The following is a 230,686-nucleotide window of genomic DNA, read 5'->3' as shown; positions in this document are numbered from 1 at the left end:
CGACCGATGGCCAGCATCGCTCTGGTGAGGCGTCGCTGGTCGGCGCGTTCGCCGCCAGGCCCGCGTTCGCGTAGCAGCGCGTCGTTGAGAGCCTGGTGGAACAACCGGAAGGTGGATTCCTGGTCGGCGTGGATGGCCTCGACGAGGAAGCTGGCGGCGGTGGATCGGGCGAACAGGTCGAGCTGCGCGGCTGTCACCGTGCTGCCGAGCGCGACGGCAGCGGTACGCCAAAGGTCGCTGGTCCAGCCGGGCGCCTCCGCGTGGGCCAGCGCAGTCAAGACTGCCCGCGCCGGGGTGCCCTCAATCGGTGGTACCCGGTCCAGGTAGGCGTCCAATGCCGCGTCAACGGTCGCGGTTAGCGTCAGCGTCAGCGGATCCGCGGCGACCTCGTCGTACATGCCGTGGCGGCGGGCGTCGAGCCCGGCGACGAGGAAGTTCGGTTCGGCCAGGGCTGCGATCCGGGCCGCGACCCGCTCCGCGACGGTTAGATCCGTGTAGGGGTTTCCGGGCCGCTCCGCGCCGACCAGCCGCAGCGTGCCAAGCGTGTATGCCCGCAGGTCCTCCAACGAGAAGAACGCCGAGTCGTCCAGGTCGATCTTCTGCATCGCGCCATCCAGGACGCGGAGCAACTCGCCTGCGCTGTCGTGGCGGCGGCTGCCACACACTACCTGCGCGCCAAGCTGTCCGCAGCCTTGGACCAGCGGGAGGACTATGCCGGTCAGCACCGCGCGGGCGTCGTGTTCGGTAGCCGCTTCGTCTACCGCGTCGATGATGATGTTGAACCTTCGCGGATCCTCGACCAGGAGTTCGTGGATAGCCGGGGCGAGCTGCTCGACCTCGGCCGGTAGGGCCACGCCGGCGGCACGGGCTATCTCTGTCGCCACTTCCAGGGCGGTCTTGCCTTTTACGTGTACGGCACAGCCGACGGATCCGACGGTGGCCACCACCCCGGTGTCGTTGTCTGGCAGCTCAAGGCGTAGCCGGGCGTCGGCGGTGGTCACGATGCGTCCCAGGACCGCTGACTTGCCTACGCCTGGGGACCCGGTCACAACCAGGGCTCGCTGGTCCGGCACCGATCGGTCCAACCAGGACACGATCCGGTCGAGCGCCGCCGTACGGCCCTGGAACCGGTATCCGCGTTCCAGGTCGCTCATTACGCCACGCCCACGGGGCCGCCAGTGCCGGCCGGCCTCGGCGTCTTCGTCGAGCCGCCAACCCCAGGCGGCCATCGCCGCTGCCCCGGCGTCTGCGGCCGCCCAGCCGGCCAGCACGCGCAACTTCGCGCCGGGCACGAACACATCCGCCTGCGCCAACGTCAAGGCCTGCCCGTCACCGGGCCGAGCACCGGCCGAGTCGGCTTGGCCGACGATCGCGGCGACAGCGTCATAGTCGGGCAGCCACAACCCGCCGCCACTGAACCCCTTCTCGACCGGATACGGCGAGTCGGTGTCCAACCGCACCCACCCGTGCGCCAGCCGCGGGCCGACCGTGCCAGTCGCCTCACTGCCGTTACGGCGGCTGCTCGCCGGAAACCCGAATGCCCACCACCGCCGACCAGCCAACACCGCCGGATCCAGAAACTTCACACGCGCCGGCTCCACCCCGGCTGGCATGTCGTCGGCTAGGTGCAGCACGGCCACGTCCGCGATCTGTGCGTCGTCAGCGTCGAACTCCACTCGCCGTACTCGACGGCGGAGCTTCCACGCGCTGGTTACCTTCGGAAACGACACCCACAACGGCTCGATCAGCTGCCGGCGCTCCGGATCGTCGAACCAGTCCAGCACCACGTGCGCACACGTCAACGCCTGCCGCTGCGAGATGGCCACCGCAGCACCGATCGGTGTGAAACCCACCTCTTCGCGGTGGACCGCGAGCGTCCACGGATCGGCGGCCGGTGCCAGCAATCGGGTCACGACGCCGCGCTCTCCACCTCGCCCGCCGCACGGGGCTGCCACTTCAACGTGACCTCGAAGCTTCCCTCGCTCGCGGCCTTGGCGACCAGCCAATCCATCCTTCCGCTTACCTTGATCCCGAACTTCACCTCCACCTCGCGCGGGCCGTGCGCCCGCACCTGGTCGAGAACCTCCCGCGCCGCTCGGACAGCCGGCCCGACTGCCTCCCGTACTCTCCCGATCACCCGCTCCGACGATGCCTGCTCAAAACCAGGCAACGGCTCTACCTCGAACCCCACAATCAAGCCGTCATCCAGCTCGTACCGCACGACCTCAGCCATCCATGGCACCTCCACACCGGAGCGAATGCGCCACATGCTAACGGCCCAGCAGGAATACCCGGGTCACACGCGATAGACGGATCCCCGACACCACCGCGACGGGCAAAACGCCTCGTCGCCAGTACGACGGTGCCGCCGGTGGGCCGGCCGGGAAGGCGGTGCTCTTCGTGCTCGGCCGATGCCCGCCACCCTGCTTGTGCCTGTCGTCGCGGATCGCGGTCAATACTTCGGGCCGTAGCCAGGTGTGTAGCGACCGGTCTCGAGGTTCACCGACTCGCCGTGGCCGAGGTCGACGTGTCCTGGGTGGCGATCGGGCCTTCGCGGCGAGCCCGACGACGCCGCCGTTGCGCTGCTCGTCCTCGCCCAGATGGGTGGGCGCCTCAACGCCGGTGGCCGGGTAAGGGCGGACAGCGCCGATCAGCGCAGATGACATCAGCGGGTGTGGTCCTTGCTCGGAGTCGTGAGGGTCTTAGCAACTCCATGATCACCGAAGCGGCCACACCCGCCTCACACCCCTGGCCGTCCACATAGGCCCACGTCAGCCACCTTGCCCACGACTACGCAGCGGCCCTGGCCACACCCCCACCGCGACAGGTTGCTCCAGCAAACTGGGTCAACCGGCGCACGTCGCCTTGTGGCGGGCGTGGGTCACGGTGCACCGCAGCAATCGTGCGCCGGGCATCGACAAGACCACGTTGGACCAGGTCGAGGAGTACGGGGTTGCCCGGGCCGCACGACGAACTGGCCACCGAGTTGAAGAACGGTAGCTATCGGCCGTGGCCGGCGCGCGCCGGTGCATGTGGTTCGCAATGGTCCATGAAGGCGCACAAGGCCATCAAGTCGACATTTACCAAAACGTCCAAGGGCATCGTCCAAGACCCGACCGCCAGCGCGTTGGCGATTAGCGATCGGACCCGGGGCGGTTGGCGTTCGGCTAGTCGGGTTAGGGCTGGGGCGTGCAGGAACGGTTCGCTTATGGACTGAGCTGCCTTTTCGGCAGCAGAGGCTATTGCAACGACCCGGTCGGTCTCGTTCGCGGCGACTAACACGTCGATCAGGTCGTTCAGAGCGTGTGCCCGCTGGTACGGTTCGGTGATGGACCGGGCGGCATCCTCGGCGCGGTCGGTCTCGCCCGCAGCGGCCAACGCCTTCACTAGGTCGGCTAGGGCCTGATCCCGTATGAACGGGTGAGGGCTGGACCGAGCCGTCTGCTCGGCGCGGTCGAGCTGTCCGGCGGCGACCAGCGCCTCGGTCAGATCGGCGAGGAGCTTTGTCTGTATGTGTATCCCGGAGGACAGGGCGGCGTTTTCGGCCTCGGTGGCCAGTGCGACGGCCCGGTCGGTCTTGCCTGCGGCAGCCAGGGCCTTGATTACGTCGGTCAGGACCCGCGCCCGTGCGCTCGGTCTGGCGGCGGCGGCTAGCGTGACAGCGCGGTCGCTCTGACCGGCGGCAGCCGCCAGGCAGGATAAGGACCCTGCTCGCTCGCGCGTTTCGGTGATGGACTGGGCGATCTGCTCGGCGCGATCGGTCGCGCTGGCCGCAGCGTACGCGCTGGCCAGGCTGGACAGAGCCCGCGCCCGCAAGGACGGGTTGGGGATGGATCGGGCAGCGTGTTCGGCGGCGGTGGCCAGCGTGAGGGCGCGATCGGTCTGGCCAGCATCGGCCAACACCTGGATCAGGGCGGTCAGGGACCATAGCTGCTTGTGCAGTTCGGTGATGGATCGGGCAGCGTGTTCGGCGGCGGCGACGACGGCGACGGCGCGGTCGGTCTCGCCATGGCGACCAACACCTTGATCACGTCGGCTAGGGCCTGTGCCTGTGCCTCCGGTTCGGTGATGGATCGGGCAGCGTGTTCGGCGGCGGCGGCCAGCGTGACGGCGCGGCCGGTCTCGCCAGCAGTAAACAACGCCCGGGCCAGGCAGATCAGAGACGATGCCTGTGCGTCCGGTTGGGTGATGGATCGGGCAGTCTGCTCGGCGCGGTCGGTCTGTCCGGCAGCGGCGAACGTCCAGGCCAGGCCGGTCAGCGCCTCTGCCTGTACGTGAGGTGTGGTGATGGATCGGGCGGTGTGTTCGGCGGCGGTGGCCGCCGTGACGGCGCGGCCGGTCTCGCCAGCAATAAACAACGCCCGGGCCAGGCAGATCAGAGACAATGCCTGTGTGTCCGGTTCGGTGATGGATCGGGCGGTGTGTTCGGCGGCGGTGGCCAATGTGACGGCGCGGTCGGTCTGGCCAGCGGCGGCGAACGCCCGGGCCAGACTGGCCAAGGCTTGTGCCCGCTGCCGGGGTTCGGCGATGGACCGGGCGATCTGCTCCGCGCGATTGATCTCGCCGGCGGCAGCGTTTGCCGTGGCCATGCCGGTCAAGGCGTACGCCTGCCAGGCCGGGTCGGTGATGGACTGGGCGAGCTGTTCGGCATGGTCGGTCAGGCCCGCGGCAGCATAGGCGCTGGCCACGTGGGCCAAGGCAAATGCCTGCTTACCCGGCTCCACTATGGACCAGGCGGTGTGTTCGGCGGCGGTAGCCAGTGCGACGGCGTGGTCGGTCTGGCCAACGGTGACCAACACCTTGACTAGGTCGGATTGTGCCCGTGCCTGAAAATGCGGTTCGGCGATGGACCGGACGATTTGTTCGGCGGTGGTGGCCACAGTGACGGCGTGGTCGGTCAGGCCGCCGCCAGCAAACGCCTCGGCCAGGTTGGACAAGGCCCATGCCTGCCAGCTCAAGTCCATGATGGAGCGGGTAAGCCGTTGTGCCTCATTGGCCACCGCCACAGCCCAGTCGATCTTGCCGGCGGCTGCGTACGTACTGACCAATGCGGTCAGGACCGGTGCCTGGTCTTGCGCGTACTTAAGGGACCGGGCGATCTGTCTGGCGCGATCAGCATCACCCGCTGCGGCGAACATCCTGGCCACGCTGCTAAGAGACCGTTCCCACCCGCGCGAATCTGGAACGGACCGGACGGCGTGTTCGACGGACGTGGCCAACATGACGGCGCGGTCAGGTTCGCCGGCGGCAGCCAACGCCTTGATCAGGCCGATTAGGGCCTCTGCCTGCGAGTCCGGGTCGGTGATGGACCGGGCGAGAGCTTCTGCGCGGATGGGTTGGCCGCTGATGGCCCAGACAGCGGGCAGTTGGGTAGGAATGTGGCCGTTGCGGTGCAGAAGTTGGTCGCGATACCAGGCCAAGCGCAGGGCGTCGAACAGGTTCGGGGACCGTTGCATGCAGATGATGGTGTGAGCTGTGCTGATCTCGGCCAGGGCAGCAGCGTCGCCGCCAGTCGTATTCAGCATCCAGTCGTGCCGGGCTGGATCTGCGGCCAGGGCCACCAGCCGGTCGATGTCGTTGGCATCGCTTAGCATGCGAGGGTAGCCGCGCACAAGATATCCCGGCGTTTCGACGGGCCAGCCGCGCTGCTGGTAACCAGCAGCCCAGGTTTGTAAACGGTCGGCGAAACTAGCGAGACTGCCCTCGCCGAGGCGGTCGACGGCCTGCACACGCAGTGTCTCGTGGGTGAACATGAAAACCCGCCCGGTGGTATGCGGGTCCGCGCGGCCGGCGACCGTGCGTCCAAACACGCCCCCCAGGAGCCGGTCGATTTCGAAGGCGGGGCGGCCGGTCAGCTGTTGCAGGTCGCGACGGTCCAAGCCGCCGCCGCTCGCGGTTACCAGACCGAGCACCTGGTAGCTCAGGCCGTCGTGACGTACTCGGTCGGTGGCCAGGACCTCGTCGAGCTCACGCTGGGCCAGCTCGGTGACCCGGGTGGCGTGTGACGAGACGGTCAGCCAGCGAATCCGGCAGCTTTGAAGGGGGTGGTCGGCATCGACGTCGGCGGGGATCGGCGGGTCGGGGCGGCCGGCCACAATCACCCGCAACCCCGGAGGAGGACGTTTGGGCAAGCAGGCCGCAATGCTGGACAGCCCCAAGCCGGGTTGGGAACCGCAGTCCTCGTCCAGCCCGTCCACGAGCAGCACCAGCCGCCGGCCCGCCTTCACCGCCCGTGCTGCGGCCTCACCGAGCAATTGGCGACGGAGCCGATCCCGCGCCGGCGGCGAGGGGAGCGGCGGAAGCTGAGTGTTAGTGATCGCGGACAGCTGGTCGAGCAGCCCGTCGGTGAACGCGACGCTGTCCGCTTGACTCGACAGGCGGGCGGTGACGAAGAAGGAGACCACCCACACATCGGGCGGCGGGTGCAAGGCGAACCACGCCATCAGCGCTGACTTACCCGCCCGGGGCCCGCCCCGCCACCACACGTATGCCTCGTCCCCGCCAGTACACCAGGTTGCCAGCTCGGCCAACTCGTCGTCACGGTCTAGGAGCCTCAGCGGGGCGATGTCACCAACCTGCTCGACATACCCGGACCGCAGCCACCAGCCCGGCCGATCCGCACCCAGGATCTGCTGCCCGCGTTCGGCGTGGGCGGCGTCATAAAGCCGGACACCCCGGCCGACCTCGTCGCCGACTGCCCCCATCGCCTCTAGCAGAGCCCTGGCCTGCTCCGTATCGGCCGGCAACGCCAGACCCCGCAGCATCTCACCAATTCGGGTACGCGAGGTCATGTTCATCGACGCGGCGAGCGCGCTGAGGCTCGGCATGCCATTCGCACGGTGGACCTCGTCGCAGTAGACGAGCCAATCCCGCCTCGTCCCGCTGGCAGGCCACGCCTGCCGGTCGATTTGCCGGCCTCGCCCATTGCGCCGCGAACCCATTCGGCCTCGCACCCTCCACGATCACAAAGACTGGTGCTGTGCGGTAACTGTGCGCCAAGTGTGCCCTCCATTATCGACGATCCGATTGCGCCACCGCCCGTGATCCCCACCTGGCCAGGAGGGGTTACAGCAGCGCACAGATACCGGTGCGTCGGTGACCACACGCTCGAGGCGTCAACACGGAGCGGCCCGCCCCGAACCACCGGCCAGTGATGGGATCCGCACAGATGGAACTCTTGAACATCGTCGCCACAACCATCGGCGCCCTGCTCAGCCTCGCCACCGCCGCAGTCAACCTCGCCACCGTCATTCGATCCCAACCGACCCGACGAGCGAGGAAACGAAGGCCACCGATGAGCACACCGACAACCTAACCGTCAACCCAACAGAGCCAACCGAGCACCCAAATGGGTCAACCGGCAGCCCAACGGGCCCAACCAGCGGCAGAGGGCCACGGGTGTTAGCGGGTTGTCCTGTACGCGCCGAGGCTGCATCTCCGGACATGGACTGCACATGATCTTATGCTGGTCAGACTTGCCTCGCGCGTCGGTGGCGGTGTGGTGTTCGGGGACATGCCGGGGCTCACCCCTCCCACGAGCGCAGGGCCAAACTAGAGACCTTTCGGGGTGGAGGTTTGTCGTCTGTCCACAATGCTTCTTCCGGGTGATCGCTTTCTGTGGGTTTGTCCGCTTGGGTTGATGGTCATGAGGTACGGCGACGGCGGCGGGCTCAACCAGGCGGCACGGGTGCGGCGTGAACAGGTCCGCAGGCGGGCCGCGGACCTGTTCGCCCAGGGTGTGGGGCCGGTCGAGGTCGCCAAACGGTTAGAGGTGTCGGAAAAGTCGGCGTACGTGTGGCGGCGTGCCTGGCAGGCCGGTGGTGTGCAGGCGTTGGCGTCCAAGGGCGCATCGGGGCCGGATCCGAAACTGTCCGACGCACAACTGGCCAAGCTGAAGGCCCGGCTGGAACAAGGCCCGGCCGCGGCCGGCTACGACGAGGACCAACGCTGGACGTTGGCGCGGGTCGCGGCGTTGATCGGCCTGATGTTCAAGGTCCGGGTCAGTGTGACCACGACCTGGGAGGCGATGCGGCGGATCGGGTTCAGCCCGCAACTGCCGACCCAGCGGGCGATCGAGCGGGACGAGCAAGCCATCGCCCGCTGGCGCCGATATCAGTGGCCGGCGGTAAAAGACTCGCGGGCAGGCTGAACGCCTGGATCTGTTTCGCCGACGAAGCCGGCCAAACTCTTCACCCCGCCAAGGCGACCACCTGGGCCCCACGCGGCCACACCCCGGTCGTCAAGGTCACCGCCAAAGGCAACGTCCGGGTATCGATAGCCGGGCTGGTCTGCTACCGACCCGGCCACCCCAGCCGGCTGATCTACCGCACCCGCACCTACCGCGGCCGCAAGACCGACCCGAAAGGGTTCCGGGAACCCGACTTCGCCGACCTGCTGGACGCCGCCCACCGACAACTCGGCGCACCGATCGTGTTGGTTTGGGACCGGTTAGCAGGGCACAAGTCCGCGCGGATGCGTGAGTTGATCGCCGGCCGGCCCTGGCTCAGGGTCTACCTGCTGCCCGGCTACGCCCCCGAGCTCAACCCGGTCGAGAAGGTCTGGTCGGTGATGAAACGCAGCCTGGCCAACCTCCCCGCCACCACCGCCACCGCACTGACCACCGCGGTGAAGAACCGCCTCAAACGCATGCAATACCGTGCAGGCATCATCGACGGCTACCTCACCGCCACCGGACTATCCCCACCCTGACCCCGAAAGGTCTCTAGTCGAGCCCATCGACGAGTCGTTTGAAACGGTCATCCACGTCGGCTCGGTCCGTCGCAAGGATCAACGCGATGGCGTCCGCGATCAGCACGCACAGCCGGCAACCCGGCTCGACCCAGCCGGCGTGTTCTTCTGACATCGCGATCATCAGCGCGTGCGAGGACCCAGCAACATAGCCCATCTGCGAAAACAGCGATTGGGTGCAGATCCGGTCCACCACTTCGCGTACCTGGTCCTCACCCACGCTGTACTGCTTCGCCAGCCGACCGGCCCGCCGCTGCAGAAGGGCACGGACGTCCATCCACTGGCGCGGATCATCGTCGCGCTCGCTGCTCATGGTCGCTCCTCGCCTGCGTGGGCCACGTGGATTAATCGCGTCGGTGCGGCGCACCGGCTCGCAGGCCCACCGCGTGCGCCTATCTGACCATTTGCCGGACCTGCGCAGGGGCGCCGGGCGCACCCTCATGGCGGCGCCCGGCGCCTGCGAGCCGAGGGTTCACCGGTGCCGGCCGCGCCGGTCCGCCGAGCGCAGGTCCGGCACGATCGGCGGGGCAGCAGGACCCGCCGTCCCCGGCCTCGGTGTCCCGGCGGGCGGTCGGTACCGCGTCCAGGTCGCCGTGCGCGGCGAGCCCGACGGCGGCCATCACCTCCGCGCCGATGTGGGCCCACTGCGCGTCCGTCAGGGTGCGGTCGGTGGGGTGGTTGCGGATCGAGCAGTGCCACACCGTCTTACGCGGCGGGTTACGCCCGGCGCGGACCGGCTCCAACAAACTGCGTCAACCGGCGGACGTCGTGCCACCCGCCCGGCAGCACCGGCGGTTGCAGCTCGGCGAGCGGGCCCGCCCCGTCCCACGCGGCCACCAGCCGAGGGCGGACGTGCTCCTCCCGCTTGCCCGGCCCGAACAGGTACCTGAGAAGTCCGCCCACGTTGGTGCCGCGCGGGTGTACGGCCGGGATCACGCCAACCGGCGGTGGATGCGGCCAACCAGCGCGTCAAGCTCCCGGACGGCGTTGCCCACCCGGTCCACCGCGTGCTCCAGCCAAACCGGCGGCTGCCCGGTGGAGTTGACCTGGGCGACGGCCTGGTTGAGGTTGGTGCCGGTGCGGTTGACCGCGGTGCGGGCGGCGAACAGCTCCCGCTGCATCTCGGCCAACTCCTCCACACCCACGCCCGCCGCGTCGCCGGACGTCCCGGTGGGCGAGCCTGGCTGGCCCGGCTGCCGGCTGGCCCGGCTGCCGGCGGGCCACCGCGAGCGCGGCCAGCGCGTAGAAGCCGGTCAACGTCAACCCGGACGTCTCGGCGGCGGACCGGATCGCGGCCAGCTCCTCCTCGGTGAACCTCGGCGTGAGTCGATGATCGCGGGCGGTCTCGCCGCGCGTCCAGTACCGGCGCGCGGACGAGGCAGGGTTCGGCGTGCTTGGTGTGCTTGTCGTGTCTGTCATGCCCCGAACGGTGAAGGGCACCCGTTGACGGCAGGGTTACCCGTAACGCTTCTGCGGACCGTTGCCGCCCCGCCGCACCCCTAACCCGCCCGAATGCGCCCTAGATGCCGATAGTGTCATAACTTGTCGTCCGCTTCCGATACACACCATATTCTGGCTTCGGAGTGTGACGGAGGTGTGTCTTTATGTGGCGTCGAGACTACGAGTGGGAGTAGCCGGAGACAAAGGGCGGATCGATTGATTCGTTGTCGGTCCGTGCCGACCGGTGGAATACCTTGGCTGGATCCGCAGGTATCGGCGTCGAACGCGGGCTCAGGTTGGACCGTATGCTGCGGTAGCCTAACTGACAGTTCCAGATCGATGGAAGCGCTCCAACGACTGGCTGGAGGCGGGGGCATGGTGGAGACCCGGCAGCGCAACCTGCTGCTGCTCACGGGTCTCCTCGGCACTGCCGCGGCGGGCAGCCTGGGCTGGGCAGCAATCCATGCTGGGCCCGTGCACCGGGCACAGATCCCCCTGTTGCTCGCCGCCACGACGACCATCGCTCTGGGAAATGCCTGCTCGGCGCAGCTTCGAGTGCGCACGCAGGCCAGGCTTTCGTTCACCTCAGCGGCGATCCTCGTCACTGCGACCGCCGTTCCCATCGGCTGGCTCATTCTCTGCACCGCCTGCGGCGTCGCCATCGCCAAGGCGGTCACCCGCTACCCCGTCGCGCGTCAGCTGCACAAGGCTGTGCACAACACGGCCAAGGACATCGTCGGCGCTGCGGCGGTCGGCCTGGCGATGGTGCAAGCGGGCGTTGCGCCATCGGTGGACGGTCCACACATAGCAGTCGCGACCTGGCCGCAGTACGCCGCCGCTTTGATCTGCGGCGCCGCCGCGTTCGCCGTCGTCGAGGAGGCGGTGACGCCCGCGGCAGTGGCCGCGGCCACCGGCCGGTCGTGGTGGCAGGTCTTGCGGACAGACCTGGACGTTCGGATCATGTGCCGCGCTGTCGCGTTGGGCATCGCGATGGGCATGGTCGCACTGCTGATGATCAACCGCCAGTGGCCCTTCGCCTTACCGCTGGTAACCCTTGCGATGTACGTCGTCTACAAGCACCGCCTGCATGTGCTGACCGAGCGGCGCGCGTGGGAACAGGTAGCAGCCACGACCGATGAGCTCAACTCGGCACCCGACCTCACCTCGATCATCCACACGGCGGCCCGCGGGGCGTCCGCGTTGTTCGTTGCATCGTGTGTCGAGGTGGAACTCTGGGGCATGGGGCCGGCGCGACTGGTTCGGATCACCGGCACACAGGTCGTCCACGATGGACCACCGCCAGCGCCAGCCGACCTTCCACAGGGGTACGTCGCCAACTGTGCCATTGACAGTCGCACGGTGGGGCCGATCGGGGTGATACGCCTCTACCTGGACGGACAGGACAGGCTTAGCAACCGCGAGCGGAGCATGCTGCGTGCCCTTGGCGTCGCGCTGGCAACCGCGCTCACGAACGCGGGCGCCTTCGTCGGACTTCTCGAACAGGCTCACCACGCCGAGACGCAAGCGCGGCGAGACGCGCTAACCGGACTGTCCAACCGGCGGGAACTGCTCGACCAGCTAAACCATCTGCTCGCCAGGGGCCACCTGGGCAGCCCCGCCTTGGCAATGGTCGACCTCGACAAGTTCAAGGAGATCAACGACAGCTTCGGACACGCGATCGGCGACCAACTCATCGTCGACGTTGCGCAGCGGCTGGCCAGCGCGGCCCAGGCCCGCGGCGCCCTCGTGGCGCGCCTGGGCGGCGATGAGTTCGCGATTCTGTTTAAGACAGTGCCAGCCGAAGCAACGGCGATCGCCCTCGCGGAACGAGTCATTCGGTGCCTCGACACGCCGCTCGACGTGAGCGGCCTGTCGATCATCATTAAGGCAAGCGTGGGCGTAGCCCTGGCTGAGCCTGGCACCTCCGGCGCCGAGCTGCTGCATCGCGCCGACCACGCGATGTATCGAGCCAAGCGCGGCAAGGTGACGGTCGCGCTGTATCGGCACGAGCGTGACAACGGCGTGTTTCACCTGCGGACGCTTGCCGCTGATCTCGGCAACGCGGCAGAAGCCGGCCAGATCAGCGTTCACGTGCAGCCAATCGTCCATCTCGGAACCGGACAGGTGGTGGCGTGCGAGGCCATCCCCCGGTGGGATCACCCGCAACACGGCACGATCGAACCGGCCGCCTGGCTCGACCTAATCGAGCGCTCGGACCACCTCGCAATGATCACCGGAAAGATTGTTGATCTGGCATTGGCCGCCGCCCGCCAGTGGCAAGCGGCGGGGGTGCGACTCCCCGTCGCGGTGAACATCAGCCAGCGTTGCCTGCTCGACGTCCATCTGCCTCACATGGTCCTTGGGCGGCTACAGATCCATGGCCTTGAGCCCAGCAGCCTCGTCTTGGAGCTGACCGAGACAGCAGGCATCAGCAAGCTCGAGGCGGTGGATCGCGCCGTTGCGGCACTTCGCAACGCTGGCGTTCGCCTGACCGTCGACAATTTCGGCACCGGACCCTCCTCGCTGTCTGTCGCGACCCGGGTTCCACTGGACGGGCTGAAGGTCGATGCGGCGATCATCGACGGGTTGCTCTCCTCCCAGAACGCCGCCCTAGTCGTACGCGCAGCTACCCAACTCAGCCAGGATCTGGGCATCGGCGTCGGCGCCGAGGGGGTAAGCACCGACGAACAGCGAAGGCTGCTATGGGACATGGGCTGCATCACCGGCCAAGGTGACCTGTTCGGCCCGCCGGAAGACGTCGCCACGATGGTCGACGCCCTCCGCGACGGACGTGACGGAACCTTCGTCCGCCTTGCGCAGCCAATCACCAGCGGGCCGACCGCGGTGCCGCTCGGACACGCGAACTGAGCTACCCACGGCGATGGATCACCCCCTGTTCATGTGAATCGTCCGCCCCGAACCTTCACTGCGATCAGGCCCGACCTCCCACCCCGGCCAGCATTCCTGAGCGCTGGGGGTCGCGGTCGAATCCGGCGCCAGTCTCGCGGCCGTGCCAATCTGGAATCCAGACGATTCCGGGTTGGACGAGGTCGAAGCCGTCGAAGAAGCGTGTGATGCCCTCGCGGGTACGTAACCCGCCCGGTGTTCGCGTCTTCTCGTATACCTGCTGCACGCCGGCCGCCTGCACGGCGCCGAACCCCTCGACCGCGCCGTGGGAGATCGCCAGCCAACTGCCCGGGGCCAGCCGGTCCCGCAGCACTTCGACCGCGCCGTACGCCTCGTCGTCGTCCGGCACGAAATGCAGCACGGCGGCGAGAATCAACGCCACCGGCCGATCCAGATCGATGATCGCCTTCAGACCCGGATCGGACTCGATACGGTCGATCAGCTCCTGCGGGCGGCGCACGTCGCCCTCGACCGCGGCGGCCAGCGGGTTGTCGGTCAGCATCTGCCGGCTGTGCATCACCGCGACCGGGTCGATGTCCACGTACAGCACCCGAGCGCCCGGCGCCACCTGCTGGGCGATCTCATGGACGTTACCCATCGTGGGGATACCCGAGCCGATATCCAGAAACTGCGTCGCCCCCTGCCTGGCCAGGAACCGCACCACCCGACCAAGCCACGCCCGATTCGCCTTGGCGATATCGGGAATCAGCCTCATGCGCGTGATCGCCTCGTCGGCGGCCCGCCGATCAGCTGGAAAATTGTGGATCCCACCCAGGTAGAAGTCATACATCCTGGCCGCCGATGGCGTACCCGTATCGACATCCCGCGCCCACCCCTCGCCGGGCGCTCCGGCCGCGTGCCGTGCGACCCTGCGTCGCCGTGCGCGGCCGGACACCTGATCCAGAGCACCGTCGCTGACCAGGGGCCACCGGGCGGCCGCGGCGGCGACCCACGCGAGAGCCTCGGCGTTGGACACCAGGTCGTCACCCAGACGGCCTAAAACCGGCACCAGGGGGTCCTCGAATGCTGTCCTCGTGCCCCGACCGCGTGCTCGGACGAAGGCCGCAAGACCCGCACCCAACCCCACGGCCTCAGCCCGATCGGGACCCATTCCTGCCGCAGCGGCCAGCTGTTGCGCATGGCCCACCACTGCCGGGTCGACGAAGGGTCTGCTCATGCGGATTCCGTCGTGGATCTCGATCACGCGTCGGTAGAGTGCGCGGTAGGGCTCGGACGGCGGCAAGGCACGGTCGGCAACGGACGAGGCCGGACCCTCGAACGCAATGCCCGGCTGGAGCTCGACGAGGCTACGCCACAGTGGATACAACTGGCGGTAGACCGTCCGGTAGGCGAGTGCACCGACGGCGGCGTCGACACCTCGACGCAGCCACGCGATCGCGCTGAAACCTGGGACCGCGGACGCGGCGAGCTCGGCGATTGTCGTGGCAAGTGACTCGGCGTCCTGTTCCTCCTCGACGCTCAAGGCGGGCCGCGTGTCGGGCGCCGCAGTCCACTGGCCCAACGGGCGAGAAGGCAGGTCGCCAGCTTCCGGGCTGGGCTCTCCGTGGTGGCCAAGGAGCAGGTGTGAGATCTCATGAAGGGCGATGTGCCTGCGGTGCAGGGGCACGGCCGAGTCGGTCACGACGATGTAGTCGTGGTCCGCGGTGGATACCGCGAGACCTCCCAGCGAGGTCGTCGTCGTCATCGGCTCCAGGCTGATCGTCCGCTGCCGCGCAGTCGCGACGTGGTCGAGGAATGCCTCGATGGTGAACGGGGCCGGCATCGTGACGCCTGCGGCGCGCAGCAGCGCTTTATGGTGTCTGCGTCTGGCCGACATCGCTATCGGTTCGCTCCACTTCGCGCCGTTTCGCCTACCGGCACACTGTCGGGGATCATGTTTCTGGGCGGTTGTCGGGACGCCTGGGTCGGCGCCGCCGCTGCGCCTGTTCCCGCTCGATGATCGCTTCGACATGGCGGAGGGCTTCGATGACGCCGGCGGCGGTCAGGTTCCGCGCCCGGTAACCGAGCAGCGCGGCTCCGGGATCATCAAGCAGGTCCCGGACATCCTTCATGGCACGCAGCTCGGCCAGATCACGTCGGGCGGCCTCGTACGCGGCATCGTCGAAAAAGTAGGCCGGTGGGACCTGGAAGAAGTTGGCGATCGCTTGCACGATCGTCATGGTCGGGTTCGAGCGTTCGCCGTTACGCAGCAGTGAGATGTAGCCCTTCGAGATGTCGGTGCCAGCATCCCTGATCGCGTCGGCCACCTCCTGGGCGGTGTACGGAGTCGTGCGGCCCGGCGCACGCACCGTGTCGAACAGGTAGTTCAGGCGCACCCGGAAGGTTGCCCGGGTCCGCTGCTCGGCACCGTCCGCCATGACCCCTCCGCTCACTGACCCGCAGCATCTCGCCGCTTTGATAAACAATAGTTGACAGCGTCCTGCACGGCGACGCCGCGTCGTGTGTCTTCTCGACCAGCGCCAGCGGTGACTGAGATGCTTGGATGTGCCGTGACGGACTACTATAGTTGTTCGACGGGGCGTGCAGTGCGGTTCGCGGGCCACATCGTGTGAAACACCGGCGGGGTGCCAGGCGCCGATGGCAACCGCGGCGCAGCCAGCCGCGGCGCCTTCAACCGCCGGGTCCTTGTGGGTTGGCCGACGGCGAGAACGTGCGCTGCAAGTAGACATGTGCCAGCGCCGAGCGCGCTGGCAGTGGACGGGGATTGAGGTGTGATCGATGGCTGACGTACATCGCCGCCAAGCCGAGCGACGACTCCGCCAGCTTGACCTGCCGCCGCCATCTCCACGCGGCGTAGAGGCATGGTGCCAGGCGATCGGCGAGCGCCGCGGCAGGCCGATTCACCTTCTTCCACTGGACAGCACCAGTGACACGACGGCCTGTGGCCTCTGGCTGGCGACCGACAACGCGGACTATTTCGCCGTGGACCGCGGCGCGCCACCGATCCTGCGCAGACACATCCTGCTGCACGAGCTGGCGCACATGTTCTGCGGCCACAGCGGACGCCCGGTGATCAACTCGGACACTATCACCTTTGACCGGTTGGACCCGGCCATCGTTCGACGGGTTCTTGCCCGAAGCCTGTCCAACGACGAAGAGGAGCGCGAGGCCGAGGTCTTCGCCGACGTCATGGCGCAATGGTTGGCACAACACTCGCGGTCACGGCCAAGGCGGTTCCATAGACGCCTACTTGCTCGTGCCGCAGTCCTTCCTGTGCGGGCTGCGACACCGGCCGGCGAGGCCGACAGACCGCGCTGATGACCACTGTATTGGCGCACCTGCGCCCCCGGATCGTCGACCTTGGCCGCTGGCCGGGTCGATACCTGCTGTATCGACGCCTCCATCCATTGTGGCTGGTTCTCTGCGGGGCGATTCCTGGCATCTGCCTGAACCCGCCTACCAACCCACGCCGGGATTGCCATTTGCCTGTCCGAGCCTCGTACGCGGCGCTCTACCGACGTGTCATCGAGATCCACGACGGCCTGATCGGTATGCAGGCTTACGCCGACCCAGCGGTGGGCGCGGCCGCCTCACGCGGCGCGCGAGCATGCGGATTGGAGGTCTGGCGGGCCGATGCCGTCGGCGCGGCAGTTCGCCTTCATGTCGCGCTCGACGCTCGCGCAGCGGGGGACGAACCCGTGCGGGATTTCGTGCAGACGACCACTCCCCAGATCACGTGGGGACACGTCGAGTCAGACGTCGACGGGGAAGCTCGGTGGCTCGCGCACCTGGCGGCGGCGCTGGAATCGGTACATCGCGGTTGATCTGGCGTGTCGGTCTGGCGCTTCCTCCAGGGCGACCGTGCCAGAATCCGCCAGGCGACCCAACCGCTGGCGGTGGCGGTGCGGCGCAGCCGTCGCGAGTCACGAACATGACCAGTGCGGCGGCGCCGGATCCCCCGCCGCTAACCTGCCGCCTCGTCTTCGTGCGTCGATACACGAGGCTCCGGTCGTTCGGGCCACGACGGGAGGCGACGCAACACAATCCAAACAGCCAGCGCGGCGGGAAGCGCCAGGACCGAGCGGCTGTGGGAGATGCTGGTCGACCTGCTCACCGCCGGCGACGGCGGACTGAACCGCACCGTCTACTTCCTCACCGGCTGGGAGAAGCTCGCCGCGCGTGACCTGGCGGCGATCGGCGAGTCGCGCGCCCAGATCGTCATTACCCAGGCTGGCCGGGACCGCTACACCCCGCTAACTGGGAGCATGGTGGCCCCTCCTGCCCGCCGGCCGTGCCGATAGGTTCAGCAGATGCCCCGCGGAACCGCAAGCGCCGCCGACCAGCAGTTGCTGGCCCATGCCGACGCGGCCAGCGTCCGCGTCACCGCCTCTCAGATGGCGCGCTGGCGGGCCCACGGTCTGCTGCCGGCGAACGCGCGCAGGGCCCTGGGCAGAGGCAAAGGCAGCACATCCATACCGGCCGGGGGCGCCGACGAACTGGTCGTGTTTCTGGGCAGGCAGGCCCGGGCCGGCCGCCGCCCGCACGATCTCGCGCTTCTGGCGTTCGACGCCGGCCTCGCCGTGCCCGAGCCCGCCGCGCTGGCCGCCACCATCCGCCGGGTCACCCTCAAAATGATCTTCTACGGCCTTAGCCAGGCCGGCCGCGCGATCGCTGCGGCAGCCGCTTCGGTACCTGCGGGCAGCCAGGATTGGCAGCTTCGTGGCCACGGAGTTTCCCAGATCGGCTGGGGAGCGAACCTGCCCGACATTACGGTCCACGCGACGAAGACGGGCAGTTTCGTGTCGCTATCGAAGCTGCTCGACTCTCCAACGTGGAGAGAACCGGACGCGGTACCGCTCACCGCTCTGTGGAACTGCATTCCCGACACCCGTCATCTCCCGCTTCGCGATGACCTGCACCGGCGGACACCACTGCTGGTGGTGCCGGAGAACGACGTCCGGCAGCACCCGATGATCATCTCCACGGTGGCCTACCTACCGCAGACAGTCGTATCGTCGGCTCACCCGGCAGAGGACCTGGCCACGTACATGACAGCCTTCCCCGACGCGGATGGCTATCTGCCTGCGCTCACTGGTGACACGCCACCTCGGCCGAACTTCAATCCACACCGTGATGGCTGGGGCGAGCTCGTCATGATGTGGAGTGCGCCGGGCGTGCCCGACGGCGACGCGGCAGAACGTGACCGGTTGCTGCTGACCAGGACCCGCCAGTACGACGGGCAGCCGTACCTGATGCCGGCCGTGGGCGCGAACATGCGCGGCGTGCACCCACTGATGTCGTGGTGGGCGGTCCTGCACACCCTGTCGATGTTCGCGCGCTACGAGCCGTCGGAGTGGGCAGGGTGCATCGCGGTCAACTCAAGCCCGTTCGCCGTGCCCATCGAGGAACTGCTGACGACGGCGATCAACGTCGTTCCGCGGCTCATCTCCGAGGCGATCGACGAGGTGAGCTGATCGGGCCGCCGCCCGGCGCGGGGCCACTCGGGCGACACGGCCGCCGACTAGGGCTGCTCGTGCTTCTCGACGAACTGGTCGAAAAAGTACACCGCCGCGACGAACGCCGCACCAGCGGCCAACCCCGCCTCCGCCCAGCCGCGGCCCGCGAGGCTGGTCAACGCGCCGGCGGCGCCCGCGGTGAGCAACCCGAGCACGAGGATGACGCTCGCGCGTACGCTCAGCAGGTATTCGGGGCGCTCGCGGCGTCGGGGCCTGGCCACCGGGGTCCTCCTCCGGGAAGGGCGGTCCGGGTCCTAGCGCCCCGGGCTCGCCCGGGATATATGGGCCGATCTTGACGAAACCCGACGGCAGGCAGCCTGTGGCGCAGGTCACAGAAGGAGCTCCGTCGGGTTTTGGGTGCCCGACCCCATAGGAGACGAGCAGACACAGCACATCGAAGCCCGAAAGGGGGGTCCGCCATCGGCCAGCCGCCCGCGCAAGGCCGAGCCCCCCAGACGGCGGCGTCGGCTCGCATACAACCCCTAACAGAAGAACTTCAAAACGCCAGGAACGCCGGCGCCGACGCCCCGTTCGCCGTCGACACCGATCTGGAGCAGGCACTGGTCGCGGTCGAGGTCGACCTCGACGACCGGGCGCGGCAGGCGGCCGCCCGGCTCGCCGACGGGCAGCTGCGCGACGAGCTGGCCGCGGCCGGGTTCACCGGGCCCAAGCAGGAGCTGTTCGAGCTGGAGGCCGCCGAGTACGGGATCGGGGTATTCATGAAGTGGCTGCGCACCGGGGAGGTCTACAAGCACGCGGCCGCCAAGCGTCGGGTGGTCGAGCCGCCGCGCCGGGAACTGACCGTGGACGAGCGCCGAGGGCTGACGAACCTGATCATCGGGTACGGGCTGGCGTACTTCCGCAAGCAAGCGCTGGTCGGCGGGCGGTGGCGCCCAGACGGCGGCGCCAGCCTGAAGACGTTCTTCGTCGGGGCGTGCCTGCTGCAGTTCAAGGCGGCGTTCGAGTACTGGCGCGGCGACACGACCGGCGCGGAGTCGGCCGCCGATGCCGTCGAGGAGGTGGCCACGTTCTGCGGCCAGACCCACGGCGACGCCGCCGACCAGGCGCTGCTGCACCAGCGCACCTGGGGTGTGGTCGAGAAGATCCGCGACGAGACCACCAAGAAGATCCTCGTCTGCGTGGCGGCGGGCATGCCCTACAAGGACATCGCTGAGGCGGTCGGCGGCGGGTTGACCGCCGAGGCCGTCGGCGCCCGGATCCAGCGCATCCGCGCCCAGCATCAACCAGACCCGACCGGACGGAGGCCATGATGGTCAACACCACGCCGGACCCCGGGACGCGCGAGAAGTACTACGCGACCATCACGCGGCACCTGCTCGCCCGATGCATAGCCACCCGCGACGAGATCGTCCACCTCGGAGTCCCGGACGCCGAGGTCGACGCGCTGGTCGACGAGCTCGTCGGTGCCCGACTGGTCGATCTCGTCGGTGCCCGACTGGTGAAGCGCCCCGACGTCAGCGACGCGGGTACGCCGTGGACGATCGTGCTCACCGCGGCCGCCATCGAGCGGGAGAGCCTCACCAACGACCGGGTCCGGGATCTGCTGGACGAGTCGTCGTTCGGCGGTGCCGGCGCCCGCCGCGTCCGCCGTGGTGTGCGCGCCACCGACGCGGCCCGGGCGGTCGCGCTGGCCAACGGCACGGCCGGCGACCCCCAGGTCGAGGAACTCGGCGCGGGCATGCTCGACCTGCGATCGGCCCGGGTCGCGCGGCGGCTGCGCGGCGCCCGCACGTTGGCCGCCCTAGCCGACCACGGTGAGGCCCCGACGGGCGTGCGCCGCAGCGCCCTGACCGCCCTGGCCGCGCACGTGCGCCCTCACCTCGACCCGCACACGGACGAACCTGCCGATGTCGCCGCCGCCCACCAGGCGCTGGTCCGCGCCGCCGGCCGCAGCCCGGCCGAGGCCCGCTACCTGCTCACCTACCTGTACCGGGACCGGCTACGCCCATTCGCCGTCGATCTGGTGCCGCACATCGAGCACGGCGACGAGCTCGCCGACCTGGTCCTGCAGCGGGGCGCGGACACCATCTACACCGAGGCCAAGACGACCCGCCAGGGCGCGGCGCCGCGCCCGGAAACGGTCTCCGCGGCCGCGTGCACGCTCTGGCTGATCGCACTGACCCTGCAGACCGCGACCGAGCAAGGCCAACTGCCTGACGCGGGCACCCGGATGGTGCCCTGGTCCGACGGCACGATCGCCGCGTCCGCCAGCCACCACGCGGACGCCAACCCCATCGGCGACATGGTCCGTGAGGGCCGCTTCGTACTGGTCGACGTGCACCGCCTCCCGCGCGGGGCTGTCAGCCGGTTCGCCCAACGCTGCGTCGAGCTGGCCGGCGACGGGGCATGGACCATCCCCGTCCGCGAAACCGCCTTCCTGGTCGGGCCCGACTCCGCCTTCCCGGACGGCCCGGCCACCAGGCGCTGCCCGGACGCAGCACCGCTGCGCCATACCTGCACCGAGGCCGTCGACCGCGCCGCAACGGTCTGAGTCCGGCACACTTGACCTCGGGCTGGGGCCCGTGTTCACACAAATCTGACCTGGCAGGCGGGGTCGATGACGTCGGCGAGGTCAGGGCGCACCGCGCGCAGTCCGATCAGGTAGAAGGCGGACTCGTCGGGGTGCCGGACCCGGTTCACCGACAGGTGCTGGATCTGCCGGTCGTCCGGGAACACGATGCCCTTGAGGATGTCGAGCACCGCCTTCGCCATGTTGTCCACGTCGATGATCCGCGCGGTATCGCGCTGGATGCCGACCACCGAGGCGCAGATGCCCACACCCCGCCACTGTTCGCGCCGCGCACCAAGATGCTCACGCTCGGCCAGCAAGCTTCGTCCGGTAGCGGTCCACATCACGCTGGTCGCCTGAACCTGCTTGCTGAACGGTGGCACCCGCACATGGAAGTACATGTGGGGCGGCCCGCCGTCGCTGTCGGGCAACGGGTGACACGTCGGGCAGGGAGCCTGCCGCAGCCAGTTCGCCTTCGCCGCGACGCTGCCGTGCACCCACGGCTGCAGGAACGGCTTCTTGTACCAGGTGAGCGCCGCCTGCTGGGACATCTCGGCACCAGACAGCCACAGTCGAACGGCGGCCGTGTCGTCGGGGCCGGCGGTGTCTGGGCCGAGGGTGGCGCCGGTGTCGGTGTTGTACGCGCGGTACACGGCGGCGACCCGCTCCTGCGGTCCGGCCTCCCGCGACAGAGCCGCGAACTCGATCTGCAGCGGATGCGGTCCCTCTGTCATATTGCCGACATTACGCCGAAATGGATCAATGCCGGGCCTGGTCACACCGCCGCCAGCGGACCTGCGTCCACTCAGTCAGGGAGTGTCGTGCCTGGAACCCGGCGCGCGGCCGGAGCAGGATGGGCGGTTATGACCGGCAGCGACCAAGCCGAGCACCGCGGCACCGTGATCCGTGTGCAGCTCGGCCAGATCGATCCGCAGGACGAGTACGACGAGCTCCACCACGAGCGACAGCACGACAACGAGGCTCTGGAAACGCTCGTCGGCGATGACGACGTCGCCGTGACCGCGGCACACACCGTCCCGGCCGCCCGGTACCTCGCCGACGGCGCCGCAGCGCTGGCAGAGGCGATGACCAGCCCGTACAGCCTACGAACCACCACCGACGCGAGGGCGATCATCAACGCCCTGCGCAAGCAGCTCGACGGCGTCGCCGGCATCTCCGCCGGCCTGGCCACTTGGCTGGACGCGGCACACCAACGCGGCGAGGCCGGCGACCCGGCGCGGCTGGTCGGCGACCTGCGCGCCGCGGCCACCGCGATCCGCGACCTGGCCGGACGATTCGACGCCGACACGGTACCTGCCGACGCCAGCCCTCCGCTGGACCGCGACAACCTCACCGCCGGCGTCACCAACCACCTGCGCGCCCGGGGCATACGGGTCGACGAGCCGCACATCTTCGACAACCAAACCTCCTGGGAGATCCCCGACGGTCTCGTCCTGCTAGTCACCAGCAGCGGCTGGGAACTGTTCGCCTCCGACGACGGCTTCGGGCGGGAACTCCCGGCGGCGCCGCCGCTGCCCTACTACACGCTCGCTCACCCGGCCCAGATCGCGGACATCGTGGCGGCCACGCTGTCCAACAACGACCCCGGCGACGCCCGCGACAGTGATGAGGGCACAGGATGACCGCCCCCGCACCCGAAGCGGGCGAGCCGATCCGCGTACCCGTCCTGTTCCAGCTCGGCTGGTTCCGCTGGCTTCCCCACGCCGGGTTCGACTTCGAGGAACTGCTGCACCGCTTCCCGGGCACACCACGCGAAGAAGTCCTCGCCGCGCAACGCGTGTGGAACGCCCGCCGCAACGGCGCGGACCTGGACCAGAACATGGAGCCAGCGGCCCTCGCGGCGAGCCTGCCCGCCGCGCCCGCCTGGGCGCCGCCGGACCCGCCGGCGGACGGCGATCCGGACGAAGACTTCGCCGCCGAGGTCACCCACCACGCCAACAGAGTCGCCGCCTACAACGAACTGCTCGACCGAATGGGACTCCGCCCGGTGGAAACGGCCGAGCAGGTGCTCGACCTGATGGTGACGATCGGCCTGGTGCACATCGACGAGCACGACGACCAGCAGCCGATGCGTTTGACCGTGGACCCGCCACTGCCCACCGAGGCGCTCGACATGACGCCCGAGGAACGCTCAGCCGAGGACCGGATGCGTTGGCGCTCGCGCCACGCCCGCCTGGCCCAAAAGGTGCTGCGCCTGTTCATAGACCCCGCATCCAGTGACCTGGCACGTACCACGGTGCCCGCCACCCTCAGCCGACTGGCAAACACGACCGGCGCCGAACCCGAGGACGTAAGGCACGCGGTGCAGGTCCTACTCGACGACGGCGACTTCGCGGCCCACCGCTTCGGTGTACCCGTCGACCTTGAGCGCGTGCACCACCGCGAACGGTTCGACCTAGTCGTCGACCCCGAGCGTTTCGACCGTATGCACGTGCACCTCAACCGCCCGGTCGTCCGCCCGGACGCGTAGAGCCGCGGGTAGCTAGCGGGATTGCCCTCGACAGTGGGACCTTCAGATTCGTCTGCGCGAATCTTCCAGCGGTTCCGGCCCGACCAGCGCCATGGCCGGATCTCACGGCGGGCCACACCGACCGGGATGAACCCGCGCCGACGCGCGGACGCGTCGGAACATCTCCACCCGCCGGTGGAGCCGATGCTCGCAAGCGACAGAGCTACTGCACCAGGACCGCTCCATGGCTGGTCATCAGCACGGGTCCACCAGCCGACCGCCTCGCGCAACTCGTCGAGCCCCGTCGGCGGAAAACGGGAAGAAGGCCCAGATACGAACACATAGGAAGTATTGCAAATGTTGCTGGTGCGCCGGCTCGCCGCGTGTGCCGTAGCGGCGGCTTCCGCCCGGCTGACGCCGAACGCGTGCCCCTACCACGAACGGCTCGACCTGGTCGGCGCCCTGGAACGCTTCGAGGCCGACCGTATGCCGACGGATTCGCGGGGTCGTTCAGCAGCGCGCGGCTGAAGCACGGCTGCGCTTCCCGACGACCAGCGCGACGATCCCTAGCCGGTGGGCGTCCAGAACCCGGTCGTTTGGGGCTAGCTGACCCGCGGCGCCGGTGCGGCGGCGATACGACGAAGGTCGCCAGCGTTCCTTTCCCACCATCGACTGCCCGAATCTTGGAACACCAGATCGACGAACGGATCGACCTCGTCCGTGGTCCAGCCCTTCGACCGCTCGCCTTCCTCGTCGGTGACCACCTGGTCGTTCAACACGCTGAACTCGATCGTCTGCTGGGGCGCAAGAACGGAGATTGGCTGCCGCACCCTGCCCATCAGCGCGCCAAAGAGGCCGCCATCTGAGGACTCTGCGAGGTGGACTTCCAGCGGCCGGATCCGATCGGCGTCATCTCGCCGGTACACCCGGATCTGCACGTTGAAGACCGGGAGCGTCGAGTCGTTGCGGACCCACGCCCGCCACACGCGGTATGCCCGGGATCCGCCGGCAGTGTCTTGGCCGCCCGGACCCGGCGCGCGGCGTTCGGAGCCGTACCAGGCCGCGACCCGCTCGGCCTGCTGCTGCTCGCGCTCTCCGTCGCGGTCGCGGTCCCGCTTGGCCTCCCGTGCCAGCAGCCATATCGAGGCGGCGAGAGCACCTGTCGTCCCGACGCCGCCGACCCATGTCCCGATGACGTTGACGGCATTCCACCCATCGGTCACCGCCGCGACAGTCGTGAGCATCGACAGGGCGACGACGAAGGCGGCGGTCGTGGCGATGACCAGAGTCTTGACCGTGGCGCGGCTCATGTAGGAAACCGTAGCCATGCCGGGGAGGACTGCGAGGAAGGCGCTACGGACGGGGCGCACTCGCGGGATGAGACAACTGCTCGACGGTGAATTACCTGGTCACGGCTGCGGCCGTGTCGTGTGGCAGGGTTGCGAGTCCACGCTCGACGTGTCGTGGCAGCTTCTACCTCAAGCTGTGCGCGATTCGCACTGACGACTGGCACCGCCTCGCGTCTTGAGCACACGCATCGGCCGGAGCATCGGCAGACCACCGGCGATCACCGCGCCGACCCCGATGGTCATCACGACCGCGCCCATCTGCCGCGAGGATGTGAACAGCACGACGAGACCTGCGATCAAGGCCAGCAGGCCGAGCATCATCGCTGCACCGGCGAGTCCTTCTTGCACTGTCTGGTCGGACGCGCCCACCGGCTTAGGAGCTTGACGTGGGTGTGGGTCAGTGCCCAGGCCAGATGAAGGGTCAAATGCGGGCGGCATGGTTGGCCTCCCTCAGCGTGACGGTCATGGGAAACCGGGACCAGCCACGGACGGCCGCGTTTGGCTCCCACACGGCCTGCTGCTCCACCGGGCTGAACCCGCAGACTCCATGGGCGGCGAACGCGTCCAGCACGGCAGTTGTTTCGAGCCGGGCGAGGTGTTGGCCGATGCAGCGATGCGTCCCGTCGCCCAGGCCCAGGTGCTGACCGACGCCGTGCCGACCTACCACGAACTGATCCGCCGCCGGCCACCGCGCAGGATCCCGGTTCGCCGCCCCATACAAGATCAGCACCCGGGATCGGGCCGGGATGACATAGCCGTCAACTTTGGCGACCGTGGTGGTGGTGCGGTAGCCGAGCGGGAAGATCGACTCGTAGCGCAGGAGTTCGTCGGTCCAGGCCAGCCGGGCCGGGTCGCCGCTGCGATGCCAGTTGCGGTAGCGATCCCACTGGTAGGGGTAGGTGGCCGCGGCGAGCAAGGCCCAGGTCAGGGCGGCGACGGTCGTGTGCAGTCCCGCCACGATGAGCGCGCCCCAGACGATGCTGATGGCGTCTTGTCTGGTCAGGGGCCCGTCGTTGTCCGCGGCGGAGAACACGGCGGCGCCCACGCCGGCCAGGGCCAGTCCGCCGTTGGTGCCCAACTGTGTGACGTGCTCGCGCATCGCCCCCAGGCGGTCGGCCACGTGTGGCGCGATCACGCTGTCGGGTCCCTGCAGCGACATGGCCGCGGCAGCCCAGTCGGCGTATTGGTATCGGTCCGCCTCGGGCAGGCCCACCAGGTCGCCCACCACCCTGGTCGGCACGACTCGCGCCAACGCGGCCACCGTGTCGAAGCTGCCCGCGGATACGAGGTCCCCGACGAGGCTGTGTGCCCAGGCCCGGACCGGACCGGATAGCCGGGCGATCGCGCGCGGGCTGAAGTGCCCCGCGACCGCGCGGATCAGGTCGCCATGGTCGGGCACCCCAGGCGGGTCGCCCGGACGCCGCGGGTCACTGGCGATAATGACACCGGCCTCGTGCCGCGGTCGTGGGTGCAGGCTCAACCCGCCACGGCTGGAGAACGTTTCCCAGTCGGCGAGCGCAGCTCGGACGTCCCTGTCGCGGGAAAGCACGTACACCTCCCGGCCGTCGAGTACGCAGCGGACGACGGGGCGGTATCCCGCAGGTCGGCGTAGTGCGGGTACGGGTCGCGTTGCACGTGCGCCGAGTACGGGTCGAACGGGTGATCGGGCGGCTTCACGGACGTGCCTCCATTTCGGGTGGCGAGAACGACACGGACGTCCACAGGCGGCGCGAAGGTGGTCATGGGGCCGATGTGGTCGTACGCACCGTGGATAGCGGCGGCTGGTTCATCGGCTGCCGGGCGGTACTTCGCGGCCGAGATACCGCACGGCACGCTGACGGCGGCGAAGGCCACCACTGGATCTCCGGAGCCGGTGGATCTGGCGATCACGAGGCCGCGGCGGACCGGCTACGGAACTCGCCGATATCGGCGCCGCCGACTGGACGGCGACGGCGTGGTGGCGCCCTGCTTAAGGCGACGGCGCCGGTTACACCTGGGCCATAGTCCTGAACCGCGTTTTGGCGTACCGGTCGAGGATGGCGGCGACCTCGTCAGGCGACTCTCTGATGTTGCCCAGGTCGACCAGCACGTGCCCCTTGCGGACGCCACCGTGCGGGTAGCTGGGCCGGTGCCGCATGCGCACCTCCTCGCGTACCCAGAGCACCAGCAGCCGTCGTGTTTCCGGCGGCTCGCCGACGCTGGTCTGCTCGATGTTGATGGCTTCGACCAGATCCCACGGTCCGTCGAACCGGTGACCTTCCGACCGCACTGTCAGGCCGGCGTCGTCCAATGCGATCCGAAACGGTCGGAAGCTCATCACGAGGACGACCGCGCCGGCGAGGAAGGCGAAGAAGCCTGTCACCCAACCGAACAGGGCGAAGGCCCACCCGAGCCCACCCAGGACGAGACCGAGCAGCGCGCCGACCGGGACGCTGAGGATGCCGTAGATGAGCCCGACGAGCGCCAACTTGCGGTCGTCGCGGCCGCTGTAGTGCAGTTCCATTTCGCCTCCTGGAGCGTGTGTTGCCAAGTCCTTGGCATCGCGATCTTGTGGATTCCGGCGGGGTGCTGGAGGTGGCCGCGCGCCACGGCCGGATGTACTAGCTGGCGCGTTTGGGTGGGCGCACCGCTGCTGGCGAAGCGGCGGCTGCCTCCTGCCCGAGTCGGGGAGGGGGCGCGTGTGTCCGCGGCCGATGCCGCCAGGACAGGACGGCCGCCGCGAAAGGGAGGAGAGCGATGATCCCCAGTGCGCTATCCAGACCCCATCGGCGGGCGAGCGCTGCGACGATGGCGACACCGCCGGACCCTCCGACGAAGAAGGTCATGAGGAGCAGTCCGACGCCTCCTCCTCGGCGATCTGTGGACAGCTCGGCTGCCACGGCCGCGCTGAGGACCACCTGGGCGACTGAGACGGCAGCAAAGGACAGTGACGCGGCCACGATCATGAGCGGCGGGCTGCCTCCCATGAGTCCCGCTGTGGCCAGACATAACGCGAGGGCTGCTGCGACGCCGCTCAGGAGGCGACCTGCTGAGGCGTGGCCCGCCATGTGAGCGCCGGCCCGGGACAGGATGGCAGCGGCTACCGCTCCCGGAAGCAGGCTCGCGCCGACGGCGAAGGCGTCCCAGTGGTAGGTGTCGGTGAGCACGATCGGAGCGGCATACATGAGAGCGAAGAGGGCGGCGTAGACGCTGCAGCCCACGGGGATGGCAGACATGAATACCTTGTTGGCGAAGACTTCCCGCGGTATGAACGCGTTCGGGTGGTCGCGCCGCAGGATCACTGCCACCGTGGTGGCCGCGAGCAGCAGTACGAACGCCGCGACGAGCCACGCGGGAAGCTGCAGGGTCGCGGATTGTCCGAGGAGCAGCAGGGTTGCCACGCCGACGGCCACGGCGCCCGCGCCGCGGATGTCGACCCGGGTACCCGTCCGGGGATGCGACGCGGCAGCCGGCAGGCAGGCGGGAATGGCGGTCAGCGACAGCGCGGGTAGAACCGTTGCGATGCGCCACGACGCGGCTGTCGCGACGGCGCCGGCCAACGTAGCTGCGGAGGTGAACATCGACATGACCGTGCCGTAGCCGGCAAGGACTCTGGCCCGCGTGTCGGGTGCCGACGCGGCGGCGAGCGCGACAGCGGTGGAGGTCATGGCACCCGATCCGGCGGCCAGGATCATCCGCCCGATGATGAGGCCGGCAAGGCTGGGCGTCGTGAGACATAGCACCGCACCGGCCGCAAGCAGTAGTGCGCCGAGGTGGAGGACCTGCCTTGCGCCCCAGGCGTCCAACAGCCGTCCGAACAATGCGGTGCCGATGCCGAGCGCCAATGCGTAGGCGGACAGCACCCAGCTTGCGGCGGCCTCGTCGACCTCGAGCGCGGTGATGAGCGTGGGCAGTGCGATGGCCGCCGCGGTGACGCCAAAGACCGCCGGCCCGTACAGCAGTCCCAGTCGCACGCCGACCCGGGACGCGTTCTGCCGGTCGGCGGTCGGCTCACGCGTGGGCGTTTGCCGGGCGGTCACGTCGTTTCTCCGTTGGCGGCCAAGCGGCCCCCGGGCGGTGGGATCGGGCGGGTCGCCGTGTCCGGCCGTCGCGGAGCGCCCGCGCCGGCGCCGGCAGGTGGTGGAATACCGGAATACCGCTGACCGCGCGCAGGTACTCAGGTCCGGCGGTGTCGCCCGTGCCGCGCTGATCGCCCAGGTAGCGCACGGCCAGTCGATGATGGGCACGACGCCACTGCAGCGACGCCGCCGCGAATCCGGCCATAGCTCGGGTGATGCGCCGGTTCGCGTCATCGGCCAAGGCGGAACCGTAGTGGTGGTATGCCTCGTCGAGGGTTGCGTGTCCGGCCAGGACCCGCTTGCGGACGTCGGGGACAGATCGGTAGGCGACCGAGTCGAGGCGGGCTTCGTCCGGCCGCCGGCACAGCGATTCCACGAGTTTGTACCGCGGGGACTGGATGGCGCTGGCGCCTTCCGTGTACGTGCGGAAGCTGTGGAACGCTGATGGCTGCATCGTCTTGATCAGCGAGTTCAGAGCCAGCGACTCGCGCAGGACCGTGCTTGCCGCGTCCAGGCGCTGCGCTGCCTGCTCGGCGTTGCCAATGCGCAGTGCCGTGACCGCAGCGGACAGGTCCAATGCGAGCAGCGCGAATGTTGCCTCCCACGCCTGCAGCACACGGATGAAGAGGTATTCGTCGTGGAGGAGGTCGACCGGCAGCATGGTCAGCGCGAGGTCGAGGCGTTCGCCAGCTTGCAGGTCGGCGTCGATCGCGGACCAGATCAGCCGGACGGCGCTGGCCGGACTGTGCCCTCTGAGCGGGCCGGTCCGGCCGAGCCGGCTGAGGATCGGTGCAAGGGCGCGGATGCCGGCCTGCGTTCGGGTGGTGACCAACTGCGGGTCGGGTCGCATGCGGGGCAACATGTCGGTGGTCTTGTCGGCCGCCGCGAGCTCGAACCGCAGAGCGTCGCCGAGCAGCCGGCTCACCACGCGGTCGCGGTCGCGTAGGGCGATGGCGGCGTCGGGGCCGGGTTGGTCGAGGGCGGGTAGCGGCAGCAGGTCGACGGCGATGTAGGTGCGGTAGTCGTACCGGTGGTCGAACTTGTCCAAGGCGATGTCGAGGAACCGGCGAAGTCTTCGCAGTTCCGCGGACGTTTCGACGTCGCTGGGTAGTGACGTCCGGATGTTGTGCAGCACGGTCAGGACGTCGGTGGCTACGAATTGCTTGCCGGCGAGGTGGAAGTCGCGCAGCACGTCGGTATACGGGAAGGTGACCGGGTCTCGGCCGGTGGCGCTCCAGCAGTACAGCTCATGCATGGCGTGCCCCTGCCTGCGCCGAGAGCCGGCGCGGCCGTGCTGAGCCGTCGAACTGTTCGATCAGCGCGCACGCCGCCAGAACGTCCAGTCGGGTGCTGAAGGCGTGAACCGATAGCCGCGCGACCTCGCCGCGAGGGCTGATCAGGACGTTCCGTTCGGTGAGAAACGCGCTCAACGCACCCGGATCGGGGTGTGGCAGTGCGACATGGGCGCCGCGGGTGGCAGGATCTGGTTGTGGGACAGATCGGTGTCCCTGCGCGGTCAGAGTCGCCACTATGCCCTCGGTGAGACTGAGGACGTGTTGTCTGACCACCGCCAGGTCCAGCTCACCGATCAACGACAGGCCAGCGTTCGCGGCATAGATCGCCGGGATCGCCGGTGTGCCCAGCTGAAGCCGGCCCGCGTCGAGCGGAAAGTCCAGCTCGTGGGGATCGAACGCGAACGGGTTGCGTCTGCCGAGCCATCCGGTCAGTTGGGGCCAGAGCGAACCGTCGGCCCGTTGGCGGACGTAGAGGGCGGCGATGCCAGGCAGGCCGAGCAGGTATTTGCCGTAGCCGGTGATCAGATAGTCGACGTCCAGGGCGGCCACGTCGACCGGTTCGACGCCTGTGGCCTGGTACGCGTCGGTCACGACGCAGGCGCCCGCGTCGTGGGCCGCTGCGGCGATCTGCGCCACGGGCAGCCGGATCCCATGGCGGTAGGTCGTCATCGGCACGGACACCAACCCGGTGCGGGCGTCGATCGCGGCCAGGTAGTCCTCGGCGCAAACGGTTCCGTCCCGGTCTCCGACGAACACCACCTGGGCGCCGCGAGGGCGCTGGGCGAGCCATACGTGTGCCAGGCCGGGGAACTCCGCGGACGAGGTCACCAGCCGTGGCTGTCGTGCCCATCTCAACGTCGAAGCCACCTGGAACGCGGATGTCGTCGCGTCGGGTAGCAACGCCACCTGGTCCGCTCGGGCACCGATGAGCGCCGCGGTCTGCACACGCAACCGTTCGACCTCGGCCTCAAACCGCTCCCACGCTAGGCGTGGTGCGCTCATCGCGGCGAGCATGGCAGCCATCGCCTCGCCCAGCCGCGCCGAGGCCGGGGGCAGGCTGCAGCAGGCTAGGTAGGCCAGGTTGTCGAGACCCGGAAAGTGTTTGCGAAACAACACCGGATCGAACACCTCGCCGTTCACGGCTGCCACACCTCACGCTCAGCCATCGGCCCGGTCCGTGTCAGTTCCGTGCGGACCCGCCACAGGTCCGGGAAGAAGCGGTGGTCGATGAGCCTGGCCAACGCCCTGACCGGTGTGCCCTGGGTGCCGACCACCCCGTCGCCGATGGTGCGCAGCACGGTGCGGTAGTGGCGGATGCGCCACGACGTCACCCGGTCGTCCCAGGTGGTCAACGCTTCCGCCAGCAGGTACAGCGGCTGGGTGGGACTCCCGCGGTACACCTCGGCCAGCGTCTGGTTCCGATCGCGTAGTGCGTCCCGGAAGGCGGATTCCAGGGTCCCGCTCACCTGGCGGACCTGCCGCCAGCCGGGTGACTCGAATCCTGATCCGTTGCCCAAGACCGTGCGGATCATTTGGAAGTCCCACGGCGACAGGTGCCGCAGCATGTCCAGCTCGTCGGTGATCAGGCGGACGGCGAGTTCCGCGCGGGTAAGCAGCGGTAGCGCCGCCTCAATGTCGCCGGCGCGGACCCGCCGTGCCGCCTCGCCGACCTCCGTGCATGCCAGCATCAGCCACAGCTCGGTGGCCTGATGCACGATTTGGAACAGCAACTCGTCGCGATGCACCCTCTCCTCGGGTTGTCGCTGCAATGACAGCAGCACATCGGTGTTCATGTAGGTGGCGTATTCGCTGCCTGCCCCCGCCCGATTGACTTTGACCCGTACGCGGCGCGTGCAGGTTCCTGGCGATGCCGTGGCTGATTGATGTCGCATTTGGACCCGCCTCCAGACGTCACGACCGGCGCCGCCCACGAGGGCGTAGGTCGGCGCGGCCGGGGGTAGTCACTTGAGATGTCCGTGCTTGCCGGCGGCCCGGCCCCGACAACGCTCGACAGCAGTTGCCAGGCGACCGGGCAGTCGGCCTTCGCCTCCGGGCACCGCTCGGCAGCCAAGGCCGTCAGGCCCCCAACGCTCACGGCCATCCATCAGGCAGCGAACGCCCAGGGACCACGACACGTTCACCAGTAACGCCGCCACATCCGTGGTTGTTCACTACAGTTAACAGGAACAGTGGGAGCATGCCAGGACAGCTCAGCCTTGTCAACTGATAGATGCGCAGGCGCAACGCGCGTGCACAGTGGTGGACAGACGGGCTGGGTTAGGGATGCTGGGATGCCTTCGGGTTGGGCCGCCCGGGGGTCGGCACTACCTGCGGAGTGTGCCGGGCGGGAAGGCGCGTCTGCGGGCTCGTTGTCGGCGGTCGTACTCGGCGGCGGGGTAACGGGGGACCAAGTGGCGCCGACGTCTACGCCGTACCGGTGCCGTCCAAGGAGAAGCCGGACCGATCCGGGTTGTAGGCCGTCAGACTTCTCGGCAGCCAGGCGCCGACGACGATGGCGAGGAGGATCCCGGCCCTACCAATCCGAACTGGCGGCCGCGTGTCTAGCGACACCGAACGCTGCTGAGCTTGCGACGATGCAGGCATGCTCGCCGTGGAACCGATCGGATCCCCGCGCACAAGGTTGATCGTGATCCGGGGAAATTCCGGGTCTGGCAAGACCTCCATCGCCCGACAGTTGCAGCTGCGCCACGGGCGTGGCTGCGCGCTGGTGGAGCTTACCCACCGTCCTCTTGGTGTACGTGACGTCCAGGTGTCTGCCGGCTGTTGATCCTGGAGCCCGAATAGCCTTTCATGATCTTCACGTTCGCGACGTGGGGATGTGATGGTGGTTGGACCGCAGGCGGGTTGTGGGTCAGATTCGGGTCCAGCAGGTCGTGCCTGGCGGAGGTTGACGGTCATGGACGATCCTGTGGCCAGAGGGCGCGGTATACCAGGAGGCTGATCGTTACCTGCGCCGGTACGACGGCGAGCCCGGTACGCAGCGGACCTACGCGTACCTGTTGGTGGACCACCTGCGGTGGCTCGAGCGAGAGGCCTTACAGCTCGACGCTGTGAGGCTGCGGGACGTGCAGCGGTACATGGGCATCGTCGGCGCCGATATCCGGATGCCGCTGGGCGAACCGTGGCGGGTCGGTAAGCGGCCGTACGGCAAGACGACGTTGGGGACCACGGCGTCAGTGTTGAAGGCGTTCTACCTCGGGCTGAGCGACGAGCACCGCAGCGCCGAGCTCCAGCAGGACCTGGATCAGGTCCGGTTGCCGTCGAAGGCAGACCGCAACCGAGCACTACTCGGGCACGCGAAGTCGACGATGCCGGCCAACCCGCTCGCGCCGCGCCCGAGCGGCCGCCGGCATCCGATGATGCTGCCGGACGACGGCCGCGGCCGGCTGCTGAAGAAGGTGAGCACCGCCCGCGACCGCATGATCGTCACCTGGCTGTACGACGGCGGGTTCCGCATCGGTGAGATGTGCGGCCTGCACCTGGAAGACCTGCACCTGCGGGAGAACGCTGAGTGCGCCCAGGCGCGCGGCGCGCATGTCCACATCTGCCTCCGCGAGACCAACGCCAACCAGGCGCGGGCGAAGACGAAGCACCCGTGGGAGCTGGTGAACGGGGTCGTGCACGGCGGCCTGATCCGACGGGTCAGCCCCGAGATGATTCACACCTACTTCGCCTACATGACCACGGAGTACCCGCGCGCCGCGGCGGGCGATCACGGAATGCTGCTCGTGCAGCTGACCGGCGACGATCGCGGCAAGCCGTTGTCCACCGCAGGTGCACGCAGCATGTTCCGCCGCGCCGGTCTACGGGCCGGGCTAGGGCGCGTGCATCCGCACCAGGCCCGGCACAACTTCGCCACCGCGGTCTTGGACGCGTCGGGCGGCAACCTCATGATCGCCCGCGATGCCGGCGGCTGGGCATCCAGTGCCACCGTCGACGAGATCTACGGCCATACCGACATCCACGATCCCCAGTTCGACGCGGCGCTGCGGAAGGTCTGGAGCGACACGTGACCGTAGCCGTTGCGCCGCTTGCGTTGGGTCGACCTGACCGAGAGGCGCGGGATCGACTTGAAGTCCTGACCGCTCTGATCACGGGTCCGGGATTCGACCCGCTGTTCCGCGGCGATGTCATCCACGTCCCGAAGAACCACCCGGTACTGCACTGGAACTGCCTGATCGACGGCTGCGACGGCTACATCCGCGCGCAGGAGCTGTGCGCCAACCACCTGGTCCGCTGGCGCCAGTCAGCGGCGGCCGGCGTGGAGCGGGCGGAGTTCCTGCGCACCGCTTCGCATGTGACCGCGCGCAAGCGACTCAACGCCCCGACCGGCTGCCGAGTCACACGGTGCGGACGGCCGGCGCAGCGCACAATGGCCGCCGAGTTGTGCACCTTCCACTTACACCGCTGGCAGGAGGCCAGCGGTTCGGTCCGAGTGCCGGTCGAGGGGTTCGACGATTGGGTGGCCGACCAGAACCCATGCGATCCCTACGGGGCGTGTGTCGCGGTGTGCTGCACGGACTTGGCGCGCTCGCCGCTGGGCCTGTGTGAGGATCACGAGAAGCTCTACCGGCGGGCCGGGCGGCCCGGCGGGGCTCGGCTGCCGTCGAACTGGGGCCGCTGGTTCGAGCGCCGCGGCGCGCCCGTCCCGGTCCGCTACGACGACGAGCCGGCGTTTCGGCGGTGGTGCCGCCGGGTCCAGCCGGCTCCTCGCCCCGGGCAGATCAGCCTGCACGGCATGCGGCCCCTGATGAAGGCGGAACTCAAATGGGGTCTGCACGCCTACACCCAGCGCACCGACCACACCCGCTGGTGGATGCACTCGATCCTCCGCGTCGTGGACGCCTGCCGCAGCCTCGGGTCGCTGCACGACTACGACCTGGGCGGCGCCGGCGAGCACGAGCGGATGATCGTGACCGAGATCCTGCGGGACCTGGACATCGTCTATGTGACGCCAAGCGAGAGCAAGACGGCCGGATACATCGAGTTCCAGCACTTCGGACGCCGAATCAGCAAACTCAACAGCAGGTTCGACCTGACCGGGGTCCCGCAACGGTGGCTGCGCAACCTGCTCTGGGAGCACCTGGCGGATCTGCTGCGCTCGGTGAACTGCCCCCGCGGGCGTGGCACCTACTTCGCGATCCGGGTCGCCGTCCAGGAACTGGGCGCGTTCCTGCAGGACCGTGCCCCGGGGGCGGGCCACGACCCGTCCGTGCTGTCCGCCGAGCACGTTGAGCAGTTCGTCGCCGACCACCGCCGCCGGGCGCGGGACGGGCTGCCGGCAAGGCGGCCGAGCACCAAGCCGGCAACCGTCACCAGCGTTACCTGCAAGAGCACCTTCGATGTCCTGCGCAGGATAATGCGTACCGCGCTGGAAGCTAGCCGCACCGACCAGATCGGCCTGGACCGGGCGTTCGCCTTCGCGTTCCCGCCGGGTGACAAGCCCGTCTTCCGGCCGCGTAGCCCCTTCACCGACGACACCGCCCGAGCGCTCGCCGACCAGTCGAACCTGGGAATTCTGGCCGGCGCCGACATCACCGACCGGGGAGCCCGCGACATCTGGGAGACGATCGTGGCGACCGGGCGCCGCGCCGGTGAGGTCCTCGATCTACGGCTGGACTGCATCGGGCTTTACAACGGCGTGCCGCTGCTCTGGCACGACCAGACCAAGGTCGGCAACTACAACGAGGCCATCCGCATCCCCGACTACACCTTCCAGCGGCTGCGGGACCGGCAACGCAGGACCATCACCCGCTTCCAGGATCGCTACGCCCGCACACCTACCGCCGCCGAACGCGCAAAGATGGCGCTGTTCCCCCGCGGCTACAAGAACCCGCACGGCACCTACGCCGTCAGCCACAGCTGGTTCCACACGCACTTCCGCCGCTGGGTCCTCCACCTCGACCTCGGCTCAGCGGTCCCGCACCAGGCGCGTCACACCCTGGCCACCAAGCTGCTGGCGGCCGGCGCCAGCCTGCAGCACATCAAGCGCTACCTCGGCCATGTCTCGGAACGGATGACCGAGCACTACACCAAAGTCGCGCTCAGCGACATCGACGACGTCCTCCAGCAGGTCTGGGTCACCGGCCCCGGCGCGTCACAGCCCGGCCAGTTGGTCTCTGAAGGGGTGACGCCGCTGTCGCGCGAGCGGGCCGAAGCCTTGGCGATCGACCTCGGACGGCGCAGCACCCCGACCGAAGGTGGGCTCTGCACCTATCAGGTCGTTGTTGACGGCGGCGCTTGCCCGTGGAATCTGGACTGCGAGCACTGCGACAAGTTCGTGATGACCGGCGCTGACCTGCTGTATTGGCGACGCAAGCGCGAGCAATGGTACTCGCTGGCCGAACGCGCACCCACCGACGAGATGGCCGACTGGCTGCACCAGCAGTTCGAGCCCATCGACCGCGCCATCGCCGGCTTGGAACGGGCACTGGCCGGCCTCGGCCTGCTCGACGACGCCCTCGGACTGGACCTGCGGCGCCCCAGGACTTCTTCCACCGTCTCTGGACCACCGCGTTCCGCACCACTGACCTGGCCACTGTCGGTGACGTGGAGACCAATTCATGACCATTCCCGATCCGGGAACGCAGCGCACGGAGGCCGCCAACCACGCCCGCCAGCAGAGCACCCGCAACAAACTCGACCGCATCGAGGCGACCCTGCGGACCATGCACCGCGAGCGAACCCCGGTGACCTACCCGGCCGTCGCTCGGCGGGCGGGAGTCTCGCGCACCTTCCTCTACCAGAACGCCGACGCCAAGAAGCTGGTGACCACGGCGATCGCCGCCAGCGGCGACCAGCAACGCCGAACCCAGGCAGCACACGACGCGCAACACGAAGCGTCCTGGCACCAGCGCGCCCTCAACGCCGAGGACGCCCTCAAGGCCGCCTACGCCGAGATCGACACACAACGGGAACGGATCGGCATCCTCCTCGGGCAACTCCGCAACCTGCAAGCCGAGTACGCCGAGGGCACCGCCCCACGCCTCGCGGAGGAGAACGCCGGACTCAAGCAACGCGTTCGCCAGCTCACGGAGGAAAACAGGCGCCTGGACCAGAAGCTTCATGCCGCCCGGTCCAACAACCGCTTCCTCGACAAGCGGCTCGCCGACCTCGAAGTCGAGCTACTCAACGGCCAGATGCACCACCCGCCAGACATCCGCCCCCGCTCCGATCAGTGACAGGCGACAAGCAGCGAGCGAGTGTCGACGTCCCTCACTTCTTCGTACACGACAAGATCCGTGATGTCGTACAGAGAACTCCCTGCGTGTGGAGGCAGCCTCGGCCGCGTCCGGCAACCATCCTGGCCAAGAAGTGGCCAGCCCGGCCGGCTACAGTTCGCAACATGCCGTCCCCCAGCGATGACGCGACGGGCTGCGGCAGGGAGGTACCTTCCCCCTGGGAGCACAGCGTCCCATTCGGTTGGCCCCGGTTGGCCGCGCAGCCGCCGCCGTCCAGCCCCATCCACAAAGAGCATCGGAACGCTGAGGGCGAAATATGGCAGTTTAGGTCGCGGTCACCTGCAGGTGCCAGGATCGATGTCGGCGATGCGGTAATATTCGCGTTCGCTATCCGTCAATGTCGGCCTGGCAATCGCGCATAGTCGCTCGATCCACGCTTCTGGAGAGTACAGCGTTACGTGTACTGCCGACAAGTCGGTGGTGACCACGTGGCTGCCGTTCGCGTTGACGGCTTCGATGGAGTAGTCGGCGCCAATCTCGACATAGTGATCGTCTTGCCGAGGCGCAGTGTAATACCATGTGCCAAGGTGGACGACGGAGCTAAAGACTGCTCCGTACAGCAGCGTTGGAGTGCTGTCATTGCTGACGAATCCCTGTATCCACGCAAAGTCGGATAGCACTCGGTCGGCGATAGTCTTGTGTTCATCAATATCCCGTATATGCAGACTATGGCTCTGACCCTCGTTGGTGACGTAGGCAAGGTGGCGGCCAGATGGGTCAAAGACCATCGCCCTGTTGACGAACATTAGAGCAATGCTGCTGCTGATTGGCAGCGTGAACTGCTCGACCACGCGTCGTTCGGTGACGCTCCACCTTTCCGTGGTGCCGTCAGGCCACCACGCCACAATCTCTGGATGGTTTGGCCGCGGCAGGACAGCGCCCGGCGCCTTGCCCTGACGTGATCCTAGAAGAAGCGGCTCGCCGACTGGCTTGCCGTCACCTGTACGCCAAAAGGCCACAGTGCTTCCCCGAGTTGCGGCGAAGGTGGCCTGATCGAGGAACCCGATGTGGAGCTCACCGGTTCCCGCCAGCGTGGGCGACACGGCGATGGTAGCCGTGTTAGTCAGATCCGCGAGCCGCCAGAGCTGGATTCGGTCGCCAAGGGAATCTGCTGTCGCCGCCCATTGCCCATCTGGCGATATGACGAGTTCGTCGTGTGATGACTGTGTGGCACTGTGCCCGGCATTTGTCTGAGCCTGGCCGCTGCGCTGCAGGCGTCTCGTCACCGTCTCCCACATCGACAGTGTGCGGTCGCCCGCGTCCCAGGCGAGGACCTGCTTCCCATCGGGGGTGAAGGCGACCGCCTCGGCCCGCGCGACTGCGCCGACGAGGGTGTCTCGACTTGGGATGTGCATAAGCGCCATTGCATTGCCGCCGGGTCGCCCGAGGAGGCCAACTTGCCCGTCGGCTCTCTTGAAGGACGCCTCAAGTATGCTTCCCGGTATCGGGAAGCTGGCAATGACCTCGTTGGTGCGCGGTCGCCAAATATACAACGTGTCAGCAGTTCGGCTTGAACCGCTTCCATCGAGCTCCTCGGTCGTGGCCACGGTACCGTCAATGTCGATTACCCGAGTGGACCCGTAGTTACACGGTCCGGTCAAGATTTCCGAACGACGGATGAGGCGCCCGGTGCGTGCATCCCAGACTCCGAGGCTCATCGAGTCTTCGTGTTCCGAACAGGCAACGATCTGGCCTCCCGGTCCGACGTCGAGGACGGTGGCGCCTCGGGTGATCACTTGTCGTCGCTTGGTGGTGGGGTCGAATACCGCGACAAGGCTGTTGTCCTGAACAACCAGCCGGTCGTCGTTGTCGAACCACGCCGACATCGACTCGTTGCGTAGGCGCAAGGGAGGTTTCGGCGTGCGTGGTATGGCCGTTGTCTGAGGCCGCGCTCCGGTCAGTGGACGTACGAATACAGCCGATCCAGCGGTGTAGCTGTACGCCATAGTGGTGCCTGAGGCGTTGAGAGCTAGCTCGACGACTCTGGGAGGATTGATGGTTCCATTCAGAGATTGGTCCGGCTCGGCGTGCGGGTCAGAGTGCGGGGTGAATGTGGCTAGGAGCCGTGGGGGTATGTTGACTACATTCCAGACCTCAATTTGTGCGTCTCGTGTCACTAGCGCCAGCGTGTGTCCGTCGCGGGATATTGTCGAGGCCCAAACTGAGCGGGCGGGGAAGTCCAATTTGTGTGGCGCCCCTTTGCTCATGTCCCACAACGACAGCTCGCCCTCCCCGTCATGCGTGACCACCCGTTGGCCATCCGCGCTAGCCGAGACCCAGTAGTCATCGCCCAGAAAACGATCGATCAACTGACTCTCGACGTACTGCCGAAGAAGGAGACCCTCCGTTGACGGCGACGGACGCATCCGGTAGGCGCCGACTGCCAATAGGGCGGCTGCATCAGGCGGCACGAGGGAGGAGGTCGCCGCCTGCGCCAAGCGGCTGGACGCATCGACTATGTCGCGCTCGGCCGCGTCACCTTGCAGGTTCTTGATGATAAAGATGGTGGAGGCCACAGCTACAATCAGTACAAGGAAGGCTGCGCTCGCCCCTGTTACCAGACCTCGCCGACGTTTTTCGACCTTAAGGCTGAGGCCAATATACCGCCGCTCTCGCTCGGTGAGATCATCGCCCCGTTGCTTTATCTGGTCGCGCGCTGTCCGCAAGCTGCCGCCGCGTAGGAGGTCGCCAGTGTCGTTTGTGGACTCCCATCTGGCGCATCGGGTGTCCATCTCCGCTTGCCATCGACGAAAGTGCCGTTCCTCATCTAGCCAACTGGCCAGCCTGTCCCACTTGCGGGCTAGTGCCTCATGGGCGAGCTGGACGGTGTCGGCTCCATCCGGCGTCCGGTTGAGGGTGACAAGGCGGTGGGTCGCGAGGCGTTGCGCCAGTGGTCGAAGGTCTGGCGCAAGGTCATGCATTCTCACCGGCGGGGCCGTCCATAGGTCGTAACCTGGCACTGGTGTGACGAGCCGCGTCAGCAACCGGCGGACCGCGTCCCGCTCTACGGCCGTGATGCCTTGGTCCCACACCCGTTCGGCGTGGTTTGCCAATGCGCCGGCTACACCCTTAATCTCGTTGTACGCGGCGTGGGTGAGTAGTCCACCGCTTTGGCGTTCCCACAGCAAGCTCAGTGCGAATTCGATCAGCGGAAGTCGCTGGGAGAGGTCCTTGGCGTCGCGGGTGATGAGCTCCGCCGCGTCGCGAAGGATGAGATCATCCAGACCCGGTTCGTATGCCGGCATATTTGGATGAGCGAGCGGTGCACGAACAACTTGTTCAAGATCTGTTGCCGTGATCGGCGCCATCCAGAAGACGCTTTCCTCCAGCAACGGGGCGAGTTTTGCGAGCATCTGGACGGGTTCCAGGGAGTCGCTGCGAAGGCCGACAACGAGTCGCACGGGGAGATTAGATTCGATCATCAATTGGCCCAACAAGGTGTCCAGGTCAGATATCTGCTCCGGCTCGCCCACTAGGATGTCCTCGAACTGGTCGATAATGAGGACGACTTCTTCCATCGATCCATTCGCCAACGCTGCGCGCACCAACTCGACCGGTTCGTCCGAGGTGGCATGCCCTTCTGGAAGGAGTTGACGCAGGACGGCAACGAGGCCGGAACGTACCCCACTCCCGACAGAGGGTCGCCATTGTGCCACCTCCATTCGCTGCCCACGCAGGCGTGGCAGTAGACCAGCGTTCAGGAGCGAAGTCTTGCCTGACCCGGAAGCGCCGGTCAGCACGGTGATCCAGCTTTGGCGTACCCGCGCGGCTAGGCGGTCGGCGAGGTCCTCCCGACCATGGAAGTACTTGGCATCCTTTTCGTCAAAAGCGGCGAGGCCACGGAACGGACTGGGCGGTTCGCTAAAGCGGCGCAGCTCCGGCCAGGCGTCCACTAAGCTGGCCGATGGGATGAGGAAGGCGCTGCGCGCGTTCCGATCTAGATCGACGTCAGCGACGATTCCCACGACGGCTCGGAGTTCCTTGCACCAGACCGGACTGCCGCTGAAGCCGCGCCGAATCTGGTAGTCAGCTTCGACATTGCCTTGCATCTGGATCGTTCCGGCGGCAGTTGCGCCCTGAAAGGTCCCCCAAGTCCAATGACCGTTCGCGTAATCGGCCGGCACACCCCAGACCCGGTACGAGAAACCCCATTCCGGTGCCCGTGATGCCAGCCTCGTCGGCCGCACAGAGGCAGGTGGTGAACTGATGAGTCGCAGGCCAGCCACGTCCCCTGAACCGTCCGACTGCCGCGGAATCCAGGACACCACCGCCGCGTTTGCAGCGGGCCTATTCGGCGCGAATGGAAAATCGACCCGGACCAGCGTCGTCGGCGTATCTTCATCCGAAGCGTCGCCAGCGATCGCCTTTGCAACCACGTGTGCACACGTGATGATCTCGGATGGGCCAGCCAGACAGCCGGCACCGACTGCCCGTCCTTCCCGGTCCAGCAGTCGCACCACGGACGTCGTCCAGGTGTCTGTCGGCGCCTCGCTCATCGAGGTTCAGCCGGCTGACGGCGTCGACTCGGCCGGCGGGCCCGGCGATCGGTGACCACCGTCCCAGGTGAAGGTCACCTTGACTGCGCCTTCCGCGGCCGTCTTCGCAAGCACCACACCTGCCTGAGCGTTGAATTTCACGGCCAGTTCGAGCTCGATGGCGTCAGGACGACGAGATAGCGCGGAAGCCTTACTAATCAACGCATCGGCGATGAGTCTCAGGGTTTCGAAGCCGTCCAACATGCTCCAGCCGACAGCAATTACCGTCTCCCCGTCCACCGCCGCCGGACCGACGCCGCGCAGATCGTCCTCCACCTCGACAACGACGCGTTGGTCGCCTCCGTCAACAGACACCGCCACAAGATAAGTGGGCTTCGACACCAGTCCTCCATATGCTAAGCCGGCCAAGCAGACCCGATGAAAGATCATTTAGGCCAGCCTCAGGGGACCGGCCCTGGCGACATTAGCCGAAGCGTCCAAAGGTCGGTGTCCCACCATCAGGTGTCCATCGGCCAACTTCATCAAAGCGCCTGCGGCCCGATCGGTGAGAGCTCGCGATATGCATCTTGCCGACGCGGGAGGGGCCGAACAGGACGACGTTGATGCTGACCCGCGCGAGTACGTTGTGGGTCTGGCTCACTTCGAAGCGTAGTCATTTCGGCTAGAAGCGGATAAGAGCGGCCCGTCGGGCGCGTCGCCCCACCTGTAACGCAGTGTAATCAAACAGGCACCGGGTTGTCCCCTCGCGACGACTGCGGCGGCGCGGCCAGGCGAGCAATCCCGTTCGGCGCAGTCGATCAAACTGGACCCGTCTCCCTGGCGCTGACCGATGACGTCGACAACCGAGCGCTCGGACACGACAGACACCTTCGGCGGCGCCGCAGCCGCGGGACGTCACGAACATGTTCACCACGTGTTCGCCGAGTTCAGGACGGTCGACGACACCGGGAGCGGTGGGTAAGCTGGAGCAGGACTTCCTGCGCCGGATAGTGCTCCGCGAACGGGACAAGCCTGGGGGCGTCGCCCCCGGCCTCATCGGCCACACGGTTCGTTTCATCCTTGACCAGGGCTACCACGTCGTGCTGGAAGGGATTCTGTACAGCCGCAAGTACGGCGACATGATCCGGTCACTGGGTCGATCGCATCGAGGACAGACGACGTATTACTACCTGGACGTCTCATTGGAAGAGACGCTACGCAGACACCAGATGCGACCGCAGGCCACCGAGTTCACTATGGACGATATGCGCGGCTGGTACGCGCCACACGACGTTCTCAACGTCGACGGCGAGCACATCATCGACGAGTCATCCTCCATGGAGCGGACCATCGAGTACATTGCGGCCGCCGCAGGCGTACCGCTGAACAGACGTGAGGACGATTTCCAACCCACCACCCGGTGACCGACCGAGTAGTACGACGGAAACCTTTGGCTCAGCTCGCTGACAACGACGGAGCCCGCGATGCTGGACAGTCCGGCGCCGGTGGGACATCGATGGCTAACAGTGCTAGGGCTGGCTCGAGGGCTGCCTACTCACCGGACGGAATCGGCTCGTCCTGGTTCATCACGGCGATGCCGGTGTGGTCCCCTCGCGGCTGGCTGCTCGTTGCGCCCGTCTACGTCAAGACTTCAGTCGTACGTTGGCGGCTCGCTTTGGTGAATTCTGGCTCTGAGCTCTCCGTATGCCTCGGCGCCGGCCGCATCGAGGTCCGCGCGTCGGCGCTGGTAGCTGAGGTAGAAGGCGAAGGTGGTGATCAACCCGATCGCCGCCACGGCGCGCGAGGATGTCGATCATCCACGCCAGGCGGAGAAGGCCGCGGTGACCGGCGCCGTGGAGCCTGCCGGGTAAGAACCAGCACTCCGGCACCGATGCTGGCGAGTGCGCCGCCGGTGACGAACGTCGTCACCATTGACTTGAGCCGCTGTCTGTGTTGGGCGGTGTGGTCAGCCCGGTAGACCGCAGGCATGAGGTAAGTGTGTCAACTAGACCTGCCGCACCGCCAGGAGGCCGGCCACCTGCCGGCCAACACGCTGACCTGTCCGGGTGCCATTGCCCCTGTTTCGGCAAAGATCGGACGCATGTCGGGCAGGCGCAGTACGCGTCGATGGCACCAAGATGGGTTCATGGGACGACGAGGTAAGTTCGCGCGGCTGGTCGACGACTTCGTGGCCACCGTGGACCGGCTCGGTGGCCAGGTCGACCCGGCCACCGTCGCCGAGGAGTTACAGGACCGCATCGACGCAATCGCCTAGCAGACCGGCGTCACCCGGCAGACAGTGCTGCGGACCTACATTCCCGACGAGTGGGGCAGCAAATGGCTACCGACATGATGGCCGGAATGCCAGGTCACGACGCCTCCGGTGTGGAGGGCCCGGACGAGCACTTCGCGGTACGCGTCGTGGCGCGGCTGCTGGCCGCGCTCGGCCAGGCGATGCTGTTCGCGACCGTCAACCAGGACCACACTCGGCCGCAGCCGCGGATGGACCCTCGCGCGGCCGCCGAGGCGGTCACCGGGCTGAGCATGGCCGTTTACCACACCCCGCCCGGCGACGATCTCGTCACGGTCGCCGGCGAGATCGTCGGGTGGACCCGCAGCACGCTCGAGGTGTTCCGTGACCAACTCAGCGTCCATGCCTGGTCGTCTTGTCCATGCGAGGAATCGCACGGACAAGACGAAACCGACGCAGCGGTGTTGCGCGCGATCCGTGCGGACCTGCTGCTCCTACCCGACCCTGCCACCCGCACGCTGCAGGCCGGATTGGGGTGACATACCGCCGGTCGGGATCCCCAACAGCGCGTCACCCACCTTTGAGCCAGGCACACGCGCTGCCGTAGAGGCCAGGCCCGCTAGATCCGCAAGAAGTTGGTCCGCTGGCTGCACCGTAGCCAGACGCTGTCCCGATACAGGCGGCCTCCATAATGCGGTCAACATCAGCCTACCGCGAAGCCATGCGGCGGACGGACGGTGATCGATGTTGGGTTGATCTTAGGGCTACTTAGCTGTGAGAGCTGGTGCCGGCGCCAAGGTACCGCCGGACGTGACCGCCCAAACGATCCACGATCCTCGGCTTCGCTCCACCTCCAGATTGACCTGATCTCCGGGGTCGAGAACCAGGCGACCGTAGGTAACGTCACCGTCCTCGACCTTGGCTTGGAAACAACCGCCGCATGGCAGGTCGAAATCGACCGTGACGACCAGAAAGTCACCACGCCAGCCGAGCATTTGGGAAGCGAGGACGACGGTCGCGGACACGCCGAAGACGTCCTGGAGCTCACACTGCCGGCAGTCATGACCCCAGTAGTGCCGCCCGGGCTTCAACCAGGTCTCCATCTGCGCCTTCGCCAGTGTGAACGGAACATGCAAAAAGTACTCACGGCCGCCAGGCGTACGCCGCCCCATCGACTTGAGCAGCCCCAACAGCTCACGCTCGCGCATCCTCATGTTCGTGAGCCTCGGGGAGGTCCAGGTGTGCGTGACCCGAAGCCCAAGGCGAGCGGCGGTTGCTGCAAGCGTGCCGAGGCGCCCGGCAGGGTTTTCAGAGCGGCCGCCCTTCACCACGCCGTTGTCGAACCGCACCAGGTACACGTATCCGTCATCAGGCCCACTTCTCACGATCAGCAGAGTATCGAGAACCTCTGACAGCAACGACCCACTGGCGATCCCATCGGCACCGCGAAACGCCGAGCACCACCTACTCCTGCCGTGCCGGCGGTTGGATCAGGAGCACGTCCGCCACGCCGCCTTGGTTAACGCAGTCTTGGGCGAGATCGTGAACGTGCCAGTGGTAGTCAAGGCCAGGCCCACCAGCATTCACGGTTGCTTCGACAGGCGTGTACTGGTGAAGGGGCGTCGAGCCAGAGTCGTAATCGTAGCCCTGGTTGTCCGTTGAAAGGATCGTCAATGGCTGGACTCCCGTCCAGCGGAGACTGACACGCACGTCGTACTCGTCGTTGCCGGTCGTGCCCGCGGTGGCACGGACCAGCGCCATGAAGTCAGCCACGGCGCACTCGACACCGACGGATCGAACCTGCCAGCCGTCAAGGTGTTCGTCGCTGCCCCGGCGATGTCCACCGACTACCGCCGCCATGGTGACGGAGCCGTCGTGATGGACGCTGGCCCACGCTTCCTTCCACGCCGAGCGGTCACCCGTGGCCGTGTTCGCGGCGATCCACCGGCGTAGCCCTACCCGCGGATTCAGCCGGTCCATGTTCATCAGCGGATGGAAGCCGCGGCTCCCCGTGTACTCCACCGCCAAATTCATCGCGGCTGACAGCACCGCGGCGACGTCATCGCGGCTGAGAGGATCACGCAAACGAGGAATACGGGGCCTGGCTACCGCGATCAGCCACGCCCGCCCACCCGTGTCCCGACCACCGGATGCCTGGTCGAAGAGCCTGTCGAGCGCCTCCGCAGCATGGCGACCTTCATCGAACCGAGCCCGGAACATGGCCGCGACCTGACGCTCCTTCATCCACACTGTGTCCGAGTCGACACGCAGCGGAGCAGCGAAGTAGTCACCCTTATAGATCAGATGGGGCCCATCGACGCTCGCCGGAACCTGCACGACAACAGCCCGCTTGCCCTCGACACCGAGACGGTGCACACCAAGCCCAAACACCGGCGGCGAAATCGCAGTAACCGCAGCACTGCGTAGAGACCGTTCGTAAGATTCACCGAAATCGGCGATATCCAGACGCCCGATAGCAGCCCTCTCAGACTCCTCGACCCCGTACACCAGGACACCGCCGCCGCTGTTGGCCATCGCAGCCACGTCCTTGGGAAACTCACTCTGCGGCAGCCCCTTCGATGGCGGCAGTTCACGCTTCCAATCAAGATCATCCGTCTCCATAACACCGGCCTCAACCGCCGCGTCAAGCAAACTCGTCGGTCAACGGACCAGGTGCCATCCCCAGAGCACGGTGGAGCGCTGTGAAGTTCATGCCGGGAGGCTACGGACAACACCGCAACCGATGCCGCACGGCACGCCGGCCCGTCCCCGGACGGCCCTATCCAGAATCATCCGCGGCAGACCTCGCCGTCCCACTCAAGCACCGAGGGTGGGTCCGCCCGGAGAGGTCGACGACCCGCTCGTTAGCGACGTCCCGATCACCCCGCGGGCCTCACACCGTTGGAAGGACGTTGTCACCCGCGACACGTGCGCCGGTCCTGCACGACAGCGGCCTGCTCAGGGTGAGGGCCCCGCCCCTCCAACACAGAGTCCGGGAGCCCGCACTGTGGCCGCCCGTCGGCCACGCTCAGCCGGCACTGTTGGGAATCGAACCGCTGCCAAATCCGAACAATAGAACAGCGGGAGGCGAGCCAACTGCCCGTGGGGAACCATCCGTCCTCACGGCAGCAACACAGCCTCCTCAACTACAAGAACCGCATGTTCGCCCAGCTCAGAACGAGTTTCCCTTGCAGCGCTACTCCCGCCGATCGCGCATTACACCATCGACAAAGGACACGGCCGGATCACCCGCCGCACCATCCGGGTCCTGCCCGCCCCGCTGACCTGCCGTTCCCGCACGTCAACCAGGTTTACCTGATCGAACGGTACGTCACCGACACCGCCGGCACCTCGATCTCCGCCGTCACTCAACTCGGCGCCGCCAGCCACCGCGCCACCCGGGCCACACCGGCCGACCTAGCCTGCTACGTCCAAGGCCAATGGGCCATCGAGGCCCTGCACTGGATCCGCGACACCTGCTACCGGGAAGACCACTCCAGGGTCCGCACCAGATCCGGCCCCCGGGTCCTGGCATCCCTACGCAACCTAGCGATCGGGGCCCTGCGCCTGGCCGGACGCGCCGACATCACCGAGGCCACCCGATGGGCCAGCCGCAACATGACAGCCATTCACCATCCTGGGCCTCACATCATGATCTTGAAACGACCGTGATCAGTACTTTGAGGATCCAATGCTGACGGTGCCTGCGGTTCATGCCAAGTGCGGAGAGACGGCTACCGATCCCCCATCGGGTGGTGGTGCCGCGAAGGATGCATACGAGTGTTCAGGAGGTGGTAAGGAAGAGGCAGGGGCAACCGGTGCCCACGAACAGGAAGCCGCTCGCATGATCAAGAAAAGTCCGAGATTTCTCTTCCTCGGCAGCGACGTCGAGGCCGTTGCTATCGGCCCTGACTCATACAAGGACGTCTTCTCAGGCCCGGCGGACGGTGGTGCCATCACTGCTTCCGGGGTCGGCGGCCAGGTCTGGATCTACCTGCCGGGACGCGACGAGCCGTACGAGACGAGTATGGCGTGGCCTGGGCCGGGCGAGCACCTACTGGAGATTGCGCCTGCCGTGCTGGAGGCAGTAGTGCAGGCCGACCCGAACCAGAGTGACAACGTGCTGCGACAGCTTCGCCACGAGGTAGAGGCGTACATGTCCGCCGTCAACGACCAGCACGACAATCCGCCCGAGTAGCCCGTCCGTGATGCCGGAGCCCACGCCCATGCCTGCGTGGGCTCCGGTGTGCTGGACGCAAGAAGACCATGCAGCCTCCCGTATCGCGGTGGCTTGTCTTGAGGTGCAGTGACAGGTCGAGAAGCGGAAGCCAAAGAGGCCCCAGTCTTCGTCCTGATCGGAGTCGTTGATCCACCACATGGGCATCGGCTACGAGGGTGTGGCGGCGGGCTTGTCGAGGCCGTCAGAGTTCAGCGAGATGGTGTGCTGGGGCCCTTCACCGGGCTGCGATTCCGCAGCCAGGGCAAGGGCGGCAGCGAGCTGACGGCCGTCAACACCCTCGAAGAGGTGAGTGTCGTGGATCAGGAAGTCCGGCGCTCGACCAGCCCGATGGGCCAGCACTGCGAGGATTAGGTCGAAGCAGAAGACGACCATGCTGATGCCGACGCTGTTATCGCTGTCGATGTGAGGGTTGAACCCCCAACCGGCGCGTCCTCGTCCTCATAGAACGGCGGCCCAACCTAAACGAGCCGGCCCGGTTGACACGGCACAACGTCCAATGTATTCGATTCGGTTCAAGCGTTTCACGACAGGCTACGGCGCGGGCCGCCGCGCCCGCGTACTTGCACCTGCTGGCTCGACCGGGGTGGCGGCACGACCCGCCGCTGACGCAAGCCACCCTCCACGGTCCACTGCACAATGGTTGCCGCTGCGTGCATGGCCATCCGTGCCGCCTCGGGCGTAACGTCGACCGCTGTCGGGGTACCCGCGTGCCGATCTCGATGGCCTTGCCAGAGCAGTCTGGTCAGACTGACCAGCGGGTCTATCGATGCCGGGTTGGCGTCACCATCCGCAATGGCCAACTCCCATTGGTTCGCAGTCGTTTTCCACTTGCCGAGTACGCCACCAAGTGTTGCCTTGTTTTCACCCGGCAACACCAGCGGAACAAGCACCTCCTCGACTGCCTTCACGGCCTCCGCATACGCCACGCTGGCGTTGGGGTGCAGCGCATACGCCGCGTCCCAAGACGCCTTCAGGTGCTGGCCAGGACCGGAGTCCGCCGCGTGCCGTACCGCAGATGCGACGGTCTCGTCTACCCGACGCTCCAGTCCGGCACAGTCAGGACGTCGGACCCGGTACACCGAGTTGCCGTCCCGAAGGATCTCGTCCAGTTGCTCGGGATGGCCAGGTTGATCCGGCGTCATTGGATGCGTCGGTTGGTGGACCCGGTCGAACAGGGCGGCGTCGATGATGTCGAGGAGGACCGTGGGCTGCGCCTTGCCGGCGGCGTCAATGAGAGCATTGGTGTACTTTGCCCACTTCTCCGAGTAATGGAACTTGTCGCCGTTGAGGTCCACGCGGGCCCGCGTGGCGATCCGCAACGCCTTCTCTTCCGATCCACTACGTCCGATGGCTATGGCGAGGAACTGGCACTCGAGCCAGTGCGCAAGCGGACCACGCAAGTGGTCGGGTACGCCCTCGGAAAGCGCCTCGTGCCGGGCGTCGGGACCCCGCTGGCTCAGGCGACTCCAGTCATCCATGCCGACGCTGCGTGCCCGGCGATCCATATCGGTGCCTCGCGCCTGGCGACGGGCGCCGACCGCGGACGAGATCTTCCGGATATTCCGGCCGATCCACCGGCGTACCCCGTACGGCACAAGGTGATAGGCAGAGACGGCGAGAAAGATCACGTAGATGGCCCCACCGATGCCTACAATCACCCAGATCCAGAGCGGCAGCTTGCCGAACGCAGCCGCCACGCAAACCGCGATAACGGCAAGGCCAGCGATGGCGCCAAAACAGCCAGTATCCTCGTCCCTCACCTTGACCCCCGTGTACACCGCGTGCGATACGGACAATGTCAACGGAAGAGCGTATGGCAACTGGCGGCTGGGCGAAAGCCGCTTTAGACCGGGCCGAACAAATCATGGCGCACTGACTTGATCCAGATCCTCGCAGCGCCGCATCCTTTGTGGCGTCCGCTCGACGCCGCTACGACCGGGTCGCGCGCCCACAACTCCGTCGCACCGATGCCACGCACGCGGGCCCAGAGATCCTTTGGATGGCCCACACTGGACGTAGCCGAGAGGTGGCGGGGCATCGTCTTTCGATGCCGCACTTCATTCGGCAGAGTCCGCGCCGCGGCCTGACTCGCCCCGGAGGACGCGGGTGCCCGCGCGGCATTCCAGTCGTGTGGCCGTGAGCCGGGCTATTCAAATCTTGATGAGGACGATCCCGGCGATACTCTCGGGAAGCCCGGCGGGTGGTGTTCCGCCGTGTAAGGACTCGCTGACGTACGGCGGGAGTCCGGGCCTCAGCCCTCGGAGCAGGTGTGGGAGGTACGGCGCGAAGAAGTGCCCACGGTCGTTCGGCAGGTCGAATGGCAGCTCGGCCGAATCCGTAAAAGGCAAGTCGGCCGTTGCCATCAGGAATTGCGCGGCGCGAACGCGTGAGACCTGGCTGACGACTTTCTTGGCGACCTCCCGTGCTCCGCTCTGTGGCCGCATGAGGAATTCCCCTAGGCCGCGTCGAAACTCTGCGCGGCGTAGGTGGACGTCTTGCGGTAGAGCGGGCTGCCGGAGGCTCGGATCGACAAGATCCTCGATGGGCGTGGAGTGGTGGAAGGCGTAGCAGGCTGGATTCGACTCCTGACCGAGTCCGTACTTCACAACCAGCGCGCTGGCAACGGTGACTGCGGCTCCCTCTCGAACATGGCACGGGCGGTCGCCGTGCAAGAGGCCGCAGACGAGGTCGGCGCGGTAGGCCAGATCGCCGCAATACAGGACGTAGGCCGCCGGTACGCTCAACACGTCGGCGGCAGAGAGCAACGCGGCCATCTGCTGCCCGCCGTTGTGCTTGAAGCTGCAACGCCAAGGGTCACGATGCAGGCTCTTGGCCTGTATCAACATTCCAAAGCACTGGCCAGACTGGTCGGTCCACCACCACAGCCAGTCCGATCCCAACTCTGCTTCCTCGCGCTTGCTGAATTGAACGTATCGAAGCTCCGGGCCAGCTTCGACAAGCAGCAGGTCCGTGACGGTCTCTTCATTCCAGCCGTACCCGTCGCGATGCCGGGCGCTCATGTGCCGTTCAGCCGCAATCCTGCCTCGTCGCACGGCGGGGAGGATCGCCGGGCCTAGATAGTCGATCATGACGCTGTCGTGGTGTGACGCGGCCCAGGGCCGTTCCCTATGGCAAACAACGGCGGCTCGCCGACTCGGCGCAGGCGCCGGTCACGGCGTTGATCACCGATCCGGCCAGCGCTCAGAATGAACTCCAGTCATGGGGTACTTCGTGCCGTCTTGCGCGATGATACGACGGAACGACCTGCGGCTGGTTGAGTGCGAAGCTCATCGGGCCGGCAACACGCGCTCGCCTCGGCACAGGTCGTCACTGCTGGCCAGGATGATCGAGACGTACCCGGGTCGCGGCACGGCCGGCTGGGACAGACGCCGCGGCGTTCCAAAGCCATCGCGCGCCGAGACAGTGGCGATATGGCGCCACAGTGGACGGCAAGTGCATGCGAATGCTCGCCGAGCGCGGTACTCGGCGAGCATTCGTGAGGTGTGAGGTTCAGCCTAATAGTCAGCCGGTGATGACGGGCAGGAACTCAGTCACTTCGATCGAGGCTTCGTCGGCGGTCGTGGCGGCGGGCTCGGTACCGCTGTAGCCGCCACCGGCCCAAGTGACTTCCCATGTGACGACGGCACGGAGCTTGAACTTGCCGTTCAGCGATTCCCGTGACGTAGTCGTGTAGGTGTGACCGCAGTCCGATTCCGCCATCGGGAGGCGCTCCCGGTCCAGGGCGTACCGGGGCCACGGCACACCGTGGAACTGCCGTCCCCGGCGTACCAGGTGATCCTCGCCGGCTCGGCCTTCGCGGTGATGCTGATTTCGGGCAGCGATGCGGTGGCACTGACGGTTTGCCAGAGACCAGGCTGAACCCACCACCACACCGGCACGTACACGACCTGCGGCTTGTCTAAACCTGGATTGGAAGCGATGACAGGGCTGGGAATGGTGAGCTGCGACAGGGCTCGTTGAACCATGATGACGGCGGGCGCAGCGTCGTCTCGGTGACCACCAACGGCTGGCACCTCGCCCGCCGCGCACGGGAACTCGCCGGACATGTCGATGCGGTCCGGATCAGTCTCGACGGCCCCGACCCGGCACGGCATGACGCCATCCGAGGTGCGGGCAGCTTCGCCCGAGCCACGGACGGTATCCGCGCCGCGGTCGCCGAAGGCATCCAAACCGTACTCATGCACCGCACCGCCTCGGACCTCCAAGACCTGATCGACCTGGCACACGGTATCGGCGCGGGTGGTTTCACCGCCTTGCAGATGCTGCCCATCGGAGCTGGTGCCGCCCTCCCCGCAGAAATGCTCACCGACGACGAAGCCGGCCTCGTGTTCGCCGCGCTGCGGGTACCGGCAGGACTGCGGGTCAGACTGCGCACCCGCGACGCCGCCGGCAACTTCACCGTCATCCGCGCCGACGGCCGGGTCTGGCGCAACACCCTCAACGCGCTGAACATCGGCGGCGTCCATCCACTGCGCGGCGCCGCCGATCTCATCCTGACCAGCAGGGACGGCACAGTATGACCGACGTACCCGGCATCACATCGAGGCGGTTCCGCCACGAGCGGCTCCTGTCCATGACCCTGCCCACGTACGAGCACGCCGTGCGTCTGCTCGCCGCTGCCGCCGAGGCACGGTTCGCGTCGATCAGCGCGGTCATCGCCATCGCCAACGGCGGTCTTGCCCCGGCCATCGGTATCAGCAGCGTTCTCGACGTCCCGAACTACCGGCTCGCCGCCAAACACAACCCGCCCGACGCGATCTATACCGAGGCCACCGGCCACGTCATCTGCGACATGAGCGCCCTGGCCGCAGCGCTCAACGGCCAGCAGCTCGGCGGCACCGTGCTCCTCGTTGACGACATCTGCGGCAGTGGCGCCACCTTCACCGCCGTGCAGCCGGCGCTGCGTCCCTACCTGCAACCGGAGGCGATCATGCGCACCGTGGCGCTGTGCCGCAACGCCGGGACCAGCCTCGATCCAGACCTGTGGGTGTGGACCGTGGACGACTGGGTGTGCTTCCCGTGGGAGCAACCGTCGCGTTCCGCAGCCACGATCGAGGAGCTGCCCATCCTCGAGCGGGTGGAACCAACATGACCACCGTCGCGTTCGTCCTGGTGTCCTGGCGCCCGGACGTCCCCGCAGGCATGGAACGTGCCGTCGCCGCGCACGCCGTAGGTCTGACGAAGGCGGGGCACTCGGCCGTCATCGTGACCGCCGATCCGACGGCACCACATTCCTATCGGGGCGCGACCGTGGCCACCATAACCGCGCTGGGCGGCACGTTCCCCTGCGACGACATCACCCTGCGTGCCGCAGTCCAGCAGGGCAGGGACACAGTGCGGCGGGAGCTGGTCACCGTTTTCGCCCGCGAAGGAGTCGATGTCGCGGTCTACGTCGACGCGCTCTGGGGGTTGGGCAGCATCATGCCCACCCGCCCGCAGACCCGAAACGTCCTCGCGGCCCACGTCGTGGGCCACGACACCGATCTCCGCGCCGCGCTGACCCTTGAACCAGCGGCGGTCATCGTCCCGTCCGCGACGGTCCTGACGGAGGCCACCGGACGCGGCTACGACAGCACCACCTGGAAGATCGTCCCCAACACGCTGCTTACCGAGCCCGAACCGCAGCCACAACGCGTCCGCGACCACTTGTACCAATACGGCCCCATCCGCGTGCTTGCCAGGCTCGGCCCGGAGAAGGGTGTCGCCGCCCTGCTCGCACCCCGAAACCAGCTCGACCGGCCCATCGAGGTGGCCCTGGCCAAGGCCCCGTTCGAGGTCACCATCGGTAGCCAAGACGACCTGCTCCACAACTGCCAGAGGCTCGCGGTCGACACGCCCGGCGTTACCATTCAACCGGGCCTGAACTGGGACGACGTCCTGGCTTGGCTCGGTGGTGCGAGCGTGGTCATCGTGCCCTCCCACGCCGAGACCTTCGGCCTCGTCGCGCTGGAAGCCATGGCTGCCGGCACGCCTGTCGTCGCGCACGGTGTCGGGAACCTGCCAGCCCTCATCAGCGACGGCGGGGTACTCGTGCCACACCAGCAGGGCGCTGCGGGGCTGTGGCGCGCCTCCCGAGAACTGCTCAGCGACGCGGTAACCTACCGGCGAACATCACGGGCCGCGTACTACCGCTCGCCGGACTATTGGCCCGCCCTTGTCGCTAACCAACTGTTGAAGGTGGTGAGCTGATGGGCGGTACAGTCCTGCCCTCCGCGCCCCAAACGCCCCCGCTGCTGCTCGTGGACGGCCACAACCTGCTCTGGGGTGCGACGTTCGGCTTCCCGGCAGAAATCCGGTCCCGTGACAGGACCCGTCTCCTGACCGGCCTGTTCGGGTTCTTCGCTCTGCTGCGTGTCGCCATCCGCGAGGACCTGTCCGAGCCGTCCGAGGTGATCGTGGTTTTCGACGGCCAGTACGGCGGCAGCGACCGCCAAGAGATCGACCCGTCCTACAAGGCCCACTGACGCCGCCGCGCTCGCCCCGATCCAGTTCCTGCCCGACGTCAAACGCGGCCTCGACCACTGCGGCATCGCCTGGACCGAACTCGAACACGCCGAGGCCGACGACGTCATCGCCGCACTCGTCCACACCACCCCGCCACCGCGGCGAATCCTGCTCATGTCCCGAGACCGCGACTACTGCCAACTCGTCACCGACCGCGTCAGCGTCCTCAACACCAAGATGCGCTCCGGCCACCGCCACATCGGCCCCGCCGAGGTCTACGCCCGCTACCAGGTCACCCCCACCCAATGGGCCGACTACCGCGCCCTGACCGGAGACCCCGCCGACAACATCCCCGGCGTCCACGGCATCGGCGCCAAAACCGCCGCCACCCTCCTCGCCGACGGCCTCACCCTCGACGAACTCGCCGCATCGGGCCGGCTCAACGCCGGCCGAGGCCGCGTCGTTCGCGAACAGTTCGATCTTGCCCTCAAATGGCGCGACATGATCCGCCTCGATCACAGCATCGCCGTACCCGTGGCCCCGACCGGACAGGTAAGCCCGCTGCTGCCGCGCCCGGCCGACGTCATCGAAGCCCTCGAATTATGGTGACCTCACCCGTCCTGATGACCGTGATGGCCCATCCCGACGACGCGGAACTCTGGGCCGGCGGCACCATCGCACGCCACGTCCAGAACGGCGGGACCGCGACGATCACCGTCACCAAAACCGACCCGATCCGTGCCGCCGAGGCGACAGCCGGCGCCCAGATCCTCGGCGCTGACCTGTACCTCCTCGACGCACTCACGCCCGCCACCATCAGCACGCTGCTGACCGAAGTCCGCCCGGACATCGTCATCACCCACTCGACCGACGACATCCACCCCGAGCACCGCCGATGCGCCGAACACGTGCTCGCCGCGCTACCCGAGGTCGTGATCACCACCGGACACCCAAACCGGGTCTACCACTGCGACGGCTACAACAATCTCGACCAACACGGCAAGCCGCTGCATCTGCCCACCATCATCGACACCACTGACCAATGGTCAACCAAGATCGCCGCTCTGCAAGCCCATACGTCACAACCGATCCTCGACCACTTCGGGCCAATGGCCGAAACCCTGTCGCGGCTCCACGGCATGCGGATAGGTGTGTCTCACGCTGAAGCCTTTCGCGCTCTGCCCGTCCTCGGTCGCGTCCCAGCCGCCGAAGGTCTCTGACAACCCGGCTGAATCTGAGACTGCGTTGCCAACCAGTACAAGTAATCAGTCTCGGTGCCGGCCACAGCTACGAGCAGGTGGGCGAAGCGCGCAGCAGCGCCATCGACATGTGGCGGCGACCTCACCCACGACGCGCTCGGGCCATCGGTCTCACCCGACAGCGGGTTGCGCCACCACGATCAACTCGATCCAGGCCCAGTGATCGCTGTCGGCACGCGGCGCCAACCCGTACATCTGGGCCATCTCAGTTGTCACCCGCGCCGCCAACCGCATCCTCTGGCCCGTGACCAGGAGATGGCGTGGCCCATGCACCGACTGTAATCTGATGAGTCGGTCAGCATCTTCGCCTAGATCCGCTGGCCAACTTTTCGGTCGGCTGGCTCAGCGTCTCGTCCAGCCGGTTGATCGAGTCACTGGGGCACGCAAGGAGCAATCCATTGTCAGACGCGAGGTGGCATCATACACCGGATCTTGTCGAACGGCTGGTGGACACCATCCCGGTACTCATCAGGGGAAAGGAGCAGACGCTCAACTTCTTCCGCAGTGCAGGCGCCCCGGAAGAACTCCTGAGAGATCTTCAAAGCAGCTTGGAAAGCGATCCCCAGTCGGTCAATAAGTATCATATCGCACGTACCGTTCTTCGTCGCCTGAACGAAGGAGGCGACCGCTACCTTGCGCCACGGCGAGAGGTGGTTCGTCGTGTCGTGGAATGGGAAGACTTCTCATTGTCATGGCCCAACGAACAGGACAAGGCGCGCGGGCTGGTGGCGACCATTCGCCAGATGGTGAATGTAAAGGACTCCTTCACTCGAATTCAGCAGGAGCGCGACAGGGAGCGCGCGGAGCGACTTCGCCAGCAGGGCGAGGTTCATGCGCAGAAGCAAGCTCGACGCGAGGCGCGCGCATCGCTTCGAGCCAAAATGATCGAGGCCAAGAACGAGCCCAATGCCCAGCGGAGGGGCAGGCTACTGGAGGGGCTACTAGCAGAACTGTGCGCCGTTGAAGGGGTCCAGATTCGGGAGCCGTTCGAGATCCGCAACGCAGGAAGCCCGGAGGAGCAAATAGATGGACTGATCACTGCGGGAGCACATCTGTATTTCGTGGAAGTAAAATGGTGGCGTGATCCTGTCGAAATCACGGCCATGTCCAGTCACCTGATCAGACTCTTCCGACGCCCCGATGCGAGGGGACTTTTCGTATCAGTTTCTGGATTCACCGAGCCTGCAATATCGGCCTGCCGTGATGTGCTCTCACAGAAACTCATGGTGCTGGCCGAGTTGAACGAGCTAATATTCTTGTTGGAAAGCGACCGCGGCATGGGTGACTGGCTTGAGCGTAAGGCGCAGATGGTTGTAGCCGAGCGCAACCCCTTCTACATTGTCACGGATTTCTAGTCGAAGGATCTGATGCTCCACCTCGCCCTTCCACGACACCTCGCCCGCTTCCCCTGTCATTGATCACGCTGCCCGTTGCCAAGCCTAGTCGGATTGCGGGTGTCGCCTAAACCCAACCCATCGTCGTAACCGCCAATCTGGAGATCGTGCGCGCCGTTCCCGACGTACGCTCTCTCGGCCATATTGACCTATCTTTCCGGGGGCGAGCTTGGCAAGAACTCCTCACGACAGCTCAGACACCTCAGCATCAAACGTGGGACAGCAAAGACAGCTCCTGACACACCGCGATTCCCCTCAATATCGTAGGAACCACAGTACGGACAAGGGTAAGCCACGAATTTGCGGTCGCAACGCAGGCACTCCCACGGCCCACTCCCATGCAGATCGGCGGGCTCGGCACCATCGACGCTCCCGGTGTCCCCCGGTACGCTACGTCAGCGGTCCCACAGTCCGGACACTTGACTTCTCTCATATAACCTCCATCGTCCACCACACGACCATTCGCTCGTCCGTGGTGCCGCTAGTGGTAACGACACCTACAGGGCGCTTAGCCTGGACAGTAAGCGCCCTATTTTGATCTATCCGATTGGGTGCTCAACTCGTGCATGACTCATTCGACATGCTCGGTCATGACGCAGATAGAGTCTCACTCGAACCGGCGATTTTGGCGGCGAGTCGCAGTTCAACATCCAATGCGTTCGCCAACTCCTTGAGCACCACAGGCAGGCAACTCGCATAGGCGATCTGCAACTCCGCAACGGTGGCCTCAAAGTGCGCCGAACCGACCGTACTCTCCACCACCTGCTCCACGATCGCGACACTCCATCCGCGGCCCTGATTGTGCCGGTGCACCTCGACAACAGCAGCGACCGTCGATCTACCGGAATCGTCGCTAACTCTCAGAGCAATCCCCAGATCAACTCGAACGCCTGTGTCTCCGGGGCGAAAACCATGGCGCCCCAGGCTTCGCTGCCACAGAGGTAGCTGGAAGGTCGGGAGACCAGCGCTCGGGCATTGCCACCTGGACGGGATGTCGTGTGTTGAAGTTGGGCAGGTGGCGGGCCAACTCGTCGAGGGCCGGTTGGGCGACCTCCTCGACGAGGCGGCGCCACGCCTGGGCTATGCGGTTGTTGAAGGCGTCCCGGTCTTCGTCTCGCCTGCGGTGCCATTCGGTCATCGCGGCGATGCGCCGTTCCAGATCTTCCAAGTCCTCTGCTGTCGCCACCTGCGCCGTAGGTTTGAGCATCGCGTCAAGTTCGTCTGCCACCTCCCGCATCCGCGGGCGCTCGCCCGGGACGTCGACGGTGCAGCGCTCAATGAGTAGGTCGAGGTGGGGCGCCCATCGGTAGTCATGCCGCGCGGTCAGGCGGCAGATGTCGTCGTCAGGGCGATGCCGCCCGGGGAACGGCAGGTTGGCCCCAGCGAGCAGGACCCACAGCGTCTTCGCGATCGAATAGACATCAGCCAGCTCGGGATCGGCGGTATCCGGGGACTCCCGCATCTCAGGCGCCATAAAGTCGGTTGGTCCCAGCTTGCGGCCATGTTCCGTGAGCGCCTGACCCGCCGGGTATTTGACCAACCCGAAGTCACCGACCGACCAAGCGTCGCCGAGGTACAACAGGTTGTCAGGCTTAAGGTCCCGGTGAGAGATCCCCTCTGCGGCAAGGCCCGCGAGCGTCTCGGCGATCACTGCCACCGCATGCACTACCCGTTCCGGGACGGCGTCGGCGCCGAGTGCTGTGCGGATCGGGACCGCGAGAGGCATCACGTACCAGACTTTGCCTCTGCCACTCAAGTCATGATCAAGGATGGGGACGACGCCTGGCCGTTGTCCGGGGCCGAGGAGGAAGCTGATCTCGTTGCGGAAGCGACCCAGCCGTTCCGGGCTGCGTTGGTTCAGCAGCACCTTGATGGCGGCCTCGGCGCCATCGCGGCCGGTGCAACGCCACACCTCGCCGTTGCCGCCTCGGCCGAGTGTCTCGATCAGGTGCCATTGACCGAGTTTGTCGCCGGGGTTCATCGCACCTCCCGGGTTACGACCCTACCGACAATTCGGCAACGCGCCGGGTTACGACGCCGTATCTGCCTGGCTGATGTCGCCCCACGCGCGCTGGTAGGCCGCATCGAGCAGCGGGTTGCGCGTTCCGGCGATCCCAAGCGCGTGTTCATGGGATCGGATGGCCTCGTTCACGTCGATGCCGTTGGCGCCGTAGGCGGTCAGGGCGGTGAACAGGTCGGCGGGTCGGCCGGCATGTGCGGCGGCGATCGCGTGCTCCAGTTCGCTGAGCGACAAGATGACGGTCGGGAAGCCCGGGTCGGCGATCTGGTCTCGGTAGGCCGGACTGTTGAGCATGTAGTGCGGTTCGGCGGTTACGACGATTCCACGGATCTCCTGTGTGGGATCGACTTGTGTGAAGGCGGCGTGGCTGGCGCGGATCATGTTGCCCGTCCGTTGGATCTGTCTGAGGGCCTTGCCGACGTCCTTGTTCAGGTCGTCGAGGTAGCCCGCTTGGTCAAGGCGTCCCAGCCGTGCGACTCGGGCCGATTTGACCTCGACTACCAGCGTCACGCCGGGCAGGACGACAACGTAGTCGGCGGCGCGTTGGCCCTTGGCGTACTCAACGTCGTGCAGCACCAACTCGGTGTCGACCAGGGCGAGTTGCTCGCCTACGTACGTTTCGGTGATCTTGCCGAGGTCGGAGCTGACCTCCTGCACACCCAGGCTGAGCCCGACGTAGTACAGCGATGCCGGGCTCAGACGCTGCGCTACGAAGTGGGTGCTTGGAGCCAGGTAGCGCCCGTCGGGCATCTGGACGAACGGTGTCTCCATCAGCGGGTTGAACTCGTAGCGTCGCAGCAGCTCGTTCTGGAGCCGCTCGGCGGCGACGCGGCGCTTCACGGTGGCCAAATCGGTGGCGAAGACGCGGCGGAACACGTTCATTACGTCGTCACCGGTCAGCTTGAACGCCTCCAGCGCTGGCTGCACGTTCGGCTGGCTCAGCCAGCCCGGGTCGAACCAGCCTGCGTTGTTGTGGGCACTCACCAAGATCAGGAAGGACGCTCGCATGAACGCATCCACGGGCAGACAGAGAAGCCGCTCCCACGCCGTGGTGGAAGTAACCGCGCACCCTAGTCCGGTGTAGTCCCGATCGAACAGTAGGAGGATGCGCGACATGTCCTCGTACCGTGAGTGCTGGTACGGGAACTGCTCAAACGCTACGCGGACCAGAAACGAGTCCAGCGCCCCAGGCTCCCCGACCGCGTTGAGGAACGGGTCATGCAGATTCGTAAATGTGTTTCGCAGTCGGCCAAGATCTGTGGTCGTTATCGGTTTGTCCGACCGGTACTCGTTGCCGAAGGCGATGTTCTCCCGCGCTGCCGCCGCGATGACCCAGGGATAGATCACTTCATCGGCCTGATGGCGATACGCCCCGCCGTCGAACTGCCGCGCCGATACCGCAGCGAGGGCTGGCAGCAGCGTGCTCGGCGCATGACGGCGCGCAACCGCGATGAAGTCCCGATACCGGGTGCTGGGTACAACCGCTCTCACACAGCCATAATCCGGACGCGGTGACCTGAACACAAGCTAGTTACGCCTGGTCGCGGCAGCGAAGGGGCCCTGAGTAGGGAGCCTCAATGATGGTCGGCATGCCTACGTCCGATGAGTGCAAGCTCGGTAATCTTGGTCGCCAGGGGAAAACCTGTGTACACCGAACGGCGACCGCCGCCCTCGATGAGCTGGGTCAGCTCCGCGATGAGGTCGGTTTTTAGGTCAGTGGGGGTGGCCTCCCAAATGCCCTTGATCAGGTTGAAGTACCTCGCGTAGGTGGGGAACCCCCGACTGCGAGGTTGTCGAATACTGGGAAGATCCGGGGCAGCAGGAAGTGGCAGAATTTCGACGGGAACACCGGCGACCGCGAGGCCGTCGGCTTTAGCCGCGCGACCACCTCGGGGAACGGCTGCACCTGCTCCCAGGTGACCTCGGCAATATCCTTGTCCTTCACCGGCACGCACGCCTGATGCCAAGCCTCGGCGAGGTCATCCCGGTTGGCGACCAACAACGTGGTCACCGCGGCCCGGGAAAACGGCCGCAACGCCAGCCACGAGGTTAGCCTCGGCAGGAAAACAGTCCACCAGTCATCCACGAACGCCCCGTCCGGATTCTGGGCGGCCAGCACTTCGTAGTCAGTGTTGTGGAAATCGTTCGGCCAGCTCGTCCGCGTACGCCACCACTGGACACCGAGGAGGAACTCGCTCCTGTCGATCGGCTTCACGCGCCGGATCCTATCGACCCAACGCCGAGGTCACACTCGGAAAGGACGCGGCGACCACCGGCGTGCGAGTCAGGTTTGCGACCTGGTCGTCCACATACACAGAGTCAACGGTAGGTTCACCGGCGCGCTGCGGTGCAGAGCTGTTACCCCGGAGCGCATGATCGGTCATGTTGCCTGAGATACGGGCTAGAACCCGAAGCGGTGCCAAAGATCGAGAATCGCTTCCTGTCCAGCGTCTGCGATAGCGGTGTCGTTGGCGTCGATGTTGCGCCAGCCGACATGGCGGTCGTAGGTGGTGCGGATTATCTGCCACGGCGGTTGCAGCAGTTGCGCTAGCGAGTGTTCCCCGATCTCAGGGAGAACGAACGGGCCCGGCATCTCAAAGGATCGCGCTTCGGCCTCAGCATGGGCCAGCAGGGTCAACAGCCGACCAGTGTGCCGCGCCACCAGGCTCTGATCCTCGGGGTTCAGGACTGGCTCAGCGTTGGGAAGCGAAGCCCACTGCGCGTAAACGTCGTCGAAAGCATCGGGGACCGTATTCAGATAGCTGGTGGCATCGCTCGCACCGAGCATCCCGAACGGGAATGGCCGAGGTCCCTGATCGGTTTGGATAGTGAACATACGCTTCAAGACAGAGTCGGCGGCCAAGTCGCAACGCAGCTCGTCGACTGCGTTACGGACCGACCACCGCGCGCCGGCCGCAGGCGTATAGGCGTCACCCGCGTGATGCTCGGTGCTGCCGGCTTCAACACGCAAGCGATTAAGGCGGGAATGGAAAAGCTCGTGTGCGAGCATGCTGACCCTGCGGGTGTCGCTGACCGACTCGCCGTCCCACCAGCCGGCGTCGATGACCACCCGTGCTCCGGCGTGATCCTCGTCAAGCGACACCGCTTTGCCGCGCACGGTACCGCCGAGTCGAGCTGACTCGAACGGGCCGAAGTCGTGCCCGCCGATCCTCAACGCCTCGTTGACCGCGGCATCGAATTGGGCGGCCAGCACGACCGTAACGCTCAGGCGCTCGGGGCGCGGCGCGTGCTCATCGAGCAGCGCATCGACAAGGCGAGCAAGATCAGTAGCCGACGCGGACGCCGGGACACCGTCGTCACCGCAGATGGTGAGGGTCGCTGAAGACACCCTGCGAGGGTCCCCGACGCCGAGCGGCGTTGCGCCCGGACACGCCGAAGGGCCTCGGGCCATTAGACACCGGACGCCGTCTAACCTTGAAACATCGTAGGACTCGTCCGCCCACACCGCGCGGTTAGCACACGGCGGGCCTGGTAGCCGGTGTCTGCGACACTGGACCTTGATGAATCCGCTAGCGACTTTTGCCCGTAACGACCGGTGCTGGTGTGGCGCCGGTATCAAGTACAAGCAATGTCACGGTGCGATTCGGCCGCTTTCGATTCCCGGAGAGTCGATCACCCGGGACGACGGCGACGGCGACGTCTGGATCGCTCCACACACCAAGGTCACGATAAACGGACTCCACATCTCGCCGAACGGCGTCGGCCTGACCCTTCCAACCGGACGGCCGGAGGCCCGGCCTGTGGATGTACCACCGGCGGTCAAAACCCTGCTGGACGTTTCCGCGCCAACCGAGGTCCTCACGCTGCCGGTGCTAGGCCGGCACCGCTTCGACCTGTACGAGCATGCCGGATTCCGATCCGGACATACCGGCGACCGTGACCTGCTCGCCGACGCGATCTCAGGGCTCAGCGTAGCGGTGATGCACGCGCTCGCGGCGATGGGCCGGAGCCGGCAATCCCAGCCCACAGTGCTGTGGAACGACGACACCGAGGCCACCCGACTGCTGGGCCAGACCCTGCTATGGGCCGACCACGTCTGCGTAGCCGATCGAGTCTTCGACGCGATCGTCAACGACCGCTCCGACGACGCGCTCGCAGATGCCCTCGCTCACCAGGAACGGCTGCGCCCGCTAGTCGAGGCCGGCGTGGTCGTGCCAGTACCCCAAGAACTTGGGGTGGCCGCGCAGGCCACTGCGGTCGAACAGATGACCGCCCGGGACCTGCGCCGCGCCGCCTTGGTCGACTGGGTCCGCCTACAACTGGTGGTCGAAGGACCGACAGCACGGGAGGCCATGCTTGTCACTGCCCGCGACGATACCGAGCGATGGCCGAGGTTCTGGCTGTACTCCCGTCGCGGTGGAGAAGCCACTGCCAGGGCATCGATGTTCGGCCGACCGCTGCTGGGCACGTACGACCCGAACCATAACTATGAGCCGTGGCGGCAGCAGGTGCTCGACCAGGCAACCGCTTGGTATGTGCAGCGACTCAACGAGCGGCTCGTCACCGGCGAGACGTTCACCGCCGATTACCTGACCGCTTCACCGTTCGAGGCGCGGCTACTCGCCCGCAAGGGGCACTGCCCCACAGTCCGGCGCACGCTGCGATCTGGGCGGACATCCCCGTCCTCCCCGACGCCGACGCGTCTACCCTGGCGCGGGCGGCGGCCGAGGACGAGGCCGTGGAGGACCTGCGCAGTAAGGTCCGATTCGCCATGCGTACCGCACGGACGCTCAGCGAAAGCACTGACGCGCTCACCGGCCTAGGTGAGGAACTCGCCTTTGCCGGCCGCCAACTCGAGCGAAAGGTCCGCACCGAGCGTCGCTGGCAGGCCATTGTTCCCGGGCTGGTCGGTGCCGGTGGGATTGCGCTCGGCGCTGCGGGTGGACTCCCTGGCATCGCCGCCGGCGCCCTCGGCGCCATCAGCTCACTAGTTCCCTACCGCGCCGCCCTCGCCGAGCGGCGGCGTAACGCCGCGTACCTGTTCTTCATCGCCAACCGTGCGAAGCGGTAATCAGGAGCGGGTCCACTGGGCTGGCTGACTCTCGTCCACGCAGCCGGCGTCGGCCATCACCAGTGGATGTTCAGGTCGAACAGCGGACCCGGATACGGCCCGTATACGGTCAGCTTGCGGCATTTCAGCGAAGATGTCCCGGTAGAGGTCGGTGTCCGGGGAGCGGGCGAGGGCCGGCATTCCACCGGGTCGACGGACCTGATGCATTGCTGTCCTGTCCGGCGGATGGTTGCATCCAGAGGAGCGTTGACCTGCGGATGGCAAGGTGGGTCCGCACGGACCTCCATAAAGGTTGTTCAGACCTACTTTGCACATTCGGTGATCACCAGGGGACGCATCCGCCCTGGACCTAGACAGTAGGCGATCATGGATTGGCTTTCCGGCGTAGGACGCCGCTGGACAGCCAATGCGCGACGGTCGCCGCTAGGTGGACGACCGTCTGGGCCTCGGTTTGGTCCTGGCGTCGAGACTTCGGCGCACCGCCATGTCGGGACACTTGCGCGTGCCAGATCAGCTCTAGCATTCCGACGAGGTGGGTGATGTCGCGTGGCTGGCCTTCGTGACCAGGCAGGAGAAGTTCCCACTTGGTGAAGCTGTTGTTGCGTAGTTCGCCGATGACGGTGCCCAGCGTTGACCGACCGCCCTGGGCTTTGCTGGGCTCAACCAATGGACATGCGATATCCTCGATGGCTCGAATCACTTCGTGGAAGACCTTGTCTGGATCTGGACTGCGACCATAGGCCGCCGCCCACGCGACGAGAAGGTGGTCCTGGGCAGCCGGTGGTGCTGCGGCGACCGCTTCGCGCGCCGCGGCGGTGATGGCCGGTTCGAGTCGCCGTTCGAGGCCGTCGCCGCGACCGTTGACGCACCACACTGACCGGCCGAGCGCCAAGATCTGGTCCAGTTCGGCGAGGTGAGCAGGCCAAGGTTGTTTCAAGTACGGATCGTCAACGGCCCGCTTGCGCCGGGCTTCGGGGGCATCTTGGGATACCAGAACAGGACGAAGTCGGTGACGGTGAGGAGGTTGTCTCCGGAGCGTCCGGCTAGGAAGACGCCAATTCGCAGCTGGAGTTCGTCCCAGTAGGCATCCAACCCAGCCATACGGTGTTTCATGACCCACCTCTCCAGGGGGCCGAATAGATGGGGTGGAACACCGTCGACAAGTTCTGTCTCGGGTGGCAGACCGGCTCGACGTCTGCCCAGGTCGGTCCAGGTACTCACGGCCGGTGATCCCTTCTGGTCGGTTTCGTCTGCGCCATGATGTCGCAAAGCCCTTGAGGTAAGGAAACGGGTTCCTCTCCCTCAACCCGAGCGGACGGTGATCTGCCCCAGGGACGTCTAGAGACCTTTCGGGGTCAGGGTGGGGATAGTCCGGTGGCGGTGAGGTAGCCGTCGATGATGCCTGCACGGTATTGCATGCGTTTGAGGCGGTTCTTCACCGCGGTGGTCAGTGCGGTGGCGGTGGTGGCGGGGAGGTTGGCCAGGCTGCGTTTCATCACCGACCAGACCTTCTCGACCGGGTTGAGCTCGGGGGCGTAGCCGGGCAGCAGGTAGACCCTGAGCCAGGGCCGGCCGGCGATCAACTCACGCATCCGCGCGGACTTGTGCCCTGCTAACCGGTCCCAAACCAACACGATCGGTGCGCCGAGTTGTCGGTGGGCGGCGTCCAGCAGGTCGGCGAAGTCGGGTTCCCGGAACCCTTTCGGGTCGGTCTTGCGGCCGCGGTAGGTGCGGGTGCGGTAGATCAGCCGGCTGGGGTGGCCGGGCCGGTAGCAGACCAGCCCGGCTATCGATACCCGGACGTTGCCTTTGGCGGTGACCTTGACGACCGGGGTGTGGCCGCGTGGGGCCCAGGTGGTCGCCTTGGCGGGGTGAAGAGTTTGGCCGGCTTCGTCGGCGAAACAGATCCAGGCGTTCAGCCTGCCCGCGAGTCTTTTACCGCCGGCCACTGATATCGGCGCCAGCGGGCGATGGCTTGCTCGTCCCGCTCGATCGCCCGCTGGGTCGGCAGTTGCGGGCTGAACCCGATCCGCCGCATCGCCTCCCAGGTCGTGGTCACACTGACCCGGACCTTGAACATCAGGCCGATCAACGCCGCGACCCGCGCCAACGTCCAGCGTTGGTCCTCGTCGTAGCCGGCCGCGGCCGGGCCTTGTTCCAGCCGGGCCTTCAGCTTGGCCAGTTGTGCGTCGGACAGTTTCGGATCCGGCCCCGATGCGCCCTTGGACGCCAACGCCTGCACACCACCGGCCTGCCAGGCACGCCGCCACACGTACGCTGAGCTTCCCCGGTTCTCCGGACACCTGAGGTGAGGTGGACGGCGGCTTCCAGGAAGGATGTCGTCTCATGCCTGCCCCACACCCTGCAGAGTTCCGCCAGCGAGCCGTGCAGTTGGCCCGGACCGGCGACAAACCGGTCGCGATGTTGGCGAAGGATTTGGGTATCAGCGAGTCGTGTCTGCGTAACTGGATGGCCCAGGCCGACGTCGACGACGCCGGCGGCGGCGGTGCGGGTCGGTTGAGCAGTGCGGAGAAGAAGGAGTTGGCCGAGCTGCGCCGCCGTAACCGGCAGCTTGAGGTGGAGAATGAGATTCTCAAGCGGGCGGCTGCTTACTTCGCCCGGGAGAATGTGCTCCCAAAGTAGCGTTCGGGTTGGTCCGAGAACTCGCCGATGACGGCATCGACGTCGCGGTGGCCTGCCGAGTGCTGGGTGTGTCCCGCTCCGGATTTTACGAATGGAAGGATCGGCCGGTATCGGCGCGGGAGCAGGAGAACGAGATGCTGCTGCGGTACATCGAGAAAATCCACGCTGATCCGCGGAAGAAAACGTACGGGTCGCCCCGGGTACACGCTGAGTTGACCCTCGGCGTGGGCCTGCACGTGAATGAGAAACGGGTGGCCCGGCTGATGCGGTCGGCGGGCATCCAGGGCCTGTACTACCGGCGCCGGTCCTGGTGCACCGTCCGTGACCCGCAGGCCACGCCGTCGGCGGACCTGGTCAACCGACAGTTCGATGTGGACGCGCCGAACCGGTTGTGGCTGACCGACATCACCGAACACCCTACCGAGGAGGGCAAGCTGTACTGCGCCGCGGTCATGGACGCCTACAGTCGGCGGATCATCGGCTACTCCATGGCCGATCATCTTCGTACCGAGCTGGTCCTGGACGCGTTGTCGATGGCGATCGTCCGCCGCCCACCAGCCCGGCAGGAAACGATTCTGCATTCCGATCACGGCACCCAATACACATCATGGGACTTCGGTCAGCGTCTGCGGAAAACCGGTCTGCTCGGCTCGATGGGTACCGTCGGCGACTGCTACGACAACGCCATGATGGAATCCTTCTGGGGAACTCTACAACTAGAGGTACTCGACCGCAAGAAATGGAAGACCCGCGACGAGCTTGCCAACGCTATCTTCGAATGGATAGAATGCTGGTACAACCCGGTAAGACGCCATTCCAGCCTCGGAATGCGCAGTCCCATCGAGTTCGAGAAACTCCACACCCCGTCTGATCACGACCGTTGACCCCACACCTCGGGTGTCCGGCCTACGGGGGAAGCTCACGCCGACTTTTCCGACACCTCTAACCGTTTGGCGACCTCGACCGGCCCCACACCCTGGGCGAACAGGTCCGCGGCCCGCCTGCGGACCTGTTCACGCCGCACCCGTGCCGCCTGGTTGAGCCCGCCGCCGTCGCCGTACCTCATGACCATCAACCCAAGCGGACAAACCCACAGAAAGCGATCACCCGGAAGAAGCATTGTGGACAGACGACAAACCTCCACCCGAAAGGTCTCTAGTGACATGGTGGACGTGTCACTGGTTATTGCGATGGCCAGCATTGTCGCAGTTTGGGCAGGGTGAGGTCGGCGGCGAGGCTGGTGCCGCTGTACCAGATCGTGTCTCCGGCCGCGTTGCGGTCATCAGGTAACGCGACGGCGTATCCGATGAGCTGGTTCGGGCCGGTGGCGCTGGTGCGGGTTCGCACGAGCAGGCCGGATGCGCGGAGGCGTTGCAGGAAATCGCGTTCGTGGCTGGCGGTGTCGGCGGCGGCGCGGACCAGCCGCCGGAGTTGGTGGCCGGGGGAGTTGCCCGAAGTGCTGGACACCTGGCCGGACTGCCTGCTACGCGACCGCCTCACCGAGGAGTTCCTCACGACGGCGTTCCCCCGGGTGCCGGTCCGGGTCTGGCCCCACAACTGACCAAGGCTGAGTGGCTCCCACGCCTGACGCCGGGGAGCTACTCAGCCGCCTAGGCAAGAGTGCAGACAGCGACGATCATGACCCGATCGACCGCCGCACGACGTTGCGGTACCGCGAAAATTACTACCAACCCACCGCCGTACACCCGACCTCACCCACCTGATCAACCCCGTGGCGGCAGCGCCCACGTACCATCCAGCCCGACAAACGTGGTGTTGTCGCTGGTCACGGCGCGTTCCCATGTTGTACGGGACCGCCGGGGATTCGAACCCACACTCCTTCACGTCACCGCTGGCCACGAATCGTGCTGTGTTGAGATGTCGGCGAGCGCCCCCACCAGCCGTCCATAGGGTCATCAGCCTGCAAGTACGCGCACAAGATGGGCTGCTCGATAGGATGTATCCGTCTTGGGCGGAGGATGCCGACCTTCCGCAAACGCCTCAGGACGGCGGCCCTTCCGCAGGTGCTGATCGCACCAGCGGTAGGGCCACAGTTGACATTCCTGTCAGACCTACTTCTGACGCCTGGACCCCCTGGTTACACCGCTGGTTGGTTGCCTAAGGCGAGTGGGTGTGGCTCGCCGGTGAGGGCGGACAGCGCGGCGGCGACCTCGTGGATGGTGGCCCGGATGTAGGTGGTGGTCGTTCCGGCGTCGGCGCTGCTGTCGCTGTGTCCGGCGTAGGCGCGGGCAACGCCGTAGCCAAAGGTTCGCTCCACCCACGTCAAGGTGGTGTGCCGGAGCCAGTGGGTGCTGATGCCCTGGGTGGTCACCCAGGGCAGGTGTCGGCCGATGCGGGTCCAGAGGTGGTCGTAGCGGCGGTAGGTGATCGGACGGCCGCTGCGGTAACGCAGCAACTGGCCGGTCGCTGGTGCGTGTCGTTCTTCAGCATGTGCCACAAGATGGGTCATCAGGGTGGGTGAGACCGGTTGCCACCGCACGGTGCCGCCCTTCTCCTGCAGCATGATCAGGCACTGGTCTGGGTCCAGGTCAGCCGGTCGCAGTGCAAGCGCTCCTCCACGCCGGCAGGCGGTCTCTGTATGCAGCCGCAGCAGCGTGCTGTCCAGCGCGGGGTCGTCACCTGTCGCGGCCGCGACCGTGTTGATCTCGGCCAGGCGCATGTCCATGACCGCCCGGCGAGTACTGGGCAGGCGCCGCGGCTTGGCCACCTTCCGGGCCGGATTGTCAGCCTCCGGAATGTGCCCATCCTTGACTGCATGGTTGTACAGGCACCGCATCGCCGCGATCAGGTGCTCCGCGGCACTGCGGCCACCGCGACCGTTGCGGCGCACGACCACGTTCTTCTTGACGTGCTCGGTGAGCCGTTCGATCTGCGACGGGGTTGGCTCATCCAGCCGCCGCGTACCCCATTCCTGCTCGATCCTCGCCCAGTAGCTGCCGTACACACGGCGGGTGCCGTCGCTGACCGCGGCAGCCACCACCGGGATGTACTCGGTGAACGTCGGCGCAGACTGGGTCGGCGTGGTCTGGAGCAGGTCCAGCGGCGAGACACCCAACCTCGCCAGCAGCAGCCGAGCAGCCTGCACCTCGGCCTGCCGTGACTCAGGGTTCGATGGCCCGCTCATGCCGCCTCACCACCCAGGACCGCGGCGTACAGCTGGTCGACCATCGCATCCAGCATCACCGGGGGTGCACCACCAGCCGGCCCTGGGCACGGTCGGCGGCCAGCAGGACGCGATCCCCACCGGCCAGATCGCACCGGTGGCGGACCACCGCCGGCAAGCGCACATGGCCCAGCCCAGTCACCGCGAACACACCACAAAGGTCAGCCCGGACCAGCACAAGCCCACGCACCTCGCAAATGTCCAGACGGGTACCGCCGACCCACCCAAGCGACCTGATCAAGGCACGGTCAGCGACCCGACCACGATCGTCGAGCGTGGCCAGCCCGTACACGGTGGCTCGGTCCCGGGCACGGGACAGCTCAGGCAGCGGTGGGCGCGGTGGGGCGGCCCAGCGGGCCTCAGCCCGCCCAGGAGCCAGGTATGGAACCACCGGGGACACCACACCGGCGCTCATCGGACCCACCCCCGTGCGGCGATGCCGATGCAGATGGGATGTCGCAGCCATGCGACCAAGGCGTGCTGGAACGCCCTTGACCACAGGCACTCAAAGCGTGGCACAAATGCTACAAATCGGTGTCCGAGGGGGACTTGAACCCCCACGCCCTATACGGGCACTAGCACCTCAAGCTAGCGCGTCTGCCATTCCGCCACCCGGACTTGTGCGTCCACTCTACCGGGCGCCATGGAACGGGCGCACCGTCCAGTAGCTGCCCGGCGGGCCGCACGGGGCATCACTGTACACGGCTCGGGCGGGCGACGCACAGCAGCCCACGCCGTCCACGACGCGGGCAAAATCCAGCGGCGACGGGGCGCCGGTCCCCCAGACTTCCCCATGACAATCACCCGCATCAACCCGGACAATCTGCACGATACTCCCGGATATCACCACGTCACGGTCGTCGCGGCCGGGCGTACGGCGTACCTGGCGGGGCAGTGTCCGCTGGACGCGAGCGGTGCGGTGGTGGACGGCGGCTTCGATGCGCAGGTCGACCAGGTGGCGGCCAATGCGGTGGCGGCGCTCGCGGCGGTCGGGGCCGGGCCGGAGCGGGTGGTCCGGACGGTGATCTACGTGGTGAGCGACGACGGGGCGGTGTTGTCGCAAGTATGGGACCGCTTCCTGGCCTCGCCGCTGGCGCCGGCGTTCACGTCGGCCAGCACGCTGCTGGGCGTGGCCCGGTTGGGGTTCACCGGGCAGCTCGTCGAGTTGGACGTTACGGCAGCTCTGGGGTAGCGACGGGACCCCGGGTAGCGCGACACGCAGGCCGGCAGGCAGCATGACGGGCGTGTCGCAGCCGTCTCACCTTGCCCTCGCGCAGCAGAACGCTCGTGCCATGCGCGACGCCGGTGATCTATCCAACGCCCGGGTGATGCTCGACCAGACGCTGGAGGGGGCTCGGGCCGCGCTCGGCGAGGATAGCCCGGAGGTGCTGGCCACCGCGCATGTGCTGGCCGGCCTGCACCGGGAGGCGGGCGATCCGGCGGCGGCGCGGCGGGTGCTGGAGGAGGCGTACGGGGCGGGGCAGTTGCGGCTCGGCGACGCGCACCCGCTGATGCTGGCGATCTCGTTCGACCTGGGCGGTGTGGCCGAGGAGCTCGGCAACCGGCACGAGGCCCGCCGGGCGTTCGGCCGGGTGGCCGCGCACGGGCCCGCGGTGCTCGGCGACGAGCATTGGACGGTACGGGCGGCGCGGGAGTACCTCGGCGACGCCCAGCCGTCGGTGGAGCTGACCATCCCGCCGGAGCTCCCGCCGCCACCACCGCCGATGCAGTTTCCCTCGTCAGCGGCGTTCAGCATCCCGAGCGCACCGCAGCCAAGTGCGCCACCCGCCCCGATCCACCCGGCACCGGTCCACACGCCCAACTACAGCCAGGAACCGACGTACCAGGTAAGGCCGCCTCGCCGGGTGCGCGGCGCGACAGTGGCCGCGATGATCGCGGCGGCGGCCGCCGTGGTGGCGGCCGGGTTCGTCGGTATCCAGGTGTTCATGAACAGCGGGGGCGACGACCCGGGTACGCGGCAGACGCAGGGACCGCGGCTGGCCGGCGACCCGCCCACCGAGCTGAGCCTGCGGGTGGACGGTACGGCGATCACGGTCACCTGGAAGGACCCGAGCGACGGCACCGTGCCGTTCATCGTGTCGGGTGCGCAGACCGGCCGGCAGCACCGGGCGATGGCCACCGTCAGCCCCGGCGAGACGACCTATACCATCAACGGGCTCAATCCCCGGCTGGGCTACTGCTTCACGGTTCTGGCCGTCTACAGCACCGACCAGTACGCCACATCGGGCCAGGTGTGTACGGAGCGCAACTCCCCGACTCCGCAGTAATCCACAGTTACCAAGATCACGCGCAACTGGAACGACCTGCGCGGAAGCCAAGGTCATCGGGGTTATCCACAGCCTTGGTGGGGTGTATCCACAGCGGGTATCCCGCTACCCAAAAGTGGCCCTATGATGGCACCCGGCATTTTGGGGGAGGAACGCAGCACGATAGCGCGTGGGCTACCGGGTCCGCGTACGGGGTGGGGAGGACGGCCGACTGTGGTCACCACAGGCACCGGCATGGCAAGCGCAACACCGACAAGCACACCGGAGGCACCAGGCAAGCGCCGATCGCTCAAGCGCGGCGGCCTGGTCACGATCGCCACGGTTCTGGCGCTCGTGGTCGCCATGGGCCTGACGATTCTCGGGCTGGGCGCCGCCGACCACGCGGTCGCCAACTACGACGCCAGCGCCTGGCTGTGGAGCACGGTGCGCAGCGAGATGGCGCGGGTCAACGGCGTCACCGGCCGGGTCGACACCCGCCTACAGATCCCGCGCGGCCAAGGGCACTCGATGCAGGTGACCCAGACCGACCGGTTCCTGCTCCTGCGCGACCTCAACACCGGGCAGGTCAGCTCGCTGGATCTGGCCACGCTGCAGGTCACCGCCACCACCCAGACCACCGCCGGCCTCGGCGTGAGCGTCGCGCTGCAGGACGACGCGGCGTTCGTCGTCGACGCGGTGCAGGGCGTGGTGCGCCAGCTCGACCCGCGTTCGCTGGTGCCGATCGGCGAGCCGGTGCGCTACCCGCCTGGCCTGACCGGCGGCCATTTCGACGGCGGCGGCAACCTGTGGGTGGCCGTGCCCAGTGAGGGCACCGTGTCCGCGGTGACCGCGGCGCCGCTGCCCTCCGAGCCGGCGGCCGCGGGCGGCGCCGGTGGCAGCGGGGTGAGCCCCAAGCAGATCCGCACCGTCGACGTGGCCGACCCCAGCCACGACCTGACCATCTCTACGCTGGACAACGGCGTCGCCGTGCTCGACCGCACCACCAAGACGCTGACCACGGTCCGCGGCGAGCAGAAGAGCACCACCCCGCTGACCATGAACGGGTTGGGTGCGCTGCCGACGCGTACGGACGGCGGGAAGATCCCGGTGACGGTGCCCGACGAGCGCCACGTGTGGATCGTCGACGACCACGCGGTCAAGGACTTCCCGGTGCCCGGCGACGGCGCCAAGCTGCAGCCGGCGGTCGCCTGGGCCGGCCGGTTCTACGCCGCCGACGAGTCCAGCGGCACGGTGTACGTCTTCGACGAGAACGGCCAGCTGGTCAACAAGTTCGAGGTCAAGGGCGCCAGTGGCCCGCTCGAGCTGGAGGTGCGGGAAAACTACCTGTTCATCAACGCACCCAACTCGCAGGTCGCCACGGTGGTCGACGACAAGCACCAGGTGCGCGAGGTCGACAAGTACGCCAACGACGTGCTCGGCGGCGACCCGCCGCCCCCTCCCCCGCCGCCGGTGGAGAAGGACCCGCCGGTCGGCAAGCCGGGCGCACCGCGGTCGGTGACCGCCACGGCGGGCAACGCCGAGGTACAGGTGAGCTGGCGGGCCGCCAACCCCAACGGCGCCGACATCACCAAATATGTGGTGGAGGGTGCTGGCAAGACCATCGAGGTGGGCGCCAACCAGCGTTCCGTGCAGATCACCGGCCTGGTCAACGGCCAGGAGTACCGGTTCTCCGTGCACGCCGTGAACGAGGAGGGCGCCGGTCCGGAGCGGCAGAGCAACCCGGTCGTGCCCACCTCGGAGGTGCCGGACCCGCCGGCCAGCGTGACCGCCGAGGCGCGCCCGGACGGCACCGTCGCGGTCACGTGGCCGGCGGCCAACGGCCAGGGCCTACAGATCAAGAAGTACGTGGTCACCGCGGTCGCGGCGGGCGCCACCGCGCCGGCCGGCGAGTCGACCTCGACCGAGCTGGTCGTCCCGGCCGGCGAGCTGGAGTACGGCAACCAGTACGCGTTCCAGGTCGTCTCGGTCAACGAGCGGGGCGGGGCGTCCGAGCCGTCGCCGATCAGCGGCAGCGTGGTGCCGTTCAAGGTGCCGGACGCGCCGCCGGCCGTGCAGGCGACCACGGTCGCCGACAAGGCCGGCACGATCAAGGTCTCCTGGGCGACGCCCGCGGAGAACGGCCGGCCCATCACGAAGTACGTCGTGGAGGCCAACGGCAACAAGCAGGACGTCACCGGCAACGCGGTCGAGCTGACCGGCTTCGGCGAGGGCGAAACCGTCACGGTCAAGGTGCGGGCCGTCAACGAGGCCGGCGAGGGCCCGGAGGTCACCGGCACAGCGCGTACCGTGGCAAAGCCAACCGTCACCGTGACCGGCGGCGGCGTGACCGAGACCACGGCGACGGTCACCGTGAGCGTCAACGACGGCGGCGGCCAGGCCTCGTGCAAGCTCACGGCGGGCGGCAAGACCGTCAGCGGCGGCTGCGACTCGCTCAGCGTCACCGGCCTGCAGCCGGGCACGGCGTACGACTACACGTTCACCGCCACCAACGCGGCCGGCGACGGCACCGCGTCCGGCACCCGGACCACCGAGAAGGTGTACGGCAAGTCGGTCTGCGTCAACAACACCGGCAGCAGCGACCCGGCGCAGCGGGTGTGGTGCAACGACAGCGGAAACGGCATGGGCGTGTTCAGCGGCACCTCGCTGAGCACCACGCAGATCGGCCGCGGCAGCAACGGCGGGCAGATCGAGGCGATCTGCCACACCACCGGGGAGGGCATCAACGACTACGTCTACAACCCCGGCAAGATGGGCACCAGCCCGGACGACAGCACGAGCGTCTGGATCCGGATCCGGTGGAGCGGGGCCGAGCGGTACATGTCGTTCGCCTGGTTCAACGTCAACGGCGTGTCCGACCCGGACGACCTCGGACCCCTGCCGAGCTGCTGATGACCGCGACCGTCAACCACCACGTCGAGGCGCTGACCCCGCAGCACGTGCAGGGCTTCGCCCAGCTGGCCGCGCGGCTGGCCGACAACATCGGCGCGGTCGTGCTGGGCAAGCCGCAGGTCGTGCGGCTTGCCCTGACGGCACTGTTCGCGCAGGGGCACGTCCTGCTCGAAGACGTGCCCGGCGTCGGCAAGACCACGCTGGCCCGCGCGATGGCCGCCACCATCCGCGGGCAGTGGCGGCGTATCCAGTTCACGCCCGACCTGCTGCCGGCCGACGTGTCCGGTGTGACGATCTTCAACCAGGCCACCCGGGGGTTCGAGTTCCACCCCGGGCCGGTCTTCGCCAACGTCGTCATCGCCGACGAGATCAACCGGGCCTCGCCGAAGACGCAGTCCGCGCTGCTGGAGGTGATGGAGGAGCGCACCGTCACCGTCGACGGCGTACGGCACCCGGTGCCGCGGCCGTTCCTCGTGGTCGCGACGCAGAACCCGGTCGAGATGGACGGCACCTACCGGCTGCCCGAGGCGCAGCTCGACCGGTTCCTTGTCAAGCTGTCGGTGGGCTACCCGAGCGAGGCGGTCGAGATCGAGGTGCTGCGGGGAGCCACCATGCGCTCGCCGGAGGCACTGGAGGCGGTCGCCGACACCAACATGCTCGGGCAGATGGTGGCGATGGCGCAGCGCGTGCACATCGCCGACCCGCTCTACGCGTACTCGGTCCGGCTGGCCGCCGCCACCCGCAACCACCCGCACGTCCGGGTCGGGGTCAGCCCGCGCGGGGTGATCGCCCTGACCCGCGCGGCCTGCGCGTACGCCCTCATCGAAGGGCGCGGGTTCGTGCTGCCCGAAGACCTCAAGACCCTGCTGGAGCCGGTCTTCGCGCACCGGATCCTGCTGTCCTCCGACGCCCAGCTGCGCGGGGTCACCTCCGCCGACGTGCTGCGCGACGCGGTGCAGCAGGTGCCGGTGCCGCTGCCGGCCGGCCACCAACCCCCGCCCGGATAGATGCGGCTCACCCCGCGCGGCATCGGTTTGGCGGCCAGCGCCGGCGTACTGCTGGTGGCCGGCTTCTGGGCCGGCTACCCGGAGCTGACCGTGCTCGGCAGCGCCGCCGCGATCGCGAGCGGATGCGCGTTCGTCCACGCGGCGTGGCGGCCCGGCCTGGCCGTCACCCGGGTCGCCGACCCCGACCGGGTGGCCCGCGGCGACCCGGCCACGATGACGCTGACCGTGCGCAACACCGGCCGGCTCGCCTCGGCCAGCCTGATCGCCGAGGACCGGTGCGGCGCCCGGCCGGTGCCCGTGCCGCTGCTGCGCCTGCGCCCCGGCCGCGACACCACCGTCAGCTACCCGGTGCCGACCCACCACCGGGGCGTGATCCCGGTCGGCCCGCTGCGGGTCACCCGGCGCGACGCGCTGGGCCTGGTCGCGCTGGCCCGGTCGCACGGCCAGACCACCACGGTGTGGGTGCACCCGCGGATCCACCACCTGACCGCCATCCCGGCCGGGGTCGCCCGCAGCCTCGACGGCCGCCTCGACCGGGTGCCGCACGGCACGATCACCTTCGACTCCCTGCGCGAGTACGTCGTGGGCGACGAGCTGCGCCGGGTGCACTGGCGTACCAGCGCGAAGGTCGGCGAGCTGATGGTGCGCGAGGACCTCGACACCAGCCTGCCGCGCCTGGTCGTGCTGCTGGACGACCGGGCGGCCGCCCATCCCACCGAGAGCGTCGACGAGACGTTCGAGTCCGCCTGCGAGGCCGCCGCCTCCATCGTCGCGGCCGCCACCCGCGAAGACGTGCCGGTCACCTTGCACCTGGTGTCCGGGAGCGCGACCAGCGGCGGCGACTTCCTGGACCGGCTGGCCGAGGCCGCGCTGCACCGCGACGGCGACCTGGGCGCGGCCACCACCCGGCTGCGCCAGCAAAAGCCCGGCGACACGCTCATCTTCCTCACCGGCCCGGGCGGGGCCGCCGACCTGGGACTCGTGGGCGCGCTGCGCGGGCCGTACCCGGCGATCGTGGTCGGGATGTTCGGCTCGCACGGCCCGACGCCGGCCGCGGTCGACGGCATGATCATGCTGGACGCCAAGGACGGCACGGACTTCGCCGCCGAGTGGGAAGGCGTCCAGCGGTGGTGAGCGAGGGCGGCGGCGCGGCAGCGTCTTCCCGGCGGCGCGGCGAGCCGGGACCACTCGCGAACGCTGCCGCCGCCGGGAAGGCGCTGCCTCCAGGCGCCGCCGCGCTCGCTCACCTGGAGGCACGGTGGTGAGGCTGTTGCGGGGCGCCGTCGTACCCGTGGTGCTGGTCCTGCTCGTGGCGCTGACCGGTGCGGCGCTGGCGCGGATCTACGCCGGCCCGCTGCTGCCCCAGCTCGTGGTCGGCGCGGCGATCGGGTCGGTCGGCGTCAGCGCCGCCACCCGGCGGATGCCGTCGTGGCTGGTCGCGCCGGTCTCGGTGACCACGATGGCGATCTACACGGTGCTGGCGTTGCAGCTGGCCGCGTCCCGGGCGCAGCTGCCCGGCGGCCTGGCCGAGGTGCTGTCCGACGCCGCCCGCAACGGCATCCCGCGCCTGCTCACCGCCATGATCCCGGTGGAGCCGACGCCCGACACGGTGCTGGTGCCGGTGGTCGGCGCCTGGCTGGCCGGGCTGGCTGGCACGGAGATCGCGGTGCGCGCCGGCCGGGTGCTGCTGGGCTACGCCGCGCCGGCCGGGCTGTACGCCGGCGCGCTCTACGTCGTGGGCCCCAACGCCGACCCCGCGGTATGGCCGACGCTCGCGTTCGCGGCGATCGCCGCCGCCGGCCTCGCGGTGACCGGACGGCCGCCCACGGCCGCCGCGCCCGGCGAGATCACCGCGCCGGTCCGGACCGCCATGCGGGTACGCGTCGCCGCCAGCGCCGCCGCCGGGCTGGCCGCGGTCGTGGTGCTCGCCGCGACGGTGGGGCCGTTCGTGGCCGACCAGGTGGGTACCCGCCCCGTCGACCCGCGCAAGTACGTCCAGCCGCCGCAGATCGACAGCCTCGACGAAAACCCGCTGATCCGGATCTCCGGCTGGGCGCTCAACCCCGACCAGCACCTGCTCGACGTGGCCAGCCAGCCCGGCGGCCCGCTGCGGATCCGGCTGGCTGTACTCAACGACTACGACGGGATCACCTGGCGGGTCGGCGCCACGTACCGCAACGCCGGCCGGGTGCTGCCCCCACCCAGCGTCCTCCCGAACTCCACAGTGGACACCGTCCGGCAGGACATCACGATCGCCGACCTCACCGGGCGGCTGCTGCCCGCGGTCGCCTCCCCACCGGGGTGGACGGGGCCCGGGTGGCGTACGACCCGGGCAGCGGCACACTCATCCGGCCCGAAGGACTCACCGCCGGACTGCGCTACACGGTCACCTCCACCCGCGAAGCCCCGGACCTGGGCCTGCTGTCCGCCGCGGACGTGCCATCCGGCGACGCGGTGGCCCGGGTCCTGCGCCTCGGCGAGGGCGTGCCCGAGCAGATCCAGCGCCTGGCCGACCAGATCGCCGCCGAAAACGGCGCGCCGTACCAACGGGCGGTCGCGATCGAGGAGTTCCTCGGCACGCACTACCGGATCTCGGCCGACGCGCCCAGCGGCCACGCGTACCCGAACCTGGGCTTCTTCCTGTTCGGTCCGCGCAACGGCGGCGGGCAGGAGGGCACATCCGAGCAGTTCGCCGCGGCCTATGCGGTGCTCGCCCGGCTCATGGGCCTGCCGACCCGGGTGGTCGTCGGCTTCCAGTCGGCGACCGGCAACGGCCCGGTCCGCGGCGCCGACGCGTTCGCCTGGCCGGAGGTGCTCTTCGAGGGCGTGGGCTGGGTGCCGTTCGACCCGATGCCGAAGCCGGACACCGAGCCCCGCCCGGTCGAGGAGGACTTCAAGCCACCCACCGACCCGCCGACCGAAGAGCCGACCAACGCGCCCACCGAGACCGCCGAATCGAGCGCCCCGGCCACCCCGATCGCCGACGCCGGCACGTCCGGCGGCGCCCTGACCGGCGCGGTGATCGCGGGCGGGCTGAGCACGCTGCTGGTGCTGGTCCTGGGGGTGCCGCCGTCGCCGTCCTGACCATGCGACGCGGGCTGCGCCGGCGCCGCCTGGGGCACGGGCCGCCGGCGCAGCGGGTCGCCGGAGCCTGGCTGGAGGTCAGCGACGCGCTGCGGCTCGCCGGCCGGCCGGCCGGCTCGCACCTGGACGCCACCGAGGTCGCCACGCACGCGCACGTCGCCGCCGAGGGCCGGCGGGCCACCCAGGTACGCAAGGCCGCGCCGCCGCTGGACGACCTGGCCGGCCTGGTCAACCAGGCGACGTTCGCCCCGTTCGCGACGGACGAGGCACAGGCCCAGCGCGCCGGCGCCCAGGCCGTGGCGTACGCGGACGAGCTGCGCTCGCGCCGCTCCTGGTGGCGCCGCCTGTGGTGGTCCCTGCACCCCGGCCCGCTGCGCTGGTCCCGCTCCGCTAGCCGCCGCCGAGGCGAGCCACCATCGTCCGCATAGCGCCCAGCCAACCGTCCGGGTCGGCGGCCTTGCGTTGGGTGTACGCCGCGACCTCCGGGTGCGGCAGGATCAGGAAGCGCTCCTCGGCCAACGCGTCCACCACCGACCCGGCGACCTGCTCGGGGGTGAGCACCGCGCCGGACGCGGCCGTCACCAGGGCACCCACGTGCCCGGCGGCCAAGCCGTCGGTCAGCATTGGCGTACGCACGCCCTGCGGGCACAGCGCGCTGACCCGGATGCCCCGATCGCCGTACGTGACGGACAGCCACTCGGCCAGGCCCAGCGCGGCGTGCTTGGTGACCGTGTACGGCGCGTCGCCCACCGCGGTCAGCAGCCCGGCCGCCGAGCAGGTGTGCAGCAGGTAGCCCTCGCCGCGCGCCAGCATCCCGGGCAGCACCGCGCGAGCCGCGTACACATGGGACTGCACGTTGACCGCCCAGGCCCGCTGCCAGTCGGCGTCCGGCGCCTCGATGCCGAGCCCGACCGTGATCCCGGCGTTGGCGCAGAACAGGTCGATCCGGCCGTACCGCTGCTCGGCGGCCGCCACCAGCCCGCGTACCTGGTCTTCGTCGGTGACGTCGACCTGCTCCCCGACGCCGCCGATCTCCGCGGCGACCGCGCGGGCCGCGGCACCGTCGAGGTCGGCGACCACCACGCCGGCCGCGCCCTCGGCGGCGAACCGGCGGGCCAACGCCGCCCCGATGCCGCCCGCCCCGCCGGTGATGACCGCGACCCGACCGTCCAGCTTCATCCTCAGACCTCCACGATGGACGGGGCCTGCTGGTTGGCTCGCTCCGCTCGCTTCGGCCCCGGTTGCCGGCTCAATCCGGGCTGATCGCTCCGCGCCCAGCTCCTGATTGATCCGGCCCCGGGGCCGAGGCCGGCCAGGGCCGGTGGTTCGGGCGTGGGCAGCAGCGCGAGGACGGGCGTGTCGACGCCCGCCTTGACGTACTCCTGGATCAGCCGCCGGCACCGCTCCGGCGATCCGTGCACGATCAGCTCGTCGACCAGCTCGTCCGGCACGGCCGCGGCGGCACCGCGCCGGTCACCGGCCGCCCACGCCCGCCACACCGGGTCCAGCACCGGGGCCCGGCCCAGCCAGCGGTGAAACTCCGCGTACGCCGGCACGGTCAGGTAGGCGGCGATCAGGCGGCGGCCGGCGGCGCGGGCGTAGCCGGCGTCCTCGGTCGGGCAGACGAAGATCCGGGTGACGATCTCGAACCCCGGGCGGCGCCCGCCCAGCGCGTCCACCACCCGGGGCAGGTCGGTGGCCGCCAGCCAGTTCAGGATCGTGCCGTCCGCCTCGGCCGCCGCCAGCCGCAGCATCCCGGGGCGCAGCGCGGCCAGCAGGATCGGCGGCGGCACCGCGGGCGGCCGCTCCAGCGTGAACCGGCGCACCGTGAACGTGCCGAACTCCCCGTCCACCGTGTCGCCGCGCAACGCCGCGCGCAGAAACCGCAGCACGTCCCGGCTGCGGCCGTACGGGTCGGCGAAGGGCACCGCGTTCCACCCCTGCACCACGACCGGCGAGGACGCGCCGATGCCCAGCACGAACCGGCCCGGCGCCGCCTCGGCCAGCGCGGCGGCGCTCATCGCCAGCAGCCCCGGCCCGCGGGTGAACACCGGCGCCACCGCCGTACCCAGCCGCAGGTCCGGCCGCCACGCCGCGGCCAGGGCCAGCGGCGTGAACGCGTCGGCGCCGGCCACCTCGGACGACCACAGGTCGGTAAAGCCCGCCTCGGCCAACGCCGCGTACACGCCGGCGTGCTCGGCCAGCGGGACACCCGACAGCGGCACCGTCATCCCCCAGCGATCCGTCATCGCCCGATCCTGCCATCTCCGATGGTTCCCTCGCTGTGTGACTGACCCGCATCGCTAGGTTAGGGTCTCCTAATGTGAGGGACGAGTCGCTCGCCGATCTGCTCGGCGGCAGGCGTGGCGCGGTCGACGCCACACTGCCGCCGCTGGCTTTCGCGGTGGGCTGGCTCGTGGCCGGGCATTCCCTGTGGGGCGGGGTGATCGGCGCACTGGCCGTCGGCCTCGCCGTGGCCGGCTGGCGACTGGCCCGTGGCGACCGCCCGCGCGCCGTACTCGTGGGGCTGCTCGCGGTGTGCGTGGCCGCGCTGATCGCGTTGCGCACCGGGCGGGCGGCCGACTTCTTCCTGCTGCAGCTCGTGACGAACGCGGCCAGCGCCCTCGCCTGGACGGTCAGCATCGTGCTGCGCTGGCCGCTGCTGGGCGTGGTGGTCGGCACGGTCCTGCGCCAGCGCACCCGCTGGCGGCGCGACCCCGACCTGCTGCGCGCGTACGGCCGGGCCAGCTGGATCTGGGTGCTGCAGTACGCGGTGCGGCTCGCCGTGTTCCTGCCCCTGTACGCCGCCGACCAGGTGATGGCGCTCGGCGCGGCCCGGGCCGTGCTGACCTGGCCGCTGGTCGCCGCCTGCCTCGCGGTGAGCTGGTGGGTCATCCGGCGCTCGCTACCCCCCGACCACCCCGGCCTCCGCCACCCCGTCACAACTCCCGCGGAGCCCGCCCTCTCCACAGCAGACTGACCTGTTAGCAAGGGACCCTTCCTCGTCAAAAAGCGATAACAAGGTGCCCTTCCTTGCATCTCCGGGAGCGCTCCCGCGAGCCGGGTTGCGGTTCTGTTGCCAGGCGGTTACCGTCTGCGCGCGGTCCCCTGGGGGAGGTGAGGAACGCGCTCCGGATCGATGACCTCGTGGTGCCGGTGCCGGACGACGGCAGCCAGCTGCGCCTGTCCGTGCGCGTCAGGCCCGGGGAGATCACCGCGGTCCAGGCCACGCCCGCCGCCGGCACGGCACTGGCCCGCACCGTCGCCGGCCTCGCCGCCCCGCTGTCCGGCCGGGTGTACGTCGCCGACCGCGACGTCACCGACCAGCCGCCGGCCGCCCGCCAGATCGGCTACATCCCCGCCGGCGGCGGACTGCTGCCCACCTGACGGTCCGCGACAACATCGAGTACGGCCTGCGCCGGCGCGAGGTCGTCCGGGAGCTGTCCCGCGACTGGGCCGCCACCGTCACGCACCGCCTCGAACTGGTCCCCACCCTGGAGTTGCGCCCTCACCAGCTCTCCGACGCGCAGCGGCTGCGGGTCGCGCTCGCCCGCGCCGCGGTCTGCCTGCCCGAGGCCCTCGTGGTGGACACCCCCGACCCCGAGATCACCCTCCCCGACCTGGTCGCCCGCGCCACCCTCCCCGCCACCCCGCAGATGGCGGTCCTGGTGATCACGCCGTGACCGGCCCGACGCGGCGCGCGGTGCTGGCCGCCGGCCTCGCCGCCGTCACCGCCGGGTGCGCCAGATCCAGCGGCGCCCTGGAGGTGGCCGTCGTGTGGAGCGGCAGCGAGCTGGGGCTGTTTCGGGACGTCGTACGCAGCTATCCGGGCCGGCGCGTGGAGGTGATCAGCGCGGGCGACGAGATCGACGCTCTGCTGCGCGCCCGGGACCGGGCCGGTGCCCGACCGGACGTGGCCATCCTGCCCCGGCCGGGCCTGGTCGCCGAGTACGCCCGCGCCGGCCGGCTCGAACCCCTCGACGCCACGCTCGCCGGCCGCTTCGCCACCCCGTGGACCGAGCTGCTCACAGTGGACGGTCAGCTCTACGGCGCGTGGGTGAAGGCGGCCCACAAGTCGCTGTTCTGGTACCTGCCGTCGATGCTGCCCAACCCGCCACGCAGCTGGACCGGGCTGCTGCAGATGGTCGAGTCGACCGCCCGCGCCGGCGGACCGGCCCCCCTCGCAATCGGCGCGGCGGACGGCTGGGTGCTCACCGACTGGCTGGAAAACCTGCTCGCCGGCTTCGAGGACGCCGACCTGTACCGCAGCCTCGCCGCCGGCGAACCGCGCTGGGACGCCTGGCAGGTGCGCAACGCGTTCAACGACCTGGCCCGGATCTGGAGCATCCCCGGCGCGGTGGCCGGCGGCGCCCAGCGCGCCCTGCTCACCCAGTTCGAGGAGTCGGTCATCCAGGTGACGAGCCGGCGCGCGGTGACGGTGTTCGAGGGCGACTTCGTCGCCGGGACGGTACGGCGCTTCCAGCCGCCGGAGGGCGCCGAAGACCCGCGCACGTTCCGCTTCCCCGGGTTCGGCGGCCGGCAGCCGCTGGTGGTCGGCGGCGACGCGGCCGTGGTGCTGCGCGACTCGCCCGACGGCCGGGACCTGGTCGACTGGCTGACCGGGCCGGACGCCTTCGCGCCGTGGATCGCCAACGGCGGCTACCTGTCACCCAACCTGTCGATCCCGGTGCAGCGCTATCCACAGCGGACCTTCGTCGCCGAGATCCGCAACCCCGGCGACGGCTTCCTGTTCGACCTGTCCGACCAGATGCCGGGCAGCCTCACCGGCTTCGACGGGCAGGGCGTGTGGAAGATCCTGCAGGACTTCTTCGCCGCCGTCACCGCCCGGGACGCCGACCCGCGCGGCGCGGTCGACGACGCGGTCCACGCCCTCAACACCGCAGCGAGGCGAGCCCAAAAATGAGCGAACGCGGGGTGCTGCTCGGCGAGACCCTGGTCCTCGACGACGTGGGTCCGGCGCGACGCGGCCGGGCGTACCCGACCGTCGGGACCACGGCGGCGCTGCTGTTGCCGGCGGCGCTGCTGCTCGGCGGCCTGGTGCTGTGGCCGGTGCTGCGCACCGCGTACGCCAGCGTCACGGACGGCGGCCGGTTCGTGGGCCTGGACCACTTCCGCACCGCGCTGGCCGAGGACGGCGGCTGGACCGTGCTGGGCCGCACGCTGCTGTGGGCGGCGGTGGTGCCGGCGGTGGTCACGGTCGCGGGCTACCTGCTGGCCGCCGCGTCGCGGCGGACCTCCAGCGGCCGGCTGGTGACGCTCATCCTGGTCGCCCCGATCGCGCTGCCGCTGGTGGTCACCGGCGTGACGTTCCGGCTGCTGTACGACCCGGATCCGGACCGGGGTACGGCCACCTGGCTCACCGGCGGGCTGTGGCTCGGCCCCAAGATGATCACGGTGGCGCTGATGTCGGCGTTCGTGTGGGCCTGGGTCGGGCTGGCGGTGCTGGTGTTCCGGGCCGCGTTCGACGCGCTGCCGCCGGTGCTTTCCGACGCGGTCCGGGCGTACGGCGGCACCCGGCTGGACGCGTTCCGCGACGCGCACTGGCGGCCGCTGCTACGCCGGACCGTGGCGATCGTCTTCGCGCTCGTGGCCCTGGCGACGGCGCGCACCTTCGACCTGATCCTGGTGATGGCGCCCGGCTCGGTGCTGGACGAGGCGTCCGTGGTGTCGGTACGCATCTGGCAGACCTCCGGCGGCACCGTGACCGGCCCGTCGGCCGCGCTCGGCGTGCTGTGGCTGGCGGCGCTCGGCCTGGGCGTGCTGGGCGCCGCGCTGTGGTCCCGGCAGGCGTGGCCGCCGCCACCGCGCCCACCGGTCCCGCCCGCGACACCGTCCACTGTGGTGCCGAGGCTGGTACGGCGGGTGCTGCCACCGGTGGCCGCGGTGTGGTGGGCCATCCCCCTCGTCGTGCTGGTGGCCACCTCGCTGCACGCGCCCCGGGAGGCCGCCACCCAGGGCTGGTGGACCGCGCCGGTCGGGCTCGGCTCGTACGAGTCCGTCTTCGACGGCGGGCTGGCCCGCTCCCTCACCCTGACCGCGGCACTGTCCATCGTGGTCACCGTCGTGGTGCTCGCGGTGGCGCTGCTGGCCGCGTACGCGCTGGCGTGGCTGTCCCCGCCCGGCGCGCAGGCCGCCGGCGTCGTCCTGCTCGGCGCGGCGGTCGTGCCGGTACAGGTGATCGCCGGCCCAGTCACCGAGGTGCTGGACTGGATCGGGCTGGCCGGCTCGTTCGCCGGGCTGGCGCTGGTGCACGTGGCGCTCGGCGCGCCGTTCGCGGTGCTGGTGCTGCGCAACGCCCTCGCCGACGTCCCGCTGGAACGGGTCCGGCAGGCCCGGCTGGCCGGCCGTCGAGAGTGGAGCGTGCTGGCCCGCCTGGCGCCGGCCACCGTGCCGGCCGTGGTGGCGGTGTGCGTGCTGGAGTTCGTGCAGGTGTGGAACGACTTCGTGGTGGGCCTGCTCTTCGGCGGCCCGGACGCGCTCCCGCTCGGGCTGGCGCTGTACGGCCAGACCCGCCAGTTCGTCGCCAACAGCGGGCCGGTGGCGGCCGGCTCGGTCATCGCCTCCGTGCTGCCGGTGCTGCTCGTCATCGTGTTCCGCCGGCAGGTCGTGCGCGGCCTGGTCACCGGGGCGATGAAATGAGATGGCAGCGGGTCAGCGCGGCCGTCGTCGTGGCGGCCTCGCTCGCCGGCGGCATCGCCACCAACCTCATCGCCAACGAGGTCGGCACCAACCTCGGCCCCCTCGCCTGGGCGGTGGCCGGCGCCCTGGCCACGGTCGCCGGGACGGTGCTGATCGTCCTGGAGGTACGCAAGCGGCGCGAGTTGGAGTGGCAGCAGGCGTCCGAGCCGACCCCGCCGGTCTCGCCGCAGCCGGCCGGCGTGCCCACCGACCTGCCGTACATCTCCGGGTTCGCCGGGCGGACCGACGACGTCACCTGGGCGCGCAAGGCCCTGGAAACGGAGCACGCCGTCGCCCTGGTGGGCCGGCGCGGCGTCGGCACCTCCGCGTGCGCGGTGCAGGCCGCCAACACGGTGCGGGACCGGTTTCCGGACGGGCAGGTGTATCTGGACCTGCGCGCCAACGGCCGGCCGCTGCGCCCCCGCCAGGTGCTGGCCGCGGTCGCCCGCAAGGTCGGCGCCGCGCGGCCCCGCTCCCCGCGCGCCGCCGACCTGGCCGTCACCGGCGCCCAGATCCGGCACCGGCTCGGCGAACGCCGCGTCCTGCTGGTGCTCGACAACGTCGCCGACCCCGCCCAGGTGCGCCACCTGCTGCCGCCCGCCGCGCACTGCCGGCTGCTGCTGGCCGGCACCCCCATGCTGTCCACTGTGGATGGTGTATCGGCGCGCCGGCTCGACGAGCCCGACCCGGCGGACGCGGCCGAACTGCTGGTCGCCGCGCGGGCGTCCGCCGCCAGCCGGGGCCGCGGGCTCGACCCGGCCGCCGACCCCGCCACCCCCGACCTGGTCGAGCTGTGCGGCCGCCAACCGAGGGCGGTACGGGCGCTGGGGCACCAGATCGGCCGGCACGGCTGGCCCACCACCGAACTGCTCGCCGAGCTGCGCCACGCCGTGGTCGCCCCGCCGCACCAGCGCATCCCGTACGCCGAGTCGGTGCCGCTGCTGACCGGGCGGGACGTGGCGTACGCGGCGCTCAGCGGCCCCGCCCGGCGCCTGTTCCGGCTGATGTCGCTCGCCCCCGAGCCGCTGGACCGGGACGCGATCGCCGCGCTGCGCACCCGCCCCACCGAGGCGCTGCGGGAGTTGGCCGAGGCCGGGTTCGTCACCGCCGCCGACGGCGGGCGGTACGCGATCCGCCCGCTGCTGGCCGCGTACGCCCGGCTGCACCTGCGCCAGGACGAGCCGACCCGCAGCCGGATCCACGCCCAGGCCCGGCTGGTACGCCACCTGGCCCGCCGGGCCGAACGCGCCGACCCGGACTGGCTGCAACAGCACCACGACCTGCTCCGCGCGCTGGTGACCGAGGTGGCCGGCATGGCCGGGCCGGCGCCGCTGCCGCGCCGGGTACGCCGCTGGTGGTTCCGGCTCGCGGTCGCCCTGTGCACCTGGTACGCCGCCGAGGACCGGCTCGACGAGTGGGAGGCGGTGTGCCAGGCGGTGCTCGGCACCCGCATCGCCGGCCAGCGTTCCACCCTCACCGGCTGGGCACACAACGAGCTCGGCGTGATCCGGCGCCACCGCGGCGACCCGCACGGCGCCGCCGTCCAGCTGACCCTCGCGGTCACCGAGCGGGGCCGGCGGGGGCAGGCGCAGGCGCGTACCAACTTGGCGCTGGCACTGCTCGACCAGGGCGAGGTCGACGCGGCGATCGAGCACCTCGAACGCGCCCGCCGGCACCGCTCCCCCGCCGACCGCGCCGGGCTGGCGCTGACCGACCTGGGCCTGGGCGCCGCCTACCTGGCCCGCGGCGAGCCGGCCAAGGCCCGCCACCGGCTCGTCCAGGCCGCGAACACGTTCGAGGCGCTCGGCGACCGGCGCGGGTACGCCGCCGCGCTGACCAACCTGGTGCTGGCCCAGTGGCGGCTCGGCGAGCACCTGGACGCGGCCCACGCCTGGACCGCCGCGCTGTCCGTCTACGCCGGGCTCGATGATCCGGCCGGCCGGGCCGCCGCGCTGCTCAACGCCGGCGCCGCCCTGGTCAACACCGACCCGCCGCGCGGCGAGCAGGCCCGCAAGCTGCTCACCGAGGCGCTGCGCCTGCGCGGGCAGCGCCGCCCCGACGCGGGGCTCGGCCGGACCCTGCTGCACCTGGGCGACGCCGAGATGGCCCTGGACCGACCCGACCGCGCCCGCGAGCACTGGGAGGACGCCGCCGCCGTGGCCGCCGAGGTGGGCGACCCGGAAGCTGCCGCGGCGGCCGCCGAACGCCTGGCCGACTAGGGCGCGTCCTAGGCGTCGCGGCGGCGCAGGGACAGGTAGCCCGCCGCCAGGGCCGCCGCCGCCCACAGGGCCAGCAGGGCCAGGCCGGTCCACGCCCCGTAGTCCCGGGCCCAGCGCGGGTCGTCCTGCGGGCCGGCCAGGTGCATGACGACCCAGCCGGTCTGGTCCGGCAGGTACTGCGTGACCGCCTTGATCGCCGGGATGTTGCCCAGCCCCTGCGAGCCGAGGAACAGCACCGGCAGCAGGATGCCCAGCACGAGCGCGGTGTGCCGCAGCGCCGCCGCCACCCCGATCGCGAACGCGCACATCAGCGTCAGGTACAGGCAGGCACCGACCAGGGCCGGCACCACGCCGTCCGCGCCGAGCGAGGTGCCGTACGGGCCGAGCCCGGCCTGCGCCACCACGAACGTGACCGGCACCGTCACCACCGCGACCACGGCGGCCACCAGCGTCCCGGCGAGCACCTTGCCGGCGTAGAAGCGGGCCCGGTCCGGCACCGCCGCCAGCGAGGCCCGGATCGTGCCGGTCGAGTACTCGCTGGTCACGGTCAGCGCCCCGAACACCACCAGCGGCAGCTGCCCCAGCGTCAGCGGCATGAACCCGGCGACGAGGGGGTCGAAGTTCTCCAGCCGGTCGTACGCGTTTCGCCAGCTCAGCCCGAGCAGGTAGGCCAGCCCGACGCTGAGGGCCACCGCCAGCAGCAACGTCCACACCGTCGACCGCACGGTCCGGATCTTCGTCAGCTCAGCCCGCACGAAGGCCCCCACGTACGCCGCCCACCAGCCGCAGGAACGCCTCTTCCAGCGAGCCCGACCCGTGCGCCTCGACGAACTCGCCGGTCGGCGCGTCGGCCAGCAGCCGCCCGCGGTCGATCACGATGAGGTGGTCCGCGGTCAGCGCCATCTCGCTCATCAGGTGGCTGGAGACGAACACCGTGCGCCCCTCCGCGGCCAGCCCTCTGATCAGGTTCCGGATCCACAGGACGCCCTCCGGGTCGAGCCCGTTTACCGGCTCGTCCAGCAGCAGCACCGGCGGATCCCCGAGCAGCGCCGCCGCGATCCCGAGCCGCTGCGCCATGCCCAGCGACAGCGCCTTGGCCCGCTTCCCGGCCGCCTCGTCGAGGCCGACCAGCGCCAGCACCTCCCGCACCCGGGCCGCCGGGATCCCGTTCGTCTGCGCCAGCCACAGCAGGTGGTGGTACGCCCGCCGGCCGCCGTGCGCCGCCTTCGCCTCCAGCAGCGCCCCGACCCGCCGCAGCGGCTGCCGCAGCTCCCGGTAGCGCACGCCGTCGATCAGCACCCGCCCACCGGTCGGCCGGTCCAGGTCCAGCATCATCCGCATCGTCGTGGACTTGCCGGCGCCGTTCGCCCCGAGAAACCCGGTCACCCGCCCCGGACGCACGGTGAATGACAACCCGTCCACCGCCACCGTCCGCCCATACGTTTTGCGCAGCTCATGTACCTCGATCACGGGCACCACGCTAGGAACGGGCCGGTCCGCGCACAGTCCTCCAAAGTCGCGGCGCACGTACTCTTCGGTCGTGGGTCGTCATTTCCTCGCCGCCGGCGTCGTCGCCGCGGACACCGCGCTGCTCGTCGCCGGGCACCGCGGCCCGCTGTGGGTGGCCGCCCTCTACGCGGTCACCGCCGCCCTGGCGTACCGCATGCCGCTGGTCGCCTTCGGCGCCGCGCTGGCGCTCTCGACGGTGGGTGGCGCGGCGTTCGTCCTGCTGCTCTGGACCGGCTACCTGGCCGGCCGGGCCATCGCCACCCGGCGCGACGCGCTCGCCGTGACCGCCGCCGCGCTGGCCGCCGTCGCCGTGCAGGCCGCCCGCGCACCCCACGGCCTGCCCCAGGTCGCCACCACCGCCGTCGTGTTCATGGCCCTGCCGCTGCTGGTCGGCCGCTACCTCGCCCAGCAGGACCGGCTGGCCGCGACCCTCGCCGACCAGGCCCGGCTCCACGAACGCCTGCGCATCGCCCGGGACATGCACGACTCGCTCGGCCGCCGGCTCAGCCTGGTCTCCATCCAGGCCGCCGCCCTGGAGGTCACCCCGCTGCCGCCGCCCCAGCAGCGGGCCGTGCGGCAGCTGGCCACCGCCGCGCGCCAGGCCATGACCGAGGTGTACGAGGTGGTCGGCGCGCTGCGCGAGCCCACCGACGTCGCCGCGCTGGTGGCCGATTTCCGGGCCGCCGGGGTGCCGGTCACGCTGTCCGCGCCGGCCCAGCCGCTGCCCCCGGCCGCGTACCGCGTCGTGGAAGAAGGGCTGACCAACGCCGCCAAACACGCCCCCGGCCAGCCGGTCGCCGTCGCCGTCGAGCGCTCGCCGCGCGACCTGCGGGTCACCGTCGTCAACCCCGCGCCGTCGCGGCCGGCCACCGCCGGCGGCCACGGCCTGATCGGTCTTTCTGAGCGGGTACGCCTTGCCGGCGGCCTGCTGCGCCACGAGTACTCGGACGGGGCTTTTCGCCTGTCCGCGCTCCTGCCGCACGCCGCGCCGGCGGTGCCGCGGGTACGCCCGGTGCTGCTCGGCGTCGCCGCGGCGGCCCTGATGTTCATCGTGCTGCCCGCGAGCCTGCTGCTAGGCGTGGGCTGAGCGTGATCCGGGTCCTGGTGGCCGACGACGAACCGCTGATCACGGCCGGCATCCGTACGGTGCTGGAGTCGGCCGGCGACATCGAGGTGGTCGCGGAGGCCGGCGACGGGCGGGCCGCCGTGGACGCCGCCATCCGGCACCGCGCCGACGTGGCCCTGCTCGACATCAAGATGCCGGTGCTGGACGGGCTGGCGGCGCTGGAGGAACTGCGCCGGCAGGTGCCCGGGTTGCGCACCGTCATGCTGAGCTCGTACGGCGCCGAGCCGCACGTGCTCAGCGCCCTGCAGGGTGGCGCGGCGGGCTTCGTCCTCAAGAACTGCACGCCCGACGAGCTGATCCGCGCCGTCCGGGCCGCCCACGCCGGCGACGCGTACCTGTCCCCCGCCGTCACCCGGCTGGTGCTCGGCATGGTCACGCCCGCCGAGGCCGGCCGCCGCCGGGAGGCCGCCACCCGGCTGCGGACGCTGGCACCCCGCGAGGCCGACGTGGTCCACCTGATCGCCGAGGGGCTGTCCAACGCCGACATCGGCCGGCGGCTGGGGATGAGCGAGCCCACCGTCAAGACGTACGTGAGCCGGGTGCTGACCAAACTCGACTGCGCCAACCGCGTCCAGGCCGCGCTGCTGGTCCGCGACGCCGGGATTTCGCCGTCGGCGTAAGGCGTGCGCTGACAGCGAACGGTGGCTCCCTTTTCGCCGGCCCGTCCCTACGGTGATCACATGACATCCCCTGCTGGCACCCTCGACGACTCGGTCTACAACAGGCTGCTCCGCGAGCGGATCATCTTCCTGGGCAGCGAAGTCACCGACGAGGTGGCGAACCGCATCTGCGCGCAGCTGCTCCTGCTCGCCGCCGAAGACCCCACCCGCGACATCACCCTGTGGATCAACTCCCCGGGCGGATCGGTGTACGCCGGCATGGCCATCTACGACACGATGCAGTTCATCGACAACGACGTGTCCACGGTGGCCATGGGCATGGCCGGCTCGATGGGCCAGTTCCTGCTGTGCGCCGGCGCACCCGGCAAGCGCTACGGCCTGCCGCACGCCCGGATCGTCATGCACCAGCCGCACGGCGGCATGGGCGGCACCGCCTCCGACATCGCCATCCAGGCCGAGCAGATGGTCCACATCAAGCGGATGCTGCTGGAGCTGATCGGCCGCCACACCGGCCAGTCGTACGAGCAGGTGGTCCTGGACGCCGACCGGGACCGCTGGTTCACCGCCGAAGAGGCCCGCGCGTACGGCTTCATCGACAAGGTCATCACCAAGGTGCCCTCGCTCGGTTAGAGAAAGCCCGCGATGTCCTGGGCGACCCGGTCGGGCTGCTCCCACAGCACCAGGTGACCGGTGTCCTCGTACACGACCAGGCGTGAGCCGGGGATGGCGGCCGCGAGCGCTTCCTGCTCCGCCCGGGGCAGCAGCTCGTCGCGGCCGCCCCAGATGATGAGCGTCGGCGCGGCGATGGTGCCGGCCTCGGAGGGCGGCGCCGCCGTACACAGCCCGTCGAGCGCCTTGCGCCACACGTGCGCGGGCATCCGGACGCCGTCGTCGACCCGGTCGTCCAGGTACCACTCGGGCACGTCGTGGTGGCGCGGAAACCACTCCAGGGACGCCTTCACCCAGGCCCGGTCGACCGGATCGGTGAGCTTGTCGACGTCGTCGGCGAACGGCGGCCGTTCCCGCAGGCTGCGCGGCGTCCCGACGAGGACCAGCCCGGACACCCGGTGCGGGCAGCTGACGGCGACCTGCTGCGCCACGTACCCGCCGCTTGACGAGCCGACCAGCACCGCGGAGGCCACCCCCACCTCGTCCAGGAACGCCTCGACGTCGCCGGCGTAGTCGGACAGGTCGTACCCGTACGGCGGCTTGTCGGCGCCGCCGTGGCCGCGCTGGTCCGGCGCCAGCGCGCGGATGCTCTCCGGCAGCGCCGGCATCAGCCGGTCGAAGCTGCCCAACGACTCGCCCCAGGCGTGGAGCAGGACCACCGGCAACCCCGACGGATCGCCGCGCTCGACGTACGGAACGGTCAGCCCGGTCCGCAGCCACACCACACGCCCATGCCCCTCCTGGCGCACATCGTGATCGTAGGTCGGCGCCCGCGTGCGCGGCGCGATTTGCGCATTGTTCAGCGCCGGCCGATGTTACGTAACTCATATTGTACGGACTTCAGACCTAAGTACTATGAGACTCGTAATATACGGCAAGCGGAAGGATGCGCCATGTACCTGGTGACTGGAGCGACCGGCGTCATCGGACGCCCCCTCGTCGAAACCCTCCTCGCGGAGGGCGTCGAGGTCCGGGCCGTCACCCGCGACCCGCACAACGCTGGGCTACCGGCCGGCACCGAAGCCGTCGCGCCCGAGGCGATCCCCACCGCGCTGAAGGGTGTTCGGGGACTGTTCGTCCATCCCCGCGCCGCCAAGGACAGCATCGAGGAACTCCTGCGACTGGCCGCCGACCAAGGCGTGGCGAAGGTGGTCGTCATGTCGGCGATCAACGTGGACGACGACCCCGACCACCAGCCCTCCCGGTTCAACGGCGACCGCAACACCGAAGTGGAGCGCGCCGTCACCGGCGGCGGCGTGCCATGGGTGGCGGTGCGGCCCAGCTCGTTCGCGATGAACACGCTCGGCATGTGGCGCGGCCAGCTCGCCCTCGGCGACACCGTCCGCGGCCCGTACCCGGGATTCGCCGAGGCCGTGATCCACGAGCGCGACGTCGCCGAGGTCATCGCCCGAGCCCTGCTGGACGACTCCCTGCTCGGCCGCAAGATCCCGATCACCGGGCCCGAGGCACTGCGGCTCGACGAGCTGGTCCCGATCATCGGCGAGGTGATCGGCCGGCCCCTGCGCTTCCAGGAGGTCCCGGCCGAGATGGCCGCCCAAGCAATGACCCGAAACGGCCTCGACGCGGGTTTCGTCCAGGCGCTCATGGCCCGCTACCAGCGCGAGACGCAACGACCCGCGACGGTCACCGACGAGGTCGCCAAGATCCTCGGCCGGCCCGCCCGCACCTTCGCCGACTGGGTCACCGACCACAAAGGAGCATGGTCATGACGAGGTACGCGCGCTTCGCCAGCCTGCTGTTCGCAGGACTGTTCGCCGGATTCCTCACCGGGGTCCTCGTCCTGGAGCTCTCCCTGCGAGGCTTCGACAGCAGCGTCTACACCCAGGTCCGGCTGGTGGAGCTCGACTCCCTCGACAAGCTCGCCGTCGCCACGCTCCTCCCGGCGCTGATCGCCACCGCGGTGCTGCTCTACCGGACCTTCCGCACGAACACGCGATGGCTGACCGTGGCCGCGCTCGCCCTCCTGGTCTTCGTCTTCGGCCTCACCCTCCTGGTCAACCTGCCGATCAACGCCGACCAGCTCGACTGGAACGTCCAATCCCCGCCGTCGGACTGGACCGACGTGCGGGACCGCTGGCAGATAGCCCACGCTCTCCGGACCGTGGCCGGCGTCCTCGCCTTCGCCGTCCTCGCCCTCACCGCCCCCCTGCCCACCCGAAGCCGATAGAGACGCCCACCACAGCCCCTCGATCAAGGACCCCCTCGCCGTTCCCCCTCGATCAAGGACCTCCCCGCCGATCAAGGACCTCCCCGCCGATCAAGGACCTCCCCGCCGATCAAGGGCATATGGCCGTGGTTTGATCTCCGAACCACGGCCATATGCCCTTGATCGACGCACCTTCCCTTGATCGGCGAGGCGGTGTACGCCGACCGGTCCGCCCGGACCGGGAGCCGCACCTCACGCACGAACAGAGGTCCGGCATGGCGGATGTTGACGCTCGCCCGCCGATCAAGGACCTCCTCGCCGATCAAGGGCGAATGGTCGTGGTTTGATCTCCGATCCACGACCGTTTGCCCTTGATCGACGGGGTTGTCCTTGATCGGCGGGCGGAGGGCACGGGGGGCGCCCGCCGCGGGCGGGGCGCGGTCACGCGGTGTGGAGTGCGTCGTGGGGGAGGACGGCGTGCACGCCGACCGTTTGGTTGACGATTTGGGTGACGCGGACGTCGACGGCGACGCTGGCCAGCGCGATCGCGTCCCGGCGGGACACCCCGTGCAGCCGGCCCAGCAGCGCGAACATCGCCTCCAGCGCCTCGTACGTGGCGTCGTCCAGGGTCGGACCCAGGCCCATCGTCAGCCAGCCGGCCGCCGTACGAGCGACCGGGCCGGTCAGCGCCCAGTCGTCGCGCAGCCCGAACGTCAGCTCGACCCGGTCCATCGGGCACTCGATCGCCGTGCCGCTGACCTCGCCGTCGCCCTGCTTCGCGTGCCCGTCGCCGGCCGAGAACAGCGCGCCCTCGACCGGAACCGGCAGGTACAGGGTGCTGCCGGCGACCAGGTCGCGGCAGTCGAGGTTGCCGCCGTGCCGGCGCGGCGGGATGGTCGAGTGCTCACCCGGCTCAGCCGGCGGCATCCCCATCACGCCGAGGAACGGCCGCAGCGTCACCCCATGGCCGTGCTGGTTGCGGCCGGTCATCGCCTCGGGGTCGAGCTCCCAGGTGTGTACTGCCGTCTCGCCCAGCTCGCCGTACCGCTCGTTGAACGCGCTGGGCCAGCCGCCGGCCACGCAGGTGCCCCAGGTGGCCGGGACCACCGCGTCGACGCGCACCTCCAGCACCATGCCCGGCCGGGCGCCGCGCACCGCGATCGGGCCGACCAGGGCGTGCCCGTACCCGGCGCGGTAGTGCTCGGCGCGCGGCCGGTTCTGGATGCCGCCACCGGTGTACGGCCCGGCCGACCACCAGCAGTCGAGAGTGGAGAACCGGACCGTGTCGCCGGGCTCGACGGTGAGCACCGGCGGGTAGTCCGGGGAGAAGTAGCCGTGCAGGGTTCGAGCGTCCGGCTCAAGAACGTGCATAGCGCAGGGTAGCGTGGCCCCGCATGCGGGTGGGCATCGTGATTCTGGCGGACCAGCGGTGGGCGACGGCCGCGGAGCGCTGGCGGCGCGCGGAGGCGTACGGCTTCGACCACGCCTGGACCTACGACCACGTCGGCTGGCGCGACCTGGTCGACGGGCCCTGGTTCGACGCGGTGCCGACGCTGACCGCTGCCGCCATGGTGACGTCGCGGATCCGGCTGGGCACGCTGGTGGCCTCGCCCAACTTCCGGCACCCGGTGCACTTCGCCCGGGAGGTGACGGCGCTGGACGACATCTCCGGCGGCCGGCTGACGCTCGGCGTGGGCGCGGGCGGCATCGGCGGGTACGACGCCGACGTGCTGGGCTGGCCGGCGCTGTCCGCGCGGGCCCGGGTCGACCGGTTCGCCGAGTTCCTCGACGTGCTCGACCGGCTGCTGCGCGACGAGCCGGTGACCGTACGCGGCGAGCACTACGCGGCCGTCGACGCGCGCGGCACGCCCGGGAGTGTGCAGTCGCCGCGAGTGCCGTTCGTGGTCGCCGCCAACGGTCCGCGCTCGATGCGGCTGGCCGCCCGCTACGGCACCGGCTGGATCACGACCGGCGCCAAGACCACCGACCTGGACCAGTGGTGGCGGGCGGTACGGGACAACGCCGACCGCTTCGACGAGACGCTCGCGAAAGAACAAAAAGATCCGTCCACCGTGGACAGGTACCTCTCGCTCGACGCGGCGCCGGTGTTCTCGCTGTCCAGCGCGGCCTACTTCGCCGACGCGGTCGGGCGGGCGGCGGAGCACGGCTTCACCGACGTCGTCACCCACTGGCCGCGCGCCAGCAGCTGGTACGCCGGCGACGAAGCCGTCCTGGAGGAGGTCGCGACCGGCGTGTTGCCCGCACTCATCCGCTAGGGTCGATGCCATGCGATGGTTGATGGGGGCAGCGCTGGCCGGCATGATCGTCACACTCGCGAGTCCCGCGGCGGCGTCCGCCGCGCCCCGGGTGGTGGTGCGGGACGGGGTGACCCAGCCGGTGTTCGACTACACGCAGGCGATCCGGGAGCGGGTCTTCATCGAGACCACGGTCGACAGCGACGGCGACGGCCGGCGCGACCGGGTGGAGGCGCGGATCATCCGGCCGCGCGAGACCGAGCAGGGCCTGCGCGTACCCACGATCTTCCAGCCGAGCCCGTACTACGCCGGCATCCTCGACGTGCCCAACCACGACGACATCGACCGGGACGACGCGGGCGCGGCCACCCGGTGGGCCGCCGCGCGCAGCGTCGAGGAGGAGATCTTCTTCGGCGGGTTCCTGGACAACTACTTCGTGCCGCGCGGCTACGCGGTGGTGTTCGCGGACAGCCTCGGCAGCGGCGGCTCGGACGGCTGCCCCACCTCCGGCGGGGAGAACGAGACCCTCGGCATGAAGGCGGTCGTGGACTGGCTGACCGGGCGGGCCCGGGCCACCGACGTCGACGGCCGCCCGGCCGCCGCGCGCTGGTCCAGCGGCCGGGTCGGCATGACGGGTACGTCGTACAACGGCACGCTGCCCAACGCGGTCGCCGCGACCGGGGTGCGCGGCCTGGAGACCATCGTGCCGATCGCCGCCATCTCCAGCTGGTACGACTACTACCGCGCCAACGGCGGCGTGGTGGCCCCCGGCGGCTTCCAGGGCGAGGACACCGACATCCTGGCCAAGGCGGTGCTGACCCGCCAGCGGCCGGAGCAGTGCGCGGACGTGATCGCCGCGCTGGAGCGGGACCAGGACCGGGAAACCGGCGACTACAGCAGGTTCTGGCAGGAGCGCGACTATCTGCGCGACGCCGGCAAGGTGCGGGCCAGCGTGCTGCTCGTGCACGGCCTCAACGACTGGAACGTCAAGACCCAGCACTTCGGACAGTGGTGGGACGCGCTGGCGGCCCGGGGCGTGCCGCGCAAGATCTGGCTGCACCAGGGCCCGCACACCAGCCCGTTCTCGGTACGCCGCGCGGAGTGGGTCGCGACCCTGCACCGCTGGTTCGATAGCTGGCTGCACCGGGTCGACAACGGCATCATGGCCGAGCCGGTGGCCGACGTCGAGGTCGCGCCGAACCAGTGGCGTACCTACCGCAATTGGCCGGTGCCGGGCACCCGGGCGACCACGCTGCGCCTCGGCCCGCTCGCCGTGGCCGGGCAGGGCACCAGCTTCGTGGACGCGCCGAGCCGTACCGCGGAGGACCTGGTCGCGGGCGAGCAGGCCGCCGACCCCAACCGGCTGGCGTTCCTCACCGCGCCGCTGGACCGGCCGCTGCACCTGTCCGGGACGCCGCGGCTGGACGTGCGGGCCAGCCTGGACGGTCGCTCGCCGTACCTGACCGCGCTGCTGGTCGACTACGGCACGGCGGACCGGGCGACCGGTCTGGCGCCGGGCGAGGGCCAGGACTGCGTCGGCCCCAGCATCCCCGGCGACCCGGGCTGCTTCAACCGCGTGCGGTACACCGTGGAGTCCACGCCGTGGAAGATCGTGTCCCGGGGCTGGCTGGACGTGCGCAACCGGAAGTCGATCTGGCGTACCGACCCGATCACGCCCGGTAAGGCGTACTCGTTCTCCTGGGGCATGCAACCGCAGGACCACGTCTTCGCGGCCGGGCACCGGATCGGGATCGTGCTCATCTCGACCGACCGCGACTACACGCTGCGCTACCGGGCCGGCACGCAGGTCACCGTGGACCTGCGCGCTAGCCGCGTGACGCTGCCGCTGGCGAGCGCCGGCTAGGCGACAGCAGCCGCATCCCCGGCACCTCGACGAAGCGGTGCACCGCGTACGCCAGGGCGTACGCGGCGGCGAGCAGGCCGGCGGCGATCCCGACCGCCGGCCAGAACGCCCACGGTCCGCGCATCTCGAAGAGCTCGACCGCGGTGACGATGACCAGCAGGTGCACCAGGAAGAACGCGTACGACACCTCGCCGAGGTGCACGGCCACCGGATGCCGCCACACCGACCGGGCGCCGCTCAGGTCGGCGCGCGCGGCCGCGGGGATGAGCAGCGCGGTCCCGACGATGGTGGCCGCGGTGTCGCGGGTCTGCGCGGGCGCCCAGCCGACGGCGAGGTAGTTCGCCAGGAACAGGCCGGTGGCCAGGCGCAGCCCCGGCCCGCGCCACGCGCCGACGATGACCAGCCGCGCCAGCACGATGCCGAGCGTGAACTCGGCCATCCGGGTCACCGGGAAGATGTAGACGAACCAGCGTTCGTGCTCGGGCGCCACCGCGACCGTGGCGATGGCCGGCATGAGCCAGGTCACCGCGATGAGGGCGGCGCCGATGGCGTACAGGTACGCGGGGCGCAGCCGGCGCAGGCCCGCGTGTAGCAGCGGGAAGCACAGGTAGAAGAACATCTCGGCGGACAGCGACCAGGCCACCGGGTTGATGCCGAGGTAGACGAAGTCCTGTGTGTACCAGCCGTGCACGAGCAGCGCGCTGGCGCCGAGCGGCTCCCAGAAGATCGGCGGTATCCGGTCGGTCACGACGAGTGAGCCCACGGCGAGCGCGAGCGCGATGAGGTGCGCCGGGTAGACCCGCGCGATCCGCCCCTGCCAGAAGCGCCATGGCGTGCGGCCGGGCTTGACCGACCAGGTCAGCACGAAGCCGGACAGCACGAAGAAGAACGAGACGCCCAGGTCACCGGCGTCGAACAGGAGCTTGGCGACCCGCCGCGCGAACGGGTCGACGAGCGGAACGAAGGAGTACGCGTGCAGCCCGAACACCAGGAAGGCGGCGGCGAAACGTAGTCCGGTCAGCGACGGCAGTCGGGGCACGGGGACCTAGCCAACCACACGAGCGGAGACGCGACAAACGCAGCGAGGACCCCAAACCACAAAGAGGAGAGGCCGCCACGGGGGAAGCGGCCTCTCCTTTAAACAGGTTACCCCATCCGGCGGTTTGTGGGGTACGCGAATGTGCCTGATCCCGCGCGAAATGGCTGGCTGTCGGCTGACCGACAAATGGACCTTGACCTGGCCTGTCGTGGGAGTCACCGAGTGACACGAGTGGTTAGAGTGCCGCGGTGAGCATGGTGCAGCGGCTGGCGCGGGAGTATGGCTGGCTGGGCGCGGCCGTGGGGCTGGGCACACTGGTGCTGCTCTGCTCGGTGCCGTTCGTCTCCGGCACGAGCCTGACCTGGAACTCCGCGCAGTCGGTCACCGCCGAGAGCGCCGAGCCGGCCCCTTTCGTCGTACCCACGCCGCTGGAGTCCGTGACGCAGGTCGCGCCGCCGACGGCGGCCCCCACGCCCGCACCGTCGTGGGCGAAGCCGAAGCCGACGGCCTCGTCGCGCCAGCCGGTGGCCCGCAGCAGCCCGACGCCGCGGCGTACGACGGCCGCGCCGCCCCGCGAACCGGTCCTGCTCGGGCCGAGCGACAGCGGCCAGTTGTGGGGCATCACCGACGCCTGGTGCAAGCAGCGCGACCGCGACTCCTACGTGCAGCCGGGCCAGCAGGGCGACGGGCGCTGGTGGTGCTTTCGCTGGGGCGTGCCACCCACCACCGTGGACATGAACGCAGCGTGCCGGATCCGCTACGGGAGCAGCGCGTTCGCGCAGACGTCCAACGGTCGCGATCCCAACGCCTGGCGCTGCTACCGGTCGTGACATTGAGCCGGGCGAGTGACACCGTAGTGCCACCCGCCCGGATGATTTGGGGTGGTGGGCCAGCCGGACCGCTGCGTTGGCCAATCCGGCCGGCCCACCACTAGCTGGCCTGACCGTGGGAATCAGGCCGTCTAGCAAGCCTGACCGTGGGAATCAGGCTGACTAGATGAGAGGGGTACCTCGGGTGGGGATGGGAAGGAGAGGAACCATCCCCACCCGAGGGGGTTGCCGATCGGTTGTCAGGCGCCGATCAGCCGGTCGTAGTCGTGCAGTGCCATGGCCACATCAACCTGTGCCCAGAAGCGGTGGTAGGTGAACGTTGGAGCCGCACCACCGTTCAGGTACGCCTGCACCTTCGGCCACTCCGGGTCGTTGCGCAGGAACGACCGGATGCTGATGAAGGTGCTGCTGGAGTTGATCGCGTCGCCGTTCGGCATGACGCCGGTGTAGCTCGGCGGGATGTACAGGCCCTGGCCGGTGCTGGAGTTGTAGGCGTCGTCGAACCGGTTGTAGTCCGCCCGGGTCTCGGTCACCGACACGCCGCGGGTGTCCTTGCGGGCAAGGACGGCGTCGAGCAGCGCCTTGGCCGTGGTGCGAGCCTGCGCGTGGTTGGCCTTGGCGCCGTAGTAGATCAGCGTCCGGGCGTACGCGCCGGCAACACCGACGTCCTGCGTGTGGTCCACGACGGACACGTGCAGGCCGGCGTTGTTGACCGAGGTGGTGCTGCTGGTCCAGTTGCCGCCGGGCTGGCCGGACCAGCTCAGCGTCGACGGGATCTGGTACGTGGTGCCGCTGACCGTCGTGTTGGCGATCGCCCAGGTGACCCACTTGTCCAGCAGCGCCTTGGCCTGCGCGTTGCCGGTCTCGTAGTAGTACTCCGCGACCCGCTCCATGGTCCACGCCTGGAAGCCGAACCACTGGTTCGACGGCGGGTCGTGGTACACCGGGTCCACGTCGTACGTCATGCCGTAGAACTGCGGCGCGCCGGCCGGGCGGGCGCTGTAGTCGCCGTTCCAGCTGTTGGTCGCGCCACCGGCGATGGCACCCTCGGCGGACTGCAGCCAGGTGTAGAACTGGATCTGCCGGGTGAGGCTGGTCGCCCAGTCGGTCTGCGCGGTCGAGGACCGCGGGATCAGCTCCGGCGTGGTGGACAGCGCCCAGGCCGCGAACGGGTTCTGGTAGCCGCCGTGGTTGTGGCTGGAACCGATGCGCCACGCCCAGCTGCTGCTGCCCTGCGGGCCGCCCCAGGCGGAGTACCAGGACAGCAGGTACGTCGAGCTGCTCTTGCCGGTGCCCGCGGTGCAGGTCGGCGACGCGCAGCCCGGGTTCTTGAAGTACTTGTCGTACATCGAGTACCGCAGGTAGTCGCCCATCTGCGCGGCCTTGGTGATGGTGGCCGAGATGTCCGCCTGCTTGCCCTGCTCCTTGGCCCACTTCAGCGCCCAGTACGCGGCCTGGACGGCGCGCGCGTCGGCGTCGGGTGCGCTCGTGTACCGCCACTGCTGGGTGTACGTCGAGTCACCGATGAAGATCGGCAGGTAGCCGCCGTTGCCGGTGCGCCCGAAGTTGAACGTCTCGCACGACGGGTGCGGGACAGTCTCGAAGACGCCCTCCTGCGGGCCGCGCTGGTACGTGTTGATGTACGCCGGCTTGGTGGTGCGGTCGCCGCAGCGGCCAAAGCCGTACACGTTGTCGACGTCCATCAGCCAGTGCATCTGGTACATGCGGTTGTTGCCGTAGGTGGAGGTCAGCTCGTTGTAGAGCGGGTCCTGGCCGACCGGGATCGAGGAGTTGAGCAGGCCGCCCTGCTGCGGGTACAGGCTGGGCTGGTTGGCCTCGGGGCATAGTCGGCCGGGTCGTTCGGGTTGTAGCCACCCTGCGTCTCGGTCGGGATGATGTACCGCTCCATGATGTTCCAGGCGTTGTTGAACGGCGCCCAGTTCTGCGTGGTGCGGCCGTACATCGCCTCCAGGAACAGCCAGTAGCTGAACGCCTCGGAGGTGGTCTCGTGCCCGTGGTCCGGGGCCTCCACGATCAGCGTCTCGACCGAGTGGTACGGCACGCCCTCGGGGCTGAAGTAGCCGTTCGCCGGAGCCTTGATCTTGTTGTAGAGCTCCAGGAACTCGGCGCCGTACGTGCCGGGCGTGCTGCCCTCGTCGTCGGTCACGGTGACCGCGGTGACCGAGGAGGTGTAGTTGGTCGCGCTCGCGGTGATGGTCGCCGTGTCGTTGGTGCTGTCGGCGTCCTGGGCCGCGCTCACCGGCACGTTGACGCCGGTGCTCCAGTTCGCCGAGGTGATCGTCGCGCTGGTGGCGCCGAGGGTGACGTCCGCGTCGCCGGTCTTGGCCAGGTTGACGGTGACGCTGGCGGTGGTGGGTGCCGCGCTGAGCTTGACGTTCAGCTGGCCGCTGGTGCCCTCACCGATGCTGAGCGTGGCGGGCGTGACGATGCTCGCCTGCCCGGTGCCGGTGACCGTGAAGGACCGTTCGGCGGTCGCGGTCAGCGCCGGGGTCGCGTTGTCGTACGCCCTGGCCTGGACCGTGTAGCTGCCGGCGGGCAGGGCGGTGTTGAGGTAGCTGTATGGCGCCGTGGTGTCGGTGTTGACCAGCAGGCCGTTGCGGTAGAACTCGACCCTGTTGATCGTGCCGTCGGCGTCGCTGGCGGTGGCGGAGAACGTGACGTCCGCCGGCGCGGTGAACGTCGCGCCCTGGGCCGGGCTGGTCAGCGTCACGGTGGGCGCCTGGTTGGCGGTGCCGCCACAGGCCACACCGTTGATCGTGAAGGCGGTCGGCTTTCCGTTGGTGCCCGAGTACGAGGCGTTGAAGCCGATGTTGACCGAGCCGTTGGTGGCGATGCTTCCGTTCCACGGCATGTTGGTGGCGGTCACTTGGTTGCTGCCGGCGGCCTGGGTCCAGTTCGCGGACCAGCCCTGCGTGATGCGCTGGTTGCCGGGGAAGGCGAAGCCGAGGTTCCAGCTCGTCAGCGGATCGCCGATGTTCCTGATCGTCACGCTGGCTGTGAAGCCGGTGCTCCAGTCATTGGTCGTATAGACCACGTCGCAGGCGGTCGCGGCGTAGGCCATGCTTACGGGCAGGCCCACCATCCCTCCCGCGACCAGCGCGCCGGCGGCGACGAAAGCCACCCGGCGTTTTCTTGCGGTGAGCTTCATTGTGGAGTGTCTCCTCGCGGACCGAGCCGAGCCCAGGAGGGCTTCGGCTGGCGCCTTCTACGCGGTGATGACGAGCGGCGCGTAGGGCGGAAGGCGCCGGGGGCAGTTCACAACTGAGCAATGTGGGGCGCCGTCCCTAGACTCGGATGCCCTCGGCGGCCCTCGGTTCGCGCGGTGTTGGCTCCCTCACGCGATGTTTCGACAGTCTTGCATGGGAGCGCTCCCGCAGCAAGTGGGCGCGTTTTTGCCCTGGCGCTCGATCCCCGAAACCGCTCCTGACCTGCGATCTAGCGACATCCACGGGTTTCATTGCGGTTGGCTAGGTGTTTCGATCTTGTTTTGGGTCTTTCACAAAGCCGTAACGGGTACTACAGTCCAACCAACGTCGATGGGAGCGCTTCCATTGATGTCGATGCAAGTTCGCGGGGGACAACACTACAGGGGCACGCCAGCACCTAGGCGTCGTCCCGCACCGCTCAGCCGCAGAGCTGGCGGCGGGCCAGCCCGGACTCCGCCGCCAGCGTCTCACCCCCCGGTCGAGAGGAGGTGGAACCAGAGCCACTCGCGTGGCCCGGCTCCCGCGCGACATGCGCGATGAGGAGGCAGAATCTTCATCGCGCGTGTGTAACTGATGGTGGGGACGGGGGTTGCCCTCCCCGTCCCCACGCTAATTTCCTCTCAAGAATAGGGGAATCGGTCGACGGGACAGGCGCTAGACGCCCGACCGGTCGGTCAGACCCCGCGCCATGCTCTCCAGTGCCTGCTCAGCACCATCTGCCCGTCGCCGTCCGTCCACACCGGCCGGTCAACGCGGACCGGCTCCACGCCACCGCACGACCCGCCCCTGTGTCCGACATCTTGTATGAGCCCATGCGCCCATAATTCTGCCTCCGCGCCGCCAGGCGGCACGCCGGCCGAATGACGGGCGACGCCCTGGACCCGACAGCGCTACGGCACCGACGCCACCCGCGGTCCCGCCGTGGGTGCGTACGGGCCCGGTCGGGGCGGCCCGCCTGATCACCGGCGGGTGCGGCTCCGGCCGAGCGATGTGCCCGTTTCCCCGGCCTCATCGCTACCCGATCACCCCATTTCCATCCGCCACGATCCGGGTTAGCCTTGGGAGCGCTCCCAGACCAAGGGGGATGGGCCACCACCGAGGAGACCCGAACATGTCCGTACTCACCAGGCGGCACTTCCGCCGCCGTGCCGCGCTATCCGCCGCCGGCTCGTTACCGGTGCGCGCGTCGAGCGGCACCACCGCCGCATCGATGCCAACCGCTACCTCTGGCAGATCTGCCCTGCTCAACGGGGGTAGGTCGACCGACCCGTCCCGAGACCCGGCGGCCGACGCCCGGCTCGGGCTCGTCTTTCCGGAGGGCTTCGGCTGGGGCGCCGCCACATCGGCGTACCAGATCGAAGGAGCAGCGAAGGACGACGGCCGCGGCGAGTCGGTGTGGGACACGTACAGCCACATGGGCCGCACCCGCAACGGGGACACCGGCGACGTCGCCGTCGACCACTACCACCGGTACCCCGAAGACCTCGACCTGATGAGCGAGCTCGGGATTCGGTCGTACCGGTTCTCGGTCTCCTGGCCGCGTATCCAGCCCGACGGCACCGGCGCGCCCAACCAGCGGGGCCTGGACTTCTACCGGCGCATCGTCGACGGTCTGCTGGAGCGCGGCATCGAGCCGATGGCCACGCTGTTTCACTGGGACACCCCGCAGGCGCTGCAGGACCAAGGCGGCTGGGAAGACCGCGACACCGCCTACCGCTTCGCCGAATACACCGAGCACGTCTACGCGGCGCTCGGCGACGCCATTCCGGTCTGGCTGACCGTCAACGAGCCCAAGACCGTCGTGCAGAACGGCTACATCACCGGCCACCACGCGCCCGGCAAGAACGACGTGCCGCTCGCCTACCAGGTCCTGCACCACCTGCAACTCGGCCACGGCCTCGCGGTCCAGGCGCTGCGCGCCACCGGCAGCACGGCGCGCATCGGGCCGGCGTTCAACCTGCACCCGTGCTACCCGGCCGACGACTCCGCCGCGGCCGCCGCCGCCACGCGCCTCTACGACGGGTACGAGAACCGCCTCTACCTGGACTCGGCGCTGCGCGGCTTCTACCCCGAGGACGTCCTGGCCGACCAGGGGCCCGACAGCCCGTTCGCGCGCTCGATCCGCGACGGCGACCTGGCCATCATCTCCTCCCCGGTGGACCTGCTCGCCGTGCAGTACTACACGCCGATCTACGTCACCGGCACCGGCGAGACCGAGATGCGGCACGCCACCACCGAGGCGTTCTGGCAGCAGATCTACCCGGACGGCATGTACGACATCCTCACCCGGGTCACCCGCGAGTACGGCCCGATCCCGCTGACCGTCACCGAAAACGGGCTGCCCTGCCCCGACGTGCTCGGCCCCGAGGACGACATCGACGACGTGGAGCGGGTGGCGTTCCTGCGCGACCACTTCGCGGCCGCCCACCGGGCCATCGCCGACGGAGTGCCGCTGGAGAGCTACCACGTGTGGTCGCTGCTGGACAACTTCGAGTGGGACCAGGGCTATGAGGAACGGTGGGGGCTGATCTACGTTGACTACGCCACCCAGCGGCGCATCCTCAAGCGCAGCGCCCACTGGTACAAGGGCGTGATCGCCAGCAACATGGTGTGACCTGACGTTTCCTGGCGCGCCCGGCGTCTTCGCCGGGCGCGCCCCTTTTTTGTGAGGCAGGCCCATGGAGAGCAGCACCAAGCGCAAGGTCACCGAGGCCGAGCTCGTCCAGCTGGTGCACCGCGGCTTCGGCGCGCAGACCGAGATCGCCCGGTGGCACGAGCTGACCGACGGCACCTACAACGCGGCGTACGCGGTGACCCTCGCCGACGAGCGCGACCTGGTCCTCAAGGTCGCCCCGGCGCCGGGCCTGAAGCTGCTCACCCACGAGGTCGACCTCATGCGCACCGAGGTGGACTTCTACCGGCTAACCTCCGGCGCCGGCGTACCCGTGCCCGAGGTGGCCTTCGCCGACTTCGACCGGGACCTGCTCGACAGCGACTACGCCTTCCTCAGCCGGATCCCGGGCACCGACCTGCACAGCTCGCTCAAGGAGCTGACGCCGGCCGAGACCGCCGACGTGCGCGGCCAGGTCGCCGGGCTCACCGCCCGCATCCACCGGATCACCGGTCCCGGGTACGGCTACCCGCTGCGCGACAGCCGCAGCTGGCAGTCGACCTGGCGGGGCGCGTTCGGCGCGATGGTCGACGACCTGGTGGCCGACGCGCAGCGACTGGACAAGCCGCTCCCGGTCCCCCCGGAGCGGATCGGTGCCATGATCCGCCGGCACGCCGACGTCCTGGACGAAGTGGACCGTCCCGCGTTGGTCCATTTCGACCTGTGGGACGGAAACGTCTTCATCGTGCCAACTTCCGGCGGCTGGCGGGTGGCCGGATTCATCGATGGCGAACGCGCCTTCTACGGCGACCCGGTGGCCGAGTTCGTCAGCCTCGCGCTCTTTCGCGACCTCGCCGACGCACCGGAGATTCTCGCTGGCTACGACCCACCGATCGAGCTGAACGCGAGCGTTTCCCGCCGGCTCAACCTCTATACGACGTACCTGTTCACCATCATGGCCGTCGAAGGCGCGACCCGCGGCTGGGATGGCGACGAACGCGCCCGCTACGAAGAGTGGCTCCTGGAACGTCTGGACGCACAGTTGGCGATGCTCTGACCATCGGACAAACTAGTCGACATGACCTTCGCCCCCGGGCTGCTCCTGCACGACCGGTACGCCGTCGTCGAACAGATCGGCGTCGGCGGGATGTCAGAGGTCTGGCTCGCGATTGACCAGGTGCTCGACCGGCCCGTCGCGGTCAAGGCGCTCATCGCCACCCTCGACGACGACTCCGACCTCTTCGCCGCCACGTGGCGCGAGGCCAGGGCGACGGCCAAGCTCACCCATCCGCACGTCACCCAGGTGTACGACTACGGGGAGCAACCTCTCGACGACGGCGAGGTCATCCCGTACCTGGTGATGGAGTTGGTCGACGGGCGCAACCTCGCCGACCGGCTCACCTCCGGCCCGCTGCCGTGGCCCGAGGCCGTACGCATGGCCTCCCAGGTCGCCGCCGGCCTCGCCGCCGCACACCGGATGGGCGTGGTGCACCGCGACGTCAAGCCCGGCAACGTCATGCTCACCGAGACCGGCGCCAAGGTGCTCGACTTCGGCATCGCCGCCTTCCGCGGCTCGCGTCCCGAAGGCGACGGCGGCTGGCTGGTCGGCACCCCGGCGTACGCGGCGCCGGAACGGCTCGACTCCGGTCCACCCGACCCCGCCGCCGACGTGTACGCCCTCGGCGCCCTCCTCTACGAGGCGCTGACCGGCCGCCCACCGCTGGCCGTGGTCACCTGGGACGAGGCCGAAGACGCGCACCGCCGGGCCCCCTCGATCACGCCACCCGCCGTACCGGGCCTGCCGTCGGCCGTGGTGGCGCTGGTGCTGGCCTGCCTGTCCCGCGACCCGGGCCGCCGGCCACGCGCCCAGGACGTCTCCGAGGCGCTCGACTCGGCCGCTCCCGCCCCCGCCCTCGCGCCCAGCCCGCCGCCGGCGACGTCGGTCCGCCCGTCCCGCTCCCCGGCTCGTCCCGCGACCTGCGCGCCCCCGCCGGCCCCCGGTACGCCCGCGGCGTCGCCCGAGCATCGTCCGACGCCCCGTCCCGCCCGCCGGCCCTCGGCCCCGCGACCTCGGTCGGCCGCCCTCTGCCGGCCGGGCGTGGCGCACCGGCCGCCCGGGTCGCCGAACGCCGCCGCGGCCTCCGCCCCTCCCTCATGATCATGACGGGCCTGCTCCTGGCCGGAGGCGTGACGGCCGCGGCGGTCGCCTCATTCGTGCCCACCGCCCCGACCAACGGCAACGGCCCCGGCGGCGCAGGCGGCCGAGCCGCCCCACCCCGCACGTCCGCCCCGGCCCGGGCCGTCTCCCCCGCCGACCTCGTCGCCGAGGTCGACTCCACCCTCGAACTCGCCATCGCCGCCGGCCGGATCGACGACGACGCGGCCGACGACCTGCGCGACGGCGTCGATGACCTGGAGCGCACCCTGGCCCGCAACGACCCCGACGAGCTCCGCGAGGAGGCCGGCGAACTCCTGGAGCAGATCAACGACTTCAACGAGGGCTCCGTCGCCCAAGAGGCCCGCCTGGACCTGACCCTCGCCCTCGACCCCCTGCTCCAATCCGGCTCCACCCGCAACGGCTAACCCACCCCCCTCCCCCTCCCCCTCCCCCGGCGCTCGTCGATCAAGGCTTTGCGCGTCGATCAAGGGCAAACGGTCGTGGTTTGGAGATCAAAGCACGGCCATTCGCCCTTGATCGACGCGGAAGCCCTTGATCGACGCGCAAAGCCTTGATCGACGCGGACCCGGCGAGACGCCGAGCGGCGAGACGCGAGCGGCGGCCAGCGGGCGGCGGGACGCGGTGGGGTGAGGACGCGGTGGGGTGGGGGGCTAGCGGGGTAGGGCTTGTTGGAGTTCGGCGCGCAGGGCCGGGGTGAGCATCTCGCCGGCCTGCTTGGCCAGCCGGGCCATCTCGTACCCGACCACGCCGATGTCGGCGTCGCCCGCCGCGAGCGTGGCCAGGATCGAACCGTCCCGGATCGTCATCACCAGGAAGTAGCCCCGGCCCAGTTCCACCACGGTCTGCTTGACGATGTCGTTGTCGAACATCTGCGCGGCGCCGTTCGTGATGCTCACCAGGCCGGAGGTCACCGCCGCCAGCTTGTCGGCGTGGTCGCGCGGCAGGTGGTCGGAGACGGCGACCAGCAGCCCGTCGGTGGAGACCACGATCGCGTGCGCCACACCGGGCGTGCGATCGGCGAACGCGCTGACCAACCAGCTCAGATCACGGGCGTCTTGGCTGAGTTGTGCTTCCCCGCTCACGGTGTTGCCTCCTGGTTGACTCCGCTGATCTCCTCGGCCTCGGCTCGGCGTACACCGCCGTAGAACCGGGCGAGCATGCTGCCCACCGCCTCCGGGTCGGGCTCGAACCGCGGCGGGGGCACGACCGGCACCGGCATGTCCGCCGCGTCCGGAAGCTGGGCCATTGGTACGCGCACGGGCAGCCCGTTCGCCATGGTGCCACCGGTGACCGGCTTGGCCGGCGGCGGCGTCGAGCTCCCGAGTGACGCCGGCACGGTCGCGGCGGGGCCGGCGGGCCCGGCCGGCCCGGACGCGGCGCCGAGCGGGCGGCCGCCGGCATGCCGGGACCACCACGTGCTGCCGGTGTTCGCCGACGTGGCGCCGGCCGATTTGAGCACGTCCTCGGCGCGGGTGGGCAGCCGGCGGCTCTGCCGGGCCACCGCGTCGAGAGCGGGCCGGGGTACGACGGCCGGGCCCAGGGCGAGCCGCAGTTCCCGGCTCACCGAGTCCGGCAGGGCGGCGGCGACCGCGGCCAGCATCGGCCGGACGGCCGGCTCGGGCAGGGCGCGTGCCGGTGGGGCGGCGGCCAGCAGCACGGCCGGCAGCAACACGCTGGCGACAATCCCCCGCTCGTCGCCGGTGCGCAGCTGTACCCGGACGCCGTGCCGGGCGGCGAGGTGGCTGACCACGAACAGGCCCATCCGTTCGGACGCGGCGACGTCGGCGGCGGGCGGCTCGGCGAGCAGCGCGTTGGCCTCTTCCAGGGCCGACTCGCTCATGCCGATGCCCTCGTCGATGATTTCGACCAGGGCGGTCCGGCCGCTCGCGGCCTGCCCGGTGATCTGCACGTTCGTGAACGGCGGGGAGAAGTTGGTCGCGTTCTCCAGCAGCTCGGCGAGCAGGTGCACCAGGTCGGCGACGGCGTGGCCGACCACGTGGATCTGGTCCACCGCGTCGTGCCGTACCCGGGGGTACTGCTCGATCTCGGCCGCGGCGGCCAGCACGACGGCGGACACCGCGACCGGCTCGTTCCACCGGCGGCTGGACTCGGTGCCGGCGAGCACCAGCAGGCTCTCGTCGTTACGGCGCATGCGGGCCGCGAGGTGGTCGAGCTTGAAGAGGTTGGCGAGCTGGTCCGGGTCGCCCTCTTCGCGTTCCAGGTCGTCCAGCAGCTCCAGCTGCCGTTCCACCAGGACCTGGCTGCGCCGGGCCAGGTTGACGAACATGGCATTGACGTTGCGACGCATGATCGCTTGCTCGACGGCGAGGTCGACGGCGCTGCGGTGCACGGCGACGAACGCCTCCGCCACCTCGCCGACCTCGTCCATCGACCGGACCGCCGACGGCGACACTTCGATGTCGGGCACGCCCGCGTCGACGGTGCGCAGCCGTTCCAGCGCCTCGGGCAGCTCCTTCTGGGCCACCTGCAGCGCGTGGCTGCGCAGGACGCGCAGCGAGCGGGCGATCGACCGGCCGATGGCCACGGAGATGAGCAGCGCGATCAGCAGGACGGCCAGCACCGAGCCCGCCACCAGCAGCGTCTGCCGCAGCTGCTCGCCGCTGCGCGCGCCGGCCTGCTCGGCCGCGTCGTCCAGCACACCCGCCTCGACCTGGCGCAGCAGGTCGTGCCGGTCCTGGCTCAGCGACCACCAGCGGAACGGCTCCAGCACCTTCGCGTCGCCGGTACCGGTGGCGATGGTGGTCTGCTCCATGGCGACCGCCGCGGCGAACTTGGGGTCGGCGGCGGCCAACTCGTACCGGATGATCTGGTCGTTGGTCGCGGCGACCCGGAAGTCGGCGAGCGCGGTCAGCTGCTGGGCCCGCAGGTCGGTGAGCTCCACCTGGTCGGTGGGTCCGTACTTGCCGGCGCTGGCCGCCGCGAAGAGCCGGGCGCGCAGCCGCGATCCGACCTCCTTGACCCGGGCCAGTTCGACGTACCGCAGCACCATGTCGGTCAGCTCGGGCCGCTCGATGCCGGGCGAGGGCTGGGCGAGCAGCGTGAGCAGGGCGTCGATGGCCCGGGTGTAGTTGCCGAACACCGTCTCGGCGCCCACCGCACCGCCGGACACCGCCGTACGCAGGGTCGACAGTTGGTCGAGCGCGTCGTTGGCACGGTTGAACGCCACCCGCCAGGCCGCGTTTCCGCCGCCCAGCGGCGAGGCGGCGTCCCGGAACTCGGTCACCGACCGGTCCACGGCCACGTAGTACTGCCGGATGTCGGCCGCCACCTGCGACGAGCCCATCTTCTGGGCCTGTACGGCGGCCAGGTTGCCCGCGGTGCGGTCGCGCTCGGTCTGCAGGTCGTGCACCAGCGTGGTGATCTGCTGGCCGACACGGACCTCGTCGGCGAACTCGTCCAGCACCGTGGCCTGGTCGACCAGCGAGACGGTCTGTACGCCGGCGACGACCATGAACGCGAGTGAGGGAATCACCAGAACCGTGGCAAGCTTGGTGCGCATTCGCCAATCGCGGACTCTGAGCCGCGAACGCCGCCGATGCGGGACAAGTCGGACATCGATCCGACGCCGATGGCGCGAAACCGTCCGGTCCGACGGTTCCGGGGCAGCAGCGACCACGCCTCCCCCTTACCTCGTACCCGGCCTGTCGAGGAGCGGAGTCCATCCAACCAGGCAGGCCAGCAGTGTCAACGCCGCGACCTGCGACAAGTTCACGAAGGATACAGTGGCTGACCGGATCTTGCCGGTACCGCCTAGCCCGGCTCCCCCGTCTGGCTGATCTTTACAACCGGCCGGTCGCGACCAGTGCCGCCCCCGTAGCGCCCACTTCGGGGTTGGTCACGTGGCGCACGGTACGCGGTGCCAGCGCCACCTGGAAGGCCCACCGCCACCATGCGGACGCGGCGACGGCGCCGCCGCCCAGCACCACCGCCACCGTACGATCCACAGTGGACTCAAGGATGGCCAGGTCAGCGGCCACCTGGTGGCACACCCCGTCCATCAACGCGGCGAACATCTCCACCGCCGTGGTCGAGAAACCGATACCGGAAAGCGCTCCCGCCCCGGCCGGCGTGTCGCCCGGCGGCCGGTCGCCACCCAGCCGCGGATCCGCCCGCACCTCCAACTCGCCCGGGGTCAGCTTGGCCAGCGCGGCTTCCAGCTCCGCGTGCTCGGGCAGCCGCAGCTCGCGGCGTACCCAGGCGTGCAGGTTGCCGCCCCCGGAGTACGCGGTGCCGGTAACGATCCGGTCGTGGTCCACCCGGTAGCGCCACAGGTTGGCGGGCAGCGGCGGCAGGACTGCCCCGGCCGGCGCCGCTTGGACGAGCCGTACGGCGGCGGAGGTGCCCACGGTGACCGCGGCCCGGCTCGCGTCGGCGCAGCCCGAGCCGATGTTGGAGGCGGCGCCGTCGCCGGTCGGCGGCGCCCAGTCGGCGTCCCGCAGGGCGGGCCAGCGCCGGGCGTACTCCGGCCGGAGCCGGCCCCGCCAGCCCGCCGGTGCCAGCGCGGGCAACTCCCCCGGCCGTACGCCGGCCAGGGCCACCGCCTCGGCGTCCCAGTCGAGCGCGGCGAGGTCGAGCAGGCCGGTGCCGGACGCCATCGACACCGACATCGCACCGTCGCCGAGCAGCTCGGCGAAGACGAACTCGGGCAGCCCGGCGAAGCGGCTCACGCCCGGGATCCGCGCCCGCAGCCAGGGCAGCTTCACGGTCCAGTAGAAGCGGTGCCACCACGTACCCGTGCGGTGGTGGAACGCGTCAAGGTCGGCCGGACCGGCGGCGCCCATCCCCGGCGCGGGCCGGGTGTCGAGCCAGGTGATGAGCGGACCCAGCGGCGCGCCGGCCGCGTCCAGCGGCACGACCGAGTGCCACTGGCTGGACGCGGCGACCAGGGTGACCCCGTCGAGGTGGCCGGCCGCGGCGAGCTCGTCCAGGCACGCGACGAGCGCGCCGAGGTAGCCGACCGCGTCGAGCGTGCCCGCGCCGCCGTCGTCGACGGCCACCTCGACCGCGCGGCGGGCCAGCGCCCCCGGCAGCGGCGTGGCGGCCTCGTCCAGCACCAGACCGCGTACCGACGACGTGCCCAGGTCCAGCGCGAGAATGTTCATGCTGTTACTCTGCTCGACATGTCCGCGCGATTGAACTCCTGGTGGTCCGCCATTCCGGCGGCCCACTCAATCCGCGCGTAACACCCACGCGGCCGCCCACCGAGGCGGCCGCCCCTGCATTCCGACGCACCGGCTGTCCGCCACGAAGCGGCTCCCGACCCGAAGGAATGTACGGATGGATCTGTTGACCAAGCTCCTGACGGCGGACACCCCGCCCCCTTTCGCGCTCCTGCGCCGGGAAGGCGCGGAACATATCGAGGTCTTCACCGGCGACGTGACCACCGCCGACCGGCTCGCCGACATCCCCCTACCGCCCGGCCAGCCCGGACCACGCACGCTCGCGCTGGTCCCGTACCGGCAGATCACCGAACGTGGCTTCGCGTGCGTCGACGACGGCGCCCCGCTGGAGTGCCTGGCCATCGCGACCACCGCGGAGGTCCCGCTCGCCGCGGCCCTGGCCGCGCTCCCGCAAGCCCCCGTCGCCGCCCGCGACGGGGGTTTTGACATCTCCGACGAGGAGTACGCGGACACCGTGGGCGCGGTGCTGCGGGACGAGATCGGCCGGGGCGAGGGGGCCAACTTCGTCATCCACCGCACCTACACCGCACGCGTCGACCACCCGCTGCGCGCGGCGCTGGCGGCGTTCCGGCGGCTGCTGCTGCACGAGCGCGGCGCGTACTGGACGTTCGTGGTGCACACCGGCACCCGCACACTGGTCGGGGCGACCCCGGAGCGGCACGTCAGCGTCGAGGACGGCCTGGTGATGATGAACCCGATCAGCGGCACGTTCCGGCACCCGGACGGACCGGCTGACCGGGACGCGCTGCTGCGGTTCCTGGCCGATCCGAAGGAGATCGACGAGCTGTACATGGTGCTCGACGAGGAACTGAAGATGATGGCCACGGTCGCCGAGCACGGCGGCCAGGTGGTCGGGCCGTACCTGAAGGAGATGGCGCACCTGACCCACACCGAGTACCTGCTGGCCGGGCGCGGCTCGCGGGACGTGCGGGAGGTGCTGCGGGAGACGATGTTCGCGCCGACGGTCACCGGCAGCCCGATCGAGAACGCCTTCCGGGTGATCGCCCGGCACGAGGGGCGGGGCCGGCGCTACTACGCGGGCGTGCTCGCGCTGCTCGGGAACGACGAGGCCGGCCGGCAGACGCTGGACGCGCCGATCCTCATCCGGACCGCGGAGCTGACCCCGGACGGCCGGTTGCGGGTGCCGGTGGGCGCCACGCTGGTCCGCCACTCGACCGCCGCCGGCGAGGTCGCCGAGACACACATCAAGGCCGCCGGCGTCCTCGCCGCGCTGGGTCTGCGGCCGGCTGCGGCTCCCCGGCAGTCCAGCGAGTCAGGGGTACGCCTTGCGGACGACCCGGATGTCCGGGCGGCTCTGATCGACCGCAACGCACGGCTGGCCCGCTTCTGGCTGGACGAGCGCCGAGGAACCGACACGGTGGACGGCGCGCCGCGGGTGCTGATCGTGGACGCGGAGGACACGTTCACCGGCATGCTGGCGCACCAGATGCGGTCGCTGGGCCTGGTGGTGACCCGCCGGCCGTGGACGGAGCACGGCTCGGTCGGCGAGTTCGACCTGGTCGTGGCCGGGCCCGGGCCTGGGGACCCGACCGTCGTGGACGACCCGAAGATGGCGGCGATGCGCGACCTGATCGCCGCCCGCCTGCACAGCGGGGCGCCGCTGCTGGCGGTGTGCCTGGGGCAGCAGATCCTGGCCGGGCTGCTCGGGCTGCGGCTGCACCGGCGGGACGCGCCGTACCAGGGGTTGCAGCGGGAGATCGACCTGTTCGGGCGCACCTGCCGGGTGGGCTTCTACTCCACGTTCACCGCGCTGGCCGACGCCGACCTGCTGGCCACGGCGTACGGGCCGGTCGAAGTGGCCCGGGATCCGGCCGACGGGGCGGTGCACGCGCTGCGCGGGCCACGCTTCGCCGGGGTGCAGTTCCACCCCGAGTCGGTGCTGAGCGAGGACGGCCTGTCCGTGCTCACCGATCTCGTGACGGCATTGACGGAGGTGCCCGCCATCACCTTAGATAGGTAACCTAACTGTCTAACGGATGGGAGCGGCTCATGCGCGCACTGTTGGCACTGTGCCTGGTCCTGGTCGCCGCTCCCGCACCCGCCTCGGCACACGCATCCCCCGGCCTGGTCCGCGTCGACCAGGTCGGGTACGCCACCGGCGAGTCGAAGACGGCGTACCTGCTGGCACCGCGGCCCGCCCCGGGCGCGCGCTTCTCGGTGGTGGACGAGCGCGGGCGGGACGTCCACACCGGCCGGGTCGGGGCGAACGCCGGCGCGTGGAGCACCGCCTACACCGCCGTGCACCCCATCGACCTGTCCGCCGTCCGGACCCCGGGCACCTATCGCGTGCGGGTCGCCGGCGCGGAATCGCCGAAATTCCGGGTCGACTCCCCCGACAAGCTCTTCGCCCCGCTGGTCGCCGACACCGTCAACTTCTTCCAGGTCCAGCGGGACGGCGCGGATGTCGTACCCGGAGAACTGAACCGGCGGCCCTCGCACCTGACCGACCGGCGGGCGACCGTCTACGAGCCGCCGGTCTTCGCCGGCGACGGGGGTGACGTGCCGGCGGCGCCGCTGCAACCGCGGGCCGGCGCCGGGCCGGTGGACGTGGAGGGCGGCTGGTTCGACGCCGGCGACTTCGTCAAGTTCACCCATGCCTCCGCGTACGCGCTGACCGAGCTGCTGTACGTGCAGCGGACCACCGGCGGGCCCGCGTCGCTGCGCCGGGAGACCACCCACGGGCTGCGCTGGCTGGACAAGATGTGGGACGGGCGCACCCTCTACGTGCAGGTCGGCATCGGCACCGGCAGCGAGGAGTTCGGCTTCCTGGGCGACCACGACGTGTGGCGGCTGCCCGAGGCCGACGACGCGCTGCAGACCGGGCCCGGCGACGCGTACCAGTTCATCAAGTACCGCCCGGTCTTCCCCGCCGCCCCGGCCGGCGAGCCGGTGAGCCCCAACCTCGCCGGACGGGTGTCCGCGGCGTTCGCGCTGGCCGCCCAGCTCGCCGCCGGGCGCGGCGACCGCGGCGAGGCGCGGCGCTGGCTGACCGAGGCCGCCTCCGTGTACGCCCAGGCGCGCACCACCGACGTCGGCGAGCTGGTCACCGCGTTCCCGCACGCGTACTACCCGGAGGACTCCTGGCAGGACGACATGGAGCTGGGCGCGACCCAGCTCGCCCTGGCCGCGACCGCGCTGGGCGACCCGCGCGCCGACCGGTGGACCCGGGAGGCGGCCGGCTGGGCCCGCGCGTACCTGGACACCTCGCCCTGGGACACCTTGAACCTGTACGACACCAGCGCGCTAGCCCACGCGGACCTGGTGCCGCTGCTGCACGGCTCCGCCCTGGCCGACCGGCTCATCGCCGACCTGCGGCGCCAACTGGACAGCGGCGTCGAGGCCGCGGCCGGCAACCCGCTGGGCCACGCGGTCGACGTCACCCAGTTCGACGCGGCGACCCGCAGCTTCGGGTACGCGGCGACCGCGCAGCTCTACCGGCGGCTGACCGGCTCCCGGGCGTACGACGACTTCGGCACCCGGCAGCGCAACTTCGCGTTCGGCGCCAACGCGTGGGGCACGTCCCTGATGATCGGCGCCGGCACGACGTACCCGCAGTGCCCGCAGCACCAGGTGGCGAACCTGTCCGGCCTCGGGGTCCGGGGTGCCCCTGGGATGGCTATTGTCCGCGGCGCGGTGGTCAACGGACCGAACGGCGCGGAGAACTTCGAGTTCATCGGCATCCCGGACGGCGCCAACGCGTGCCCGGCGGACGGCGTCAACCGCTTCGCCGCGTACGATCGGCCGGACGCCCGCTACCTGGACGACGTGCGGGCCTGGCCCAGTTCGGAGCCGGCTATCGACTTCACCTCGACGGCGGCCCTCGCTTTGGCACTTTCTTAGCTCGGAGTCTCATTAGGTCCGTCTTAAACCTTTCTGTTGGTTTGAACCAGGCTCGTGGAGTGTCCCGTACCGCCCCACGACACTGGCCATTTCAGGGAGGTATCCGTGCGTCACGGAAACGTCGACCTTGGTCTGCTGCGCACGGGCGCGCACAGCCCGTCGGTGTTCGCGCTGAGCAGGAGCATGGGAGAGGGCAGCACCCCGATTGTCGACTTCTGCATCCCGTGCAACCCGTACTTCCCCACGCCCGAGATGTTCGCCGCGCTGTCGCAGAACCTGGAGTCGATCCTTAAGTACTACCCGAGCGACTCCGGCTCGATCACCGCCAAGCTGTGCAGCGTCCTCGGCCTGCACCCGCAGACCGTCGCGATGGCGAACGGCTCGACCGAGCTGATCACCTGGCTCGACCACCTAATGATCAAAGAGAGCATCGCGATCCCGATCCCGACCTTCGGCCGCTGGACCGACCAGCCGCTGGAGACCGGCAAGCGGGTCGACATGTATCCGCTCCAGGAGGCCGACGGCTACGCCCTCGACCTGGAGGAATACGTCGCGTTCATCCGCAGCCGCGGCTCCCGGGTGGCGGTGATCTGCAACCCGAACAACCCGGACGGCGGCTTCCTGCCCCGCCGCGAAGTGCTGCGCTTCGTCGACGCCCTCACCGACCTGGACCTGGTGGTCGTGGACGAGTCGTTCATCGACTTCGTCGAGGCCGAGCGGCAGCCGTCGATCGCACCGGACGCGGCGATCCGCCCCAACGTGGTGGTACTCAAGAGCCTGGGCAAGAACTTCGGCCTGCACGGCATCCGGTTCGGCTACCTGGTGGCCAACCCGCAGATCGCCGGCAAGATCGCGAAGGTCCTGCCGAAGTGGAACCTCAACTCGCTCGCCGAGACCGTGGTCCACATGATCCAGGACTACGAGACCGAGTACCGGGAGAGCCTGCGGCTGCTGGCCCGCGACCGGTACTCGATGGCCGACGAACTGAACCGCGTCCCCGGGCTGACCGTCTTCCCGTCGCAGGGCAACTTCCTGCTCGTCAAGCTGCCGCCCGGCTGGAGCGGGGTGGACCTGCGCGACTTCCTGCTGAGCCGGCACGGGCTCTACGTCCGGGAGTGCGGCAACAAGCTGGGCATGACCAGCCAGTTCCTCCGCTTCGTGGTCCGCCCGACGGACGACGTACGGCAACTGGTCGACGGCATGCTCAGCTACGGCCGCTACCTGCACGGCGAGGCGGAGCGCTACTCCTCGCCCGACCCGCTGACCGACGACCGCTACGGCCTGTCCAGCCTGTCCAGTGCGTCCCCGGAGCCCGACAACCTCATCCCGTACCCCCGCAGCCGCTCCCGCCTGGCGGCCTCCGCCAACTGACGCCTATCGATGAACGTCGCGATGCAAATTCGATGAACGCCTCCTTCCATGCTGGGCGTATCGCCCCGCATGGAAGGAGTGCCCATGGCTGACCCGCCACCGCGACCTCGCCGTACCCGTCGGTACGCGCTCGCGCTCGTCACGGTGTTGCTCGCCCTGATCGCGGTGCCCGCGCTGGCCACCAACGCGTACGCGCTGACCAGGTGCGGGGCCACGTACCGGGTGGCGGCGTTCTGGCCACCGCCGCCCACCGACACGCCCGGGTTCCAGGCCGAGATCATCGTGACCAACACCGGATCCGTCAAGACCACGGGATGGCGGATCGACCTCGTCATGCCCGTCGGCTTCATCACCGTCACGTCGGTCTGGAACGCGACGCGCGTGCCGAACAGGCCGACCGACTTCGAGAACGCGTCCTACAACGCGGTACTCAACCCGGGTGGCTCGACGTCGTTCGGGTTCATCGCGGTCCGGGCCACACCCGGGACAAAGATGACCCCGAACCAATTCTGGTGCACCGCATACAGCCTTGAGACCGGTTGAGGAGGTCGATGATGCACACCACAGGCCGGCTGGCCGTCGTCGTGGCAGCGGCGATTCTCGTGTCGGTGGCCGGCGCCGGTGCCGCCGAGGCGGACCTGCGCGCCATGGAAACCCGGCGCGGGACGCTCACGCTGGCGCCGAGCGCGTCGGGCACGATCACCGTCAACTGCCAGAGCTGGGGCGTCGCGATCAGCGGCGGGTTCTCTGCCAGCACCGTCAACGACGTGATCATCGACGCCTCGCGGCCGTCGACGAACAGCAACGGGTGGTTCCTCAGTGCCCTCAACACGCTCGGCACGACCCAGACGGTCGACGTCTTCGCGGTCTGCGCCAGCATCGACGGGCGGACGTTTGTCTCCCGCACCGCGTCGGTCGCGCCGGGCGCGAATCCGGACGTGACGCAGGCGTGCCCGACCGGCACGTCGAACACCGGCGGCGGGTACCGCATCGACCCCGTCCCCCGGTTCACGGTGATGTCCTCCCGCCCCGCCACCACCGGGCAGGGCTGGTCGGTGATGCCGTACAACGCCACGACGGTCAGCCGCTCGGTCACCACCTACGCCGTCTGCGCGGTGTTCCCCGGGCGCCAGGTCGTCAGCCGGAGCGCGATTCTCGAGCCCGGGACCTCGGTCAACCTGGCCGCGACCTGCTCCAGCACCCCGACCTTCAACCTGGCGGTGGGCGGCGGCTGGGCCCACGGCGGCGCGACCCGCTGGCTGGTCGACCGCTCGACGATCTCCAGTCTCTCGGACTGGACCACGCACTACGTCAACACCACGCTGACCGTGCGGTACGGCATCACCACGTACGTGGTTTGCGCCACGGTCCCCACCTGAGGATCAAGGGATTTTGCGTCGATCAAGGGCAAACGGCTGTGGATTGGAGATCAAACCACGACCATTTGCCCTTGATCGACGGCTCAAGGGCTCGGCGGCGGCGTGCTCAGGCGACGCCGGCGGCCTTGCCCTCGTGCAGGGTGACGTTGCGGCCGTCGGTCGGGTCGAAGAGGTGGATCTTTTCCAGGTTGAACCAGACCTTCGCGGGCCGCCCCTCCGCCACCCGCGACTCGGCGGACAGCCGTGTCACCAGGTTGGCGCCGCCCGCGGGCAGGTCGGCGGCGCCGGCGTCGGCGGCCAGCTCCTCCAGCTCCGCGGAGGTGGCGCGCTCGCCCTCCACCGTCAGGTAGACGTACTTGTCGGAGCCCATCGACTCGACCAGCTCCACCGGCGCCTCGAACTCGATGCCCCGCTGCCGGGTCGCCTCGTCGACCAGCGCCGCGTCCTCGAAGTGCTCCGGCCGGATGCCCATGATCAGCTCCGCGGGCACCTCGCCCTTGTCCAGCTGCCGCCGGATCCGCTCGCCGACGGGCGCCTCGCCCAGGGCCGTCTCCAGCTTGCCGTCCTTGACCTGGGCGCCGAGGAAGTTCATCGACGGCGAGCCGATGAACCCGGCGACGAACAGGTTGGCCGGGTGGTCGTACAGCGTCTGCGGGTCGCCGACCTGCTGCACCACGCCGGCCCGCAGGACGACCACCCGGTCGCCCAGCGTCATCGCCTCGGTCTGGTCGTGGGTCACGTACACCGTGGTCGTGTCGAGCCGCTTCTGCAGGCGGGAGATGACCGTGCGCATCTGCACCCGCAGCTTGGCGTCCAGGTTGGACAGTGGCTCGTCCATCAGGAACGCCTTGGGGCTGCGCACGATCGCCCGGCCCATCGCCACCCGCTGCCGCTGCCCGCCGGACAGGTTGGCCGGCTTGCGGTCCAGCAGCTCGGTCAGCTCCAGCACCTTGGCCGCCTCGCCGACCTTCTGGTCGATCGTGGCCTTGTCCAGCTTGGCCAGCCGCAGCGGAAAGGCCATGTTCTCCCGCACGGTCATGTTCGGGTAGAGGGCGTACGACTGGAACACCATCGCGATGTCCCGATCCCGGGGCGCCTTCTCGTTGACCCGGTCGCCGGCGATGCGCAGCTCGCCGGAGCTGATGTCCTCCAGTCCGGCGATCATGTTGAGCAGCGTGGACTTGCCGCAGCCCGACGGGCCCACCAGGATCACGAACTCGCCGTCGGCGATCTCCAGGTCGACCTCATTGACCGCCACGGTCCCGTCCGGGAACTGCTTGGTCACCTTGTCCAGCACGATGTCGGCCATGAGTCACCCCTTAACCGCGCCGGACGTCAGGCCCGAGACGATGCGACGCTGGAAGAAGAGCACGAACAGGATGATCGGGATCGTGATCACCACGGCGGCCGCGGAGATCGCCCCGGTCGGGTCCTCGAACTGCGACGCGCCGGTGAAGAACGACAGCGCCGCCGGTACCGTGCGGGACCGCTCGGTGGAGGTGAGCGAGATCGCGAACAGGAAGTCGTTCCAGCAGAAGATGAACGCCAGGATCGCGGTGGTGAACACGCCCGGCGCGGCCAGCGGCGCGATCACCTTGCGGAACGCCTCGCCCTGGGTCGCACCGTCCATCTTGGCCGCCTTCTCCAGGTCCCACGGGATCTGCTTGAAGAACGCCGACAGCGTGTAGATCGTCAGCGGCAGCGCGAACGTGATGTACGGCAGGATCAGCCCCAGCCAGGTGTCGAAGAGGCCGAGCCGCCGCTCGATGTCGAACAGCGGCGAGATCAGCGAAACCTGCGGAAACATCGCGATCAGCAGGGACACGCCGACCAGCGCTCCCTTGCCGGGGAAGTCCAACCGGGCGATCGCGTACGCCGCCATCGTGCCCAGCACCACGGCGATCAGCGTGGAGATCAGCGCGATGCCGATCGAGTTGATCAGGGCGCGGACGAACTGGTCGGTCTGGAAGATCGTGCGGTAGTTCTCCAGCGTCCACTCACGCGGGATGAACTTGCCGTCGGTCAGCGTCGCGGTCGTCTTGAACGACAGCGACGCGATCCACAGCACCGGGATCAGCGCGAACACGACCACGATCAGGTCCAGCACACCCCAGCGCCACTTGGCTCCACGGCCCGATCCAATAGTTGACTCAGCCATCAGCGCCTCCCCTCCTCGCTGCTACCGGGGGCGGCCGTGCCGAACAGCTTCACGAAGATGAACGCGATGATCGCCACGGCGACGAAGATCAGCACCGACATCGTCGAGCCGATGCCCAGGTTGAGCCCTCTGATCAGGTTGTTGTACGTCAGCATCGACACCGAAGACGTGTCGTTGGCGCCGGCGGTCAGCACGTAGATGTTGTCGAAGACGCGGAACGCGTCCAGCGTGCGGAACAGCAGCGCCACCAGGATGGCCGGCTTCATCACCGGCAGCATCACCTTCGTGAAGCGCTGCCACGCGGTTGCTCCGTCCATCGCGGCGGCCTTCAGCAGGTCCTCCGGCACGAGCGCCAGCCCCGCCATCAGCAGCAGCGCCATGAATGGCGTGGTCTTCCAGATCTCCGCCAGCATGATGATCGCCAGCGAGCTGGCCCGCTCGGTCAGCGGCGCGCTGTCCTCGAACAAGTTCGCCAGATAGCCGGTGCCGGGGGTCCACGCGTACCGCCAGGAGAACGCCGCGACCACCGTCACGATGCCGTACGGGATCAGCGCCGCCGTGCGTACCACGCCGCGCCCGACGAGGGTGCGGTGCATGATGAGCGCCAGGGCCATGCCCAGCACCAGCTCGACCGCAACGGTCACGACGGTGATCAGCGTGGTCACACCGAACGCGGTCCACCAGATCTCATTGCTCAGCACCGTGACGTAGTTGGACAGCCCGACGAACTCGCGCTCGTCGGGGAACTTCAGGTCGTACCGCTGCAGGGACAGCCAGACCGAGTACAGGATCGGATAGCCGGCAACGGCGACCATCACCAGCACCGCCGGCGCGCACAGCAGCCAGGCCAGGCGCCGCTCGGCCCGCTTGCCCTCGGACAGCCGGGCCTTGTCCACCTTGGACAGCGTTTCGGCCCGGTGCTTGGCCCCCCTGTCCGCGACGCTGGTCACGGCAGCACCCCCTTCGACTCCAGCGCGTCCTGGATCGAGCCGCGCAGTTGCTTGGCGGTCTGCTCGGGCTTGATCGAGGACGGCGGCGACAGCGCCGCCGCGATGACCGTCGAGATGTTCTGGTACGCCGGCGACAGCGGCCGTACCGCCGGGTCCTTGAGCTCCTCGAGGATGGTGTCCTTCATCGGGTACGCCTTGGCCATCTCCGGGTCGGCGTAGACGCTCTCGATGGTGGGCGGTACGCCGTCGTTGATCGCCGAGAACTTCTGGTGCTCGGCGTTGCGCAGGCACAGCGCCGCGGCGAACGCCTGGTCGGGGTGCTTGGAGTACCGCGACACCGCCAGGTTGTAGCCGCCGATGGTCACCCGGCTCGGCGTGCTCGCGTCGACGGCCGGATAGCGCGCCCACTTGACGTTCTTCGCCAGGTCTGGCGCGGCTTCCTGCATGGCCGGGTAGACGAACGGCCAGTTCAGCTGGAACGCGCCGCCACCGGACTGGAACTCCAACCGGGCCGGGTCCTCGATGGTGTTGGAGAACGACGGGCTGGTCACGCCGGCCGTGGCGAATCGGTGCAGGATCTCCAGCGCCCGCACCGCGCCGGCGTCCATGTCCGCCTTGGTGCCGTCGTCGTTGAGGATGTGCCCGCCCGCACTCACCGCGATCGTGTTGTAGAGCACGACGAGCCCTTCGTACTGCGCGCCCATCGTGATCACCTGGTACGGCTTGCCCTGCGCCTTGAGGTCCAGCGCCTGCTGGATCATCTCGTCCCAGGTCTTGGGCGGCTGCGATACCAGGTCGCTGCGGTACCACAGCAGCTGCACGTTGGTGTTCTTCGGCGCCGCGTAGAGCTTGTCCTCGTACCGGGCGCTCGCCAGCGGCCCGGCGAGCGTGCCCCGCTCAGCCTCCGCCTTGTTCTCCCCGGTCCACTCCAGGATCCAGTCGGCGCTGGCGAACTCCTGGGTCCACGTGACGTCGAGGCCGAGCACGTCCATGCCGTCGTCCTCGGCGGCGAGCCGGCGCACCATCTGCACCCGCTGGCCGTCGGCGTCGCGCGGCAGCACCTGGTAGCTGATCCGGTACTGGCCGCCGGCCTTGGCGTTGCAGTCGTCGACGACCTTCTGCAGGTTCTGCTCCGGACCGATATAGAGATTGATGGTGGGCGTGCCACCCTCGTCACCGCCGCAGGCCGCGCTCGACCCCAGCAGCGCCACCGCCACCGCGGCAGCCGCCACCCGTCTGATTCTTCGCACCGGCCTCGCCTCCCTCCGGCCCCTTCTCCCCCGCCCGCCGGAACGGCAAACCTCGGGCAAATCGCCCTCACTCCGCCGATTCCCTAACTGTGCACGAACGGACGCTGTCCAGATGCCGAAATCGGTCGGTACCGTCGGGGCGCAAGTCGCCGCCGACGCCGACTTTCCTCTTTTCACCCCCTGCACGGTCCGACCGGGAGGATCGTCTCCACATGGAGGTGGCGTCGTGGATTCTTTGGCGTTCGAAGTGCGCGGGCTGCCTCCGTTGCGGAACGAGGCCCTGCCGATCCTGGCGGCCGGTCACCGCCAGGCCAACCGGGTCCGCGCGCTGCTGGAGGCGGCATGCCGGGCCGCCCAGCACAGCGGCTGGACCCCCGTGACCCACCTGGTCGCCCTCGACGTCGTGTTGCGCCGCCCGCCGGACCACCACTGCGGCGACGCCACCCACTTCCTCGGCGCCATCGGCGACGTACTGCAGGACAAGCGGCGGGCCGCGAGCGTCAGCCTCACCCACCTCGGCGTGCTGATCGACGTCGCGCTGTTCGTCGACGACCGCCAGATCCGGCAGATCTCCTACCGCGAGGAGCACGCCCCCGAACCCTCGTACTCCGTCACGGTCACCGCCCTTTAACCGCGGAGGCCGTGGTGCAGGAGGTCTAGCGCGCGGGTGGCGGCGGACCGGCGGCGCGCCAGGTCGTCCTCGCCCTCGATGACGGCCGCGACCATCCGCATGACGTCGAGGATGTCCGTGGGCTGCAGGTCGACCCGCACCGCGCCGTCCTCCTGCGCGCGCCGGATCGGGCCGGCGAAGACGCGCACGATCCGGTCGGCGAGCGCTTGCAGGTCCGGCGCCTCCGCGCCCTTGCTCACCGCCTGGAACAGCCCGTGGCTGCGCACCTGGTGGTCGACCACCGCCCGGAGCAGCGCGTCGAACGCGTCGGCCCGGCCGTCGTACTCCTCGGCGAGCCGCTCGATGTCCCGCACGTTGTCCTCGAAGATGGCCACCGCGAGCGCGTACCGGTCGGCGAAGTGCCGGTAGAGCGTGCCGCGCCCGACCCCGGCCCGGCGCGCGACCGCGTCCAGCGGTGCGGCGAAGCCGCCCGTGGCGAAGACCTCGCGCGCCGCCTCGATGATCAACGTGCGGTTCCGGCGCGCGTCGCGTCGCCGGGAGAGCTCGGCGGACGTGGTTTGGACCGGCGTCACAGCCCGAAGTGTACGAGAACGTCCTCCGCGCACCCCCACGACAGCGTCACGCCGGCGCCGCCGTGCCCGTAGTTGTGGATCACCCGGGCGCCGTCGACGGCCTCCGCCTCCAGGCGCGGCCCGCCGCTCCGCACCGGCCGCAGCCCGGCCACTTCGGCCAGGACCGGAGCGCCAGCCAGTTCGGGTACGAGGGCGGTGCAGCGCGCCACGATCGCCCGGCTCGCCGCGGGGTCGGCCGTCGTGTCCCACTCCCCCGCCTCGAACGTCCCGCCGAGCACCACGTCGCGGCTGCGCGGATGGACGTACGTCATGCCGGCCGGGTTGGCCTCGTACCGCACCGAGGTGTCCAGCCCTGGGTTGGCGACCAGGACCACGCGGCCGCGGGCCGGGTGCACGGCGTCGTCCGCGCACAGGTCGCGGGCGCCGAGGCCGGTGGCGTTGACGACCACCGGGGCGAGCCCCGCGGCCTCGGCGAGGCTGGCTACCCGGCGGCGGGTCAGCGGCGGCGCCTGTTGTGCCAGCCACTGAAGATAGGGCCGCATCTCGACCGTGGGCGCAGTAAATTTCCATTCACCGTCGCCTATGTGAAAATCAGTGACGGCGCTCGCCCACCACGGGACCTCGGTGTCGCGGGTGAGCATTCGGGTACGGCGCATCACGACGCCCGGCACACCCTCCGCCGCGTGCCGCGCCAACTCGTCGTACGTGCGATGGGCCCAGGTGAGCACCCGCGGATCGGGGTCGGTATGCGTCGGGTACCAGACCGCCGCGGCGACCGCCGACACCGTGTCCAGCGGCCCGTCCGCCGCGACCAACCCCACCCGTACGCCGGCCCGCCCCAAGCGGATGGCCGTGGTCAGGCCGATTACGCCCGAACCGAGGACGACAACGTCGAACATGGGCAGGTACCGTCTACCTCACTGTTGGCCACCTGGGGAGGACGATACCGCCGATGGCGTACCCATGACATAGACGCCGCGCCCCTGATGACCCTCGAGCACCCCGGCGTCCTGCAACCGCCCCAGCGCGGCCTTGACCGGGGTGTCGCTGCACTCGTACGCCTGCATCAGCTCGGCGATCGAGGGCAGCTTGTCACCAGCCTTCAGCTCACCGGACTCTATCCGGTCGCGAATGTCGTTAATAATCTTTCGATATACGGGCACGGCGGGCATGTGCTGGCACTCCCTTGGTCGGCGTACACATTTGATCATGCCCGACTCGGGGTCACAAGTATTCGTTGTACCCAATTGACTCAGGGTCCTAAGAACCCTAGGTTGGCCTGGGTGAGGCGGCCCGGCTCCTTGGTCGGCAACCTGGTGGCCACGGTCGCCTCACCCATTCTCCTCCTCCCCGCGGGCTAGCCTGGGGGCCGTGCCGGTCCTCGATGTCGTGCGGAGCTACCGGCGCCCGCTCCTCGCGCTCGCGGTGCTCGCGCTCCTGGCCCAGATGGCGTACGCGATGGTCACCACCGCCCGCGAGCAGACGCCGACCATCGACGAGCCGGTGTACGTCGGCGCGGCCGTCGTCCAGTACCAGCAGCACAGCCTCCGGTACAACCCGGAGCACCCACCGCTCGGCAAACTGATCATGGCGATCGGGCTCGCGCACGTCGACCCGGTCCTGGACCCGGCGTTCGAGGGCGACCAGGGCGAGCTCGGCCGGCACCTGCTCTACCAGGCATGCAACGACCCGTGGCGCATCATGCTCTGGGCGCGGCTGCCGATCATCGTGCTCACGCTGCTGTTCGGGCTGGTCGTGTTCGCGTTCGCCCGCGACGTCGCCGGCCCGGTGGGCGCACTGGTGGCGCTCGCCCTGTACACCTTCTCGCCCGACCTCATCGCCCACGGGTCACTGGCCACTCTGGACGTACCCGGGACTGGTTTTTTGCTCACGGCGCTGTGGCTGTTGTGGCGGGCGCGGCGGCGGCCGCGGCTCTATCTCCCCTTCGCCGCGCTCGCGCTCGGCGCGGCGCTGGCCACCAAGACGAACGCCCTGCCGTCCGTCGCGTTGCTGTTGCCCCTGGTCATGGTCTCGGTCTGGTACGCCGGCCGGCGTCCCGACCAGGGCCGGCGCGGCACCGCGCGGCTGCTCGGGCTGGGCGTGGCGGCCGCCGTGGGCGTGGCGGTGGTGGCCGCCGCGGTGGTGTGGGCGAGCTACCTGGCCGTCGACCCGAGGCTGACCTGGACCACGCCCGCCGAGGTGCCGGTCATCGGCGGGCTGCGCGGCCAACTCGTCGACTGGCTGCCGTTTCCCGAGCCCTACCGGGACGGGATGCGCATCCAGTTCGGGTACGAGGACACGCCGTTCGGGACGTTCCTGTTCGGCAACGCGTACCGCGACTACCTGTGGTTCTACCTACCGGCCGCGCTGCTGGTGAAGACCCCGCTCGGCATGCTCGCGCTGTGGGTCGCCGGCGCGGTCGCCCTGATCGCGGTGCCCCGCCTGCGGCCCGCCGCGCTGTACCTGCTCATCCCCACCCTCGCGCTGCTGGCTGTCGCCATGGCCGGGACGCGCAACCTCGGCACCCGGTACGCCCTGTTCGTGCCGATGTTCCTGGCCGTGGCCGCGGCGGCCGTGGTCGTGTTGCGGCGGCGATGGCAGGCGGTGACCGCCGCCCTCGTGGCGTTCGTCGCGGTCAGCTCGCTGCACACGTTCCCGTACTACCTGCCGTACTCGAACGAGGCGTTCGGCGGGACGGCAAAGACCCACCTGCGCCTGCACGACTCGAACGTCGACTGGGGACAGGACCTCGGCCGCCTCGCCGACCACCTGCGCGAACGCTATCCCGGCCAGACCGTGTGGCTCGTCTACAAGGGCAGCGGCGAGCCGGACTACTACGGCATCAAGTTCCGCGACCCGCTGCTGACGCCGCTGGACGAGGTACACGGGCTGCTCGTCGTGTCCAACAGCGCGGCCGCCAAGGCCGGGCGCAGCGTGCTCGCCACCCTCGTGGACAGCAGCGAGCCGATCGACCAGGTCGGCCACTCCATCACCATCTACCGGCGGTAGGGTCTGGAGCATGTTCGGCCGCATCTGGGGGATCACGCGATCGCTCGTCGTCTACCACGGTCAACCGGCCAAGCACCGGCGGATGCGGCAGGTGTACGGCCAGTTCCTCGGCCCCGGTGACCTCGGCTTCGACCTCGGCGCCCACGTCGGCGGCCGGGTACGCGCCTGGCGGCGGCTCGGCGCGCGGGTCATCGCGGTCGAACCGCAGCCGGACTGCCTGCGCGTCCTGCGCTTCTTCTACGGCCGCAACAAGGACGTCACCATCGTGCCGTCGGCCGTCGGGGCCAAACCGGGGCGGGCGCGGCTCGCCCTGTCCAGCGCGAACCCGACCGTCTCGTCGATGTCCGAGGACTGGATCGAGTCGGTGGGCGCCGACCCCGGCTTCTCCCGCGTGCGGTGGGACCGCTCCGTCGAGGTCGAGGTGGCGACCCTCGACGAGCTCATCGCGACGTACGGCGTGCCGGCCTTCTGCAAAATCGACGTCGAGGGCTTCGAGGTCGACGTGCTCCACGGGCTCAGCCAGCCCCTGCGTGGGCTGTCGTTCGAGTACCTGCCGTCGGCGCACGACGCCACCCTCACGGCCCTGGAGATCGTCGGGCGCCTCGGCACCTACCGGTACAACTTCTCCCCCGTCGAGACCATGCGGTTCGCGAGCGAGGAGTGGCTCGACGCCGCCGGCCTCATCCGCCTACTCGACGGCATCCGCCCCACCGGCCGCTCCGGCGACGTCTACGCCCGCTTGTCGTAGTCCTCCCGCAGCGGCTCCAGCGCCTCCACAATGGACCGCTCGGCGGCTTCCTTGGTGATGCCGAGCCCGGAGAGCAGGCCGTGGCCGTTCTCCAGCTCCAGGAGCGCCAGCAGGACGTGCTCGGTCCCGATGTAGTTGTGCCCGAGGCGCAGCGCCTCCCGGAACGTCAGCTCCAGCGCCTTCTTGGCCTGCGCGTCGTACGGGATCAGCGCCGGCGGGACCTCGTCGGCCGCCGCCGGCAGGCTCGCGGCCGCCGCCTCCCGCGCCCGATCCAGGGGTACGCCCTGCGCCACGATCGCCTTGGCGGCCAGCCCGTCCGGCTCGGTGAGCAGCCCGAGCACGATGTGTGCAGTGTTGATCTCGAGGTTGCCGGCGGCGCGGGCCTGCTCCTGCGAGGCCAGCGCGGCGTTCCGCGCACGCGGGGTGAACCGGCTGAACCCCTGCGACGGGTCGAGGGTGACGGCCTCACCCTTGGCGACGAACCGCTTCTGAGCCGCCTGCTTGGTCACGCCGAGACTGGAGCCGATCTCCGTCCAGGAGGCGCCCGACCGGCGGGCCTGGTCGACGAAGTGCCCGATCAGGTGGTCGGCCACTTCCCCAAGGTGCTCGCCGACCAGCACGGCGTTGGCAAGCTGCTCCAGCGGCTCGGAGTGCACCTTCTTGATCCCAGTAATCAGGTCGTCCAACCGAATAGGTGTCGTCATGCGTCAACCCTAGGTTGACGCCGCAGCATTCGTCAACCCCAAGTTGACGCTCCTGCGCCACCGCGCGCACCCTCCCCGCCCTCGCGCCGCATGCGCCCTCCCCTCGCGCCGATCAAGGACCTGCCCGCCGATCAAGGGCATATGGCCGCGCTTTGATCTCAGATCCACGACCGTTTGCCCTTGATCGCGAGGGTGGCCCTTGATCGGCGAAGCACCCGACCGGGGCGCATTCCCGAGCAGGGCGGGCGCGGTCGGGCGGCGCGGTCGGGCGCTTGCCGGCAGCGGACTTGGTGGGGCAGGCCGGGATCTTGCGTACGGATGTGTCCGACATAACCGGGCACAAGATCCCGGTGCGCCCCACCAAGTTGAGCGACCCCTCGCCACCTCGCCGATCAAGGATTTCGACGCCGATCAAGGGCAAAGGGTCGTGGTTTGGAGATCAAAGCACGACCGTTTGCCCTTGATCGACGGGGAGAGCGGGGGCAAAGGGCGGGTTAGGGGCGGGTGGTGAGGATTAGGTCGGCTACCAGGGCGGTCCAGCCGGTTTGGTGCCAGGCGCCCAGGCCGGCGCCGTTGTCGCCGTGGAAGTACTCGGGGAAGGCGATCAGGTCCTTCCAGTCCGGGTTGGTCTGGAAGAGTTCCTGCGCGCCGTACATGGGGCGGCGGCCGCCCGCGTCCGGTACGAACAGGGCGATCAGGCGCTCGGACAGATCGTCGGCCACCTCGTTGAGGGTGCGTTTCTTCCCGGACCGGGTCGGGTGCTCGATCATCAGGTCGTCGCCGAAGAACTGGGCGTAGTCGCGCAGCGCGCACACCAGCAGGTAGTTGGTCGGCATCCAGATCGGGCCGCGCCAGTTGGAGTTGCCGCCGAACAGGCCGCTGGTCGACTCGGCCGGCTCGTACCCGACGGTGAAGTCCTGGCCGCCCAGCGACACCGTGAACGGCTTGTCCAGGTGGCTGCGGGACAGCGTGCGCAGGCCGTACGGGGACAGGAACTCCTCCTCGTCCAGCATGCGCGCCAGGATCCGGACGATCTGCTCGGGCCCCACCATGGACAGCAGGCGCCGCTGCCGCCCGTCGGTGGCGAGCCGGCGGGCGCCCAGTACGTCGGTGTACGCCGGCTTGTTGACCAGGAACCAGCGCAGCCGGGCGGCCAACTCGGGCAGCCGGGCGAGGGTGCGGGAGCTGAGTGTGGTGGTGGCGGCCAGCGGCAGCAGGCCGACCACCGAGCGCACCTTGAGCGGCACGGTGCTGCCGTCGGGCAGCCGGAGCTGGTCGTAGAAGAACGCGTCCTCCTCGTCCCACAGCCCCTGGTGGTACGCGGCCGAGGCGATGTACGCGAAGTGCTCGAAGAACTTGGTGGCCACGTCCTCGTACGCGCGGTCGTGCTCGGCGAGGCGGACGGCCATGTCGAGCAGGTTGAGGGCGTACATGGCCATCCAGCCGGTGCCGTCGGACTGCTCCAGCACGCCGGCCACGGGCAGCGCGGCCGACCGGTCGAACGGGCCGACGTTGTCCAGGCCGAGGAAGCCGCCCTCGAAGACGTTGTTGCCGTTGATGTCCTTGCGGTTGACCCACCAGGTGAAGTTGAGCAGCAGCTTGTGCATGACCCGGGCGAGGAAGTCGTAGTCCCGCCCACCGTCGATCTCGAACACCCGCAGCGCGGCCCAGGCGTGCACCGGCGGGTTGACGTCGCCGAACATCCACTCGTACGCGGGGATCTGCCCGTTGGGGTGCATGTACCACTCGCGCAGGAGCAGCAGCACCTGCTGCTTGGCGAACTCGGGGTCGACCCGCGCCAGCGTCACGCAGTGGAACGCCAGGTCCCAGGCGGCGTACCAGGGGTACTCCCAGGGGTCGGGCATGGAGATGACGTCGAAGCTGTTCATGTGCCACCAGGCGCTGTTGCGCCCGTGCCGGCGCCCGGTCGGCGGCGACGAACTGGCCGGGTCGCCGGTGAGCCACTGCTCCACGTCGAAGTGGTAGAACTGCTTGCCCCACATCAGCCCGGCGATGGCCCGCCGGGCCACGAGCGCCTCGTCTCGGGTGGCGCTCTGCGGGATCAGCCCGGTGAAGTACGCGTCGGCCTCGGCGCGCCGCGCGGCGACCACCTGGTCGAAGCCGGTGCCGAGGTCGAGCAGCGGCGCCGACTCGGTGCCGGGCGGCGGCGAGGTGAGCGTGAGCCGCAGCCGGATCCACATCTCCCCGCCGGGCGGCACGGTCAGTTTGTAGTGTAATGCCCCTTTTGTCCCAGTCAGCGCCGGATTCACCGTCGAAGCACCGTCGACCACGTGGTCGTTGATGCCGTCCTTCGGGTAGTCGCTGCGCCCCTCCAGCCCCCACAGGCGCTGGGTGTTGGTCTCGTTGTCGCAGGTCAGCACGGTCGGATCGCCCTCGCCCTGCAACACGATCTGCCCGAGCACCCAGTGCTGACCGACCAGCCGCCCGTCCTCGCCGGTCAAGACCGGCACCTGGTCACGCCCCGGCAGCCCCCACGACCAGGTGTTGCGAAACCACAGCGTGGGCAGCACGTGCAGGGTGGCGGTCTCCGGGCCCCGGTTGGCGACGTTGACCATGATGCACATGTCGGTCGGCGACGCCTTGGCGTAGTCGACGGTCACCGCCCAGTACCGGTCCTCGTCGAAGACCCCGGTGTCGACCAGCTCGTACTCGGTCTCGTCGCGGCCGCGAGCGGCGTTGACGGCCACCAGGTCGTCGTACGGGAAGGCCCGCTGCGGGTAGTGGTAGCGCCAGCGCATCCAGGAGTGGGTCGGCGTGGAGTCCTCGTACCACCAGTACTCCTTGACGTCCTCCCCGTGGTTGCCGCCGTCGCCGCCCAGGCCGAACATCCGCTCCTTCAAGATCGGATCCTGGCCGTTCCACAGCGCCAACGCGAAACAGAACGTCTGCCGGTCGTCGCACACGCCGGCCATGCCGTCCTCGTTCCACCGGTACGCCCGCGACCGCGCGCAGTCGTGCGGGAAGTAGTCCCAGGCCGTACCGTGCTCGCTGTAGTCCTCGCGAACGGTGCCCCAGGCGCGCTCGGAGAGGTAGGGACCCCAGGCCCGCCACGGCTCCGCCCCCGCGTTCGCCTGCTCCAGGCGCTTATGCTCCGCTTCTCCGGCACCCGCCACCGGGGCAGTCACCTTCGCTTTCCGTCGTCGTGACCACACTGCACCATTGTCGCGGTGACGTGTTACAACCATCGTCACCTACCCGAATGGAGCCTAATGATCGATATCGGGTTCGGACCCCAGGTATGCGGAGATCTCTCGGCCGGTGCCGCGAAAGAGTGGTTGCTCACCGACGGCCGCGGCGGCTACGCCATGGGTACGGTGTCCGGCCTGCGCACCCGTCGGTACCACGCCCTTCTCGTGGTCGCCGGCAATACTCCCGCAGCACGCCACGCCGGCCTGGTGGGGCTGGACCCGATTGTGACCCTCGCCTCGGGCGCCCAGGTGCGCCTCGGCACCCACGAGTGGGCCTCCGGCGCGGTCGAGCCCAAGGGTCATGAGCTGCTCGAACGCTTCGACCTGGCGGACGGGCTGCCGCGCTGGCGCTGGCGGATCGGCGACGTCGTGTTGGAGCGTGAGATCGCCATGACGTACGGCCGCCCGGGCGTGGCGGTCGTGCACCGGCTCATCTCCGGCGGCCCGATCCGGCTCGCCCTCGACGCGCTGTGCACGTGGCGGGACGCGCACGGCGAGCGGTACGCCGACGGGCCCCCGCCCCGGGTCGTCCCGACCGCGGACGGGGCGACCGTGGAGCAGTCGTACCGGATGGCCGGTCCGGGCTGGACCCCCACCGGCCAGTGGTGGCGCGGCGCCCATCACCGCGCGGAGGCCGGGCGCGGCCTCCCGCCGCAGGAGGATCTCTGGTACGCGGGGCGGTTCGGCGCCGCCCTCGACGCCCCGGGGACACCCTGGAGGTGCTCGCCTGGGCCGGCGACCTCGACGACCGGCCAGCGGCCGGCACCACCATAGACAACGCCCGGGAGCGGCACCGCGCGCTGATGGCCGCCGGTCCCGACCCGGTCGGCGCGACGCTCGCGCTGGCCGCCGACGCGTTCATCGTGCGCACCCCGGCCGGGCCGGACGTGGTGGCCGGCTACCCGTGGTTCGGTGCGTGGTCGCGGGACACGATGACCGCGTACGAAGGGCTCTTCCTGGCCACCGGGCGCGCCGAGGAGGGCCGGGAGTTGCTGCGGTCGTACGCGGGCACCCTGTCGGAGGGGATGCTCGCCAACACGGCCGACACCGGCAGCGTCGAATACAACACCTGCGACGCGACGCTGTGGTTCCTGCACGCGGTCGACCGGCACGTGGCCACGACCGGCGACACCGACCTGGCCGCGGAGCTGCTGCCCGCCCTGCGTGGCGTGGTCGACGCCCACCTTAAGGGCACCCGGTACGGCATCCGCGTCGACCCGGCCGACGGACTGCTCACCCAGGGCGCGCCCGGCGAGGCGCTGACCTGGATGGACGCCCGCGTGTACGGGGTGCCGGTGACCGCGCGCGCCGGCAAGCCGGTGGAGGTGAACGCGCTGTGGGTCAACGGGCTCGCCGCGATCGCCGAGTTGGCCGCCGGCACCAACCAGGATCCCGGCGCCGCCCCCGCCGCGCTGTCGAAGGCGCTGGCGAGTTTCCGCGCCCGGTACCCATCGCCGGCCGGGTGGCTGTATGACGTACTCGATGGGCCCGGTGGAAACGACATGGCGCTGCGGCCGAATCAGCTCCTGGCGTGGTCGCTGCCGCATGCCCCGCTCGGGGCGGATCTGGCCGCGCTCCGCGCGGCCGGCGCGGCGCTGCTGACCCCGCTCGGGCCGCGCAGCCTGGCGCCGGACGCGGCCGGATACGTCGGACAACATCGCGGTGGTCCGGCGCAGCGGGATGGCGCATATCACCAGGGCACGGTGTGGCCGTGGCTGCTGGGACCATTTGCCGACGCGAGCCGGCGGGCGGGCAGGCAAATTGGCGAGTTGTTCACCGGTATCGAGTCTCATTTGCCCGAGTTTGGCCTAGCATCCGTAAGCGAAACCGCCGACGGGCAAGCGCCCCACGCCGCGACCGGTTGCCCTTTTCAGGCATGGTCCGTGGCGGAGGTCCTGCGCGCGCGACGGTTTTGATCGGTGCGCGTTACAGGCCCGCAACGATGGTGTCTTCACTGGTTTTCCCGGGACCGGCACGATTGGTCCTAACCCGACGACGTGAAGGCACCCGGTGCGGTGTCTATACGCGCGTGCGCAGGGGGAAGACTTTTAGGGGGCGGGCCAATGACACCAACAGGCGACGTAATCGAGATCCGAACGCCCCGCCGGCAGCGGGTGCTGATGCTGTCCTGGGAGTACCCGCCGGTCGTGGTCGGAGGGCTCGGCCGGCACGTGCACGCCCTGTCCACATCGCTCGCCGCCGCCGGACACGAGGTCACCGTCGTCACCCGCCACGCGCCGGGGGCGCCCCTTGAGGAGTACGCCGACGGCGTACGCATCGTCCGCGCTCCCGAAGACCCACCGCTCTTCCCGCTCGCCACCCCTTCCCTGCTCGCCTGGACCATGGCGTTCAACCACACGCTCACCCGCGCGGCCCTGCGCGCGGCCGAGTCCGGCGAGTACGACGTCATCCACGCCCATGACTGGCTCGTCACGCACACCGCGGTCACCCTCAAAGAGCACCTCGACCTTCCCCTGGTCGCCACCATCCACGCCACCGAAGCCGGCCGCCACCAGGGCTGGCTCCCCGACGAGATGAACAAGTGCATCCACTCCGTCGAGTGGTGGCTCGGCCAGGAGGCGTGCCGCGTCCTGGTCTGCTCCGAGTACATGAAGTGGGAGGTCAGCCGCCTGCTGGAGCTGCCCGCCATGCGCGTCGAGGTCATCCCCAACGGCGTCGACGACCGCGTCTGGCAGGCCCAACCCCGCGCCGTCGCCGCGGCCAGGTCCAGGTTCGCCGGCGACGGCCCGCTGGTCGGATTCGCCGGCCGGCTGGTGTACGAGAAGGGCGTGCAGCATCTCGTCCACGCCATCCCGCAGTTGCGCGACCAGCACCCCGGGCTGCGTGTCGTCATCGCCGGCGACGGGCCGTACCGCGAAGAACTGCTGGAGGCCACGCACCGGCTCGACCTGACCCACACGGTGAGCTTCGCCGGCTTCATGAACGAGCAGCAGCTGCCCGCCGTCCTCGCCGCCACCGACGCCACCGTCGTGCCGAGCCTCTACGAGCCGTTCGGCATGGTGGCCCTGGAGGCGGCCGCCGCCGGCGCCCCGCTCGCCGTGTCCGCCACCGGCGGTCTCGCCGAGATCGTCGAGCCGGGCGTGACCGGCGTGACGTTCCCGCACAGCGACCCGGACGCGCTCGCCGGCGCGGTCGGCACCCTGCTCGGCGACCAGATCTTCGCCCGGCGGGTCGCCAAGCAGGCCCGCACGATGGTGACCGAGCGGTACGGCTGGTCCACGATCGCGGCCCGCACCGCCGCCGCGTACGCCTCGGCCGAACGGGAGTCGTCCGTGTTCAACACCCGCCAGGCCGAGGCGCTGCTCGGCGAGGGCCGCGCGAAGGTCATCGTGCCCGAGGGCAACCTGCTCGCACTGGACGGAGCCGCATCTTGACTGCTGTCCTGCCGGCCACCCTGCCGGCGCAGTTCGCGCCGGCCCAACCCCTCATCGGCGAACTCGACCAATACCTCTTCTCCCAGGGCCGGCACGAACGGCTCTGGGAGTTGCTCGGTGCGCACCCCCGCCCCGGCGGCTGCCTCTTCGCGGTGTGGGCGCCCAACGCCCGCGAAGTCCGCGTCATCGGCGACTTCACCGGCTGGGGCCCGTACGACGGGATCGTCCTGGAGCCGCTGGGATCCAGCGGCATCCGGGCCGGCTTCGTGCCGGGCGTCCGGGCGGGGCAGCGGTACAAGTACCGGATCCACGGCGCGGACGGCCGCTGGACCGATCGCGCGGATCCGTTCGCTTTCTTCGCCGAGTGCCCGCCGCGCACCGCGTCCATTGTGTATTCGTCGTCGTACGCGTGGGGCGACGGTGACTGGATGGCGTCCCGCCCGACCGACCATCACGCCCGGCCCATGTCCGTCTACGAGGTGCACCTGGGCTCGTGGCGGCCCGGCCTGTCGTACCGCGAACTCGCCGACGAGTTGGTGTCCTATGTGGCCGATCTCGGCTTCACCCACGTGGAGCTGATGCCGGTCGCCGAGCACCCGTACGGCCCGTCGTGGGGCTACCAGGTCACCGGCTACTACGCGCCCACCTCCCGCTTCGGCACCCCGGACGACTTCCGCTACCTCGTCGACCGGCTGCACCAGGCCGGCATCGGCGTCCTGCTGGACTGGGTGCCCGCCCACTTCCCCAAGGACGAATGGGCCCTCGCCAACTTCGACGGCACCGCGCTGTACGAGCACCCCTGGTCCGGGGAGCACCCCGACTGGGGCAGCCTCATCTTCAACTACGGCCGGAACGAGGTGCGCAACTTCCTGCTCGCCAACGCGCTGTACTGGCTTTCGGAGTTTCACATCGACGGGCTGCGCGTCGACGCGGTCGCCTCGATGCTGTACCTCGACTACTCGCGCAACGACGGCGAGTGGGCGCCCAACGCGTACGGCGGCAACGAGCACCTGGAGGCCATCTCGCTGCTCCGTACGCTGAACGAGACGGTCTACCGCCTGTACCCCGGCACGGTGATGATCGCGGAGGAGTCTACGGCGTGGCCCGGCGTATCCCGGCCCGTCGACTGGGGCGGCCTCGGCTTCGGCCTGAAGTGGAACATGGGCTGGATGCACGACACGCTCGAGTACATCTGCCGCGATCCGATGTACCGCAAGTACCACCACGACCAGCTGACCTGGCCCACGGTGTACGCCTTCGACGAGCAGTTCCTGCTGCCGATCAGCCACGACGAGGTGGTGCACGGCAAGGGGGCGCTGATCGCCAAGATGCCCGGCGACTGGTGGCAGAAGCAGGCCGGGTTGCGGGGGTTCCTGGCGTACCAGTGGGCGTTCCCCGGCAAGCAGCTGCTCTTCATGGGCTGCGAGCTGCTCGACGAACGCGAGTGGAGTGAGCAGGCCGGGCTGAACTGGTCGCTGCTGGCGAACTCCGAAGGCATCCGCGACCTGCTGCGCGACCTGAACCGGACGTACCGCTCGTCGCCCGCGCTGTGGTCGCAGGACACGTCGCCGGACGGGTTCCGCTGGATCGCCTGGGACGACTGGCAGCAGAACGTGCTGTCGTTCATCCGGTACGGAACGGACGGGTCGATGGTCGCCTGCGTGGTCAACTTCTCCGGCGTACCCCGCCGCGACTACCGCATCGGCCTACCCGCCGCCGGGAGGTGGGAGGAGATCCTCAACACCGACGCCGAGTGCTACGGCGGCGCGGGGGTCGGCAACTGCGGCGCCGTCAACGCGGAGCCCATCGAGTCCCACGGCCACCCGAACTCCGCCGCCGTCCACGTAGGCGCCTACGCCGCCGTCTGGCTGAGGCTCGCCTGAGGCGTGCCCTCTCCCCCGTTTTCCCGTCGATCAAGGGCAAATGGTCGTGCTTTGATCACCAAACCACGACCATATGCCCTTGATCGACGCGAAATCCTTGATCGACGCGGCGCGCCTACCGGCGCTGGCCGCTGCCAGGGTCCTGGCAGCGTCGAGCATGCCCAGCTGGTTTGTGAACATTTAGTGCTGCTGGAGCGACGGTAAACGTTCACAAACCCCGGGCTCAACCGCTCGCGGCTCGGTGGACGACGTCGAAGACGGCCACAACCGGCTCCGCACCCGCGTCGCGGAAGATCTTGACAGCGGCCGGGGTGTCGACGGAGCGGCGGTACTCCTCCCACTGCTCGCGGCTGCGCCAGAGCGTGACGATCCGCCACTCGTTGCCCTCGCCACGCACGAGCGCCGTGTGGATGACCATGTGCGGCAATGTGGCCGTCGCCTGCCGATACGCCTCGGTCACCGGGGCCTCGGCGCCGGACGGCAGCGTCGCCGAGGTCACGGAGAGTACATGACCACTCATGACATGACGATAACCGCAGGGACAGCGCAGACTACGAGAACTTGGCAGGATGCCAGCATGACCGAGGCTCGCACCCTTCCCCATCGATCCCGGCTGGCGCTGCTGGCGCTCGCCGCCATCCTGGCGCTGCTCGGCGCGCTGCTGCTCGCCGGTGCTCAGGCAAGCGACCCCGGCGCCGGCAGCGCCTCGCTCGCCACAGGCACCGTCAAGCCGAAGCCGCCGCCCCGCTGACCTAGGGCCTAGTTGCGCCCCTGGTTCTCAGGGTTGTTCCCATCTTCAGGGTATTTCCCATCGGCGATCACTATGGCGGACGTGTCGGTCGGCCCGACCCGCAGGCCCGCCGACCCTCCCAGAGCCAGGGCCGCGACCAAGGGCAGCACAAGGGCGGCGACAACCCGCGCTGGGGAAACGGCATCGGTTTTCATCGAACCCTCCTCGCGTCGGCCGCGACGCTACCAAGCCGTCGCTACACGCTGCCCATGCCCTTGTAGTGGCGCAGGCTGAAGGACCAGAGTCGGCGCGCCGCCAGATACGCCACCAGCCCGACCACTGGCGCCCCGACCGCCAGCCACTCCGGCACCGCCAGCGTGTCCAGGTGGCCGGTCAGCACCGCACATGGCAGGTACGCCACGAACGCCAGCGGCAGCACGAACGTCAGCGCGTCCCGCACCAGGCCCGGCAGGATGTGCAGCGGATAGCTGCCGAACGCGGTCATCAGCTCATCCAGCCACAGCATGAAGTACGAGGTGGCCGGCCCGTGCAGGGCGGCGCTGGAGACGGCGGTGGCGATGGCGCCCTCCATCAGTACGCCGCCGGCGAGCGCGATGAGCAGGTACCCGACCCGCCAGGGTGTCCAGTCGAGGCCGACCGCCCACAGCGCGCCCACGAAGAGGCTGAGCGCCACCAGCAGGTCGCCGACCGCGTTCACGTTGAAGAACGCGAGTTGGACCTGCCGGTGCACGGGCATCGGCCGCAGCAGGAACGCGTCGATCTGCCCCATCTGCACGAGGATGGACACCCAGCTGGCCCGGCCCAGGATGAGCACGTACAGGCCGTGGCTGAGCAGCCGCATGCTGGCCATCAGCAGGACGTCGGCGCTGTTCCAGCCGCCCAGCCCGGGAAAGCGCACCAGCAGCACGGTCGCGAACACCACGACCGACACCTGCCAGGCGGCGCCGACCCCGACGGCGAGCAGGAACTCGGTCCGGTACTCCAGCCGGGCCTTGAGGTTGAGCATGGTGATACGCCAGATGAGTCGCACGGTCATCCTCCTTGGACGGTGACCTGGTCGGCCGCCTTGCGCCACAGCCGCCGGTTGAGCAGGGCCAGCAGCGCGCACCACACGAGCTGCACCGCGATCAGGCGCGGCGCGTCGCCCGCGGGCAACCGTCCGATATAGAGCGACAGGGGTACGTCCAGCGTGTACCGGAACGGCAGGAACGAGCTGATCGTCAGGAACCAGTCGGGGAAGAACCACAGCGGCGCGATGACCCCGGAGAGCAGGTTCTGCAGGAAGCGCAGGATCTGCAGGGCGGCGCTGTTCTGCAGGGTCCAGAAGCACAGCAGGTCCACGGCGAGCAGCAGCTCGTACATGATGACCTGGGCGAAGAGCAGGCTGACCGCGAACGCCACGGCGGCGCTGGCCGAGACCGGTTTGCTGACCGCCCCGGCGGCGAGGCAGATGGCGTACCCGGCGAGCACCCAGGCGAACCCGTACACCTGGTCGCCGAGCGCGCGGATCAGGTAGTAGCGGCGCGGCGAGACCGGGCGCAGGAACCAGTACAGGATCGTGCCCTCCTGCACGTGTTGCAGCAGGGAGTCGCGGGCGGCGAAGCGGTCCAGGCCGCGGATCTGGGTGGACAGGACGGCCAGCACGGCGTACGTGACGGCCTGGTCGCGGCCCAGCCCGGCGGTGGTCTCCACGTTGGCGTACAGGGCCCGCCACAGGCAGTAGACGAGGAAGGCGTGGCCGGCGAGGCGTACGGCGGTGGCGGTGATCCGGGTGGGCTGGACCAGCTCGCCGAGCGGCGTGACCCGGGCGGCCCGCCAGGCGGTTGTCGTCATGCCGGCACGTCCAGGTCGGAGCGATGCTGCAGGTAGGCGAGGCGCATCACGTCTTCGAGGTCGTTCTCCTCGATGGCCAGGTCGGTGATCGCGTACCGCTCGATGATGCGGCGCAGCGCGTCCTGCGGGCTGGTCGCGCCGTCCCCGGGCCCGAAGACGAACCGCGGCCCATCCTGCCGCAGCACCCGAAGGCCGGGCACCTCCACGTCGCCGGTGGCCGGCGGCTCGGCGAGCGTCACGTGCACCTGCCAGGTGTCACCGAACCGCGTACGCAGCTCGGCCAGGGAGCCGTCGAAGACCAGCCGGCCGTGGTTGATCAGGACCATCCGCTCGGCGAGCTTGTCGACCTCGGTCATGTCGTGCGTGGTGAGCACGACGGTCCGGCCGCGCTTGTCCACCTGGTACCGCAGGAACTCCCGGACCTGCTCCTTGACCACGACGTCCATGCCGATGGTGGGCTCGTCGAGGAAGACGATCCGCGGGTCGTGCAGCAGCGCGGCGGCCAGGTCGCAGCGCACCCGCTGGCCCAGGGACAGGTGCCGCACCCGGGTGTCCCAGAACTCGGACAGCTCCAGCAGCTCGTCGAACTCGCGCAGCCGGCGGCGGTAGTCCTCGGCGTTCACGTTGAAGATGTCCCGCAGGATGGCGAGCGACTCGCGGGCCGGCAGGTCCCACCACAGCTGCGTACGCTGCCCGAACACCGCGCCGATGTTGCGGGCGTTGCGCTCCCGGTCGCGGTGCGGGGCGATCCCGGCGACCTCGACCTCGCCGGAGCTGGGCACCAGGATCCCGGTCAGCATCTTGATCGTGGTCGACTTGCCGGCACCGTTCGGTCCGAGGAAGGCGAGCAGTTCGCCCTCGTCGACCGAGAAGGACACGCCGTCGACCGCGGTCTTGGCCGCCCGCGCGGGCGCGACCAGGGAGGTCAGGCCGCCGATGAAGCCGGGCCGGCGCACGATGGTGTGGAAGATCTTGGTCAGGTCCCGCGCGACGATGTTCACCCGAAGATCATCGCGGCCCGCGCCGGACTCCGCGACACATTTCCTAACCGTTGGAAAAAGCGCGAACCTCCACGTTGGTGTACGCGACGGTGAACGGGGGCTCGTGGTCCTGGGTGTCCGCGTAGATGCCGAGCTGCATCCGGCCGGCCTTGAACGTCGAGTCCTGGACCATGCCGACCGGCTGGCCGTCGCGCTCCAGCGCGATGGTCGAGCCTTGCACCGTGGCGGAGATGCGGACGGTCGTGTCGGGCGGGATCGGGCTGGCGAACGGCAGCGTACGCAGCGGCGTCACGGTGATCCCGTCGCCGACGCCGTGGGTGGCCACGTGCAGGCCCTCCGGGCAGATCCGCACCAGGTAGCCGGAGAGGTGACCGGCGTTGGGCGCGAACCGGAGCCACAGGGCGCCGCAGCTGCCCGGCGTACCGAGCCGGACGTCCACCGCGACCGTGAAGTCGGTGAGCTGGTCCATCGGACCCGGGCACCGGTACGGGCCCAGCTTGCCGCGGGTGACCACCAACGCGTCGTCGAACAGGCAGGTGGTGAGCTGGGCCGGGTCGTCGCGGTTCAGCCACAGCTTCGGCGCGGTCAGCGGGTCCTGGGCGATCAGCTGGGTGGCCCGCGGCGAGCCGGTCGCCAGGGGTGCGGAGGTCGGCGGCGAGGACGGCGGGGCCGACGGCGTGGTGGACGGGCTCGCGTCGCCGGCGAGCGGAAGCACACCGGTGACGACGCCGAGCACGGCCAGCGACGTCGCGAGCGCGGTGGCGGCCAGTGCCCCGTTCGCGATGCGGCCCCAGGATCTGCGGGGAGCCGGCGGCGCCGGCTTCGGCTGGACAGCGGGCCGCACGATCTCCGTCGGCCCCGCCGCCACGGTGGCCAGCTCATCGGGTACGGCGGCCGCCGTCAGCTGGGCGGCCGGCTGCTGGTCGGTGGCGGCCTGCGCCTCCTCGGCGGCGACCAGCAGCGCCGGCTGCTCGGCGAGCGCGGCGGCCAGGGCCGGCGACCGGAGCGGGTCGGTGCTCAGGAGCAGGTCGAGCAGGTCGCGGGAGGTGGGCCGGGCGGCCGGGTCCTTGGCCAGCGCCCGCTCCACCAGACCGCGCAGCGGCGGGGCCAGCACGCCCAGGTCCGGCGGCTGGGTGAGGATCCGGGCGGCCTGCGCGGGCGGCGAGTCGGCCGCGAACGGCGACCGGCCGGTCCCGGCGTACGCGACGACGGCGCCCCACGCGAAGACGTCGGCGGCCGCGGTCAGGTCGCCCGCGCCGGGACCGAACCGCTCCGGCGCCATGTATCCCACCGTGCCGACCATCTGGTCCGGACCGGTGTGCTCGCTGGTCGCCTCCATCGCCTGCGCGATCCCGAAGTCGATCACCTTCGGGCTGCCCGGGGCGAGGAGCACGTTGCTCGGCTTCAGATCCCGGTGGATCACGCCCGCGCCGTGGATCGCGGTCAACGCGGTCGCCACCCCGATCGCCAGGCCGTGCAGGTTCGCCGGCGTCAGCGGACCCCGCTCCGCGACCACCGCCGACAGGCTCGGGCCGTCCACGTACTCCACGACAAGATAGGGCTGCTCGTTGTCCGGGTCGGCGTCCAGCACCTCCGCCGTACAGAACGGAGGCACCTGCCGGGCCCGGTTGACCTCGCTGCGAAACCGGCGCCGGAACTGGTCGTCGCGCGCCAACTCTCCCCGGATGACCTTGACGGCCACCTGCCGGCCATCCGGATCACGAGCCAGATAGACCGTGCCCATCCCGCCCTCGCCGAGCCGCCCCTCCAGCTCGTACCGGCCCAGCCTTCGAGGGTCGCCCGCGTACAGCGGCGCCGCCCGAGAATCCATCGTTGCTGTCCCCCCGCAATGAAGCGCTCCCGGAAGAGATTGAAGACCACCGCGATCGGCACCGCAACCAGCCCGCTGACCTAACGGTCACCGACGGGTCCGCCCTTTGGACTAGGTTTCACGTTTCGGGGGTAGTTTGTTATTGATACGTAACGTTCTATCCGCCTCGGCTGCATATGGTGGTGGGCCGGGGAGCGTACTGGGGGAACCTTGTGTCCGTGTGGCGAGCACTGATCGCCGAGCGGTACAGCTTGATCAAGCCGGTCGGCACTGGTGGCATGGGCCGCGTCTGGCTCGCGCGCGACGAGATGCTGCGCCGCGAGGTGGCGGTCAAAGAGGTCGTGCCGCCGGAGTGGATGACGCCCGACGAGCGTGACCTGCTGCGCGAGGTGACGATCCGCGAGGCGCGCGCGGCCGCGCAGCTCAACCACCCCAACGCGGTGCAGATCTACGACGTCGTCTACGCCGAGGGCCGGCCGTGGATCGTCATGGAGTACGTCCGCTCCCGGTCGCTGCACGAGGTCGTCCAGCAGGACGGGCCGCTCCCCCCGCACCGGGTCGCCCAGATCGGCCTGGCCGTCCTGTACGCCCTGCGCGCCGCCCACCAGGCCGGCGTCCTGCACCGGGACGTCAAGCCGCACAACGTGCTCATCGCCGAGGACGGCCGGGTGGTGCTCACCGACTTCGGCCTGGCGACATTCGACGGCGGCGACGGGGCGATGACCCGCGCCGGGCTGATCATGGGCTCCCCCAGTACGTGGCGCCCGAGCGGGCCAGCGACGGTGTGTCCACTGTGGAGACCGACCTGTGGTCGCTGGGCGCAACGCTTTTCGCGGCCGTGGAGGGCCGCTCGCCGTACGCGCGGTCCACCACGATGGCCACCCTGACTGCCCTGGCGACCGCCCCGCCCGACCCCGCGCCCCGGGCCGGCGCGCTGCGCCCCGTGCTCGGCGGCCTGCTGCGCAAGGACCCGCGGCACCGGCTCACCGCCGAGGAGGCCGAACGCCTGCTGCGCCGGGCCGCGACACCGCCCGCGGGGACGACGCCGGCGCGTACCCGGCGGCTGCCCCTGCCCCGCCGCACCACCGAGCACGTCCGGCCGGAGTTCCCCGCGGGCAACCCGCACCGCCGCCGGCGCTACCTGGCCGCGGGCGCCGCCGCCGCGGTGGTGGCGACCCTGGTCACGGTCGGCGTCGCGGTGCTCCTCGACACCGGCGGGGAGCGCGGCACGGCACGGCTGGCGGCGATCGGTGGCGCGTCCGCACCCGCCGGCGGCGCGGGCGCGGGCAGCGCGATGCCGTGCGGCTCCCCGCCCACCGGCCCCGGCCAGACCCGCCCGCCCGTGCCCGCCACCCACCGGTACGCGCTGGCCGACGGCTTCGTGTGGCACGCCGACCCGACCGGCTTCGAGATGGCCGCGCCGGCGACCTGGACGTACTTCCGGGACGGCGACGTGGTGTGCTTCCGCGAGCCCGGCGGGCCCCGGCTGCTCGCCGTCGACACCGAGCCCGACCTGATCGGCGACGCGGTCGCGCACTGGAAGTTCGAGGAGAAGCGGGTGACCGCCACCGGCGGCCTGTCCGGCTACAGCCGGGTCGCGATCCTGCCCAACCGCTACTTCGCCGGCGGCGCCGACTGGGACTGCACCTGGACCAACACCAAGGGCGACCGCCTGCGCGCCCGGCAGGAGCTCTTCCGCACCGCCCCCGGTCTGGCCTACACCATCATCTGGATCACCCGCGACCTGGACTGGCCCGGCGCGCTCCCCAGCTACGGATGATCAACGCCAGCTTCACCCCGGCGGGCTAGGCCAGCCAGCCCGGACGGACCAGGCCCGCCTCGTACGCGTAGACCACCAACTGGGCGCGGTCCCGCGCGCCGAGCTTGACCATCGCGCGGCTCACGTGGGTCTTCGCCGTCGCCGGGCTCACCACCAGCCGCGCGGCGATCTGCTCGTTCGACAGGCCGGCGCCGACCAGCGCCATCACCTCGCGCTCCCGGTCGGTGAGCTGGTCCAGCGACAGCTCCGGGGTGGCCGGGCGGACCCCGCCGCGCCCGGCGAACTCGGCGATCAGCCGCCGGGTCACCCCCGGCGAGAGCAACGCGTCCCCGGCCGCCACCGCCCGTACGCCGCGCAGCAGCTCCACCGGCTCGGTGTCCTTGACCAGGAACCCGGACGCACCCACCCGCAACGCCTCAAACAAGTACTCGTCCAACTCAAACGTAGTAAGGATGACAATCCGCGTGGCGACCAACCCCGGATCGGCAACGATCCGCCGGGTCGCCTCCAACCCGTCCACGCCCGGCATCCGGATATCCATCAACACCACGTCGGGCCTGGTCACCGCGGCCAACCGGACCGCCTCGACGCCGTCCGCCGCCTCCCCCACGACGGCGATATCCGGCTCCGCGTCCAGCAACGCACGGAAGCCCGCGCGCACCAGCGCCTGGTCGTCGGCCAACAGAACGTCAATCACGCGCACCCTCCCAGGGCAGGGTCACCGCCACGCGGAACCCACCGCCGTCCACCGGGCCCGCGCTCAGCGTGCCGCCGAGCGCCGACGCGCGGGCCCGCATGCCCGCTATCCCGTTGCCCGCCCCTTCCGCCCCGTTGTCCGCCTCCGACGAGGCGGGACCGCCCACCCCGTCGTCCACGACCTCGACGGTAACCACGGTGCCGCCGTACCCGATGGTGACCGTCGCCGTCGCCCCGGCCCCGGCATGCCGGCGCACGTTGGTGAGCGCCTCCTGCACGATCCGGTACGCCGCCCGGTCCACCTCCGCCGGCAGCGGCCGGGCCGTACCCTCCACCACCGTGCGCACCGGCAGCCCGGCGCCCGCGGTCAGGTCGTCCAGCCGGGCCACGGTGGGCGCCGGCGCACGCGGAGCGGCCTCCTCCTCCGGCCGCAACACGCCGAGCACCGACCGCACCTCGCGCAGCGCCTCCGCGCTCGCCGACTTGATCGCGGTGAGCGCCTCCCGCGCCTGCTCGGGCCGCGTGTCCATCAGGTGCAGGCCCACCCCGCCTGCACGTTGATCAGCGACAGGTGGTGACCGAGAACGTCGTGCAACTCCCGGGCGATCCGCAGCCGCTCCTCGCTGGCCTGCCGCCGCTGCTGCTCGGCCCGCGCCTTCTGCTGCTCCGCCCGGTACTTCGCCATCTCGGCGAAGTGCTGCCGGCGTACCCGGGAAGCCTCCGCCAGCAGGACCGCGACGGCGGTGGCCACTCCGACGAGCGCCGCGTGGCCCAACTCCGGGCGGGTGACGGCCAGGTAGCCGGCGTAGCCGGCGAAGGTCAGGCCCCAGGCCGCCGCCCGCGCCCCCGCCCCGACCACGGCGAAGAGCGCGACCAGCGCGGCGAAGAAGTACGGTCCGCGCGGCTCGGCCGCCCACGCCGCGAAGCCGACCGTCGCCGCGACGGCGACGGCGTACACGGGTACCGGGAACTTGAACCGCAACGGCAGGGCGAGCGGGCCGGCGAGCAGCAGGGCGTACCCGACCGCGTCCGGGTCGACGCTGGCCGAGCGGGCGGCGGCGACCTGCACGATGCCGGTCACGATCCCCATGCCGACGGCGCTCTTCGCGTGCCGCGCGGCCTGCCGGTGCGGCTGCCAGCGGCGTTCCGGCGGCCACTCCCAGCGCCTCTCCCAGCGCCTATCGATCCCCACGCCCTGACCGTAGGCCACCGCCCGGCCCCGCGGCATCGGCTCCCGGCGGCGATCGCCCTACCCCGGCGGGCGTACGCGCCGGGGCCGCCTACTCCACGGGGCGTAGCGCGCGGCCCGGCAGATGCCTCCGCCCGCCCGACGCGCACGGCCCGCCGTTTGGGGACCCTCGATGACATGACAGCAACGGGAACCGGCGCCGGCCGCGTACGAGCCTCCGACGCCGAACGCGAACAGATGGCCCACATCCTCCGCGCCGCGATGACCGAGGGGCGGCTCGACCTGACCGAGGGCGAGCAGCGGCTGGCCGCGGCGTACGCGGCGACGTTCCGCGACGAACTGGCCCCGCTCGCCGCGGACCTGCCCGACGGGGGCCGGCGTGCCCTGGCGGAGACGCCCGAGGCGAGAGCGTTCGCCCGGCGGCTGATGCGCCGGCACGTCGGCGGGGTGGCGTTCGTCGCGGTGATCCTCGTCGGCCTGTGGGCGCTGTCCGGGGCGCACTTCTTCTGGCCGGTCATCCCGCTGGCGTTCCTGTTCTTCGGGGTGGCCAGGCACGCGGCCTGGCACCGGCACTACGCGCATCGGAGGATGTGGCACGGGCCACCGTGGCGGTAGTTGAATGTGGACGGTCCCGCTGACACAGTCCCGCGTCATGATGGGACCGTCGCACGCTCTTTCCGGCGCCGCCGTATGGCTGGCGGGTTCGTGGGCCTTGGACAAGTTCGCCGGGTACGAGCAGTCGCCGCTCCTCATCGCGGTCGGCACGGCCGTGTGCGCGGGCGGCGCGCTCTTTCCCGACCTCGACATGTCCGGGAAGGTCACCCGCAACAAAGGCGGCGCGACGGTGGCCCGGACGTTCGGGGTGGCGTCGCTGTTCGTCGCTGAGGTGATCGAGAAGCTGTCCCTCGGCGTCTACCACGCCACCCGGCGCAGCGACGACCCCGACCGGGAGAACGGGCATCGGACGCTGACCCACACGCTGCCGTTCACCGCGCTGGTCGGCTGGGGCACGACGGCACTGTGCACCGCGTACGGCAAGTGGGCCGTCATCGGCATCCTCTTCGTGATGATCGGCCTGGCGCTACGCGGGCTCTTCGACGAGTGGGCCAAGCGGGCCGGCTGGGTGCTCGTCACGCTGATCTCGGCGGCCGCGGCGTACGGCGTGTACCTGCGGCTGCCCGGCGACCGCGGCTACCCCTTGCTCGGCCTGGCCGTGGGCGTCGGCTGTCTGGTGCACCTGCTCGGCGACCTCATCACCCGGGCCGGCGTGCCGCTCCTGTGGCCCATCCCGACCGGGCGGCGGATGTGGCGCATGATCGGCCTGCCGGACTCCATCGCCCTGCGCGCGGGTGGCGCGGTCGAGGTGTACGTCCTGCGCGGCGCGTTCATGGTGGTCTCGCTGCTGGCGGCGACCGGCCTGCTGGCGCCGTCGGTGTTGCGCCGGTTCAATATCGAGGTGTGAACGACTCCGAGGTTCCCGCCTTCTGGCAAGCTCTGGGCCTCCCCGGCCTGGCCGACGTGCACGTGCACTTCCTGCCGCCCCGGATGCTGCGCCGGGTGTGGGCGTACTTCGACGCGGCCGGCCCGCTGGTCGGCGTGGAGTGGCCGATCCGGTACCGCTGGCCGGACGCCGACCGGGTCGCCCACCTCGACAAACTCGGCGTACGCGCGTTCACCGCCCTGGCGTACGCGCACAAACCGGGCATGGCGGCCGACCTCAACGACTGGACGCTCGGCTTCGCCCGCGAGACGCCCGGATGCGTGCCGTCCGCGACGTTCTACCCCGAACCCTCCGTGACTTCGTACGTGTCCTCCGCCGTCTCCTCCGGCGCGCGGGTCTTCAAGGTGCACCTGCAGGTGGGCGGGTTCGACCCGGTGGACCCGCTGCTGGCCCCGTGTGGGGCATGCTCTCCGACGCCGGGATCCCGGTGGTCGTACACGCCGGGCACGCGCCGATGGCCGCCTCGTTCACCGGGCCCGAACCGTTCACCGCGCTGCTGGCGCGGCACCCGCGGCTCACCGCGATCGTGGCCCACATGGGCTCGCCCGACTACTCGACGTTCCTCGACCTGGCCACGAGGTACGAACGGGTAGCGCTGGACACCACGATGGTCTTCACCCCCTTCTTCGACCAACTGGTGCCCTTCCCCCTTGAGGAGCGCCCCAGGCTGCGCGACCTGGGCCAAGCCGGCAAGATCCTCCTCGGCACCGACTTCCCCAACATCCCCTACGAATACGCGGACCAACTCCAGGGCCTGGTGCGCCTGGACCTAGGCGACGCGTGGCTGCGCGCGGTGTGCTGGCACAACCTGTGGTCGACCTTGGGGCTAACTGGTTCCCATGCTCTTTGAGCGGCGACTCCGCGAAGGGATCGCCAGCGGGACCATCACGGCGGCGCTGCGGCGGTGGCGGCGCCCGCAGGTGGTCGCCGGACGGCAGTACCGCACCGGCGCCGGGCTCGTCGAAATGTCCAGTGTGGAGCCGGTAAACCCGCCGGACCTGACGCCGCGAGACGCCCGCGCCGCCGGCTTCCCGAACGTCGCCGCGATGCTCGCCGACCTCGGCGGCCCACCCGATGGGCAGCTCTACCTGCTGCGGTTCCACCGCGTCGACGGCCCCGACCCGCGCGCCGCCCTCGCCGCCGACGACCACCTCGACGGCGCTGGCGTGGCCGCCATCGACCTGCGCCTTGCCCGCCTGGATCACGCCAGCCCGCGCGGCCCTGGACCGCAGCCGCCCTCAAGGTGATCGCCGACCACCCCGGCGTACGCGCCGCCGACCTGGCCGCCTCACTCGGCCGGGACACGCCGACGTTCAAGGCCGACGTACGCAAGCTCAAGGCGCTCGGCCTGACCGAGTCCCTCGAGGTCGGCTACCGCCTAAGCCCCCGCGGCCACACCTACCTAACCCACCGCCCCCTCTAAACGACGGCCCTCTCCACCCTCTCCACCCGCGCCGCCCCGCCCGCGCCGCCCCACCCACCGCGGCGCCCACGCGGGCGCCGCCCGTGCGCGCCGATCAAGGCCCCGCCCGCCGATCAAGGGCCCGCCCGCCGATCAAGGGCATATGGTCGTGCTTTGATCTCTTTTCCACGGCCGTTTGCCCTTGATCGACGCGGAAGTCCTTGATCGGCGCCCGCGGAGCCGGCGCGCGGAGCACGGCCGGCGCGCGGAGCACGGCCGGCGCGCGGAGCAGAGGGCGGCGCGCGTGGGCGGGGCAGCCCCGGTAGGGGCCCCTACTCGCGGGTCACAAGCCGCAACCGCAGCGACACTCACCCTCAAACCCCAACAATCGGTAGTAAGCGGAGAAAGGAGCCACGGACATGATCGAGCAGCAACTGACCGTCGACGCCCCGCGCGACACCGTATGGCGGGCCTTCACCGAGCCGGAGCGGATCCGGGAGTGGTTCGGTTGGGACTATGACGGCCTCGACGCGGAGATCGCATGGATCGTCGGCGACGCCAACCTGGCCGCCGCCCCGGACCGCATCTCGCACAGCGACGGTTCCTACATCGAACTGGCGGGCGAGAGCGGACAAACCACCATAAAAGTCGCATTCCCCGACTCAGTGGAGGTCGAGGAGGGCTGGCGGACGTTCCTTGCCCAACTGCGGTTTCTCCTGGAGACCGCGCCCAGGGGCCGGCGCCGCACCGTCTACCTGACCGGCGAGGCGGCCGGCCCGGCGGTGGCCGCGCTGGCCGAGGGCCGGCCGTGGCACGACGCCCCGCGCCAGCGCAGCGCCGTCGACACCGCCGGCCACCTCGTCGTCGTGACCGCGAACGCGGGCCTGACCAGCGAAGACACCGGCCCGGTGAGCGTTCTCGTCACGACGTACGGGCTGGACGACGCGGCCTTCGACGAGCTGCGCCAGCGGTGGGGCGCCCGGTGGCAGGCCCTCGTGAAGAACCCCGAGGTCACCACTTAGGGCGTGTCTGGTGAATCTTTGTGGGGCTGCGGCGGGCCCAGACGACGACCAGCGGCACCGATCGGAAGGCCACATACAACACCGGTATGCGACCTTCCGCCCGGCACCACCGGCCGCCGCCTGGACCTCGCCTCGCACCCACAAGATCCACCAGACACGCCCTAAGCCCGAGAGCGCTGCGCCGGGATCGTCAGCTTGAACGCCGCCACCGCCTCCGGCCCGTCCAGCCGGGCGCCGTCGGCGATCCGGTCGCACGCCACGTCGAGCACCTCGTGCTTGTGCGCCAGCAGGTACGGCCGGGCCCCCACGTCGGCATGGGCCACCGTGGAGATGCCCGACCAATGCCGCCGGCCGAACAGCATCGGGTAGCTGCGGCGTCCGTCGTAGGTCGCGCAGACAAGCACATCCGGGTACGGCAGGGCCGCTACCCGCCGTACCGCATGCGTGGTGACGCCGGGCATGTCGACCGGCACCACCACGACGGCATCGGCCTCGACGTCGGTCAGGGCATTGAGCCCGACCCGCAGCGACGAGCCGATGCCGGTGCCCCACGCCTTGTCGACGACCACGCTGGCGTCGGCGAGCTCGGCCGCGGCCCGGACCTCGTCGGCGGCCGCACCGAGTACGACGACGATCGGCGCGCAGCCGGCCGCCCGGACCGTGTCGACGGCCCGGTCGACGAGCGGTGTGCCGCCCGTGCGCAGCAGTGCCTCCGGCCCACCGATCCGGCGCCCCCCGCCGGCGGCGATGACCATCCCCGCGATGCATTTCACGCCCATCGATCCTCCCCCTGATGGGACCTACTTGGCGTCGGCGTAACAATCAACGATCGACACGTCGAGGGGGAAGCGGACCGCGGTCGCGCCGAAAAGGAGCTGCCCCGCGCGGGCGGCCGCCCGGTGCACCACCTCGGCGACGTCGCCGGCCCGCCGCTCCGGGCAGTGCACCAGCACCTCGTCGTGCTGGAAGAAGACCAGCTCGGCTCCGGTGCCAGCCAGTTCGTTGCGCAGGATAGCCAGCAGTGTCAAGGCCCACTCCGCGGCGGTGGCCTGGATGACGAAGTTGCGGGTGAACCGGCCGCGCGCCCGGGCCTGGTTGCCCTCGCCCTCCCCCATCGGCACCGAGGACGGCGGGCAGGTGCGGCCCAGCCAGGAGCGGACCAGGCCGCCGCCCTCGCCGGTGCGGGCGGCGGCCTCGACGTACTCGAAGGCGGTTGGGTAGTTGCGCCTGAGCGTGGCGAGCGCCGGGAGCGCCTCGCCGCCGGTCTGGCCGTACATGGCGCCGAGAAGGGCCACCTTGGCGCGCGCCCGGTCGCCGGCGAACGCGTCGGTGGCCAACGCGGCGTACAGGTCGCCGGAGGCCGCCGCGGCGGCGAGCCTATCGTCGCCGGAGACCGCGGCGAGCACCCGCGGCTCGAGCTGGCCGGCGTCGGCGACGACCAGCTTCCAACCCGGGTCGGCGACCACGGCACGCCGTACGACCTTGGGGATCTGCAGCGCTCCCCCGCCCCGGGTGGCCCAGCGGCCGGAGACGACGCCACCCGGCACGTACTCCGGGCGGAACCGTCCACCGTGGACCCACGCGTCCCGCCAGGCCCAGCCGTGTGCGGTCCAGATCCGGTAGAGCTCCTTGTGCTCCAGCAGCAGCGGCACGGCCGGGTGGTCTACGCCGCGCAGCGACCAGGCCCGGGTGTTGGGCAGCTGGATGCCGGCCCGGGTGAAGGCGCGCAGCACCTCGGCCGGCGACTCCGGGTGCAGTTGGCGCACCCCGAACGCGCCGGCGATGCGCGCGCCCAGCTCGGCCAGCCGGCGGGGTGGCCCGCCGACCGGGGACGGCTCGCCGAGCAGCTCGACCAGCAGGGCCTCGTGGATGTCGCCGCGCCACGGCAGCCCGTGGGCGCCCATCTCCACCGCGATCAGCGCGCCGGCCGACTCGGCGGCCACCAGCAGCCGGAACCGGCCTGGGTGCTCGGTGCGGGCGACGCGGGCGCACTGGTCCGCGTACACCTGGGCCAGGATGTCGGGGTCGTCGGCGGCCGGCGGCGCGGCGTCGAAGAGGGCGGCCTGGCCGTCGCCGGGCGGCTCGGCGGCCCGCGGCGGCGGATCGGGCGGCACCGGCGCCCCGGTCAGCCGGGCGTGCGCCGCGGCCAGCGAGCGCGGCTCGCCCCACCGGCCCGCGTGTCCGAGCAACAGCGCCTCGGTCAGCTCGACGTCGTGGCAGCGCTCGACCCGCTCCCCGGTGCGCAGAAGCGGCGGGTAGGAGGTCGCCGTTGACCCCCACACCCGCCGCCCGTCGACCTCCACGGGCGCATTCTGCCCCACGGGTCCGACATTTGTTCTACTTCTACTTCACCGCGCCTGCGGTGAGTCCTTGCTGGATCTGGCGCTGGAAGAAGCCGTACATGACGATCATGGGCAGGATCGACAGGGTGAGCGCGGCGAAGAGGGCCGACCAGTCCGCCTCGTAACCCGCCGAGATCGAGATGCTCGCGATGCCCTGGGTGAGCATCCACTTCTGGTCGGCGTTCTCGCCCTGCATGAGGGTCACCGGCAGCAGGTACTGGTTCCACTGCCCCAGGATGTTGAAGATCGTGATGCTGACCAGGCCGGGCTTGGCCATCGGCATCATCACCTGGAAGAACAGCCGGGTGTGCGAGGCGCCGTCCATCACCGCGGCCTCGGCCACCGAGTTCGGCAGCGTCTTGAAGAACGCGGCCAGGAAGAACACGGTGAACGGCAGCGAGTACGCGATGTAGACCAGGATCAGCCCGGTGTACGTGTTGAGCAGCCCCAGGTTGTTGACGATCAGGAAGAGCGGCACCAGCGCCAGGAACACCGGGAAGGCCAGCCCGGACACGAACAGGTAGTAGATGAACCGGTTGCCGATGAACTTGTAGCGGGACAGGACGTACGCCGCCATGGAGCCGAAGAGCATGGTGCCGGCGGTGCTGATCGACACCACGAACACGCTGTTGAGGAAGTAGCGCCCGACGTGCGCGTCGCTCCAGGCGCGGGCGTAGCTGTCGAAGCTGAAGTGGGACGGCAGGCTGAACGGGCTGCCCAGGAAGATCTCGGTGTTGTTCTTGAACGAGGCGAGGATCGTCCAGGCCAGCGGGGCGATGACCAGGATCGCCCAGATGGCCAGGCCCACATGGGCGAGGCGGGAGAAGATCCGGATCTCGCGCCGGCGTTCCGCCGCAGGCTCCTTGGTGGCGTGCCGGGCGGGGCGTACCGGTGTTGTCGTTGCCATCGATACCCCCTAGAGCTCGACCGTCTCGCGCCGGCTCACCCGCAGGGTGAGCGCCGCGAACGTGATGGTGAGGAAGAACAGCGCGACGCCCATCGCCGAGGCGTAGCCGAACTGCGAGTACGAGAACGCGTTGCGGTAGATCTCCATGCCGAGCACGGTGGTGGCCCCGTCCGGCCCACCCTGGTCGACGGAGAGCACCTGCACGATGGCGAACGCGTCGAACGCGGCGATGCCCAGGTAGACCCACGCGACCTGGAGCGTGTCCCACAGCAGCGGCAGCGTGACCCGGAAGAACATGCTGCCCCCGCCGGCTCCGTCGAGCGTGGCCGCCTCGTAGATGTCACGCGGGATCGAGGCCATGCCGGCGGAGAAGAGTACGACGTAGAAGCCGACCGCCTGCCAGACCAGCACCGCGATGATCGCGTAGAGGGCGATGTTCGGGTTGGCCATGAAGAGCACCGGGTCCACGCCGAAGATGCCGAGGAACCCGTTGAGCAGGCCGCTGTCGTCCGGGGCGTACACCCGCTGGAAGATCACGCCGATGATGACGATGGCGAGGACCTGGGGGAAGAAGAACACGAGCTTGTAGAACTTCGACCCCAGACCCCCCTCATGATGCCGCCGCGCGAGCCCCCGCCGACGTTCAGCAGGAACGCGAAGAACAGCGCGATCGCGATGGCGGCCAGCGGCATGACAAGCAACAGCACACCGTGGTGCCGTACGGCCTTCCAGAACACGTCGTCCTGCAGCAACCGCTGGAAGTTGTCCAGGCCGATGAACTTCGGGTTCGCCGAGACACCGCGCCAGTTGGTCATCGCCAGGTAGAACGCTTGCAGGTACGGGGCGATGACGAAGGTCACGTAGATGCTGACCGGGACGATCAGGAAACCGACGATGAACGGGTACTTGCCATGCCGCATGATGATTACCGCTTGAACTTCTCGATGGACGGGTCCTTCTTGACGGCGTCCGCGACCTTCTGCATCCGGGTCACGAACTTGTCCGCGTTGCCGCCGCTGAACATCAGCTCGTTGGTGGCCGCGCGAGCCTCGTCGTCCAGTTTCTTGTACCAGGTGTCGAAGCGGTAGGCGAAGTAGTCGCTGCCGGCCGCCTTGAGCATGGCCTCGGAGCTGGTGAGGCCGGGCGAGATCGTCATGCCTTCGGTCGCGCCCTGGACCACGGTGAGCACCTTGGTGAGCTGGGTGAAGCCCTTGGCGCCCTCCTTCGAGAGCATGTGCCGCAGGTACTCCATGCCGCCGCGCGGGTTCTTGCCCTTGGACGAGACGAAGTACATCTCACCGGCCGCCGCGTAGATGGCCGTCTGGGGCAGCTTGTCCGAGCTGGTCGCGCTCGGCACCGGGATGACCGCGTAGTTGAAGCCGGCCGGGGTGTCCTTCGCCTGCTCGTTCTCCAGCCAGGAGCCGCTGGGGTAGAACGCGACCCGGTCCTGGTTCTGCTGCAGCTGGACCTCGGTGTGCTTCATGCCCAGGTGCGCCTTGAGCATGTACTTGGCGCCGATCTCGCCCCAGAGCTGCGCGGCCTGCTTGACCGGCTCCGCGGTCCAGGCGCCGTCCTCCAGGTTGTCGATGTTCTTCAGCACGTCCGGGCCGCCGATCTTGGCAGCGGTGGTGAGGATGACCAGGTACTGGTAGTACGAGGCGTTCGCGCCGGCGTACGCGTAGGGGGTGATGCCCTTGGCCTTGATCTGGTCCAGCAGCGCGGTGAACTCGCTCCAGGTCTTGGGCGCGGTCCAGCCGTTGGCCTTGAACAGCTTGTCCGAGTACCACAGGCCAAAGGTGGTGAACGCGTAGTTCAGCACGTACGGCTTGCCGTTGAACGTGCCCTGCTCCACCGTGCCCGGCACCAGGGTGTCCTTGAGGGCCTTGCTGGGGTCGTCCAGCGACGGCGCGGCGAACAGGTCGGTGAGGTCCTGCACCTGCCCGGCCTGCACGAGCGCGCCCTGGTCCATCAGCTTCGAACCGGCGTTGTTGACCATGTCCGGCGGCGTGTTGCTGGTGAACCGCGGCTGCAGGACGGTCGCGATCTCCTCGGCCTGGGAGAACTTCACGTTCGCCTCGGGGAACGCCTTCTTGTACGAGGGGATGTGCACGTCGGTGGCGTACTTGGTGCCGAGGCCACCGTTGAAGATCACGACCTCCAGCTCGGCCTTAGGGTCGACGCCCAGCGGGTTGGTCGCGCTCTTCTCACCCTGCGCCTGCTCCTGGGTCTCGTCATCGCCGCCACCGACGCAGGCGCTGAGCAGGCCCGCGGCCGGGGTGGCGAGCAGACCGGCGGCCGCGGCCCGGCCCAGGAGCTTACGGCGGTCAAGGTTCGTTTCTGACATGGTGACTCTCCTCAGTGGATGGTTGTGCGTGCTTTGTGACCGTCGACCGCCTGGGCGGTCCGTTTGAACGCCGCGTGTGCCCGGTCATGGGTGCGCTGGGCCACGGCGATGTAGAGCAGGTCGAGGACGACGAGTTGCGGGTGGCGCGCGGAGAGCGCGTCGGGCCGGAAGGTGGTGGCCTGGGTCGCCGTCAACAGGACGACGTCGGCCAGCTCGGCGAGCGGCGACCGCGGGAAGCTGGTCAGGGCGATCGTGGTGGCGCCGTGGCTGCCCGCCTCGGCGAGCATCTCGATGGTCTCCCGCGTCTGTCCGCCGTGCGAGATGCCGAGCGCGACATCGCCGCCGCGCAACAGCGCGGCACTGGCGAGTCCATTGTGTACGTCGGTCCAGGCCCACGCCGCGACGCCGATGCGGTGCAGGCTGAACTGCATCTCCTCGCCCACCAGCGCGCTGCCGCTGGCGCCGAAGATATTGACCCGGGAGGCGGCGGCGATGGCGTCGGCGGCCCGCTCGACCTCTCTGAGGTCGAGCAGGGTCGCGGTGTCGTGCATGGCCCGCGTGTCGGCGGCCATGATCTGCTCGAGCACCTTCTCCAGCGGGTCGCCGGGCTCGATCTCCCGGCCGATGTCGACGGCCCAGCCGGCGGCCCGGGCCCGTCCGGTCTCGGCCGCGATGCCGAGCCGGAGATCGGCGTACCCCTCGAAGCCGAGCGCCCGGCAGAACCGGGTGATCGTCGCGGGCGATGTCCCGCTGCGCTCGGCGAGCTCGACGATGGTGGCGCGGGCGGCGCCGGCGGGGTCGGTCAACACCTGCTCCGCGACCCGCTGCAGCGCTCCCGTGAACTCCGGCAGCTTGGCGCGGACCGTCAAGAGCACGCCGTCCATGGCCGCCGGAGATTCGACCACCTTGATCACCACCTTTTCGAACTTCGGGAAAGACTGTTAACTGTTAGTGGTAAAAGTTCTTACTGAAGGGCCTCTCTTGTCAAGATGTTGGGTGAAGTTTTCAAACTGTTACCCTGGGAAGGCGCTTTCCTAGGTGGGCTTGACCCACGATGTCCGGGTGTCAGACCCACTGGTGATCGGCTTGGACGTCGGCGGCACGTCGACCCGCGCGCTCGTTGTCTCGGTACGCGGACAGCAGCTCGGGTCCGGGCTCGCCGGCGGCGGAAACCCCACGTCACACGGGGCGGAGCCGGCCGCCGCCGAGCTCGGCAAGGCGCTGGCCGAGGCCCTCGCCGCGGTCGACCCCGCCCGGGTACGCGCCGGCATCATCGGCCTCGCCGGGGTGGGCCGGTTGATCGCCAACCCGGAGGCCCGCGACGCGTTCGAGCGGGCCTGGCGGGCGGCCGGCCTGCGCTGCCCGCTCACCGTCGTCGGCGACGCCCTCGTCGCGTACGCCTCGGGCACCGCCGCCCCGGACGGCACGGTGCTCATCGCCGGCACCGGCGCGATCGCCGCCTCGGTGCGCGGCTTCGCCCTCGACCGGGTCGCCGACGGCCACGGCTGGCTGCTCGGCGACGCCGGCTCCGGCTTCTGGCTCGGCCGCGAGGCGGTACGCACGACGCTCGCCGCGCTGGACGCGAGTCTGGACCTCGGCCCCTTGACCCGCTCGATCATGATCTCTTTGCTGGGCTCGACGGCGGTGGCGAAGCGCCCCCGGGACACGGTCGACTCCCTGGTCCAGCGGGTCACCCACCGCCCGGCCATCGAACTGGCCGCGCTGGCCCCGCTGGTGATCTCCGCGCACTCCGCCGGAGATCCGTCCGCCGTCGCCCTGGTCGCCGAGGCGGCCCGCCTGCTCACCGCCAGCGTGGGCCGGATCCGCCCGCCCGGCGACGCCACCCCGATCGTGCTGGGCGGCGGCCTGCTGACCGGCACCACTCCCCTGGCCCCGGCGGTGGGAGCCGCGCTTGCCGACCAGTGGCCCGCGGCCCCCGTCTCCCGGGCGGGCGACGGGGCGGCGGCGGCTGCTTGGCTAGCGGCCCGCGGGGTGCTCCCCGCCGAGGAAGCAGCGGCGCTGCACGCCGCACTGTTCTGAGTGCAAGGAAGGGCCCCTTATTATGCAAAAAGCGATAACAGGGTGCCCTTCCTTGCACGCGTCACTTGAGCTGGCCGGCCGTCAGGCCGGACTGGATCTGGCGTTGGAACAGCACGTACACGCCGAGCACCGGAAGCATGGCGATCGTCAGGCCGGCGAACAGTCCACTGTAGTCACCCTCGTACCCCTGGCTCACCGCCAAGCTGGCCAACCCCTGAGCCAGCACCTGCTTCGACTCGTCGCCCTGCATGAGCACCTGCGGCAGGATGAACTGGTTCCAGTGGCTCAGGAAGTTGAAGATCGCCACGCTGATCAGCCCCGGCCGGGCCATCGGCAGCATGACCCGGAAGAAGAGCCGGAAGTGCCCGCACCCGTCCAGCAGGGCCGCCTCCGCCACCGACTCCGGCAGGGTGCGGAAGAACGCGCTCAGGAAGAACACCGTGAACGGCAGTGAGTAGCCGGCGTAAACCACCATCAGGCCGGGCCAGGTGTTCAGCAGCCCGGCGTTGCGCACCACGAAGAAGAGCGGCACCAGCGCCAGGAACACCGGAAACATCATGCCGCCGACGAACAGGTAGTAGAACAGCTGCCGGAAGCGGAACTCGTAGCGGGCGAAGACGTACGCGGCGGTCGCGCCGAAAAGCATCGTCAGGGTGAGCGAGCCGAGCACCACGACCGTGCTGTTGAAGAAGTACCGTCCAATGTGGGCCTCGGTCCAGGCGCGCGCCCAGTTCTCGAAGCGCAGCGCGCCGGGCACCCCGAACGGGTCGGACAGGATCTCGCCGTCGTCCTTGAACGAGCTGACCAGCACCCACAAGAGCGGGAACGTGGTCAGCACCGCCCACAGCACGAGGAAGCCGTGGGAGAAGACGTTGGCCACGCCCCACTCCCGGCGCAGCTTGCGATCTCGCGAAGGGGGCGGCGCGGCGACCGCCCGCTCCTCGACCAGCGTCATGAGTAATCAATCCGATCGCGACGAGATGCCCGCAGTGCCAACACCGATACCGACAACGTCAGGAAGAACATCACCACGCCGATCGCCGAGGCGTACCCGAATCTGGTGTCCGAGGCGAAGGCGGTGTTGTACATCCGCAGGCCGATCACGTCGGAGGAGAAGTTCGGCCCGCCGTCGGTCATTAGCTGTACCAGGATGAAGCCGTCCAGCGCGGCGATGGCCAGGTAGATCCAGGCGACCTGGATGGTGTCCCACAGCAGCGGGATGGTGATTTTCACGACGGTCACGAGGCGGGACGCGCCGTCCAGCAGCACCGCCTCGTAGATGTCCCGCGGGATCGCCTGCATGGCCGCGCCGAAGAGCACGACGTAGAAGCCGACGTTGCTCCAGACCAGCACGGCCAGCACGCACCAGAACGCGAACCGCGGGTCGCCGAGCCACGTGGGGCCGTCGATGCCGACGGCTCCCAACGCGGCGTTGAGCAACCCGTTGTTCGGGTGGTACACCTCCCGCCAGACCACCGCGATGATCACGACGGAAAGCACCTGCGGGAAGAAGTACACCAACCGGTACACCCCGGTCCCGCGTACCCCCACGACGCCGGCCTGCCCGCGGCGACCGCCCATGTTGAGCATCGTCGCGAAGAACAGGCCGAGCGCGATCGTCACCACCGGTACGACGGCCAGCAGGATCGCGTTGTTCTGTATCGCGTTCCAGATCTGGCCGTCGCGGAACAGCCGGGTGAAGTTGTCGAACCCGACGTAGTTGGCGTCGGCCGTGTAACCGCCCCAGTCCGTTGTGGAGATCTGGAACGCCTGCACGTACGGCGACAGGACGAAGATCCCGTACAGCAGCAGGGGCGGCACAAGGAAGGCGATGATCAGGGGGTACTTGCCGTGTCGCATCAAGCCCGCTTGTACTTCTTGATGGAGCTGTCGCTGGCGATGGAGTCGGCGCCCTTCTGGCACTGGTCGAGGAACTCGGCCGGGCCGATCCGCCCGCTGAAGAACTCGCCGCAGGCCGCGTCGACCAATTCGCGCTCCAGCTTGCGGTAGTAGTTCTGGTAGACCCAGTTGAAGCCGTTGGCGCCGGAGGCGTCAAGCGCCTTGACCACACTGGACAGACCGGGCCCGAGCGTCGCGCCGTCGGCGGAGCCGGCGACCACGCTGAGCGCGGACACCTTCTGGGTGAAGTCCTTGGCGCCCTTCATCGACAGCATGGTACGGAAGTACTCCAGCCCGCCGGGCACGTTCTTGGCCTTCGCGGGCACGATGAACGGCTCGCTCGCCGTACCCCGCATCGCCTCGAACGGCAGCTTGTCGCTCGCGCCCAGGCTGGGCGTGGGCGCCACCGACATGTTGAACCCGGCCGGGGTGACCGCCTTCTGCTCGTTCTCCAGCCAGGAGCCGCAGGAGATGAACGCCGCCTTGCCCCGGCACCACTCGGTCTGCGACTGCACGTGGTCCAGGCCGGGCGTGCCGGGCAGGATGAAACCATCCTTCACGATCTGGTGCCAGGCGTCCGCCGACGCCTTCATCGCGTCCGACTTCCAGGCGTTGGGCTCCAGGTTGTCGATCGCCTCGGCCACGCCCAGGCCGCCGAACTTGATCGCCGTCGCGATCACCGGCCAGCTCATGTAGCGCGGGTGCTTTCCGGCGTACGTCCACGGCGCGATGCCGGCCGCCTTGATGGTCTTGCACAGCGCGATGTGCTCGTCCCAGGTCTTCGGGTACGCCCAGCCCTTGTCGGTGAAGAGCTTCGTGGAGTACCAGATGCCGTAGGCGGTGTAGCTGATGTTCAGCACGAAGAACTTGCCGTCGTAGCTGCCCACCTCGACCACGCCGGGCAGCAGCGTGTCCTTGACCGTCTTGCCGGGTACGTCGAGGCTCGGCGCGCCGAGCAGCTCGGTGAGATCGCTGAGGGCGCCCTGGGACACCAGCCCGCCCTGGTCGATCTGGCCCGCACCGGAGTTGTTGACCACGTCGGGCGGGCTGCCGTCGACGAACCGTGGCTGGAGGGTCTTGCTGATCTCCTGGGTGGCGGAGTGCGTGATCTTCGCCTTCGGGTACTTCTCGGTGTACATGGCCTCGTGGGCCTTGGCGTAGTCCTCGCCGTACCCACCATTGAAGATCACGACCTCGAGGGGCGCGTCCACCTTGACCCCGAACGGGTTTTCCGTGGTCTTCTCGCCCCGCTCGGAGCCGGTGCCAGAGTCGTCGTCGTCACCGCCCATGGCACAGCTCGACAGCAGGCCGGCCGCGGGGGTCGCCAGAACGCCGGCGACGACCCCGCGGCGAAGAATGTCACGCCTTGTACTATTCATGGGGGGCGCGTCACTTCCCTTCAATCGCTGTTAGCGCTTTGAAGGATTCTTACGACAAGTGCACGAGGTCAGCAACCCCCCAGCCCCGAACTGTTACGCGGCGGCGCTCGCGATGGCGTCCACCAGGATCGCCAGGCCCTCCCGCGCCTCCTCCTCACTGAGCGTGAGCGGCGGCCCCATGCGCAGCACGTTGCCGTACAGGCCGCCCTTGCCGACCAGCAGGCCACCGGCCTTGCACGCCTCGAACACCCGGGTGGTCACGGCCGCGTCCGGCTCCAATGTGCCCGACCGCACGAACTCGATCGCCAGCATCAGGCCCTTGCCGCGCACCTCGGCCACGATCGGCTGCTGCGCCGCGGCCGCCCGCAGGCCCTCCAGCAGGATCGCGCCGACCCGCTGGGCGTTCGCCTGCAGGTTGTGGTCGAGCACGTAGTCCAGCACCGCGTTGCCGGCCGCCGTGGAAATCGGGTTGCCGCCGAACGTGGAGAACGAGATGGCCGGCACCGCCTCCATCACCTCGGCCCGGCCGACCACGCCGGCCAGGGCGAAGCCGTTCCCGATGCCCTTGGCGAACGTCAGCAGGTCCGGCGTCACCCCGTGCGCCTGGTACCCCAGAAATGCTCACCCGTGCGCCCCCACCCGGTCTGCACCTCGTCCGAGATGAGCAGGATGCCGTGCTCGTCGAGCACCTTCTTCAGCGCGGCGAACAGCCCGTCCGGCGCGTGCACGAAGCCGCCCACGCCCTGGATCGGCTCGGCGATCAGGCACGCCACGTCGCCCGCGGTCTGGGTGGCCAGCACCTCGCGCAGATCTTCCACCGCCGCGTCGATGTGGTCGCCGTCCGCCAGCCGGGCCATCACGCCGCGCAGCCGGTCACCGGAGTGCAGCCAGGACACCTGCAACGGGTTGAGGCTGCTCGCCGACCAGCTCCGGTGCCCGGTGATGCCGATCGCCGCGTACGACCGGCCGTGGTAGCTGTTGCGCACCGCGAGCACCTGGTTGGACCGCCGCAGGTTCGTCGCGACCAGCAGCGCCGCCTCGTTGGCCTCGGTGCCGGAGTTCGTGAAGAAGACCCGGGCGTCCTCGATGCCCGACACCCGGGCGATCTTCTCGGCCAGCTCGATCTGCTGGCGGATCAGGTACAGCGTCGAGCTGTGCACCACGCCGGTGCGCAGCTGCCGCTCCACCGCCTCGCGCACCTCCGGCACGTCGTACCCGATCATGTTCGTCAGGACGCCGCCGAAGAAATCTAGATATGTCCGGCCGGCCGCATCGGTGACCCGGCACCCGGAACCGGAGACGAGCTCGATCGGCTCCTGGTAGTAGATGGGCATCCAGGTCGGCATGACGGCCTTGTGCCGCGCCAGCAGGTCATCGGTCATAACGCACGCTCCCATCGGCGCCACCCCGGAGGCAACCTACAGTCTGTAACCGCCATCCCCGTTAAGATCCCACGGTGCACGTCCAGCCGGTACCGCTTCCGACCGGCGAGCCGGCCGCCGTGCTCGACGGCGTCGCTCGCTGGATCACCTCGGCGCCCCTGCGCGACCTCGTCGCCGCGTTCGACGGCCGGTGGCCGGGCGGCGACAGCCCCACGCTCCTGGCCTGGCTGGACGCCTTCTCCGCCGCGCACTGGGACTTCCGGTCCGGCAACGAACGCCCCGACGCCCGCGAGCCCGACCTCGACCCCGACGTGGCCGCGGTCGTCGAGGAGTCCGCCGCCGCCCTCGGCATGGTCGCCGCCAAGCCGCCGCCGCGCCGCGACTACCGGCACGTCGTCGTGCTCGGCGGACTCGCCCAAGCCTGCCTGCGGCGCACCGCGTACGCCGCCCACCTGCTGCACCGCGGCACCGTGGCCACCGAGATCGGCCTACTGGGCAGCCTGCGGCCGCTGTCCCCCGCCGAGAGGGCACTGCCCGCGGTGAACGGCTGCACCAACGAGGCCGACGTCCTCGACCTCGGCGTCCGCCGGTCGTTCGGCGTCGAAGGGCCGGTCGACACCGACACGGCCCCGGACGGCTCCTGGTTCGTGCGCACCTACCGGCCCGCCGACGGCCCGCGGGTCCTGGTGCTCGCGGCCCCGTCCAGCGAGCCAGGGGTACGCCGTGCCGACACCACCGACACGCAGCGCTTCTGGGCCGGGCGGGCCGGCTTGACCAAGGGCGACCGGGTGCTCGTGGTGACCGCCCCGATCTACGTGCCGTTCCAGCACTGCGACGCGGTCCGCACGCTCGGCCTGCCGTACGGCTGCGCGGTCGACACGGTCGGCGTAGACCCCCGCCTGGCCGACGACGACGCCCTCCCGAGCCGGTGCTCACCCCCGGCCGCTACCTCCAGGAGATCCGCTCCGCCATCCGCTCCATGCGCCTGCTCACCGCAGCCCTGGGCGGCTAACCCCCGCCCTACGCCCGCCCCAGCCGCGGCCGTCCCCGCCCGGTCGCGCGCCGATCAAGGACTTGCCCGCCGATCAAGGGCAAACGGCCGCGACTCGATCTCCAAACCACGACCATATGCCCTTGATCGACGCACAAAGCCTTGATCGACGCACCCAAAGCCCGCGCCCAAGCCCGCGCCCAGCCGCGCTCGGGCCTGGCCCGACCCCCGCGCCGCAGCCGACCGGGAGCCGTGGTGCGGTATGCACGAAGCCCACGAAGAGCGCACCTGAAATGTCACCCGTATTGGTTCGCATGATCCGATGTATCAACGAACCGCCCGCCGGCATCCGCCAACCAAATAGGCGTTGAGCTTTCCTGAAGCCCCGCCATTCTGGCCGTACGAAATCCGAAGGGGGCGAAGCATGGATCCGATCACGTTGATCCTCCTCGGGATTGGGAGTCTGCTCGCGGGCGGCGCGGCGGCCGCGGTCGTCTATATCGCGTTCTTGACAATTGACACCGTGATGTCGTGGTTTCAGGCCCGGCGGAGCTTGTTGCGCGGCCGAAACCTGATCGCCGCCACCATCATGGAGCGCCTGAGTACCGGCCGGTACCGCACGGTGCAAGGGGTCTTCAACACGCAGACGCAGGGCTGGCTGGAGTCGCGAACAATCGAGTCGGATCAGGTGAGCGCCGATCTCGCCAGCCGGCACTACGGCCGCGACGTCGCGGTCTACACCGTGTAGGAGGCCGACATGCGGGACGAGACTCGACGCCAGGATCACCTGAACGACCTGCTCGGCGAGCTGAGCCGCGCGCTGGAGCTGTTGGCGGTGCCGCGGGCCATCTTCAACCGCACGCTGCGGTACGAAGACGTGATCACGTGGTTCATCGACAACCGCCCGCGCGGGGGCGTCGCGCAGGCGGGCGCCGTGCTGCGTGGCCCGGCACCCGGCGGCCGGTTGGACATCATCCAGGTCTTCCTGGACGGTCAGCACTCGGTCGCGTGCGGCCCCGGCGGAAAGCCGTACGGGCGGCGCCTCGAGGTGCACGCCCTGGACGACGAACTGTCCGAGGCGTTCGGACAATCCGACTTACTACTCGTACAGTGACGGACGGGCAAACGCCATGCTGGAATTGCTGATCATCGCGGCCATTGCCATCGCGAATATCGCCGCCGCGGTATATATCGTGTTTCTGACAATCACCGAGATCGTCAGCTGGTTCCGCAACAACCGGCGACTCTCCCAGAACGATACCCGCGAGGTCGGCTTCACCCTGCAGAAGCGCCTGGCGAACGGCGACTACAACACGATCCAGGGTGTCTTCAACCAGTCGACGAACGAGATCGCCGCGATCCGCGAGGTCAACTCGTCGTCGGTCGACGGTGACCTGGCCCGTAACCACCAGGGCAACGACCTCGCCATTTATACGTAGGAGCGCGAAATGTTCCCGACCGCGCACGAAGACGCCATCGCGATCAGCGGCATTCCCGAGGACGTGCCGGAGCGCGTCGCGGCGGTGGCGCGCAGCCGGCTGCACAACGCCTACCGCGAGATAGCCCAGATGTCCCGCTCGGCGCCGGTCGTGTCGGTAGGACCGGTGAGCGTCCTACGCACATCGGTGAGGAAGAACGACCGTGCACGGAGCGGCGACGAAGACGTCTCCACCGCCGAACGCGCCGGCCGGTACCAGGCCGTGCCGCCCCGGTTCCGGTTCGACCAACTGGTCCTGCCCGATCCGCTGAACGAGTCGCTGCTCACCGCCGCGGAGGCGATCCGCCTGCGCGGCAAGATCTACGACGAGTGGGGCCTGCGGACCATCGAGCCGTCGCCCAGCACCGCGCTCAACCTGCACGGCCCACCGGGTACGGGCAAGACGCTGGCCGCCCACGCGATCGCCGACCGGCTCGGCCTCAACGTGATCGTGGCGGGGTACGCCGAGTTGGAGAGCAAGTTTCACGGTGACGGCCCGAAGAACATCAAGGCGGCCTTCCACGCGGCCGAGCAGCAGCGGGCCCTGCTACTGGTGGACGAGGCGGACTCGCTGCTGTCCCGGCGCCTGACCAACGTGACCCAGGGCTCGGAGCAGGCGATCAACTCGATGCGCAGCCAGATCGTGCTCTGCCTCGACGCGTTCGCCGGCGTGGTGGTCTTCTCCACCAACCTGGTGGAAAACTACGACCGCGCGTTCGAGTCGCGGGTCCGGCACTTCCACTTTCCGCTGCCCGACCAGGCCACCCGGCTGCAGATCTGGCGCAAGCTGCTGGTGCCCGCGCTGCCGCTGGCGCCCGATGTGGCGGTCGAGGCCCTCACCGCAGCCACCGAGGACTTCAGCGGCCGGGACGTCAAGCTGGTCATCGTCGCCGCCGCCGAGCGGGCCGCACTGGCCGGCAAGGGCGCGCTGGACATCGCCGACTTCCTCACGTCGATCGAGCAGGTGAGCTCGGCGCGCATCACACCGCCCGCGCCGCAGAGCCGCCCGGCGACGCCGGAGGAGCGGGCCGCCATCGAGGAGCAACTGAACAAGGCGTCCTAGGCGGTGTCGCGTACGGCCTGGAGGAAGACCTCGGAGCGGTGCTCGAAGTTGCGGAACCGCCCGTAGCTGGGTGCCGCCGGAGACAGCAGCACCGCGCCGCCCACCGGGGTCAGCTTGCGCGCCAGCCGTACGGCCGCGACCAAATCCTCGGCCACCTCGGTGCGTACGCCGGGCAGGTCGGCGAGCGTCTCGACGATGCGCGCCCCGCTGTCCGGGATCCCGATGACGGTTAGGGTGCGCGTGGCCAGATGGTCGCGCAGCGGCGTGTAGTCCAGCCCGCGGTCGGTCCCACCCACGATCACCGTCAGCGCCCGCCCCTCGTACGCGTCGATCGCGTGCATCGAGGCGTACGGGCTGGTGGCGAGCGTGTCGTCGACGAACGTGAGCCCCGACGGGTCGGCGATCTCGGTCAGCCGGTGCGGCAGCGGCTGGTACGACGACACCGCCGCGGCCAGGGCGTCCCGCTCGGCGACGCAGTCCACGCCGAGCGAGTCGAGCACGGTCAGCGCCACGCACAGGTTGCGCTCGTTGTGGATGCCCACGAGCCCCAGCACCGTACGCGCGAACAGCGGCTCGCCCCGGAAGCGCACCTGGCCGCCGTCGACGTGGAATCCGTCGGGGAGCCCGGCCGCGCGGCCGGTGACGCGCGCCGCGAGCCGCTCGTCCGCCGCGTTGTAGACGACGTGCTCCGGCCCGTGCGCGACGAGGTTGAGCTTGTCGCGGTAGTACTCCTCCTCGCCCCCGTGCCAGTCCAGGTGCTCGGGGAAGAGGGCGGTCAGCGCGGCCACCCGCGGCGAGTCCGCCAGGTCGGCGCACTGGTAGCAGGACAGCTCCAGCACGTACTGCTGCGCCGGCGGCAGGTCGAGCGGCGCGGTGCCGATGTTGCCGCCGAGCACCGCGGGCCGGCCCACCCCGCCGAGCAGGTGGTGGATGAGCGTGGTGGTCGTGCTCTTGCCCTTGCTGCCGGTCACGCCGACGGTGGCGCCCGCGTGGTCGGCCATCCACAGCGCGGTGCCGCCGGTCACCTCGATGCCCCGGCGACGGGCCTCGATGATCCACGGGTGGGTCTGCCCGATGCCCGGCGAGCGGACGATGACCTCGGCGCCCATCAGCGCGTCGAAGCAGCCGTCGCCGGTGATCAGCGGCACGTCCCGGGCCCGGCTCTGCGCCCAGTCCAGGGCCAGGAAGTTGAGGGTGTCGTCGACCGCGACCAGGTCCGCCGGCCCGACGGGCGCGATCGCCGCGGCGGCGGCCACACCCTCGCGGCCGGATCCCCACACAGCCACGGAACGGTCCCGCAGGTCAGATAGGCGCACATAGCTAGTATTGCCTGTGCTCGAAACCCAGTACCGGCGACTGTCCTTTCCCGCGCTGTCGTTCGACCCGGCGACCGGCGTGGCGGCGCTGCCCTACGAGCTCGACGACCTGGCGTTCACCGAGACGGTGACGTTTGCGCTGCCGGCGGGCGAGCCTCCGCAAGCCTTCCACCGCGTGCTCGAGCTGCTGCACCTCGTCGCCGGGGTGAGCTACTTCAAGGTCGGCGCCCCGCCGGAGGTCGTGACGACGACCCCGCTGAGCGCACCCGCCGTCGCGTTCCTCAACGCCGTCTATTCCAAGGGCATGGCCGAGTACGCCTACCGCAACGACCTCCCGCACGTGCTGTCCCTGTCGGTGTCGGCACCGACCGCGGTCCCCGCCGAGCCGGTGGCCGGCCGGGACGGTAGGCCGTTGAGCGCCGTCGGCGGCGGCAAGGACTCGATCGTGACGCTGGAGGCCCTGCGCCACGCCGGCCTCGACCCGGTGCCGTTCGCGGTCAACCCCAACTGGGTGATCGACTCGGTCTTCGCCGCCTCCGGGCTGACCCCGCTGGCCGCCCGCCGCAAGCTCGACCCGAGGCTCTTCGAGCTGAACGCGGCCGGCGCCCTCAACGGGCACATCCCGGTGACCGCCATCAACTCGCTGATCGCGGTGGCGACCGCGGTGCTGCACGGCCTCGGCCCGGTGGTGATGTCGAACGAGCGCTCCGCGTCCGACCCCAACCTGCTCTGGAACGGCCACGAGATCAACCACCAGTGGTCCAAGGGGGTCGAGGCCGAAGGGCTGCTGCGCGCCGCCCTGACCGCCCACGCCGGCCTCGCCGACCCGTACTTCTCGCTGCTGCGGTCCCGGTCCGAGCTGCACATCGCCCGGTCGTTCGCGTCGATCACCGCGTACGACGACGTGGTCACGAGCTGCAACGCCGCGTTCAAGCTGCACGACGCCAGCGCCCGGTGGTGCGGCCACTGCCCGAAGTGCCGGTTCGTCTTCCTGGCGCTGGCCCCGTTCATGCCGCGGGCCCGGCTGGTGGGCATCTTCGGCGCCGACCTGCTGGCCGACCCGACCCAGATCCCGGGGTACAAGGAACTGCTCGGCCTCGACGGGCACAAGCCGTTCGAGTGCGTCGGCGAGGTCGAGGAGTCGCTGGTGGCCCTGTCCCTGCTGCGCGACGGCGCGGAATGGGCGGGCGCACCTGTGGTGTCGGAGCTGGCGGCAGCAGTCCCCGGTGCCGCGTGGACCGCCGCCGCCAGCTCCGACGTCTTCGTCCCCGGCGGGCCCCACTTCGTCCCGCCGGGCTACGCCAAGGTGCTCGACTAGAGGGCCGCGATGGCTTCCTCGGTGACCTTTTGGTTGCGCTCCCGCTGGGGGAAGTCGCCGACCGGTACGCGCGCCACGATCTGCGAGGTCGCGTAGGAGATGACCACCACCTGGTCGGCACCGCTCAGCGACACGTAGCAGTACCTGCCGTCCGTGCTGGTCTGCGTCCAGTACGGAATGTCGCCCACCGGGATGATCCGGTCGGTGCTCAGCCCCGGCCGGGACACGATCGCGGCGTAGTCGTCGATCGTGCCGGCCATGCAGAGCTTGGTGCCGTCGCCGGACATCGCCATCCCGTGGTGCGCCGAGTTGCCCGGGTAGTCGTCCGGGCTCATCGCCTGCCCCTCGGCGCTGTACGGCATGGTGACCGTCCGTACGATCCTGCCGTTCACCAGGTCGTACTCGATGAAGCCGTTGAGGTACGAGAGCTGGGCGTACATGGTCTTGTTGTCCGGCGTGAAGACGGCCGGGCGTACGCCGTGGTCGAAGGTGTAGACGCGGGTGACCTTGAACGTGGTGGGGTCCACGACGGTGAGCTGCCTGGCCCCTTGGCCCACTCCATCCACTGCGGCAGCGAGACCATGCCGATGCTGGAGTTGTAGAGCTTGGTGCCGTCCGGCGAGTAGTCGTTGGCGTGCGGGTAGCTGCCGGTCGGGAACTCCGCCACCTCCGTGCCGGTGCGGGCGTCGATCACCTGTGCCTCGTTCACGGTGGTGTCCGAGACGACGATCTTGCTGCCGTCGGGCGAGATCGCCATGTGGTCGGCGTGGTAGCCCTCCAGCTTGAAGCGCCACACCTGGCGGTGGGTGACCAGGTCGATGGCGACGACGTCGGGCAGGTTGGCGCGGGAGACGTACATGGTGCGGCCGTCGGGCGAGACGAACATGTCGTCGACGAACTTGTCGCCGTTCTCCGCGCGGACGATCTCGTAGGCGGTCCGCTCGACCAGGCTCATCTCGTTGATGCGCTGCTGCAGGTCGGGGATGACGTTGAGGGTGCCCAGGTTCGCGAATGTCGTCTCGTCGATGAAGCTGACGGTGCCGCCGTACGCGTTGCCGACCAGCAGCACGTTGCGCAGCGCCGCCGCCTGCGCGGGTGCGGAGCCGGTCTGGACGACGAGCGTGCTCAGGAGCAGAGCCGCCACGGCCAGGGCGCTTTTCCTCGGTGAGCGCATAGCGCGTCCTTTCGATGGATTGTTACCCAGTAGTAAACGACCCATCGGGAAAAGCGTCAATGTTTCATGTTTCGGTCCCGGACGGCGTCGAGGGCGAGCAGGGCCACATGCAGGGACAGGCTGTCGTCCACCGAGTCCAGGTTCACGCCGAGGATGCGCTCGATGCGGGCCAGCCGCTCGTACAGCGCGGGCCGGGACAGATGGGCGGCCGCCGCGGCGGCGGACTTGTTCCGCCCGCTGTCCAGAAACGCCCGCAGCGTCCCCAGCAGCCGCTCGCGCGGGTGCTGGGCGTCGTACGCGAGCAGCCCGCCCAGCTCCCGCTCCACGAACGTCTGCAGCCGCGGCTCGTCCCGCAGCAGGTGCAGCAGCCCGGCCAGCCCGACGTGCGGGAGCCGGAACACCGGCACGTCCCGCCGGCCGTGCCGGGCGGCGTCGGCGACCTGCCGGGCCTCGACCAGCGAACGCCGGGCCTCCCGCAGCGTCTCGACCCGGGACCCCGCGGCCACGACCACGGCGGGCGGGGCCTCCCCGCGTACCCGATGAAGGGCGGACGCGAACGCGGACAGCGACTGATCCTCGGCGGCGGCGCCGGGCAGCGCGATCAGCGCGCCCACGGCGTGGTCGTCGAGCGCGCTGGCCAGGCCGGTGAGCTTGGCCTCGCGCAGCGCGTGGCTGACCGCCTCGGCCAGGTCGCGCAGCTGCACCGCGTCCGGGTCCTCGCGGGGGCGGACCACGACGCCCACGAGGTGCCGCCGGTCCAGCGGTACGCCCAGCGCGCGGGCCCGCAGCGCCACCTCGTCCACCGGCTGGGCGTGGTCGAGCAGGGCGGTGAGCAGGGTGTGGTGGATCTGGCGTTCGAGGCCCTCGGCGTCGCGGCGGATGAGCCGGCCGAGCGCGAGGGTGGACGCGGCGCGTTCGAGCAGGATGGACAGTCGGGTGGGCGGGGCGCCGTCGCCGGGCCAGCGCGCCAGCAGCCGGCCCCAGTCCTGCCCGCGGGCACCCACGGTGGTGACCAGCCACCCCGCGTCCGCGTCGAACGCCGTGCGCCCCGCCGGCTGGATCCGCCGCGAGTGCTGCTCCCACCCGTCCAGGAGCAGCTCGGCGCTGTCCCCGGCGGTGTCGTACGCGAGCACCTGGCGGGACAGGTTCTCCAGCACGACCGGGCAGCCGGCCAGCTCAGCGGCCTGATGCACCACCTCGGCCGGCTCGGCGCCCTCGACCGACAGCTCGGTGAACCGCTGGTGGATCTCCTCGGTCGCGCGCAGCTCGGTGAGCTGGGCGTCCACGATGAGCGCGTGCACCGCCTCGGTGATCCGTACGAACGGGGTGGCCCGGCGCAGCTCCACCAGCGGCATGCCGCGACGCTGGGCGGCCGCGATCATGACCCTGGGCACGCTGCCGGTGTAGCGCCGGCCCAGCTCCACGACCAGCCCCGCCACGCCCACGTCGGCCAGGTCCGCGATGAACGCCCGCACCCCCGCGTCGTCCGCCGGCAGCCCGATGCCGGTGGTCAGCACCAGCTCCCCGCCGCGCAGCAGCGACGCGATGTCCGGCACCTCGGCCACGTGCACCCACCGCACCGGCCGGTCCAACCCGGCCTCCCCCGCCACCACGCGGGGCTCGCCGTGCCGGACCGGGTCGAGCCCGATCACCTCACGGACGGTCGGGAACATCGTCCCTACCGAGTTCCCAGAACGCGACGGCGGCCGCCGCGGCGACGTTCAGCGAGTCGACCCCGCGCCGCATGGGGATGACGACCCGCACGTCGCTGGCTGCTTGTGCGGCCCTGGACAGCCCCGGCCCCTCCGCGCCCAGCAGCAGCGCCGCCCGGACAGGCCCGACCTTCTGGATGGGCACCGCGTCCGGCGCCGGGGTCATCGCCAGGACGGTGAAGCCGGCGGCCTTGACCTTGTCGAGGGCCTCCGGCCAGGGCGCCAGCGTCGCGTACGGCACCGCGAACACCTCACCCATGCTCACCCGGACGCTGCGCCGGTACAGCGGATCCGCGCAGCTGGGCGACAGCAGCACCGCGTCCACGCCGAGCGCCGCCGCGCCCCGGAAGATCGCGCCGAGGTTGGTGTGGTTGTTGACGTCCTCCAGGATCGCGACGCGGTGCGCGGCCGCGAGCACCTCGTCCGCCGCCGGCAGCGCACGCCGGTGAAACGACGCCAGCACGCCACGGTGTACGTGGAAACCGGTCGCTTTTTCGAGTACGTCCTGGCTGGCGGCGTACACGGGGGCCTGCTGGAGGTCCCCGAACTGGTCCAGGCGCTTCTCGTCGAGCAGGAACGACCGGGGCCGGTAGCCGGCCCGCAGCGCCCGCCGCAGCACCAGCTCCCCTTCGGCGATGAAGAGCCCGTGCGGCGGCTCCCACCGCGTACGCAGCTCCACATCGGTCAGCGCCCGATAGTCCGATATCCGCGGATCCCCCGGATCCGTAACGACCTCCACCCCGGCATTCTCCCCCGCCCCTGCGGGCGGGGGTCAGTGGGCGAGACCGCCGGTCGCGGCTACCTGGGCGGCTACGGCGCGGGCGCCGGCTGAGGCGGCCGCTCCGTGGATGCTGGGGACCAGTCGGCCGGCGGTCCAGGCCATGCCGATGCCGGCGGCCAGCATGAAGATGGCGCCGACCGTCTGGAGTGGGCCGACCAGCAGGCCCGCGATGCCCACCATCGGTGCGGCGATCATCAGCATCAGGCCGTCCGAGACGGTGAAGAGCCCCGAGCGGGCCACGGCCCAGCCGGACACCAGCCACCCCAGGCTGTAGACGCTCGCGCCGGCCAGCGCCAGCATGCGGGCGTCCGCGCCGTACACGCGGGTCTCCTCGGGGAGGGCGGCGAACGGGAGCGACAGCGCCGCGCCGGTCAGCCCGATCATCAGCCCCATCGCGGCGGAACGCCGGCTGCGCGCCGCCGCCAGCAGGCCGGCCACCGCGACCAGGGCCATGAGCCCGAGCCACACCGCCACGATCCAGCCGACGAGGTGCAGGATCAGGCCGTTCTCCAGGTACGGCGCGGGCCCGCCGCCGTCGAACCGGCCCAGGGTGATCGCGCCGTACGCGACCGCGTACGCGGGGAGGGTCCACATCAGGGAACGGGCGAAGCGGCGTACCGACCAGGCCCACGTGGCGTTGGTGACCGGGCCGAGATGGGAGTGTTCGGGCGCGGCGGCCGCCACGACCGCGACTCCCGCGTCTGTTCGGGAGACCACCCGCACGGGCGCCGAGCGCACGGTCGAGCCCGCTGGACGGGTGTGTTTGGTGGCGTTCGCCATGGCCAACCGCCTTCCCCCGCGGCCGGAACGCGCCGGCGCCCCGGCACAACCATGATGAACTAGATCATGGCAGGTGCCGGGGCGCCGTGTGGCCGGTTCGTGAAGAGAAAGCCGGATATGTCAGGCGCGCTCCGGTGTGGACTGGTCCAGCAGCGTCGACGGGGACACCGGCGCAGGGGCGGGCAGGCCGCGCGGCCCCGACGTACCCGAGACCTGCTCCTCGGCCTCCTGGACCTCCTGCTGGACCTCTTGCGCGGCGGCCGCGGCGGCACTCGCGGCGGCGGCCGCCTCGCGCTCGACATCGCCGGTGTCGATGGCCACGACCGGCTCGTCGCCAGCGGCCGACGCGAGGCCACCGAGCGCGCCACCGAGGCCCTCCAGGGCCTTGGTCAGCTCGGCCGGGACGATCCACACCTTGCTGGCCTGGCCGTTGGCGATCTGCGGGAGCGCCTGCAGGTACTGGTAGGCGAGCACCTTCTGGCTCGGGTTGGAAGTGTGGATCGCGTCGAACACCGTCCGGATGGCCTTGGCCTGTCCCTCGGCCTGCAGGATCCGGGCCTGCCGGTCACCGTCGGCGCGCAGCACCGCGCCCTGCTTGTCGCCCTCGGCGGTGAGGATCTGCGCCTGCTTGTGCCCCTCGGCGGCGAGGATCGTCGCCCGCCGCTCGCGCTCGGCCCGCATCTGCTTCTCCATCGAGTCGCGGATGCTCGGCGGCGGCTCGATCGCCTTGATCTCCACGCGGGTCACCTTGATGCCCCAACGGCCGGTGGCCTCGTCCAGCGCCATCGACAGGTGCCGGTTGATCTCCTCGCGGCTGGTGAGCGCCTTCTCCAGGTCGAGGGAGCCGATCACGTTTCGCAGCGTGGTGATGGTGAGCTGCTCGATGCCCTGCAGGAAGTTGGCGATCGCGTACGTGGCGTCGTACGCGTCGATGACCCGGAAGTAGAGCACCGTGTCGATGGACACGACCAGGTTGTCCGAGGTGATCACCGGCTGCGGCGGGAAGCTCACCACCTGCTCGCGCAGGTCGACCTTGGACGACACCCGGTCGATGAACGGCACCAGCAGGTTGAGCCCCGGCGACAGCGTGCGCGAGTACTTGCCCAGCCGCTCGACCACGTACATGCGTTGCTGCGGCACGATCCGCACGGCCCGGATCAGCGTGATCGCCACAAACAGGGCGACGAACGCCACGACGATCGCAATGACAACTTCCATTCCAAACCCCCTGATCTAGATGTCTCGCCAGACCATGGCGGTGGCGCCCTTGACCTCTATCACCCGCACCCGCTCACCGGGCTCCAACACTTGCGTGGCGTCGTACGCCCGCGCGGTCCACAACTCACCCTCGATCTTGATGAGGCCATGCTCGGCGTCCACCTGCTCCAGGACCAGCCCGGTCGAGCCTTCGAGGGCACCGGAGACGCCCAGCGCCGTGTCGCTGGAGGAGAGCATCGACTCCCGGTGCTTTCTGATGACCGGCCGCACCGCGACCAGCGCCAGCGCGGACACGATCGCGAACACCGCGGCCTGCGCCGGCACACCGGCGCCCAGCCCCGCGGCGATGGCGGCCGCGAACGCGCCCGCGGAGAGCATGATCAGGACAAACGTGAACGTAAACATCTCGGCGACCGCGAGCAATACGCCCAGAACGATCCAGAGAACAGCATCCACACCCCGATCGTGGCACGCGCACGCACCAGCGGCGAGTCGCCAGACGGTAACGTCGGCGACCCGCGCGCGTTGACCATCTTCAGGAGGTACGCAAACGTGACGCTGCTACCGGAGACGACCCGGCTGATCGACGTGCTGGTCGCCGATGCCCAGGCCGCCGGGCGGGCACCCTCGGTCGTGGTGGGTGTGGTCCGCGACGGCACGGTGGCGTACATCGCCGGGGCCGGCGAGCACCCGGCGCCCGCCGCGGGCACCCAGTACCGGATCGGGTCCATCTCCAAGACCCTCACCGCCGTGCTGATCATGCAGCTGCGCGACGAGGGCCGGCTGGCGCTGGACGACCTGCTCTACCGCCACCTCCCCGGTACGCCGGTCGGCGGCGTCACGCTGCGCCAGTTGCTCGGGCACGCGGCCGGCCTGCAGCGCGAGCCGGACAGCGCCGGCTGGTGGGAGCGGACCACCGGCACCGACGTGGACACCCTGCTGGCCGGGCTCACCCCGGACAAGCTGGCCTTTCCTCCACATCGGAGGTACCACTACTCCAACCTGGCGTACGGCCTGCTGGGTGCCGTGCTGGAGCGGGTCACCGGCAAGCCGTGGATCGAACTGGTGACCGACCGGGTGCTGGCGCCGCTGTCGATGCTGCGTACGACGTACCACCCGCACGAGCCGTTCGCCCCCGGGTACGTCGTACACCCGCTGCACGGCACCCTGCTGGAGGAGCCGCGCACCGACACCGGCGCGATGGCCCCCGCCGGCCAGCTCTGGTCGACGGTCACCGACCTGGCGAAGTGGGCGGCGTTCCTGGCCGACCCGGTGCCGGAGGTGCTCGCGCCGGACACGCTCACCGAGATGTCCGCCCCGGTGGCGATCGGCGATCTGGAGTCCTGGAGCGGGGGCCACGGCCTGGGACTGGAGCTCTACCGCCGCGGCGACCGCGTCCTGGTCGGGCACGGCGGCTCCATGCCGGGGTACGTCGCGCTGCTGGCCGTGCACCGCCGTTCGCGCACCGGCGTCGTGGCGTACGCCAACACGTACGGCTTTCCGATCGGCTCGCTGGGCCTGGCGGTGCTCGACGAGGTGCTCACCCGGGAGCCGGCGCCGGCCGCCCCGGCGTGGCAGCCCGCGGGCCCGCCCGGGCCGGCGGTCGCCGAGCTGTGCGGCCGCTGGTGGTGGATGGGCATCCCGCACGACGCGACCGCCGGCGCGGGCGAGGAGCTGGTGATCACCCGGCTCGGGCGGGAACCGTGGCGGTTCGTCCCCGAGGGTCCGGATCGGTGGCGCGGCCATGCCGGCCTGAACGACGGCGAGACGCTCCTGGTACGGCGGGACCCGGCGGGCGGCGTGGAGGCGCTCGATATCGCCACGTTTGTCTTCAGCCGGGATCCAGATCACCTGGCCTGACCTGGGACTTTCAGCGGATCCACAGGTTCGGCACAGGGTAGGCCCAGCCGGACCATCAATGCTTGGCCGCCATGAAGGTGAACGCTCAACCAAACCTCGTGGGTCGTCGTAAAGTGCTCGCCGCCGGAGCGGTAGGCGTCGGAGCCGTCGGCCTCCTCGCCGCGTGTGGCGACGACGACACCGCCGCGTCCACGTCCACCGACTCCGGCAGTTCCACCGCCACGTCGTCGGCTCCATCCGCGACGTCCTCCTCGGCGGCGGCCGACTCCGGCAGCGGCTCGTCTTCGTCCAACGCCCTCGCCAGCACCTCCGACATCCCGGTCGGCAGTGGCAAGATCTTCACGGCGGAAAAGGTCGTGGTCACCCAGCCCACCGAGGGCGACTTCAAGTGCTTCAGCGCGATCTGCACCCACCAGGGCTGCCCCGTCGCCAAGATCGACACGAGCGCCATCACGTGTACGTGTCACAACAGCACGTTCTCGCTGACCGATGGCTCAGTTTTGGGCGGCCCCGCGTCGAGCCCTCTGGCGGCTCAGACCATCACGGTGGCGGACGGCTCGATCACTCTGTCGTGAAGTCGATGAGCCGCTCCATCGCGTTGATGAGCGGAGTCTCCACGTCCTTGTAGCTATCCACTTTGGACAGAATGTGGCGCCACATCGCCGCCGGGTCGGCCACCCCAGGGAGGCGCACACGCCCTCCTTCCACGGCTGACCCGGCGGCACCACCGGCCAGGCGCGGATGCCGAGCCGTTCCGGCTTGACCGCCTGCCAGATATCCACGTACGGGTGACCGGTGACCAGCACGTGCGGCGAGGTCACGGCGGCGACGATCCGGCTCTCCTTGGACCCGGCCACCAGATGGTCCACCAGTACGCCGAGCCGGCGCCCAGGCCCAGGGCCGAAATCCCGTACCGCCTCGGCGAGCGCGTCGATCCCGTCCAGCGGTTCCACGACGACGCCTTCGATCCGCAGGTCGTCGCCCCAGATCCGCTCGACCATCGCGGCGTCGTGGATGCCCTCGACCCAGATGCGGCTGGCCTTCGCCACCTGCGCGCGCACCCCGTCGACCGCGATCGACCCCGACGCGGTACGGCGGCGCGCGGCGGTCCCTGTTGGACGGACCGGCTTGCGCAGCGTCACCGGCTGGCCGTCGAGCAGGAACGCGGCCAGTGCCAAGGGAAAGTTGCGCCGCTTGCCGTGCCGGTCCTCGAGTACGACCGCGCCGTACTCGAATCCGACCACGGCGCCGCAGAAGCCGGAGCCGGCATCCTCCACGACCAGGTCGAGCTCCGCGTCTACCTCCGGAATTGTCTTGCGGCGGCGCCAGTTCCCCGCCAGTACGTCCTCCCCATACATGCCCTCGCACGCTAGCCGCGCCAGTGCGGTGCACCACGCAGACGCGCCGCACCCGAGACAGCGCAGCGGGCAACACGTACTCTTGCCGCATGTCTCCCGCAGCAGGCGCGGCGACCCTGGCGGCTCGCCGGTCCACCCGGTTCGTCGCGTGGGTACGCGCGTGGCGCGCCGGACTGGTGCCGTTCGACGAGGTCGCCGACGAGATCGCCGGTGACGAGGAGCACCTCGTCGCGGACGCGCCCGGCACCTGGACCGACGTACCGCTGCGGGACGCGCTGCCGTCCCTGTCGAAGCTGCCGCCCGACGAGATCAGACTGGTCCTGCCCGCGCCCGGGGATCCGCGCGGGCTGCCGGGTCCCGGCCCGTTCGCCGGGGCCGCGCTCGTCGCGGGCGAGGCCGTCGTGGCGCGCGAATTGGGCCTCATCCCCGAGGTGCGCAGCCACACGTCCGGCTCGGGCGTGACGTTCGAGACCGTGCTGTGGCGGGTGTTCGCGCTGCCGGCGCCGACCAGGGCGCACAGCGAGCCCGGCACCGCGGAGGCGGAGGCCGAGCTGTCCACCGCCCTCGCCGAGGCCACCTCGCGGCTCACCCGCCTCGACGTCGCCCAGTGGCGGCCCGAGTTGGCCGGCGCGCTGGCCGCCCTGCGCCGCCCGGACGCCGGCATCGACCTGCCGCCCGGCTTCGACCCGCGGGCGAGGCGCCTCTTCGCCAGAGCCAGCGTCCTGGACCGCGTCCTGGCCCTGGCAGAACACGCCTCCCCCGGCTCGGCCGTCAACGCCTACGAGGCCCACGAACGCACGGATGCGCTCCGCCCGCTCGTACTGGCCTGCCGGATGGCCCTGGTCGCCTCCTGCAACGCCCCCCTCACGGGAAGTTGATCAGGGCCGAGTTGATCAGGGACTAGCTCGGGCGTTTCGCGGCGTGCCGAGGGAGCTACTCCCTGATCATCGCGATCTTGGCGGGCACCTTACGATCGGAGCGTGCGCGTAGAGGAGCCGGTCACCCTACTCACCGTCGCCGAGCGGGCGGGCGTGTCGAAGACCACCGCGTCGGACGCCCTCACCGGCTCCGGGCGGGTGTCGGAGCGTACGCGCGCCAAGGTGGTCCAGGTGGCCGAGGCGCTCGGCTACGTGCCGAACGGGTCGGCCCGCCACCTGCGCCGCGCCAGCACCGGCACGATCGGGCTGCACGTACCGGCCGTCCTGACCCGCTCCACCTACTACATGTCCTTTGTGTTCGGTGTGGTGGAACGGGCCGCCGACTACGACTACGACGTCACGCTGATCACGTCCGGGCAGCGCCGGGCCGCCACCCGGCACGCGCCCCGGGTCGACGGCCTCGTCCTCGGCGACCCGCTCGGCGGCGACCCGGTCGTCGAGCGGCTCATGACGGCCGGCCTGCCCACGGTCACCTGCGAGCGCTTTCCCGGCACCGCGCGGGCCGACGGCGTCGTACGCTCCGAGCACGCCACCGTGGTCGGCCAGATCCTCGAGCACCTGCGCGCCCGGGGGCGACCCGGCCGACCATCATCGCGGCCGGCGACGAGAGCGACTGGGGCGCCAGCGTGCAGCGCGGCTACCGCGCCTGGTGCGCCCGGTACGGCGTGCCGGCGGTCGCGCGTACCGTCGCGTTTGACGCCTCGGCGGACGAGTTGCGCGCGGCGGCGCGCGCGCTGCTCGCGGCGGCGCCGGAGGTGGACGCCATCGTCTGCGCGACCGCCGGCGCCGCCGCGGAGATCCTGCCCGTGCTGCGCGAAGCGGGCCGTACGGTGGGCGCCGACCTGCTGCTGGCGTCCTGCGTCGACACCCCGGCGATGCGCTCGGCGGACCCGCCGATCACCGCGATGGACCTACGCCCCCGGGAGGCCGGGGCGACCTGCGCCGACCTGCTCTTCGAGCTGCTGCGCGGCGACACGCCGACGGGCACCGAGCGGGTGCACCCGGTGGAGCTGCTGATCCGCGCGTCGAGCGCTCAGATCTCGTCGATCAGGTCGGCGACCGAGTCGACGATGCGGGACGGGCGGTAGGGGTAGCGCTCGGCCTCGGCGCGGGTGCTGATGCCGGTCAGCACCAGGATCGTCTCCAGGCCCGCCTCCAGCCCGCACAGCACGTCGGTGTCCATCCGGTCGCCGATCATGGCCGTGGTCTCGGAGTGCGCCTCGATGTTGTTCAACGCCGACCGCATCATCATCGGGTTGGGCTTGCCCACGAAGTACGGCTCGACGCCGGTCGCCTTGGAAATCATGGCGGCCACCGAGCCGGCGGCCGGCAGCGCGCCCTCGGTGGACGGGCCGGTCGGGTCGGGGTTGGTGCAGATGAACCGGGCCCCGTCGTTGATCAGCCGGACCGCCTTGGTGATGGCCTCGAAGCTGTACGTGCGGGTCTCCCCGAGCACCACGTAGTCCGGCGCGAAGTCGGTGAGGATGTAGCCGACCGCGTGCAGCGCCGTCGTCAGCCCGGCCTCCCCGATCGCGTACGCGGTGCCGCCCGGCCGCTGGTCCGCCAGGAACTGGGCGGTGGCCAGCGCCGCCGTCCAGATCGCGGGCTCGGGCACCTCGAAGCCCATCCGGCTCAGCCGCGCCTGCAGGTCCCGCGGCGTGTAGATGGAGTTGTTGGTGAGCACCAGGAACGGCTTGCCGGACGAACGCAGGCGGTTGACGAACTCGGGCGCGCCGGGCACCGGCTGGCCCTCGTGCACCAGCACGCCGTCCATGTCGGTGAGCCAGCTCTCGATGGGTTTGCGACGGTCAGTACTCACGAACGGGTCCCCTTACCGAGAGAACAGCACCCAGCCGAACACGGATCCGGGCGAGCCACACCGCTCACCCGTTCCGCCACAAGATCGCGGACCATCTGGACGAACCGCGGGTCGGTGCCGGGAGTGCCCGCGCGGGCGTAGTCCAACCCGAGCCGCTTCGCGGTGCCGGCGGCCTCGTTGTCCAGGTCCCAGATCACCTCCAGGTGGTCCGAGACGAACCCGATCGGGCTGACCACCACGCCGGTGACGCCCTTGTCGCGCAGCGCCTCCAGATGGTCGTTGACGTCCGGCTCCAGCCACGGCACGTGCGGCGGGCCGCTGCGGCTCTGCCAGACCAGGTCCCACGGCAGGTCCAGGCCGGACGCTTCTGACACCAGCGCCGCGGTCTGCAGCAGCTGCGCCTCGTACAGGCCGCCCTCCGGGCCCGCGCTGGCCGCCATGGAGGTGGGGATCGAGTGCGCCGTGAAGACCAGCCGGAGGTTTCCCCCGGCCGGGAGCTTGGCCGCCGCGGCCCGTACGGCGTCCGCGTGCGGCTCGACGAACCCGGGGTGGTCGTGGAAGTGCCGCAGCTTATCGATCATCGGCGCGCTGGGGCCGATCGCCGCCCGGGCGGCCGCGATGTCCTCCAGGTACTGCCGGCACGCCGAGTAGCCGCCGTACGCGCTGGTGACGAACGCCAGCGCGTGCCTGACGCCGTCGTCGCGCATCTGCGACACGGTGTCGGCCAGCAGCGGGTGCCAGTTCCGGTTGCCCCAGTAGACCGGCAGGTCGAAATCCCGGTCGATCGCCGCGATCAGCTCCCGGCACTGCTGGTTGATCGGCGACACCCCGCCGAAGTGCTGGTAGTGCTCGGCCACCGCGGCCAGCCGCTCCGGCGGGACGTTGCGGCCGCGGGTGACGTTCGCCAGGAACGGCAGCACGTCGTCCGGGTGCTCGGGCCCGCCGAAGGAAACCAGCAGCAGCGCGTCGTACACGGTTTACGCCGCTCCCACCGCGTGGAACCCGCCGTCCACGTGCACGATCTCGCCCGTGGTCGCCGGGAACCAGTCGGACAGCAGCGCCAGGCACGCCTTGGCCGCCGCCTGCTGGTCGCCGAGGTCCCAGCCCAGCGGCGCCCGCTTGACCCACTCGTCCTCGAACTGCTCGAAGCCCGGGATCGACTTCGCCGCCATGGTGCGCAGCGGGCCGGCCGAGACCAGGTTGCTGCGGATGCCCTGCTTGCCCAGGTGCATGGCCAGGTAGCGGGACGCCGACTCCAGGCCGGCCTTGGCCACGCCCATCCAGTCGTACACCGGCCAGGCGAACTGCGCGTCGAAGGTCAGGCCGACGATCGACCCACCCGGCCGCATCAGCGGCAGCGCGGCCATCGCCAGGGACTTGTACGAGTACGTCGAGACGTGCAGCGCGGTGGCCACGTCTTCCCAGGGTGCGCTCAGGAAGCCGCCGCCCAGGCAGCTCTGCGGCGCGAAGCCGATGGAGTGCACCACACCGTCGAGCCCGTCAACGTGCCCGCGCACCTTGTCGGCCAGGCCGTCGAGCTGCTCGGCGTTCGACACGTCGAGCTCGATCACGGGCGCCTGGTCGGGCAGCCGCTTGGCGATCCGCTCGACCAGCGACAGCCGGCCGAAGCCGGTGAGCACGACCCGGGCGCCCTGCTCCTGGGCGAGTTTCGCCACGGAGAACGCGATCGACTGGTCGGTGATGACGCCGGTGACGAGCAGCCGCTTGCCGGCGAGCAGTCCTGACACGTGCTGTTCTCCTCCTGAATCAGTGGCCCATTCCGAGACCGCCGTCGACCGGGATGACCGCACCGGAGACGTAGCCGGCGGAGTCGCCCGCCAGCCAGGTCACCACGCCGGCCACCTCGTCGGCCGTGGCGAACCGGCCGGCCGGGATGGCCTTGAGGTATTCGGTCTTCTTGTCGTCGGGCAGCACCGCGGTCATGTCCGTCTCGACGAAGCCGGGCGCGACCACGTTGGCGGTGATGTTACGGCTGCCGAGTTCGCGCGTGATGGACCGGGCGACGCCGACGAGGCCGGCCTTGCTGGCCGCGTAGTTGATCTGGCCGGGCCCGCCGTACAGCCCGACGACCGAGGAAATGAAGATCATCCGACCCCAGCGGGCCCGCAGCATCTTCGCGGTAGCCCGCTTGGCCACCCGGAACGCCCCGGTGAGGTTCGTGTCCAGCACCCGGGTGAACTGCTCCTCGGACATCCGCATCAGCAGCGTGTCGTCCGTGATGCCGGCGTTCGCGACCAGCACCTCGACCGGCCCCAGCTCGGCCTCCACCGCCGTGAACGCCGCGTCGACGGCCGCCGAGTCGGTGATGTCGCACTGGACCCCGAACAGGTCGGCGGGGGCGCCGCTGCCCCGGTGCGTGACCGCGACGCGGTCGCCCTGCTTGGCGAACGCCTGCGCGATCGCCAGACCGATCCCCCGGTTGCCCCCGGTCACCAGCACAGTCCGGGCCATCTCGGTCCCTCCAGTCCTCGTTCCGACGGCCCAGACACTACCGGGGTATGACGCCCGGGATCACACCGCAGCGGTACGACACCTGCGGTTACCCGCCGTAACCTGCTGCACGTGGGTACGTTCCTTCGCGGCGCCGGCCAAGCGTTCCGCCGCACGTTCTTCGGGCCGGACTATCCGCCGATCCAGCTGCGGCTGCGGTCGCCGCGGATCGCCGCCGTCGCGCCCGGCCTCGGGCTGCTCCTGCTGCTGGTGCTCGTCATCGTGACGGCCGAGTACCTGCGTGGCAGCCGGTATCTGCCCACCCCCAGCGCCTGGCTGCTGGCCCTGCTCAGCGTCGTTCCGCTCGCCGCCCTGCTGCCCCGCCCGCTGCTGGCCTGGCGGCTGCTGCTGGTCGGGGAGCTGTTCGGCACCTTCAACGTGGACTCCGGCGACGCCGTGCCCTGGAGCCCCGTCCAGGTCCTGGTCATGATCCTGGTGCTGCTCGTCGTGGCGGCACGGGTGGACCGGCCGGTGCTGGCCTGGATCGGCTTCTTCTCGTTCGTGCCGATCCTGATCTTCGTGCCGCAGCCCGACCAGGCCGGCGTGACACTGCTGTTCATGGTGGTGCTCGTGATCGGCACCCTGGTACGCCGCAACCTGGTCACCCGCCAGGCCCTCGCGGAGCAGTCCGAGGTCAGCGACCTGGAAAAGGCCCGCCGCACCGTGCTGGAGGAGCGCACCCGGATCGCCCGGGAGATGCACGACGTGGTCGCCCACCACATGTCGATGATCGCGGTGCAGGCGGAGACCGCGCCGTACCGCCTCGGCGACCTGTCCGAGCCGGTACGCGAGGAGTTCGCCACGATCGCCGGCGCGGCCCGGGAAGCGCTCACCGACATGCGCCGGCTGCTCGGCGTGCTGCGCAGCGAGGCCGCCGAGCCGCTCAAGGCGCCGCAGCCGGGCCTGGCCGACGTACCGGAGTTGGTGGCCGCCACCCTGCGCGCCGGGGTGCCCGCCGAGTTGGACGTCGCCGAGGGCGCGGAGCCACCCGAGGCGGTCGGGCTCGCCGCGTACCGGATCGTGCAGGAGGCCCTCGCGAACGCCAGCCGGCACGCGCCCGGCGCGGCCGTCCGGGTCGAGATCCGGCCCTGGACCAGCGACCTCAGCCTGCGGATCCACAACGGACCGGCGACGCAGCCGGCCGCCGACGCCGAGCCGGGCGAGGGCCACGGCCTGGCCGGTATGCGCGAACGCGTCGGCCTGCTCGGCGGCGAGCTGACCGCCGGACCGACCGCCGATGGGGGTTCGCGGTCGCGGCCCGGCTGCCGTACGACGACAATGAGACCCCATGATCCGAGTGTTGATCGCCGATGACCAGGCCATGGTGCGGCAGGGCTTCGGCGCGCTCCTGGCCGCCCAGCCGGACCTGGTGGTGGTCGGCGACGCGGCCAACGGCGCCGACGCGGTCACCGCGGCCCGGCGGTTGGACCCGGACGTCGTACTCATGGATGTGCGGATGCCGGTGCTGGACGGCCTGGAGGCGACCCGGCGCCTGGTGGGCGACCGGCCCCCGGGCAGCGAGCGCCCGCGGGTGCTCATCCTGACCACGTTCGACCTGGACGACTACGTGTACGAGGCGCTGCGGGCCGGCGCCAGCGGCTTCCTGCTCAAGGACGCGCCGGCCGCCGACCTGGTGCACGCGGTGCGCGTCGTCGCCGGCGGCGACGCGCTCCTCGCCCCGTCGATCACGCGGCGGCTGATCGCCGAGTTCGCGGCCCGGCCCAGCCGCTCGCGGCCCCGCCCCACGGTCCTGGGCGCCCTCACCCCCGGGAGACCGAGGTGCTCCGCCTGATCGCACGTGGACTGTCCAATGGGGAGATCGCGGCCGACCTGGTCGTCGCCGAGCAGACCGTGAAGACGCACGTGGGCCGGATCCTGGCCAAGCTCAACCTCCGCGACCGGGCCCAGGCGGTAGTCCTGGCGTACGAGTCCGGTCTGGTCGCCGCGGGCGAGTAGCACCCCGGTAGCACGCGAGGATCGGTCCGCGGCCAGACGCCGTACCGGCCACCGGCGGCGCACGCTTCGGGCATGCTTCGGTACGGCGTCATTGCGGTCACCCTTTGCGCGGCGCTCATCGCGCCCCCGCACGACCCGGCCGGCACCACGCCGGCCGCCACTCGCGTCGTCGGCGAACTGTCCACAGCGGACGAGATCGTGGTGCTGGTGCCCGGCGTGGGCACCAGTCCGCGCAACCTCGACCGCACCACCGGCGCGATGGCCCGCTCCCTGTACGCCGCCGCGGGCTCGACCCGGGTGGCGGTGGTGGCGTGGCTCGGGTACGAACCGCCGGAAGGGCTCGGCATCGCGGCGGCCCAGGACGGCCGGGCCCGGCAGGGCGCCGCGGCGCTCGACCGGTACGTCGACGCGCTCGTCGCGTTCCGCCCGAGGGCGGCGGTGACCCTCATCGGCCACAGCTACGGCGCGGTGGTCATCGGGTTCGCCGCGGCGGACCTCCCGCCCCAGGTGACCGACCTGGTGGCCCTGGGCGCGCCGGGGATGGGCGCCGACGACGTGGCCGGCCTGCACACGCGGGCCCGGGTCTGGGCGGCGCAGGCCCCGGACGACTGGATCCGCTGGGTACCGGGGATCCGTATCATCCACTTAGGACACGGCGTGCACCCGACGGACCCGTCGTTCGGCGCCCGCATCCTGCCGACCGGCGGCGTGGTGGGCCACGACGGCTACCTCTCCCCCGGCTCCGCCACGCTGACGGCGGTCGCCAGCCTGGTCGGAAACGACACGCGATGAGGGATCGAGCCATCGACGCGACCCGCGCCGTCGCTATCGCGGGTGTCGTGTTAGGACACTGGCTGGTGACCGGGCTGGTGCTGGCGCCAGGCGGCGACCTGTCCCAGGCGAGCCCGCTGGCCGCCATGCCCTGGCTCTCGCCGGCCACCTGGGTACTGCAGACCCTCGGACTGTTCTTCTTCGCCGGCGGGTACGCGGCCGCCCGGTCGCACACGTCAGCGCCGCGGCGGCTGGTCAAGCTCGTACCACCGGTCGCGGGCTTCTGCGCGCTGTGGGCCACCGTGCTCCTCGCCGCGACCGCGGCCGGCGTACCGGACGTCACGCTGCACACGGTGGGCAAGCTGGCCATCAGTCCACTGTGGTTCCTGCTGCCGTTCGCCGCCCTGATCGCGCTCACCGGCCCGCTGCGGTGGGCCGGCCTCGCCGCCGTACCGCCCGCGATCGCCGTGGTCGCCGTGGCGGACGCCGGCCTCGGCAGCCTCCCGCTCACGCTGGTGGCCGCCTGGCTGGTGCCGTACGCGCTCGGCGTCGCCCTCGCCACCGGGCGCCTCACCGCGCACCGCGCCGGTCCGGTGCTGGCCATCGGCGGTGCCGCGGCAATGGCCGTCCTCGTGCTGGTGCTGGACTATCCGGCGAGCGCGGTCGGCGTACCGGGCGCCGGGCGGTCGAACCTGTATCCCCCGTCACTGTTCACCCTGGCGCTCGCCACCGCCCAGATAGGACTGGCCCTGCTCGCCCGCCCCTGGCTGAGCCGCCGCCGCACGCCCCGGCTCGCGGGCCTGCTGAACCGCGCGGCCATGCCGGTCTACCTCTGGCACCAGAGCGCGCTCATCGTGGTGGTCACCGGATCCGCTTGGCTGGCAGGCGGAAGAGCCCTCCCCGGCCTGCACACCACGCCCGGCGACCTGGGTTGGGCCGCGGCGCGCGCGGCCTGGCTACCGGCCTTCGCCGTCGTGCTGGTGGCCCTGTGCCGGCTGGCCGGACAGCACACCTCGACCAATCGGCCAAGTGCGTCCCACGGGTCACTTGGGTGTAAGATGGCGGACGGTTCTGAGCCCGGACGACCTCTGGAGGTGATCGCTGTGCGAGATAGCGATCCCCCTAGTCATAGCCGGGCCGCGCGTCAGCTGAGCTGACTGGTCTCTCCCTTCCTTCGCAAGGTCTCGGCGTAATGCCGGGTGTGCCGTTGTGCCTGTCGCCATCGGAGAACCGCCATGAACCGTTTTGCTGCCCCGCTGGGCTTCACCCTCGCCGCCGCCTGGGTCATCGTCCTCTTCGTACTCGTGTGATCGTGGCGACCAATTGCCCCTGGAGGGCAACTAGTCACCACAGACGACTGTCAGACCCATCGATGACACTCGTCTCCATGGCATACCGCACAGTCGACGACATCCACCCGTTCCGCCCGGACCAGGCGGGCGATCTGGAATTCCTGCTCTTCCGCCAGGACGGAGTGATCAGCCGGCGCCAGGCCCTGCGCTACATGTCGGACAAGGCGATCCGGCACCGGCTGGCCAGCGGCCGTTGGCGGGTGGCGCATCTGGCCGTGTACGTGACGCACAACGGGCCGGTCACCGAGCATCAGCGCCGCTGGATCGCCGCTCTCGCCGTGGGCCGCGGCCGCGCCGCCCCACTCGCGGGGTTGTCCGCGCTGGCGGGTGGTGGACTGCGGGGCTTCCCGACCCGCCCGATCCACGTCCTCGTCGGCGCGCACCGCCGGGACACCGACCCGCCGCCCGGCGTGCTCGTGCACCGCACCCGGCGCATCCCTCTGGAAGACCGGCACCCCGCCGGCGATCCGCCGTGCACGATGCCGGCGCGGTCGATGCTGGACGCCGCCCAGTGGGCCCGCACCGACGAGGACGCCGTCGCGATCGTCGCCGCCTGCTTCCAGCAGCGCCTGGTCGGTCTCGTGGACGTCGAACCGGCGCTGGCGCGCATGCCCCGCCTGCACCGCCGGCAGGTGATCGTAGCCGCCGCGTCGGATGCGGCCGGCGGGGCCGAATCCATCTTTGAGGTCGACTTCGCCCGGTTGTGCCGCCGCGCCGGACTGCCCGAGCCGTCCCGACAGGTGGCGCGCACCGACCGCCACGGCCGCCGTAGATACCGCGACGTCTACTTCGACCAGTGGGGCGTGCACGTCGAGATCGACGGCGCCCAGCACATGGACGTCAAAGCCTGGTACGCCGACATGCGCCAGCACAACGAGATCGCCATCGCCGGCGAGCGGCTGCTGCGGTTTCCGGGCTGGGCGCTGCGCCACCGCCCCGACGAGGTGGTCGCCGACATGCGCGCCGCCCTGGTCGCCGCCGGCTGGCAGCCCGACCGTGGCGACTAATTACCCCTCCAGGGGCAATTAGTCGCCACAGACGAGAGCAACCCGAGATCAGGGGAGCCGGGACGTCCACAAGAGACTCATGCCGCCCGCCACCAAGGCGAACAGCAGCGCGAACCCGGCGTACCACTGGGTGACCTCCCGCGGCTCCACCCGGTGGCCGATCGAGCTGCCCATGTCCTCGTACACCTGCTTGAGCTCGCTGACCGACGCGGCCTCGTAGAAGAAGCCCTGCGTCGTCTCGGCCAGTTGGGCGAGCGCCAGCCGGTCGACCGGTACCGGCTGCAGCTGCCCGCCGATGTCGACCACGCCCGCGTCGGTGCCGAACGCGATCGTCGACACCGGCACGTTCGCCGCGGACGCGGACGAGGCCGCCTCCTCCACCGACCGGCCGGACGTGCGGTAGCCGTCGGACAGCAGCACGATCCGGGCCGGCGGTACGCCCTGCGCGCCGTCGGCGGGCACCGAGCGGATCGCCTCCAGGCAGGTGAAGACGGCCTCGCCGGTGGCGGTCGCCTCGGCCAGGGTGAGCCCGTCGATCGCCGCCGTGACCGCCGCGCGGTCCTTCGACGGCGGCACCAGCACGTTGGCCGACTTGGCGAACGAGACCAGCCCCAGGTTGTACGTGGCCGGCAACTCCTGCACGAACTGCTTGGCCGCCTCCTGCGCGGCCTCGATGCGGCTGGGCGCCACGTCGTCGGCCTCCATCGACAGCGACACGTCGATGGCGAGCATGACGGTGGCCCGTTCCAGCGGCTCCTCGCGGTCGACCGACGGGCGGGCCATGGCGGTCGCCAGCGCCAGCAGGCTGATCAGGAACGCGCCGGCTGCGAGGTGCCGCCGCCAGCCCAGACCGTTCGGGGCGAGGGTGCGCAGCAGGTCCAGGTTGGCGAACCGGACGGCGTACTGCCGGCGCCGGAACTGCCGCCACACGTACGCGCCGGCGATCGCGACCACCGGCAGCAGCGCCAGCAACCACCACGGTTGCAGAAAACGGATCATCGCGTCGTTCCTCGGGTGCGTGCGTGTCGCTGGGCGGCGACGAAGCGGACCATGTCCAGCAGCCAGTCTGAGTCGGTGCGCAGGCGCAGGTGTGCGGCGCCGGCACCGCGCAGCGCCTGGGCGATCGCCGCGCGCTGCACGCCGGCTGCCTCGGCGTACCGGCGGCGCAGCTTGGGGTCGGACGTCTGCACCTCGTGCAGCGCGCCGCTCTCCGGGTCGACCAGGGTCAGCACGCCGACGTCGGGCAGCTCCAGCTCACGCGGGTCGACCACCTCGATCGCGAGGACGTCGTGCCGCACGCCGAGCTTGCGCACGGGCCGCTCCCACTGCTCCGTCGGCGCCAGGAAGTCGGAGATCACCACGGCCACGCCCCGCCGGCGCGGCGGGCGGTTGAGCATGTCGACCAGGGCACCCAGATCGCTTCGGCCGGGCATCACCTGGGTACGCGCGATGGCGCGCACCAGGCCCTGCGCTTCCTTCTTGCCGGGGCGGGCGGGCAGCCGGCGCAGCATCGAACCGGTGCCGACCACGGCGCCGATCCGGTTGCCGCCCCGGACGGTCAGGTGGGCCAGCGCGGTGGTGGCGGCGACGACCAGGTCACGCTTGAGGTGCTGCGCGGTGCCGAAGTCGAGGCTGGCCGACAGGTCGACGGCCAGCCAGGTCTCCAGCTCGCGGTCGGCGACCGTCTGCCGTACGTGTGGCAGCGTGGTGCGCGCCGTGACCGGCCAGTCCATGCGGCGCACGTCGTCGCCGGGGCGGTACTCCCGCGACTCCCCCGCCTCGGTGCCCGGCCCGGGCAGCAGCCCAACGTAGTCCCCCTGCAACAGCCCGTCGAGCTTTCGCGTGACCAGCAGTTGCAGGCGGGACAGGACGGCGTCCGCGCGCGCCGTCGTCTGGGCGTCGAGCGGCGGGCTCACAGTTTTACCCCGTGAGCGGGATCAGCGGCGCGGCGGCGGCTCACGGCAGGGTGCCGGGCCAGGCGCCGGCCGGCTGCGGCGTGGGCGCGCCGGGAGGCGACAACGCCGGCGGGTTGGCGCTCTGCCGCGGCGCGACGGTGGGCAGCGGCACGGTGGCCATCACCCGCCCGATGATGTGGTCCGCCGGTACGTCGTCGGCGAGCGCGTCGTAGCTGAGCACCAGCCGGTGGCGCAGGATGTCCGGCGCGATGTCCAGTACGTCCTGCGGCAGCGCGTAGTCGCGGCCGCGCATCAGGGACAGCGCGCGGGTGGCCCGCACGATGCCGAGCGACGCGCGCGGGCTCGCGCCGTACTGGATGAGCTGGGCGATCTCGGGGATGCCGTGCTCGGCCGGGGCCCGGGTGGCCAGCACCAGCCGGACCGCGTAGTCGACCAGCGCGTTGTGCACGAACACCTTGTCGGCCTTGCGCTGCAGCCCGATCAGCTCGGTCGGGCTCAGGATGGCGGACGCCTCCGGCGGGTCGACGCCCATCCGGTAGACGATCTCCCGCTCCTCGGCGTCGGTCGGGTAGCCCACGAGGATCTTCATCAGGAACCGGTCGCGCTGGGCCTCCGGCAGCGGGTAGACGCCCTCCTGCTCGATCGGGTTCTGGGTAGCCATCACCAGGAACGGGTTGGGCACCTCGTGGGTCTCGCCGCCGATGGTGACCTGCTGCTCGGACATCACCTCCAGCAGGGCCGACTGCACCTTCGCCGGCGCCCGGTTGATCTCGTCGGCGAGCAGGAAGTTGGCGAACACCGGGCCCAGCTCCACGTCGAACTTCTCGCTCGACTGCCGGTAGATCCGGGTGCCGATGATGTCGGCGGGCACCAGGTCGGGCGTGAACTGGATCCGGGCGAACGAGCCGCCGACCACCTTGGCCAGCGTCTCCACGGCCAGGGTTTTGGCCACCCCGGGGACGCCCTCCAGCAGGCAGTGCCCCCGGGCCAGCAGCGCCACGAACATCCGCTCGACCATCCGGTCCTGACCCACGATCACCCGCTTGACCTCGAACAACGCTCGTTCGAGGAGGGTCGCGTCCGCGGCCGGAGTGGTCTCGGACAAGGGTGACTCAGGAGTTTCTGACGTGGTCGACGAGGCCACCTGTCCTCCACAGCGATACGGGCGTGATCGATCGGCTGGCGCGGCGCGCCGCACCAAGCCTTACACGCCCAGCTAACCAGCCGGGCGTGGAGCGCCGGAAATCTGGGCCGCGTCGACTGCCCGGCGCCCCCACGATGGCGGCGCGGACCTGGCCGCGGCCAGGTCGGCCGGGGAAACCGGCCAAACAGGCACGGTGTGAGGGTAGACATAAGGGGGTTTTCCGTGTGTACGATTTCAGCCGTCGCCGGGCGGCTTCCCCCGTGGCCGCCCGGCGCTCATGCCCTTCCGCACCCGTAGACTCCTGCCGTGAAGTGCTCCGCTCGCGGCTGCCAGCGCAGCGCCGTCTGGGCTCTGCGGTGGAACAATCCCAAGCTCCACACCCCGGACCGCCGCAAGACCTGGCTGGCCTGCGAGGAGCATCGCGAGCACCTGAGCGACTTCCTCTCCGCGCGCGGCTTCCTCCGCGAGGTAACACGTAGCCTGGACACGTGACAGCCCCCACGAGTGCGCTGGAGCCGTGGCCGGACACGGTCGACTGGCGCCCGGTCTCCCGCGACCTGATCTGGGTCGAGCTGATCCGCCTCGGAGCCATGGAAATCTTGCTGCTGGGCGGCGTGGTGGCGGTCTGGGCCGCGACCGCGAACAGGCTCCTCGGGCTGGGCGTCATCGCCGTCCTGGCGATCGGGATCTGGCGCGCCTTCGTGATCGTCCGGGCGGTCGCCGCCTGGGGGTACGCCGAACGCGACCACGACCTGCTCGTCCGGCACGGGCTGCTGGTACGGCGGCTGTCCATCGTGCCGTACGCGCGGATGCAGTTCGTCGACGTCACCGCCGGCCCGCTGGAGCGCCTCTTCGACCTGGCCACAGTCCAGTTGCACACCGCCGCGGCGGCGACCGACGCGAAGGTCCCCGGCCTTCCCCCGGCGGAGGCGGCGCGGCTGCGCGACCGCCTGACCGCCCTCGGCGAAGACCGCGCGGAGGGCTTGTGAGCGAGCCAGCGGCCGGGACCGCGCTGGCCGCCGAGCCACGGCAGCGGCTGCACCCGCTGACCCCGCTGCTCAAGGGCGCCCGCGCGCTCGTGGTGATCATCGCGGCGCTGTCCTGGCAGACGCTGGGCCAGGTGGGTCTGGGCTGGTTCGCCGCGATGGTGGTCGTCCTGCTCATCGGTCAGGTCATCCTGGCGGTGGTGAGCTGGTACTACACCGGCTACCAGGTGGTCGGGCGGGAACTGCGGGTCCACGAGGGCCTGCTGTGGCGGCGCACCCGAGCCATCCCGCTGGAACGGCTCCAGGCCGTCGAGGTGGTCCGGCCGCTGCTGGCCCAGCTCACCGGCCTCGCCGAGCTACGGCTCGAGGTCGTCGGCGGCAGCAAGCCGGAGGCCCCGCTGGCGTACCTGACGGTCGCCGGCGCCCGGTCGCTGCGCGAGCGGCTGCTGGTGCTGGCGGGGCGCGTGGCGGCGGAGGATCCGGACGCGGCGCAGGCCGCGCCGCCGGCACCACCGGCCCGGCACGTGCACGCGGTCGACAACAAGGACCTCCTGATCAGCCAGCTTCTGACGCCGCAGGCGTTCTTCATGCCGTTCGGCGTTGCGTTCATCGCCATCCAATTCGGGTACGAGGGCAGCCTGTCCTTCATCGGCATCGCGAGCACGGTGACGGCGATGGCCGGCGTACTGCTCCAGCCGCTGCGCCGCGTGCTCGGCGACTGGAACTTCCGGCTGGCCCGCGAAAACGGCGCCCTGCGGCTGCGCGGCGGCCTGCTGGAGACCCGCAGCCAGACCGTGCCGCTGGACCGGGTGCAGGCGATCGGGGCGACCTGGCCGCTGCTCTGGCGGCCCAAGGGGTGGCTGCGGCTGCGCCTGGACGTGGCCGGCTACGCCGCGGCCGGCGCGGACGACGGCAAGCGCTCCGACCGGCTGCTGCCGGTCGGCGACGAACCGGCCGCCCGGAAGATCCTCGCCGAGGTGCTGCCCGAGGTGGCACTGGACGGGCTGCCGCTGACCCGCCCGCCGCGCCGGGCCCGCTGGCTGCATCCGATGGAGTGGCCGATGCTGGGCGCCGCGCTGACCGACCAGGTCTTCGCCGCCCGCGCCGGCCGGGTGACCCGGCAACTGGTCCTCGTCCCGTACGCCCGGATCCAGAGCGTCCGGGTGGTGCAGGGCCCGCTGCAACGCCGGCTGCGGCTCGCCACCGTGCACGCCGACACGGCCGGTGGGCTGAGCGCCACCGCCGGCGACCGCGACGTCAACGAGGCGTGGATGCTGGCTGCGGAGCTGGCGGAGCGTTCTCGAGCCGCGCGGGCTCGGGCGTAGCCGCAGCCTTGTGCCGGGCCGCCCAATACCGCTCTCCCAGGCCCACCACCAGGAACGTCAGCCCCACGTACGCCCAGCCGACCAGCACGTCGATCACGTAGTGCTCGCCCGAGTAGACCAGCGTGAACGTCATCGCCAGCGGGTACGCCAGCAGCAGCGGCCACCAGCGCTTGCGCACCGAGTTGAGGAAGAACGCCACCACGAAGAGCGCGAACGCGGTGTGCAGCGACGGCATCGCGGCGACCGGGTTGGCGGCGACCTGGCCGACGTTGAGCATGTTGCCGGCGCCGTGCATGCCCACCGCCTTCCAGCCCCGGGTGGAGATGCGGGCGACGTCCTCCAGCAGGCCGTACCGGGCGGCCCACCAGGGCGGCGCCGCCGGGTAGAGGAAGTACGTGACCAGCCCGGCCATGGACAGGAACACCCACCGGCGCATGAACGCGGCCCAGCGCGGCCGGGCCCGCAGCCACAGGATCACCGCCACGGTGAGCGCCACCACGAAGTGGGAGAAGTACACCCAACTGGCCAGCACGTCGTACCAGTGGACCCGGTTCGGGTCGTACAGGTGCTGCTGGAGCCAGACCGTCGGCACCTGCCCGCCGGTGGCCCAGCCGAACATCCACCGGTCCGCCGCGACCAGCTCCAGCACGTGCGGCGTGGCGTCGTTGTCGGCGAAGCCCCGGGAGAGGTTGTAGCCGACCAGCACCAGCACGATCGGCAGCCAGTCGCGGGCGAAGCTCAGGTGGGAGCGCCACGGCTGGTCGATCCGCCACGCGATCGTCGCGGTCCACAGCCACCCGAAGGCGTACAGCGGGTCGGTGGGCAGGCCGATCAGAAGCCATCCGGCCACGAACGCCACGCCCCACACCGACATCGCGATCACCCGGGAGCGCGGGGCGGGCGCCGCCGGTGGCGGGGAGTCGGGAGGCGGCGCCGCGTCGTGCGCGGGCGAGATCGTCACGGCCATCGCCGTCCAGATTAACCGCGGGGGTACGCCGTCCGGCCGGACACCCGCCCCGATACGTGGTCTGTCCCTATCTGGAGCGCCTACGCTATGCGGCATGGAGCAGCAGCCGGATCCCGGCTTCGCGCCCGGGCTGACCGCCCGCGTGGAGTTGACCGTCACGGACTCCGACACCGCTCAGGCGCTCGGCTCCGGTGACGTGCCCGTGCTGGGTACGCCCAGGGTGCTGGCGCTGGCCGAGGCCGCCACCGTGGCCGCGACGGCGACCCGGATGACGCCCGGGATGACCACGGTCGGCATCCGGGTCGAGCTGGACCACCGGGCGCCCACCCCGGTCGGCCGTACCGTCGTCGCCGTGGCCCAGCTCGCCAAGGTCGACGGCCGGCGCCTGCTCTTCGAGGTCGTCGTGACGGACGGCGGCACCACGGTGGCCGAGGGGCGCGTCGAGCGCGTCCTGGTCGATCGGCACCGGTTCGTGGAGAAGGCTTTCGGTTCCCGTGACGGCTGAGTTCACCGAGGTCGGCGACGACGTCTTCGTGCTCCGGTACCCGGTCCTGGACGTCAACGTCACCCTGGTCCTGGGCGACGACGCCGCGCTGCTGGTCGACACGCTCGCCTCACCGGCGCAGGCCGCCGAGCTGACCGGCGCGATCCGGGCGATCACCGGCCTGCCGTGGCTCGTGGCCAACACCCACCACCACTTCGACCACACGTTCGGCAACGGCACGATGGCCGGCGAGCCCGCATGCCCGATCTGGGCCCACGAGGAGACCGCCGCGCTGCTGCGCGAGCGCCCCGAGGCGGTACGCCGGGAGGCGTACGCGGAGGCGCTGCGGCTCGCCCCGGAACTGGCCCCCGACCTGGTGACCGCGCCGATCGTGGCGCCCAACCACACCGTCCACCACGAGTCCACCCTGGACGTCGGCGGGCGCCCGGTCGTCCTGCGCTACCTCGGCCGCGGCCACACCGCCGGCGACCTGGTCGTACACGTGCCCGACGCCGACGTACTCGTGGCCGGAGACCTGGTGGAGGAGGGCGCGCCGCCGGCGTTCGACGACGCGTACCCGCTGGAATGGCCGCAGACGGTGGCCGCGCTGCTGCGCCTCACCACGCCCTCGACGGCGGTCGTGCCCGGACACGGCGCGGTCGTGGGGCACAACTTCGTCCGCGGGCAGCACGAAGAGCTGGCCGCGCTCGAATGGGTGATCCGCGACGGGCACGCCGACGGGGCGCTGGCCGAGGTGGTCGCGGCCAAGGCACCCTTCGGCCCGGACGCCGCCCTGGTCGCGGTGCGGCGCGGCTACGCGGAGCTGTCCGGCCGGGTCTGAGCCGCCTCCCGGATCAGCGCGGCGACGGTGTCCAGGTTGACGTCGGACAGCCGCTTGATGCGCACGCAGCTGCGCCCGATGTCGGCCTTGGGCAGCCGATCGCGGTAGGTCTCGGCCAGGTAGCGGTCGCCCACGGTGGCGCTGACGTACAGCGAGACGTACGCCTTGCGGCCGGCCAGCCCCACGACGAACCAGTCGCCCTCGCGCCCGCTGTCGTACCGGTAGTGGTAGCTGCCGTAGCCGAGCATGCCCGACTGCACGTACGGCGCCAGCTCGGGCGCCTCCCGCCGGATCAACTCGTGCAACAGCTGTACGTCGCCGCGGCGTGGCTCCGGCAGCGCGGCGATGTACTCCTCGGGGTCCTGACCTCGGCATCCATGGCGCTCGCCGACATTGTGTCAGACCCTGGTGCCACGATGCGCGCATGACGACGGCACATGACACCGCGGTGGCGTACTGGGCGGCGGCCGAGGCCCGTGACTGGGTGGCGTTCGCGACCCTCCTCTCCGAGGGGGTCGTCTACGAGCTGCCCCAGACGCGCGAGCGGATCCACGGCCGTGAGGCGTTCGTGCGGTTCAACGTGGAGTATCCGGGCGACTGGCACGTGACCGACGTGCGCGCGATCGGCGAGGGCAGCCGCGCGGCCACCTGGGCGACGTTCGCCGTCGGCGGAGACGAGCAGCCCGCGCTGACCTTCTTCGAGCTGGACGACGACGGGCTGATCGAGCGGATCACCGACTTCTGGCCCGAGCCGTACGCCCCACCCCCCGGCCGCGAGCACCTGGTAACCCGCTACTAGCCTGGCCCGCGCCGCGCCGGCCCGCTCGCCGCGCCCGCTCGCCGCGCCGCGCCCGCTCGCGCGCGCCGATCAAGGCTTTCTCCGTCGATCAAGGGCAAACGGCCGTGCTTTGATCTCCAATCCACGACCCTTTGCCCTTGATCGGCGCGAAAAGCCTTGATCGGCGACACCGGAGCACATAGACGATCGGCTATTGCCGAGGCAATCGATTCATGGTGCAATGTCGATGCCGGTCGGCGCGGGGGCTGACGCGCCGGATCGGTTGCCGGGCAAGGGGCCATGTGAGAGGCGCGTACGTCCGAGATCGGACGGTGCGTCGAGTCCCTTGCGCGCCGCGGCCGTCCTGATCTCCCGAACCTGTGTACTCAAAGCTAGGGAGACCAAGGTGAAACTTCTACGCAGGGCCGCGGCAACCGCCGCCGCCGCTGTGGTGGCCGCGGGCATCATCGCGGTGATCACCCCGGACGCCGCCGAGGCGCACGGCGCCGCGATCATTCCCGGCAGCCGTACCCGCCTCTGCTGGCAGGACGGCCTCAGCTCCACCGGCCAGATCATCCCCAACAACCCCGCGTGCGCGGCGGCGGTGGCCCAGAGCGGCACCAACCCGCTGTACAACTGGTTCAGCGTGCTGCGCTCCGACGCGAACGGCCGCACCACCGGCTTCATCCCGGACGGTCAGCTGTGCAGCGGCGGCAACACCACGTTCTCGGGGTACAACCTGGCCCGCACCGACTGGCCGACCACCCACCTGACGGCCGGCCGCACGATGGAGTTCAGGTACAGCAACTGGGCGCACCACCCGGGCACGTTCTACTTCTACGTGACCAACAACAGTTGGAGCCCCACCCGGGCGCTGGCCTGGAGTGACCTGGAGGCGTCGCCGTTCCTGACGGTCACCAACCCGCCGTCGCGCGGCGCGGTCGGCACCAACGACGGTCACTACTACTTCACCGGCACCCTGCCGACCGGCAAGAGCGGCCGGCACATCATCTACTCGCGGTGGGTGCGTTCGGACAGCCAGGAGAACTTCTTCGGCTGCTCCGACGTCCTCTTCGACGGCGGCAACGGTGAGGTCACGGGCGTCGGCCCCGGCCAGGGCACGATCACGCCGGGCCCGACGACGAGCAACCCGACCACCGGCCCGACCACCGGCGGCCCGAACCCGGGCCCCGGGTCCTGCGCGGCCACGTACCGGACGGTCAGCAGCTGGAGCGGCGGCTTCCAGGGTGAGGTCAGCGTCCGCAACAGCGGCACGGCCGCGATCGCCGGCTGGTCCGTCGGCCTGACGCTGGCCAGCGGCCAGTCCGTCAGCAACCTGTGGAACGGCACACTGTCCGGCACCGCGCCCAACCACACGGTCCGCAACGCCAACTACAACGGCGCACTCAACGCCAGCGCGTCGACGACGTTCGGCTTCGTGGCCAACGGTGCCGCCACCGCACCGGCGGTCACCTGCGCAGTCGCATAACTCCGCACCACCCCCTCGGGGCCCGGCGCCGTTCGCGGCGCCGGGCCCGCTGCACATCGGCGGCCACCCGGACACCGCCGTAACGGACCGTTGTTGCCACACCACCACCGGGTTGCCATCCACCGTCATCATGGGGTCAGATCACATCACCAGATCGGTGTGGAGGCTGCCTGTGGCTTCACTCGCCCCGCCCGCGGGCAGGTCCCGGCCTCGGTCCGGGCGGCGTGGCGGCGCTGGGCCGCGCGCGGTCGCGACGCTGATCCTGGGCGAGGTCCACACCGGCCTCCTGCAGCACGCCGGCGCGGTCGGCGCCGCGGTCTCCGCCGACATCCTGCGGCTCGCCCCCGGCGGGCGGGTACGCACATCGGAACGCCCGATCGCGTACGCCGAGTCGCCCGAGATACTCACCGGCATCGACTGCTCCCTCGCCGGCGCCTCCGGCGGCCAGGTACGCGGCATCGGCACGGTCACCTCCCGCGCCGCCCTGACCGGTGGCCACCTCCTGCAAGGCTCCTCGTACGCCGTACTGGGACCGAGCCGGAACGGCCGGCGGATGTCCTGGGCGCACTACCTGTCGCACCCGGGCCGGGTGGAGCTGATGGGCAAGGTGGGCGCGGACGATCTCGCCGCCGGATTCCTCGCCGACGGCCGGGATCCCGCGCATCTCGACCTCGGCGCCGTGTCCGCGGGCCTGATGGACGCGGTGCAGAGCCGGCCGGAGGTCGACCGCCGGCCGCCGTTTCGCATGGCGCGCACCGAGTTCCGGTGGAGCGCGGTGCCGGGCGCCGGCCGCACCGTCCGGTTCACCGTCGTCAACAGCACGCTGCGCACCGCCCACCTGGAGGTCCCCGAGGACGAGCTGCCGTACGTCGCGCACTTCTGTGCGGACCTCGCGCGGCACGACTGGCTGCTCACGTCCCTGCTGCGGCTCCTGGAGCGCAGCGGAATCGGGGTCAACGCCCGCCGCCGCGTCGTCCACCGGCTCCGACCGGCGGTCGACCACCTGCTGCACCTCTGGATGCCCGCCGCCCGGATGCCGGAGCCGCTCCTGCCGCTGTGGCGGGAACTGGAGCACCGATCCGGCCTCAGCCGGCAGTGGCAGACCTGCGTCGACCGGGTACGGGACCAGATGGACGCCGGGGCGATCCCCTCCCTGGATTCCCCCGACGACGATCCCGGACCGGTACGCCGATGAGCGCGCCGCCGCGCCGGGACGGCGCGACGGAGGCCGGCTCGTGGCTGCGCCGCTCCTGGGCGAACGCCAGCCCGGCACTGCGGGTGGCCTGCGTCGCGATGTGGTCCGCGGGGGCGTGTCCACCGTCCTCGGCGCGATCGGCGACTTCGCCGGCTGGTGGGACGAGCTGCCGTTCCTGACCAACCTCGCCTCGACCGTGACCGGGGCGCTGTTCGGCGTACCGCTGGCCCTGATCGTGCTGCAGGGCTTCACCGCGAACGAGTCGCAGAAGCGCGACCAGCGGGGCGTGGCCACGCTGGCGAAGGCCACCGTCCGCGAGATCCTGCACGACGTGACCGGCCTGACGACCGGCGCGAACGACGTCGGCGAGCTGTACGACCGGATCCGGGTCCTCAACGACGAGCTACTTCCGGCCGCCCGCGACAAACACAGCCAGCCGCTCCTCGTCGCCGCCGTACGCGAATGGCGGGACATCCACGACGTATGGTCGCGGGCGCTGGTGTCCCAGGATCGGGCGCAGCGCCTGCTGCGCGACGCCGCGGCCCGGTGGCGGTTCATGAAGGAGCACGTCCAGCCGCACATGGTGCGCCAGCAGCTCGGCTGGATCTCCACAGAGGACGCCAAGGAGATCGGGCGGCTGCTCACCGCGGCGTCGGTGAGCTACTGGGACCCGGGTGAGCTGGACGACGACCTGGTCCGGGCGATGGACGCCCTACTGACCGCCGACGACCTCCGGCCGCTGTCCCGCTACTTCGCCGGCACCCAGTACGCCATCGCCGCGGGGATCGACGAGCAGGTCGAGCAGTCGCAGGCCGGGCTGGCCGCGACCGAGGCGCTCATCGCGGCGGTACGGCGCCTCGCGGCCGCGCACGGCTGGGCGGAACCGGCGTGACGCCCGCCCGCTACACGAACGCGTAGCGGATCCGGTCGAGCGCCGCCGCCGGCAGGTCGAATCCTTCGGCCATGGCCCGGTCGTCGGTCTGGCGCAGTACGTCGCCGGGGATCGCGACCTGGGAGAGGATCGTACGAACGGCGCTCTCGATCGACAGGAACCGGGCGCCCAGCACCGAGAACGACTGGTACGCGAAGAACGGCGGCGCGTCGGCCTGGAGCCGGACGATCGGGGGCAGGGCCGCCCAGCGCTCAGGCAGCTCGGCGACGTCCTCGGGGATCAGCGGGTTGTCGCCGGCGTTGCGGATCAGGCCGAGGCGGGCCAGCTGCCAGACGGCCGAGAGAAAGGCGCACGACCAGGTACGCCGGCCGCCCCGCTCGTCCCACAGCTCCACGTCGACAAAGATCGAGTGCCGGTTCACGGCGTTCTCCACCGGCGGTCGCCAGCCGTCCGGCACGGCCATCGCCTCCGCGGCGTGCGGTGCGGGCGAGCGCTGCCCGTTGCAGAGCCAGCCGACCTCCGAGGGCGGCGGCCGCGACCCGTTGGTCCCCGGTACCGGCTCGGTGACGAGGCGACCCTCCACGATCGGCGCCAGTTCGGCACACGCCGACTCGCGGACCAGATAGTCGATCCGCAGGCCGCTGTCCCGGGCCGCGTCGACGATCTGCGGCACCAGCTCGCTCGGCGGTCCGGGCTGGGTGAAGTAGTCGTCGATCAGGAAGCAGGTGCTGATCCGGGCGTTCGCCGGGTCCACCTCTTCGCCGCACGCCGCGCGGGCGGCCTGGGCCCACGGCGCGACCTGCGCGAAGTACCGCCGCAGCCGGGCGACGCCGGCCCGCAGGTCCTCCACGTAGAGGTGGCCCACCTCGAAGGACAGGTGGGACAGCGGCACCGCCTCGACGCCGCCGTCCGCCGACGCTTCCAGGAAGACCGCCGTCTCGGTGGAGGTCACAGCCCCTCCCACGCCGCGTCGTCGCTGATCCTCTTCGCCAGCGCCTCGAACGCTTCGACCGTCTCCCGGTTGGCGATCTGCCGCGCGAGCACGTCACTGTCCGAGATGAGCTGCTCCCGCCACTGCAGGACCGGGTCCAGCGGCACCGAGCCCAGCTCCAGCGTCCGGCCGACGCGCCGGTCCGTCGCCAGCTCCCGCAGGTCCCGGTTGCAGTCCCGCAGCCACGCCACCTGAGCGGCCCGCAGCCCGGCCAGCTCCGGCGAGTTCGGGTCGACCACCGCGGTACGCACGAACCGGATGGAGTTGGCGAGCGTGTTGCGATCGTGGCCCCACTGCATGCCGGCGTCGATGATGCCGCGCTCCCCGTACACCAGGCCCGACGCGGCGATGATGTGCTGCCGGGTCCACCGGTGGAAGACCAGCCACCGGGCGGTGACCGGCTGCATCTCCGGCATGGCGGTCGCGGCGAGCACGATCTCCGTGGCGTACGAGCGGCCGGCGCTGAGGTCGACGAACGTCAGCTCGAACTCCTCCTCCAGCCGCAGGAAGAGCCGGACGCAGCGACGGACGACTTCGGTGTCGGTCGCGAACTCACCGCCGCTCGCGTCGCCCGGGTAGAGCACGAGCCGGCCGGCACCGGCGGGCCGGCCGCGCAGGCTGTGCCGGTCGGACTCGGACCAGATGTCCACCGCGTGCGGGTCGGACACCAGGCCCCGGAGGTACGAGTGCAGCCCGCCCCTGTTCGTACCGCGCGCCACGTCGGGCAGGTTGAAGACGGTGCCCGCCGTCGGCGACCCGAAGTCGAAGTCCAGGTAGCAGGTGTCGCTGCCCTGCAACGCTCGCCGGTAGAGGACGTTGCAGCTGGTCACGGAGCGGCCGGTGCCGCCCTTGTCGGAGGTCGCGAAGATGAGCACTGTGGCCTCGCTATAAGGACGTCACGTCGCGTCGGGCCGCGGTGAGCTGATCCAGCTCGCGCAGCACCTCGCTGATCAACGCGACGGCCGTGGCGGGCCGGGTATGCCGGATCCGCCGCGCCCGCTCCAGGGTCAGGCGCATCCCCTGCAGCGCCTTACGCATCGCCGGCCCCGCCTCGCCGGCCCCGCCGAGCAACTCCTGGTCGTAGAGGTGCTCCGCCTCGTACAGCATGTCGTCGGCGTGGGCGCTGACCCGTGGGCTCTGCAACGGCGGGCTGCTGACCAGTTTGGCGGCGGTGACCAGGCTCTCCACCACCCGCTCGGTGTAATACCAGGAGGGATGCTCATCCCGCATCGGCAGTTGGGGATAGGCGCCGGCCGGCTGGTCCCACAGGTATCCGGTGTCGTCCTTGAGGCGCCGCTCCAGCAGGTGATCCCAGATCATGTCGGACTGGCGCAGCAGCTCGCCGCGCCGCTCGGAGTCGTGCATCATCTGCGCGATCCGGAGCATCCGCTTCAGCAGCAGCGGCGAGAAGTCGGCCGCGAGCCAGGTCAGGCGCGACGGTCCGCGCTCCTCGCTGCCGCCGAGGGTCAGCTCCACGCCGGGAAGGTGCAGGCCAAGGGCGTGGTCCCGGTGGTACGGCCGGCTGGTGATCCGGGCCCGGTTGGCCAGCTCGGTGAGCACGTCGCCGACCCGGGCCAGGTCGCTGTCGGTGGCCCGCCGGTTGGCCAGGTCCTGCACGGTCACCGCCGTCACGAGCAGGCTGAAGTAGTCGGACTCGAAGCCGTCGGTGGTGCGCCACGGCACGTCCTCCACCGGCCAACGGCCGTCGCCGAAGCTGGCGATCGTCGACCAGTACTGCTGGGTCAGGTCCCAGCGGCGCTGCAACTCCTGGGCAAGCCGCTGCTGCTCCTCATGGAGCAGGCCCAGCAGACGCGTGCGCTCGGAGAAGAGATCCTCGATGGCGTTCAGCGCCACCACGGAGAAGTAGAGGTACGGCGCCGCCTCGGCCACGCCGTCGGCCTGGTCTCCGACGTCTTCGGTGGTCTCGACCCACGGGGCGTCCTTGACGATCCCCCAGGACCAGCCGCACTCGAAGAGCCGGTTGGGGTTGTCCAGCGACGAGATGGCGTCGTAGTTGACCCCGATCGTGATGTCGCGCAGCGAGGCGCGCACCTGGGCCAGGGCTCGCCGCAACGCCTCGATGACCTGGCGCTGGGGCAGGCCCTGCTGGTTGGCGGTGCGGATCAGCTGTTGCCCCTCCGCGGAGTCCGCGTCCATTACGTTGACCGTGAAGCTGCGCAGCAGGCCGATCAGGGCCGCGCTCAACCGCTTGCTGGCCATCTCCTCCAGGTGGTCGATCTCGCGGCGAAGGCTCTCCCGGGTCACCTCGGCCGCGAACCCCCGCAGGAAGCTCAGCGTCGCCAGCGACAGCGTCACCGACATCGCGAACGAGTCCACCACGTCCGTCGCCGCCTGCGCCGCGGTCGGATCCCCGTCGTCCTCGGCGCACCGGAAGTAGCTGTCGCCGGCGAAGGACGGCGCGCCCGAGGCGTCCGTGTACCGCTCCATGTAGTCGGTGATGACCCGGATCAGCACCTGGGGCACCTCGACCGCGTCGCCGAGACCGCGGAGCGCGGACAGCACGTCGTCGGCCGTCTCGTTCGGCCGGTCGAGCCGGAACGCCTCCATGGAGGTGGCCGGCAACATGATCGAGAGCAGTTGCTCGGCGTCGCTGATCGAGTTGGTCCGGTCCTTGCTGCCCCAGATCCACTTGCCGTCCTGAAGGGACGATCGGGTGGTGGCCTGCCAGATCTCCAGGAGCTGTTGCCGGGGCTGGATCTTCATTGGCTCCTCCTCCCCGGGTCTACCGGCGGCCGGCGTGGCCGAGCGCCAGGATCATGCCGTCGTATCCCTGCCGCAGCGGCGTCTCAGTGTCGATCTTGTGTATGTCCACATTATGAGCGATGGCTTCAAGGGTACGGGCCACGTCGTCGGCGACGATCGGCACCGCCGGAAACGCACGCTCGCCCACGACGTACCCCTGCGAATGCGCCATGAAGGCCGCGGCGAACGGCGCGCCCGGCACCAGGCAGCCGACGAACTTCGCCATCGCCAACTCGAACTCGGCGCGCTCGCCGGACAGCGACTCCGCGACGAAGAACATCGTGCCGATGTCCCACCGGGCGGTGGGGAGCCGGAAGATGTCACCCTGCCGCACGGTGGCCACCAGGGCCAGCTCCAACCGCGGGTCGCGCACCGGGCGGTAGCGGGCCTTGCCGGCGAGCTCGCCCCAGAACTTGTCCCACAGTCGGGAGTATCCCATCACCTCGTGACGTAGCCAGTCCACGTTGGAGCTGGCGCGGTCCCACAGCGTGATCTCGTCGCAGTACGGCAGCATGGCCAGCGCTGGATAGAGGTTGGCGCCGGTGCCGACGTCGATCCCCCGGAGGAAGCGCCCGCACGTGGCGGCGAAGTGGTCCCCGATGCGATCGATGATCACCTGATCGTCGTCGCGCAGGGTCCGGTAGTTGTGGTCGAGGTACCAGCCGGTGTCGAACGCGTCCCACGGCTGGCTGGAGTTCGCTGACGAGGAGTACGGCGAAGTCACGCCACGCGGCTCCTCTCGTCGCCGGCTACTCAGCTGTCGGCGCGCTGTCCTAGGTCCGCCGTGGCTGTCTCCGCACTCTACCGGTGACCAGACAGATACGGAACGCTCCGGTTGGCGCTACCGCACCATCGAACCGACCACCGGCTTGGTGAGCAGGGCCGACGGATTGCGCTGGATGCCCGGGTCGAGCGACCGCTCCACGAAGATGGCATGCCAGACGCAGAACACCAGGACCGTCCACACCTTGCGGGAGTGATCGGCGGTGCCGCGCTTGTGCTCGTCGAGCAGGCGCTGGGCGTACGACAGGTCGAGCAGGTCGCCCGCGCCCGAGGTGGCCAGGATGTCCCGGGCCCACTCGTACATCTCGCCGCGCAGCCACACCCGGGTCGGGGTGGGGAAGCCGAGCTTGCGCCGGTTGACGATCGCCGGGGGTACGACGCCTTCGAGGGCGCGGCGCAGGGCGTACTTGGTGGCCGTGGAGCGGGGCGGCAGCTTCAGCTCGACCGGCAGGATCGACGCCACGTCGAAGACCTCCCGGTCCAGGAACGGCACCCGCACCTCCAGCGAGTGAGCCATCGAGATCCGGTCCGCCTTGACCAGGATGTCCCCGCGCAGCCAGGTGTGCAGGTCGACGTACTGCATCTTGGTGACGTCGTCGAGGTCGGCGCACTCGGCGTAGATCGGCGCGGTCACGTCGGTGTACCGGACCGAGCCGTCGTTGCGGCGCATCAGGTCACGCTTCTCCGCCTCGGCGAACATCCGGGCGTTCCCGTAGTAGCGGTCCTCGATGCGCGTGGTCCCGCGTTCCAGGAAGCTCTTGCCCTTGACGCCCTGCGGGATCACCTTGGACACCGCGCGGAGGCCGCGCTGCATCGGGTCCGGCAGGCTCTGCACGGCGTGCAGCGACAGCGGCTCGCGGTAGATGGTGTAGCCGCCGAAGAACTCGTCCGAGCCCTCGCCGGACAGCACCACGGTGACCTGCTCGGCGGCCTTCTTCGCCACGAAGTACAGCGGCACCAGGGACGGGTCGGCCACCGGGTCGTCCAGGTGCCACACGATCCGCGGCAGGGCCTCCATCATGTCCTGCGGCCCGATCACGGTCGGGATCGTGGTGACGTCGAGGTGCCGGGCGGAGTCCTGGGCCACCTCGATCTCGGAGTAGCCGTCCACGTCGAACCCGACGGTGAACGTGAGGATGTTCGGGTTGAACTCCCGGGCCAGCGCCACGATCGCGGTCGAGTCGATGCCGGAGGACAGGAACGCGCCGACCGGCACGTCCGCGCGCATGTGCATCCGTACGCTGTCGCGCAGAGTCTCGCGGATCCGGTCGTACAGCTTCTGCGGGTCGTCCGTCGGGCTGGGCCGGAAGACCGGCCGGTACCACCGCACCACGTCGATGCCGGCCTCGGGAGTCCAGCGGAAGAGCTCGCCCGAGCCGACCCGCTTGATCCCCTCGTGCAGGGTGCGCGGCTCCGGCACGTACTGCAGGGTCAGGTAGTGCGACAGGCTGGCCGGGTCGACGACCTCCTGCGCCAAGAACGGCAGCAGCGCCTTCTTCTCCGAGGCCAGGAAGACGCCGTCGCCGGTCTCCAGGTAGTACATCGGCTTGATGCCGAAGTAGTCGCGGGCGCCGAACGCCCGCCGCTCCTGGCGGTCCCAGATCACGAACGCGAACATGCCGCGCAGCCGGGGCAGCATCAGCTCGCCCCAGTGGTGGAACCCGGCGACGACCAGCTCGGCGTCCCCCTGGGTGGCGAACTTGGCGCCGAAGTCGCGGGCCAGTTCCTCGCGCAACTCCAGGTAGTTGTAGATCTCGCCGTTGAAGGTCAGCAGGTAGCGGCCGTCCGCGTACGACAGCGGCTCATGGCTGGACTCGACGTCGATGATCGAGAGCCGCTTGTGCGCGAAGACGGCGTCCGCATCTACCACTTCTACGCCGGTCTCGTCCGGCCCTCGGTGGTGCAGGCACTCCAGCGCCCCCGCCACCGCGTCCCGCTGCGCGCCCGCCTCGCCCCGAGACGAAAAGAAAGCCAGGATTCCACACATATGCACCATTCTGACACCGGGTACCGTCGGATGCTGGGAAACCGGGACTTACGGGAGAGTCGAAGAGATGAACGAGCAGCCACGGACGGAATCACACGACCCCGACTACCCGGAGCGGCTCCTCGAATTCATGCGCACGGGATGGCGCGACGAGCCATTCGGTGTACCCGAACGGCCGGAGGCCACCGCGCACGCCGCGCGCCGGGCCGCGGTCTCCGCGGCCTTCGCCGGCGACTTCCTCGTCGTGCCCACCGGTCCCGAGCGGGTACGCGCCAACGACACCGCGTACGCCTTCCGGCCCGGCAGCGACTTCGTCTACCTGACCGGTGACCACGAGCCGGGCAGCGTGCTGATCATCCGGCCGGACGGCGAGCTGGTGCTCTACACCCGCCCGCGCGCGTCCCGGGACAGCGACGAGTTCTTCCGCAGCCGCGACGGCGAACTGTGGGTGGGCCGGCGCCAGACGCTCGCCGAGAAGGCCACCGAGCTGGGCCTGACCACCGCGCCCCTGGCCGACCTGCCCGCCGCCCTCGCCAACTGCCCGCCCGGCCGTACCCGGGTCCTGCGCGGGCTCGACCCGGCGGTCGACGCGGCCATCCTGCCGTACGACGTCGAGGAGGCCGGCGCCCGCGACCGCGAGCTGGCCACGTCGATCGCCGAGCTCAAGCTGATCAAGGACGCGTGGGAGATCGCCCAGCTCCGGGACGCGATCGACGCCACGGTACGCGGCTTCGAGGACGTCGCCCGGGTGCTGCCGGCCGACCGGGGCGTGTCCGAGCGGCTGATCGAGGGCGTCTTCGGCCTGCGCGCGCGGCACGACGGCAACGGCGTCGGGTACAGCTCGATCGTCGGCGCCGGATCGAACGCCACGGTCCTGCACTGGATCCGCAACAACGGCACCACCACCCCGGGCGAGCTGCTGCTGATGGACATGGGCGTGGAGGGCCCCAACCTCTACACCGCCGACGTGACCCGCACGGTGCCGGTCTCCGGCACGTTCAGCCCCCTGCAGCGGCAGGTCTACGACATCGTGTACGCCTCGCAGCAGGCCGGCATCGACTTCATCAAGCCCGGCGTCAAGTTCAAGGACGTGCACCAGACCTGCATGCGGGTGCTCGCCGAGGGCCTCGCCGAGCTGGGCATCCTGCCGGTGAGCGTCGACGAGGCCATGTCGAGCGACTCCACCGTGTACCGCCGGTGGACGCTGCACGGCTTCGGTCACATGCTCGGCATCGACGTGCACGACTGCGCGAAGGCCCGCAAGGAGAAGTACAAGGAGGGCGAGCTGGAAGTGGGGTACGTGCTGACCGTCGAACCCGGCCTGTACTTCCAGCCCGACGACGACCTGGTCCCGGCGGAGCTGCGCGGCATCGGCATCCGCATCGAAGACGACGTCCTGATCACGGACGCGGGCGCGGTCAACCTGTCAGGCGGCCTGCCCCGCCGGGCTGATGAGGTGGAGACGTGGCTCGCCTCCCACCGTGAGCTCGGCCTCCGCCTCCCCTGAGCTGAGTGCAAGGAAGGGCACCTTGTTATCGCTTTTTGCATAACAAGGTGCCCTTCCTTGCAACATCAACTGCGCACGTACACCGCTACGCTGCGGGGCGGGACCGTGAAGGTGCCGGTGGCCGCGTCGAAGGAGGCCGTGCGCAGCAGCGGGTCGGCCGACTCGCGCAGCACCGGGTGCAGCCTCACGTCCGCCCCGCGCAGCGCCGGCACCGTCTGCGTAGCCGATGCCGGAGTCGCGTTGAAGACCACCGTCACCGAGTCGCCCAGCCGCATCGTGATCACTCCGGGCGTCTCCGCCGACCCGGACAGCGGGAACGACAGCCGCCGTTGCACCTCGGCCGCGCTGCCCAGGGAGAACAGCGGCGACGACGCCCGGATCCGCAGCAGCTCCCGGTAGCGGGCGTCAGCGAGTCCGATCGCCGCGCAGTCCGGCACCAGGGCCGGGTCGGCGAGCAGCGGCCGGGCGTACGGCCACTTGTCCTGGTTGTCGGCCGCTGGCGGCAGCCCGGCCCCGAAGCCGTTGCCGTCCGCGCAGTCCCAGCGGATCTGGTTGAACCAGTCCCCCGAGTTGTACGAGTTGCGGTCCAGCGACTTGGACCGCAACCGCTCCGAGCCGGCCGTCACGAAGCCGACGCCCTGCCCGAGCACCACAGTGGACAGCGCGAGCACCTGCATCCGGGCCCGGTCCGCCGCGCTCGTCCCCGGCGGCAGCTTGTACGCCAGCGCGTCGTACAGGATTTCGTTGTCGTGCGCGTCGACGTACGTGACCGCCTCCCCTGGCGCGGCCGTGTACCCGGCCGGCGAGCCGTTGTAGTCGATGTCCGCGCCGGTGACGGCCGCACCCGACGACGACGTGAAGCGGTAGCCCGCCAGGTTGCCGGTCAGCCCCACCTTGATCTGGTCCTGCTGGTGCAGCAGCCGGGCGCGCTGCTCCACGGTGGACCCGTTCACCGGGTCGCCATTCGGGTCGGTGTAGAGCCCGGAGGCGAAGCCCTGCCGCCGCGGGTTGGCGTCGAACGGGCCGCCGCCCCGCACCGCGTCGCGCAGCCGGTCGTTGAACGTGCCGATCCCGGTGCCGGCCATGTTGGCCTGAGTCGCCTGGACGAACCGCGCTCCCCCGGCCACCTCGCCGAAGTCCCACCCCTCGCCGTACAGCAGGATCGCCTTGCCGTCGACGCCGTCCTTGCGAACCGTCAGCCGGTCGAGCGCCGCACGGACCGCCAGGATGTTCGCCTTGGGGTGGTGACCCATCAGGTCGAAGCGGAAACCGTCCACCTTGTACTGCTTGGCCCAGGTGACCATCGAGTCGACCACCAGCTTGCCCATCATCGCGTGCTCCGGCGCGGTGTTGGCGCAGCAGGTCGAGTTGGCGACCGCCCTGTCGGGCAGGAGCCGGTGGTAGTAGCCGGGCACGATCTGGTCCAGCACCGACCGGTCGTCCACACCGGACGCCGAGGTGTGGTTGTAGACCACGTCCATCACGACACGCAGGCCATCGCCGTTCAGCGCCGCCACCATCTGGCGAAATTCCTGGGTACGCGCGTCGGGGTCCACCGCGTACCCGCCCTCGGGCACGGTGTAGTGCAGCGGGTCGTACCCCCAGTTGTAGCCGTCGCGGTCGGCGACCTCGGCGACGCACGCCTGCTGCTTGTCCGAATCCGGCGGCAGCGCCGCCAGGTCGCACGGCGGCGTCGCCTGGTCGGCCCGGCGCTCCGGGATCGTCGCGAAGTCGAACGCCGGCAGCAGGTGCACGTGGGTCACGCCCGCCTGGGCCATCGCACGAAGGTGCGCCGCACCCGCGCCCGAGCCGGTGAACGCCGCGTACGTGCCCCGTTGCTCCGGCGGCACCGACGCGTCGGCGATGGAGAAGTCGCGGACCGACAGCTCCTGGATCTGGGTACGCGTCGTCGGCACCGACGCCGGCTTGCGCAGCGCGTCCCAGCCCGGCGGCTTGACTGCGGGGTCACTCAGGTCGGCGACCAGGCTGTGCGTCGAGTCAGGGGCCAGCGCGACCGAGTACGGGTCGGTGACCGACGCCGTGACGACTCGCTGGACGGCCGGCTGCCACGCGGTGACCCGGTACTTGTAGTACTTCCCCTGCCAACTCCCGGTCGCCGACCAGACGCCCGACTTGTCGTCACGGCGCATCGGCACGACCTGCGCTGTCGCCGCCGGCGTGTCGTAGAGCTCCAGCGCGACCGCCTGCGCGGTCGGCGCCCACACGGACAGCGTCGGCCGGCCACGTTTGAAGGTCGGGCCGAGAGACGTACCGGTCGCGGAGGAATACACGTCGTCGAGAACACCCGGGATCTGCACGCCGGTTGCGGCCAGCAGCTTGCCCTCGTGGTCCCGCTCCGTCACCACGAGCTGCCCTTGCAGAGCGTCCTTCACCAGCCCTCGGTGCCGCCGGTCGACCGTCAGCACCCCGTACTGCCACAGGTGCGGGAACTTCGCCCGCTGCGCCTCGGTGAGGCCGTTGCGCCGCGCGGTCAGCGGAATCGTCGAGTACGATCCGACCAACTCGCCATCCACGATGGACAAGCCGCCAGCGGGCGCCACCGCGAGGGCGTACCGCTTGCCGTCCGTGGAGGTGGTCTGCCAGGCGACGGTGGACCGGTCGATCCAGTGCGCCCTGGACTTCGTGATGTCCTTGTCGCCGCCCGCCGTGACCGGCACGGGCAGGAGCCGCTGCGGGGTGGCCGCCAGCAACCACGCCTCCCGGCCGGCGGTGCCGAAGTCGAGCCGCTGGTCGTCGGGCAGGTCCTTGGTATCTCCCTTGTGGACGATATAGCTGAGCCCGGTCGCACCCGCGGCCAGCGGCACCCGGAACGTCACGCCGAACGCGTCCCGGGACGCCGGCTGCAGCGGCGCGCCCCAGTCGGTCGGGCTGGCCGCGCCGTCCCACACGTGCAGCCCCAGCCGTCGTAGTCGCCGGCCTGCCGCCGGTAGTGCAGGATCGCCACGCCGTCCTCGACGGGCGGCTTGTCATGGCTCAGCCCGACCGCGGGGTCGCCCTGCTTGAGCCAGACCTCGCCGTGCTGGGTGACGTCGACGAAGCGGTCCGCCTCGACGTCCTTGACCCCGGCCGAGTTCACCACGAGGAAGCCGACGTTCTTCGCCCCCGGCTTGAGCTTGACCCAGGCGAACCGGCCGTACGCGTCCTCGCCGGCGAACGGCTGCCCCGCCGGCCACTGCGTCTGCCACGCCGGATCGATGTCGCCCCACGTGTAGAGGCCCCAGTCGTCGTACCCGCCGGCCGGGCGGTTGTAGTGCACGACGAGCCAGTCCCGGCTCCCGCCCTGCGGCGGCGTGGCCACGGTGGCTCTCGACCTCACCGACGCGGTCCTTCCCTCGCTGTCCCGTACGACCGCCTGGTACTCCAGCTCCGCCCCGGCCGGCAACCCGTTCAGGTCGTGGAAGACCCGGTAGGGCGCGCGGTCCGCGGTGCCGAGCACCTTCCACTGTCCATCGTCCACCCTCGCCGAGACGGTGACTGTGGCCAGCGGGTCGCCGGTGACGTTGGCCACGACCTCGGCGCGCCCGGCGGTGGGTCCGCTGGGACCGGTCAGGGTGACCGTGGGCGCGCCGCCCACCGGGATCGGCGCGCCGGCCCGGTACACCACGGCCGACAGCGGCGGGACGGTCAGCGTCAAGCGCGCCCCGCCCGCAGCCGTGCCTTCGCCGTACACCTCGGTAAAAGAGCTGGACCAGGTGTCGACGGTGACGGTCCGCGCGGTGCTGGCGTTGTTGACGGCCGCGACGTACTCGACCCGCTCGCGCGGGTCGACGCGGGAGAAGGCGAAGACGCCGGGCCCGCTGTCCGCATGTCTTGTCACCTGTACGCCGTCGCGCAGCGCGGAGTGGCCGGCGCGCAGCGCGGACAGTTCGGCGATGGCCCGATAGACCGGGTGCGCGGTGTCGTACTGGTCGCTGGCGTGGGTGCGGTCGGTGCCGAGCAGGTCGTCGTCGAGGTAGTCCGGCGTCTTGGAGGCGAACATGTCCTGCCGCGCGTCCTTGTCCCCGCCCGGCCCGGTAAAGCCCTGCTCGTCGCCGGAGTAGACGACCGGCTGGCCGCGGGTCAGGAACATCAGCTCGTGGGCGAGCACATCGCGGCTCAGGTGGGTGGCGGGATCGGTACCACCGCCGGCGATGAAGGAGCCGATCCGGCCCATGTCGTGGTTGCCGAGGAAGGTCGGCATGCGGCCGGCGCCGGTGTCGCGGGCGGTGTAGAGGGCGTCCGCGGCGTACAGGTCGGCGAGCGCCTGGGCGGATCCGCCCGCGGCGACGTAGTTCCGGGCCGTCTCCTGGAACGGGAAGTCCAATGTGGCCGGTAGCTCGCCCTGCCGGACGTACGTCGAGGTGAACTGCGGATCGGCGCTGTAGACCTCGCCGAACATGAAGAAGTCGCGTGGGGCGACGGCCTCGATGCCGCGGGTGAACCGTGGCCAGAAGTCCATGTTGACGTGCTTGGTGGTGTCGATGCGGAAGCCGTCGACGCCCATCGAGGTGACCCAGTCGGCGTAGATCTTCGTCATGCCCTGGACCACCTCGGGGCGTTCGGTCCACAGGTCGTCGAGGCCGAAGAAATCGCCGTACTCGCTGTTCTCCCCGGAGAACGTGGAGTCCCCGCGGTTGTGGTACATCGTCGGGTCGTTGAGCCACGCCGGCACCTTGACCGTCGCGTCGGCCGGGGTCGGGAAGACCGGCGTGTACGGGAACGACTTGGCGTCCACCGTGGGGAACGCGCGCGAGCCGTCGGAGTAGTTGCGGTCCTCGAACGGCCGCCCCTGCGCGTCCCGGTACGGCTCGGTCGCCTTGTCGACGTACCCGTATTGGTTCTCGGCGTACCGGATGACGTCGGCGGTGTGGTTGGTGATGATGTCCAGATAGATCTTGATGCCGCGCTGGTGTGCCTTGCCGACCAGCTCGCGCAGGTCGGCCTTGGTGCCGAAGTGCGGGTCGAGCGCGGTGAAGTCGGTGATCCAATAGCCGTGGTAGCCGGCCGAGACGTCGGCGCCGCTGCCCTGGACCGGGCGGTTCTTGAAGACCGGCGCCATCCAGACGGCCGTGGTGCCCAGGCCCTGGATGTAGTCCAGCTTGTCGATGATGCCGCGCAGGTCGCCACCGTGGTAGAAGCCCTTGTCGGCCGGGTCGTACCCGCTGACCAGCCGATCAGCGGCGAGGCCGCCACGGTCGTTGCGCGGGTCGCCGTTGGCGAAGCGGTCCGGAAGTACGAAGTAGAACTGCTCTGCCCTGTGGACTGTCCCTTGTGGAGCGGCAGCCGGCGCCGGTGAGCTCACCGGCACGGGAGCGAGGGCAAGGACGAGCGCGGCGGCGAAGGAGCGCAGCTTCATCGACGGTCTCCTGCATCGTGGGGTGACCGCACGCTAGCTCTTGCAGAAAGATTCTGCAAGAGTTTGCAGCGCGATACTCTCGAACGATGAACATCGGCATCATCGGCTCGGGCCACATCGGCGGCACCCTGACCCGACGTTTCCAGTCCCTCGGCCATCACGTGACCGTGGCGAACTCCCGCGGCCCGCAGACGCTGACCGCCCTCGCCGCGGAAACCGGCGCCAAGGCCGGCACCATCGAGGAGGCCGCCGGGGACGCACAGGTCGTGGTCATCGCCGTACCCGTGAAGGCCGTCCCGGACCTGCCCGCCGCCGCGTTCCGCGACAAGATCGTGGTGGATGCCAACAACTACTACGCGACACGGGACGGCGACATCCCGCAGATCGTCGACCGGGCCGTGTCCTCCAGCCGATGGACCGCCGAGGCGCTGCCCGGCGCCAAGGTCGTCAAGGCGTTCAACACCATGACCGCCGGGCACCTGCTCGGCCTCGGCCGCCCCAGCGGCGACCCGACCCGGATCGGCCTGCCCGTCGCCGGCGACGACGCGGACGCCAAGCGCACCGTGATGGACCTCGTCAACGAACTCGGCTTCGACCCGGTCGACGCCGGCACGCTCGACGAGAGCTGGCGGCAGCAGCCGGACACCCCGGTGCACGGCGCCGACCTGGGCGCGGCGAAAATTCGAGAGGGCCTGGCCGCCGCGAAACCCTAGACTCCGCGGCATGTACCGGCCGACGGTCTCCGACGAGTACGCCCAGCGGATCCGCCAGTGGCACGAGAACGCGTACGCCCAGGCCCGTGCCGAAGCCGGCGACGGCCAGACATTCGACTACCTGGGGCTGACGCTGGTGGTGCCACCAGACGTGCACCCGATCAACGCCATGTCCCACCTGCTCGGCGAGGCGGTGCTGGCCGAGGTGCGCGCGGGCGACCGGGTGCTCGACATGGGCACCGGCTGCGGCGTCAACGCGATCCTCGCCGCCTCGAAGTCGACCGACGTGCTGGCCGTCGACGTCAACCCGCACGCCGTCGCGACCGCCCGGGAAAACGCCGAGCGCAACGGCGTCGCCGACCGGGTCGAGGTACGCGAGAGCGACGTCTTCAGCGCGGTCGACGGCGACTTCGACCTGGTCGTCTTCGATCCGCCGTTCCGCTGGTTCGCCCCGCGCGACCTGCTGGAACGCGGCAGCACCGACGAGGACTACCGGGCGCTGACCACCTTCTTCCGCCAGGTACGCGATCACCTGCGCCCCGGCGCCCGGATGCTGATCTTCTTCGGCACCTCCGGCGACCTGGGCTACCTGGAGCGCCTGGCGGCCGAGGCCGGCTTCCACTCGCGGATCCTCGCCAACCGCCGCCTGAAAAAGGACTCGTGGCAGGTCGACTACTACACCTTCCACCTATCCCTCCCGTAGCCCCCACCGCGCCCTCTCTCCGCGTCGATCAAGGGCGAATGGTCGTGCTTTGATCTCCAAACCACGACCATTTGCCCTTGATCGACGCGGAAATCCTTGATCGGCACGGCGAGACGGGCAGGCAGCGCCGAGGACGGCCAGGGTCGGCCGCCGTGTATCACGCGCTTGCCAACGAGGGCGGTATGCCGCCTTTACCCCCTCGGCGATCGACACACGTATAGATCTTGGTGATTTACCGTCGCCCTAACGACGATTTGCCACCAAGATCTACCAAGATGGCCATGCAAATGCGGCATATCACCCGAACGAAGATCATCTACGCCGTGCCATGCATGAGTCCGTGGACCGAGCTGCCGTCCCGGCAACAGAGTCATCAACATCCCGCGCGGACCCGCACCCCGGCAAGCGGTCCATCCCCGCCCCGCGCTCCCGCGTCGATCAAGGACTTTTCCGTCGATCAAGGGCAAACGGCCGTGGATCGGAGATCAAAGCACGACCATTTGCCCTTGATCGACGGAAAAGCACGGGCGGGCACGGAAAAGCACGGAAAGGCGCGAGAGGGGCAAGGAGGGGCACGAGAGGCGCGGGAGGGCGCGGGAGAGGGCGGGAGAGGGGCGGGAGGGGCAGAGGAGGAGGGGGTGGGGTTGCGGGGAGTAGCAAGACGGACGTACGGTTTACTTTGCGTACCCGCCCGCTGCCTGCGGTTAGGGCTGCCTAACTCGGGCGACGGCTGTCGGGGTGCGAAAGACTGAGCTGGCGTAAGCGGCACGGTAAATACGGGCAGGAAGGAGTACGACGTGGCGAGCCTCGACACCTTCGGTGCGAAGAGCCGGCTCAGCGTCGGTGACGCGAGCTATGAGATTTTCACGATTGACAAGGTGGACGGGCACGCGCGCCTGCCGTACAGCCTGAAGATCCTGCTGGAAAACCTGCTGCGCACCGAGGACGGCGCCAACATCACGGCCGACCACATCCGGGCGCTGGGCGGCTGGGACCCCGCGGCCGAGCCGAGCGTGGAGATCCAGTTCACGCCGAGCCGCGTCCTGATGCAGGACTTCACCGGCGTTCCCTGCGTGGTCGACCTGGCCACCATGCGCGAGGCCGTCCGCGATCTGGGCGGCGACCCCACGAAGGTCAACCCGCTCGCCCCGGCCGAGCTGGTCATCGACCACTCGGTCATCGCCGACCTGTTCGGCCGTGCGGACGCGTTCGTCCGCAACGTCGAGCTGGAGTACCAGCGCAACCGCGAGCGATACCAGTTCCTGCGCTGGGGCCAGACCGCGTTCAACGAGTTCAAGGTGGTGCCCCCGGGCACGGGCATCGTGCACCAGGTCAACATCGAGTACCTGGCGCGCACCATCATGGAGCGCAACGGCCAGGCGTACCCGGACACGGTTGTCGGCACGGACTCGCACACGACGATGGTCAACGGCCTCGGCGTGCTCGGCTGGGGCGTCGGCGGCATCGAGGCCGAGGCGGCGATGCTGGGCCAGCCCGTCTCCATGCTGATCCCGCGCGTGGTGGGCTTCAAGCTGCACGGCGAGGCGCCCGCCGGCACGACGGCCACCGACCTGGTGCTCACCATCACCGAGATGCTGCGCAAGCACGGTGTGGTCGGCAAGTTCGTGGAGTTCTACGGGCCGGGCGTGAGCGCGGTGCCGCTGGCCAACCGGGCCACCATCGGCAACATGTCCCCGGAGTATGGCTCCACTGTGGCCATCTTCCCGGTCGACGAGGAGACGATCCGCTACCTGGAGCTGACCGGCCGCTCAGCCCAGCAGGTCGCGCTCGTCGCGGCGTACGCGAAGCGGCAAGGGCTGTGGCACGACCCGTCCGCGGAGCCGGACTACTCCGAGCGGCTCGAGCTCGATCTGTCCACAATCGAGCCTTCGCTGGCGGGCCCGAAGCGCCCGCAGGATCGCGTCCCGCTGGGCAACGCCAAGACGCTCTTCCGCGCCGCGCTCAAGAACTACGTGCAGGAGGAGGGCCCGGCCGACGAGTCGTCGGCCGAGTCGTTCCCGGCCAGCGACCCGCCGGCGTACGCGCACGCCGACGATCCCGCGGACGCACCGCGTGATCTCGTGTCGGCCGCCGCCGGCGCCAACGGCCGCCAGTCCAACCCGATCAGGATCAAAGACGACGATGGTACGGAGTTCGAACTGGACCACGGCGCGGTGGTGATCGCCGCGATCACGTCCTGCACCAACACCTCCAACCCGCAGGTCATGCTCGGCGCCGCGCTGCTGGCCCGCAACGCGGTCGACAAGGGACTGTCGCGCAAGCCGTGGGTGAAGACCACGCTCGCGCCGGGGTCCAAAGTGGTCATGGACTACTACGAGCGGGCCGGGCTGACGCCGTACCTGGAGAAGCTGGGCTTCCACCTCGTCGGGTACGGCTGCACCACCTGCATCGGCAACTCCGGCCCGCTGCCGGAGGCCATTTCGGCGGCCGTCAACGAGGCCGACCTGTCCGTGGTGTCGGTGCTGTCCGGCAACCGCAACTTCGAGGGCCGGATCAACCCGGACGTGAAGATGAACTACCTCGCGTCCCCGCCGCTCGTGGTGGCGTACGCGCTGGCCGGCACGATGGACATCGACCTGGCCAACGAGCCGCTCGGCAACGGGTCGGACGGCGAGCCGGTGTACCTGCGGGACATCTGGCCCAGCGCCACCGAGATCGAGGACGTGGTCGCCAAGGCGATCGCCAGCGAGATGTTCACCCGCGACTACGCGGACGTCTTCGCGGGTGACGAGCGGTGGCAGTCGCTGCCGACGCCGACCGGCAACACGTTCGCCTGGGACGGTGACTCGACGTACGTGCGCAAGCCCCCGTACTTCGAGGGCATGGCCCACCAGCCGCAGCCGGTGAACGACATCACTGGCGCCCGCGTGCTGGCCCGGCTCGGCGACTCGGTGACCACCGACCACATCTCCCCGGCCGGTTCGATCAAGCCGGACTCCCCCGCCGGCCGCTACCTGGCCGACCACGGCGTGGCCCGGCACGAGTTCAACTCGTACGGCTCCCGCCGGGGCAACCACGAGGTGATGATCCGGGGCACGTTCGCCAACATCCGGCTGCGCAACCAGCTCGTGCCGGGTGTGGAGGGCGGGTTCACGGTCAACCACCTGACCGGCGAGCAGACCACGATCTACGACGCTTCGGTCGCGTACCAGGCGGCCGGCGTGCCGCTGGTGATCCTGGCCGGCAAGGAGTACGGCTCCGGTTCGTCCCGGGACTGGGCGGCCAAGGGCACGATGCTGCTGGGTGCGCGGGCGGTCATCGCCGAGTCGTACGAGCGGATCCACCGGTCCAACCTGATCGGCATGGGCGTGCTCCCGCTGCAGTACCCGAAGGGCGAGACCGCCGAGTCGCTCGGCCTGGAGGGCACCGAGACGTTCTCGATCACCGGGATCGAGGCGCTCAACGAGGGCGGCACCCCGGCCACGGTCCGGGTCACCACGGACACCGGCGTGGCGTTCGACGCGGTGGTCCGCATCGATACGCCCGGTGAGGCCGACTACTACCGGCATGGCGGAATTCTGCAGTTCGTCCTGCGCAAGATGCTCGCCAGCTAGGCACTACCAGCTGAGGGTCCGGCGCACCGCGTCGGACCCTCATCCTTTGCGGCGGCAATTAGATCCCGTCGAACGCTATGTCTCGTAACAGTAACGATCCATACTGACCAGCACGGAAAAGGCCCTACCGAGGGAGGGCGCCATGCTGGGCAAACGGGTCATTCCTGTCGTCGTTGCCGCGATGCTCCTACTGACGGCCTGCGGTGCCCCGGAGTACGAGTACGTCAAGAACTCCGACCACAAGACGTACTTCAAGATCCCTAGCACCTGGGAGAAGGTCAACCAGGACTCGCTGGACGAGTGGGCGGTCGGGGCCGACCCCAGCTCCGCCACCGCGAAGATCCGGGACCAGTTGCTCTGGACAGTGGCGTACGACGCCGACGCCGACGACCCAGCGGTCTCCCACGTGTACGGCATGCTGCCCACCCCCAAGCCGGTGGCCTGGGCCAAGGTCGAGCAACTCCTGCCCGAGCAGAGCGACTCCGTCTCGTTCGACGCCCTACGCAACGCGGTCATGCCGTTCACCACGGACGCCCGCGATGCGGCGACGCAGGCCGGCTCGATGCTGACCGACTTCGAACCGCTGCGCGACGAGGTGCTCACGCCCGAGAAGGGCCTGCACGGCGTCCGGGTGGTCTTCAACTATTCGCTGCTGGGCCAGTTGCACACGTTTGACCTGACGGCCCTGGTCAACGACGACGCGAGTCTTCTCTACATGCTCTTCATCCGCTGTACCGCGAAGTGCTACGCGGACCGCGCCGACGAGCTCGAAGGCATCGTCACGTCCTTCACGGTGAGGAGCTGATCATGACAGAGCCGGCGATCCACGTGGAGGGCTTGCGCCCACCCGACGAGGGCCCACGCGACGACCACCGGCCCACCCGGCCCAAGCTGCCGCTCTGGGATCGGATCAAGTTCATCCTGCTGCTCTCGCTGTTGTGGCTGATCCTGGTGTGGGCCTCGATGGCCGACAACCCGCTCCTGCCGTTCGTGGACGCGGCCCGGCTGGAAGCGCGCGAGTCCTTCTGGATCTTCGTGATCATGGGTGCGGAGGTGCTCCGGCAGCTCCACTTCCTGATCAGCGAACGGTGGTCCGGCTACCACCTCTTCTGGACAAACCGGGTGTTCGGCGGCTTCGAGCGGCTGACCCACCGGCGGTTCAGCGACTGGACCCGGTTCCGGTTCGCTCGGGCGATCAAATGGGTGTTCTGGATCGTGATCCTGGCGTTCGTGGCCGGCGCGGTGCTGGACACCTCGCCGGTGCTCGCCATGTTCGAGATGCCCTCGATCATCTGGAACCTGCTGCCGTTCATCCTGCAGCTCGTCTTCATCCTGCTCTTCGTCGTGCTGCAGTTCGTCGCGATCTTCTGGTTCCTCTCCAAGGGCGGCGTCGAGACGTACTACCCGGACGACATCAAGACCCGCTTCACCGACGTCTGGGGCCAGGACCACGTCGTGGACCGGGTCAAGGAGAACATCCTCTTCCTGGAAAAGCCCGAGGCGATCGAGACCAAGGGCGGCTACGTCCCCGGCGGCATCCTGCTGTGGGGCCCGCCCGGTACCGGAAAGACGCTGATGGCCGAGGCGATGGCCGGCGAGACAGGACGGCCGTACGTCTTCGTCGACCCCGGCGCGTTCGCCAACATGTTCATGGGCGTCGGCATCCTGAAGGTCAAGTCGCTGTTCCGCAAGCTGCGCAAGCTCGCGCTGCGGTACGGCGGCGTGATCGTCTTCTTCGACGAGGCCGACTCGCTCGGGCGGCGCGGCGCGCTCGCCCAGGGCGGGCCGGGCTTCCCCGTGGCACGACGCCGGCCCCCTTCCAGCACGACGGCTGCCACGGCTTCTCGTACCTGTCCGAGCAGTCGCAGTGGCTGCTGACCCGCAACGCGATGGCCTCGACGCTCCCGGCCGAGGACCAGCCCCGCACCCGCCGCAGCCGCTTCGTGATGGGCGGCAACATGATGGGTGGTGGCGGCGGCGACATGGGCACGCTGCAGGCCCTGCTCAGCGAGCTGTCCGGCCTCAAGAAGCCGCGCGGGTTCGTCAACCGGTACGTGCGCCGCCTGCTCGGCATGCGCCCCAAGCCGCCACCGAAGTACCGGATTCTGGTCGTGATGGCGAGCAACCTGCCCGAGGCGCTCGACGAGGCGCTGCTCCGGCCGGGCCGCATCGACCGGATCTACAAGGTGGGCTACCCCAGCAAGGCCGGCCGCGTCCGCACCTACCAGGGCTACCTGGACAAGGTGCGGCACGAACTCACCGACGACGAGATCGAGAAGCTCGCCGTCATCACGCCGTACGCCACCGGCGCGACCATCAAGGACCTGGTCAACGAGGCCCTGATCACGGCGATCCGGGACGACCGCGAGGTGATCGAGTGGCGCGACGTGATGGACGCCAAGCGCCTCAAGCAGCTCGGCCCACCAGAAGACGTGGAGTACATCGAGCGGGAGCGGCACGCGGTCGCGGTGCACGAGGCGTGCCACGCGGTCGCCGCGTACCGGACCCGGCACCACATGGAGATCGATGTGGCCACCATCGAGAAGGGCGCCGAGTATCTCGGCATGGTGGCGAGCATCAAGCCGGAGGACCAGTTCACCCGCTGGCGCACCGAGTATGAGTCGGACATCTACGTGTCACTGGCCTCGCTCGCCGGCGAGAAGATGTTCTTCGAGGGCGACAGCTCCTCCGGCGTGTCCGGCGACTTGGAGTCGGCCACCGCTGTCGCGACGCAGATGGAGGGCTTCTGGGGCATGGGTTCCACGGTCTCCTCGTACTCCCTGTCGGTCCAGATCGGCATCGGCACGCCCGGCGGGCGTGGTCAGGGACAGCGGGAAAACCCCGAGGACACCGCGCGCCGTGCACTCGCCGACCGCATCGAGGACAACCTGGCCACCCTTCTGGAGCAGACCGCTGCGCTACTCAAGGAGAACCGCCGCGAGGTGCTGACCCTGGCGCACGCGCTGGAGATTCACAAGACGCTCAACGGCGAAGACGTCGCCGCCATCCTGGAGCGGCGGCCAGGGCCGCTGGTCGACGGCAGCATCTACGAGAGCGACGAGCTGGTACGGGAGATCGAGGCGTACCACCGGGCAGCCGTCGCGGCGCATCACGGGCACGCCAAGATCAGCCTGGCGCTGCCGGCCACCCCGGAGCTGGCGGCGACGCCGGATGCGGCCTGGCGTGCCCCGGTCGACGGACCGGCCTCGTAGGCTTCACCACATGGAAGACACCACGATCCTTTCCGAGATCCACCGGCTGGTCGACGAGGAGCACCAGCTGCGCAACCAGGTGCAGAAGGGCGAGATCTCGTCCGACGAGGAGCGGACCCGGCTGCGCGAGGTCGAGGAGTCCCTGGACCAGTGCTGGGACCTGCTCCGCCAGCGCCGCGCGGCCCGCGATGTGGGCGGCGACCCGGCCGGAGCGCACGCGCGCCCGAAGTCGGAGGTGGAGGGCTACCTCCAGTAGCCCCACCCGTGATCAAGGCGTCCCTGAAGTCGCTGGAGCGACTTGAGGGACGCCTTGATCACGGGTGGGTGGAGCTACGCGTAGCGGGCGGCCCCGGCCGCGGCCAGCACTGTGGCCACGGCCGGGATGACGCCTCCGGCCGTGCTCGTCGGCCGGTAGCGCGACTCCATCCAGGTGCGTCCGCGATGCAGCCACACGCTGGGCAGGCCCATCGCGGCGGCGCCGCCGATGTCGGCCTCCGGGCTGTCGCCCACCACCCACGCGCCGTGCAGCCGCATCCGTACGCGCTGCGCGGCCAGCGCGAAGATGCGCGGGTTGGGCTTGCTGACGCCGGCGTCCTCGGAGATCACCCAGTCGGCGACGTACCGGTCCAGCCCGGTGCGCCGGATCTTGATGTCCTGGTGCCGGGTCGCGCCGTTGGTGACCACCACCGGCACCCAGCCCGCGTCGTCGGCGATGCGCAGCGCGCAGGCGACCAACGGGTCGAGCGTCAGCCGCTCGACCAGTCCTTCGGTCAGCTCGTCGACCAGGTCGATCGAGGAGATCCGCAGCCGGTACCGGTCACGGATGGCGTCGGCCACGTCCCACCGGTCGGTCAAGCCATCGGCGTCGATGGCGACCAGCCAGTCGAGGTCTTGCGGCGGCGCCCCGATCTCGGTCAGAAACCCCCGGGCCCACGCCAGAAACGCCCCCGCCCGATCAAGCAGGGTGTTATCCAGATCGAGGAGCAGGAGGGGCACTCGCGCACCCTACGTGAACCGGTACACCGTGGAATAGTCCCGTTCCGTAAACAAACCCGCACCCGCTCGACGCAGCAAGCCGTACGTACGGATTGCCTGCGTCGGGTCACCGTGACACGATCCTTGCGTGCCCAGGGTGAGTCAGGACCAGCTCGACGCGCGCCGCCAGGAGATCCTCGCCGCCGCCCGTGCCTGTTTCGCCCGGCACGGGTACGAGGGTGCCACGGTGCGCCGTCTGGAGGAAGAGACCGGGTTGTCCCGGGGGGCGATTTTCCACCATTTCCGGGACAAAGACTCGCTCTTCCTCGCGGTCGCCGAGGACGACGCCGCCGCGATGGTGGAGACCGTCGCCCGTAACGGCCTCGTCCAGGTCATGCGCGACCTGCTCGCCCGCGCCGACTCCACGGAGACCGCCGGCTGGCTGGGCAGCCAGCTCGAGGTGTCCCGCCGGCTGCGCACCGACCCCGCGTTCGCCAAGCGCTGGGCGGAGCGCTCACAGGCCATCACCGACGCCACCCACGAACGCCTGCGCCGCCAGCGGGACGCCGGGGTGCTGCGCGACGACGTACCCCTGGATGTGCTGACCCAGTTTCTAGAGCTGGCGTACGACGGCCTGGTGTTGCACCTGGCCATGGGCCGCCCGCCGGGTGACCTCGGCCGGGTGCTCGATCTGGTCGAAGAGGCGGTACGCAAGGCGTGACAACCTGTCGCACTATGAACGCATGATCGGTGACACCTGGGGGATCCCCGGACCCACCTTCCTGGCGCTCTTTGCCGGCGCCGCCGCAGCACTCGTGATCGCCGCGATCATCCACCGCGCCATCCTCTTCACCGGGCGTCGGGGCTACCCGGTCGACCGGCTCGGCCCGCAGCAGGTGGCCTACCTCAACGGGGGCGAAAAGCTCGCCCTGTACTCGTCGCTGGCCGGGCTGCGCGCCGCCGGGGCGATCGACGTGGCCAAGGGCGGCGCCCTGTCCCCCGCCGGCCCGATGCCAGCCGGCGTCACGCCGCTGGACCAGGCGGTCTACAACGCGGCCGGCAAGCGGATCCGCGCCCGCGACCTGGCCCACGAGCCGTGGGTGGAGTCGGCGCTGACCGAGCTGCGCGAGGGCCTCCGGTCCGACGGCCTGGTGCCGACCGCGGCGACCCGCCGGGCCGCCCGGGTGGTCCCGCTGCTGATGCTCGCCCTGCTCGGGCTCGGCATCGTGCGGGTCATGGCCGGCCTGGCGAACGACAAGCCGGTGGGCTTCCTCATCCTGCTGCTCATCGGCTGGGCGCTGATCGCGGTGACCACCTTCTTCCGGGTACCCCGGCACACCATGGCCGCCCGCACAGCCCTCAACGACATGCGCCGCCGGCACGAGTACCTGTCGCCGTCGAGCGCGCCGGCCTACGCGACGTACGGCGCGGCGAGCGTGGCGCTCGGCGTCGGGCTCTTCGGCGCCGCGTCGCTGTGGGCGCTCGACCCGGCATTCGCCGCCGAGGCCGAGATCCAGCGGGCGTACGCGTCGGCGGGTGGCACCGGCGGCTCCTACGGCGGCAGCTCCTCCGGCGGGGACAGCGGTGGCTCGTCCGACGGCGGCGGAGGCGGCTGCGGCGGCGGAGGATGCGGGGGATGACCACCCCGTCGTTCGGCGTGGGCATCGGCTGGCGGCCGGAGATCTCCGGGTTCGTGGCCGACCTGCCCGGGCTGGCGTTCACCGAGGTCGTCGCGGAGTCGGTGCCGTCTTCCGGGCCGCTGCCGGCTCCCCTCGCCGCCCTCCGGGGCAAGGGTGCTGCCGTCGTACCCCATGGCGTGAAGCTGTCGCTCGGCGGCGCGGAGCCCGTCGACCCCGCGCGGGTCGCGCACCTGGCCGCGGTGGCCGAACGGCTCGGGGCCCCGCTGGTGAGCGAGCACATCGCGTTCGTACGCGCGGGCGGGCTGGAGGCCGGGCACCTGCTGCCGCTGCCGCGGACGCGGGAGGCGGTCGACGCGGTCGTCGCCAACGTTGTCCGCACGCAGGCGGAGCTGCCGGTGCCGATCGCGCTGGAACCGATCGCCGCGATCTTCGACTGGCCGGACGACGAGCTGGACGAGGGCGCGTTCCTGACCGAGATCCTCGACCGCACCGGGGCGCTGCTGCTTCTCGACATCGCCAACGTGTACGCCAACGCCCGCAACCGGGGCACCGAGCCGACCGACCTGCTCGGCCGGCTGCCGCTGGAGCGGGTGGCGTACGTCCACGTGGCCGGCGGCGCCGAACACGACGGGATCTACCACGACACGCACACCGACGCGGTGCCGCGGGAGGTGCTCGACCTGGTCGGGGAGCTGTGCGCCCGGCGCCGGCCGCCGGCCCTGATGCTGGAACGCGACGGCCACTACCCGCCGGCCGCCACCCTGCGCGCCGAACTGGACGCGATCGCCGCCGCCTCCGGCTACCCGGTCATCACATGAGTACGCGCGGCGGCGCGGCGGCGTTTTTCCAGCGGCGCCACGAACCGAAACCCCAAACGGACGCGGCCGCCGATGGAATGACGCCGCCTACGGGCGCCGCCGCGCGTGCGACCGAGGAGACACCGCGCACGCTCGCCGACCGGCAGGCCGCGCTCGTGGCGGCCCTCGTCGCCGGCGCACCGGTGCCGGACGGCTTCGACCCGGTACCCGTCGAGGCCGCCCGCCGCGCCCTCCTGCGCAAACGCGCCGCCGACGTGGCCCGCCACTGGCCCCTCCTGGCCGCGTCCTTCGGCCCGGAATGGCCGACCGCCTTCGCCTCCTGGGCCGCCACCCGCCCCACCCAAGGCTCCTACGCCGACGGCCTAGCCTTCGCCCGGTCCACGCCGTTGTCCGCCCTAGCCGCGGACGAACTCTCCTCCCGCACCCACCCCCGCGGCCCCCTCCGCCGCCTCTCCACGGTGATCAGGGAGTTTGTCGGGCGTGTTGCCGGCGCGTCTGCGTAGAAAGTCCCTGATCAAACTCGGCTGGCAGGATGATCCGCGTGGATCTGGGGCTGAGCGAGCGGGCGTACGGGGCCCGCGCCTGCACGGCCGGCCGCGTCGATCAAGGGCTTTTGCGTCGATCAAGGGCATATGGCCGTGGTTTGATCTCTTTTCCACGACCGTTTGCCCTTGATCGACGCAAAAGCCCTTGATCGACGCGCGCGAGCAGGCGTGGCGCGCGGGAGTGTGAAACGGCGAGTGGGAGGAGGGGGTATGCGGCCGTCCAAGGAGGAGCTGGCCTCGGCGGCCGGGCGGACCATCCCGGACGTCGTCGGGCCGGGTCTGGCGGTGCTCTTCTGCGGCATCAACCCCGGTCTGTACTCCGCCGCGACCGGCCATCACTTCGCCCGTCCGGGCAACCGTTTCTGGCCGGCGCTGCACCGCTCCGGCTTCACGCCGCGCCAACTGGCCCCGGCCGAGCAGGACGAACTGCTGGCGTACGGCTTGGGCATCACCAACGTGGCGGCCCGGGCCACGGCGCGCGCCGACGAGCTGACCCGGGACGAGTTGGTCGCCGGCGCCGAGGTCCTGGCTGAGAAGGTGGCCCGGTGGCGGCCGCGCTGGCTGGCGGTGGTCGGGGTGACCGCGTACCGGATCGGGTTCGGGCGGCCGGGGGCCACGTTCGGGCGGCAGGCCGAGGCGCTCGGCCGCACCGGCCTGTGGGTGCTGCCCAACCCGAGCGGCCTCAACGCGCACTACACGGTGGACACGCTCGCCGACGCGTTTGCCCGGCTGCGCGCCGCTCAGGTCTCGTCGGGGTAGGCCCGGCCGGGGACGGTGACCGGCTCGGGGGTGTCGCCCTCGCCGTAGGGCGTGGGCGAGTCGGCGACCGCGAACTGGGTGCGGTAGAGCTCGGCGTACAGCCCGCCCACGCCGACCAGCTCGTCGTGGCGGCCGTGCTCCACGATCTTGCCGTCGTCGAGCACCAGGATCTGGTCGGCGTTGCGCACGGTGGACAGGCGGTGCGCGATGACCAGGGCCGTACGCCCGGTCAGCGCCACCGCGAGCGCCTGCTGCACGGCCGCCTCGGACTCGGAGTCGAGGTGTGCGGTGGCCTCGTCGAGGATCACGATGGACGGGGCCTTGAGCAGCAGTCGGGCGATGGCGATCCGCTGCTTCTCGCCGCCGGAGAAGCGGTAGCCGCGCTCGCCGACCATCGTGTCCAGCCCGTCGGGCAGGGACCGGACGAGGTCTTCGACCTGGGCGCCGCGCAGCACCGCCCACAGCTCGTCGTCGGTGGCGTCGGGCTTGGCGTACCGCAGGTTGTCGGCGATGGTCTCGTGGAAGAGGTGCGAGTCCTGGGTGACCACCCCGATCGTGTCGCGCAGCGAGCCGAGCGTGGCGTCGCGCACGTCGACGCCGCCGACGAGCACCTCGCCCTCGGTCACGTCGTACACCCGGGAGACCAGCATCGAGGTGGTGGACTTGCCGGCGCCGGAGGGGCCGACGAGGGCCACCATCTGGCCGGGCTTGACCACAAAGGACACGCCGCGCAGCACCGGCTCGGAGACGGTGCGGTCGAGCGCGGCGACGTCTTCCAGCGAGGCGAGCGAGACCTCGGCCGCGGACGGATAGCGGAAGCGCACGTCGCGGAACTCCAGCCGGCCGGCGCCCGCCGGGATGTCGACCGCGTCGGGCTTTTCCGCGATGGACGGCGCGAGGTCGAGCACCTCGAAGACCCGGTCGAACGAGACCAGCGCGCTCATCACGTCGACGCGCACGTTGGACAGTGCGGTCAGCGGGCCGTAGAGCCGGGTGAGCAGCAGCGCGAGCGTGACGACCGTGCCGGCGCTGACGCTGCCGGTGACCGCCAGCCAGCCGCCCAGCCCGTACGTGAGGGCCTGGGCGAGCGAGGCCACCAGCAGCATGGCGACGAAGAAGGTGCGCGAGAACATCGCGGACTGGATGCCGATGTCGCGGACCCGCTCGGCGCGGACCGCGAACCGGCGCGCCTCCGCGTCCGGCTGGCCGAAGAGCTTGACCAGCAGCGCGCCGGCCACGCCGAACCGCTCGGTCATCGTGGCGTTCATCTTCGCGTCGAGGTCGTAGCCCTCCTTGGTGATCTCCGCGAGGCGCCGGCCGACCCGCCGGGCGGGCAGGATGAACAGCGGCAGCATGAACAGCGAAAGCGTGGTGATCTGCCACGACAGGGTGAACATCACCGCCGCGGTGAGGACCAGCTGGATCACGTTGCTGACAACGCCGGACAGCGTCGAGGTGAACGCCCGCTGCGCCCCGAGCACGTCGTTGTTGAGGCGGCTGACCAGGGCGCCGGTCTGCGTACGGGTGAAGAACTGCAACGGCATCCGCTGCACGTGGTCGTAGACCTGGGTGCGCAGGTCGAGGATGATGCCCTCGCCGATGCGGGCCGAATACCAGCGCTGGGCCAGCGAGAGCAGCGCGTCGACGACGGCGAGGCCGGCGATGAAGAGCGCCAGCCGGACCACCGTCGCGCCGGCTTCGGAGCCGCCGCGGGTGATCGCGTTGACAACGTCGCCCGCGAGCACCGGGGTCGCCACGCCGATCCCGGCGGCGATCACCACGGTGATCAAGAAGACAACGATGTCCCGGCGGTACGGCCTGGCGAAGGCCACGATCCGGCTGCCGGTGCCCCGGGTGAGCCGGTGGCCAGCGACCTTGTCCTTGGCCCGGAGCGCACGTAGCGTCTCCCAGCCCCCCATGCCGCCGTATGACACCGGTCACCTCCAAAGCCGTCCGCGGGTCCAGTCTCCACCGCCCGTACGACAGAACTCGCCAGGTAAGCCCGATGTTCCCGGGTAATCCTTACTCGCCCAGCCCGGCCAGGTCGCGGAACCGGCGCGTCTGCGCCTCCCGCTCCGCGCGGTCCTGTTCCGCGTACGACCGGTCGGCGGCCCCGCTGAGCAGGGCTTTGACCTCGATGACGGCGTTGCGGGGTGCGTTGAGCACGGCTGCGGCCAGGTCGTTGGTGGCACCGTCCAAGTCGGCGCGGGGCACCACCAGGTTGGCCAGCCCGATCCGCTCGGCCTCGACCGCGTCCACCCGCCGCGCGGTGGCGCACAGCTCCAACGCGCGGCCGTAACCGACCAGTTCCACGAGGCGTTTGGTGCCGCCGAGGTCGGGTACGAGACCCAGTGCCGCCTCGGCCATGGATAGCTTCGCGTCGTCGGCGAGTACGCGCAGATCACACGCCAACGCGAGCTGGAATCCGGCGCCGATCGCATGCCCCTGCACCGCTGCGATGCTAACGATGTCAGGCCGGCGCAACCACGTGAATCCCATTTGAAAGCCGTGAATGCGATCGGCGCTTTCCTCAGGGGTG

The 230,686-nt window shown here is 70.0% G+C and carries 204 protein-coding genes, 1 tRNA gene and 16 pseudogenes (2 of these 221 running past the window's edge); 113 read left to right on the top strand and 108 right to left on the bottom strand.

The features are described from left to right. The 4 genes from Prum_RS32085 to Prum_RS32070 form a co-directional block, all read right to left on the bottom strand. A protein-coding gene (locus Prum_RS32085; RefSeq protein WP_173079855.1) for a trypsin-like peptidase domain-containing protein crosses the window boundary here: on the bottom strand, positions 1 to 1,913 show its 5' portion. The gene continues 1,699 nt to the left of window position 1, outside the view; only the first 1,913 of its 3,612 coding nucleotides appear in the window; it begins with the start codon at positions 1,911 to 1,913; its stop codon lies beyond the left edge, outside the window. Further along, positions 1,910 to 2,233 carry a CU044_2847 family protein gene (locus tag Prum_RS32080; RefSeq protein ID WP_173079854.1) on the bottom strand — a complete coding sequence of 108 codons (324 nt, stop codon included), beginning with the start codon at positions 2,231 to 2,233 and terminating at the stop codon, positions 1,910 to 1,912. Before Prum_RS32080 ends, Prum_RS32085 begins: the two co-directional genes overlap by 4 nt. Positions 2,234 to 3,000: 767 nt before the next feature. Further along, entirely contained in the window at positions 3,001 to 3,903 is a 903-nt protein-coding gene (locus Prum_RS32075) for a hypothetical protein (protein WP_173079853.1), read from the bottom strand. Between the two features lie 14 nt (positions 3,904 to 3,917). Then, complete coding sequence (locus Prum_RS32070; RefSeq protein WP_173079852.1) at positions 3,918 to 6,827, bottom strand: P-loop NTPase family protein; 2,910 nt, start codon at positions 6,825 to 6,827, stop codon at positions 3,918 to 3,920. Between the two features lie 818 nt (positions 6,828 to 7,645). On the opposite strand from Prum_RS32070, the gene Prum_RS32065 reads away from it, so the two are divergent. Both Prum_RS32065 and Prum_RS32060 read left to right on the top strand, forming a co-directional pair. Further along, the gene (locus tag Prum_RS32065) at positions 7,646 to 8,149 is read left to right on the top strand and encodes a winged helix-turn-helix domain-containing protein (protein ID WP_173079851.1); all 504 of its coding nucleotides are present in this window, start codon (positions 7,646 to 7,648) and stop codon (positions 8,147 to 8,149) included. Continuing rightward, the gene (locus tag Prum_RS32060) at positions 8,116 to 8,709 is read left to right on the top strand and encodes a transposase (protein ID WP_173079808.1); all 594 of its coding nucleotides are present in this window, start codon (positions 8,116 to 8,118) and stop codon (positions 8,707 to 8,709) included. Before Prum_RS32065 ends, Prum_RS32060 begins: the two co-directional genes overlap by 34 nt. A gap of 13 nt (positions 8,710 to 8,722) precedes the next feature. Here Prum_RS32060 and Prum_RS32055 read toward each other — a convergent pair whose 3' ends face one another. The 4 genes from Prum_RS32055 to Prum_RS52225 all read right to left on the bottom strand — a co-directional run bounded on the left by Prum_RS32055 (position 8,723) and on the right by Prum_RS52225 (position 9,893). After that, entirely contained in the window at positions 8,723 to 9,061 is a 339-nt protein-coding gene (locus tag Prum_RS32055) for a hypothetical protein (protein WP_173079850.1), read from the bottom strand. 79 nt (positions 9,062 to 9,140) lie between these two features. Continuing rightward, entirely contained in the window at positions 9,141 to 9,494 is a 354-nt protein-coding gene (locus Prum_RS32050; protein WP_173079849.1) for a hypothetical protein, read from the bottom strand. Next, the gene (locus Prum_RS32045; protein WP_173079848.1) at positions 9,466 to 9,684 is read right to left on the bottom strand and encodes a hypothetical protein; all 219 of its coding nucleotides are present in this window, start codon (positions 9,682 to 9,684) and stop codon (positions 9,466 to 9,468) included. Before Prum_RS32045 ends, Prum_RS32050 begins: the two co-directional genes overlap by 29 nt. Further along, on the bottom strand, positions 9,681 to 9,893 hold the full coding sequence (locus Prum_RS52225; RefSeq protein ID WP_246278223.1) for a hypothetical protein: 213 nt from the start codon (positions 9,891 to 9,893) through the stop codon (positions 9,681 to 9,683). Before Prum_RS52225 ends, Prum_RS32045 begins: the two co-directional genes overlap by 4 nt. Positions 9,894 to 10,563: 670 nt before the next feature. Between Prum_RS52225 and Prum_RS32035 the strand changes: the two genes are divergently transcribed. Beyond that, the gene (locus Prum_RS32035; protein ID WP_173079847.1) at positions 10,564 to 13,056 is read left to right on the top strand and encodes a putative bifunctional diguanylate cyclase/phosphodiesterase; all 2,493 of its coding nucleotides are present in this window, start codon (positions 10,564 to 10,566) and stop codon (positions 13,054 to 13,056) included. Positions 13,057 to 13,120: 64 nt separating this feature from the next. On the opposite strand, the gene Prum_RS49850 is transcribed toward Prum_RS32035, so the two are convergent. Further along, positions 13,121 to 14,878 carry an SAM-dependent methyltransferase gene (locus Prum_RS49850; RefSeq protein ID WP_218577423.1) on the bottom strand — a complete coding sequence of 586 codons (1,758 nt, stop codon included), beginning with the start codon at positions 14,876 to 14,878 and terminating at the stop codon, positions 13,121 to 13,123. A gap of 109 nt (positions 14,879 to 14,987) precedes the next feature. Further along, positions 14,988 to 15,473, bottom strand: a complete 486-nt coding sequence (locus Prum_RS32025; RefSeq protein ID WP_173079846.1) for a helix-turn-helix domain-containing protein — start codon at positions 15,471 to 15,473, stop codon at positions 14,988 to 14,990. Between the two features lie 361 nt (positions 15,474 to 15,834). On the opposite strand from Prum_RS32025, the gene Prum_RS32020 reads away from it, so the two are divergent. From Prum_RS32020 to Prum_RS32005, 4 genes are all read left to right on the top strand, one after another. Then, complete coding sequence (locus Prum_RS32020; protein ID WP_173079845.1) at positions 15,835 to 16,374, top strand: hypothetical protein; 540 nt, start codon at positions 15,835 to 15,837, stop codon at positions 16,372 to 16,374. Then, positions 16,374 to 16,880: a DUF6545 domain-containing protein gene (locus tag Prum_RS32015; RefSeq protein ID WP_173079844.1), complete on the top strand. Its 507-nt coding sequence runs from the start codon at positions 16,374 to 16,376 to the stop codon at positions 16,878 to 16,880. The genes Prum_RS32020 and Prum_RS32015 overlap by 1 nt, the downstream gene beginning before the upstream one ends. A 270-nt stretch (positions 16,881 to 17,150) precedes the next feature. Further along, on the top strand, positions 17,151 to 17,357 hold the full coding sequence (locus Prum_RS32010; RefSeq protein ID WP_173079843.1) for a hypothetical protein: 207 nt from the start codon (positions 17,151 to 17,153) through the stop codon (positions 17,355 to 17,357). Positions 17,358 to 17,366: 9 nt separating this feature from the next. Next, entirely contained in the window at positions 17,367 to 18,530 is a 1,164-nt protein-coding gene (locus tag Prum_RS32005) for a YaaC family protein (protein WP_173079842.1), read from the top strand. Positions 18,531 to 18,577: 47 nt separating this feature from the next. Here the strand turns inward: Prum_RS32005 and Prum_RS32000 are convergent, their stop codons facing one another. Next, the gene (locus Prum_RS32000) at positions 18,578 to 18,793 is read right to left on the bottom strand and encodes a hypothetical protein (protein ID WP_173079841.1); all 216 of its coding nucleotides are present in this window, start codon (positions 18,791 to 18,793) and stop codon (positions 18,578 to 18,580) included. Between the two features lie 132 nt (positions 18,794 to 18,925). Between Prum_RS32000 and Prum_RS31995 the strand changes: the two genes are divergently transcribed. Next, the gene (locus tag Prum_RS31995) at positions 18,926 to 19,843 is read left to right on the top strand and encodes an Lrp/AsnC family transcriptional regulator (RefSeq protein WP_173079840.1); all 918 of its coding nucleotides are present in this window, start codon (positions 18,926 to 18,928) and stop codon (positions 19,841 to 19,843) included. Further along, entirely contained in the window at positions 19,843 to 21,084 is a 1,242-nt protein-coding gene (locus tag Prum_RS31990) for a hypothetical protein (protein WP_173079839.1), read from the top strand. Before Prum_RS31995 ends, Prum_RS31990 begins: the two co-directional genes overlap by 1 nt. A 35-nt stretch (positions 21,085 to 21,119) precedes the next feature. On the opposite strand, the gene Prum_RS49845 is transcribed toward Prum_RS31990, so the two are convergent. Further along, positions 21,120 to 21,836, bottom strand: coding sequence for a RusA family crossover junction endodeoxyribonuclease (locus Prum_RS49845; protein WP_218577422.1), 717 nt, complete (start codon positions 21,834 to 21,836; stop codon positions 21,120 to 21,122). A gap of 129 nt (positions 21,837 to 21,965) precedes the next feature. On the opposite strand from Prum_RS49845, the gene Prum_RS31980 reads away from it, so the two are divergent. The 3 genes from Prum_RS31980 (at position 21,966) to Prum_RS31970 (ending at position 24,100) form a co-directional block, all read left to right on the top strand. Beyond that, positions 21,966 to 22,745: a hypothetical protein gene (locus Prum_RS31980; protein ID WP_173079838.1), complete on the top strand. Its 780-nt coding sequence runs from the start codon at positions 21,966 to 21,968 to the stop codon at positions 22,743 to 22,745. Continuing rightward, positions 22,742 to 23,593, top strand: a complete 852-nt coding sequence (locus Prum_RS31975; protein WP_246278222.1) for a DUF6042 family protein — start codon at positions 22,742 to 22,744, stop codon at positions 23,591 to 23,593. Before Prum_RS31980 ends, Prum_RS31975 begins: the two co-directional genes overlap by 4 nt. A gap of 336 nt (positions 23,594 to 23,929) precedes the next feature. Continuing rightward, on the top strand, positions 23,930 to 24,100 hold the full coding sequence (locus Prum_RS31970; RefSeq protein WP_173079837.1) for a hypothetical protein: 171 nt from the start codon (positions 23,930 to 23,932) through the stop codon (positions 24,098 to 24,100). A gap of 74 nt (positions 24,101 to 24,174) precedes the next feature. Here Prum_RS31970 and Prum_RS31965 read toward each other — a convergent pair whose 3' ends face one another. The 8 genes and pseudogenes from Prum_RS31965 to Prum_RS31930 all read right to left on the bottom strand — a co-directional run. Then, a complete protein-coding gene (locus Prum_RS31965; protein WP_173079836.1) occupies positions 24,175 to 24,882 on the bottom strand; it encodes a hypothetical protein in 708 nt (235 codons plus the stop codon). Between the two features lie 168 nt (positions 24,883 to 25,050). Next, the gene (locus Prum_RS31960) at positions 25,051 to 25,290 is read right to left on the bottom strand and encodes a hypothetical protein (RefSeq protein ID WP_173079835.1); all 240 of its coding nucleotides are present in this window, start codon (positions 25,288 to 25,290) and stop codon (positions 25,051 to 25,053) included. Between the two features lie 52 nt (positions 25,291 to 25,342). Further along, the gene (locus Prum_RS31955) at positions 25,343 to 26,320 is read right to left on the bottom strand and encodes a cytochrome P450 (protein WP_218577421.1); all 978 of its coding nucleotides are present in this window, start codon (positions 26,318 to 26,320) and stop codon (positions 25,343 to 25,345) included. 588 nt (positions 26,321 to 26,908) lie between these two features. Beyond that, entirely contained in the window at positions 26,909 to 27,424 is a 516-nt protein-coding gene (locus tag Prum_RS31950; RefSeq protein ID WP_173079833.1) for a hypothetical protein, read from the bottom strand. Between the two features lie 97 nt (positions 27,425 to 27,521). Then, entirely contained in the window at positions 27,522 to 28,940 is a 1,419-nt protein-coding gene (locus Prum_RS31945) for an MFS transporter (RefSeq protein WP_173079832.1), read from the bottom strand. Then, positions 28,912 to 30,234 carry a tryptophan 2,3-dioxygenase family protein gene (locus Prum_RS31940; RefSeq protein ID WP_173079831.1) on the bottom strand — a complete coding sequence of 441 codons (1,323 nt, stop codon included), beginning with the start codon at positions 30,232 to 30,234 and terminating at the stop codon, positions 28,912 to 28,914. Before Prum_RS31940 ends, Prum_RS31945 begins: the two co-directional genes overlap by 29 nt. Continuing rightward, positions 30,227 to 31,414: an aminotransferase class V-fold PLP-dependent enzyme gene (locus Prum_RS31935; RefSeq protein WP_246278221.1), complete on the bottom strand. Its 1,188-nt coding sequence runs from the start codon at positions 31,412 to 31,414 to the stop codon at positions 30,227 to 30,229. Before Prum_RS31935 ends, Prum_RS31940 begins: the two co-directional genes overlap by 8 nt. Next, positions 31,411 to 32,085: pseudogene (locus Prum_RS31930) on the bottom strand (tryptophan 2,3-dioxygenase family protein); the annotation flags it as partial. The pseudogene Prum_RS31930 and the gene Prum_RS31935, both read right to left, overlap by 4 nt. Positions 32,086 to 32,876: 791 nt before the next feature. Here Prum_RS31930 and Prum_RS55270 point away from each other — a divergent pair. The 4 genes and pseudogenes from Prum_RS55270 to Prum_RS52215 all read left to right on the top strand — a co-directional run. Beyond that, a pseudogene (locus Prum_RS55270) lies at positions 32,877 to 33,008 on the top strand (kinase); the annotation flags it as partial. A gap of 289 nt (positions 33,009 to 33,297) precedes the next feature. After that, on the top strand, positions 33,298 to 34,308 hold the full coding sequence (locus Prum_RS31925; RefSeq protein ID WP_246278646.1) for a tyrosine-type recombinase/integrase: 1,011 nt from the start codon (positions 33,298 to 33,300) through the stop codon (positions 34,306 to 34,308). Positions 34,309 to 34,667: 359 nt separating this feature from the next. Continuing rightward, positions 34,668 to 36,326, top strand: a pseudogene (locus tag Prum_RS54600) (tyrosine-type recombinase/integrase); the annotation flags it as partial. 532 nt (positions 36,327 to 36,858) lie between these two features. Further along, a complete protein-coding gene (locus tag Prum_RS52215; RefSeq protein WP_173079830.1) occupies positions 36,859 to 37,476 on the top strand; it encodes a DUF6262 family protein in 618 nt (205 codons plus the stop codon). Positions 37,477 to 37,811: 335 nt separating this feature from the next. Here Prum_RS52215 and Prum_RS31910 read toward each other — a convergent pair whose 3' ends face one another. Together Prum_RS31910 and Prum_RS31905 are read right to left on the bottom strand one after the other, a co-directional pair. Further along, entirely contained in the window at positions 37,812 to 41,993 is a 4,182-nt protein-coding gene (locus Prum_RS31910) for an nSTAND1 domain-containing NTPase (RefSeq protein ID WP_173079829.1), read from the bottom strand. A 45-nt stretch (positions 41,994 to 42,038) separates the two neighbouring features. Next, a complete protein-coding gene (locus Prum_RS31905; protein ID WP_173079828.1) occupies positions 42,039 to 42,413 on the bottom strand; it encodes a CU044_2847 family protein in 375 nt (124 codons plus the stop codon). Positions 42,414 to 42,985: 572 nt separating this feature from the next. Between Prum_RS31905 and Prum_RS31900 the strand changes: the two genes are divergently transcribed. From Prum_RS31900 to Prum_RS31895, 3 genes are all read left to right on the top strand, one after another. Then, positions 42,986 to 43,435: a P-loop NTPase family protein gene (locus tag Prum_RS31900; RefSeq protein WP_173079827.1), complete on the top strand. Its 450-nt coding sequence runs from the start codon at positions 42,986 to 42,988 to the stop codon at positions 43,433 to 43,435. Positions 43,436 to 44,157: 722 nt separating this feature from the next. Next, positions 44,158 to 44,286 (top strand): hypothetical protein, encoded by a 129-nt coding sequence (locus Prum_RS53975; protein WP_281369063.1) that lies wholly within the window; start codon positions 44,158 to 44,160, stop codon positions 44,284 to 44,286. Positions 44,287 to 44,372: 86 nt separating this feature from the next. After that, the gene (locus Prum_RS31895; protein WP_173079826.1) at positions 44,373 to 44,801 is read left to right on the top strand and encodes a hypothetical protein; all 429 of its coding nucleotides are present in this window, start codon (positions 44,373 to 44,375) and stop codon (positions 44,799 to 44,801) included. A gap of 225 nt (positions 44,802 to 45,026) precedes the next feature. On the opposite strand, the gene Prum_RS31890 is transcribed toward Prum_RS31895, so the two are convergent. Then, the gene (locus Prum_RS31890) at positions 45,027 to 45,620 is read right to left on the bottom strand and encodes a hypothetical protein (protein WP_173079825.1); all 594 of its coding nucleotides are present in this window, start codon (positions 45,618 to 45,620) and stop codon (positions 45,027 to 45,029) included. 106 nt (positions 45,621 to 45,726) lie between these two features. Then, complete coding sequence (locus tag Prum_RS31885) at positions 45,727 to 46,884, bottom strand: AlbA family DNA-binding domain-containing protein (RefSeq protein WP_218577418.1); 1,158 nt, start codon at positions 46,882 to 46,884, stop codon at positions 45,727 to 45,729. Between the two features lie 1,222 nt (positions 46,885 to 48,106). Between Prum_RS31885 and Prum_RS31880 the strand changes: the two genes are divergently transcribed. Further along, complete coding sequence (locus Prum_RS31880) at positions 48,107 to 48,460, top strand: hypothetical protein (RefSeq protein ID WP_173079824.1); 354 nt, start codon at positions 48,107 to 48,109, stop codon at positions 48,458 to 48,460. A gap of 189 nt (positions 48,461 to 48,649) precedes the next feature. Here Prum_RS31880 and Prum_RS31875 read toward each other — a convergent pair whose 3' ends face one another. The 4 genes from Prum_RS31875 to Prum_RS52210 form a co-directional block, all read right to left on the bottom strand. Next, a complete protein-coding gene (locus Prum_RS31875) occupies positions 48,650 to 48,874 on the bottom strand; it encodes a DUF2326 domain-containing protein (RefSeq protein ID WP_173079823.1) in 225 nt (74 codons plus the stop codon). 149 nt (positions 48,875 to 49,023) lie between these two features. Continuing rightward, positions 49,024 to 50,304 carry a hypothetical protein gene (locus Prum_RS31870; RefSeq protein WP_173079822.1) on the bottom strand — a complete coding sequence of 427 codons (1,281 nt, stop codon included), beginning with the start codon at positions 50,302 to 50,304 and terminating at the stop codon, positions 49,024 to 49,026. Between the two features lie 348 nt (positions 50,305 to 50,652). After that, complete coding sequence (locus Prum_RS31865; protein WP_173079821.1) at positions 50,653 to 51,591, bottom strand: DUF6615 family protein; 939 nt, start codon at positions 51,589 to 51,591, stop codon at positions 50,653 to 50,655. 433 nt (positions 51,592 to 52,024) lie between these two features. After that, positions 52,025 to 52,222, bottom strand: coding sequence for a hypothetical protein (locus Prum_RS52210; RefSeq protein ID WP_246278219.1), 198 nt, complete (start codon positions 52,220 to 52,222; stop codon positions 52,025 to 52,027). Positions 52,223 to 52,515: 293 nt separating this feature from the next. Between Prum_RS52210 and Prum_RS31855 the strand changes: the two genes are divergently transcribed. The 7 genes from Prum_RS31855 (at position 52,516) to Prum_RS31830 (ending at position 57,581) form a co-directional block, all read left to right on the top strand. Further along, positions 52,516 to 53,043 carry a radical SAM protein gene (locus Prum_RS31855; RefSeq protein WP_178132629.1) on the top strand — a complete coding sequence of 176 codons (528 nt, stop codon included), beginning with the start codon at positions 52,516 to 52,518 and terminating at the stop codon, positions 53,041 to 53,043. Next, positions 53,040 to 53,615 (top strand): phosphoribosyltransferase, encoded by a 576-nt coding sequence (locus Prum_RS31850; RefSeq protein ID WP_173079820.1) that lies wholly within the window; start codon positions 53,040 to 53,042, stop codon positions 53,613 to 53,615. Before Prum_RS31855 ends, Prum_RS31850 begins: the two co-directional genes overlap by 4 nt. Further along, positions 53,612 to 54,712 carry a glycosyltransferase family 4 protein gene (locus Prum_RS31845; RefSeq protein ID WP_173079819.1) on the top strand — a complete coding sequence of 367 codons (1,101 nt, stop codon included), beginning with the start codon at positions 53,612 to 53,614 and terminating at the stop codon, positions 54,710 to 54,712. Before Prum_RS31850 ends, Prum_RS31845 begins: the two co-directional genes overlap by 4 nt. After that, entirely contained in the window at positions 54,712 to 54,987 is a 276-nt protein-coding gene (locus Prum_RS53970; RefSeq protein WP_281369061.1) for a hypothetical protein, read from the top strand. Before Prum_RS31845 ends, Prum_RS53970 begins: the two co-directional genes overlap by 1 nt. 19 nt (positions 54,988 to 55,006) lie before the next feature. Beyond that, positions 55,007 to 55,576 carry a 5'-3' exonuclease gene (locus Prum_RS52200; protein WP_308785441.1) on the top strand — a complete coding sequence of 190 codons (570 nt, stop codon included), beginning with the start codon at positions 55,007 to 55,009 and terminating at the stop codon, positions 55,574 to 55,576. 14 nt (positions 55,577 to 55,590) lie between these two features. Next, on the top strand, positions 55,591 to 56,187 hold the full coding sequence (locus Prum_RS31835) for a PIG-L deacetylase family protein (protein ID WP_246278218.1): 597 nt from the start codon (positions 55,591 to 55,593) through the stop codon (positions 56,185 to 56,187). Positions 56,188 to 56,672: 485 nt separating this feature from the next. Further along, positions 56,673 to 57,581 (top strand): restriction endonuclease, encoded by a 909-nt coding sequence (locus Prum_RS31830; protein WP_173079817.1) that lies wholly within the window; start codon positions 56,673 to 56,675, stop codon positions 57,579 to 57,581. 627 nt (positions 57,582 to 58,208) lie between these two features. Here the strand turns inward: Prum_RS31830 and Prum_RS31825 are convergent. The 5 genes from Prum_RS31825 to Prum_RS31805 form a co-directional block, all read right to left on the bottom strand. Next, a complete protein-coding gene (locus Prum_RS31825) occupies positions 58,209 to 58,391 on the bottom strand; it encodes a hypothetical protein (RefSeq protein ID WP_173079816.1) in 183 nt (60 codons plus the stop codon). A gap of 106 nt (positions 58,392 to 58,497) precedes the next feature. After that, on the bottom strand, positions 58,498 to 59,601 hold the full coding sequence (locus tag Prum_RS31820; protein WP_173079815.1) for a protein kinase domain-containing protein: 1,104 nt from the start codon (positions 59,599 to 59,601) through the stop codon (positions 58,498 to 58,500). Positions 59,602 to 59,649: 48 nt separating this feature from the next. Next, the gene (locus Prum_RS31815) at positions 59,650 to 61,131 is read right to left on the bottom strand and encodes a nuclease-related domain-containing protein (RefSeq protein ID WP_173079814.1); all 1,482 of its coding nucleotides are present in this window, start codon (positions 61,129 to 61,131) and stop codon (positions 59,650 to 59,652) included. Positions 61,132 to 61,384: 253 nt separating this feature from the next. Next, complete coding sequence (locus tag Prum_RS31810; RefSeq protein ID WP_173079813.1) at positions 61,385 to 61,855, bottom strand: hypothetical protein; 471 nt, start codon at positions 61,853 to 61,855, stop codon at positions 61,385 to 61,387. Positions 61,856 to 62,041: 186 nt separating this feature from the next. Further along, on the bottom strand, positions 62,042 to 62,989 hold the full coding sequence (locus tag Prum_RS31805) for a hypothetical protein (protein WP_173079812.1): 948 nt from the start codon (positions 62,987 to 62,989) through the stop codon (positions 62,042 to 62,044). Between the two features lie 172 nt (positions 62,990 to 63,161). Here Prum_RS31805 and Prum_RS31800 point away from each other — a divergent pair, with 172 nt between their 5' ends. Together Prum_RS31800 and Prum_RS31795 are read left to right on the top strand one after the other, a co-directional pair. After that, entirely contained in the window at positions 63,162 to 64,424 is a 1,263-nt protein-coding gene (locus Prum_RS31800; protein WP_173079811.1) for an SEC-C domain-containing protein, read from the top strand. Beyond that, positions 64,373 to 64,672 (top strand): hypothetical protein, encoded by a 300-nt coding sequence (locus Prum_RS31795; RefSeq protein ID WP_173079810.1) that lies wholly within the window; start codon positions 64,373 to 64,375, stop codon positions 64,670 to 64,672. Before Prum_RS31800 ends, Prum_RS31795 begins: the two co-directional genes overlap by 52 nt. A 364-nt stretch (positions 64,673 to 65,036) precedes the next feature. Here Prum_RS31795 and Prum_RS31790 read toward each other — a convergent pair whose 3' ends face one another. The 3 genes from Prum_RS31790 to Prum_RS31780 all read right to left on the bottom strand — a co-directional run bounded on the left by Prum_RS31790 (position 65,037) and on the right by Prum_RS31780 (position 66,944). Then, positions 65,037 to 65,609 (bottom strand): hypothetical protein, encoded by a 573-nt coding sequence (locus Prum_RS31790; protein WP_173079809.1) that lies wholly within the window; start codon positions 65,607 to 65,609, stop codon positions 65,037 to 65,039. A 418-nt stretch (positions 65,610 to 66,027) separates the two neighbouring features. Beyond that, the gene (locus Prum_RS31785) at positions 66,028 to 66,621 is read right to left on the bottom strand and encodes a transposase (RefSeq protein WP_173079808.1); all 594 of its coding nucleotides are present in this window, start codon (positions 66,619 to 66,621) and stop codon (positions 66,028 to 66,030) included. After that, entirely contained in the window at positions 66,588 to 66,944 is a 357-nt protein-coding gene (locus tag Prum_RS31780; RefSeq protein WP_246278217.1) for a winged helix-turn-helix domain-containing protein, read from the bottom strand. The genes Prum_RS31785 and Prum_RS31780 overlap by 34 nt, the downstream gene beginning before the upstream one ends. A 74-nt stretch (positions 66,945 to 67,018) precedes the next feature. On the opposite strand from Prum_RS31780, the gene Prum_RS31775 reads away from it, so the two are divergent. Further along, positions 67,019 to 68,199 (top strand): IS3 family transposase gene (locus Prum_RS31775; RefSeq protein WP_371871390.1). Its coding sequence is split into 2 segments (ribosomal slippage): positions 67,019 to 67,313 and positions 67,313 to 68,199, totalling 1,182 coding nucleotides; the frame shifts between segments, so codons are not numbered across the junction. Positions 68,200 to 68,234: 35 nt separating this feature from the next. On the opposite strand, the gene Prum_RS31770 is transcribed toward Prum_RS31775, so the two are convergent. From Prum_RS31770 to Prum_RS31750, 5 genes are all read right to left on the bottom strand, one after another. Continuing rightward, positions 68,235 to 68,381, bottom strand: a complete 147-nt coding sequence (locus tag Prum_RS31770; RefSeq protein WP_178132670.1) for a hypothetical protein — start codon at positions 68,379 to 68,381, stop codon at positions 68,235 to 68,237. Positions 68,382 to 68,497: 116 nt separating this feature from the next. Beyond that, the gene (locus Prum_RS31765; protein WP_173079807.1) at positions 68,498 to 68,782 is read right to left on the bottom strand and encodes a hypothetical protein; all 285 of its coding nucleotides are present in this window, start codon (positions 68,780 to 68,782) and stop codon (positions 68,498 to 68,500) included. A gap of 631 nt (positions 68,783 to 69,413) precedes the next feature. Then, positions 69,414 to 70,460: a tyrosine-type recombinase/integrase gene (locus Prum_RS31760; RefSeq protein WP_173079806.1), complete on the bottom strand. Its 1,047-nt coding sequence runs from the start codon at positions 70,458 to 70,460 to the stop codon at positions 69,414 to 69,416. 55 nt (positions 70,461 to 70,515) lie between these two features. Further along, a complete protein-coding gene (locus Prum_RS53965) occupies positions 70,516 to 70,650 on the bottom strand; it encodes a hypothetical protein (RefSeq protein ID WP_281369059.1) in 135 nt (44 codons plus the stop codon). Positions 70,651 to 71,035: 385 nt separating this feature from the next. After that, positions 71,036 to 71,119: transfer RNA gene (locus Prum_RS31750), tRNA-Leu, on the bottom strand. 173 nt (positions 71,120 to 71,292) lie between these two features. Here Prum_RS31750 and Prum_RS31745 point away from each other — a divergent pair. The 6 genes and pseudogenes from Prum_RS31745 (at position 71,293) to Prum_RS31720 (ending at position 80,195) form a co-directional block, all read left to right on the top strand. Then, the gene (locus Prum_RS31745) at positions 71,293 to 71,691 is read left to right on the top strand and encodes a RidA family protein (protein WP_173079805.1); all 399 of its coding nucleotides are present in this window, start codon (positions 71,293 to 71,295) and stop codon (positions 71,689 to 71,691) included. Positions 71,692 to 71,743: 52 nt separating this feature from the next. Next, the gene (locus Prum_RS31740) at positions 71,744 to 72,787 is read left to right on the top strand and encodes a fibronectin type III domain-containing protein (protein ID WP_281369058.1); all 1,044 of its coding nucleotides are present in this window, start codon (positions 71,744 to 71,746) and stop codon (positions 72,785 to 72,787) included. A gap of 234 nt (positions 72,788 to 73,021) precedes the next feature. After that, entirely contained in the window at positions 73,022 to 75,676 is a 2,655-nt protein-coding gene (locus tag Prum_RS31735) for a fibronectin type III domain-containing protein (protein WP_173079803.1), read from the top strand. Beyond that, positions 75,676 to 76,683 (top strand): AAA family ATPase, encoded by a 1,008-nt coding sequence (locus Prum_RS31730; protein WP_173079802.1) that lies wholly within the window; start codon positions 75,676 to 75,678, stop codon positions 76,681 to 76,683. The genes Prum_RS31735 and Prum_RS31730 overlap by 1 nt, the downstream gene beginning before the upstream one ends. Further along, a complete protein-coding gene (locus Prum_RS31725; RefSeq protein ID WP_173079801.1) occupies positions 76,684 to 77,817 on the top strand; it encodes a DUF58 domain-containing protein in 1,134 nt (377 codons plus the stop codon). Between the two features lie 124 nt (positions 77,818 to 77,941). Then, positions 77,942 to 80,195 (top strand): annotated as a pseudogene (locus tag Prum_RS31720) (transglutaminase TgpA family protein). Here the strand turns inward: Prum_RS31720 and Prum_RS31715 are convergent. Further along, on the bottom strand, positions 80,158 to 80,946 hold the full coding sequence (locus tag Prum_RS31715; protein WP_173079800.1) for an SDR family oxidoreductase: 789 nt from the start codon (positions 80,944 to 80,946) through the stop codon (positions 80,158 to 80,160). The pseudogene Prum_RS31720 and the gene Prum_RS31715 overlap by 38 nt on opposite strands. Before the next feature lie 146 nt (positions 80,947 to 81,092). Next, positions 81,093 to 81,998, bottom strand: a pseudogene (locus Prum_RS31710) (LLM class F420-dependent oxidoreductase); the annotation flags it as partial. A gap of 92 nt (positions 81,999 to 82,090) precedes the next feature. On the opposite strand from Prum_RS31710, the gene Prum_RS31705 reads away from it, so the two are divergent. The 6 genes from Prum_RS31705 to Prum_RS31680 all read left to right on the top strand — a co-directional run bounded on the left by Prum_RS31705 (position 82,091) and on the right by Prum_RS31680 (position 88,685). After that, on the top strand, positions 82,091 to 82,747 hold the full coding sequence (locus tag Prum_RS31705) for a DUF3159 domain-containing protein (protein WP_246278216.1): 657 nt from the start codon (positions 82,091 to 82,093) through the stop codon (positions 82,745 to 82,747). Positions 82,748 to 82,884: 137 nt separating this feature from the next. Continuing rightward, positions 82,885 to 83,154 carry a hypothetical protein gene (locus Prum_RS31700; RefSeq protein ID WP_173079799.1) on the top strand — a complete coding sequence of 90 codons (270 nt, stop codon included), beginning with the start codon at positions 82,885 to 82,887 and terminating at the stop codon, positions 83,152 to 83,154. 113 nt (positions 83,155 to 83,267) lie between these two features. After that, on the top strand, positions 83,268 to 83,450 hold the full coding sequence (locus Prum_RS31695) for a hypothetical protein (RefSeq protein ID WP_173079798.1): 183 nt from the start codon (positions 83,268 to 83,270) through the stop codon (positions 83,448 to 83,450). Beyond that, positions 83,447 to 84,691 (top strand): ABC transporter substrate-binding protein, encoded by a 1,245-nt coding sequence (locus Prum_RS31690; protein WP_173079797.1) that lies wholly within the window; start codon positions 83,447 to 83,449, stop codon positions 84,689 to 84,691. The genes Prum_RS31695 and Prum_RS31690 overlap by 4 nt, the downstream gene beginning before the upstream one ends. Continuing rightward, the gene (locus tag Prum_RS31685; protein WP_173079796.1) at positions 84,688 to 86,427 is read left to right on the top strand and encodes an ABC transporter permease; all 1,740 of its coding nucleotides are present in this window, start codon (positions 84,688 to 84,690) and stop codon (positions 86,425 to 86,427) included. Before Prum_RS31690 ends, Prum_RS31685 begins: the two co-directional genes overlap by 4 nt. Beyond that, positions 86,424 to 88,685, top strand: a complete 2,262-nt coding sequence (locus Prum_RS31680) for a tetratricopeptide repeat protein (protein ID WP_173079795.1) — start codon at positions 86,424 to 86,426, stop codon at positions 88,683 to 88,685. The genes Prum_RS31685 and Prum_RS31680 overlap by 4 nt, the downstream gene beginning before the upstream one ends. A gap of 8 nt (positions 88,686 to 88,693) precedes the next feature. Here the strand turns inward: Prum_RS31680 and Prum_RS31675 are convergent, their stop codons facing one another. Beyond that, entirely contained in the window at positions 88,694 to 89,440 is a 747-nt protein-coding gene (locus tag Prum_RS31675) for an ABC transporter permease (protein ID WP_218577417.1), read from the bottom strand. A gap of 67 nt (positions 89,441 to 89,507) precedes the next feature. Next, positions 89,508 to 90,155, bottom strand: a pseudogene (locus tag Prum_RS31670) (ABC transporter ATP-binding protein); the annotation flags it as partial. Positions 90,156 to 90,225: 70 nt separating this feature from the next. Between Prum_RS31670 and Prum_RS31665 the strand changes: the two are divergent. The 3 genes from Prum_RS31665 to Prum_RS31655 are packed head-to-tail and all read left to right on the top strand — an operon-like array spanning position 90,226 to position 92,570. Next, positions 90,226 to 91,281 carry a sensor histidine kinase gene (locus tag Prum_RS31665; RefSeq protein ID WP_173079792.1) on the top strand — a complete coding sequence of 352 codons (1,056 nt, stop codon included), beginning with the start codon at positions 90,226 to 90,228 and terminating at the stop codon, positions 91,279 to 91,281. A gap of 2 nt (positions 91,282 to 91,283) precedes the next feature. Continuing rightward, positions 91,284 to 91,940, top strand: a complete 657-nt coding sequence (locus tag Prum_RS31660) for a response regulator (RefSeq protein WP_173079791.1) — start codon at positions 91,284 to 91,286, stop codon at positions 91,938 to 91,940. A gap of 60 nt (positions 91,941 to 92,000) precedes the next feature. Beyond that, on the top strand, positions 92,001 to 92,570 hold the full coding sequence (locus tag Prum_RS31655; protein WP_173079790.1) for a ClpP family protease: 570 nt from the start codon (positions 92,001 to 92,003) through the stop codon (positions 92,568 to 92,570). Here the strand turns inward: Prum_RS31655 and Prum_RS31650 are convergent. Beyond that, positions 92,567 to 93,358 (bottom strand): alpha/beta fold hydrolase, encoded by a 792-nt coding sequence (locus Prum_RS31650; RefSeq protein ID WP_218577416.1) that lies wholly within the window; start codon positions 93,356 to 93,358, stop codon positions 92,567 to 92,569. The genes Prum_RS31655 and Prum_RS31650 overlap by 4 nt on opposite strands. 144 nt (positions 93,359 to 93,502) lie before the next feature. Here Prum_RS31650 and Prum_RS31645 point away from each other — a divergent pair, with 144 nt between their 5' ends. Beyond that, positions 93,503 to 94,339: an NAD(P)H-binding protein gene (locus tag Prum_RS31645; RefSeq protein WP_173079789.1), complete on the top strand. Its 837-nt coding sequence runs from the start codon at positions 93,503 to 93,505 to the stop codon at positions 94,337 to 94,339. Next, complete coding sequence (locus Prum_RS31640) at positions 94,336 to 94,797, top strand: anthrone oxygenase family protein (RefSeq protein WP_218577415.1); 462 nt, start codon at positions 94,336 to 94,338, stop codon at positions 94,795 to 94,797. Before Prum_RS31645 ends, Prum_RS31640 begins: the two co-directional genes overlap by 4 nt. A gap of 420 nt (positions 94,798 to 95,217) precedes the next feature. On the opposite strand, the gene Prum_RS31635 is transcribed toward Prum_RS31640, so the two are convergent. Beyond that, positions 95,218 to 96,147 (bottom strand): acetamidase/formamidase family protein, encoded by a 930-nt coding sequence (locus Prum_RS31635; protein WP_173079787.1) that lies wholly within the window; start codon positions 96,145 to 96,147, stop codon positions 95,218 to 95,220. Between the two features lie 23 nt (positions 96,148 to 96,170). Between Prum_RS31635 and Prum_RS31630 the strand changes: the two genes are divergently transcribed. Then, positions 96,171 to 97,052 (top strand): LLM class flavin-dependent oxidoreductase, encoded by an 882-nt coding sequence (locus Prum_RS31630; RefSeq protein ID WP_173079786.1) that lies wholly within the window; start codon positions 96,171 to 96,173, stop codon positions 97,050 to 97,052. Between the two features lie 10 nt (positions 97,053 to 97,062). Further along, a complete protein-coding gene (locus tag Prum_RS31625) occupies positions 97,063 to 98,895 on the top strand; it encodes a Xaa-Pro dipeptidyl-peptidase (RefSeq protein ID WP_173079785.1) in 1,833 nt (610 codons plus the stop codon). Here Prum_RS31625 and Prum_RS31620 read toward each other — a convergent pair. Continuing rightward, positions 98,858 to 99,934 carry an acyltransferase family protein gene (locus Prum_RS31620; RefSeq protein WP_173079784.1) on the bottom strand — a complete coding sequence of 359 codons (1,077 nt, stop codon included), beginning with the start codon at positions 99,932 to 99,934 and terminating at the stop codon, positions 98,858 to 98,860. The genes Prum_RS31625 and Prum_RS31620 overlap by 38 nt on opposite strands. Before the next feature lie 248 nt (positions 99,935 to 100,182). On the opposite strand from Prum_RS31620, the gene Prum_RS31615 reads away from it, so the two are divergent. Beyond that, positions 100,183 to 100,764 (top strand): hypothetical protein, encoded by a 582-nt coding sequence (locus Prum_RS31615; protein ID WP_173079783.1) that lies wholly within the window; start codon positions 100,183 to 100,185, stop codon positions 100,762 to 100,764. Between the two features lie 239 nt (positions 100,765 to 101,003). On the opposite strand, the pseudogene Prum_RS31610 reads toward Prum_RS31615, so the two are convergent. Continuing rightward, a pseudogene (locus Prum_RS31610) lies at positions 101,004 to 103,846 on the bottom strand (glycoside hydrolase family 48 protein). 1,256 nt (positions 103,847 to 105,102) lie between these two features. Between Prum_RS31610 and Prum_RS31605 the strand changes: the two are divergent. The 4 genes from Prum_RS31605 to Prum_RS53960 all read left to right on the top strand — a co-directional run bounded on the left by Prum_RS31605 (position 105,103) and on the right by Prum_RS53960 (position 109,185). After that, positions 105,103 to 106,605, top strand: a complete 1,503-nt coding sequence (locus Prum_RS31605) for a GH1 family beta-glucosidase (RefSeq protein WP_173079782.1) — start codon at positions 105,103 to 105,105, stop codon at positions 106,603 to 106,605. Between the two features lie 64 nt (positions 106,606 to 106,669). Continuing rightward, positions 106,670 to 107,659 (top strand): phosphotransferase family protein, encoded by a 990-nt coding sequence (locus tag Prum_RS31600; protein ID WP_173079781.1) that lies wholly within the window; start codon positions 106,670 to 106,672, stop codon positions 107,657 to 107,659. A 21-nt stretch (positions 107,660 to 107,680) separates the two neighbouring features. Further along, positions 107,681 to 108,760: a serine/threonine-protein kinase gene (locus Prum_RS31595; RefSeq protein WP_173079780.1), complete on the top strand. Its 1,080-nt coding sequence runs from the start codon at positions 107,681 to 107,683 to the stop codon at positions 108,758 to 108,760. Between the two features lie 2 nt (positions 108,761 to 108,762). After that, a complete protein-coding gene (locus Prum_RS53960; RefSeq protein WP_173079779.1) occupies positions 108,763 to 109,185 on the top strand; it encodes a hypothetical protein in 423 nt (140 codons plus the stop codon). Between the two features lie 246 nt (positions 109,186 to 109,431). On the opposite strand, the gene Prum_RS31585 is transcribed toward Prum_RS53960, so the two are convergent. The 3 genes from Prum_RS31585 to Prum_RS31575 all read right to left on the bottom strand — a co-directional run bounded on the left by Prum_RS31585 (position 109,432) and on the right by Prum_RS31575 (position 113,904). Further along, positions 109,432 to 109,863 (bottom strand): roadblock/LC7 domain-containing protein, encoded by a 432-nt coding sequence (locus Prum_RS31585; protein WP_173079778.1) that lies wholly within the window; start codon positions 109,861 to 109,863, stop codon positions 109,432 to 109,434. Further along, positions 109,860 to 112,301, bottom strand: coding sequence for a sensor histidine kinase (locus tag Prum_RS31580; protein ID WP_246278215.1), 2,442 nt, complete (start codon positions 112,299 to 112,301; stop codon positions 109,860 to 109,862). Before Prum_RS31580 ends, Prum_RS31585 begins: the two co-directional genes overlap by 4 nt. A 280-nt stretch (positions 112,302 to 112,581) precedes the next feature. Continuing rightward, complete coding sequence (locus Prum_RS31575) at positions 112,582 to 113,904, bottom strand: FGGY family carbohydrate kinase (protein WP_173079776.1); 1,323 nt, start codon at positions 113,902 to 113,904, stop codon at positions 112,582 to 112,584. Between the two features lie 175 nt (positions 113,905 to 114,079). On the opposite strand from Prum_RS31575, the gene Prum_RS31570 reads away from it, so the two are divergent. The 5 genes from Prum_RS31570 to Prum_RS31550 all read left to right on the top strand — a co-directional run bounded on the left by Prum_RS31570 (position 114,080) and on the right by Prum_RS31550 (position 120,593). Continuing rightward, positions 114,080 to 115,963: an anthranilate synthase family protein gene (locus Prum_RS31570; RefSeq protein WP_173079775.1), complete on the top strand. Its 1,884-nt coding sequence runs from the start codon at positions 114,080 to 114,082 to the stop codon at positions 115,961 to 115,963. Positions 115,964 to 115,992: 29 nt separating this feature from the next. After that, positions 115,993 to 117,843 carry a glycoside hydrolase family 9 protein gene (locus Prum_RS31565; RefSeq protein WP_173079774.1) on the top strand — a complete coding sequence of 617 codons (1,851 nt, stop codon included), beginning with the start codon at positions 115,993 to 115,995 and terminating at the stop codon, positions 117,841 to 117,843. A 105-nt stretch (positions 117,844 to 117,948) separates the two neighbouring features. After that, positions 117,949 to 119,214 carry a pyridoxal phosphate-dependent aminotransferase gene (locus Prum_RS31560; protein ID WP_246278214.1) on the top strand — a complete coding sequence of 422 codons (1,266 nt, stop codon included), beginning with the start codon at positions 117,949 to 117,951 and terminating at the stop codon, positions 119,212 to 119,214. Between the two features lie 84 nt (positions 119,215 to 119,298). Further along, positions 119,299 to 119,757, top strand: a complete 459-nt coding sequence (locus tag Prum_RS31555) for a cellulose binding domain-containing protein (protein WP_173079773.1) — start codon at positions 119,299 to 119,301, stop codon at positions 119,755 to 119,757. An 8-nt stretch (positions 119,758 to 119,765) separates the two neighbouring features. Further along, entirely contained in the window at positions 119,766 to 120,593 is an 828-nt protein-coding gene (locus Prum_RS31550) for a hypothetical protein (RefSeq protein WP_218577414.1), read from the top strand. Between the two features lie 106 nt (positions 120,594 to 120,699). On the opposite strand, the gene Prum_RS31545 is transcribed toward Prum_RS31550, so the two are convergent. The 4 genes from Prum_RS31545 to Prum_RS31530 are packed head-to-tail and all read right to left on the bottom strand — an operon-like array spanning position 120,700 to position 124,951. After that, the gene (locus tag Prum_RS31545; RefSeq protein WP_173079771.1) at positions 120,700 to 121,902 is read right to left on the bottom strand and encodes an ABC transporter ATP-binding protein; all 1,203 of its coding nucleotides are present in this window, start codon (positions 121,900 to 121,902) and stop codon (positions 120,700 to 120,702) included. 3 nt (positions 121,903 to 121,905) lie between these two features. Next, positions 121,906 to 122,751, bottom strand: a complete 846-nt coding sequence (locus tag Prum_RS31540) for a carbohydrate ABC transporter permease (protein ID WP_173079770.1) — start codon at positions 122,749 to 122,751, stop codon at positions 121,906 to 121,908. Next, entirely contained in the window at positions 122,751 to 123,701 is a 951-nt protein-coding gene (locus tag Prum_RS31535) for a carbohydrate ABC transporter permease (protein WP_371871290.1), read from the bottom strand. The genes Prum_RS31540 and Prum_RS31535 overlap by 1 nt, the downstream gene beginning before the upstream one ends. After that, entirely contained in the window at positions 123,698 to 124,951 is a 1,254-nt protein-coding gene (locus tag Prum_RS31530) for an ABC transporter substrate-binding protein (protein WP_178132669.1), read from the bottom strand. Before Prum_RS31530 ends, Prum_RS31535 begins: the two co-directional genes overlap by 4 nt. Before the next feature lie 226 nt (positions 124,952 to 125,177). Between Prum_RS31530 and Prum_RS31525 the strand changes: the two genes are divergently transcribed. After that, entirely contained in the window at positions 125,178 to 125,582 is a 405-nt protein-coding gene (locus Prum_RS31525) for a RusA family crossover junction endodeoxyribonuclease (protein ID WP_173079769.1), read from the top strand. On the opposite strand, the gene Prum_RS31520 is transcribed toward Prum_RS31525, so the two are convergent. Genes Prum_RS31520 through Prum_RS31510 form a run of 3 tightly spaced genes read right to left on the bottom strand, consistent with a single transcriptional unit; the run spans position 125,579 to position 127,326 of the window. Then, entirely contained in the window at positions 125,579 to 126,154 is a 576-nt protein-coding gene (locus Prum_RS31520) for a TetR/AcrR family transcriptional regulator (RefSeq protein WP_173079768.1), read from the bottom strand. The genes Prum_RS31525 and Prum_RS31520 overlap by 4 nt on opposite strands. Next, on the bottom strand, positions 126,151 to 127,053 hold the full coding sequence (locus Prum_RS31515) for an FAD-dependent oxidoreductase (protein ID WP_173079767.1): 903 nt from the start codon (positions 127,051 to 127,053) through the stop codon (positions 126,151 to 126,153). The genes Prum_RS31520 and Prum_RS31515 overlap by 4 nt, the downstream gene beginning before the upstream one ends. An 18-nt stretch (positions 127,054 to 127,071) precedes the next feature. Beyond that, complete coding sequence (locus Prum_RS31510) at positions 127,072 to 127,326, bottom strand: winged helix-turn-helix domain-containing protein (protein ID WP_173079766.1); 255 nt, start codon at positions 127,324 to 127,326, stop codon at positions 127,072 to 127,074. A gap of 199 nt (positions 127,327 to 127,525) precedes the next feature. On the opposite strand from Prum_RS31510, the gene Prum_RS31505 reads away from it, so the two are divergent. Both Prum_RS31505 and Prum_RS31500 read left to right on the top strand, forming a co-directional pair. Then, a complete protein-coding gene (locus Prum_RS31505) occupies positions 127,526 to 129,163 on the top strand; it encodes a glycosyltransferase family 39 protein (protein ID WP_246278213.1) in 1,638 nt (545 codons plus the stop codon). Positions 129,164 to 129,173: 10 nt separating this feature from the next. After that, entirely contained in the window at positions 129,174 to 129,911 is a 738-nt protein-coding gene (locus tag Prum_RS31500; protein WP_173079765.1) for an FkbM family methyltransferase, read from the top strand. Here the strand turns inward: Prum_RS31500 and Prum_RS31495 are convergent. Both Prum_RS31495 and Prum_RS31490 read right to left on the bottom strand, forming a co-directional pair. Next, on the bottom strand, positions 129,893 to 130,615 hold the full coding sequence (locus tag Prum_RS31495; RefSeq protein ID WP_173079764.1) for a Clp protease N-terminal domain-containing protein: 723 nt from the start codon (positions 130,613 to 130,615) through the stop codon (positions 129,893 to 129,895). The genes Prum_RS31500 and Prum_RS31495 overlap by 19 nt on opposite strands. 494 nt (positions 130,616 to 131,109) lie before the next feature. Beyond that, complete coding sequence (locus Prum_RS31490; RefSeq protein WP_246278212.1) at positions 131,110 to 133,749, bottom strand: MGH1-like glycoside hydrolase domain-containing protein; 2,640 nt, start codon at positions 133,747 to 133,749, stop codon at positions 131,110 to 131,112. A 96-nt stretch (positions 133,750 to 133,845) separates the two neighbouring features. Between Prum_RS31490 and Prum_RS31485 the strand changes: the two are divergent. From Prum_RS31485 to glgB, 3 genes and pseudogenes are all read left to right on the top strand, one after another. Continuing rightward, positions 133,846 to 135,740 (top strand): annotated as a pseudogene (locus Prum_RS31485) (amylo-alpha-1,6-glucosidase). Between the two features lie 147 nt (positions 135,741 to 135,887). After that, positions 135,888 to 137,219, top strand: coding sequence for a glycosyltransferase family 4 protein (locus Prum_RS31480; protein WP_173079762.1), 1,332 nt, complete (start codon positions 135,888 to 135,890; stop codon positions 137,217 to 137,219). Next, positions 137,216 to 139,102, top strand: coding sequence for a 1,4-alpha-glucan branching protein GlgB (gene glgB, locus Prum_RS31475; protein ID WP_246278211.1), 1,887 nt, complete (start codon positions 137,216 to 137,218; stop codon positions 139,100 to 139,102). Before Prum_RS31480 ends, glgB begins: the two co-directional genes overlap by 4 nt. A 223-nt stretch (positions 139,103 to 139,325) precedes the next feature. On the opposite strand, the gene Prum_RS31470 is transcribed toward glgB, so the two are convergent. Continuing rightward, positions 139,326 to 139,622: a hypothetical protein gene (locus Prum_RS31470; protein WP_173079761.1), complete on the bottom strand. Its 297-nt coding sequence runs from the start codon at positions 139,620 to 139,622 to the stop codon at positions 139,326 to 139,328. 57 nt (positions 139,623 to 139,679) lie between these two features. Here Prum_RS31470 and Prum_RS31465 point away from each other — a divergent pair, with 57 nt between their 5' ends. Further along, positions 139,680 to 139,853 (top strand): hypothetical protein, encoded by a 174-nt coding sequence (locus Prum_RS31465; protein WP_173079760.1) that lies wholly within the window; start codon positions 139,680 to 139,682, stop codon positions 139,851 to 139,853. 8 nt (positions 139,854 to 139,861) lie between these two features. Here Prum_RS31465 and Prum_RS31460 read toward each other — a convergent pair whose 3' ends face one another. From Prum_RS31460 to Prum_RS31440, 5 genes are read right to left on the bottom strand one after another with little or no spacing between them, the layout of a single operon-like run. Continuing rightward, on the bottom strand, positions 139,862 to 140,047 hold the full coding sequence (locus Prum_RS31460; RefSeq protein WP_173079759.1) for a hypothetical protein: 186 nt from the start codon (positions 140,045 to 140,047) through the stop codon (positions 139,862 to 139,864). 41 nt (positions 140,048 to 140,088) lie between these two features. Next, a complete protein-coding gene (locus Prum_RS31455; RefSeq protein WP_218577413.1) occupies positions 140,089 to 140,883 on the bottom strand; it encodes an ABC transporter permease in 795 nt (264 codons plus the stop codon). 2 nt (positions 140,884 to 140,885) lie between these two features. Continuing rightward, a complete protein-coding gene (locus Prum_RS31450; RefSeq protein WP_173079757.1) occupies positions 140,886 to 141,686 on the bottom strand; it encodes an ABC transporter permease in 801 nt (266 codons plus the stop codon). Further along, complete coding sequence (locus Prum_RS31445; protein WP_173079756.1) at positions 141,683 to 142,687, bottom strand: ABC transporter ATP-binding protein; 1,005 nt, start codon at positions 142,685 to 142,687, stop codon at positions 141,683 to 141,685. The genes Prum_RS31450 and Prum_RS31445 overlap by 4 nt, the downstream gene beginning before the upstream one ends. Positions 142,688 to 142,730: 43 nt before the next feature. Beyond that, a complete protein-coding gene (locus Prum_RS31440; RefSeq protein ID WP_173079755.1) occupies positions 142,731 to 144,518 on the bottom strand; it encodes a serine/threonine-protein kinase in 1,788 nt (595 codons plus the stop codon). Positions 144,519 to 144,736: 218 nt separating this feature from the next. Between Prum_RS31440 and Prum_RS52190 the strand changes: the two genes are divergently transcribed. Both Prum_RS52190 and Prum_RS52185 read left to right on the top strand, forming a co-directional pair. Further along, entirely contained in the window at positions 144,737 to 145,405 is a 669-nt protein-coding gene (locus tag Prum_RS52190) for a serine/threonine-protein kinase (protein ID WP_246278210.1), read from the top strand. Next, entirely contained in the window at positions 145,312 to 146,298 is a 987-nt protein-coding gene (locus Prum_RS52185) for a serine/threonine kinase C-terminal domain-containing protein (protein ID WP_246278209.1), read from the top strand. Before Prum_RS52190 ends, Prum_RS52185 begins: the two co-directional genes overlap by 94 nt. A 25-nt stretch (positions 146,299 to 146,323) precedes the next feature. Here the strand turns inward: Prum_RS52185 and Prum_RS31430 are convergent, their stop codons facing one another. From Prum_RS31430 to Prum_RS55260, 3 genes and pseudogenes are all read right to left on the bottom strand, one after another. Then, a complete protein-coding gene (locus Prum_RS31430) occupies positions 146,324 to 146,995 on the bottom strand; it encodes a response regulator (RefSeq protein ID WP_173079754.1) in 672 nt (223 codons plus the stop codon). Then, entirely contained in the window at positions 146,988 to 147,251 is a 264-nt protein-coding gene (locus Prum_RS55265) for an ATP-binding protein (protein WP_371871394.1), read from the bottom strand. The genes Prum_RS31430 and Prum_RS55265 overlap by 8 nt, the downstream gene beginning before the upstream one ends. Before the next feature lie 222 nt (positions 147,252 to 147,473). Beyond that, positions 147,474 to 147,679, bottom strand: a pseudogene (locus Prum_RS55260) (histidine kinase); the annotation flags it as partial. A gap of 681 nt (positions 147,680 to 148,360) precedes the next feature. Here Prum_RS55260 and Prum_RS31420 point away from each other — a divergent pair. From Prum_RS31420 to Prum_RS31400, 6 genes are all read left to right on the top strand, one after another. Then, a complete protein-coding gene (locus tag Prum_RS31420; RefSeq protein ID WP_173079753.1) occupies positions 148,361 to 148,798 on the top strand; it encodes a DUF1707 domain-containing protein in 438 nt (145 codons plus the stop codon). A gap of 37 nt (positions 148,799 to 148,835) precedes the next feature. Then, entirely contained in the window at positions 148,836 to 149,645 is an 810-nt protein-coding gene (locus Prum_RS31415) for a metal-dependent hydrolase (RefSeq protein ID WP_173079752.1), read from the top strand. Continuing rightward, positions 149,533 to 150,534 carry an amidohydrolase family protein gene (locus Prum_RS31410; RefSeq protein ID WP_308785391.1) on the top strand — a complete coding sequence of 334 codons (1,002 nt, stop codon included), beginning with the start codon at positions 149,533 to 149,535 and terminating at the stop codon, positions 150,532 to 150,534. Before Prum_RS31415 ends, Prum_RS31410 begins: the two co-directional genes overlap by 113 nt. Next, entirely contained in the window at positions 150,524 to 150,931 is a 408-nt protein-coding gene (locus Prum_RS31405; RefSeq protein ID WP_218577412.1) for an ASCH domain-containing protein, read from the top strand. The genes Prum_RS31410 and Prum_RS31405 overlap by 11 nt, the downstream gene beginning before the upstream one ends. Beyond that, complete coding sequence (locus Prum_RS49830) at positions 150,928 to 151,107, top strand: hypothetical protein (protein ID WP_218577411.1); 180 nt, start codon at positions 150,928 to 150,930, stop codon at positions 151,105 to 151,107. Before Prum_RS31405 ends, Prum_RS49830 begins: the two co-directional genes overlap by 4 nt. 398 nt (positions 151,108 to 151,505) lie before the next feature. After that, positions 151,506 to 152,108 (top strand): SRPBCC family protein, encoded by a 603-nt coding sequence (locus Prum_RS31400; RefSeq protein ID WP_173079750.1) that lies wholly within the window; start codon positions 151,506 to 151,508, stop codon positions 152,106 to 152,108. Positions 152,109 to 152,269: 161 nt separating this feature from the next. Here the strand turns inward: Prum_RS31400 and Prum_RS31395 are convergent, their stop codons facing one another. The 7 genes and pseudogenes from Prum_RS31395 to Prum_RS31370 all read right to left on the bottom strand — a co-directional run bounded on the left by Prum_RS31395 (position 152,270) and on the right by Prum_RS31370 (position 158,585). Then, the gene (locus Prum_RS31395; protein WP_173084358.1) at positions 152,270 to 152,863 is read right to left on the bottom strand and encodes a nucleotidyltransferase family protein; all 594 of its coding nucleotides are present in this window, start codon (positions 152,861 to 152,863) and stop codon (positions 152,270 to 152,272) included. Positions 152,864 to 152,908: 45 nt separating this feature from the next. Next, positions 152,909 to 154,396, bottom strand: a pseudogene (locus Prum_RS31390) (bifunctional 3'-5' exonuclease/DNA polymerase); the annotation flags it as partial. A gap of 55 nt (positions 154,397 to 154,451) precedes the next feature. Continuing rightward, positions 154,452 to 155,357 (bottom strand): carbohydrate ABC transporter permease, encoded by a 906-nt coding sequence (locus Prum_RS31385; RefSeq protein ID WP_173079748.1) that lies wholly within the window; start codon positions 155,355 to 155,357, stop codon positions 154,452 to 154,454. Between the two features lie 9 nt (positions 155,358 to 155,366). After that, positions 155,367 to 155,936: a carbohydrate ABC transporter permease gene (locus Prum_RS54595; RefSeq protein ID WP_308785390.1), complete on the bottom strand. Its 570-nt coding sequence runs from the start codon at positions 155,934 to 155,936 to the stop codon at positions 155,367 to 155,369. Next, the gene (locus Prum_RS54590) at positions 155,891 to 156,277 is read right to left on the bottom strand and encodes an ABC transporter permease family protein (protein WP_308785389.1); all 387 of its coding nucleotides are present in this window, start codon (positions 156,275 to 156,277) and stop codon (positions 155,891 to 155,893) included. Before Prum_RS54590 ends, Prum_RS54595 begins: the two co-directional genes overlap by 46 nt. A 5-nt stretch (positions 156,278 to 156,282) precedes the next feature. After that, the gene (gene ngcE / locus Prum_RS31375; RefSeq protein WP_173079747.1) at positions 156,283 to 157,701 is read right to left on the bottom strand and encodes an N-acetylglucosamine/diacetylchitobiose ABC transporter substrate-binding protein; all 1,419 of its coding nucleotides are present in this window, start codon (positions 157,699 to 157,701) and stop codon (positions 156,283 to 156,285) included. An 11-nt stretch (positions 157,702 to 157,712) separates the two neighbouring features. Continuing rightward, complete coding sequence (locus Prum_RS31370) at positions 157,713 to 158,585, bottom strand: MurR/RpiR family transcriptional regulator (RefSeq protein ID WP_173084356.1); 873 nt, start codon at positions 158,583 to 158,585, stop codon at positions 157,713 to 157,715. Between the two features lie 178 nt (positions 158,586 to 158,763). On the opposite strand from Prum_RS31370, the gene Prum_RS31365 reads away from it, so the two are divergent. Next, entirely contained in the window at positions 158,764 to 159,741 is a 978-nt protein-coding gene (locus Prum_RS31365) for an N-acetylglucosamine kinase (RefSeq protein WP_173079746.1), read from the top strand. Between the two features lie 61 nt (positions 159,742 to 159,802). Here the strand turns inward: Prum_RS31365 and Prum_RS31360 are convergent, their stop codons facing one another. From Prum_RS31360 to Prum_RS31345, 4 genes and pseudogenes are all read right to left on the bottom strand, one after another. Further along, positions 159,803 to 160,696, bottom strand: coding sequence for a carbohydrate ABC transporter permease (locus Prum_RS31360; protein ID WP_173079745.1), 894 nt, complete (start codon positions 160,694 to 160,696; stop codon positions 159,803 to 159,805). Then, positions 160,693 to 161,601, bottom strand: coding sequence for a carbohydrate ABC transporter permease (locus Prum_RS31355; RefSeq protein WP_173079744.1), 909 nt, complete (start codon positions 161,599 to 161,601; stop codon positions 160,693 to 160,695). The genes Prum_RS31360 and Prum_RS31355 overlap by 4 nt, the downstream gene beginning before the upstream one ends. Beyond that, complete coding sequence (ngcE, locus tag Prum_RS31350; protein WP_173079743.1) at positions 161,601 to 163,019, bottom strand: N-acetylglucosamine/diacetylchitobiose ABC transporter substrate-binding protein; 1,419 nt, start codon at positions 163,017 to 163,019, stop codon at positions 161,601 to 161,603. Before ngcE (Prum_RS31350) ends, Prum_RS31355 begins: the two co-directional genes overlap by 1 nt. A 93-nt stretch (positions 163,020 to 163,112) precedes the next feature. Next, positions 163,113 to 164,401 (bottom strand): annotated as a pseudogene (locus Prum_RS31345) (aspartate aminotransferase family protein). 74 nt (positions 164,402 to 164,475) lie between these two features. Between Prum_RS31345 and Prum_RS31340 the strand changes: the two are divergent. From Prum_RS31340 to Prum_RS31320, 5 genes are all read left to right on the top strand, one after another. Next, positions 164,476 to 165,558, top strand: a complete 1,083-nt coding sequence (locus Prum_RS31340) for a hypothetical protein (protein WP_246278207.1) — start codon at positions 164,476 to 164,478, stop codon at positions 165,556 to 165,558. A gap of 258 nt (positions 165,559 to 165,816) precedes the next feature. Further along, a complete protein-coding gene (locus Prum_RS31335; protein WP_173079742.1) occupies positions 165,817 to 166,140 on the top strand; it encodes a hypothetical protein in 324 nt (107 codons plus the stop codon). A gap of 9 nt (positions 166,141 to 166,149) precedes the next feature. After that, on the top strand, positions 166,150 to 166,506 hold the full coding sequence (locus Prum_RS31330; protein ID WP_173079741.1) for a hypothetical protein: 357 nt from the start codon (positions 166,150 to 166,152) through the stop codon (positions 166,504 to 166,506). A gap of 16 nt (positions 166,507 to 166,522) precedes the next feature. Next, positions 166,523 to 166,831, top strand: coding sequence for a hypothetical protein (locus Prum_RS31325; protein ID WP_173079740.1), 309 nt, complete (start codon positions 166,523 to 166,525; stop codon positions 166,829 to 166,831). Positions 166,832 to 166,840: 9 nt separating this feature from the next. Next, positions 166,841 to 167,932: an ATP-binding protein gene (locus tag Prum_RS31320; protein WP_173079739.1), complete on the top strand. Its 1,092-nt coding sequence runs from the start codon at positions 166,841 to 166,843 to the stop codon at positions 167,930 to 167,932. On the opposite strand, the gene murD is transcribed toward Prum_RS31320, so the two are convergent. Then, a complete protein-coding gene (gene murD / locus Prum_RS31315; RefSeq protein ID WP_173079738.1) occupies positions 167,929 to 169,248 on the bottom strand; it encodes a UDP-N-acetylmuramoyl-L-alanine--D-glutamate ligase in 1,320 nt (439 codons plus the stop codon). The two genes, Prum_RS31320 and murD, sit on opposite strands and share 4 nt — an antisense overlap. Before the next feature lie 16 nt (positions 169,249 to 169,264). Here murD and Prum_RS31310 point away from each other — a divergent pair, with 16 nt between their 5' ends. Beyond that, positions 169,265 to 170,566, top strand: coding sequence for a MurL-like N-terminal domain-containing (locus tag Prum_RS31310; protein WP_173079737.1), 1,302 nt, complete (start codon positions 169,265 to 169,267; stop codon positions 170,564 to 170,566). Here Prum_RS31310 and Prum_RS49825 read toward each other — a convergent pair. The 7 genes from Prum_RS49825 to Prum_RS31280 all read right to left on the bottom strand — a co-directional run bounded on the left by Prum_RS49825 (position 170,563) and on the right by Prum_RS31280 (position 176,687). Further along, a complete protein-coding gene (locus Prum_RS49825; protein WP_218577410.1) occupies positions 170,563 to 171,006 on the bottom strand; it encodes a YncE family protein in 444 nt (147 codons plus the stop codon). The genes Prum_RS31310 and Prum_RS49825 overlap by 4 nt on opposite strands. Then, on the bottom strand, positions 170,955 to 171,740 hold the full coding sequence (locus tag Prum_RS31305; RefSeq protein WP_218577409.1) for a YncE family protein: 786 nt from the start codon (positions 171,738 to 171,740) through the stop codon (positions 170,955 to 170,957). The genes Prum_RS49825 and Prum_RS31305 overlap by 52 nt, the downstream gene beginning before the upstream one ends. A gap of 56 nt (positions 171,741 to 171,796) precedes the next feature. Beyond that, positions 171,797 to 173,413: a PucR family transcriptional regulator gene (locus tag Prum_RS31300; RefSeq protein ID WP_173079736.1), complete on the bottom strand. Its 1,617-nt coding sequence runs from the start codon at positions 173,411 to 173,413 to the stop codon at positions 171,797 to 171,799. Then, positions 173,394 to 174,191 carry a TrmH family RNA methyltransferase gene (locus tag Prum_RS31295; RefSeq protein WP_173079735.1) on the bottom strand — a complete coding sequence of 266 codons (798 nt, stop codon included), beginning with the start codon at positions 174,189 to 174,191 and terminating at the stop codon, positions 173,394 to 173,396. Before Prum_RS31295 ends, Prum_RS31300 begins: the two co-directional genes overlap by 20 nt. Before the next feature lie 33 nt (positions 174,192 to 174,224). Beyond that, entirely contained in the window at positions 174,225 to 175,013 is a 789-nt protein-coding gene (locus tag Prum_RS31290) for a hypothetical protein (protein ID WP_173079734.1), read from the bottom strand. A gap of 120 nt (positions 175,014 to 175,133) precedes the next feature. Further along, positions 175,134 to 176,231: an SPFH domain-containing protein gene (locus Prum_RS31285; RefSeq protein WP_173079733.1), complete on the bottom strand. Its 1,098-nt coding sequence runs from the start codon at positions 176,229 to 176,231 to the stop codon at positions 175,134 to 175,136. Positions 176,232 to 176,246: 15 nt separating this feature from the next. After that, a complete protein-coding gene (locus Prum_RS31280; protein ID WP_173079732.1) occupies positions 176,247 to 176,687 on the bottom strand; it encodes an NfeD family protein in 441 nt (146 codons plus the stop codon). Between the two features lie 96 nt (positions 176,688 to 176,783). Here Prum_RS31280 and Prum_RS31275 point away from each other — a divergent pair, with 96 nt between their 5' ends. Next, a complete protein-coding gene (locus Prum_RS31275) occupies positions 176,784 to 178,091 on the top strand; it encodes a serine hydrolase domain-containing protein (RefSeq protein WP_173079731.1) in 1,308 nt (435 codons plus the stop codon). 98 nt (positions 178,092 to 178,189) lie between these two features. Beyond that, a complete protein-coding gene (locus Prum_RS31270; RefSeq protein WP_246278206.1) occupies positions 178,190 to 178,666 on the top strand; it encodes a Rieske (2Fe-2S) protein in 477 nt (158 codons plus the stop codon). Here Prum_RS31270 and Prum_RS31265 read toward each other — a convergent pair. Next, positions 178,653 to 179,335, bottom strand: a pseudogene (locus Prum_RS31265) (DUF3097 family protein). The gene Prum_RS31270 and the pseudogene Prum_RS31265 overlap by 14 nt on opposite strands. Positions 179,336 to 179,538: 203 nt before the next feature. On the opposite strand from Prum_RS31265, the gene Prum_RS31260 reads away from it, so the two are divergent. The 3 genes and pseudogenes from Prum_RS31260 to Prum_RS49815 all read left to right on the top strand — a co-directional run bounded on the left by Prum_RS31260 (position 179,539) and on the right by Prum_RS49815 (position 181,475). Then, a complete protein-coding gene (locus Prum_RS31260; RefSeq protein WP_173079729.1) occupies positions 179,539 to 180,327 on the top strand; it encodes an Rv1486c family protein in 789 nt (262 codons plus the stop codon). A gap of 102 nt (positions 180,328 to 180,429) precedes the next feature. Further along, a pseudogene (locus tag Prum_RS55255) lies at positions 180,430 to 180,528 on the top strand (hypothetical protein); the annotation flags it as partial. Between the two features lie 332 nt (positions 180,529 to 180,860). Further along, positions 180,861 to 181,475, top strand: coding sequence for a substrate-binding domain-containing protein (locus Prum_RS49815; protein ID WP_218577764.1), 615 nt, complete (start codon positions 180,861 to 180,863; stop codon positions 181,473 to 181,475). Here Prum_RS49815 and Prum_RS31250 read toward each other — a convergent pair. Genes Prum_RS31250 through fabG form a run of 4 tightly spaced genes read right to left on the bottom strand, consistent with a single transcriptional unit; the run spans position 181,421 to position 184,678 of the window. Beyond that, on the bottom strand, positions 181,421 to 182,161 hold the full coding sequence (locus Prum_RS31250) for an HAD-IIA family hydrolase (protein WP_173084354.1): 741 nt from the start codon (positions 182,159 to 182,161) through the stop codon (positions 181,421 to 181,423). The two genes, Prum_RS49815 and Prum_RS31250, sit on opposite strands and share 55 nt — an antisense overlap. 41 nt (positions 182,162 to 182,202) lie before the next feature. Further along, positions 182,203 to 183,180, bottom strand: a complete 978-nt coding sequence (locus Prum_RS31245) for a ferrochelatase (protein ID WP_173079728.1) — start codon at positions 183,178 to 183,180, stop codon at positions 182,203 to 182,205. A 3-nt stretch (positions 183,181 to 183,183) separates the two neighbouring features. Next, the gene (fabI, locus tag Prum_RS31240; protein WP_173079727.1) at positions 183,184 to 183,954 is read right to left on the bottom strand and encodes an enoyl-ACP reductase FabI; all 771 of its coding nucleotides are present in this window, start codon (positions 183,952 to 183,954) and stop codon (positions 183,184 to 183,186) included. Positions 183,955 to 183,973: 19 nt separating this feature from the next. After that, the gene (fabG, locus tag Prum_RS31235) at positions 183,974 to 184,678 is read right to left on the bottom strand and encodes a 3-oxoacyl-ACP reductase FabG (RefSeq protein ID WP_173079726.1); all 705 of its coding nucleotides are present in this window, start codon (positions 184,676 to 184,678) and stop codon (positions 183,974 to 183,976) included. Between the two features lie 111 nt (positions 184,679 to 184,789). Between fabG and Prum_RS31230 the strand changes: the two genes are divergently transcribed. From Prum_RS31230 to Prum_RS31210, 5 genes and pseudogenes are all read left to right on the top strand, one after another. Further along, entirely contained in the window at positions 184,790 to 186,031 is a 1,242-nt protein-coding gene (locus tag Prum_RS31230; RefSeq protein WP_218577408.1) for a sensor histidine kinase, read from the top strand. Next, positions 186,006 to 186,673: pseudogene (locus tag Prum_RS31225) on the top strand (response regulator). Before Prum_RS31230 ends, Prum_RS31225 begins: the two are co-directional and overlap by 26 nt. A 72-nt stretch (positions 186,674 to 186,745) precedes the next feature. Beyond that, positions 186,746 to 187,465: an alpha/beta hydrolase gene (locus Prum_RS31220; RefSeq protein ID WP_173079725.1), complete on the top strand. Its 720-nt coding sequence runs from the start codon at positions 186,746 to 186,748 to the stop codon at positions 187,463 to 187,465. Then, on the top strand, positions 187,462 to 188,601 hold the full coding sequence (locus tag Prum_RS31215; RefSeq protein WP_173079724.1) for an acyltransferase family protein: 1,140 nt from the start codon (positions 187,462 to 187,464) through the stop codon (positions 188,599 to 188,601). Before Prum_RS31220 ends, Prum_RS31215 begins: the two co-directional genes overlap by 4 nt. A 230-nt stretch (positions 188,602 to 188,831) precedes the next feature. After that, the gene (locus Prum_RS31210) at positions 188,832 to 189,803 is read left to right on the top strand and encodes a putative endonuclease domain-containing protein (RefSeq protein ID WP_173079723.1); all 972 of its coding nucleotides are present in this window, start codon (positions 188,832 to 188,834) and stop codon (positions 189,801 to 189,803) included. Positions 189,804 to 189,851: 48 nt separating this feature from the next. Here Prum_RS31210 and Prum_RS31205 read toward each other — a convergent pair whose 3' ends face one another. From Prum_RS31205 to Prum_RS31195, 3 genes are read right to left on the bottom strand one after another with little or no spacing between them, the layout of a single operon-like run. Beyond that, the gene (locus tag Prum_RS31205; protein ID WP_173079722.1) at positions 189,852 to 190,802 is read right to left on the bottom strand and encodes a VWA domain-containing protein; all 951 of its coding nucleotides are present in this window, start codon (positions 190,800 to 190,802) and stop codon (positions 189,852 to 189,854) included. Further along, positions 190,799 to 191,719 carry a DUF58 domain-containing protein gene (locus tag Prum_RS31200; RefSeq protein WP_173079721.1) on the bottom strand — a complete coding sequence of 307 codons (921 nt, stop codon included), beginning with the start codon at positions 191,717 to 191,719 and terminating at the stop codon, positions 190,799 to 190,801. Before Prum_RS31200 ends, Prum_RS31205 begins: the two co-directional genes overlap by 4 nt. 40 nt (positions 191,720 to 191,759) lie before the next feature. Next, a complete protein-coding gene (locus Prum_RS31195; RefSeq protein WP_173079720.1) occupies positions 191,760 to 192,863 on the bottom strand; it encodes an AAA family ATPase in 1,104 nt (367 codons plus the stop codon). A gap of 306 nt (positions 192,864 to 193,169) precedes the next feature. Here Prum_RS31195 and Prum_RS31190 point away from each other — a divergent pair, with 306 nt between their 5' ends. From Prum_RS31190 to Prum_RS31180, 3 genes and pseudogenes are all read left to right on the top strand, one after another. Continuing rightward, complete coding sequence (locus Prum_RS31190; protein WP_173079719.1) at positions 193,170 to 193,355, top strand: hypothetical protein; 186 nt, start codon at positions 193,170 to 193,172, stop codon at positions 193,353 to 193,355. A gap of 206 nt (positions 193,356 to 193,561) precedes the next feature. Beyond that, positions 193,562 to 193,852: pseudogene (locus Prum_RS55250) on the top strand (PH domain-containing protein); the annotation flags it as partial. After that, positions 193,849 to 195,174 (top strand): PH domain-containing protein, encoded by a 1,326-nt coding sequence (locus tag Prum_RS31180; protein ID WP_173079718.1) that lies wholly within the window; start codon positions 193,849 to 193,851, stop codon positions 195,172 to 195,174. The pseudogene Prum_RS55250 and the gene Prum_RS31180, both read left to right, overlap by 4 nt. Here the strand turns inward: Prum_RS31180 and Prum_RS31175 are convergent. Next, positions 195,107 to 196,048 (bottom strand): phosphatase PAP2 family protein, encoded by a 942-nt coding sequence (locus Prum_RS31175; protein WP_246278641.1) that lies wholly within the window; start codon positions 196,046 to 196,048, stop codon positions 195,107 to 195,109. The two genes, Prum_RS31180 and Prum_RS31175, sit on opposite strands and share 68 nt — an antisense overlap. Before the next feature lie 187 nt (positions 196,049 to 196,235). Between Prum_RS31175 and Prum_RS31170 the strand changes: the two genes are divergently transcribed. Together Prum_RS31170 and Prum_RS31165 are read left to right on the top strand one after the other, a co-directional pair. Continuing rightward, the gene (locus Prum_RS31170; RefSeq protein WP_173079716.1) at positions 196,236 to 196,646 is read left to right on the top strand and encodes a thioesterase family protein; all 411 of its coding nucleotides are present in this window, start codon (positions 196,236 to 196,238) and stop codon (positions 196,644 to 196,646) included. Beyond that, a complete protein-coding gene (locus Prum_RS31165; RefSeq protein ID WP_173079715.1) occupies positions 196,636 to 197,466 on the top strand; it encodes an MBL fold metallo-hydrolase in 831 nt (276 codons plus the stop codon). Before Prum_RS31170 ends, Prum_RS31165 begins: the two co-directional genes overlap by 11 nt. Here Prum_RS31165 and Prum_RS31160 read toward each other — a convergent pair. After that, on the bottom strand, positions 197,439 to 197,804 hold the full coding sequence (locus tag Prum_RS31160; RefSeq protein ID WP_281369134.1) for a DUF1801 domain-containing protein: 366 nt from the start codon (positions 197,802 to 197,804) through the stop codon (positions 197,439 to 197,441). The two genes, Prum_RS31165 and Prum_RS31160, sit on opposite strands and share 28 nt — an antisense overlap. Before the next feature lie 86 nt (positions 197,805 to 197,890). Between Prum_RS31160 and Prum_RS31155 the strand changes: the two genes are divergently transcribed. The 4 genes from Prum_RS31155 to Prum_RS31140 all read left to right on the top strand — a co-directional run bounded on the left by Prum_RS31155 (position 197,891) and on the right by Prum_RS31140 (position 201,820). Further along, positions 197,891 to 198,265: a nuclear transport factor 2 family protein gene (locus Prum_RS31155; RefSeq protein WP_173079714.1), complete on the top strand. Its 375-nt coding sequence runs from the start codon at positions 197,891 to 197,893 to the stop codon at positions 198,263 to 198,265. A 385-nt stretch (positions 198,266 to 198,650) separates the two neighbouring features. Next, a complete protein-coding gene (locus Prum_RS31150; protein ID WP_246278203.1) occupies positions 198,651 to 199,733 on the top strand; it encodes a lytic polysaccharide monooxygenase in 1,083 nt (360 codons plus the stop codon). Between the two features lie 172 nt (positions 199,734 to 199,905). Then, entirely contained in the window at positions 199,906 to 200,928 is a 1,023-nt protein-coding gene (locus Prum_RS31145) for an SCO2521 family protein (protein ID WP_173079712.1), read from the top strand. A 40-nt stretch (positions 200,929 to 200,968) separates the two neighbouring features. Then, positions 200,969 to 201,820, top strand: a complete 852-nt coding sequence (locus Prum_RS31140; protein ID WP_173079711.1) for a hypothetical protein — start codon at positions 200,969 to 200,971, stop codon at positions 201,818 to 201,820. Positions 201,821 to 201,830: 10 nt separating this feature from the next. Here Prum_RS31140 and Prum_RS31135 read toward each other — a convergent pair whose 3' ends face one another. The 5 genes from Prum_RS31135 to asnB form a co-directional block, all read right to left on the bottom strand. Further along, a complete protein-coding gene (locus Prum_RS31135; RefSeq protein ID WP_173079710.1) occupies positions 201,831 to 202,772 on the bottom strand; it encodes an SCO2522 family protein in 942 nt (313 codons plus the stop codon). Further along, positions 202,769 to 203,686, bottom strand: coding sequence for an SCO2523 family variant P-loop protein (locus tag Prum_RS31130; RefSeq protein ID WP_173079709.1), 918 nt, complete (start codon positions 203,684 to 203,686; stop codon positions 202,769 to 202,771). The genes Prum_RS31135 and Prum_RS31130 overlap by 4 nt, the downstream gene beginning before the upstream one ends. A gap of 10 nt (positions 203,687 to 203,696) precedes the next feature. Beyond that, a complete protein-coding gene (locus tag Prum_RS31125) occupies positions 203,697 to 205,535 on the bottom strand; it encodes an SCO2524 family protein (RefSeq protein WP_173079708.1) in 1,839 nt (612 codons plus the stop codon). A gap of 19 nt (positions 205,536 to 205,554) precedes the next feature. After that, positions 205,555 to 206,298 (bottom strand): SCO2525 family SAM-dependent methyltransferase, encoded by a 744-nt coding sequence (locus tag Prum_RS31120; protein WP_173079707.1) that lies wholly within the window; start codon positions 206,296 to 206,298, stop codon positions 205,555 to 205,557. 117 nt (positions 206,299 to 206,415) lie between these two features. Next, positions 206,416 to 208,344: an asparagine synthase (glutamine-hydrolyzing) gene (gene asnB / locus Prum_RS31115; protein WP_173079706.1), complete on the bottom strand. Its 1,929-nt coding sequence runs from the start codon at positions 208,342 to 208,344 to the stop codon at positions 206,416 to 206,418. A 67-nt stretch (positions 208,345 to 208,411) separates the two neighbouring features. Here asnB and Prum_RS31110 point away from each other — a divergent pair, with 67 nt between their 5' ends. Next, the gene (locus Prum_RS31110) at positions 208,412 to 209,851 is read left to right on the top strand and encodes an aminopeptidase P family protein (protein WP_173079705.1); all 1,440 of its coding nucleotides are present in this window, start codon (positions 208,412 to 208,414) and stop codon (positions 209,849 to 209,851) included. Between the two features lie 65 nt (positions 209,852 to 209,916). Here Prum_RS31110 and pulA read toward each other — a convergent pair. Continuing rightward, positions 209,917 to 215,207, bottom strand: a pseudogene (gene pulA / locus Prum_RS52175) (pullulanase-type alpha-1,6-glucosidase). Between the two features lie 86 nt (positions 215,208 to 215,293). Between pulA and Prum_RS31095 the strand changes: the two are divergent. The 7 genes from Prum_RS31095 to Prum_RS31065 all read left to right on the top strand — a co-directional run bounded on the left by Prum_RS31095 (position 215,294) and on the right by Prum_RS31065 (position 223,666). Then, positions 215,294 to 215,920, top strand: coding sequence for an NADPH-dependent F420 reductase (locus tag Prum_RS31095; RefSeq protein ID WP_173079702.1), 627 nt, complete (start codon positions 215,294 to 215,296; stop codon positions 215,918 to 215,920). A 10-nt stretch (positions 215,921 to 215,930) separates the two neighbouring features. Then, positions 215,931 to 216,623: a methyltransferase gene (locus Prum_RS31090; RefSeq protein WP_173079701.1), complete on the top strand. Its 693-nt coding sequence runs from the start codon at positions 215,931 to 215,933 to the stop codon at positions 216,621 to 216,623. 797 nt (positions 216,624 to 217,420) lie between these two features. Continuing rightward, complete coding sequence (locus tag Prum_RS31085; protein WP_173079700.1) at positions 217,421 to 220,198, top strand: aconitate hydratase; 2,778 nt, start codon at positions 217,421 to 217,423, stop codon at positions 220,196 to 220,198. Positions 220,199 to 220,340: 142 nt separating this feature from the next. Beyond that, positions 220,341 to 221,003 (top strand): hypothetical protein, encoded by a 663-nt coding sequence (locus Prum_RS31080; protein WP_173079699.1) that lies wholly within the window; start codon positions 220,341 to 220,343, stop codon positions 221,001 to 221,003. A gap of 2 nt (positions 221,004 to 221,005) precedes the next feature. Beyond that, a complete protein-coding gene (locus Prum_RS52170) occupies positions 221,006 to 222,076 on the top strand; it encodes an AAA family ATPase (protein ID WP_173079698.1) in 1,071 nt (356 codons plus the stop codon). An 11-nt stretch (positions 222,077 to 222,087) separates the two neighbouring features. Continuing rightward, on the top strand, positions 222,088 to 223,410 hold the full coding sequence (locus tag Prum_RS52165) for an AAA family ATPase (protein WP_173079697.1): 1,323 nt from the start codon (positions 222,088 to 222,090) through the stop codon (positions 223,408 to 223,410). 10 nt (positions 223,411 to 223,420) lie between these two features. Beyond that, positions 223,421 to 223,666 carry a DUF2630 family protein gene (locus Prum_RS31065; RefSeq protein ID WP_173079696.1) on the top strand — a complete coding sequence of 82 codons (246 nt, stop codon included), beginning with the start codon at positions 223,421 to 223,423 and terminating at the stop codon, positions 223,664 to 223,666. A 74-nt stretch (positions 223,667 to 223,740) separates the two neighbouring features. On the opposite strand, the gene Prum_RS31060 is transcribed toward Prum_RS31065, so the two are convergent. Further along, on the bottom strand, positions 223,741 to 224,406 hold the full coding sequence (locus Prum_RS31060; protein WP_173079695.1) for an HAD family hydrolase: 666 nt from the start codon (positions 224,404 to 224,406) through the stop codon (positions 223,741 to 223,743). Positions 224,407 to 224,533: 127 nt separating this feature from the next. Between Prum_RS31060 and Prum_RS31055 the strand changes: the two genes are divergently transcribed. The 5 genes from Prum_RS31055 (at position 224,534) to mug (ending at position 228,147) form a co-directional block, all read left to right on the top strand. Continuing rightward, the gene (locus tag Prum_RS31055) at positions 224,534 to 225,106 is read left to right on the top strand and encodes a TetR/AcrR family transcriptional regulator (RefSeq protein WP_173079694.1); all 573 of its coding nucleotides are present in this window, start codon (positions 224,534 to 224,536) and stop codon (positions 225,104 to 225,106) included. Positions 225,107 to 225,128: 22 nt separating this feature from the next. Then, positions 225,129 to 226,025 carry a TIGR04222 domain-containing membrane protein gene (locus Prum_RS31050; RefSeq protein WP_173079693.1) on the top strand — a complete coding sequence of 299 codons (897 nt, stop codon included), beginning with the start codon at positions 225,129 to 225,131 and terminating at the stop codon, positions 226,023 to 226,025. After that, positions 226,022 to 226,843, top strand: a complete 822-nt coding sequence (locus tag Prum_RS31045; RefSeq protein WP_173079692.1) for an MbnB/TglH/ChrH family RiPP precursor modification enzyme — start codon at positions 226,022 to 226,024, stop codon at positions 226,841 to 226,843. Before Prum_RS31050 ends, Prum_RS31045 begins: the two co-directional genes overlap by 4 nt. Next, positions 226,840 to 227,346: an SCO6045 C-terminal-like domain-containing protein gene (locus Prum_RS48875; protein ID WP_178132668.1), complete on the top strand. Its 507-nt coding sequence runs from the start codon at positions 226,840 to 226,842 to the stop codon at positions 227,344 to 227,346. Before Prum_RS31045 ends, Prum_RS48875 begins: the two co-directional genes overlap by 4 nt. 252 nt (positions 227,347 to 227,598) lie before the next feature. Beyond that, entirely contained in the window at positions 227,599 to 228,147 is a 549-nt protein-coding gene (gene mug / locus Prum_RS31035; protein WP_173079691.1) for a G/U mismatch-specific DNA glycosylase, read from the top strand. Here the strand turns inward: mug and Prum_RS31030 are convergent. Both Prum_RS31030 and Prum_RS31025 read right to left on the bottom strand, forming a co-directional pair. After that, positions 228,129 to 230,066, bottom strand: coding sequence for an ABC transporter ATP-binding protein (locus Prum_RS31030; protein WP_173079690.1), 1,938 nt, complete (start codon positions 230,064 to 230,066; stop codon positions 228,129 to 228,131). The genes mug and Prum_RS31030 overlap by 19 nt on opposite strands. A 103-nt stretch (positions 230,067 to 230,169) precedes the next feature. After that, positions 230,170 to 230,686 carry the 3' portion of an enoyl-CoA hydratase/isomerase family protein gene (locus tag Prum_RS31025; RefSeq protein WP_173079689.1) on the bottom strand. 248 nt of this gene lie beyond the right edge of the window, so 517 of the gene's 765 nt are visible here — the last part of the coding sequence; its start codon lies off the right edge, out of view; its stop codon occupies positions 230,170 to 230,172.

It is taken from the genome of Phytohabitans rumicis, from assembly GCF_011764445.1.
Taxonomy (GTDB): Bacteria; Actinomycetota; Actinomycetes; order Mycobacteriales; family Micromonosporaceae; genus Phytohabitans; species Phytohabitans rumicis.
This window is presented reverse-complemented; position numbering and strand designations above follow the sequence as displayed.

Excerpts from the sequence above, each read along its gene's own strand:
- Prum_RS32080 (WP_173079854.1), bottom strand. The coding sequence starts at position 2,233 with ATGGCTGAGGTCGTGCGGTACGAGCTGGATGACGGCTTGATTGTGGGG.
- Prum_RS32070 (WP_173079852.1), bottom strand. The coding sequence starts at position 6,827 with ATGCCGAGCCTCAGCGCGCTCGCCGCGTCGATGAACATGACCTCGCGT.
- Prum_RS32065 (WP_173079851.1), top strand. The coding sequence starts at position 7,646 with ATGAGGTACGGCGACGGCGGCGGGCTCAACCAGGCGGCACGGGTGCGG.
- Prum_RS32055 (WP_173079850.1), bottom strand. The coding sequence starts at position 9,061 with ATGAGCAGCGAGCGCGACGATGATCCGCGCCAGTGGATGGACGTCCGT.
- Prum_RS32035 (WP_173079847.1), top strand. The coding sequence starts at position 10,564 with ATGGTGGAGACCCGGCAGCGCAACCTGCTGCTGCTCACGGGTCTCCTC.
- Prum_RS49850 (WP_218577423.1), bottom strand. The coding sequence starts at position 14,878 with ATGCCGGCCCCGTTCACCATCGAGGCATTCCTCGACCACGTCGCGACT.
- Prum_RS32025 (WP_173079846.1), bottom strand. The coding sequence starts at position 15,473 with ATGGCGGACGGTGCCGAGCAGCGGACCCGGGCAACCTTCCGGGTGCGC.
- Prum_RS32020 (WP_173079845.1), top strand. The coding sequence starts at position 15,835 with ATGGCTGACGTACATCGCCGCCAAGCCGAGCGACGACTCCGCCAGCTT.
- Prum_RS32015 (WP_173079844.1), top strand. The coding sequence starts at position 16,374 with ATGACCACTGTATTGGCGCACCTGCGCCCCCGGATCGTCGACCTTGGC.
- Prum_RS32010 (WP_173079843.1), top strand. The coding sequence starts at position 17,151 with ATGCTGGTCGACCTGCTCACCGCCGGCGACGGCGGACTGAACCGCACC.
- Prum_RS32005 (WP_173079842.1), top strand. The coding sequence starts at position 17,367 with ATGCCCCGCGGAACCGCAAGCGCCGCCGACCAGCAGTTGCTGGCCCAT.
- Prum_RS31990 (WP_173079839.1), top strand. The coding sequence starts at position 19,843 with ATGGTCAACACCACGCCGGACCCCGGGACGCGCGAGAAGTACTACGCG.
- Prum_RS49845 (WP_218577422.1), bottom strand. The coding sequence starts at position 21,836 with ATGACAGAGGGACCGCATCCGCTGCAGATCGAGTTCGCGGCTCTGTCG.
- Prum_RS31980 (WP_173079838.1), top strand. The coding sequence starts at position 21,966 with ATGACCGGCAGCGACCAAGCCGAGCACCGCGGCACCGTGATCCGTGTG.
- Prum_RS31975 (WP_246278222.1), top strand. The coding sequence starts at position 22,742 with ATGACCGCCCCCGCACCCGAAGCGGGCGAGCCGATCCGCGTACCCGTC.
- Prum_RS31970 (WP_173079837.1), top strand. The coding sequence starts at position 23,930 with ATGTTGCTGGTGCGCCGGCTCGCCGCGTGTGCCGTAGCGGCGGCTTCC.
- Prum_RS31965 (WP_173079836.1), bottom strand. The coding sequence starts at position 24,882 with ATGAGCCGCGCCACGGTCAAGACTCTGGTCATCGCCACGACCGCCGCC.
- Prum_RS31950 (WP_173079833.1), bottom strand. The coding sequence starts at position 27,424 with ATGGAACTGCACTACAGCGGCCGCGACGACCGCAAGTTGGCGCTCGTC.
- Prum_RS31940 (WP_173079831.1), bottom strand. The coding sequence starts at position 30,234 with ATGCATGAGCTGTACTGCTGGAGCGCCACCGGCCGAGACCCGGTCACC.
- Prum_RS52215 (WP_173079830.1), top strand. The coding sequence starts at position 36,859 with ATGACCATTCCCGATCCGGGAACGCAGCGCACGGAGGCCGCCAACCAC.
- Prum_RS53975 (WP_281369063.1), top strand. The coding sequence starts at position 44,158 with ATGGGACGACGAGGTAAGTTCGCGCGGCTGGTCGACGACTTCGTGGCC.
- Prum_RS31895 (WP_173079826.1), top strand. The coding sequence starts at position 44,373 with ATGCCAGGTCACGACGCCTCCGGTGTGGAGGGCCCGGACGAGCACTTC.
- Prum_RS31885 (WP_218577418.1), bottom strand. The coding sequence starts at position 46,884 with ATGGAGACGGATGATCTTGATTGGAAGCGTGAACTGCCGCCATCGAAG.
- Prum_RS31880 (WP_173079824.1), top strand. The coding sequence starts at position 48,107 with ATGATCAAGAAAAGTCCGAGATTTCTCTTCCTCGGCAGCGACGTCGAG.
- Prum_RS31875 (WP_173079823.1), bottom strand. The coding sequence starts at position 48,874 with ATGGTCGTCTTCTGCTTCGACCTAATCCTCGCAGTGCTGGCCCATCGG.
- Prum_RS31865 (WP_173079821.1), bottom strand. The coding sequence starts at position 51,591 with ATGATCGACTATCTAGGCCCGGCGATCCTCCCCGCCGTGCGACGAGGC.
- Prum_RS52210 (WP_246278219.1), bottom strand. The coding sequence starts at position 52,222 with ATGGCGGAATCGGACTGCGGTCACACCTACACGACTACGTCACGGGAA.
- Prum_RS31850 (WP_173079820.1), top strand. The coding sequence starts at position 53,040 with ATGACCGACGTACCCGGCATCACATCGAGGCGGTTCCGCCACGAGCGG.
- Prum_RS31845 (WP_173079819.1), top strand. The coding sequence starts at position 53,612 with ATGACCACCGTCGCGTTCGTCCTGGTGTCCTGGCGCCCGGACGTCCCC.
- Prum_RS53970 (WP_281369061.1), top strand. The coding sequence starts at position 54,712 with ATGGGCGGTACAGTCCTGCCCTCCGCGCCCCAAACGCCCCCGCTGCTG.
- Prum_RS31835 (WP_246278218.1), top strand. The coding sequence starts at position 55,591 with ATGACCGTGATGGCCCATCCCGACGACGCGGAACTCTGGGCCGGCGGC.
- Prum_RS31820 (WP_173079815.1), bottom strand. The coding sequence starts at position 59,601 with ATGAACCCCGGCGACAAACTCGGTCAATGGCACCTGATCGAGACACTC.
- Prum_RS31800 (WP_173079811.1), top strand. The coding sequence starts at position 63,162 with ATGAATCCGCTAGCGACTTTTGCCCGTAACGACCGGTGCTGGTGTGGC.
- Prum_RS31795 (WP_173079810.1), top strand. The coding sequence starts at position 64,373 with ATGCGTACCGCACGGACGCTCAGCGAAAGCACTGACGCGCTCACCGGC.
- Prum_RS31770 (WP_178132670.1), bottom strand. The coding sequence starts at position 68,381 with ATGAGGTACGGCGACGGCGGCGGGCTCAACCAGGCGGCACGGGTGCGG.
- Prum_RS31760 (WP_173079806.1), bottom strand. The coding sequence starts at position 70,460 with ATGAGCGGGCCATCGAACCCTGAGTCACGGCAGGCCGAGGTGCAGGCT.
- Prum_RS31745 (WP_173079805.1), top strand. The coding sequence starts at position 71,293 with ATGACAATCACCCGCATCAACCCGGACAATCTGCACGATACTCCCGGA.
- Prum_RS31735 (WP_173079803.1), top strand. The coding sequence starts at position 73,022 with ATGGCAAGCGCAACACCGACAAGCACACCGGAGGCACCAGGCAAGCGC.
- Prum_RS31730 (WP_173079802.1), top strand. The coding sequence starts at position 75,676 with ATGACCGCGACCGTCAACCACCACGTCGAGGCGCTGACCCCGCAGCAC.
- Prum_RS31725 (WP_173079801.1), top strand. The coding sequence starts at position 76,684 with ATGCGGCTCACCCCGCGCGGCATCGGTTTGGCGGCCAGCGCCGGCGTA.
- Prum_RS31715 (WP_173079800.1), bottom strand. The coding sequence starts at position 80,946 with ATGAAGCTGGACGGTCGGGTCGCGGTCATCACCGGCGGGGCGGGCGGC.
- Prum_RS31685 (WP_173079796.1), top strand. The coding sequence starts at position 84,688 with ATGAGCGAACGCGGGGTGCTGCTCGGCGAGACCCTGGTCCTCGACGAC.
- Prum_RS31680 (WP_173079795.1), top strand. The coding sequence starts at position 86,424 with ATGAGATGGCAGCGGGTCAGCGCGGCCGTCGTCGTGGCGGCCTCGCTC.
- Prum_RS31655 (WP_173079790.1), top strand. The coding sequence starts at position 92,001 with ATGACATCCCCTGCTGGCACCCTCGACGACTCGGTCTACAACAGGCTG.
- Prum_RS31645 (WP_173079789.1), top strand. The coding sequence starts at position 93,503 with ATGTACCTGGTGACTGGAGCGACCGGCGTCATCGGACGCCCCCTCGTC.
- Prum_RS31640 (WP_218577415.1), top strand. The coding sequence starts at position 94,336 with ATGACGAGGTACGCGCGCTTCGCCAGCCTGCTGTTCGCAGGACTGTTC.
- Prum_RS31635 (WP_173079787.1), bottom strand. The coding sequence starts at position 96,147 with ATGCACGTTCTTGAGCCGGACGCTCGAACCCTGCACGGCTACTTCTCC.
- Prum_RS31630 (WP_173079786.1), top strand. The coding sequence starts at position 96,171 with ATGCGGGTGGGCATCGTGATTCTGGCGGACCAGCGGTGGGCGACGGCC.
- Prum_RS31625 (WP_173079785.1), top strand. The coding sequence starts at position 97,063 with ATGCGATGGTTGATGGGGGCAGCGCTGGCCGGCATGATCGTCACACTC.
- Prum_RS31605 (WP_173079782.1), top strand. The coding sequence starts at position 105,103 with ATGTCCGTACTCACCAGGCGGCACTTCCGCCGCCGTGCCGCGCTATCC.
- Prum_RS31600 (WP_173079781.1), top strand. The coding sequence starts at position 106,670 with ATGGAGAGCAGCACCAAGCGCAAGGTCACCGAGGCCGAGCTCGTCCAG.
- Prum_RS31595 (WP_173079780.1), top strand. The coding sequence starts at position 107,681 with ATGACCTTCGCCCCCGGGCTGCTCCTGCACGACCGGTACGCCGTCGTC.
- Prum_RS53960 (WP_173079779.1), top strand. The coding sequence starts at position 108,763 with ATGACGGGCCTGCTCCTGGCCGGAGGCGTGACGGCCGCGGCGGTCGCC.
- Prum_RS31580 (WP_246278215.1), bottom strand. The coding sequence starts at position 112,301 with ATGCGCACCAAGCTTGCCACGGTTCTGGTGATTCCCTCACTCGCGTTC.
- Prum_RS31575 (WP_173079776.1), bottom strand. The coding sequence starts at position 113,904 with ATGAACATTCTCGCGCTGGACCTGGGCACGTCGTCGGTACGCGGTCTG.
- Prum_RS31570 (WP_173079775.1), top strand. The coding sequence starts at position 114,080 with ATGGATCTGTTGACCAAGCTCCTGACGGCGGACACCCCGCCCCCTTTC.
- Prum_RS31565 (WP_173079774.1), top strand. The coding sequence starts at position 115,993 with ATGCGCGCACTGTTGGCACTGTGCCTGGTCCTGGTCGCCGCTCCCGCA.
- Prum_RS31555 (WP_173079773.1), top strand. The coding sequence starts at position 119,299 with ATGGCTGACCCGCCACCGCGACCTCGCCGTACCCGTCGGTACGCGCTC.
- Prum_RS31550 (WP_218577414.1), top strand. The coding sequence starts at position 119,766 with ATGATGCACACCACAGGCCGGCTGGCCGTCGTCGTGGCAGCGGCGATT.
- Prum_RS31545 (WP_173079771.1), bottom strand. The coding sequence starts at position 121,902 with ATGGCCGACATCGTGCTGGACAAGGTGACCAAGCAGTTCCCGGACGGG.
- Prum_RS31540 (WP_173079770.1), bottom strand. The coding sequence starts at position 122,751 with ATGGCTGAGTCAACTATTGGATCGGGCCGTGGAGCCAAGTGGCGCTGG.
- Prum_RS31515 (WP_173079767.1), bottom strand. The coding sequence starts at position 127,053 with ATGTTCGACGTTGTCGTCCTCGGTTCGGGCGTAATCGGCCTGACCACG.
- Prum_RS31510 (WP_173079766.1), bottom strand. The coding sequence starts at position 127,326 with ATGCCCGCCGTGCCCGTATATCGAAAGATTATTAACGACATTCGCGAC.
- Prum_RS31500 (WP_173079765.1), top strand. The coding sequence starts at position 129,174 with ATGTTCGGCCGCATCTGGGGGATCACGCGATCGCTCGTCGTCTACCAC.
- Prum_RS31495 (WP_173079764.1), bottom strand. The coding sequence starts at position 130,615 with ATGACGACACCTATTCGGTTGGACGACCTGATTACTGGGATCAAGAAG.
- Prum_RS31480 (WP_173079762.1), top strand. The coding sequence starts at position 135,888 with ATGACACCAACAGGCGACGTAATCGAGATCCGAACGCCCCGCCGGCAG.
- Prum_RS31470 (WP_173079761.1), bottom strand. The coding sequence starts at position 139,622 with ATGAGTGGTCATGTACTCTCCGTGACCTCGGCGACGCTGCCGTCCGGC.
- Prum_RS31465 (WP_173079760.1), top strand. The coding sequence starts at position 139,680 with ATGACCGAGGCTCGCACCCTTCCCCATCGATCCCGGCTGGCGCTGCTG.
- Prum_RS31460 (WP_173079759.1), bottom strand. The coding sequence starts at position 140,047 with ATGAAAACCGATGCCGTTTCCCCAGCGCGGGTTGTCGCCGCCCTTGTG.
- Prum_RS31450 (WP_173079757.1), bottom strand. The coding sequence starts at position 141,686 with ATGACGACAACCGCCTGGCGGGCCGCCCGGGTCACGCCGCTCGGCGAG.
- Prum_RS31440 (WP_173079755.1), bottom strand. The coding sequence starts at position 144,518 with ATGGATTCTCGGGCGGCGCCGCTGTACGCGGGCGACCCTCGAAGGCTG.
- Prum_RS31420 (WP_173079753.1), top strand. The coding sequence starts at position 148,361 with ATGACAGCAACGGGAACCGGCGCCGGCCGCGTACGAGCCTCCGACGCC.
- Prum_RS31415 (WP_173079752.1), top strand. The coding sequence starts at position 148,836 with ATGATGGGACCGTCGCACGCTCTTTCCGGCGCCGCCGTATGGCTGGCG.
- Prum_RS31405 (WP_218577412.1), top strand. The coding sequence starts at position 150,524 with ATGCTCTTTGAGCGGCGACTCCGCGAAGGGATCGCCAGCGGGACCATC.
- Prum_RS31400 (WP_173079750.1), top strand. The coding sequence starts at position 151,506 with ATGATCGAGCAGCAACTGACCGTCGACGCCCCGCGCGACACCGTATGG.
- Prum_RS31395 (WP_173084358.1), bottom strand. The coding sequence starts at position 152,863 with ATGGTCATCGCCGCCGGCGGGGGGCGCCGGATCGGTGGGCCGGAGGCA.
- Prum_RS31385 (WP_173079748.1), bottom strand. The coding sequence starts at position 155,357 with ATGGCAACGACAACACCGGTACGCCCCGCCCGGCACGCCACCAAGGAG.
- Prum_RS54590 (WP_308785389.1), bottom strand. The coding sequence starts at position 156,277 with ATGCGGCATGGCAAGTACCCGTTCATCGTCGGTTTCCTGATCGTCCCG.
- ngcE (WP_173079747.1), bottom strand. The coding sequence starts at position 157,701 with ATGTCAGAAACGAACCTTGACCGCCGTAAGCTCCTGGGCCGGGCCGCG.
- Prum_RS31370 (WP_173084356.1), bottom strand. The coding sequence starts at position 158,585 with ATGGACGGCGTGCTCTTGACGGTCCGCGCCAAGCTGCCGGAGTTCACG.
- Prum_RS31360 (WP_173079745.1), bottom strand. The coding sequence starts at position 160,696 with ATGACGCTGGTCGAGGAGCGGGCGGTCGCCGCGCCGCCCCCTTCGCGA.
- Prum_RS31355 (WP_173079744.1), bottom strand. The coding sequence starts at position 161,601 with ATGCGACACGGCAAGTACCCCCTGATCATCGCCTTCCTTGTGCCGCCC.
- ngcE (WP_173079743.1), bottom strand. The coding sequence starts at position 163,019 with ATGAATAGTACAAGGCGTGACATTCTTCGCCGCGGGGTCGTCGCCGGC.
- Prum_RS31335 (WP_173079742.1), top strand. The coding sequence starts at position 165,817 with ATGGATCCGATCACGTTGATCCTCCTCGGGATTGGGAGTCTGCTCGCG.
- Prum_RS31330 (WP_173079741.1), top strand. The coding sequence starts at position 166,150 with ATGCGGGACGAGACTCGACGCCAGGATCACCTGAACGACCTGCTCGGC.
- Prum_RS31325 (WP_173079740.1), top strand. The coding sequence starts at position 166,523 with ATGCTGGAATTGCTGATCATCGCGGCCATTGCCATCGCGAATATCGCC.
- Prum_RS31320 (WP_173079739.1), top strand. The coding sequence starts at position 166,841 with ATGTTCCCGACCGCGCACGAAGACGCCATCGCGATCAGCGGCATTCCC.
- Prum_RS49825 (WP_218577410.1), bottom strand. The coding sequence starts at position 171,006 with ATGTACGCCCAGCTCTCGTACCTCAACGGCTTCATCGAGTACGACCTG.
- Prum_RS31305 (WP_218577409.1), bottom strand. The coding sequence starts at position 171,740 with ATGCGCTCACCGAGGAAAAGCGCCCTGGCCGTGGCGGCTCTGCTCCTG.
- Prum_RS31300 (WP_173079736.1), bottom strand. The coding sequence starts at position 173,413 with ATGTTCCCGACCGTCCGTGAGGTGATCGGGCTCGACCCGGTCCGGCAC.
- Prum_RS31290 (WP_173079734.1), bottom strand. The coding sequence starts at position 175,013 with ATGGCGAACGCCACCAAACACACCCGTCCAGCGGGCTCGACCGTGCGC.
- Prum_RS31285 (WP_173079733.1), bottom strand. The coding sequence starts at position 176,231 with ATGGAAGTTGTCATTGCGATCGTCGTGGCGTTCGTCGCCCTGTTTGTG.
- Prum_RS31260 (WP_173079729.1), top strand. The coding sequence starts at position 179,539 with ATGTCTCCCGCAGCAGGCGCGGCGACCCTGGCGGCTCGCCGGTCCACC.
- Prum_RS31250 (WP_173084354.1), bottom strand. The coding sequence starts at position 182,161 with ATGGACGGCGTGCTGGTGCACGAGGGCCAGCCGGTGCCCGGCGCGCCC.
- fabG (WP_173079726.1), bottom strand. The coding sequence starts at position 184,678 with ATGGCCCGGACTGTGCTGGTGACCGGGGGCAACCGGGGGATCGGTCTG.
- Prum_RS31220 (WP_173079725.1), top strand. The coding sequence starts at position 186,746 with ATGCTTCGGTACGGCGTCATTGCGGTCACCCTTTGCGCGGCGCTCATC.
- Prum_RS31215 (WP_173079724.1), top strand. The coding sequence starts at position 187,462 with ATGAGGGATCGAGCCATCGACGCGACCCGCGCCGTCGCTATCGCGGGT.
- Prum_RS31210 (WP_173079723.1), top strand. The coding sequence starts at position 188,832 with ATGGCATACCGCACAGTCGACGACATCCACCCGTTCCGCCCGGACCAG.
- Prum_RS31205 (WP_173079722.1), bottom strand. The coding sequence starts at position 190,802 with ATGATCCGTTTTCTGCAACCGTGGTGGTTGCTGGCGCTGCTGCCGGTG.
- Prum_RS31175 (WP_246278641.1), bottom strand. The coding sequence starts at position 196,048 with ATGTCGGTGTGGGGCGTGGCGTTCGTGGCCGGATGGCTTCTGATCGGC.
- Prum_RS31170 (WP_173079716.1), top strand. The coding sequence starts at position 196,236 with ATGGAGCAGCAGCCGGATCCCGGCTTCGCGCCCGGGCTGACCGCCCGC.
- Prum_RS31155 (WP_173079714.1), top strand. The coding sequence starts at position 197,891 with ATGACGACGGCACATGACACCGCGGTGGCGTACTGGGCGGCGGCCGAG.
- Prum_RS31125 (WP_173079708.1), bottom strand. The coding sequence starts at position 205,535 with ATGAAGATCCAGCCCCGGCAACAGCTCCTGGAGATCTGGCAGGCCACC.
- asnB (WP_173079706.1), bottom strand. The coding sequence starts at position 208,344 with ATGTGTGGAATCCTGGCTTTCTTTTCGTCTCGGGGCGAGGCGGGCGCG.
- Prum_RS31110 (WP_173079705.1), top strand. The coding sequence starts at position 208,412 with ATGAACGAGCAGCCACGGACGGAATCACACGACCCCGACTACCCGGAG.
- Prum_RS31095 (WP_173079702.1), top strand. The coding sequence starts at position 215,294 with ATGAACATCGGCATCATCGGCTCGGGCCACATCGGCGGCACCCTGACC.
- Prum_RS31090 (WP_173079701.1), top strand. The coding sequence starts at position 215,931 with ATGTACCGGCCGACGGTCTCCGACGAGTACGCCCAGCGGATCCGCCAG.
- Prum_RS31080 (WP_173079699.1), top strand. The coding sequence starts at position 220,341 with ATGCTGGGCAAACGGGTCATTCCTGTCGTCGTTGCCGCGATGCTCCTA.
- Prum_RS52170 (WP_173079698.1), top strand. The coding sequence starts at position 221,006 with ATGACAGAGCCGGCGATCCACGTGGAGGGCTTGCGCCCACCCGACGAG.
- Prum_RS52165 (WP_173079697.1), top strand. The coding sequence starts at position 222,088 with ATGGCCTCGACGCTCCCGGCCGAGGACCAGCCCCGCACCCGCCGCAGC.
- Prum_RS31065 (WP_173079696.1), top strand. The coding sequence starts at position 223,421 with ATGGAAGACACCACGATCCTTTCCGAGATCCACCGGCTGGTCGACGAG.
- Prum_RS31050 (WP_173079693.1), top strand. The coding sequence starts at position 225,129 with ATGATCGGTGACACCTGGGGGATCCCCGGACCCACCTTCCTGGCGCTC.
- Prum_RS31045 (WP_173079692.1), top strand. The coding sequence starts at position 226,022 with ATGACCACCCCGTCGTTCGGCGTGGGCATCGGCTGGCGGCCGGAGATC.
- Prum_RS48875 (WP_178132668.1), top strand. The coding sequence starts at position 226,840 with ATGAGTACGCGCGGCGGCGCGGCGGCGTTTTTCCAGCGGCGCCACGAA.
- mug (WP_173079691.1), top strand. The coding sequence starts at position 227,599 with ATGCGGCCGTCCAAGGAGGAGCTGGCCTCGGCGGCCGGGCGGACCATC.
- Prum_RS31030 (WP_173079690.1), bottom strand. The coding sequence starts at position 230,066 with ATGGGGGGCTGGGAGACGCTACGTGCGCTCCGGGCCAAGGACAAGGTC.